The organism is Pseudomonas cerasi (assembly GCF_900074915.1).
Classification (GTDB): Bacteria; Pseudomonadota; Gammaproteobacteria; order Pseudomonadales; family Pseudomonadaceae; genus Aquipseudomonas; species Aquipseudomonas cerasi.
Window position 1 is genome coordinate 1,833,179 of the sequence record NZ_LT222319.1, and the last position, 229,226, is coordinate 2,062,404.

Annotated in this window: 207 protein-coding genes, 4 tRNA genes, 4 pseudogenes and 1 riboswitch (2 of these 216 running past the window's edge); of the genes and pseudogenes, 132 read left to right on the forward strand and 83 right to left on the reverse strand. The window is 59.3% G+C overall.

Going from position 1 to position 229,226, the window contains the following annotated elements; translation table 11 throughout:
* Window positions 1–642: the 3' portion of a LysR family transcriptional regulator gene (locus PCPL58_RS10880; protein ID WP_065349396.1), read on the forward strand. 264 nt of this gene lie to the left of the window's left edge; 642 of the gene's 906 nt are visible here — the last part of the coding sequence; its start codon lies off the left edge, out of view; the stop codon is at window positions 640–642.
* A gap of 65 nt (window positions 643–707) precedes the next feature.
* Here the strand turns inward: PCPL58_RS10880 and PCPL58_RS10885 are convergent, their stop codons facing one another.
* A complete protein-coding gene (locus tag PCPL58_RS10885; protein ID WP_003434496.1) occupies window positions 708–1,796 on the reverse strand; it encodes an LLM class flavin-dependent oxidoreductase in 1,089 nt (362 codons plus the stop codon).
* A 257-nt stretch (window positions 1,797–2,053) separates the two neighbouring features.
* Here PCPL58_RS10885 and PCPL58_RS10890 point away from each other — a divergent pair, with 257 nt between their 5' ends.
* The 4 genes from PCPL58_RS10890 (at window position 2,054) to PCPL58_RS10905 (ending at window position 4,996) form a co-directional block, all read left to right on the forward strand.
* Window positions 2,054–2,911: an ABC transporter permease gene (locus PCPL58_RS10890; protein WP_065349397.1), complete on the forward strand. Its 858-nt coding sequence runs from the start codon at window positions 2,054–2,056 to the stop codon at window positions 2,909–2,911.
* Window positions 2,912–2,915: 4 nt separating this feature from the next.
* Complete coding sequence (locus PCPL58_RS10895; RefSeq protein WP_065349398.1) at window positions 2,916–3,740, forward strand: ABC transporter ATP-binding protein; 825 nt, start codon at window positions 2,916–2,918, stop codon at window positions 3,738–3,740.
* 51 nt (window positions 3,741–3,791) lie between these two features.
* On the forward strand, window positions 3,792–4,094 hold the full coding sequence (locus PCPL58_RS10900; RefSeq protein WP_003369824.1) for an Rdx family protein: 303 nt from the start codon (window positions 3,792–3,794) through the stop codon (window positions 4,092–4,094).
* A 92-nt stretch (window positions 4,095–4,186) separates the two neighbouring features.
* Window positions 4,187–4,996, forward strand: coding sequence for a UDP-2,3-diacylglucosamine diphosphatase (locus PCPL58_RS10905; RefSeq protein WP_065349399.1), 810 nt, complete (start codon window positions 4,187–4,189; stop codon window positions 4,994–4,996).
* Between the two features lie 10 nt (window positions 4,997–5,006).
* Here the strand turns inward: PCPL58_RS10905 and PCPL58_RS10910 are convergent, their stop codons facing one another.
* A complete protein-coding gene (locus PCPL58_RS10910) occupies window positions 5,007–5,318 on the reverse strand; it encodes an Mpo1-like protein (RefSeq protein ID WP_003393857.1) in 312 nt (103 codons plus the stop codon).
* A 191-nt stretch (window positions 5,319–5,509) separates the two neighbouring features.
* Window positions 5,510–6,964: a TrkH family potassium uptake protein gene (locus tag PCPL58_RS10915; protein WP_003369828.1), complete on the reverse strand. Its 1,455-nt coding sequence runs from the start codon at window positions 6,962–6,964 to the stop codon at window positions 5,510–5,512.
* Window positions 6,965–7,137: 173 nt separating this feature from the next.
* On the opposite strand from PCPL58_RS10915, the gene PCPL58_RS10920 reads away from it, so the two are divergent.
* Window positions 7,138–7,698, forward strand: a complete 561-nt coding sequence (locus PCPL58_RS10920; RefSeq protein WP_065349400.1) for a nitroreductase family protein — start codon at window positions 7,138–7,140, stop codon at window positions 7,696–7,698.
* On the opposite strand, the gene PCPL58_RS10925 is transcribed toward PCPL58_RS10920, so the two are convergent.
* From PCPL58_RS10925 to PCPL58_RS10950, 6 genes are all read right to left on the reverse strand, one after another.
* A complete protein-coding gene (locus PCPL58_RS10925) occupies window positions 7,699–9,048 on the reverse strand; it encodes a sensor histidine kinase (RefSeq protein WP_044309943.1) in 1,350 nt (449 codons plus the stop codon).
* A gap of 85 nt (window positions 9,049–9,133) precedes the next feature.
* Window positions 9,134–9,619 (reverse strand): Spy/CpxP family protein refolding chaperone, encoded by a 486-nt coding sequence (locus PCPL58_RS10930; protein WP_065349401.1) that lies wholly within the window; start codon window positions 9,617–9,619, stop codon window positions 9,134–9,136.
* A 186-nt stretch (window positions 9,620–9,805) separates the two neighbouring features.
* Window positions 9,806–10,483 (reverse strand): response regulator transcription factor, encoded by a 678-nt coding sequence (locus tag PCPL58_RS10935; protein WP_065349402.1) that lies wholly within the window; start codon window positions 10,481–10,483, stop codon window positions 9,806–9,808.
* Between the two features lie 7 nt (window positions 10,484–10,490).
* Entirely contained in the window at window positions 10,491–10,904 is a 414-nt protein-coding gene (locus tag PCPL58_RS10940; protein WP_044309941.1) for a translation initiation factor 2, read from the reverse strand.
* 146 nt (window positions 10,905–11,050) lie between these two features.
* Window positions 11,051–11,350 carry a YciI family protein gene (locus PCPL58_RS10945; protein ID WP_003369841.1) on the reverse strand — a complete coding sequence of 100 codons (300 nt, stop codon included), beginning with the start codon at window positions 11,348–11,350 and terminating at the stop codon, window positions 11,051–11,053.
* A gap of 1 nt (window position 11,351) precedes the next feature.
* Window positions 11,352–11,948 carry a septation protein A gene (locus PCPL58_RS10950; RefSeq protein WP_003314713.1) on the reverse strand — a complete coding sequence of 199 codons (597 nt, stop codon included), beginning with the start codon at window positions 11,946–11,948 and terminating at the stop codon, window positions 11,352–11,354.
* A 65-nt stretch (window positions 11,949–12,013) separates the two neighbouring features.
* On the opposite strand from PCPL58_RS10950, the gene PCPL58_RS10955 reads away from it, so the two are divergent.
* The 8 genes from PCPL58_RS10955 (at window position 12,014) to arfB (ending at window position 19,157) form a co-directional block, all read left to right on the forward strand.
* Window positions 12,014–12,877: a PHP domain-containing protein gene (locus PCPL58_RS10955; protein WP_003434521.1), complete on the forward strand. Its 864-nt coding sequence runs from the start codon at window positions 12,014–12,016 to the stop codon at window positions 12,875–12,877.
* Between the two features lie 13 nt (window positions 12,878–12,890).
* On the forward strand, window positions 12,891–13,520 hold the full coding sequence (locus PCPL58_RS10960) for an L-threonylcarbamoyladenylate synthase (RefSeq protein WP_104685645.1): 630 nt from the start codon (window positions 12,891–12,893) through the stop codon (window positions 13,518–13,520).
* A gap of 119 nt (window positions 13,521–13,639) precedes the next feature.
* The gene (locus tag PCPL58_RS10965) at window positions 13,640–14,338 is read left to right on the forward strand and encodes a segregation and condensation protein A (RefSeq protein ID WP_173926086.1); all 699 of its coding nucleotides are present in this window, start codon (window positions 13,640–13,642) and stop codon (window positions 14,336–14,338) included.
* 15 nt (window positions 14,339–14,353) lie between these two features.
* The gene (gene scpB, locus PCPL58_RS10970) at window positions 14,354–15,121 is read left to right on the forward strand and encodes an SMC-Scp complex subunit ScpB (RefSeq protein ID WP_003404130.1); all 768 of its coding nucleotides are present in this window, start codon (window positions 14,354–14,356) and stop codon (window positions 15,119–15,121) included.
* Window positions 15,122–15,425: 304 nt separating this feature from the next.
* Complete coding sequence (locus tag PCPL58_RS10975) at window positions 15,426–15,617, forward strand: DUF1289 domain-containing protein (RefSeq protein ID WP_002554453.1); 192 nt, start codon at window positions 15,426–15,428, stop codon at window positions 15,615–15,617.
* A gap of 184 nt (window positions 15,618–15,801) precedes the next feature.
* The gene (rluB, locus tag PCPL58_RS10980; RefSeq protein ID WP_003314721.1) at window positions 15,802–17,031 is read left to right on the forward strand and encodes a 23S rRNA pseudouridine(2605) synthase RluB; all 1,230 of its coding nucleotides are present in this window, start codon (window positions 15,802–15,804) and stop codon (window positions 17,029–17,031) included.
* Between the two features lie 271 nt (window positions 17,032–17,302).
* Window positions 17,303–18,712: an amino acid permease gene (locus PCPL58_RS10985; RefSeq protein ID WP_058397102.1), complete on the forward strand. Its 1,410-nt coding sequence runs from the start codon at window positions 17,303–17,305 to the stop codon at window positions 18,710–18,712.
* A gap of 31 nt (window positions 18,713–18,743) precedes the next feature.
* Window positions 18,744–19,157, forward strand: a complete 414-nt coding sequence (gene arfB / locus PCPL58_RS10990; protein ID WP_003314723.1) for an alternative ribosome rescue aminoacyl-tRNA hydrolase ArfB — start codon at window positions 18,744–18,746, stop codon at window positions 19,155–19,157.
* A 220-nt stretch (window positions 19,158–19,377) separates the two neighbouring features.
* Here the strand turns inward: arfB and PCPL58_RS10995 are convergent, their stop codons facing one another.
* From PCPL58_RS10995 to phhA, 4 genes are all read right to left on the reverse strand, one after another.
* A complete protein-coding gene (locus PCPL58_RS10995) occupies window positions 19,378–20,580 on the reverse strand; it encodes an MFS transporter (protein ID WP_054080875.1) in 1,203 nt (400 codons plus the stop codon).
* Between the two features lie 137 nt (window positions 20,581–20,717).
* Window positions 20,718–20,897, reverse strand: a complete 180-nt coding sequence (locus PCPL58_RS11000) for a hypothetical protein (RefSeq protein WP_003369861.1) — start codon at window positions 20,895–20,897, stop codon at window positions 20,718–20,720.
* Window positions 20,898–21,350: 453 nt separating this feature from the next.
* Window positions 21,351–21,707 (reverse strand): 4a-hydroxytetrahydrobiopterin dehydratase, encoded by a 357-nt coding sequence (locus PCPL58_RS11005; protein WP_065349405.1) that lies wholly within the window; start codon window positions 21,705–21,707, stop codon window positions 21,351–21,353.
* Window positions 21,708–21,742: 35 nt separating this feature from the next.
* Window positions 21,743–22,540 (reverse strand): phenylalanine 4-monooxygenase, encoded by a 798-nt coding sequence (gene phhA, locus PCPL58_RS11010; RefSeq protein WP_065349406.1) that lies wholly within the window; start codon window positions 22,538–22,540, stop codon window positions 21,743–21,745.
* A 265-nt stretch (window positions 22,541–22,805) separates the two neighbouring features.
* On the opposite strand from phhA, the gene PCPL58_RS11015 reads away from it, so the two are divergent.
* Window positions 22,806–24,383, forward strand: coding sequence for a sigma-54-dependent transcriptional regulator (locus tag PCPL58_RS11015; protein WP_065349407.1), 1,578 nt, complete (start codon window positions 22,806–22,808; stop codon window positions 24,381–24,383).
* Window positions 24,384–24,480: 97 nt separating this feature from the next.
* On the opposite strand, the gene PCPL58_RS11020 is transcribed toward PCPL58_RS11015, so the two are convergent.
* On the reverse strand, window positions 24,481–24,747 hold the full coding sequence (locus PCPL58_RS11020; protein ID WP_065349408.1) for a DUF2790 domain-containing protein: 267 nt from the start codon (window positions 24,745–24,747) through the stop codon (window positions 24,481–24,483).
* Between the two features lie 342 nt (window positions 24,748–25,089).
* Here PCPL58_RS11020 and acs point away from each other — a divergent pair, with 342 nt between their 5' ends.
* From acs to astE, 14 genes are all read left to right on the forward strand, one after another.
* Window positions 25,090–27,045, forward strand: coding sequence for an acetate--CoA ligase (gene acs / locus PCPL58_RS11025; RefSeq protein WP_003434545.1), 1,956 nt, complete (start codon window positions 25,090–25,092; stop codon window positions 27,043–27,045).
* Window positions 27,046–27,576: 531 nt separating this feature from the next.
* Window positions 27,577–28,353, forward strand: a complete 777-nt coding sequence (locus tag PCPL58_RS11030) for an ABC transporter substrate-binding protein (protein ID WP_003434548.1) — start codon at window positions 27,577–27,579, stop codon at window positions 28,351–28,353.
* 84 nt (window positions 28,354–28,437) lie between these two features.
* Window positions 28,438–29,127 carry an ABC transporter permease gene (locus tag PCPL58_RS11035; RefSeq protein ID WP_065349409.1) on the forward strand — a complete coding sequence of 230 codons (690 nt, stop codon included), beginning with the start codon at window positions 28,438–28,440 and terminating at the stop codon, window positions 29,125–29,127.
* A complete protein-coding gene (locus tag PCPL58_RS11040) occupies window positions 29,124–29,822 on the forward strand; it encodes an ABC transporter permease (RefSeq protein WP_003314733.1) in 699 nt (232 codons plus the stop codon). Before PCPL58_RS11035 ends, PCPL58_RS11040 begins: the two co-directional genes overlap by 4 nt.
* Window position 29,823: 1 nt before the next feature.
* The gene (locus tag PCPL58_RS11045) at window positions 29,824–30,936 is read left to right on the forward strand and encodes a succinylglutamate desuccinylase/aspartoacylase family protein (protein WP_003434558.1); all 1,113 of its coding nucleotides are present in this window, start codon (window positions 29,824–29,826) and stop codon (window positions 30,934–30,936) included.
* 22 nt (window positions 30,937–30,958) lie between these two features.
* Window positions 30,959–31,723, forward strand: coding sequence for an ABC transporter ATP-binding protein (locus PCPL58_RS11050; protein WP_065349410.1), 765 nt, complete (start codon window positions 30,959–30,961; stop codon window positions 31,721–31,723).
* Between the two features lie 135 nt (window positions 31,724–31,858).
* Window positions 31,859–32,851 (forward strand): transcriptional regulator ArgR, encoded by a 993-nt coding sequence (gene argR, locus PCPL58_RS11055; RefSeq protein WP_003434564.1) that lies wholly within the window; start codon window positions 31,859–31,861, stop codon window positions 32,849–32,851.
* A gap of 236 nt (window positions 32,852–33,087) precedes the next feature.
* Window positions 33,088–34,305 carry an aspartate aminotransferase family protein gene (locus tag PCPL58_RS11060; RefSeq protein WP_004411082.1) on the forward strand — a complete coding sequence of 406 codons (1,218 nt, stop codon included), beginning with the start codon at window positions 33,088–33,090 and terminating at the stop codon, window positions 34,303–34,305.
* 133 nt (window positions 34,306–34,438) lie between these two features.
* Window positions 34,439–35,470, forward strand: a complete 1,032-nt coding sequence (aruF, locus tag PCPL58_RS11065; RefSeq protein WP_065349411.1) for an arginine/ornithine succinyltransferase subunit alpha — start codon at window positions 34,439–34,441, stop codon at window positions 35,468–35,470.
* Between the two features lie 63 nt (window positions 35,471–35,533).
* Entirely contained in the window at window positions 35,534–36,559 is a 1,026-nt protein-coding gene (gene astA / locus PCPL58_RS11070) for an arginine N-succinyltransferase (RefSeq protein WP_044309931.1), read from the forward strand.
* Window positions 36,556–38,025, forward strand: a complete 1,470-nt coding sequence (gene astD, locus PCPL58_RS11075) for a succinylglutamate-semialdehyde dehydrogenase (RefSeq protein ID WP_162273816.1) — start codon at window positions 36,556–36,558, stop codon at window positions 38,023–38,025. The genes astA and astD overlap by 4 nt, the downstream gene beginning before the upstream one ends.
* A 46-nt stretch (window positions 38,026–38,071) precedes the next feature.
* Complete coding sequence (astB, locus tag PCPL58_RS11080) at window positions 38,072–39,418, forward strand: N-succinylarginine dihydrolase (RefSeq protein ID WP_065349412.1); 1,347 nt, start codon at window positions 38,072–38,074, stop codon at window positions 39,416–39,418.
* A 61-nt stretch (window positions 39,419–39,479) separates the two neighbouring features.
* Window positions 39,480–39,767, forward strand: a complete 288-nt coding sequence (locus PCPL58_RS11085; RefSeq protein ID WP_003314741.1) for a hypothetical protein — start codon at window positions 39,480–39,482, stop codon at window positions 39,765–39,767.
* 11 nt (window positions 39,768–39,778) lie between these two features.
* Window positions 39,779–40,786, forward strand: a complete 1,008-nt coding sequence (astE, locus tag PCPL58_RS11090; protein ID WP_065349413.1) for a succinylglutamate desuccinylase — start codon at window positions 39,779–39,781, stop codon at window positions 40,784–40,786.
* A gap of 106 nt (window positions 40,787–40,892) precedes the next feature.
* Here astE and PCPL58_RS11095 read toward each other — a convergent pair whose 3' ends face one another.
* Entirely contained in the window at window positions 40,893–41,405 is a 513-nt protein-coding gene (locus PCPL58_RS11095; RefSeq protein ID WP_044313592.1) for a 6,7-dimethyl-8-ribityllumazine synthase, read from the reverse strand.
* A gap of 126 nt (window positions 41,406–41,531) precedes the next feature.
* Window positions 41,532–41,697, reverse strand: a riboswitch (FMN riboswitch).
* A gap of 212 nt (window positions 41,698–41,909) precedes the next feature.
* On the opposite strand from PCPL58_RS11095, the gene ltaE reads away from it, so the two are divergent.
* The 7 genes from ltaE (at window position 41,910) to PCPL58_RS11130 (ending at window position 47,869) form a co-directional block, all read left to right on the forward strand.
* Window positions 41,910–42,914: a low-specificity L-threonine aldolase gene (ltaE, locus tag PCPL58_RS11100; RefSeq protein ID WP_065349414.1), complete on the forward strand. Its 1,005-nt coding sequence runs from the start codon at window positions 41,910–41,912 to the stop codon at window positions 42,912–42,914.
* 144 nt (window positions 42,915–43,058) lie between these two features.
* Window positions 43,059–45,683 carry an alanine--tRNA ligase gene (gene alaS / locus PCPL58_RS11105; protein ID WP_003434584.1) on the forward strand — a complete coding sequence of 875 codons (2,625 nt, stop codon included), beginning with the start codon at window positions 43,059–43,061 and terminating at the stop codon, window positions 45,681–45,683.
* 91 nt (window positions 45,684–45,774) lie between these two features.
* Window positions 45,775–47,007 carry an aspartate kinase gene (locus PCPL58_RS11110; protein WP_003369901.1) on the forward strand — a complete coding sequence of 411 codons (1,233 nt, stop codon included), beginning with the start codon at window positions 45,775–45,777 and terminating at the stop codon, window positions 47,005–47,007.
* Between the two features lie 170 nt (window positions 47,008–47,177).
* Window positions 47,178–47,366: a carbon storage regulator CsrA gene (csrA, locus tag PCPL58_RS11115; protein WP_002554426.1), complete on the forward strand. Its 189-nt coding sequence runs from the start codon at window positions 47,178–47,180 to the stop codon at window positions 47,364–47,366.
* A 62-nt stretch (window positions 47,367–47,428) separates the two neighbouring features.
* Window positions 47,429–47,519 (forward strand) — tRNA-Ser (locus tag PCPL58_RS11120).
* A gap of 109 nt (window positions 47,520–47,628) precedes the next feature.
* Window positions 47,629–47,705: transfer RNA gene (locus PCPL58_RS11125), tRNA-Arg, on the forward strand.
* An 87-nt stretch (window positions 47,706–47,792) separates the two neighbouring features.
* Window positions 47,793–47,869 (forward strand) — tRNA-Arg (locus tag PCPL58_RS11130).
* A gap of 44 nt (window positions 47,870–47,913) precedes the next feature.
* Here the strand turns inward: PCPL58_RS11130 and bamE are convergent.
* Window positions 47,914–48,405 (reverse strand): outer membrane protein assembly factor BamE domain-containing protein, encoded by a 492-nt coding sequence (gene bamE, locus PCPL58_RS11135; RefSeq protein WP_003434590.1) that lies wholly within the window; start codon window positions 48,403–48,405, stop codon window positions 47,914–47,916.
* A 325-nt stretch (window positions 48,406–48,730) separates the two neighbouring features.
* On the opposite strand from bamE, the gene mgtE reads away from it, so the two are divergent.
* Window positions 48,731–50,173 carry a magnesium transporter gene (gene mgtE / locus PCPL58_RS11140; protein ID WP_003434593.1) on the forward strand — a complete coding sequence of 481 codons (1,443 nt, stop codon included), beginning with the start codon at window positions 48,731–48,733 and terminating at the stop codon, window positions 50,171–50,173.
* 175 nt (window positions 50,174–50,348) lie between these two features.
* On the opposite strand, the gene PCPL58_RS11145 is transcribed toward mgtE, so the two are convergent.
* The 3 genes from PCPL58_RS11145 to PCPL58_RS11155 form a co-directional block, all read right to left on the reverse strand.
* Entirely contained in the window at window positions 50,349–50,675 is a 327-nt protein-coding gene (locus PCPL58_RS11145; protein ID WP_002554423.1) for an Arc family DNA-binding protein, read from the reverse strand.
* 429 nt (window positions 50,676–51,104) lie between these two features.
* Window positions 51,105–51,290 carry a PA3371 family protein gene (locus PCPL58_RS11150; RefSeq protein WP_003369912.1) on the reverse strand — a complete coding sequence of 62 codons (186 nt, stop codon included), beginning with the start codon at window positions 51,288–51,290 and terminating at the stop codon, window positions 51,105–51,107.
* Between the two features lie 36 nt (window positions 51,291–51,326).
* On the reverse strand, window positions 51,327–51,566 hold the full coding sequence (locus tag PCPL58_RS11155; protein ID WP_065349415.1) for a hypothetical protein: 240 nt from the start codon (window positions 51,564–51,566) through the stop codon (window positions 51,327–51,329).
* A gap of 317 nt (window positions 51,567–51,883) precedes the next feature.
* Here PCPL58_RS11155 and PCPL58_RS11160 point away from each other — a divergent pair.
* Window positions 51,884–51,960, forward strand: a tRNA-Arg gene (locus tag PCPL58_RS11160).
* 12 nt (window positions 51,961–51,972) lie between these two features.
* On the opposite strand, the gene PCPL58_RS11165 is transcribed toward PCPL58_RS11160, so the two are convergent.
* A complete protein-coding gene (locus PCPL58_RS11165; protein WP_065349416.1) occupies window positions 51,973–54,384 on the reverse strand; it encodes a DUF3772 domain-containing protein in 2,412 nt (803 codons plus the stop codon).
* Window positions 54,385–54,722: 338 nt separating this feature from the next.
* Here PCPL58_RS11165 and PCPL58_RS11170 point away from each other — a divergent pair, with 338 nt between their 5' ends.
* Window positions 54,723–55,424, forward strand: coding sequence for a glutathione S-transferase family protein (locus PCPL58_RS11170; protein ID WP_065349417.1), 702 nt, complete (start codon window positions 54,723–54,725; stop codon window positions 55,422–55,424).
* 212 nt (window positions 55,425–55,636) lie between these two features.
* Window positions 55,637–56,221 (forward strand): TetR/AcrR family transcriptional regulator, encoded by a 585-nt coding sequence (locus tag PCPL58_RS11175; protein WP_065349418.1) that lies wholly within the window; start codon window positions 55,637–55,639, stop codon window positions 56,219–56,221.
* Window positions 56,222–56,240: 19 nt separating this feature from the next.
* Here PCPL58_RS11175 and PCPL58_RS11180 read toward each other — a convergent pair whose 3' ends face one another.
* The 4 genes and pseudogenes from PCPL58_RS11180 to PCPL58_RS11195 all read right to left on the reverse strand — a co-directional run bounded on the left by PCPL58_RS11180 (window position 56,241) and on the right by PCPL58_RS11195 (window position 59,826).
* On the reverse strand, window positions 56,241–57,053 hold the full coding sequence (locus tag PCPL58_RS11180; protein WP_065349419.1) for an oxidoreductase: 813 nt from the start codon (window positions 57,051–57,053) through the stop codon (window positions 56,241–56,243).
* 64 nt (window positions 57,054–57,117) lie between these two features.
* Window positions 57,118–58,119 carry an NADP-dependent oxidoreductase gene (locus tag PCPL58_RS11185; protein WP_065349420.1) on the reverse strand — a complete coding sequence of 334 codons (1,002 nt, stop codon included), beginning with the start codon at window positions 58,117–58,119 and terminating at the stop codon, window positions 57,118–57,120.
* Between the two features lie 59 nt (window positions 58,120–58,178).
* Window positions 58,179–58,967, reverse strand: a pseudogene (locus PCPL58_RS11190) (SDR family NAD(P)-dependent oxidoreductase).
* 256 nt (window positions 58,968–59,223) lie between these two features.
* Window positions 59,224–59,826, reverse strand: a complete 603-nt coding sequence (locus PCPL58_RS11195; RefSeq protein WP_003434607.1) for a TetR/AcrR family transcriptional regulator — start codon at window positions 59,824–59,826, stop codon at window positions 59,224–59,226.
* Window positions 59,827–59,943: 117 nt separating this feature from the next.
* Between PCPL58_RS11195 and PCPL58_RS11200 the strand changes: the two genes are divergently transcribed.
* Both PCPL58_RS11200 and PCPL58_RS11205 read left to right on the forward strand, forming a co-directional pair.
* Window positions 59,944–60,807: an alpha/beta hydrolase gene (locus PCPL58_RS11200; RefSeq protein ID WP_054080889.1), complete on the forward strand. Its 864-nt coding sequence runs from the start codon at window positions 59,944–59,946 to the stop codon at window positions 60,805–60,807.
* 217 nt (window positions 60,808–61,024) lie between these two features.
* The gene (locus PCPL58_RS11205) at window positions 61,025–61,339 is read left to right on the forward strand and encodes a hypothetical protein (RefSeq protein ID WP_003434609.1); all 315 of its coding nucleotides are present in this window, start codon (window positions 61,025–61,027) and stop codon (window positions 61,337–61,339) included.
* A gap of 74 nt (window positions 61,340–61,413) precedes the next feature.
* Here PCPL58_RS11205 and PCPL58_RS11210 read toward each other — a convergent pair whose 3' ends face one another.
* The 6 genes and pseudogenes from PCPL58_RS11210 to PCPL58_RS11230 form a co-directional block, all read right to left on the reverse strand.
* Complete coding sequence (locus tag PCPL58_RS11210; RefSeq protein WP_065349421.1) at window positions 61,414–62,208, reverse strand: NYN domain-containing protein; 795 nt, start codon at window positions 62,206–62,208, stop codon at window positions 61,414–61,416.
* 116 nt (window positions 62,209–62,324) lie between these two features.
* A complete protein-coding gene (locus PCPL58_RS32610; RefSeq protein ID WP_371857162.1) occupies window positions 62,325–63,164 on the reverse strand; it encodes a methyl-accepting chemotaxis protein in 840 nt (279 codons plus the stop codon).
* 15 nt (window positions 63,165–63,179) lie between these two features.
* Window positions 63,180–64,319 (reverse strand): annotated as a pseudogene (locus tag PCPL58_RS32615) (HAMP domain-containing protein); the annotation flags it as partial.
* A gap of 56 nt (window positions 64,320–64,375) precedes the next feature.
* Window positions 64,376–64,699 (reverse strand): hypothetical protein, encoded by a 324-nt coding sequence (locus PCPL58_RS11220; RefSeq protein WP_065349423.1) that lies wholly within the window; start codon window positions 64,697–64,699, stop codon window positions 64,376–64,378.
* Between the two features lies 1 nt (window position 64,700).
* The gene (locus PCPL58_RS11225; RefSeq protein WP_065349424.1) at window positions 64,701–66,776 is read right to left on the reverse strand and encodes a hybrid sensor histidine kinase/response regulator; all 2,076 of its coding nucleotides are present in this window, start codon (window positions 66,774–66,776) and stop codon (window positions 64,701–64,703) included.
* Window positions 66,777–67,065: 289 nt separating this feature from the next.
* Window positions 67,066–68,517: an NCS1 family nucleobase:cation symporter-1 gene (locus PCPL58_RS11230; protein ID WP_065349425.1), complete on the reverse strand. Its 1,452-nt coding sequence runs from the start codon at window positions 68,515–68,517 to the stop codon at window positions 67,066–67,068.
* Window positions 68,518–68,860: 343 nt separating this feature from the next.
* On the opposite strand from PCPL58_RS11230, the gene PCPL58_RS11235 reads away from it, so the two are divergent.
* Together PCPL58_RS11235 and PCPL58_RS11240 are read left to right on the forward strand one after the other, a co-directional pair.
* Entirely contained in the window at window positions 68,861–69,580 is a 720-nt protein-coding gene (locus PCPL58_RS11235) for a GntR family transcriptional regulator (protein WP_058397083.1), read from the forward strand.
* Window positions 69,581–69,590: 10 nt separating this feature from the next.
* Complete coding sequence (locus PCPL58_RS11240) at window positions 69,591–70,322, forward strand: aspartate/glutamate racemase family protein (protein ID WP_003369945.1); 732 nt, start codon at window positions 69,591–69,593, stop codon at window positions 70,320–70,322.
* Between the two features lie 141 nt (window positions 70,323–70,463).
* On the opposite strand, the gene PCPL58_RS11245 is transcribed toward PCPL58_RS11240, so the two are convergent.
* Entirely contained in the window at window positions 70,464–71,699 is a 1,236-nt protein-coding gene (locus PCPL58_RS11245) for a zinc-dependent alcohol dehydrogenase (protein ID WP_058397082.1), read from the reverse strand.
* A 103-nt stretch (window positions 71,700–71,802) separates the two neighbouring features.
* On the reverse strand, window positions 71,803–72,708 hold the full coding sequence (locus PCPL58_RS11250) for a LysR family transcriptional regulator (protein WP_065349426.1): 906 nt from the start codon (window positions 72,706–72,708) through the stop codon (window positions 71,803–71,805).
* A 161-nt stretch (window positions 72,709–72,869) separates the two neighbouring features.
* Between PCPL58_RS11250 and PCPL58_RS11255 the strand changes: the two genes are divergently transcribed.
* From PCPL58_RS11255 to PCPL58_RS11265, 3 genes are read left to right on the forward strand one after another with little or no spacing between them, the layout of a single operon-like run.
* A complete protein-coding gene (locus PCPL58_RS11255; RefSeq protein ID WP_065351037.1) occupies window positions 72,870–73,760 on the forward strand; it encodes an NAD(P)-dependent oxidoreductase in 891 nt (296 codons plus the stop codon).
* 3 nt (window positions 73,761–73,763) lie between these two features.
* Window positions 73,764–75,281: an aldehyde dehydrogenase family protein gene (locus PCPL58_RS11260; protein ID WP_065349427.1), complete on the forward strand. Its 1,518-nt coding sequence runs from the start codon at window positions 73,764–73,766 to the stop codon at window positions 75,279–75,281.
* 4 nt (window positions 75,282–75,285) lie between these two features.
* Complete coding sequence (locus PCPL58_RS11265; protein WP_065349428.1) at window positions 75,286–76,443, forward strand: M20 aminoacylase family protein; 1,158 nt, start codon at window positions 75,286–75,288, stop codon at window positions 76,441–76,443.
* A 124-nt stretch (window positions 76,444–76,567) separates the two neighbouring features.
* On the opposite strand, the gene PCPL58_RS11270 is transcribed toward PCPL58_RS11265, so the two are convergent.
* Complete coding sequence (locus PCPL58_RS11270) at window positions 76,568–77,494, reverse strand: LysR family transcriptional regulator (RefSeq protein ID WP_032609679.1); 927 nt, start codon at window positions 77,492–77,494, stop codon at window positions 76,568–76,570.
* A 151-nt stretch (window positions 77,495–77,645) separates the two neighbouring features.
* Between PCPL58_RS11270 and PCPL58_RS11275 the strand changes: the two genes are divergently transcribed.
* Complete coding sequence (locus PCPL58_RS11275) at window positions 77,646–78,428, forward strand: YqcI/YcgG family protein (protein ID WP_065349429.1); 783 nt, start codon at window positions 77,646–77,648, stop codon at window positions 78,426–78,428.
* Between the two features lie 6 nt (window positions 78,429–78,434).
* Window positions 78,435–79,076: a LysE family translocator gene (locus PCPL58_RS11280; RefSeq protein WP_003434619.1), complete on the forward strand. Its 642-nt coding sequence runs from the start codon at window positions 78,435–78,437 to the stop codon at window positions 79,074–79,076.
* A gap of 13 nt (window positions 79,077–79,089) precedes the next feature.
* On the opposite strand, the gene PCPL58_RS11285 is transcribed toward PCPL58_RS11280, so the two are convergent.
* Window positions 79,090–80,466 (reverse strand): L-serine ammonia-lyase, encoded by a 1,377-nt coding sequence (locus PCPL58_RS11285; protein ID WP_065349430.1) that lies wholly within the window; start codon window positions 80,464–80,466, stop codon window positions 79,090–79,092.
* 129 nt (window positions 80,467–80,595) lie between these two features.
* Between PCPL58_RS11285 and PCPL58_RS11290 the strand changes: the two genes are divergently transcribed.
* Window positions 80,596–81,507: a LysR substrate-binding domain-containing protein gene (locus tag PCPL58_RS11290; protein ID WP_003314779.1), complete on the forward strand. Its 912-nt coding sequence runs from the start codon at window positions 80,596–80,598 to the stop codon at window positions 81,505–81,507.
* A 25-nt stretch (window positions 81,508–81,532) separates the two neighbouring features.
* Here the strand turns inward: PCPL58_RS11290 and PCPL58_RS11295 are convergent, their stop codons facing one another.
* Window positions 81,533–82,861, reverse strand: a complete 1,329-nt coding sequence (locus PCPL58_RS11295) for a DUF3100 domain-containing protein (RefSeq protein ID WP_003369971.1) — start codon at window positions 82,859–82,861, stop codon at window positions 81,533–81,535.
* On the opposite strand from PCPL58_RS11295, the gene PCPL58_RS31380 reads away from it, so the two are divergent.
* On the forward strand, window positions 82,860–83,006 hold the full coding sequence (locus PCPL58_RS31380) for a hypothetical protein (RefSeq protein WP_154284840.1): 147 nt from the start codon (window positions 82,860–82,862) through the stop codon (window positions 83,004–83,006). The two genes, PCPL58_RS11295 and PCPL58_RS31380, sit on opposite strands and share 2 nt — an antisense overlap.
* Before the next feature lie 468 nt (window positions 83,007–83,474).
* Here the strand turns inward: PCPL58_RS31380 and hglS are convergent, their stop codons facing one another.
* Together hglS and PCPL58_RS11310 are read right to left on the reverse strand one after the other, a co-directional pair.
* Window positions 83,475–84,866 (reverse strand): 2-oxoadipate dioxygenase/decarboxylase HglS, encoded by a 1,392-nt coding sequence (gene hglS / locus PCPL58_RS11305; RefSeq protein ID WP_065349431.1) that lies wholly within the window; start codon window positions 84,864–84,866, stop codon window positions 83,475–83,477.
* A 23-nt stretch (window positions 84,867–84,889) separates the two neighbouring features.
* Complete coding sequence (locus tag PCPL58_RS11310; protein WP_065349432.1) at window positions 84,890–86,137, reverse strand: 2-aminoadipate transaminase; 1,248 nt, start codon at window positions 86,135–86,137, stop codon at window positions 84,890–84,892.
* Window positions 86,138–86,390: 253 nt separating this feature from the next.
* On the opposite strand from PCPL58_RS11310, the gene amaB reads away from it, so the two are divergent.
* Together amaB and amaA are read left to right on the forward strand one after the other, a co-directional pair.
* Window positions 86,391–87,881 carry an L-piperidine-6-carboxylate dehydrogenase gene (gene amaB, locus PCPL58_RS11315; RefSeq protein WP_065349433.1) on the forward strand — a complete coding sequence of 497 codons (1,491 nt, stop codon included), beginning with the start codon at window positions 86,391–86,393 and terminating at the stop codon, window positions 87,879–87,881.
* 42 nt (window positions 87,882–87,923) lie between these two features.
* Window positions 87,924–89,210, forward strand: coding sequence for an L-pipecolate oxidase (gene amaA, locus PCPL58_RS11320; RefSeq protein ID WP_065349434.1), 1,287 nt, complete (start codon window positions 87,924–87,926; stop codon window positions 89,208–89,210).
* A 12-nt stretch (window positions 89,211–89,222) separates the two neighbouring features.
* Here amaA and PCPL58_RS11325 read toward each other — a convergent pair.
* Both PCPL58_RS11325 and PCPL58_RS11330 read right to left on the reverse strand, forming a co-directional pair.
* Window positions 89,223–90,596 (reverse strand): annotated as a pseudogene (locus tag PCPL58_RS11325) (ATP-binding protein).
* Entirely contained in the window at window positions 90,593–91,255 is a 663-nt protein-coding gene (locus tag PCPL58_RS11330) for a response regulator (RefSeq protein ID WP_003349281.1), read from the reverse strand. The pseudogene PCPL58_RS11325 and the gene PCPL58_RS11330 overlap by 4 nt, the downstream one beginning before the upstream one ends.
* 166 nt (window positions 91,256–91,421) lie before the next feature.
* On the opposite strand from PCPL58_RS11330, the gene PCPL58_RS11335 reads away from it, so the two are divergent.
* The 7 genes from PCPL58_RS11335 (at window position 91,422) to PCPL58_RS11365 (ending at window position 99,428) form a co-directional block, all read left to right on the forward strand.
* Window positions 91,422–91,685, forward strand: coding sequence for a PepSY domain-containing protein (locus PCPL58_RS11335; RefSeq protein ID WP_003349279.1), 264 nt, complete (start codon window positions 91,422–91,424; stop codon window positions 91,683–91,685).
* On the forward strand, window positions 91,685–92,230 hold the full coding sequence (locus tag PCPL58_RS11340; protein WP_003369989.1) for a cytochrome b/b6 domain-containing protein: 546 nt from the start codon (window positions 91,685–91,687) through the stop codon (window positions 92,228–92,230). Before PCPL58_RS11335 ends, PCPL58_RS11340 begins: the two co-directional genes overlap by 1 nt.
* Window positions 92,231–92,268: 38 nt before the next feature.
* Entirely contained in the window at window positions 92,269–93,567 is a 1,299-nt protein-coding gene (locus PCPL58_RS11345) for a sialidase family protein (protein WP_065349435.1), read from the forward strand.
* On the forward strand, window positions 93,564–94,184 hold the full coding sequence (locus PCPL58_RS11350; protein ID WP_054080903.1) for a hypothetical protein: 621 nt from the start codon (window positions 93,564–93,566) through the stop codon (window positions 94,182–94,184). The genes PCPL58_RS11345 and PCPL58_RS11350 overlap by 4 nt, the downstream gene beginning before the upstream one ends.
* Window positions 94,185–94,194: 10 nt before the next feature.
* Window positions 94,195–96,228: an LTA synthase family protein gene (locus PCPL58_RS11355; protein ID WP_065349436.1), complete on the forward strand. Its 2,034-nt coding sequence runs from the start codon at window positions 94,195–94,197 to the stop codon at window positions 96,226–96,228.
* Window positions 96,229–96,579: 351 nt separating this feature from the next.
* Window positions 96,580–97,194, forward strand: a complete 615-nt coding sequence (locus PCPL58_RS11360; RefSeq protein WP_044309084.1) for a biliverdin-producing heme oxygenase — start codon at window positions 96,580–96,582, stop codon at window positions 97,192–97,194.
* Window positions 97,191–99,428 (forward strand): ATP-binding protein, encoded by a 2,238-nt coding sequence (locus PCPL58_RS11365; RefSeq protein ID WP_065349437.1) that lies wholly within the window; start codon window positions 97,191–97,193, stop codon window positions 99,426–99,428. The genes PCPL58_RS11360 and PCPL58_RS11365 overlap by 4 nt, the downstream gene beginning before the upstream one ends.
* Window positions 99,429–99,475: 47 nt before the next feature.
* Here the strand turns inward: PCPL58_RS11365 and PCPL58_RS11370 are convergent, their stop codons facing one another.
* The 12 genes from PCPL58_RS11370 to pobA form a co-directional block, all read right to left on the reverse strand.
* The gene (locus tag PCPL58_RS11370; protein WP_162273828.1) at window positions 99,476–100,075 is read right to left on the reverse strand and encodes a permease; all 600 of its coding nucleotides are present in this window, start codon (window positions 100,073–100,075) and stop codon (window positions 99,476–99,478) included.
* A gap of 157 nt (window positions 100,076–100,232) precedes the next feature.
* On the reverse strand, window positions 100,233–103,610 hold the full coding sequence (locus tag PCPL58_RS11375; protein WP_065349438.1) for a toxin VasX: 3,378 nt from the start codon (window positions 103,608–103,610) through the stop codon (window positions 100,233–100,235).
* A 302-nt stretch (window positions 103,611–103,912) separates the two neighbouring features.
* A complete protein-coding gene (locus PCPL58_RS11380) occupies window positions 103,913–104,683 on the reverse strand; it encodes a DeoR/GlpR family DNA-binding transcription regulator (protein WP_065349439.1) in 771 nt (256 codons plus the stop codon).
* Window positions 104,684–104,722: 39 nt separating this feature from the next.
* Window positions 104,723–105,409, reverse strand: a complete 687-nt coding sequence (locus PCPL58_RS11385) for an SDR family NAD(P)-dependent oxidoreductase (RefSeq protein WP_065349440.1) — start codon at window positions 105,407–105,409, stop codon at window positions 104,723–104,725.
* Window positions 105,410–105,463: 54 nt separating this feature from the next.
* Window positions 105,464–106,588 carry a sialidase family protein gene (locus tag PCPL58_RS11390; RefSeq protein WP_044309055.1) on the reverse strand — a complete coding sequence of 375 codons (1,125 nt, stop codon included), beginning with the start codon at window positions 106,586–106,588 and terminating at the stop codon, window positions 105,464–105,466.
* A complete protein-coding gene (locus tag PCPL58_RS11395; RefSeq protein WP_065349441.1) occupies window positions 106,575–107,999 on the reverse strand; it encodes a sodium:solute symporter family protein in 1,425 nt (474 codons plus the stop codon). The genes PCPL58_RS11390 and PCPL58_RS11395 overlap by 14 nt, the downstream gene beginning before the upstream one ends.
* 78 nt (window positions 108,000–108,077) lie before the next feature.
* Window positions 108,078–109,100 carry a 4-hydroxythreonine-4-phosphate dehydrogenase PdxA gene (gene pdxA, locus PCPL58_RS11400; protein ID WP_003436046.1) on the reverse strand — a complete coding sequence of 341 codons (1,023 nt, stop codon included), beginning with the start codon at window positions 109,098–109,100 and terminating at the stop codon, window positions 108,078–108,080.
* Window positions 109,093–110,352, reverse strand: coding sequence for a four-carbon acid sugar kinase family protein (locus tag PCPL58_RS11405; RefSeq protein WP_065351039.1), 1,260 nt, complete (start codon window positions 110,350–110,352; stop codon window positions 109,093–109,095). Before PCPL58_RS11405 ends, pdxA begins: the two co-directional genes overlap by 8 nt.
* Window positions 110,349–111,518: an iron-containing alcohol dehydrogenase gene (locus PCPL58_RS11410; RefSeq protein WP_003436050.1), complete on the reverse strand. Its 1,170-nt coding sequence runs from the start codon at window positions 111,516–111,518 to the stop codon at window positions 110,349–110,351. Before PCPL58_RS11410 ends, PCPL58_RS11405 begins: the two co-directional genes overlap by 4 nt.
* Before the next feature lie 10 nt (window positions 111,519–111,528).
* The gene (dapA, locus tag PCPL58_RS11415) at window positions 111,529–112,407 is read right to left on the reverse strand and encodes a 4-hydroxy-tetrahydrodipicolinate synthase (protein ID WP_003370023.1); all 879 of its coding nucleotides are present in this window, start codon (window positions 112,405–112,407) and stop codon (window positions 111,529–111,531) included.
* A gap of 170 nt (window positions 112,408–112,577) precedes the next feature.
* Window positions 112,578–113,903, reverse strand: coding sequence for an MFS transporter (locus tag PCPL58_RS11420; RefSeq protein ID WP_044309052.1), 1,326 nt, complete (start codon window positions 113,901–113,903; stop codon window positions 112,578–112,580).
* A 214-nt stretch (window positions 113,904–114,117) separates the two neighbouring features.
* Window positions 114,118–115,302, reverse strand: coding sequence for a 4-hydroxybenzoate 3-monooxygenase (gene pobA, locus PCPL58_RS11425; RefSeq protein ID WP_065349442.1), 1,185 nt, complete (start codon window positions 115,300–115,302; stop codon window positions 114,118–114,120).
* A 153-nt stretch (window positions 115,303–115,455) separates the two neighbouring features.
* Here pobA and PCPL58_RS11430 point away from each other — a divergent pair, with 153 nt between their 5' ends.
* Window positions 115,456–116,325, forward strand: a complete 870-nt coding sequence (locus tag PCPL58_RS11430; RefSeq protein WP_065349443.1) for a helix-turn-helix domain-containing protein — start codon at window positions 115,456–115,458, stop codon at window positions 116,323–116,325.
* A 51-nt stretch (window positions 116,326–116,376) separates the two neighbouring features.
* On the opposite strand, the gene ppnN is transcribed toward PCPL58_RS11430, so the two are convergent.
* Window positions 116,377–117,750, reverse strand: a complete 1,374-nt coding sequence (ppnN, locus tag PCPL58_RS11435) for a nucleotide 5'-monophosphate nucleosidase PpnN (protein WP_003436065.1) — start codon at window positions 117,748–117,750, stop codon at window positions 116,377–116,379.
* Between the two features lie 452 nt (window positions 117,751–118,202).
* On the opposite strand from ppnN, the gene PCPL58_RS11440 reads away from it, so the two are divergent.
* The 3 genes from PCPL58_RS11440 to PCPL58_RS11450 all read left to right on the forward strand — a co-directional run bounded on the left by PCPL58_RS11440 (window position 118,203) and on the right by PCPL58_RS11450 (window position 121,571).
* Window positions 118,203–118,877 carry a TIGR04211 family SH3 domain-containing protein gene (locus tag PCPL58_RS11440; protein ID WP_003436066.1) on the forward strand — a complete coding sequence of 225 codons (675 nt, stop codon included), beginning with the start codon at window positions 118,203–118,205 and terminating at the stop codon, window positions 118,875–118,877.
* A gap of 400 nt (window positions 118,878–119,277) precedes the next feature.
* A complete protein-coding gene (locus PCPL58_RS11445; protein WP_065349444.1) occupies window positions 119,278–120,879 on the forward strand; it encodes a tetratricopeptide repeat-containing response regulator in 1,602 nt (533 codons plus the stop codon).
* A complete protein-coding gene (locus PCPL58_RS11450) occupies window positions 120,876–121,571 on the forward strand; it encodes a sensor histidine kinase (protein ID WP_065349445.1) in 696 nt (231 codons plus the stop codon). The genes PCPL58_RS11445 and PCPL58_RS11450 overlap by 4 nt, the downstream gene beginning before the upstream one ends.
* Before the next feature lie 65 nt (window positions 121,572–121,636).
* On the opposite strand, the gene PCPL58_RS11455 is transcribed toward PCPL58_RS11450, so the two are convergent.
* Window positions 121,637–122,446, reverse strand: a complete 810-nt coding sequence (locus PCPL58_RS11455) for a glycosyltransferase family 2 protein (protein WP_054081550.1) — start codon at window positions 122,444–122,446, stop codon at window positions 121,637–121,639.
* A gap of 236 nt (window positions 122,447–122,682) precedes the next feature.
* On the opposite strand from PCPL58_RS11455, the gene PCPL58_RS11460 reads away from it, so the two are divergent.
* The 3 genes from PCPL58_RS11460 (at window position 122,683) to PCPL58_RS11470 (ending at window position 126,501) form a co-directional block, all read left to right on the forward strand.
* The gene (locus PCPL58_RS11460) at window positions 122,683–123,594 is read left to right on the forward strand and encodes a methyltransferase domain-containing protein (RefSeq protein WP_032609902.1); all 912 of its coding nucleotides are present in this window, start codon (window positions 122,683–122,685) and stop codon (window positions 123,592–123,594) included.
* A 195-nt stretch (window positions 123,595–123,789) separates the two neighbouring features.
* A complete protein-coding gene (locus PCPL58_RS11465; RefSeq protein ID WP_162273829.1) occupies window positions 123,790–125,031 on the forward strand; it encodes a glutamine synthetase family protein in 1,242 nt (413 codons plus the stop codon).
* A 54-nt stretch (window positions 125,032–125,085) separates the two neighbouring features.
* The gene (locus PCPL58_RS11470) at window positions 125,086–126,501 is read left to right on the forward strand and encodes an MFS transporter (RefSeq protein WP_044309045.1); all 1,416 of its coding nucleotides are present in this window, start codon (window positions 125,086–125,088) and stop codon (window positions 126,499–126,501) included.
* A gap of 68 nt (window positions 126,502–126,569) precedes the next feature.
* Here PCPL58_RS11470 and PCPL58_RS11475 read toward each other — a convergent pair whose 3' ends face one another.
* From PCPL58_RS11475 to flgA, 4 genes are all read right to left on the reverse strand, one after another.
* Window positions 126,570–127,316 (reverse strand): flagellar brake protein, encoded by a 747-nt coding sequence (locus PCPL58_RS11475; protein WP_003370048.1) that lies wholly within the window; start codon window positions 127,314–127,316, stop codon window positions 126,570–126,572.
* 82 nt (window positions 127,317–127,398) lie between these two features.
* Window positions 127,399–127,866 (reverse strand): flagella synthesis protein FlgN, encoded by a 468-nt coding sequence (locus PCPL58_RS11480; protein ID WP_003370050.1) that lies wholly within the window; start codon window positions 127,864–127,866, stop codon window positions 127,399–127,401.
* A gap of 49 nt (window positions 127,867–127,915) precedes the next feature.
* On the reverse strand, window positions 127,916–128,230 hold the full coding sequence (gene flgM / locus PCPL58_RS11485; RefSeq protein ID WP_003370051.1) for a flagellar biosynthesis anti-sigma factor FlgM: 315 nt from the start codon (window positions 128,228–128,230) through the stop codon (window positions 127,916–127,918).
* 161 nt (window positions 128,231–128,391) lie between these two features.
* Complete coding sequence (flgA, locus tag PCPL58_RS11490) at window positions 128,392–129,150, reverse strand: flagellar basal body P-ring formation chaperone FlgA (protein WP_003417867.1); 759 nt, start codon at window positions 129,148–129,150, stop codon at window positions 128,392–128,394.
* Window positions 129,151–129,227: 77 nt separating this feature from the next.
* On the opposite strand from flgA, the gene PCPL58_RS11495 reads away from it, so the two are divergent.
* Window positions 129,228–130,154, forward strand: coding sequence for a chemotaxis protein CheV (locus PCPL58_RS11495; RefSeq protein WP_003436070.1), 927 nt, complete (start codon window positions 129,228–129,230; stop codon window positions 130,152–130,154).
* Between the two features lie 51 nt (window positions 130,155–130,205).
* Window positions 130,206–131,033 (forward strand): protein-glutamate O-methyltransferase CheR, encoded by an 828-nt coding sequence (gene cheR / locus PCPL58_RS11500; protein ID WP_003347319.1) that lies wholly within the window; start codon window positions 130,206–130,208, stop codon window positions 131,031–131,033.
* 91 nt (window positions 131,034–131,124) lie between these two features.
* Here cheR and cynR read toward each other — a convergent pair whose 3' ends face one another.
* Window positions 131,125–132,036, reverse strand: coding sequence for a transcriptional regulator CynR (cynR, locus tag PCPL58_RS11505; RefSeq protein ID WP_065349447.1), 912 nt, complete (start codon window positions 132,034–132,036; stop codon window positions 131,125–131,127).
* A gap of 73 nt (window positions 132,037–132,109) precedes the next feature.
* On the opposite strand from cynR, the gene cynS reads away from it, so the two are divergent.
* The 8 genes from cynS to PCPL58_RS11540 all read left to right on the forward strand — a co-directional run bounded on the left by cynS (window position 132,110) and on the right by PCPL58_RS11540 (window position 138,836).
* Entirely contained in the window at window positions 132,110–132,577 is a 468-nt protein-coding gene (gene cynS / locus PCPL58_RS11510) for a cyanase (RefSeq protein WP_065349448.1), read from the forward strand.
* Between the two features lie 10 nt (window positions 132,578–132,587).
* The gene (locus tag PCPL58_RS11515; protein WP_003370064.1) at window positions 132,588–133,061 is read left to right on the forward strand and encodes a nuclear transport factor 2 family protein; all 474 of its coding nucleotides are present in this window, start codon (window positions 132,588–132,590) and stop codon (window positions 133,059–133,061) included.
* Between the two features lie 778 nt (window positions 133,062–133,839).
* The gene (flgB, locus tag PCPL58_RS11520; protein WP_003370068.1) at window positions 133,840–134,247 is read left to right on the forward strand and encodes a flagellar basal body rod protein FlgB; all 408 of its coding nucleotides are present in this window, start codon (window positions 133,840–133,842) and stop codon (window positions 134,245–134,247) included.
* Window positions 134,248–134,250: 3 nt separating this feature from the next.
* Window positions 134,251–134,691, forward strand: a complete 441-nt coding sequence (flgC, locus tag PCPL58_RS11525; RefSeq protein WP_002554316.1) for a flagellar basal body rod protein FlgC — start codon at window positions 134,251–134,253, stop codon at window positions 134,689–134,691.
* A gap of 15 nt (window positions 134,692–134,706) precedes the next feature.
* On the forward strand, window positions 134,707–135,396 hold the full coding sequence (gene flgD / locus PCPL58_RS11530; protein WP_003370069.1) for a flagellar hook assembly protein FlgD: 690 nt from the start codon (window positions 134,707–134,709) through the stop codon (window positions 135,394–135,396).
* Between the two features lie 25 nt (window positions 135,397–135,421).
* A complete protein-coding gene (gene flgE / locus PCPL58_RS11535; RefSeq protein WP_065349449.1) occupies window positions 135,422–136,750 on the forward strand; it encodes a flagellar hook protein FlgE in 1,329 nt (442 codons plus the stop codon).
* A 197-nt stretch (window positions 136,751–136,947) separates the two neighbouring features.
* Window positions 136,948–137,169 carry a flagellar basal body protein gene (locus PCPL58_RS29435; protein ID WP_173926066.1) on the forward strand — a complete coding sequence of 74 codons (222 nt, stop codon included), beginning with the start codon at window positions 136,948–136,950 and terminating at the stop codon, window positions 137,167–137,169.
* Complete coding sequence (locus tag PCPL58_RS11540) at window positions 137,136–138,836, forward strand: flagellar hook-basal body complex protein (RefSeq protein ID WP_232002923.1); 1,701 nt, start codon at window positions 137,136–137,138, stop codon at window positions 138,834–138,836. Before PCPL58_RS29435 ends, PCPL58_RS11540 begins: the two co-directional genes overlap by 34 nt.
* On the opposite strand, the gene PCPL58_RS11545 is transcribed toward PCPL58_RS11540, so the two are convergent.
* Complete coding sequence (locus tag PCPL58_RS11545) at window positions 138,837–139,028, reverse strand: hypothetical protein (protein ID WP_032609907.1); 192 nt, start codon at window positions 139,026–139,028, stop codon at window positions 138,837–138,839. It abuts the gene before it with no gap.
* Between the two features lie 283 nt (window positions 139,029–139,311).
* Here PCPL58_RS11545 and PCPL58_RS11550 point away from each other — a divergent pair, with 283 nt between their 5' ends.
* From PCPL58_RS11550 to PCPL58_RS11795, 50 genes are all read left to right on the forward strand, one after another.
* Window positions 139,312–140,052, forward strand: a complete 741-nt coding sequence (locus PCPL58_RS11550) for a flagellar basal body rod protein FlgF (protein WP_003370079.1) — start codon at window positions 139,312–139,314, stop codon at window positions 140,050–140,052.
* Window positions 140,053–140,098: 46 nt separating this feature from the next.
* Window positions 140,099–140,887: a flagellar basal-body rod protein FlgG gene (gene flgG / locus PCPL58_RS11555; protein ID WP_003412455.1), complete on the forward strand. Its 789-nt coding sequence runs from the start codon at window positions 140,099–140,101 to the stop codon at window positions 140,885–140,887.
* An 84-nt stretch (window positions 140,888–140,971) separates the two neighbouring features.
* On the forward strand, window positions 140,972–141,685 hold the full coding sequence (flgH, locus tag PCPL58_RS11560) for a flagellar basal body L-ring protein FlgH (RefSeq protein WP_002554309.1): 714 nt from the start codon (window positions 140,972–140,974) through the stop codon (window positions 141,683–141,685).
* 13 nt (window positions 141,686–141,698) lie between these two features.
* Window positions 141,699–142,808 carry a flagellar basal body P-ring protein FlgI gene (locus PCPL58_RS11565; protein WP_003436081.1) on the forward strand — a complete coding sequence of 370 codons (1,110 nt, stop codon included), beginning with the start codon at window positions 141,699–141,701 and terminating at the stop codon, window positions 142,806–142,808.
* 10 nt (window positions 142,809–142,818) lie between these two features.
* A complete protein-coding gene (gene flgJ, locus PCPL58_RS11570) occupies window positions 142,819–144,063 on the forward strand; it encodes a flagellar assembly peptidoglycan hydrolase FlgJ (RefSeq protein ID WP_003436082.1) in 1,245 nt (414 codons plus the stop codon).
* A 10-nt stretch (window positions 144,064–144,073) separates the two neighbouring features.
* Entirely contained in the window at window positions 144,074–146,134 is a 2,061-nt protein-coding gene (gene flgK / locus PCPL58_RS11575) for a flagellar hook-associated protein FlgK (RefSeq protein ID WP_003370092.1), read from the forward strand.
* Between the two features lie 13 nt (window positions 146,135–146,147).
* Entirely contained in the window at window positions 146,148–147,740 is a 1,593-nt protein-coding gene (locus tag PCPL58_RS11580) for a flagellar hook-associated protein 3 (protein WP_003370095.1), read from the forward strand.
* Between the two features lie 89 nt (window positions 147,741–147,829).
* The gene (locus tag PCPL58_RS11585; protein WP_065349450.1) at window positions 147,830–151,402 is read left to right on the forward strand and encodes a glycosyltransferase; all 3,573 of its coding nucleotides are present in this window, start codon (window positions 147,830–147,832) and stop codon (window positions 151,400–151,402) included.
* Between the two features lie 114 nt (window positions 151,403–151,516).
* Complete coding sequence (locus PCPL58_RS11590; RefSeq protein WP_065349451.1) at window positions 151,517–154,429, forward strand: TIGR00180 family glycosyltransferase; 2,913 nt, start codon at window positions 151,517–151,519, stop codon at window positions 154,427–154,429.
* A 307-nt stretch (window positions 154,430–154,736) separates the two neighbouring features.
* On the forward strand, window positions 154,737–155,663 hold the full coding sequence (locus PCPL58_RS11595; RefSeq protein WP_003370103.1) for a ketoacyl-ACP synthase III: 927 nt from the start codon (window positions 154,737–154,739) through the stop codon (window positions 155,661–155,663).
* A gap of 328 nt (window positions 155,664–155,991) precedes the next feature.
* Entirely contained in the window at window positions 155,992–156,840 is an 849-nt protein-coding gene (locus PCPL58_RS11600) for a flagellin domain-containing protein (protein ID WP_003370106.1), read from the forward strand.
* Window positions 156,841–156,912: 72 nt separating this feature from the next.
* The gene (locus tag PCPL58_RS11605) at window positions 156,913–157,305 is read left to right on the forward strand and encodes a flagellar protein FlaG (protein ID WP_003344024.1); all 393 of its coding nucleotides are present in this window, start codon (window positions 156,913–156,915) and stop codon (window positions 157,303–157,305) included.
* An 83-nt stretch (window positions 157,306–157,388) separates the two neighbouring features.
* Complete coding sequence (fliD, locus tag PCPL58_RS11610; RefSeq protein WP_065349452.1) at window positions 157,389–158,870, forward strand: flagellar filament capping protein FliD; 1,482 nt, start codon at window positions 157,389–157,391, stop codon at window positions 158,868–158,870.
* A gap of 124 nt (window positions 158,871–158,994) precedes the next feature.
* Window positions 158,995–159,384: a flagellar export chaperone FliS gene (gene fliS, locus PCPL58_RS11615; protein WP_003370112.1), complete on the forward strand. Its 390-nt coding sequence runs from the start codon at window positions 158,995–158,997 to the stop codon at window positions 159,382–159,384.
* 24 nt (window positions 159,385–159,408) lie between these two features.
* Window positions 159,409–159,705, forward strand: coding sequence for a flagellar protein FliT (fliT, locus tag PCPL58_RS11620; RefSeq protein WP_003370114.1), 297 nt, complete (start codon window positions 159,409–159,411; stop codon window positions 159,703–159,705).
* Window positions 159,706–159,882: 177 nt separating this feature from the next.
* Entirely contained in the window at window positions 159,883–161,358 is a 1,476-nt protein-coding gene (gene fleQ / locus PCPL58_RS11625; RefSeq protein ID WP_003316803.1) for a transcriptional regulator FleQ, read from the forward strand.
* A 122-nt stretch (window positions 161,359–161,480) separates the two neighbouring features.
* On the forward strand, window positions 161,481–162,695 hold the full coding sequence (locus PCPL58_RS11630; protein WP_065349453.1) for a sensor histidine kinase: 1,215 nt from the start codon (window positions 161,481–161,483) through the stop codon (window positions 162,693–162,695).
* Window positions 162,695–164,110, forward strand: a complete 1,416-nt coding sequence (locus PCPL58_RS11635; protein ID WP_065349454.1) for a sigma-54-dependent transcriptional regulator — start codon at window positions 162,695–162,697, stop codon at window positions 164,108–164,110. Before PCPL58_RS11630 ends, PCPL58_RS11635 begins: the two co-directional genes overlap by 1 nt.
* A gap of 243 nt (window positions 164,111–164,353) precedes the next feature.
* Window positions 164,354–164,683, forward strand: a complete 330-nt coding sequence (gene fliE / locus PCPL58_RS11640; RefSeq protein WP_002554293.1) for a flagellar hook-basal body complex protein FliE — start codon at window positions 164,354–164,356, stop codon at window positions 164,681–164,683.
* Window positions 164,684–164,698: 15 nt separating this feature from the next.
* Window positions 164,699–166,483, forward strand: coding sequence for a flagellar basal-body MS-ring/collar protein FliF (gene fliF, locus PCPL58_RS11645; protein ID WP_003436100.1), 1,785 nt, complete (start codon window positions 164,699–164,701; stop codon window positions 166,481–166,483).
* Window positions 166,476–167,492 (forward strand): flagellar motor switch protein FliG, encoded by a 1,017-nt coding sequence (gene fliG / locus PCPL58_RS11650; RefSeq protein ID WP_003316807.1) that lies wholly within the window; start codon window positions 166,476–166,478, stop codon window positions 167,490–167,492. Before fliF ends, fliG begins: the two co-directional genes overlap by 8 nt.
* Before the next feature lie 15 nt (window positions 167,493–167,507).
* A complete protein-coding gene (gene fliH / locus PCPL58_RS11655; RefSeq protein ID WP_044309029.1) occupies window positions 167,508–168,326 on the forward strand; it encodes a flagellar assembly protein FliH in 819 nt (272 codons plus the stop codon).
* Window positions 168,316–169,674 carry a flagellar protein export ATPase FliI gene (gene fliI, locus PCPL58_RS11660; RefSeq protein ID WP_065349455.1) on the forward strand — a complete coding sequence of 453 codons (1,359 nt, stop codon included), beginning with the start codon at window positions 168,316–168,318 and terminating at the stop codon, window positions 169,672–169,674. Before fliH ends, fliI begins: the two co-directional genes overlap by 11 nt.
* 6 nt (window positions 169,675–169,680) lie before the next feature.
* Window positions 169,681–170,130, forward strand: a complete 450-nt coding sequence (gene fliJ / locus PCPL58_RS11665) for a flagellar export protein FliJ (RefSeq protein WP_002554288.1) — start codon at window positions 169,681–169,683, stop codon at window positions 170,128–170,130.
* A gap of 83 nt (window positions 170,131–170,213) precedes the next feature.
* Window positions 170,214–170,561: an STAS domain-containing protein gene (locus tag PCPL58_RS11670; RefSeq protein ID WP_003370131.1), complete on the forward strand. Its 348-nt coding sequence runs from the start codon at window positions 170,214–170,216 to the stop codon at window positions 170,559–170,561.
* Window positions 170,521–172,227 (forward strand): fused response regulator/phosphatase, encoded by a 1,707-nt coding sequence (locus tag PCPL58_RS11675; protein WP_003370133.1) that lies wholly within the window; start codon window positions 170,521–170,523, stop codon window positions 172,225–172,227. Before PCPL58_RS11670 ends, PCPL58_RS11675 begins: the two co-directional genes overlap by 41 nt.
* 34 nt (window positions 172,228–172,261) lie before the next feature.
* Window positions 172,262–172,618, forward strand: coding sequence for an Hpt domain-containing protein (locus PCPL58_RS11680; RefSeq protein WP_003370135.1), 357 nt, complete (start codon window positions 172,262–172,264; stop codon window positions 172,616–172,618).
* 108 nt (window positions 172,619–172,726) lie between these two features.
* Entirely contained in the window at window positions 172,727–174,130 is a 1,404-nt protein-coding gene (locus PCPL58_RS11685; protein ID WP_065349456.1) for a flagellar hook-length control protein FliK, read from the forward strand.
* Between the two features lie 548 nt (window positions 174,131–174,678).
* The gene (gene fliL / locus PCPL58_RS11690; protein ID WP_003370139.1) at window positions 174,679–175,191 is read left to right on the forward strand and encodes a flagellar basal body-associated protein FliL; all 513 of its coding nucleotides are present in this window, start codon (window positions 174,679–174,681) and stop codon (window positions 175,189–175,191) included.
* A 9-nt stretch (window positions 175,192–175,200) separates the two neighbouring features.
* Entirely contained in the window at window positions 175,201–176,169 is a 969-nt protein-coding gene (fliM, locus tag PCPL58_RS11695; RefSeq protein ID WP_003412410.1) for a flagellar motor switch protein FliM, read from the forward strand.
* A 61-nt stretch (window positions 176,170–176,230) separates the two neighbouring features.
* Window positions 176,231–176,689, forward strand: coding sequence for a flagellar motor switch protein FliN (fliN, locus tag PCPL58_RS11700; RefSeq protein WP_003370145.1), 459 nt, complete (start codon window positions 176,231–176,233; stop codon window positions 176,687–176,689).
* Window positions 176,690–177,130 (forward strand): flagellar biosynthetic protein FliO, encoded by a 441-nt coding sequence (gene fliO, locus PCPL58_RS11705; protein WP_003436111.1) that lies wholly within the window; start codon window positions 176,690–176,692, stop codon window positions 177,128–177,130. It abuts the gene before it with no gap.
* Window positions 177,130–177,882, forward strand: coding sequence for a flagellar type III secretion system pore protein FliP (gene fliP / locus PCPL58_RS11710; protein WP_003370151.1), 753 nt, complete (start codon window positions 177,130–177,132; stop codon window positions 177,880–177,882). The genes fliO and fliP overlap by 1 nt, the downstream gene beginning before the upstream one ends.
* Window positions 177,883–177,907: 25 nt before the next feature.
* The gene (locus tag PCPL58_RS11715; RefSeq protein WP_002554277.1) at window positions 177,908–178,177 is read left to right on the forward strand and encodes a flagellar biosynthetic protein FliQ; all 270 of its coding nucleotides are present in this window, start codon (window positions 177,908–177,910) and stop codon (window positions 178,175–178,177) included.
* Between the two features lie 6 nt (window positions 178,178–178,183).
* Window positions 178,184–178,969, forward strand: a complete 786-nt coding sequence (gene fliR / locus PCPL58_RS11720) for a flagellar biosynthetic protein FliR (protein ID WP_032609911.1) — start codon at window positions 178,184–178,186, stop codon at window positions 178,967–178,969.
* Complete coding sequence (flhB, locus tag PCPL58_RS11725) at window positions 178,970–180,106, forward strand: flagellar biosynthesis protein FlhB (RefSeq protein WP_046719191.1); 1,137 nt, start codon at window positions 178,970–178,972, stop codon at window positions 180,104–180,106.
* Window positions 180,107–180,355: 249 nt separating this feature from the next.
* Complete coding sequence (gene flhA / locus PCPL58_RS11730) at window positions 180,356–182,485, forward strand: flagellar biosynthesis protein FlhA (protein WP_003436113.1); 2,130 nt, start codon at window positions 180,356–180,358, stop codon at window positions 182,483–182,485.
* Between the two features lie 11 nt (window positions 182,486–182,496).
* Complete coding sequence (gene flhF / locus PCPL58_RS11735; RefSeq protein WP_003436114.1) at window positions 182,497–183,825, forward strand: flagellar biosynthesis protein FlhF; 1,329 nt, start codon at window positions 182,497–182,499, stop codon at window positions 183,823–183,825.
* A gap of 115 nt (window positions 183,826–183,940) precedes the next feature.
* Window positions 183,941–184,774 carry a flagellar synthesis regulator FleN gene (fleN, locus tag PCPL58_RS11740; protein WP_003412391.1) on the forward strand — a complete coding sequence of 278 codons (834 nt, stop codon included), beginning with the start codon at window positions 183,941–183,943 and terminating at the stop codon, window positions 184,772–184,774.
* The gene (fliA, locus tag PCPL58_RS11745) at window positions 184,771–185,511 is read left to right on the forward strand and encodes an RNA polymerase sigma factor FliA (protein ID WP_002554271.1); all 741 of its coding nucleotides are present in this window, start codon (window positions 184,771–184,773) and stop codon (window positions 185,509–185,511) included. Before fleN ends, fliA begins: the two co-directional genes overlap by 4 nt.
* A gap of 256 nt (window positions 185,512–185,767) precedes the next feature.
* Window positions 185,768–186,142: a chemotaxis response regulator CheY gene (locus tag PCPL58_RS11750; protein ID WP_161420660.1), complete on the forward strand. Its 375-nt coding sequence runs from the start codon at window positions 185,768–185,770 to the stop codon at window positions 186,140–186,142.
* Between the two features lie 19 nt (window positions 186,143–186,161).
* Complete coding sequence (locus PCPL58_RS11755; protein WP_003370183.1) at window positions 186,162–186,947, forward strand: protein phosphatase CheZ; 786 nt, start codon at window positions 186,162–186,164, stop codon at window positions 186,945–186,947.
* A 33-nt stretch (window positions 186,948–186,980) separates the two neighbouring features.
* Window positions 186,981–189,263, forward strand: coding sequence for a chemotaxis protein CheA (locus PCPL58_RS11760; protein WP_044309024.1), 2,283 nt, complete (start codon window positions 186,981–186,983; stop codon window positions 189,261–189,263).
* 50 nt (window positions 189,264–189,313) lie between these two features.
* Entirely contained in the window at window positions 189,314–190,474 is a 1,161-nt protein-coding gene (locus PCPL58_RS11765) for a protein-glutamate methylesterase/protein-glutamine glutaminase (protein WP_003370188.1), read from the forward strand.
* Window positions 190,474–191,214 carry a flagellar motor protein gene (locus PCPL58_RS11770; RefSeq protein WP_003436124.1) on the forward strand — a complete coding sequence of 247 codons (741 nt, stop codon included), beginning with the start codon at window positions 190,474–190,476 and terminating at the stop codon, window positions 191,212–191,214. Before PCPL58_RS11765 ends, PCPL58_RS11770 begins: the two co-directional genes overlap by 1 nt.
* Window positions 191,215–191,220: 6 nt before the next feature.
* Window positions 191,221–192,108, forward strand: a complete 888-nt coding sequence (gene motD / locus PCPL58_RS11775; RefSeq protein WP_003370193.1) for a flagellar motor protein MotD — start codon at window positions 191,221–191,223, stop codon at window positions 192,106–192,108.
* Window positions 192,109–192,153: 45 nt separating this feature from the next.
* On the forward strand, window positions 192,154–192,942 hold the full coding sequence (locus PCPL58_RS11780; protein WP_003370196.1) for a ParA family protein: 789 nt from the start codon (window positions 192,154–192,156) through the stop codon (window positions 192,940–192,942).
* A 75-nt stretch (window positions 192,943–193,017) separates the two neighbouring features.
* Complete coding sequence (locus tag PCPL58_RS11785) at window positions 193,018–193,920, forward strand: CheW domain-containing protein (RefSeq protein WP_065349457.1); 903 nt, start codon at window positions 193,018–193,020, stop codon at window positions 193,918–193,920.
* Between the two features lie 57 nt (window positions 193,921–193,977).
* Window positions 193,978–194,457 carry a chemotaxis protein CheW gene (locus PCPL58_RS11790; protein ID WP_003370201.1) on the forward strand — a complete coding sequence of 160 codons (480 nt, stop codon included), beginning with the start codon at window positions 193,978–193,980 and terminating at the stop codon, window positions 194,455–194,457.
* The gene (locus PCPL58_RS11795; RefSeq protein ID WP_003370204.1) at window positions 194,458–194,859 is read left to right on the forward strand and encodes a DUF2802 domain-containing protein; all 402 of its coding nucleotides are present in this window, start codon (window positions 194,458–194,460) and stop codon (window positions 194,857–194,859) included.
* Between the two features lie 318 nt (window positions 194,860–195,177).
* Here the strand turns inward: PCPL58_RS11795 and PCPL58_RS11800 are convergent, their stop codons facing one another.
* Together PCPL58_RS11800 and fnr are read right to left on the reverse strand one after the other, a co-directional pair.
* Window positions 195,178–195,726 (reverse strand): adenine phosphoribosyltransferase, encoded by a 549-nt coding sequence (locus PCPL58_RS11800; protein WP_065349458.1) that lies wholly within the window; start codon window positions 195,724–195,726, stop codon window positions 195,178–195,180.
* Window positions 195,727–195,787: 61 nt separating this feature from the next.
* Window positions 195,788–196,522 (reverse strand): fumarate/nitrate reduction transcriptional regulator Fnr, encoded by a 735-nt coding sequence (fnr, locus tag PCPL58_RS11805; RefSeq protein ID WP_003370208.1) that lies wholly within the window; start codon window positions 196,520–196,522, stop codon window positions 195,788–195,790.
* 152 nt (window positions 196,523–196,674) lie between these two features.
* On the opposite strand from fnr, the gene PCPL58_RS11810 reads away from it, so the two are divergent.
* Complete coding sequence (locus tag PCPL58_RS11810; protein ID WP_044309021.1) at window positions 196,675–197,142, forward strand: hypothetical protein; 468 nt, start codon at window positions 196,675–196,677, stop codon at window positions 197,140–197,142.
* A gap of 14 nt (window positions 197,143–197,156) precedes the next feature.
* Here PCPL58_RS11810 and hemN read toward each other — a convergent pair whose 3' ends face one another.
* From hemN to ccoN, 12 genes are all read right to left on the reverse strand, one after another.
* The gene (gene hemN / locus PCPL58_RS11815; RefSeq protein WP_065349459.1) at window positions 197,157–198,539 is read right to left on the reverse strand and encodes an oxygen-independent coproporphyrinogen III oxidase; all 1,383 of its coding nucleotides are present in this window, start codon (window positions 198,537–198,539) and stop codon (window positions 197,157–197,159) included.
* 95 nt (window positions 198,540–198,634) lie between these two features.
* Window positions 198,635–199,318: a sulfite exporter TauE/SafE family protein gene (locus PCPL58_RS11820; protein ID WP_065349460.1), complete on the reverse strand. Its 684-nt coding sequence runs from the start codon at window positions 199,316–199,318 to the stop codon at window positions 198,635–198,637.
* Complete coding sequence (gene ccoS, locus PCPL58_RS11825) at window positions 199,311–199,514, reverse strand: cbb3-type cytochrome oxidase assembly protein CcoS (protein WP_003370219.1); 204 nt, start codon at window positions 199,512–199,514, stop codon at window positions 199,311–199,313. Before ccoS ends, PCPL58_RS11820 begins: the two co-directional genes overlap by 8 nt.
* A complete protein-coding gene (locus PCPL58_RS11830) occupies window positions 199,493–201,967 on the reverse strand; it encodes a heavy metal translocating P-type ATPase (RefSeq protein WP_065349461.1) in 2,475 nt (824 codons plus the stop codon). Before PCPL58_RS11830 ends, ccoS begins: the two co-directional genes overlap by 22 nt.
* Before the next feature lie 2 nt (window positions 201,968–201,969).
* Window positions 201,970–202,506: a FixH family protein gene (locus PCPL58_RS11835; RefSeq protein ID WP_003370222.1), complete on the reverse strand. Its 537-nt coding sequence runs from the start codon at window positions 202,504–202,506 to the stop codon at window positions 201,970–201,972.
* A gap of 10 nt (window positions 202,507–202,516) precedes the next feature.
* The gene (gene ccoG / locus PCPL58_RS11840) at window positions 202,517–203,929 is read right to left on the reverse strand and encodes a cytochrome c oxidase accessory protein CcoG (protein ID WP_065349462.1); all 1,413 of its coding nucleotides are present in this window, start codon (window positions 203,927–203,929) and stop codon (window positions 202,517–202,519) included.
* Window positions 203,930–203,993: 64 nt separating this feature from the next.
* Window positions 203,994–204,446 carry a type II toxin-antitoxin system VapC family toxin gene (locus PCPL58_RS11845; RefSeq protein WP_003370226.1) on the reverse strand — a complete coding sequence of 151 codons (453 nt, stop codon included), beginning with the start codon at window positions 204,444–204,446 and terminating at the stop codon, window positions 203,994–203,996.
* Entirely contained in the window at window positions 204,446–204,697 is a 252-nt protein-coding gene (locus PCPL58_RS11850) for a type II toxin-antitoxin system prevent-host-death family antitoxin (protein WP_065349463.1), read from the reverse strand. The genes PCPL58_RS11845 and PCPL58_RS11850 overlap by 1 nt, the downstream gene beginning before the upstream one ends.
* Before the next feature lie 125 nt (window positions 204,698–204,822).
* Window positions 204,823–205,800 (reverse strand): cytochrome-c oxidase, cbb3-type subunit III, encoded by a 978-nt coding sequence (gene ccoP / locus PCPL58_RS11855; RefSeq protein ID WP_065349464.1) that lies wholly within the window; start codon window positions 205,798–205,800, stop codon window positions 204,823–204,825.
* Window positions 205,797–205,988 carry a CcoQ/FixQ family Cbb3-type cytochrome c oxidase assembly chaperone gene (locus PCPL58_RS11860; RefSeq protein ID WP_032699162.1) on the reverse strand — a complete coding sequence of 64 codons (192 nt, stop codon included), beginning with the start codon at window positions 205,986–205,988 and terminating at the stop codon, window positions 205,797–205,799. The genes ccoP and PCPL58_RS11860 overlap by 4 nt, the downstream gene beginning before the upstream one ends.
* A gap of 5 nt (window positions 205,989–205,993) precedes the next feature.
* On the reverse strand, window positions 205,994–206,602 hold the full coding sequence (ccoO, locus tag PCPL58_RS11865) for a cytochrome-c oxidase, cbb3-type subunit II (protein ID WP_003370233.1): 609 nt from the start codon (window positions 206,600–206,602) through the stop codon (window positions 205,994–205,996).
* Window positions 206,602–208,044 (reverse strand): cytochrome-c oxidase, cbb3-type subunit I, encoded by a 1,443-nt coding sequence (gene ccoN, locus PCPL58_RS11870; RefSeq protein ID WP_065349465.1) that lies wholly within the window; start codon window positions 208,042–208,044, stop codon window positions 206,602–206,604. The genes ccoO and ccoN overlap by 1 nt, the downstream gene beginning before the upstream one ends.
* 674 nt (window positions 208,045–208,718) lie before the next feature.
* On the opposite strand from ccoN, the gene PCPL58_RS11875 reads away from it, so the two are divergent.
* Complete coding sequence (locus PCPL58_RS11875) at window positions 208,719–209,408, forward strand: alpha/beta family hydrolase (RefSeq protein ID WP_065349466.1); 690 nt, start codon at window positions 208,719–208,721, stop codon at window positions 209,406–209,408.
* Between the two features lie 300 nt (window positions 209,409–209,708).
* On the opposite strand, the pseudogene PCPL58_RS31385 reads toward PCPL58_RS11875, so the two are convergent.
* Together PCPL58_RS31385 and PCPL58_RS11890 are read right to left on the reverse strand one after the other, a co-directional pair.
* Window positions 209,709–211,290 (reverse strand): annotated as a pseudogene (locus PCPL58_RS31385) (Ig-like domain-containing protein).
* A 52-nt stretch (window positions 211,291–211,342) separates the two neighbouring features.
* Window positions 211,343–213,223, reverse strand: coding sequence for a hypothetical protein (locus PCPL58_RS11890; protein WP_065349467.1), 1,881 nt, complete (start codon window positions 213,221–213,223; stop codon window positions 211,343–211,345).
* Window positions 213,224–213,991: 768 nt separating this feature from the next.
* On the opposite strand from PCPL58_RS11890, the gene PCPL58_RS11900 reads away from it, so the two are divergent.
* The gene (locus tag PCPL58_RS11900; RefSeq protein WP_065349469.1) at window positions 213,992–215,857 is read left to right on the forward strand and encodes an autotransporter outer membrane beta-barrel domain-containing protein; all 1,866 of its coding nucleotides are present in this window, start codon (window positions 213,992–213,994) and stop codon (window positions 215,855–215,857) included.
* A gap of 64 nt (window positions 215,858–215,921) precedes the next feature.
* On the opposite strand, the gene PCPL58_RS11905 is transcribed toward PCPL58_RS11900, so the two are convergent.
* The 3 genes from PCPL58_RS11905 to acnA form a co-directional block, all read right to left on the reverse strand.
* Window positions 215,922–216,446, reverse strand: a complete 525-nt coding sequence (locus PCPL58_RS11905; protein ID WP_065349470.1) for a hypothetical protein — start codon at window positions 216,444–216,446, stop codon at window positions 215,922–215,924.
* A gap of 749 nt (window positions 216,447–217,195) precedes the next feature.
* Window positions 217,196–218,761, reverse strand: coding sequence for a methyl-accepting chemotaxis protein (locus PCPL58_RS11910; RefSeq protein WP_065349471.1), 1,566 nt, complete (start codon window positions 218,759–218,761; stop codon window positions 217,196–217,198).
* Window positions 218,762–218,994: 233 nt separating this feature from the next.
* Entirely contained in the window at window positions 218,995–221,739 is a 2,745-nt protein-coding gene (acnA, locus tag PCPL58_RS11915; protein WP_065349472.1) for an aconitate hydratase AcnA, read from the reverse strand.
* 192 nt (window positions 221,740–221,931) lie between these two features.
* Here acnA and rlmM point away from each other — a divergent pair, with 192 nt between their 5' ends.
* On the forward strand, window positions 221,932–223,005 hold the full coding sequence (gene rlmM / locus PCPL58_RS11920; RefSeq protein ID WP_065349473.1) for a 23S rRNA (cytidine(2498)-2'-O)-methyltransferase RlmM: 1,074 nt from the start codon (window positions 221,932–221,934) through the stop codon (window positions 223,003–223,005).
* Between the two features lie 155 nt (window positions 223,006–223,160).
* Here rlmM and PCPL58_RS11925 read toward each other — a convergent pair whose 3' ends face one another.
* From PCPL58_RS11925 to PCPL58_RS11945, 5 genes are all read right to left on the reverse strand, one after another.
* Window positions 223,161–224,621 (reverse strand): aldehyde dehydrogenase family protein, encoded by a 1,461-nt coding sequence (locus PCPL58_RS11925; RefSeq protein ID WP_065349474.1) that lies wholly within the window; start codon window positions 224,619–224,621, stop codon window positions 223,161–223,163.
* Window positions 224,622–224,805: 184 nt separating this feature from the next.
* Window positions 224,806–225,666: a GNAT family N-acetyltransferase gene (locus PCPL58_RS11930; protein WP_032609919.1), complete on the reverse strand. Its 861-nt coding sequence runs from the start codon at window positions 225,664–225,666 to the stop codon at window positions 224,806–224,808.
* 38 nt (window positions 225,667–225,704) lie between these two features.
* Window positions 225,705–226,889, reverse strand: coding sequence for an NAD(P)/FAD-dependent oxidoreductase (locus PCPL58_RS11935; protein ID WP_003417790.1), 1,185 nt, complete (start codon window positions 226,887–226,889; stop codon window positions 225,705–225,707).
* A gap of 19 nt (window positions 226,890–226,908) precedes the next feature.
* Entirely contained in the window at window positions 226,909–227,301 is a 393-nt protein-coding gene (locus PCPL58_RS11940; protein ID WP_003370265.1) for a RidA family protein, read from the reverse strand.
* Window positions 227,291–228,427, reverse strand: coding sequence for a DSD1 family PLP-dependent enzyme (locus PCPL58_RS11945; RefSeq protein ID WP_065349476.1), 1,137 nt, complete (start codon window positions 228,425–228,427; stop codon window positions 227,291–227,293). Before PCPL58_RS11945 ends, PCPL58_RS11940 begins: the two co-directional genes overlap by 11 nt.
* 96 nt (window positions 228,428–228,523) lie before the next feature.
* Between PCPL58_RS11945 and PCPL58_RS11950 the strand changes: the two genes are divergently transcribed.
* Window positions 228,524–229,226 carry the 5' portion of a LysR family transcriptional regulator gene (locus PCPL58_RS11950; protein ID WP_065349477.1) on the forward strand. 182 nt of this gene lie beyond the right edge of the window, so only the first 703 of its 885 coding nucleotides appear in the window; the start codon lies at window positions 228,524–228,526; the stop codon falls past the right edge of the window.

Consider the following 229,226-nt stretch of genomic DNA (forward strand, 5'->3'; position numbering starts at 1 on the left):
AGCGGTCTGCTGCGTCTGGGCGTGCCACAAACCATCGGTGACGTGGTGCTGCTCGATGCGCTCAAGCAGTTGCGTGGGGAATTTCCCGATCTGCGTGCTCAGGTCAGCACCGGTTGGGGCAGCCACCTGATCGGCAAGATCGAAAACGGCGAGCTGGATGCGGCGGCTGCGCTGTTTCCGGCGGGCAAGATATTTCCGGACAACATCATTGGTCAGTCGATTGGCAAGATGGAGCTGGTGGTGGTCTGCGCCAAGGGCCTGGTGCCGAAAAAGCCCGGCAAGCTGGCAGACTGTTATGCGCAGGGCTGGGTGCTGAATCCGGACGGCTGCGGTTTTCGTGCAGGCTTGCAGCGCACGCTGACCGATCAGGGCTTGAGCATGAAGGTCAATCTGGAAACTTTCGGCACCGAGCTGCAACTGGGGCTGGTGGCCGACGGCATGGGGCTTGGCCTGGTGCCCAGGCCGTTGCTGGAACGCAGCGCGCATCGCGAGCAGTTGGTGGCGCTGCCGCTCAAGGACTTCAAACCGGTAATGGACTTGTGGCTGTTCTACCCGCGCTTCCTGGGTAACCTGCAAGCGCCGGTCGAAGCCTTTGGCGCACTGGTGGCCCGGTCGCTCAAGCCTGTCTCGGCCGCCGCCTGAACACCGCATCGCGGGCAGGCGGTCTGGCGCTGGGCGTCAGACCGGCCCGCAGGGTATGGGTTGAATCAGGCGACCTGTTCACGAGCCTGCTGTTCACGCTGCGCCACCAATGCGCGAGTCAGCGGGATCAGCTTCTTGCCGTAGTCGATGGCATCTTCCAATGGATCGAAGCCGCGAATCAGGAAAGTGGTAATGCCCAGGTCGTAGTAATCCAGCAGCGCTTCAGCGACCTGTTCCGGGGTACCGACCAGCGAGGTCGAATTGCCCTGGGCGCCGAGCAGGCCGGCAATGCCTGTCCACAGGCGCTTGTCCAGGCGCGATCCTTGTGCTGCGGCGGCCAGCAGACGGCGTGATCCTTCATTCGGTGGTTCGCGACGTACGAAGCCGTTGCGGTCTGCCAGGGCCTTGGCCTTTTCCAGAATGCTGTCGGCGCGTGCCCAGGCCTGTTCCTCGGTCTCGGCCAGAATCGGACGCAATGACAGGCTGAAACGAATGGTCCGCCCATGTCTGGCGGCTTCGGCGCGAACCTGTTTCACCACGTCACGGACCTGTTCATACGTCTCGCCCCACAACGCATAGACATCGGCGTGTTTACCGGCCACAGCAATTGCCGCTGCCGAGGAACCGCCGAAGTACAGAGGGATATGTGGCTGCTGCGGGGATTTGACCAGTGAGTGCGCACCCTCGAACTGATAGTAGGTGCCGTTATGATCGAACGGCTTGTCGCTGGTCCATTCCTGACGCACCACGCTGAGGTACTCGTCGCTGCGTGCGTAGCGTTCGTCCTTGCCGATGTGGCTGCCGTCGGCACGCAGTTCCTTGTCGTCACCGCCGGTGATGATATGCACGGCAGTGCGGCCGCCATTGAACACGTCCAGCGTCGCGAACTGCCGTGCCGCCACTGTAGGGGCGATGAAGCCCGGGCGATGGGCGACCAGGAACTTCAGTCTGGTAGTGACGCTGGCGGCATGCGCTGCGACCAGCGTGCTGTCCGGGCTGTTGGAGTGGTAGGCGATCAGTGCGCGATCAAAACCGGCATCTTCATGAGCCTTGGCCACGGTCTTCACGTAGTCGGGCTGGATGGTCGCGCCGCTGCGCGGGTGGATTTCAGAACCGGGTTGCGTGGCGATATAGCCAATGAATTCGATGCTCATGAAAACTCCTGCCAATGGTTGAGGTCCGTTCGACCTTGTCGAGAGGCACCATAAAGGCAAGGAGCAGACGCTGTGAAATTCGATTTCGGTCTAAGTTAATTATAAAAAATATGCATTATCGTATAGGTTGGTGATCAAATATTTTAACTATTAGCTTAGTTCTAAATCGAATTTCACGTGACGTTCTTATGCTCATAACATGGCCTTCATAATGCATCGGGTCCGCCTTGCCCGATTTGTCCAGGAAGGATGTACCCATGTCTGACACAACACTCATCCCCGCGGAACCCGGTTTTCTGGTGGTCAATAAACCTGCACAGGGCCGCGCCTCGCAACCGGGTCGCCCGCGCTGGCAAGTGCCGGGCTCTGTCTTGCGCCTACTCAGCCCGCTGGCGCTGATGCTGCTCTGGGAGCTGGCCTCACAAACCGGGCTGCTGCCAGTCCGCGTGATTGCCGCGCCGTCGCAGATCGGCGGTACGCTCTGGTCGATGATCGTCTCGGGCGAACTGGCTCACCACTTGTGGGTTTCATTGCAACGGGCGCTGTTGGGCTTGAGCATCGGCGTCAGTATTGGCGTGGTGGCTGCGCTGGTGACCGGGCTTTCCCGACGCGGCGAAATCGTTCTCGACTCGCCCATGCAGATGATGCGCACCATTCCCTCGCTGGCACTGGTGCCACTGTTCATCCTCTGGTTCGGCATTGGCGAGTTCACCAAAGTGGCGCTGATCGTCATGGGCACCACCTTTCCGGTGTACCTGAACCTGTTCTCCGGCATCCGCAATATCGACCCGAAACTGATCGAGGCTGCCAACACGCTCGGGCTGAGCCGCCGCGAGCTGATCTGGCACGTCATCCTGCCCGGCTCGTTGCCTGCGTTTTTTGTCGGGCTGCGTTATTCACTGGGGATTTCGTGGCTGGCCCTGGTCTTTGTCGAGCAAATCAACACCACCGCTGGCATCGGTTATCTGGCCAGCGATGCGCGGGACTTCATGCGCACTGATGTAATCGTTATCTGTCTGTTGATCTACAGCGTCCTTGGCCTGGTGATCGACGGCATCATTCGCACGCTGGAGCGCTATGCGCTGGCCTGGCGACCGACCTTCGTGAGGCATTGAAAACATGGCGACTCTCGATTTGCGCAACACTTCAACTGTCGCGCCCGAGGCAGGGCAGGCACCTGTGCAACTGCGCAACGTGGTGCGTCAGTTTGGCCGGCAACGGGTCATCGACGGGCTGAATCTGGACATTGCTCCAGGTGAATTTGTCGCCTTGCTCGGCGCCAGTGGCTCTGGCAAGACCACCTTGCTGCGCACCCTGGCCGGGCTGGACGAGATCGACAGTGGCGAACTGCGTGTGCCGGTGGCGCGGGCGGCGGTGTTTCAGGAGCCGCGCCTGATGCCGTGGAAAAGCGCATGGAAAAACGTGGTTCTCGGCCTGCGCATCAACGATGCCAAGGCTCGGGCCGAAGCGGCCTTGACCGAAGTTGGCCTGGCGCATCGGCTGAATGCCTTTCCGGCCACCTTGTCCGGTGGCGAAGCGCAGCGTGTGGCGCTGGCCCGGGGGCTGGTCCGTGAGCCAAAACTGTTGCTGCTCGACGAGCCTTTCGCTGCACTCGATGCCTTGACGCGCATTCGCATGCATCAGCTGATCATCGACCTGTGGCGCAAGCACACCCCGGCGGTGCTGTTGGTGACGCACGATGTCGATGAGGCGATCCTGCTCGCGGACCGTGTCATCGTGCTGGCCGATGGCAGGATTGCCGATGACATTCGCGTCGACCTGCCGCGCCAGCGTGACAGCGGGCAGGCCGGGTTCCAGCTGATTCGCAGCCGCTTGCTGGGCTTGCTGGGCGTCAAGGTGCGCGCGGCTGCCGATACTGCTCCGCAAGCGCCGGAACAGGACGTGTCCCTCAGTGCGCTGCGTCGCTTCGCCAACGCTCGTTGATTCGGCGCACGCTGCGTATCATGGTCGTCTGAATTTCCGAAGGGGACGCCCATGTCTGCCGAAAAACCTGAAGTCATCATCACTTATTGCATTCAATGCCAATGGCTATTGCGCGCTGCCTGGCTGGCCCAGGAACTGCTGAGCACGTTCAGCGACGATCTGGGTAAAGTCTCGCTGCAGCCAGGCACCGGCGGCGTGTTCCACATTACCTGCGACGGCGTACAACTCTGGGAACGCAAGGCCGATGGTGGCTTTCCCGAAGCCAAAGTGCTCAAGCAGCGGCTGCGTGACCAGATCGACCCGGCCCGCGATCTGGGCCACAACGACCGCCATACTCCGGAAAGTGCTCAGTAATACAGGCGACTGTCACGACATCGCCACGCACGTGTCACATTCGGTTAACCGGCATGCTCCACTCTTCTGGAAACCCTGCCGGAGGTCGTCACATGACCAGTGCTCAGCTCGCCACACCCAGCCGCAAACAACGCGTGCGCACCTTGTGGATTTCCGACGTTCACCTAGGCACGCGCGATTGCCAGGCCGAGCACCTCTCCGCGTTTCTCAAGCGCTATCAGGCTGACAAGGTGTATCTGGTCGGCGACATCATCGATGGCTGGAAACTGCGCGGCGGCATGTACTGGCCACAAGCACACACCAACGTGATTCGCCGCTTGCTGACCATGAGCAAGCGCGGCACTGTAGTCATTTACGTCACCGGCAATCACGATGAATTCCTGCGCCGCTACTCCAAGCTGGTGCTGGGCAACATCCAACTGGTCGACGAAGTCGAACACGTGACGGCCGATGGACGTCGCTTTCTGGTCATTCACGGCGACCAGTTCGACGTGATCACCCGTTACCATCGCTGGCTGGCCTTTCTGGGCGACTCGGCCTATGAATTCACCCTGACCCTCAACCGCTGGCTCAACCACTGGCGCGCCAAGTACGGCTATGGCTACTGGTCGCTGTCGGCGTACCTCAAGCACAAGGTCAAGAGTGCGGTGAATTTCATCAGCGATTTCGAGGAAGCCATCGCCCATGAATGCGTGAAGCGCGGGCTGGACGGGGTGGTCTGTGGGCACATCCACCATGCGGAAATCCGTCAGGTGGGCGGCGTGGAATACCTCAACTGCGGCGACTGGGTCGAATCCTGTACCGCCCTGATCGAACACCTGGACGGCAACATCGAACTGTTCCGTCTGGCGGATGCGCATTTGAAGGCGCAACAGGTTGCGGTCGAGGAAACGCTTGCCTGAAGCAAGCGGCCTAGAACGGCACCTTGCCCAGGAGCATGTCGCGGTACATCACGAAGTCGCCGAGCAGGCTGTAAAACGGATGCTTGAACGTGGCCGGACGATTCTTCTCGAAAAAGAAATGCCCGGCCCAGGCAAAGCCGTAACCCGCGACCGGCAACAGCCACAACAACCCCCACCGGCCGCTGCCCACACCAAACGCCAGCAGGAAAATCACCAGCGATGTACCGACAAAATGCAGACGCCGACTGGTAGCGCTGCTGTGCTCGGCAAGATAGAAAGGATAGAACTCGGCAAAGCTCGAAAAACGCCTGATGGTATCCACGGTGCCTGTCCTCGTGTGGGTTCTTATTGTTATACACAAATTTAGCCGGCTGTCGTGCCGATGTGGAGTATTCGAGTCCTGCTCATGTTTACGACTATCGTGCCAATGCTCCGCGTGGTAACGATAAATCAAATGCCGTCTTCGCGAATAAGCGAAGCGTCGCTCGGTCCGCTCCGACGCCCAGCCAGACCTCAATGCCGCCAGAATGCCGGTACACAGAGTACCAGCACAGTAATGATTTCCAGACGGCCAAGCAGCATGCCGCCGGATAGAATCCATTTGGCCGCATCCGGCAAGGTAGAGAAATTGCCCGCTGGCCCGATGACCTCACCCAGCCCTGGGCCTACACCCGATACCGTACTGGCAGCGCCGGTCAGCGCCGTCATCCAGTCCAGCCCGAGCAGCGACAGCATCAGCGCGATCAGACAGATAGTAATCGTAAAGAAAAACGAAAAGGTCAGGATCGAGCGCACGATCTCATCGTCCAGCCGATGGCCATTGTATTTCTGCTTCATCACCGCGCGCGGATGGATCAGTTGATTGAGGTTGGTCTTGAGCAGAATGTAGGCCACCTGAAAACGGAAGATCTTCACGCCGCCCGCTGTCGAGCCGGAACAGCCGCCGATAAAGCCCAGATAAAAGAACAGCATCAGCGAGAAATTGCCCCACAGGCTGTAGTCACCCAGTGCAAAACCCGTCGTCGTCACCACCGAGGTCACGTTCAGCGCGACATGGCGCAGCGCTTCGGTCCACGGCAGGTCCGTGGTGTTGGCGTACCAGACCGTCATGACCAGCCAGGTGATCAACAGCAGCCCGATCAGCCCCTGAACCTGCTCATCCTTGATCAACGCCTTGCGATTGCCGCGCAGGGTGGCGACATACAGGGTAAAGGGCAGACTGCCGAGGATCATCACCACGATCGCCACCCAGTGCACCGCCGGTTGCGGCCATTTGGCCAGCGACTGGTCGGACGTGGAGAAGCCGCCGGTGGAAATCGCCGACATCGCATGGTTGATCGCGTCGAACAGACTCATGCCCGCCGCCCAGAAAGCCAGACTGCCCAGCGCGGTAAAGCCGACGTAGGCGAGCACGATGAACTTGGCCACCATGTGCGAGCGGGGCATGACCTTTTCCGAGCGATCCGAGGACTCGGTCTGGAACAGACGCATGCCGCCGATGCGCAGCAAGGGCAGAATCGCCACGGCCATACCGATGAAGCCGATGCCGCCCAGCCAGTGCAGCATCGAACGCCAGATCAGAATGCCCGGTGACATGCTGTCCAGGTTGCTGAGTACTGTCGAACCGGTGGCCGTGATGCCGGACATGCTCTCGAAGAACGAGTCGGTGTAACTGATGTGCTGGGTCAGCAGAAAGGGCAGGGCGGCGAAAATGCACACCACGATCCAGCTGGAGACCGTCAGCATGTACATGTCCCGCGGGCGCAACTGAACGTTGTCGGGGCGTCCGGGCACAACCAGCGCCAGGCCGGCGATAAAGGTAATGGCGCTGGCCCACAGGAACTCGCGCAGGTCCTCGAAACGGTCGTAGATGACCAGCGTGGCCATGGGCACGATCATGGCGACAGCCAGGGTGATCAGGAAGATGCCGATAATGAAACCGATGATACGCAAGGTCGGCAACGACATGACAGGCTCTGGCTGGTGTGAGGAAAGGCGCCATTCTACCTGCGCTTGAGGGCATGTAAACCGGCGCCGCCGAGGACCGGCTGCGAGCGCAGAGGTAACGAATTGTCCGTCGCACTCGTTATTGACGCTAAACAGGCTCTAGAATGCTCGATCACTTTTCAAGGAGACAGTCCATGCAGGCGCTCGACGTTTTGCTCAATCGTGTATCGGTTCCACGACTGGTCGACCCGGCCCCGGACGCTGCGCAGCGGGAAATCCTGTTCGGTGCTGCATTGCGCGCGCCGGACCATGGACAGCTCAAACCGTATCGTTTTCTGACGGTCGAAGGCGCGGCCCGTGACCGCATGGGCGAGATGCTGGCGCAGGCGCTGCAGGAGAGTGGCGCTGAAATTACCCCGCAGGCGCTGGAAAAGGCCCGTCTTGGCCCATTGCGTGCACCCTTGGTGGTGGTCGTGATCGCGCGCTTGCAGGACCACTTCAAAGTCCCGCACTCGGAACAGCGGATCACCGCCGGATGCGCCGCACATGGCGTGTTGCTGGCAGCGTATGCACTGGGTATCGGTGCGGTCTGGAGGACTGGCGAGCTGTCCTATGCGCCGCAGGTGGCCAAGGGCTTCGGCCTTGAAGCCGGCGAAGAAGTGCTCGGCTTTCTGTACCTGGGCACCCCGCTGAACCCGCCGCGCGAAGCGCCAAAAGTCGATGTGGGCGGGTTTGTCAGCGAGTGGCAGGGCTGATCAGACAGACGATAAACTGAGCGGCTCTCTGGGCAGATCCAGCGTGGCGATAAACCCGCCTTCCGGGTGATTGCCCAGCATCAGGGTGCCGCCATGTCGCTCCGCTGCGCGTTTGGCGATCGCCAGCCCCAGGCCGTGACCGGGCGTGGTCTGGCCGGGGGCGCGGTAAAACGGCTCGCCCAGTTGTGCCAGATGTTCGTCGGCAACCCCCGGACCATGATCGCGGACGCTCAGACGGACGTGATCGCCGACCTGAGTTGCCTGCAGATCGATGCGCTGACCGGAGGGGTTGAAGCGCAGCGCGTTGCGCAGTAGGTTGTCCAGCGCACGTTCGATCATGTCCGGCCAGCCTTTGAACTGCAGGCTGTCCTGCACCTCGACGCGAATGTTCTGGTCGATACCGTCCAGTTGGGTGTCGTTCTTCAGGCGCTGCAGCAGCGCTTCGAGGTCGACAGGCTCAGGGCCGCGAAGCTCGGCGTCGAGGCGCGCCAGGGCCAGGATCTCGCTGATCAGCGCCTCCAGCCGGTCACACTCACGGCCCAACCGTGGCCAGAGTTTTTCACGCTCGGCAGGCTCCGCACGTTCAGCCAGCGCCAGGGCGATGCGCAATCGGGCCAGCGGTGAGCGCAATTCATGAGACACATCGCGCAGCAACTGACGCTGACTGCCAATCAGGCTTTGCAGGCGCGCGCCCATGCGGTTGAAGTCCTTGGCCAGCACGCCGAACTCGTCACGCCGGTTGGCCAGCTGTCCGAGGCTGTGCTGTTGATAGCTGGTTTGCCCCAGGTCGTGTACTGCACCGCGCAGGCGACTCAGCGGTCGTGTAATCGACAGCGTCACGAACAGGCTGAACAGGGTCAGCACCACCAGCGCAATGCCCAGCGCGCTCAGCGGCCACATCAGACTCTGACGGTGCCATTCGTCGAGCTCCGGGTGCGGAACGCGGTAGATGAACAGGTAGGTTTCGCCGGTCTTCGGGCTGCTGTACTCGGTGGCCAGACGGCGCCAGGGCAGTTTGCGCCCCTGATCGTCGTCTTCCCGCTGCCGCGCTTCCAGAGCTGCGGCGCGCGGCGGGAAGGTGCCACGCACCATCGGCTCGCCGCTGTCGCTGAGCACTTGTGTGTCGATACGATTGCGACGTTTGATGTCCTGAAGAAATTCCTGAGCGTTATCCGCGCCCTTGTCCTCGAAGCGTTGCGTCCACTGCTCGGGCAACGAGTTGAGCACCGGGTGACGACTGAGGATCCACGCATCCTGATTGAGCATGTGCCCCATGAGCACCGACAGGCCGCCTACCAGAGCGATGGCCAGCCAGAAGCTGGCCAGGATTCGCCAGAACAATGAACGCACGGGATTTCCTCGGTCTCAGTAAAAAAGCCCGGCATGCGCGTGCATGCCGGGTTGTGTTCAGCTCATCGGCCGCGAGGCCTGATGGTTACAGCGCTTTTGCTGCTTTTGCCGCTTTCCAGGCCTTGAACTCGGCCCATTCGGCGCGACGCTCATCTTCTTTCTTCTTGATCTCGTCAAACAGCTTCTGCTGGTCAGGCCTCAGCAGTGCACGAACTTCGCTGTCGGTCTTGGAGCGTTTGGCTTCGATTTCGTCGTGCATTGCTTTCTGGTCGGCAGCAGGCATTTTTTCCAGGTAGCTTTGAGTGACTTCGCGACGCTCGTGCCGTTGCTCGCGCATCAAGCGTTCGATCTGCTGACGCTGTTCACGTGTCAGGTCCAGCTCGGCCATCGGTCCCATCGGGCCAGGGCCGCGATCCATACGTGGGCCAGGGCCAGGGCCGCGGTCATCGCGATCCATGTGCATGGCAGGTGCGTCAGCATCCGGGCCACCGGCAGGTGGCGCTGGTGGTGCGGCCATGGCAATGGTCGGCAGGGCAGTGGCAAACATCAAAGCGATCAGGGTCTTGCGCATTGTGTATCTCCTTGTCTCTAGTGCGGCTCGATGCCGATGAGCCCAGTTTAGGGAGATCAAGGTCAAGCGCAGTCAGCGCTTGGTAAAGCTTGTGTAAGGAGACCGTTGCAAGTTGTCAGCTTAAGGCTACACGCCAGAAGCGCTGGGCTTTCAACTTGCTGCGTCAGGCTTGCCACGTGAAGCGACTCAAAGCGCGTAGTAATAGCCGCGGCTGCGCAGCGCGACGATGCGTGGGCGGCCATCGGCGTGCGGGCCGATTTTCTTGCGCAGGTTGCTGACGTGCATGTCCAGACTGCGGTCGTACAGGGTCAGTTTGCGGCCCAGGGCCAGTTGCGCCAGCTCCTGCTTGTCCAGCGGTTCGCCGGGCTGGCGCATCAGCGCTTCCAGCAAGCGGCTTTCGGACACCGTGAGGGTCAGCTCCTTTTCGTCGACACTGACCACACCGCGCATCGGGCTGAAGGTCAGGTCGCCCAGTTCGAGCTGGCTGGATGATGCGACCGGATGACTGCGGCGCAGCACGGCGCGCAGGCGGGCAGTGAGTTCGCGAGGGTCGCAGGGCTTTGCCAGGTAATCGTCAGCGCCCAGTTCCAGACCCAGAATGCGGTCCAGCGGCTCGCCGCGTGCCGAGAGCATGACCACCGGCAGGTCGGGGTGGTCGGCACGTAATTGCTTGAGCAACTCCAGACCGCTGCCGTCAGGCAGCATCACGTCCAGCACCACGGCAGCGGGTGCGGCGTCGGCCAATGCCTGACGCGCGCTGGTCCCGTTGTGACAGGCGCGCACCTGAAAGCCTTCCTGGCTCAGCCAACTGCTCAGCAGTTCGCACAGTTCCTGATCATCATCAATTAGTAACAGCTCGCTCATGACTCACTCAATTTAGCCACTGCCGACGTTGCCTACGCCAACCGCTGACCAATATACCGCACAGAAGGGCGAACATCGCAACGCCACCGCCTGCGATGAACCATTGTTGCTGCTCGGTCAGCAGGCGCGGGGGCGCTGCGGACAGTGCTTCTTTGAGCTGCAACTTGAGCTTTTGGTTCTCCTGACGCAAACGTGTCAGCAAGGCGTTGTTGCGTTCCGGATCGGCGTTCTGTAACTGCCGTGTCAATTCTTCGCGCTGCCGCTCGCTGTCCTTGAGACGCACCTGGAGGTCGGCCATCTGGCTGGCGGTGCCTGGCTGATGCAAAGGCTGTAATGCGCCACCTTCACCGACCGTCTCGGCGTTTACCTGCACACTCGCCGCCATCAATATCGCCAACAGACACCACGTCGCTGAACGCATCTGAACTCCCTTTTACCGAGCCGTGTAAATTCGCACATTGAGCGGGTTATCGGCAGGCAGGCGGGAATGATGAATGAAGGGCGGGGCGGCAGGACGGCCCTGCTTCGCTGGAAGCAGGGCGTGCAGGTGTTGTCGAAGGGCGGGGATCAGGGCAGGACTTGCTTGAACGGCTTGACCACGACGTTGGCATAGACGCCAGCGGCAACAAATGGATCGGCTTCGGCCCACGTCTTGGCGGCGCTTTGCGATTCGAACTCGGCAACGATCAGGCTGCCGCTGAAACCGGCAGCGCCGGGGTCGTTGCTGTCGACTGCCGGGTGTGGACCGGCCAGCACCAGACGGCCTTCATCCTTGAGCGCGTTGAGGCGATCGAGGTGCGCCGGGCGAACGCTGAGGCGTTTTTCCAGCGAGTTTTCGACGTCGGTGGCGATGATTGCGTAGAGCATGTCAGTCCTCGGATTTGGTCGTATTGGGAGCGGTGTCGTGCAGGTGGCGTGACAGGTAGATTCCCTGGCCGACCAGGAAGATCAGGGTCATGCCCAGGCTGCCGAATACTTTGAAGTCGACCCAGAATTCCTGATAAGTGAAGGCCACATACAGGTTGGCTGCGCCACAGAACAGGAAGAATATGATCCAGGCGATGTTGAGCCGGGTCCAGATCGCCGCCGGCAGGGTCAGTGCATGCCCCATGATGCGCTGGATAAGCGGACGGTCGCCGATGAAATGACTGCCGGCGAAGGCGACGGCAAACAGCCAGTTGACCACCGGGGCTTTCCATTTCAGGAAGGTTTCGCTATGGAAGGCCAGGGTCAGGCTGCCGAACACCAGGCACGCCACCAGCGTGAGCCACTGGCTTTTTTCCAGCTTGCGTTGTTTGACGTAGAGAATGCCGTAGACCACCACCGAACTGATGATCAGCATCGCCGTTGCACTGAAAATGCCGCCTACCATATAGGTATTGCCGAGGATATCCACGGCACGCGGCTCGGTTTTGTAAACGATGAAGAACAGGAGCAGCGGGATGAAGTCGATGAATTGTTTCACAATGGCAGCCAGAAGCAGGATGTGGCGGCATAATAACAAACATCAATGAACACGAAAGCATCACTATGAATGTAGACCTGCACTGCCACAGCACCGCTTCCGACGGGGCGCTCTCGCCTACGGCACTGGTTGCGCGTGCTCATGAAAACGGCGTGCGCGTCCTTTCGCTGACCGACCACGATACCCTCGAAGGGCTTGAAGAGGCCCGTGCGGCGGCGCATTCATTGGGTATGCAACTGGTCAACGGGGTGGAGCTGTCCTGCACCTGGGGCGGCGCGACCATCCATATTCTGGGTTACGGATTCGATACCCAGGCCCCGGCGCTGACCGAAGCCATCGGCCGTTTGCATGAAGGACGCTGGCTGCGTGCGGAAGAAATCAGCCGTAAATTGGCGATCAAAGGTATGCCTGGCGCGCTGGAAGGCGCTCGCGCGATTCAGCAGGAGCTGGGTGACAGCGGTAATGCGCCTGCGCGTCCGCACTTTGCCGACTTCATGGTGCGCTCGGGTTTCGTCAAGGATCGCGCCGAGGCATTTCGCAAATGGCTGGGGGCGGGCAAACTGGGCGATGTGAAGCAGCACTGGCCGACGCTGGAGGACACGGTCGCCACCTTGCGGGCGTCGGGTGCGTGGGTCAGCCTTGCGCATCCTTCACATTATGACTTTACCCGCAGCAAACGGCGTAAACTGGTCGGCGATTTCGTCCAGGCCGGTGGGCACGCCATAGAAGTGGTCAATGGCATGCAGCCTGCCGATCAGGTCGGAACCCTGGCCATCCTTGCACGCGAGTTCGGTCTGCTGGTCTCTGCCGGCAGCGACTTCCACGGTCCTGGCACCTGGGGCGAGATCGGTACTTATCGTCCCGTGCCTGAAGATCTACCGCCTTTGTGGTGCAGATTCAAACATGAACAGCCTACTGCCGCCGTCTGAACAGGAAGTAATCGTGAGTCAATTTTTCCAGGTCCATCCGGAAAACCCGCAGCCGCGCCTGACCAAACAGGCCGCTGAAATCATCAAGGCCGGCGGGCTGGTGGTGTACCCGACAGATTCGTCCTATGCACTGGGCTGCCAGATCGGTGACAAGAGCGCCATCGAGCGCATCCGCCGCCTGCGCCAGCTGGACGACAAGCACAACTTCACCCTGATGTGCTGCGACCTGTCGCAGCTGGGGCTGTTTGCCAAGGTCGACACCGGCGCGTTCCGTGCACTGAAGGCGCACACGCCCGGGCCGTACACCTTCATTCTCAATGCCACCCGTGAGGTGCCGCGCCTGGTGCTGCACCCCAAGCGCCGCACCATCGGCCTGCGGGTGCCAAGCCATCCCATCGCCCAGGCCCTGCTGGAGCAATTGGGTGAGCCGCTGATGAGCGTCAGCCTGATCATGCCGGGCGACAGCGTGCCGCTCAGCGATCCCTACGAGATGCGCCAGATTCTCGAGCATCAGGTCGACCTGATCATCGACGGCGGGATCGGTGGTATTTCGGCGTCCACGGTCATTAACCTGGCCGAGGGTGAACCTCAGGTCGTTCGGGTCGGCTGTGGTGATCCGACGCCGTTCGGTGAACGTGCCTGATGACAGCCGTCGAGGCAGTGGACAGCCAGGCAGACGCCCAGCAGGAACTGCCGTTCGCGCTGGTCTACGGGCGTGCTGTCACGCAGATGCCGCTCGACCTGTACATCCCGCCCGACGCGCTGGAGGTCTTTCTCGAAGCGTTCGAAGGCCCGCTTGACCTGCTGTTGTACCTGATCCGCAAACAGAACATCGACATCCTCGATATTGCCGTTGCCGAGATCACCAAGCAGTACATGGGTTACGTCGAGCTGATGAAAACCGTGCGCCTGGAGCTGGCTGCCGAGTATCTGGTCATGGCCGCCATGCTGGCCGAGATCAAATCGCGCATGCTGTTGCCGCGCTCGGCGGAAGTCGAAGAGGAAGAAGGCGATCCACGCGCCGAGCTGATTCGCCGCTTGCAGGAATACGAACGCTTCAAGGTCGCCGCCGAGGGTATTGACGGGCTGAGCCGGGTGGGCCGCGATGTCATCGTGCCGAAACTGGACGCTCCCGAAGCCCGCGCACGCAAGTTGCTGCCGGATGTCAGCCTTGAAGAAGTGCTGATGTCGATGGCCGAAGTACTGCACCGTGGCGACATGTTCGAAAGCCACCAGGTCAGCCTCGAGGCACTGTCCACCCGCGAGCGCATGAGCGATGTCCTGGAACGTCTCAAGGGCGGCGGTTTTGTGCCGTTCGCCGAGCTGTTTACCGCCGAAGAGGGGCGTCTGGGTGTGGTCGTGACGTTCATGGCGGTGCTTGAGCTGGTCAAGGAGTCACTTGTCGAACTGGTCCAAAACGAGCCCTTTGCGGCGATCCATGTCCGGGCGCGAGCCGAGTAGAGCAAGAACACACCCATGAACCTCAACGAACCCCGCGAACTGGCCCCGCTGCTTGAAGCATTTCTGCTGGCCTCCGGAAAACCGCAGACGCTGGAGCGCCTGTATGAGTTGTTCGAGGAAGGTGAGCGCCCTGAGCCTCCGGTGTTCAAAAAGGCACTCGAGGTGTTGCGCAAGTCCTGTGAGGGGCGCGCCTTCGAGCTCAAGGAAGTGGCATCGGGTTATCGCCTGCAGATTCGTGACCGCTTCTCGCCGTGGGTCGGGCGGTTGTGGGAAGAGCGGCCGCAGCGTTACTCCCGGGCCATGCTGGAGACCCTCGCGCTGATCGCTTACCGCCAGCCGATCACGCGGGGCGAGATCGAAGATGTCCGTGGTGTCGCGGTCAACAGCCACATCGTCAAGACTCTGCTCGAGCGCGAGTGGATTCGTGTGGTGGGCTACCGGGATGTGCCCGGCAAACCGGCCATGTTCGCGACCACCAAAGGCTTTCTCGACCACTTCAATCTCAAAAGCCTCGACGAGCTGCCGCCGCTGGCCGACCTGCGCGAGATGGAAACCGAGCCGGTGCTGGATTTCGAAGAGGCACCGGTGCCTGCGCACCTGCAAGCCCTGGCCGACGCCAGCCTCGACCCGGACGCAGAGCCGGAAGCCCCGCGTGACGAAACCAGCTTCCGCAGCCTGCTGGTGGAACTGGACTCGATGGAGCAGGGCCTCAAGACCGACTTCGACGACCTGCTGCGCGCGGAGCCAGAGCCTGAAGACGACAAAGGCGACGATGAGGTCTGATTGACTCGCGCTCACACGCTGAAGCGTTCAGCGTGATACACAAGTCTCGTGGGAGCGAGCTTGCTCGCGAAGGCGATGGTGCAGGCTCGCTATTTTCGGATTCTGTACGGGCCCTTTCGCGAGCAAGCTCGCTCCCACATGACCTGTATGTAGCCATGAGCGCTCTGCGTCCTCTTGATACCTCGTCCTGGAGCGTGCAGAACGATAATCAGGACTGTCGTGCCAACGCCCAGTGCATTTCGGTCGAATTCATACGCCAGCCCAGGGTCACATCTGATACCACTCGCCATGAGATTCGCTGCCCATGAGTTCGACCAAGAACCCCTGCATCAGCCTGTGCAAGTTCGATGATGACATTTGTCTGGGATGCGGCCGCAGCAAGCGCGAAATCAAGGCCTGGAAGAAACTCGACAAGGACGACAAGCGCACGGTGCTCGAGGAGTCTGCCAAGCGGCTGGCCAAGCTCAAGACCGCCGGTCGTAAAAAGAAGAAGTGATTCGTGCATTTGCCGTTGACGCCGGATGCGTAAACCGGCGCATGGGCGTATGATGGTCGACCCTCGGCGATCAAGTGTCGCCCGGGCTTTCAAGTATTTCGCCTTGCCGCTATCCACAGCGCGCCGGGCACAGGTCTTGCCGGTTCTCGGCCAGCCCTGATTCGACACACCGGGAGGTGCCCAGATGAGTGAAAAAGACAAGCAGGACAGCCAGGAAATCGGACCCGCAGGCGAAAAGCTGCAGAAGGTTCTGGCGCGCATTGGCGTGGGTTCACGCCGTGACGTGGAAGCCTGGATTACCCAAGGCCGTATCAAGGTCAACGGCAAGGACGCGACCCTCGGTCAACGCGTCGACCTGCATGACGCCATCAGTGTCGACGGTCGCGTCATCAAGCGCGAAGAAGCGGCCGAAACGGTCCGTCGCGTCATCATGTACAACAAGCCCGATGGTGAAATCTGCACCCGTGACGACCCGGAAGGCCGTCCGACCGTGTTCGACCGTCTGCCGCGTCCGAAGGAAGGCCGCTGGATCAACATCGGTCGTCTCGACATCAACACCACCGGCCTGCTGATGTTCACCACCGACGGTGAACTCGCCAACCGCCTGATGCACCCGTCGTTTGAAATGGACCGTGAATACGCGGTTCGTGTGCGTGGCGAAGTCGATGACGACATGCTGCTGCGCCTCAAGAATGGCGTGATTCTCGAAGACGGTCCTGCACGCTTCACCGATATCCAGCAGGCACCGGGCGGCGAAGGCTTCAACCACTGGTATCACTGCGTGGTGATGGAAGGCCGTAACCGCGAAGTGCGTCGTCTCTGGGAATCCCAGGGGCTGGTGGTCAGCCGCCTGAAGCGCGTGCGTTACGGACCGGTGTTCCTCAACTCCGACCTGCCGATGGGCCGCTGGCGCGAAATGAGCCAGTACGAAGTCGATATTCTGGCAGCTGAAGTTGGTCTGCAACCTGTGGCCCAGCCGCAGATGAATGCCAAGACCAAAGACAAGATGGAGCGTCTGCAGCGTCAATCGTCGCGCCCTCTGGGCAAAGGCGAGCGTGTTCGTACCTTGCGTCCGGCGGCTGGTGCTCCGGCGACCGGCGGCGAGCGCGCACCGCGTCAGCCGCAGATCACCGGCAGCGAGCGCGATCGTCCGCGCGGTGGCGATTCGACTCAGCGTCCTTCGCCGCGCAAGGATTCGGGCAAGCCCGGTTCACGCGCGCCGCGTCCGGCCGACAACAGCCGTGGTACGCCGGTCGCCGAGCGTCCGAGCGACATGAACAAGCGTCCGGCCAAACCGGGCCCGAAGCGTGTCGGCATCAAGCTGGTCAACGATGATGCGCCGTCAGGCAAACGTCGTGGTCCACCGGCAGGTTCAGGTCAGCGTCCAGGCTTCGGTCGTCGCAAGCCTGAGTGATCGCTCGGTGTGAATGAATGGCAACGCCAGTCCACAGGGCTGGCGTTGTCGTTTTCGGCGCTCTGAAAAGCGCTGTCACACTGCGGTCACGCATCGACCTTCCGGTTTTGAACCTCAGCCGGAATGCCCGTGTACAATGCTGCGCTTTTTTCTGTGAAACAGTGCTGTTCAACGCTCCGGGCCATCCGCCTCGAACGCTGCAATTCTGTTGCGTCACAAGCGCAGCAGGTTCTATTTCGTCACAGCACAAGATCGATCAGGTGGCTATTGAATGAGTGAAACAACCTCACCCTCGGGCGAACTGAAACGCGGCCTGAAGAATCGACACATCCAGTTGATCGCCTTGGGCGGTGCCATCGGGACGGGCCTGTTTCTCGGCTCGGCGGGCGTGCTGAAATCAGCCGGGCCGTCGATGATTCTCGGTTATGCCATCTGCGGCTTCATCGCCTTCATGATCATGCGCCAGCTGGGCGAGATGATCGTCGAAGAGCCGGTCGCCGGGTCGTTCAGCCACTTCGCACACAACTACTGGGGCGGTTTCGCCGGGTTCCTGTCGGGCTGGAATTGCTGGCTGCTGTACATTTTGGTCGGCATGTCCGAGTTGACCGCCGTCGGCAAATACATCCATTACTGGTTGCCGGACATCCCGGGCTGGGTATCCGCAGCGGCCTTCTTCGTGCTGATCAATGCCATCAACCTGACCAACGTCAAGGTGTTCGGCGAGACCGAGTTCTGGTTCGCGATCATCAAGGTGGTGGCGATCATCGGCATGATCGCGCTGGGCAGTTACATGCTGGTCAGTGGCAGCGGTGGCCCGCAGGCCTCGGTGACTAACCTCTGGGAGCATGGCGGGTTTTTCCCTAACGGCGTCGGCGGCTTGGTGATGGCGCTGGCAATCATCATGTTCTCCTTCGGCGGGCTGGAGATGCTCGGTTTCACCGCTGCCGAAGCCGAACAGCCGAAGACCGTGATCCCCAAGGCAATCAACCAGGTCATCTACCGCATCCTGATTTTCTACATCGGCGCGCTGGTGGTGCTGTTGTCGCTGACGCCCTGGGACAGCCTGCTGGCCAGTCTCAATGCGTCTGGCGATTCCTACAGCGGCAGCCCGTTCGTGCAGGTGTTCTCGATGCTGGGCAGCGACACGGCGGCGCATATTCTTAATTTCGTGGTGCTCACAGCGGCACTCTCTGTGTACAACAGCGGCACCTACTGCAACAGCCGCATGCTGGTGGGCATGGCCGAGCAGGGCGATGCACCCAGGGCGTTGGCCCAGGTCGACAAGCGCGGGGTGCCGGTCAAGGCGATTTTCGCCTCTGCCGCGGTGACACTGGTTGCGGTGCTGCTCAACTATTTCGTACCGCAGCAGGCGCTGGAACTGTTGATGTCGCTGGTGGTGGCCACGCTGGTGATCAACTGGGCGATGATCAGCTACTCGCACCTGAAATTCCGCCAGCACATGAATCGGACCGCGCAAGTGCCGCTGTTCAAGGCGCTGTGGTATCCCTATGGCAACTATGTGTGCCTGGCGTTTGTGGTGTTTATCCTCGGCATCATGCTGATGATCCCCGGAATCCGCATATCGGTGTATGCGATACCGGTCTGGCTGGCGGTGATGTGGGTCTGTTACCGGGCCAAAAACAGGCGTAGCGTTATCGTGCCTGCCCAGTCCGGCAAGTAGCCTTGCCCGTTGCCGAGAAGAAGATAACCCGATGCTGGTGATTTCCAACAACGTCCATCTGCCCGACGCCGAGATCGAATTGACTGCTATCCGTGCCCAGGGCGCAGGAGGGCAGAACGTCAACAAGGTCTCCAGCGCCGTGCATTTGCGTTTCGACATCAATGCCTCGTCGCTGCCGCCGTTCTACAAGGAACGGCTGCTGGCGTTGAGTGACAGCCGGATTACCAGCGACGGCGTGATCGTGCTCAAGGCCCAGCAGTATCGAACCCAGGAGCAGAACCGTGCCGATGCGTTGCTGCGCCTGAGTGAGCTGATCGTCAACGCGGCCAAGGTCGAAAAGAAACGCCGCCCGACCCGCCCGACTCTCGGCTCCAAGACCCGACGCCTGGAGTCCAAGAGCAAACGCGGCTCGATCAAGGCCGGGCGCGGGAAAGTGGATTTCTGAAGTGTTTTTCAGTCTCGTGACACGCCGGAGCGCTTAGCGCTATACATAAGTCCGCTCTTGATTCTGGCCGCAGGCCGTGCGGACTTGGTCGCGAAAGGGCCCGTACCGTCGCAGAGAATTTAGCGTTCAAAACAACGCCTTCGCTCCCACGCCCTGAGGGCAGAAGCCTGAAAATTCCGCTTTCCGGGCTATTCAGGACCTGTATAGCTATGAGCACCGATCATCGCTGGCGCAACACCTGCGCCTGCTTGTACAGATAAACGCTCAACGCCAGCCCGGTAAGTGATGCCAGTGCCGCGAACAGGAAGATCGAGACGAAGCCGAAGCCGGCAGCAATCGCGCCTGCCAGTGGCCCGGTGATGCCCAGTGACAGGTCGATGAACAGCGAATAAGCGCCTACTGCTGCGCCTCGGCTTGACGCCGGGACCAGATTGACCGCTTCCACACCCAGCGCCGGGAACACCAGCGAGAACCCGAAACCGGTCAGCGCCGCGCCAGCCAGTGCCAGGTTTGGAGTGGGTGCCAGCCACAGCAGCAACAGGCCCAGGCTTTCCACCGACAGACAGACAATCGCCACTCGAAAGCCGCCCAGGCGATTGATCAGGTTGCCGAACAGCAGGCGCGCGGCGATGAAGCTGCCGCCAAACAGCGTCAGGCACAGCGCGGCATTCGGCCAGTGGTTGCTGGCGTAATACAGGGTGATGAACGTCGCGATAGTGCCGAAACCGATACCGCCCAGCGCGAGGCCCATGCCATGCGGAAACACTCGCCCCAGCACATGCATGAACGGCAGTCGCTCACCCTGCACAATCGGCGCGGGCTCTTTGTGCCATGTCAGGTAAAGCCCCAGCGCGCACAGCAGCATGATGCTCACGCCCACTGTCCACAGGCCGAGTTCGTCAACCATCCACACACCTAATGGCGCACCAATGGCCAGCGCGCCGTAGCTGGCGATACCGTTCCAGGAAATGACCTTGGCGGTGTTCTGCGCGCCGACGCGGCCTATGCCCCAGCCAATCGAACCCGAACCGACCAGGCTTTCCGCGGCACCGAGGATCACCCGGCCAATCAGCAGAATCACCAGGCTCGCCATCGGCCAACTGTCCAGCCATACCGGCACCAGCATGAACACACCGCTCAGCCCGCAGCCGGTCAGCCCGATCTGCACGGCCTTCTTGCTGCCCAGATTGTCGATGATGCGACTTGCCCAGGGCCGACTGATCAGCGTGGCCAGGTATTGCACGCTGATGACCAGTCCTGCGATGACTGCACCGAAGCCCAGATCACTGTGGACGTAGCCGGGCAGAACGGCGAGGGGAATGCCGATGTTCAGGTAGCCGATGAAGGTGAACATCACAATGGAAACGACGGTCAGGGTAACGGCCATCGGGGTTTGCGGTGTGTTTTTCGGTGTCTCGGACATGGGGCGGGCTTTCATTCTGTGCGGGCATGGCGTTCGAGCGGGCAGGGAAAAACCCTTAGCAAGCTCTCGAAGTGCTCATCATACCGATGCATCGGGTGATGCAGGTGCAACAGATTGAAATAAACGTGAATGGAAGGTTATTCGTGCCTGGGTGCCACAAGGTGTGTGGTTACGAGGGCGGCCAGGGCGTTTTCCTGAGTACCGAAGCGGGCAAGCAGGGCGCTCTGTTTTTCCGGGCTGAGGCGTGACCAGATCTCGATCATTTTCTCGGCGGTGCCAATCAGGGCGCTGGCTTGCGTTTCAGTGAAGTCGCTCATAAAAATCTGCTGTTTGCCTGTTGCTGGTTTTCCAGGCGTATTGAAAACCGGCAAAACCGTTTTTCGATACGCCTGAAAACAATCGCCTTCAGTCTTTGCGTCCGGCTTTCTGGCTATCTTGAGCCGAGGGTGCTGCTTTCATTGCGACAGGTTGACCAAGCTCTTGCTGAGCCAGAGTCGACTGTTGTGGTTCCTGTTGGCCTGGTGGGAAGTTAGGGATTTCATGCATCGTCGTCGCTCCTCGCAAGGGGTTGCAGATAGAACCGTGCTTTAAAAAGCCTGCGCAGGATAACCCACCGAAAATGACAATCAGGATATTTTTTTACCCCGATTGCCCTGATCGTGAAACAAAATGGCTTTTTTACTGTCCGGCTTTTTATCTCGCGAGGCGCTGACGAGCTTGATTTCATTGGGCCAGACCGCGTGAGCAGGGTCCGCGGCCCGTTGAACATTTTATTTTCGGCCTTCTGCATCCTTGGCCACTTCGTCAGTGCGCGCGGCCATGATGAAATCGTTGCGGTGCAGGCCCTTGATCGAGTGGCTCCACCAGGTCACGGTCACTTTGCCCCACTCGGTCAACAGGCCCGGGTGATGGCCTTCCGCTTCAGCAATTTCGCCCACCGCGTTGGTGAACGCCAGCGCCCATTTGAAATTCTTGAACAGAAACACTTTTTTCAGCTGCATCACCGCGTCGCGGACCTCGATGTTCCAGTCCGGGATCTGCTTGAGCAGTTCCGGCAATTCGGCTTCGCTGACCTGCGGCGCGTCGGCACGGCAGGCTTCACAGTGAGCTTGATTCAAGGTGGTCATAAGCAGAGGGTCCTTGTCGGATAGCGGGCCGAGGGTCAGGCGGCGTGGCTTTTGGTTTTAGGTGGAAATTTGGGAGCGTGCAAGCCCAACTGCATGCCTTGCCCGACCAGCGCCATGATGTCTTGCTGCGCCAGATCAAACAGACGCTTCAAATCCGGCAGGACAAAGTACAGCGGTTGCAGAATGTCGATGCGATACGGTGTGCGCATCGCTTCAAGCGGATCGAAAGGCTGGTGTTCGGGGGCTGACGACAAGCTGTAAACCGCCTCCTTTGGCGAAGAAAGAGTACCGCCGCCGTAGATTTTCCGTCCTTGTGGTGTGTCGACCAGGCCGAACTCGATGGTCATCCAGTACAGCCGGGCCAGGTACACGCGTTGTTCCTTGCTCGCGCTAAGGCCGAGTTTGCCGTAGGTGTGGGTGAATTCGGCAAACCATGGATTGGTCAGCAGCGGGCAGTGGCCAAATATTTCATGAAAGATGTCCGGTTCCTGCAGGTAGTCCAGTTCTTCTGCGGTACGAATGAACGTCGCCACCGGAAAACGCTTGCTGGCCAGCAGCTCAAAGAACGTCTGGAAGGGGATCAGCGCGGGCACTCGCTCGACCTGCCAGCCAGTGGTCGCGCCCAGAACCTTGTTGATTTCGCCTAGCTGAGGGATGCGATCGAGCGGCAGGCCCAGTTGTTCGATGCCGTCCAGATACTCCTGACAGGCACGCCCGTCGATAATGGTCATCTGCCGGGTGATCAGGGTGTTCCATACCGCATGTTCGTCCGCCGTGTAATCGATGAAACCCGAAGCGTCCGGCTCGCGTGCCACGTAAAGCGTCTGGGCCATGCTGATGTCCTCGAAAGGCTGCTGTTTTTAAAGTGTTCTTGTCAAAGCCTGTGGTCAGGAATAACCCGGTTTCGAAGGCACGTCAGCGGCTGTGAGCGGGGTGGCGCGAGGATTTGATCACTGGTTCGTAACGAAAAGTTTACGATTACGATAGGCGGGGCCTGAAATCAGCCATTCTGCCGCTCGCGAAGTGTGAATGCGTAACGTATTGTTGACATTAATTTTGCTGCCTCACAAAAAACTACCCTCACAGGGGCGATGACTCATGCGCATCAAGGTGCACTGCCAGAACCGCATCGGCATTCTTCGCGACATTCTCGATCTGCTGGTGGCTTACGGCGTCAACGTGGCACGCGGTGAAGTGGGGGGCGAGCACGGTGATGCGATCTATCTGCATTGCCCGAACCTGATCAACCTGCAGTTCCAGGCCCTGCGCCCGAAGTTCGAGGCGATCACCGGGGTGTTCGGCGTCAAGCGTGTCGGGCTGATGCCCAGCGAGCGCCGGCACATGGAACTCAATGCCTTGCTCGGCGCGCTGGAATTCCCGGTGTTGTCCATCGACATGGGCGGGGCCATCGTTGCGGCCAATCGTGCCGCCGCGCAGTTGTTGGGTGTGCGGGTCGATGAAGTGCCGGGCATGCCCTTGTCGCGTTACGCCGAAGATTTCGACCTGCCTGAGCTGGTGCGCGCCAGCCAGTCGCGGATCAATGGCCTGCGGGTCAAGGTATGCGGCGACGTGTTTCTTGCCGACATCGCGCCTCTGCAATCGGAGCATGACGACAGCGAGGCGATGGCCGGGGCCGTGCTGACACTGCACCGCGCTGATCGGGTCGGTGAGCGCATTTACCATGTGCGCAAGCAAGAGCTGCGTGGCTTCGACAGCATTTTTCAAAGCTCGAAGGTCATGGCTGCTGTGGTTCGCGAGGCGCGGCGCATGGCGCCCCTGGATGCGCCGCTGCTGATCGAGGGGGAAACCGGTACCGGCAAGGAATTGCTGGCCCGCGCCTGTCACCTGGCCAGCCCGCGCGGCCAGTCACCGCTGATGGCGCTCAACTGCGCCGGGTTGTCGGAGTCCATGGCCGAGATCGAGCTGTTCGGCTATGACCCCGGCGCGTTCGAAGGCACGCGTGCGGAAGGGCGGCTGGGGCTGTTGGAACTGACTGCGGGCGGCACGCTGTTTCTTGATGGCGTGGGTGAGCTGAGCGCGCGCATGCAGGCCAAGCTGCTGCGCTTCATTCAGGACGGAAGCTTTCGCCGGGTCGGCAGTGACGAGGACATGTTTCTCGATGTGCGGGTGATGTGTTCGACCCAGGTCGATCTGTCGGAGCTGTGCGCCAAGGGCATGTTCAGGCAGGACCTTTATCATCGCCTTAACGTGCTGTCGCTGCATATACCGCCACTGCGCGACTGTCTGGACGGTCTTGAGCCTCTGGTGGAGCATTTTCTCGATCAGGCCAGCCGGCAGATCGGCTGTTCGCTGCCCGGCATATCACCTGCGGCCATCAAGCGTCTGAGTCAGTACCACTGGCCCGGCAATGTGCGGCAACTGGAAAACGTATTGTTTCAGGCCGTATCGCTGTGTGACGGCGGCAAGGTGCAGGCCGAACACATTCGTTTGCCGGATTACGGCGTGCGACAGGGATTGAGTGAGGTGTCGCTGGAGGGCGGGCTGGGCGCAATTATCGGGCTCTTTGAAAAGTCGGTGCTGGAACAACTGTATGCGCAATATCCCAGCAGTCGCCAATTAGGCAAACGCCTGGGGGTGTCTCATACAACGATTGCCAACAAGTTGCGCGACTATGAAGTGGGGCGCGAATCAGATCCGCATTCAGTCGATAAATAACTCGCTGATTGATGACTCTGCAACTTAACGTCGTACATGCGCCTCGCACCTTATAGAGCGGCGAGGCGTCGTGCACAGGCTGTGACAGCGAAAAGCCTCAACCGTTGCTGCAGCCGTTGCCCATCACCTGATAGCTCATAATGTGGCGTGCGCCTTGCGAGTCCTCATACACCATGCGTGCCGGGACCACTTCGCAGACATTGGGGATCTGGCTGATGGAGATAACCCGGGCGATATCCAGATGCGTGCCGTAGGTATATTGCTCGACACGCGCCTGTTGCGCCGCCACTTTGGTCTGCGATTCTTCGGCCATGGAGAAACTGCTGATGCCGCACAGGGCCAGGGCCATTAATAAAGCTTTCATTGTCGTTTACCTTTTTGAAAGTGAGCGCCGTCGCATCACGTTTTTGACGTCATGGGCTCAGGCGGTCTGATGCGTTTTTCGAGTTGGAACAACACTGCGTGGGGGCAGTTGATGTTTGCCTTGTTGGCGGATCGAATTCTATGCCTGTTGCAACAGCGCATATATAAAGACTTTGGATAAGCGCTTTTATCAAAATGGTAATAATCTGACGTACTGCTTCACGCGTGCGGCTTGTCGTCATGGCCCCGGTCCTGCCGGTAAGACCAACGTCGAATGGCCCCTGCGGATGGGGCGGGATACAACAGGGGCATAAAACAACAACTATCCACCGAGGTAACCAAGATGAGTGCAGCTTCCCTGTACCCCGTCCGCCCAGAAGTCGCAGCGACTACGCTGACGGATGAAGCGACCTACAAGGCCATGTACCAGCAGTCGGTGGTCAACCCTGATGGTTTCTGGCGTGAACAGGCTCAGCGCCTCGACTGGATCAAACCTTTCACCGTGGTCAAGCAGACCTCGTTCGATGATCACCGTGTTGATATCAAATGGTTCGCCGATGGCACGCTGAACGTCGCCTATAACTGTCTGGATCGCCATCTGGAAGAGCGCGGCGACAGCATCGCCATCATCTGGGAGGGCGACGACCCTTCCGAGCACCGGGAAATCACCTACCGCGAACTGCACGCCGAAGTGTGCAAGTTCGCCAACGCGCTGCGTGGCCAGGACGTGCACCGTGGCGACGTCGTGACGATCTACATGCCGATGATCCCCGAGGCTGTGGTCGCCATGCTGGCGTGCGCCCGGATCGGTGCGATTCACTCGGTGGTGTTCGGCGGTTTCTCGCCCGAAGCGCTGGCTGGCCGGATCATCGATTGCAGTTCCAAAGTGGTTATCACCGCCGACGAAGGTCTGCGTGGCGGCAAGAAGACTGCGCTCAAGGCCAACGTCGACCGCGCCCTGACCAACCCGGAAACCAGCAGCGTGCAGAAGGTTATCGTCTGCAAGCGCACCGGGGGCGAGATCGAATGGAACCGTCACCGTGATATCTGGTACCACTCGCTTCTGGAAGTGGCGTCCAGCACCTGCGCGCCGAAAGAGATGGGCGCCGAAGAGTCGCTGTTCATTCTCTACACCTCGGGCTCGACCGGCAAACCCAAGGGCGTGTTGCACACCACCGCAGGTTATCTGCTGTATGCGGCGCTGACCCACGAGCGCGTGTTCGACTACAAGCCTGGCGAAATCTACTGGTGCACCGCTGACGTCGGCTGGGTGACCGGGCACAGTTATATTGTCTACGGCCCTCTGGCCAATGGTGCGACCACGTTGCTGTTCGAGGGCGTGCCGAACTATCCGGACATCACCCGTGTGTCGAAAATCATCGACAAGCACAAGGTCAATATCCTCTACACCGCGCCGACCGCGATTCGCGCCATGATGGCTGAAGGCACCAAGTCCGTTGAAGGCGCCGACGGTTCCAGCCTGCGCCTGCTGGGTTCGGTGGGCGAGCCGATCAACCCGGAAGCCTGGGCCTGGTACTACAACACGGTCGGCAAGCAGAACTGCCCGATTGTCGATACCTGGTGGCAGACCGAAACCGGCGGCATCCTGATCAGCCCGTTGCCAGGCGCGACCGCCCTGAAGCCGGGCTCGGCGACACGTCCGTTCTTTGGCGTGATCCCGGCGCTGGTGGACAACCTGGGCAACCTCATCGAGGGTGCTGCCGAGGGTAATCTGGTAATCCTCGATTCGTGGCCGGGCCAGTCGCGCTCGCTGTACGGCGATCACGACCGTTTCGTCGATACGTACTTCAAGACCTTCCGCGGCATGTACTTCACCGGTGACGGTGCCCGTCGTGACGAGGACGGTTATTTCTGGATCACCGGGCGTGTGGACGACGTGCTCAACGTTTCCGGGCACCGCATGGGTACCGCGGAAATCGAAAGCGCGATGGTTGCGCACCCGAAAGTCGCCGAGGCGGCCGTGGTCGGTGTGCCGCATGACCTGAAGGGGCAGGGCATCTACGTCTACGTCACCCTCAACGGCGGTGAAGAACCAAGCGACGCGTTGCGTACCGAATTGCGCAACTGGGTGCGCAAGGAGATCGGCCCGATTGCCTCGCCTGACTTCATTCAGTGGGCGCCCGGCCTGCCGAAGACCCGTTCGGGCAAAATCATGCGCCGTATCCTGCGCAAGATTGCGACTGCCGAGTACGATGCGCTGGGTGACATCTCCACCCTGGCTGACCCGGGCGTGGTGCAGCATCTGATCGACACGCACAAGACCATGAATGCTGCCTGAGCGATCCTGTGACTGAAGCGCCCCGTTCGGTGAGAGCCGAACGGGGCGCTTTTGTTTCAAGTGTCTGACTTGGAAAACGGGATATATATCGGGTTGTTACCGGTCTACACGGTGTTGTCGAACGCTGCTTCGTTGTAGGACACGTCCGAGCTTTCTGTGTAGGAAGGTGCGACACCGCAGGGCTTTTAAACCCCCATGTGACACGCTGGGCTTGCCGGATTAAAAGGGTTTGCCAATAATGGGCGCGCTTTTTGCTGTTATGACAGGTTGAGTCTGTGTTGCTGGATCAGCAGATACAGGTCCCGTCAATACCGTGTAGTGGGTTTTCATGCGCTTCTGTAACTAGTTGTCGCATTGAAGAAATATCGACTTCGAGCCTGTCGTTAAAATGCCCCTCATTCGCCGAAGGGCTGTGAGCTGCCTGCGCGGTGTCACGTACCCGGCGTCGCTTTTCCCCGAGGTTGTCCTTTCGCACATTGGGCGCTTGCTCACTTTGCCACTTGTCGTGCTTTACCGATGGAGTCCCTGGAAATGAAAAAGCTCATGCTTATTGGCGCGATGGCGTTGTCCGTGCTCGCCCAGCCGATCTTTGCTGATGAAAAACCACTGAAAATCGGTATCGAAGCGGCTTACCCTCCGTTCGCGTCCAAGGCCCCGGACGGCAGCATCGTCGGCTTTGACTACGACATCGGCAATGCGCTGTGTGAAGAAATGAAGGTCAAGTGCACCTGGGTCGAGCAGGAGTTCGACGGCCTTATCCCGGCGCTGAAAGTGCGCAAGATCGATGCGATCCTGTCGTCGATGTCCATCACTGACGACCGCAAGAAGTCCGTGGACTTCACCGGTAAGTATTACAATTCCCCGGCGCGTCTGGTCATGAAGGACGGCACTACGGTCAGCGACAGCCTGGCAGAACTCAAGGGCAAGAAGATCGGCGTGCAGCGTGGCTCGATCCACGAGCGGTTCGCCCGCGAAGTGCTCGCTCCCAAGGGTGTCGAAGTGACGCCGTACGGTTCGCAGAACGAAATCTACCTGGACATCGGTGCAGGCCGCCTCGACGGTACTGTCGCCGACGCCACGCTGTTGCAGGATGGCTTCCTGAAAACCGACGCTGGCAAAGGCTATGCGTTCGTAGGCCCGTCGTTCGTCGATCCGAAATACTTCGGTGACGGCATCGGCATTGCCGTGCGCAAGGGCGACAAGGCCAACCTTGACCGTCTCAACGCCGCCATCGCCGCGATTCGTGCCAACGGCAAGTACAAGGCCATCCAGGACAAGTATTTCGATTTCGACATCTACGGCAAATAAGTCGTCGTCCTTACCCTGACCAATGGCGCAAACAGAATTGCCTGGATTGCGCCATTTTTATTCCACGCTTGAGGACCGCACATCATGTTGAAAGGTTACGGAGCTGTCATCCTCGAAGGTGCCTGGCTGACGTTGCAGCTGGCCCTGTCGTCGATGGCTCTGGCGATCGTTCTCGGTCTGATCGGCGTGGCGCTGAGGCTGTCTCCGGTACGCTGGATTGCCTGGCTGGGCGATCTGTACAGCACGGTGATTCGTGGCATTCCCGATCTGGTCCTGATTCTGCTGATCTTCTACGGCGGCCAGGACCTGCTCAACCGCGTTGCCCCCTTGCTGGGGTTTGACGACTACATCGACCTTGATCCGTTGATGGCCGGCATCTGCACGCTGGGCTTCATCTTCGGCGCGTATCTCTCGGAAACCTTTCGCGGCGCATTCATGGCCATCCCCAAAGGGCAGGCCGAGGCAGGCATGGCGTATGGCCTGAGCAGTGGCAAGGTGTTCTTCCGCATTCTGGTGCCGCAGATGATTCGTCTGGCGATTCCCGGCTTCACCAACAACTGGCTGGTGCTGACCAAGGCCACCGCGCTGATTTCCGTGGTCGGTCTGCAGGACATGATGTTCAAGGCCAAGCAGGCGGCCGATGCCACCCGCGAGCCTTTCACCTTCTTTCTGGCGGTTGCGGCGATGTACCTGGTGATCACCAGGGTGTCGCTGCTCGCCTTGCGTTACCTCGAAAAACGCTACTCGGTAGGCGTGAGGGCGGCTGACCTATGATCTTTGACTACAACGTGATCTGGGACAGCCTGCCGCTGTACTTCGGCGGCCTGCTGACCACCCTCAAGCTGTTGGCGATTTCCCTCGCGTTCGGGCTGCTGGCGGCATTGCCGCTGGGCCTGATGCGGGTCTCGAAAAACCCCTGGGTGAACATGCCTGCCTGGCTGTACACCTACGTGATTCGCGGCACGCCGATGCTGGTGCAACTGTTCCTGATCTACTACGGGCTGGCCCAGTTCGACGCGGTGCGCGAAAGCTTTTTGTGGCCCTGGCTGTCCAGCGCTACCTTTTGTGCCTGCCTGGCGTTCACCATCAACACCAGCGCCTACACGGCGGAGATCATCGCCGGCAGCCTCAAGGCCACACCGGCCGGTGAAATCGAGGCCGCGCGGGCCATGGGCATGTCGAAAGCCAAGATGTACCGGCGCATTCTGCTGCCCTCGGCCTTGCGCCGGGCGCTGCCGCAGTACAGCAACGAGGTCATCATGATGCTGCAGACTACCAGTCTGGCGTCCATCGTGACCCTGATCGACATCACCGGCGCGGCGCGTACGGTCAATGCGCAGTTCTACCTGCCTTTCGAGGCTTATATCACCGCAGGCGTTTTCTATCTGGGCCTGACATTCATTCTGGTGCGGCTGTTCAAGATCGCCGAACGTCGCTGGCTGGGCTACCTCGCCCCACGGAAGGTCTGAAATGCAAAGAACCGATCATGTATTGCCGTGGAGTACCCTCGGCACCGAACGCACGCTGAGTGTCTTTCGCTTCGGCACCGGTGAGCGCAAGGCCTACATCCAGGCCAGCCTGCATGCCGACGAACTGCCCGGCATGCGCACAGCCTGGGAGCTGAAAAAGCGTCTGACCGAACTTGAGCAGCAAGGCCTTCTCAAAGGTGTCGTCGAACTGGTGCCGGTGGCCAATCCACTGGGCCTGGGGCAGTTGCTGCAAGGCGCGCATCAGGGCCGTTTCGAGTTCGGCAGTGGCAAGAACTTCAACCGTGACTTCACCGAGCTGAGCGAACCGGTCGCCGAGTTGCTGGAAGGACAGTTGGGCGATGACCCGCGTGCCAACACCCGGCTGATTCGTCAGGCAATGAGCGCTGCGCTCGAGGCTCTGCCTGCGCCGCAGAGCGAACTGCAAGGCATGCAACGCATCCTGCTCAGTCATGCCTGTGTCGCTGATGTGGTGCTCGATCTGCACTGTGATGCCGATGCCGCGCTGCACATGTACGCCTTGCCGCAGCACTGGCCACAATGGCGTTCGCTGTCGGCGCATCTGAATATCCAGGTGGCGCTGCTTGCCGAAGATTCCGGTGGCAGCTCCTTCGATGAGGCCTGCTCGCTGCCGTGGCTGCGTCTTTCGCGGATTTTCCCGCAGGCGCAGATCCCGCTGGCCTGCCTCGCGACCACTCTTGAGCTGGGCGGTCAGGCCGACACCGGCAAGCCGCAGGCACTCGCGCACGCCGAGGGTATTCTGGCGTTCCTCGCCGAACAGGGTTTTATCAGCGGCGACTGGCCGCAGCCGACGCACGAAGCCTGCGAGGGCTTGCCGTTCGAAGGCACCGAATTGCTCTATGCGCCGCACCCTGGCGTGGTGACGTACCTGCGCGCTGCAGGCGACAGGGTCGAGGTGGGCGATCCGCTGTTCGAAGTGATCGACCCACTGTCCGATCAGGTCAGTACCATTTGTGCGAATACTGCCGGGGTGTTGTTCGCCATCGAGCGGCTTCGTTACGCTCAACCCGGTTTCTGGCTGGCCAAGGTGGCGGGGCGCACGGCGCTGCGTCACGGACGTCTGCTCAGTGATTGACCGTTCTGTGGAAACCCAAAGCATGAACAAACTGGAAGTGCAGGATCTGCACAAGCGCTATGGCAGTCACGAAGTGATCAAGGGCGTGTCCCTGACCGCAAAAGCCGGCGATGTCATCAGCATCATTGGCTCCAGCGGCTCGGGCAAAAGCACCTTTCTGCGCTGCATCAACCTGCTCGAACAGCCCCATGCCGGCAAGATCCTGCTCAACAACGAAGAGTTGAAGCTGGTGCCGAACAAGGACGGCGGCCTGAAGGCTGCCGACGCCAAACAGTTGCAACGCATGCGCTCACGTCTGTCGATGGTGTTTCAGCACTTCAATCTGTGGTCGCACATGACTGCACTGCAGAACATCATCGAAGCGCCGGTCCATGTGTTGGGTGTGTCGAAAAAGGAAGCGCTGGAGAAGGCCGAGCACTATCTGGCCAAAGTCGGCGTGTCCCATCGCAAGGACGCTTACCCTGGGCACATGTCCGGCGGTGAGCAGCAGCGAGTGGCGATTGCCCGCGCACTGGCGATGGAGCCCGAGGTGATGCTGTTCGATGAGCCGACCTCGGCGCTGGACCCGGAGCTGGTCGGTGATGTGCTCAAGGTCATGCAAGGCCTGGCTCAGGAAGGCCGCACCATGGTGGTGGTGACTCACGAAATGGGTTTTGCCCGTGAGGTCTCCAACCAGCTGGATTTCCTGCATCAGGGCGTCGTCCTGGAGCGTGGCGATCCGCGCGAAGTGCTGGCCAATCCGCAGACCGAGCGTTTGCAGCAATTCCTGTCCGGCAGCCTGAAGTGACGATCGGCAGCGCATGACGATGCCTTTTTATGCCAGAACAGGGCATGCTGCGCGACGCGCGACACGACCTGGATGTTCCAGACCGAGCTATCTTTCCAGACTCGGCTTTTGCGGCGATACGTATCGGATGTCCCAATGACTGCCCATCGAATAGGTTTCCTCGTCTGGCCTGGCACCAAAGCCCTGACCCTGGCACTGGCCGAGGAAGCCTTGCGCGTTGCGCAGCGCGTTCATCCCGAAGTGGTCTATGAACTGTCGTTCCTGCAGGCCGAGGCCGCAGAGCCTTCGGCGGTTGCCGGTGCGTGGCAGTTGCCGGGTGAGCCCTGGGCGGGGCGGCTGGAAGGCTTTCAGAAGCTGTTTTTACTGGCTGACGAGCCTCCGGCAGGCGTGGCTCCGGCGCTGGGCAGCGCGCTCAAGCAACTGGTGCGTGCCGGTTGTTCGATTGGCGGGCTGTCGGCGGGCGTCTATCCGCTTGCGCAACTGGGCCTGCTGGATGGCTACCGGGCCGCTGTGCACTGGCGCTGGCAGGACGACTTCGCCGAGCGCTTCCCCAAGGTCATCGCCACCAGCCATTTGTTCGATTGGGACCGGGATCGCCTGACTGCCTGTGGTGGCATGTCGGTGCTCGACCTGCTGCTGGCGGTGCTGTCCCGTGATCATGGGGCCGAACTGGCCGGGGCGGTTTCCGAGGAGCTGGTGGTCGAGCGCATTCGCGAAGGCGGCGAGCGTCAGCGCATTCCGCTGCAGAACCGTCTGGGCTCCAGCCATCCCAAGCTGACCCAGGCGGTGCTGTTGATGGAGGCCAACATCGAAGAGCCGTTGACCACCGACGAAATCGCCCAGCACGTGTGCGTGTCTCGTCGTCAATTGGAACGGATCTTCAAGCAGTACCTTAACCGTGTGCCCAGTCAGTATTATCTGGAGCTGCGCTTGAACAAGGCGCGCCAGATGCTGATGCAGACCAGCAAGTCGATCATTCAGATCGGCCTTTCGTGCGGTTTTTCCTCGGGGCCGCACTTCTCCAGCGCTTACCGCAATTTCTTCGGTGCCACGCCGCGTGAAGACCGCAATCAGCGACGCAGCAGCAGCCCGTTCGAACTTTCCCCTGTGCCTGCCGAACGCGGTTGATTGCCTTGTCGCGATAGAAGTGCTGCCGCGACAGCTCTGGTCCAGACAGGCCGGCCTCAATCCGTTTAAACTGCGCCTTTGTGACGCAAATTGTCGCATTGCCGAAAACCTTGAAAAAACCCGGTTTTGCGCTGTAACAAGTTGTCGCCTGGCGGCAAGGCCGAACACAATTCAGTCCTTACAATCTTTCCATCGCTCGCCAGTTTCAGGCAGGCGTTCCTCATCAGGAGACTCCGATGTCCGTTGAGCATGCTGCGGTGCAACGCGCCGATTTCGACCAGGTAATGGTCCCCAATTACGCCCCGGCCGGGTTCATCCCCGTGCGCGGTGCGGGCTCCCGGGTCTGGGATCAGGCGGGGCGCGAACTGGTGGATTTCTCGGGCGGGATCGCCGTCAACGTATTGGGCCACTGCCATCCGGCGCTGGTCGGTGCCTTGACCGAGCAGGCCAACAACCTCTGGCATGTGTCCAACGTCTTCACCAACGAGCCGACCCTGCGTCTGGCGAAAAAACTGGTGGATGCGACGTTCGCCGAGCGCGTGTTCTTCTGTAACTCCGGTGCTGAAGCCAACGAAGCCGCTTTCAAGCTGGCGCGTCGTGTGGCGCATGATCAGTACGGCCCGGAAAAGTACGAAATCATCGCGGCCCTGAACAGTTTTCATGGCCGTACCCTGTTCACTGTCAGCGTGGGTGGGCAGCCGAAGTACTCCGATGGTTTCGGGCCGAAGATCACCGGCATCAGCCATGTGCCGTACAACGACCTCGACGCACTGAAGGCCGCCGTTACCGACAAGACCTGTGCCGTGGTGCTGGAGCCGATCCAGGGCGAGGGCGGTGTGCTGCCGGGTCAGCTTGAGTACCTGCAAGGTGCGCGCAAGCTGTGTGACGAGCACAACGCGCTGCTGGTGTTCGATGAAGTGCAGAGCGGCATGGGCCGCAGCGGTCATCTGTTCGCCTACATGCATTACGGCGTGACCCCGGACATCCTTTCCAGCGCCAAGAGCATCGGCGGTGGTTTCCCACTGGCGGCCATGCTCACCACTGAAAAGCTCGCCAGGCACTTTGCGGTCGGCGTCCACGGCACCACCTATGGCGGTAACCCGCTGGCCTGCGCGGTTGGCGAAGCGGTCATCGATGTTGTCAATACGCCTGAAGTGCTGGCTGGCGTACAGCGCAAGCATCAGCAGTTCAAGACCCGTCTGGAAAGCATCGGCCAGCAGTATGGCGTGTTCAGCGAAGTGCGCGGTCTGGGCTTGCTGATCGGTTGCGTGTTATCCGATGCCTGGAAAGGCAAGGCCAAGGACATCTTCAATGCGGCCGAGGCCCAGGACCTGATGATTCTCCAGGCCGGCCCTGACGTGATTCGTTTCGCGCCGAGCCTGGTGATTGAAGACGCAGACATCGAAGAGGGCCTGAACCGCTTCGAACGCGCCATCGCCAAACTGACATCCTGACTCGATTGCAACCTTGCGGTGCCCGCCTGATGGCGGGCGCCGAACCTGTTTCCTGCGCCATGTGGCCTGACGCCGCGTGGTGCTCTTACTAGCGCCGGTCGTAAAGGCTGGTCGATCTACAAGGAGTGGCACCATGCTGGTAATGCGCCCTGCGCAAATGGCTGACCTGGCCGAGGTTCAACGCCTCGCTGCCGACAGCCCTATCGGTGTCACGTCCTTGCCCGACGATGCTGGCCGCCTGACCGACAAGATCGGCTCGTCGGAGGCGTCGTTTGCCGCCGAGGTCAGCTTCAACGGCGAAGAAACCTACTTCTTCGTGCTCGAAGACAGCGAAAGCGGCAAGCTGGTGGGCTGCTCGGGCATCGTGGCCTCGGCGGGCTACTCCGAGCCGTTCTACAGTTTCCGCAACGAAACCTTCGTGCATGCTTCCCGTGAGCTGAAGATCCATAACAAGATTCATGTGCTGTCGCAGTGTCATGACCTGACCGGCAACAGTCTGCTGACCAGTTTCTACGTGGTCCCGGAGCTGGTCGGCACGGCATGGTCGGAGCTCAATTCGCGCGGCCGTCTGCTGTTTGTCGCCAGCCACCCCGAGCGCTTTGCCGATTCGGTGGTGACCGAGATCGTCGGTTACAGCGATGAGCAGGGCGACTCACCATTCTGGGATGCCATCGGGCGCAACTTCTTCGATATCAATTACGCCGCTGCCGAACGCCTGTGCGGGCTGAAAAGCCGGACCTTCCTCGCCGAGCTGATGCCGCATTACCCGATCTACGTGCCATTGCTGCCTGACGCGGCGCAGGAGGCCATGGGTCAGGTGCATCCGCGTGCGCAGATCACCTTCGACATCCTGATGCGCGAAGGCTTTGAAACCGATCACTACATCGACATTTTCGACGGTGGACCGACGCTGCACGCGCGGGTATCCGGGATCCGTTCGATTGCCCAGAGCCGTCTGGTTCCGGTCAAGGTCGAGCCCGGGCAAGCCAGCGATGTCGGCAAGGGCGGGCGTCTGTATCTGATCGCCAATGGCCTGTTGCAGGACTACCGCGCGGTGCTCCTGGAGCTGGACTGGGCGCCCGGCAGGCCGGTGGTGCTGAGCCTCCAGGCTGCCGATGCCCTGGGTGTTGGCGAAGGTGCCAGTGTGCGGATCGTCGCGGTCTGAACCGGACGTTCGATAGCTGATTAGCGAGTTTCAAGGCTCTTGATGAGCCGCTGAGGAGATAACATGATCGTTCGTCCTGTACGCAGCAGCGACCTGCCCGCGTTGATCGAGCTGGCGCGCAGCACCGGCGCCGGTCTGACGACCCTGCCCGCCAATGAGCAGCGTCTGGCGCACCGGGTAGGCTGGGCCGAAAAGACCTTTCGCGGCGAAGCCGAGCGCGGCGACGCCGATTACCTGTTCGTGCTGGAAGATGATGACGGCCGGGTGGTGGGCATTTCCGCCATCGCCGGAGCGGTCGGTCTGCGCGAGCCCTGGTACAACTACCGGGTTGGTCTGACCGTCAGTGCTTCACAGGAGCTGAACATCTACCGGGAAATTCCGACCCTGTTCCTGGCCAACGACCTGACCGGCAATTCCGAGCTGTGCTCACTGTTCCTGCACAGCGATTCGCGCACCGGCCTCAACGGCCGCCTGCTGTCCAAGGCGCGCATGCTGTTCATCGCCGAATTCCCCAGGCTGTTCGGCAACAAGATCATTGCCGAAATGCGCGGCATGTCCGATGAGCAGGGCCGTTCGCCGTTCTGGGAAAGCCTGGGGCGGCACTTCTTCAAGATGGAATTCAGCCAGGCCGATTACCTGACCGGCGTGGGCAACAAGGCATTCATCGCCGAACTGATGCCCAAGTTTCCGTTGTACAGCTGCTTTCTTTCCGAAGACGCACGCAACGTGATCGGTCGGGTGCACGCCGACACCGAGCCTGCGCTGACCATGCTCAAGAGCGAGGGCTTTTCGTATCAGGGTTATGTCGACATCTTCGATGCCGGCCCGGCCATCGAGTGCGAGACCGGCAAGATTCGCGCAATCAAGGACAGCCAGGCGCTGGTGCTGGCCATCGGCACGCCCGGTGACGATGCTCCACAGTTCCTGATCTACAACCGCAAGCGTGAAGACTGCCGCGTGACCGTAGGCGCTGCGCGTTTTGCCGCTGGCACGCTGGTCGTCGCCCCGCAAACCGCCAGACGGCTGCGCATGAGTGCCGGCGACAACGTACGCGCGGTGCCCTTGTCTGCGGCGCGGGAGGGCGTTTGATGAATAGCCTTTACATCGCAGGTGCCTGGCAGGAAGGGCAGGGTGAGCTGGTCAAGTCGCTGAACCCCGTGACTCAGCAGGTGCTGTGGTCCGGGCGTGGCGCGAGCGCCGCGCAGGTCGAGCAAGCGGTGCAGGCGGCGCGTCAGGCATTTCCCGGCTGGGCGCTGCTGTCTCTGGATCAGCGCATCGCGGTACTGGAAGCCTTCGCTGCACGTCTCAAGCATCATGCCGACGCGCTGGCGCACTGCATCGGTGAAGAAACCGGCAAACCGTTGTGGGAGTCGGCGACCGAAGTGACCAGCATGGTCAACAAGATCGCCATCTCGGTGCAGAGCTATCGCGAACGAACCGGCGAAAAGAGCGGGCCACTGGGCGACGCCACTGCGGTACTGCGCCACAAGCCGCATGGCGTGGTCGCTGTGTTCGGCCCGTACAACTTTCCGGGGCATCTGCCCAACGGCCATATCGTCCCGGCCTTGCTGGCGGGCAACGTGGTGCTGTTCAAACCCAGCGAGCTGACACCGAAAGTCGCTGAGCTGACCGTCAACTGCTGGATCGAAGCCGGGCTGCCTGCCGGTGTCCTGAACCTGCTGCAGGGCGGTCGCGAAACCGGTATCGCGCTGGCGGCCAATCCGGGCATCGACGGCCTGTTCTTCACCGGGTCGAGCCGGACCGGCAATGCGCTGCACCAGCAGTTCGCCGGTCGGCCGGACAAGATTCTTGCGCTGGAAATGGGCGGTAACAACCCGTTGATCGTCGATCAGGTTCAGGATATCGATGCAGCGGTGTACACCATCATTCAGTCGGCCTTCATTTCCGCCGGCCAGCGCTGCACCTGTGCGCGTCGTCTGCTGGTACCCGAAGGCGACTGGGGGGATGCCTTGCTGGCACGACTGGTTGGCGTCAGCGCGACTATCGAAGCCGGGGCGTTCGATCAACAGCCTGCGCCGTTCATGGGCTCGGTGATTTCGCTGGAGGCCGCACGTGCCTTGCTCGACGCGCAGCGCGAGCTGCTCGCCAACGGCGCGCTGACTCTGTTGGAAATGCGCCAGCCGCAGCCCGGCGCCGCGCTGCTGACGCCGGGCATTATCGATGTCAGCGCGGTGCCGGATCGACCCGACGAAGAGCTGTTCGGCCCGCTGCTGCAGGTCATTCGCTACGCCGGTTTTGACGCCGCCATCGCCGAAGCCAACGCCACCCGTTATGGCCTGGCCGCAGGTTTGCTCTCGGACTCCGAAGCGCGTTATCAGCAGTTCTGGCTGCACAGCCGTGCCGGGATCGTCAACTGGAACAAGCCGTTGACCGGAGCCGCCAGCAGCGCTCCGTTCGGCGGGGTCGGTGCCTCGGGCAACCACCGCGCCAGCGCCTATTACGCGGCTGATTATTGCGCCTATCCGGTGGCTTCGCTGGAGGCGGGCAGCCTGACGCTGCCTGCGACACTGACCCCCGGTATCAGGCTGAGCTGACAGTGCGCACGATTGCTTATAAAAACAGATCCACGGAGCCTTGCCGATGAAGTCCTGTGAAGTGAATTTTGACGGTCTGGTCGGGCCAACCCACAACTACGGCGGGTTGTCCTACGGTAACGTTGCCTCCCAGAGTAACAGCCAGCAAAGCGCTAACCCGCGTGAGGCGGCGCTGCAAGGCCTGGCAAAAATGAAGGCGCTGATGGACCTGGGTTTTACCCAAGGCGTGCTGGCACCGCAGGAACGTCCTGATGTGTCCGGCCTGCGCCGTCTGGGCTTCACCGGCAGCGATGAGCAGGTGATTGAAAAGGCGGCCCGTCAGGACATGCCACTGCTGGTCGCCAGTTGCTCGGCATCCAGCATGTGGGTGGCCAACGCGGCCACGGTCAGCCCCAGTGCCGACACTGCCGATCGGCGCGTGCATTTCACGGCGGCCAACCTCAACTGCAAATACCACCGCAGCATCGAGCATCCGACCACCACTCGCGTGCTGGGCGCCATGTTCGCCGATGCAAAGCATTTCGCTCATCACCCTGCGTTACCGGCTGTCGCGCAGTTCGGTGATGAGGGCGCTGCCAACCACACCCGTTTCTGTCGTGATTACGGCGAGGCTGGGGTCGAGTTTTTTGTGTTCGGCCGCAGTGCGTTCGACACGCGCTACCCGGCGCCGCAGAAGTACCCGGCCCGTCAGACCCTGGAGGCGTCACGCGCCGTTGCGCGGCTGCACGGTCTGAGCGAGGCCGGCGTGGTCTATAGTCAGCAGAACCCGGCGGTCATTGATCAGGGTGTGTTCCATAACGATGTGATTGCGGTCGGCAACGGTGAGGTCTTGTTCTATCACCAAGACGCATTCCTCAATACCGAGCCGATGCTCGATGAGCTGCGCGACAAACTCAGTCGTGTCGGTGGGCAGTTGCGGGCGATTTGCGTACCGCGTGCCGAGGTCTCGGTTCAGGATGCCGTGCGCTCCTATCTGTTCAATAGCCAGCTGTTGTCGCGGGCCGATGGCTCGATGCTGCTGATCGTGCCGCAGGAATGCCAGGCTAATGCGAGCGTCTGGGCTTACCTGCAACGGCTGATTGCCGATGACAGCCCGGTTGCCGAGGTCAAGGTGTTCGACCTCAAGCAAAGCATGCAGAACGGCGGAGGTCCGGCCTGCCTGCGCTTGCGTGTGGCGCTCAATGACACCGAGCTGGCGGCGGTGAATCCGGGGGTGATCATGACCGCGCCGTTATACGAAACGTTGACGCAGTGGGTCGACAAGCACTACCGGGACCGCATGAGTGAAAGCGATCTGGCCGACCCCCGATTGCTCAACGAATGTCGCACGGCATTGGATGAACTGACGCAAATCCTTAAACTGGGCGCGGTTTATCCGTTTCAACTGAATTGAAGCACCCTGCGCGTCGGGCAATTGTCCTGCGCACTATTTCATTTATAGAGAGCATTCCTACATGAGCGACGCCCTGCAACTGATCCTTGAAGACACTGATGGCACCCAGCTGGAAACGTCCTGCACCCGCGTTGCCGTCATCTGGCAGGGCAAGGAATTGTGGATTCAGCAGGATGGCCGTGGCCAGTTGCTGATCGGCGTTGACGTCGAAGAAGACGACGCCGAATACGCCAACCTGCTGCTGCGTCCGCTGGCGACCAACCTGGTCAGCCTGCAACTGGAAATGGAGCCAGCCGACATGGGTGTCGAGGAAGACGGTCACGTTCACGGCCCTGACTGCAACCACTAAGGAAGCGCGCCATGCTCGCCCTCGGCAAACTGCTTGAACTGACCCTGGCTGGACGTGAGCCAGCGGAGAAGACTCAACTGACCGTCGAAGGCGTGCGCATGCGCTGGATGGGCGAGGGCGCGCTGGAAGTCCGCCCGCCAGAAGTTCGTGATAATGGCACCGATCTGCTGCTGTCTGCCGGTATCCATGGCAACGAGACGGCACCCATCGAGCTGCTGGATGAACTGATCCGCGGCATCGCGCGCGGCGACCTGAAACCGCGCGCACGTATTCTGTTCCTGTTCGGCAATCCCGACGCCATGCGACGCGGGACGCGTTTTGTCGAGCAGGATGTCAATCGGCTGTTCAATGGCCGGCACGAGCAGAGTGGTGGCGCCGAGGCCTTGCGCGCTTGCGAGCTGGAGCGACTGGCAGCCACTTTCTTCGGTCTGCCGGACCGCTACCGCCTGCATTACGACCTGCACACGGCCATTCGTGGCTCGACGATCGAGCAATTCGCGCTGTACCCGTGGAAGGAGGGACGTAATCATTCGCGGCTTGAACTGGCCCGGCTGCGGGCTGCGGGTATGAGTGCGGTGTTGCTGCAAAACAAGCCGTCCATTGTGTTCAGCGCCTACACCTACGATCAGTTGGGTGCCGAGGCCTTCACTCTGGAACTGGGCAAGGCGCGGCCGTTCGGGCAGAACCAGCAGGTCAATCTTGGGCCACTGCGCTTGTGTCTCGAGCAGCTCATCGAGGGCACCGAGCCCGAGCGGGATGACGATCTTGAAGGGTTGCAGCTGTTCAGCGTGGCGCGGGAAGTGATCAAGCGTACCGATGCGTTTACGTTCAATCTGGCCGATGACGTCGAGAACTTCTCGCCGCTGGAAAAAGGCTACGTGCTGGCCGAAGACGCGGGTGGTTCACGCTGGGTAGTGGAAGAGGAGGGTGCGAGGATCATCTTTCCCAACCCCAGGGTCAAAAACGGCCTGCGGGCGGGGATTCTGATCGTACCCACTGATGCGGATAGCCTCGGCTGATCGCCCGGCACCCTCAAGACCGGACGCAGAGCGTCCAGAACGGCGTTCCCACGCTGGAGCGTGAGGAACGATAGGTGTCCGGGAGAACACCTACCGATGCTTCGTCTTAGCAGGCCGCTTTCTGCTGTGCATCCAGACGGCGCAGACTGCGTACCTTGTTCAGGGTGTCAGCGCAGGTCTTGGCCGCTTCTTCGCCCTTGTGCACGAAGTGATCGAAGAAGAACTTGTGATGCTCTTCGCCTGCATGGAAATGATGCGGTGTCAGGACCACGGAGAACACCGGTACTTCGGTTTCCAGTTGGACCTGCATCAATGCGCTGACCACTGACTGCGCGACGAATTCGTGACGATAGATGCCTCCGTCCACTACCAGTGCGGCGCCGACGATGCCAGCGTAGCGGCCGGTATTGGCCAGCAGTTTTGCATGCAGCGGGATTTCAAAGGCGCCGCCCACTTCAAAGATGTCGATATCGCTTTCGGCATAGCCCTGATTGGCCATCTCGGCGATAAACCCTTTACGGCTCTGGTCGACGATATCCTTGTGCCAGCAGGCCTGGATGAACGCGACACGCTCGTTTGCGTGGCTTTTGCTTTTGCTGTCGATTGCAGTTGGTTGCACGTGTTCTGACTCCTGTTTATGGAAAAAACAGGGCATTTGGATCGAAAGGGATTCAAGCTGCGTAGGAAAGCCTCCTGAACGATGTCGTTCATGGATAGGTTTTACAGACGTTCTTGCTGACACCAATCCCGCTCTCTCTTCATCCGGACTATGACCGTCGGCCCCGGAATCACACCGGGTCTGCTGACCTTGCAGATAGCAGCCAAAGCCGCGATCCCCAAGCGCTCGCGGGCTAGACGCATTGCGCGTCATTACCGCCGGTGGGGAATTGCACCCCGCCCTGAGAACGTTGCCGTCACTTTACGTGGCCGGCGCGAGATTTTTATCATAGTTCGATGGATCATGCATGGACACTTTCGTACGGTACACCTACCTTTTTCTTATAAGGGCACGGAGTATCGAGAGCGGCGGTGCTTGATTATCATGTACCGCGGCCTCAGTAATGCCTTGTTGCAAGCCAAAGGTTGCATGCATTATCGATCTTCAACTTCAGGGAGCTTTTTCGTGACTGTCATCGATCTGCGCAGCGACACAGTGACTCTGCCTACGGCCGGCATGCTCGATGCCATGGCACGTGCGCCCGTTGGCGATGACGTCTACGGTGAGGACCCTACGGTCAATCTGCTCGAAGCAACGCTCGCCGGGCGTCTCGGGTTCGACGCCGCGCTGTTCGTGCCGTCTGGCACCATGAGCAATCTGCTGGCGCTGATGGCGCACTGTGAACGCGGCGATGAGTACATCGTCGGCCAGCAGGCCCACACCTATAAGTACGAAGGTGGCGGTGCGGCAGTGCTGGGCTCTATTCAGCCGCAGCCACTGGAGGTACAGGCCAACGGTTCTCTGGACCTGCGGCAGGTGCTCGACGCCATCAAACCCGATGACTTTCACTTCGCCCGCACGCGCCTGCTGGCTCTGGAAAACACCATGCAGGGCAAAGTGCTGCCCCTGGACTACCTGGCTGCCGCGCGTACCCTGACCCTGGAAAAGGGGCTCGCTCTCCACCTGGACGGCGCACGGCTGTACAACGCTTCGGTCAGGCTGGGTGTGGATGTTCGCGAGATTACCCGGCACTTCGATTCTGTTTCGGTCTGCCTCTCCAAGGGGCTGGGCGCGCCGATCGGCTCGGTGCTCTGCGGTTCGCACCCGTTGATCGCCAAGGCCCGCCGCTTGCGCAAGATGCTGGGCGGTGGCATGCGTCAGGCTGGAGGGCTGGCTGCGGCAGGGCTCTACGCGCTGGATCATCAGGTCGAGCGGTTGGCGGATGACCATGCCAACGCGGCGTTTCTGGCTGAAGGCCTGAGCGGGCTCGGCTACGCTGTCGAGCCGGTGCAGACCAATATGGTCTATGTGCCGATCGGCGAGCGCGCGGCATCGCTCAAGGCGTTCTGCGCCGAGCGGGGCATCGTACTCACGGCCGCACCGCGGCTGCGTATGGTGACCCACCTGAACGTGTCGCGCGCTCAGATCGAACAGGTCATCGCCGCATTCGCAGCCTTTGAACACTCATGACATGCCGATAATCCAGTTACTTGTTTCTATCGCACAAACACACTGTACCGAGGGCGCAACGCCTATATAATGCGGCCCTTTGCCGTCGCTACGTCATTTGACGTTTTGCACTTGCCTCTGGCCGCAGTCTCCGTGGAAGAACCTATGAAAAGCGCAGAAATCCGTGAAGCCTTCCTTGGCTTCTTCGAAGAGCAAGGCCACACTCGTGTCGCTTCAAGCTCCTTGATTCCGGGCAACGACCCAACCCTGCTGTTCACCAACGCAGGCATGAACCAGTTCAAGGATTGCTTCCTGGGCCAGGAAAAGCGTGCCTACACCCGCGCCGTTACCAGTCAGAAATGCGTGCGTGCCGGTGGCAAGCACAACGACCTGGAAAACGTCGGCTATACCGCTCGTCACCATACTTTTTTCGAAATGCTGGGCAACTTCAGCTTCGGTGACTATTTCAAGCGTGATGCCATCACCTACGCCTGGACGTTCCTGACCTCCGAAAAATGGCTCAACCTGCCCAAGGAAAAACTCTGGGTCACGGTGTACGCCACTGACGATGAAGCCTATGACATCTGGACCAAGGAGATCGGCGTGCCAGCCGAGCGCATGGTTCGCATTGGCGACAACAAAGGCGCACCGTACGCCTCCGATAACTTCTGGACCATGGGCGATACCGGCCCGTGCGGTCCTTGCAGCGAGATTTTCTTCGACCACGGCCCGGAAATCTGGGGTGGCCCGCCAGGCTCGCCGGAAGAAGACGGCGACCGTTACATCGAAATCTGGAACAACGTATTCATGCAGTTCAACCGGACTGCAGATGGTGTGCTGCACCCGCTGCCAGCGCCTTCGGTCGATACCGGCATGGGCCTGGAGCGTGTCAGTGCGGTTCTGCAGCACGTGCACTCCAACTACGAAATCGATCTGTTCCAGAGCCTGCTGGCTGCGTCTGCCAAGGCCATTGGTTGCAGCAATGACAACCAGGCTTCGCTGAAGGTCGTGGCTGACCACATTCGCTCGTGCGGCTTCCTGATCGCCGACGGCGTGCTGCCGTCCAATGAAGGTCGCGGTTATGTGCTGCGCCGCATCATTCGTCGCGCCTGCCGTCACGGCAACAAGCTGGGTGCCAAGGGCAGCTTCTTCTACCAGATCGTTGCCGCGCTGGTTGCCGAGATGGGGTCTGCGTTCCCTGAGCTGGTGCAGCAGCAGTCGCACATCGAACGCGTGCTCAAAGGCGAAGAAGAGCAGTTCGCCAAGACCCTCGAGCAAGGTCTGAAAATCCTCGAACAGGATCTGGCCGACCTCAAAGGCACTGTGGTTCCGGGCGAAGTGGTGTTCAAGCTGTACGACACCTATGGCTTCCCGATGGACCTGACAGGCGACATCGCCCGTGAGCGTAATCTGACCCTGGACGAAGCAGGCTTCGAGCGTGAAATGGACGCCCAGCGCGTGCGCGCCCGTTCGGCCAGTTCGTTCGGCATGGATTACAACAGCCTGGTCAAGGTCGATGTGGCCACCCAGTTCACCGGTTACTCGGCGACCACTGGCAGCGCCAGCGTCGTGGCCCTCTATAAGGAAGGCCAGTCGGTTTCTCACCTGAATGAAGGTGAAGAGGGCGTGGTGATTCTCGACGTCACTCCGTTCTACGCCGAGTCGGGCGGTCAGATCGGTGACAGTGGTTTCCTGCAGGCCGGTGACGCGCGCTTTGACGTCAGTGATACCACCAAGACCGGCGGCGCCTTCCTGCACCACGGCGTTGTGGCGTCCGGCAGCCTGAGCGTTGGCGCGCAGGTTGAAACACAAGTGGCCGATGAAGTTCGCGATGCAACCAAATTGAACCATTCGGCCACTCACTTGCTGCATGCCGCATTGCGTCAGGTGCTGGGTGAGCACGTTCAGCAGAAAGGCTCGCTGGTCGACAGTCAGCGTCTGCGCTTCGACTTCAGCCACTTCGAAGCGATCAAGGCCGAGCAACTGCGCGCGCTGGAAGATATCGTCAACGCCGAGATTCGCAAGAACACCGAGGTCATGACCGAAGAAACCGATATCGACACGGCGAAGAAGAAGGGCGCCATGGCGCTGTTCGGCGAGAAGTACGGCGACAGCGTTCGCGTACTGAGCATGGGCGGCGAGTTTTCCGTCGAGCTGTGTGGTGGCATTCACGCCAGCCGCACCGGTGACATCGCGCTGTTCAAGATCGTCAGTGAAGGCGGTGTCGCAGCAGGCGTGCGCCGTATCGAGGCAGTCACCGGCGCTGCGGCCCTGGCCTGGCTGAATTCGGCCGAAGATCAACTTAAGGAAGCCGCGACGCTGGTCAAAGGCAATCGCGACAACCTGCTGGACAAGCTGACGGCGGTGATTGAACGCAACCGTCTGCTGGAAAAACAACTGGAACAACTGCAAGCCAAGGCAGCCAGTGCCGCCGGTGACGACCTGTCATCAGCTGCGCTGGATGTCAAAGGGGTCAAGGTTCTGGCCACGCGCCTGGATGGTCAGGACGGCAAGGCGCTGTTGGCGCTTGTCGATCAGTTGAAGAACAAGCTCGGCCGCGCAGTGATCCTGCTCGGCAGTGTTCATGAGGACAAGGTTGTCTTGGTCGCAGGCGTGACCAAGGACCTGACTGGCCAACTCAAAGCCGGTGATTTGATGAAGCAGGCAGCTGCCGCCGTAGGTGGTAAAGGTGGTGGCCGTCCTGATATGGCTCAAGGCGGTGGTGTCGATGCCGGTGCGCTGGATTCAGCGCTGGCACTGGCCGTTCCTTTTGTAGAGCAGGGTATCTGAGTCGGGTCAGCAGGCCTGCCGCACACCGGCAGGCCTTACTTGGACTCGAATGTTAATGGGTGCTCTTAACGGGATTTGAGGCGGCTTTGAGATGGCTTTAATCGTACAGAAATTTGGCGGCACCTCCGTGGGCTCTGTAGAGCGCATCGAGCAGGTGGCCGACAAGGTCAAGAAATTCCGTGAGGCGGGTGACGACCTGGTGGTTGTGCTGTCGGCCATGAGCGGTGAAACCAATCGTCTGATCGAGCTGGCCAGGCAGATCAGTGATCAGCCGGTTCCCCGTGAGCTGGATGTCATTGTCTCCACGGGCGAGCAGGTGACCATCGCGCTGCTGGCGATGGCCTTGATGAAGCGTGGCGTTCCGGCGGTGTCCTACACCGGCAATCAGGTGCGTATTCTCACCGACAGCGCGCACAACAAGGCGCGCATCCTGCAGATCGACGACCAGAAGATCCGCTCCGACCTGAAAGCGGGTCGTGTGGTGGTGGTCGCCGGTTTCCAGGGTGTCGACGAACACGGCAACATCACGACCCTCGGGCGTGGTGGCTCGGACACGACCGGTGTTGCCCTGGCGGCGGCGCTGAAAGCGGACGAGTGCCAGATCTACACCGACGTCGATGGCGTCTACACCACTGATCCGCGCGTCGTGTCGCAGGCCCAGCGTCTCGACAAGATCACCTTCGAAGAGATGCTGGAAATGGCCAGCCTCGGTTCCAAGGTGCTGCAGATCCGTGCGGTCGAATTCGCCGGCAAATACAATGTCCCGCTGCGCGTTCTGCACAGCTTCAAAGAGGGGCCGGGCACCCTTATTACAATCGATGAAGAGGAATCCATGGAACAGCCGATCATTTCCGGCATCGCCTTCAACCGCGATGAAGCCAAGCTGACCATCCGTGGTGTGCCAGACACCCCCGGCGTGGCGTTCAAGATTCTCGGCCCGATCAGCGCGGCCAATATCGAAGTGGACATGATCGTGCAGAACGTCTCGCACGATAACACCACCGATTTCACCTTCACGATCCATCGCAACGACTATCAGGCGGCCTTGCAGGTGCTTGAGGCTACCGCGCGTGAAATCAGCGCGCGTGAGGTTTCCGGCGATACCAAGATCGCCAAGGTGTCCATCGTCGGCGTTGGTATGCGCTCGCATGCCGGCGTTGCCAGTCGTATGTTCGAAGCGCTGGCCAAGGAGAGCATCAATATCCAGATGATCTCCACATCGGAAATCAAGGTTTCCGTGGTCATCGAAGAGAAATACCTGGAGTTGGCTGTGCGCGCACTGCACACGGCCTTTGAGCTGGATGCTCCGCGGCAGGGTGAATGACCCTGTCATCGAAGGGCGCGGCGTGACCGCGTCTTTCGGGTGCTGCGCAGAAGGGCTTTTGTTTTCTTTGCGTTAGTCGATATACAGGTAGTGGTTATGGCGTTTTGCTACTGTCACTGCCTATAGGTTTGCAGACTGTTGTCCCTGAATAAAGGCGTAAGGAGAAAAGTATGCTGATTCTGACTCGTCGGTGCGCGGAAAGCCTGATCATTGGAGATGGTGAGATCACCGTCACCGTGCTCGGAGTGAAGGGTAATCAGGTGCGTATTGGTGTCAATGCGCCCAAGGAAGTCGCGGTTCATCGTGAAGAGATTTACCTGCGTATCAAGAAAGAGAAGGACGAAGAACCAAGCCATTAATTTTTATTGAATTTTTGGTTTGCAAACGGGGAAAAGGGTGGTTATTATACGCCCCGTGTTGCGGAGAGCTGGCCGAGTGGCCGAAGGCGCTCCCCTGCTAAGGGAGTACACCTCAAAAGGGTGTCGGGGGTTCGAATCCCCCGTTCTCCGCCATTATTTATGTAGTGCGTAAGATTGGGCTTGATCTGTAAGTTGTTGAATTTACTAGAAAAAGTGCTTGACTAAACAATTTTACGACCTATAATGCGCGGCACCAACACATGCACTCGTAGCTCAGCTGGATAGAGTACTCGGCTACGAACCGAGCGGTCACAGGTTCGAATCCTGTCGAGTGCACCATTTAAAGTTGTTTGAAGTGTTGTAAGTAATTACAAGGTTTCCGATAACTGGCTCCAACCAGAGGTGATCTGGTCTAAAAACACCAATGCACTCGTAGCTCAGCTGGATAGAGTACTCGGCTACGAACCGAGCGGTCACAGGTTCGAATCCTGTCGAGTGCACCATACAAACGAAAAGCCCACATCGAAAGATGTGGGCTTTTTGCTTTCTAGCGTTTTCCTTTAACGCATCCGTTCTCGTCAAATGTCACCTTATTGCTGCGGCCTTTTTTCTGGTTGTACACGTAATGCAATTCTCCGTTGCGGTTAGTGACTTTGTCGGGGCGTCCCAGCAGGCTCTCGACATCACGCTGCGTCATACCGGGAGGGGTGCGCTGGTTGATGATCGCAGCCCGGCGCTGTTCGGCACTCAAGCGGTTTCCACAGCCATCATCGCGTGTGCCGACCACGACCAGTGTCTGATCTGCCGGTTTTCCACGCGCGGTTTGCGCAGTGTTGGCGGGCGGCAGTACATCGATACGGGTTCCCGGTGGTGCGTTGAAGGCTCTCTGCAGGCGGGTACTGTGCCCATCCGGGCAGCCGAGGGTGGTAAACGTAATCTTTCCGGATGCATCCTCGCAGCGATGAACGTTGCTGGCGGTTGCAGCGGCAGGAAGGCAGAGCAGGGCGCTCCACAGCAGCAGATGATTTTCAGGTCGCATGCTCAAGGTCCTCCGTGACAGGTGTCGGCAAAGGCTAACTGCGGTCTTTGAAAGGGGCGAGCGTGTTTTATTGGCTGAATGTGACGTCGAACCCTGGCTGGCTTACGGAGTTGTGCAGGTTTGCGCTGCAAACGGTTGTTATGAGCTGAATTTTCTCGCGTGCGCTTCGCTCAAAGCGGTGTATCATTGCGCCCGTCAGCTCCGCCGGGGCTTGTGGAACACCTCCATGGACATACCCAGTCGTTACTCGATAATGTTTTTCAACAATCATGAATTAACTGATTGATCTCCCGGCGTGCTTCGCTGCTGGGAGTGGAGTTCGCCTATGACCGAAAGAGAAGTAAAAAAAACGCAGGAAAGCTTGCAGGATCGCCTGGCTCAGGTTGTCGATCTGCTGCAGCGCCAGCGTATTGTTGAAGACCTGACCCACCGTCAGGAAGGTCAGCATCAGGACCGTGTAGAAAACCTGGTTCACCGGCAGAACCTCGTCGAGTTGCAACGCAAGCTCGAAGACCTTCACTCTGCCGACGTCGCCTATATCCTTGAAGCCTTGCCCCTGGAAGACCGCCTGACCGTCTGGCAGCTGGTCAAGGCCGAGCGCGACGGCGACATTCTTCTTGAAGTATCCGATTCCGTTCGTGAAACCCTGATCGCCGACATGGACGATCATGAGTTGCTTGCGGCGGCACGGGACATGGACGCCGACGAACTGGCCGACCTTGCTCCCGAGTTGCCCCGCGACGTCGTTCACGAGCTCATGGAAACACTGGATTCACAGCAGCGTGAGCGCGTGCGGTCGGCCTTGTCCTATGACGAGGATCAGGTCGGTGCGCTGATGGACTTCGAGATGGTGACGATCCGTGAGGATGTCAGCCTTGAAGTCGTGCTGCGCTACCTGCGCAGGCTCAAAGAGCTGCCTGGTCACACCGACAAACTGTTCGTAGTCGATTCCGAGGGTGTGCTCAAGGGCGTGCTGCCGATCAAGCGTCTGCTGGTCAATGATCCGGAGAAGCAGGTTGGCGAAGTCATGGCCAACGATCCGGTCAGCTTTCACCCTGAAGACGATGCCTACGATGCGGCACAGGCGTTTGAGCGTTACGACCTTATCTCCACGCCGGTCGTGGACAAGAACGGCAAGCTGATCGGCCGTCTGACCATCGATGAAATGGTCGACCTGATCCGTGAGGAAAGCGAGAGCGAAGTCCTCAACATGGCGGGTCTGCGTGAAGAAGAAGACATCTTCGCGTCGGTATGGCGTTCGCTGCGCAACCGCTGGTCCTGGCTGGCAGTCAACCTGGTAACCGCGTTTCTGGCCTCGCGTGTGATCGGCCTGTTCGAAGGCTCCATCGAGAAGTTGGTGGCGCTCGCTGCGCTGATGCCTATCGTGGCCGGGATTGGCGGCAACTCCGGTAACCAGACCATCACCATGATCGTCCGCGCGATGGCGCTGGATCAGGTCAATACCGGTAATACGGCGCGATTGCTGCGCAAGGAGCTGGCTGTCGGCTTGATCAATGGTCTGATCTGGGGGGGGGTGATCGGCGTGGTCGCCTACTTCCTGTATGACAGCTGGTCGCTGGGTGTGGTCATGACCGCAGCCATGACGCTCAACCTGTTGCTGGCAGCGCTGATGGGTGTTTCCATTCCTATGGCGCTTGCACGTTTGGGGCGAGATCCCGCGATGGGGGCGAGCGTCATGATTACGGCGATGACCGACAGCGGCGGCTTCTTCATCTTTCTCGGGCTGGCGACGATCTTTCTGCTCTAAGGCTCGCGACGGCTAGAGTCTATTGAAATAAAAAAACCGCCATGATCAGGCGGTTTTTTTATGCTTCCGCCAAGTCTTCAGGTCGCTGTGTAACGCAATAAGCCGACGACTAATAAAGAAAAGGCTACAACGAAAAAGGCCAGCTTTCGCTGGCCTTTGTCTGTTACGTCAAATCTCAGGACTCTTCGGAAGCGAGTTCCGTGTCATGAGCAATCAGCGAAACAAGAGCGTTCTGTTGACGATGTGAAAGCTGACGAAAGCGCTGCAGCAGCTCGCGTTCGTGCAAGGACAGCTCAGGACTATCGAGGCGCAGGCTTGGTTCATCACCAAGAGCACCTTCCTGAATCAGGCTTTGTTCGAGACGAGCGATGATTTCCGAGTTCATGCTGCGGTGATGATTCTTGGCTACCTCTTGCACGCGATTACGCATGCCGTCTGGTAGGCGAACGACGAACTTGTCAGCCGTGCGGCTGGAATAAGTAGCCTGTTTCATAGGGCTCATATATTTAACCGGTTAGTTCAGGGGAAGCGGTTCTAGCAAGTGGCCGCAAGATTGTCACAGTCAGACAATCATTTTGGCCAAATGTTCAACCGGGGTTCCAAGGGGCCGACATCATGCCGTATTACGTCGAATCCTTGGCGTCAATTCTGTGACAAATATTGACTCAGGTAGCGGCGTATTGCCAGCACCAATTATCAGAAATGCGAGCGAATTTGCAAACTCATCACATTTGTCCCCGGATAAAAGGGCACGCCATTGAGCTTTTTTGCTGTCATGGCCATTTGACTCTGAGTACGCGTCTAAATTCAGCGTGACCGATGTTAGCCGACAAAGGGTTGGCTGCGGTGCAGGAAGGTTCTTTCGGAGGAGGGGAGATTCTGGATGCGAACGGTCAGACGACCGTGCAAATTACCGCGGGTAGCTTCGCTGTCAGCGAAGCACCGGGTCGAATTTGAAGCGGCGACCGACGAACAACGCAACCACGAAGAGACTGGCGAACACGCCTGCGGCGATGTTTGCAGCGATACTCATGGCCTGTGCATTAACAGGAAGCAAAAGGTCGGCGACGACAGCCATGATCGCCAGGACCAGAAATGACAACGCGGATTTTGACATGGCTACTCTCTCTTGGAAGGGTCGTTGCGGGCGTTATCAGAAAACCCAGCTCTGTTCAGCGCGTGGAAACTGAAGTGACTCATCATCGTCATTGGCCAGCACCGCTGCGCTCGCAACGCGTTCGGTCATGATTGCCGGCTTTGGCGCCTGACTGATCTGGTGGTGGACAGGAGCAGGCGTGATGGCCTGAGCATCCTTGATACCAGAATCCTGGAAATGAAATGCTACCAGAGCCACCAGAGCTGCCGCATTCAACACTGAGAGAGTCTTGTTCATTTTCCAGTACCTGTGCCCGACCGTTTGGGATGAGATGTGTTCCACAGATATCAATAATGCAGTCTGCATGCCAATCGGAAAATGACAAAAAATCCTTTAGAATCAATTAGTTATTAAATTAAAAAAAGTGCTCTACAGTGCGTTTTGCAATGATGGCTTTTTGGGGGGTTGCAAATTGCATGATCGGTTTATCAGGCCGTGTTTTCAGGCGACATCGGCTACAGGGTCGAAGGGCAATGACGACATGACAAAAGCGCCACATGCCGCTAAGATGCACGCCGTCCTCGCTGGCACCGATCGGTGTGTCGGCACGCAGTGTCTCAGTAGCTCAATTGGATAGAGCATCCCCCTCCTAAGGGGAAGGTTGCAGGTTCGAACCCCGCCTGGGACACCACACAAACAAGCATCACTGACTCTCCTCAGCCGCCGCTTCCTTCCCAGCCCCCTCATTAATCAATACCATGCTCTGCGGTGCAGACAGCGCTACACCCAATTCCCTCAGACGCCCCAAGACCGTAAACAACAGATCACTCCGTGCGCCACCCACCGAGCGTGGGCTGTTCACGTAGCCGCTGGCGCTGATGATCAAACCGGTATTGGTCAGGTCCTTGAACGTGACTGACGGTGCTGGTGCGTCGAGTATCGCTTCATGCTCGGTGAAGGCCTGCAGCAGCAGTTCACGTATTTGCAGAACATCTGTTTCCAGGGGCAGGGTGAGGGTGATTCCGACCACGCCCAGCGCATTGCCCATGGTCACGTTGCGGACGTTCTGCGTGATGAACTGCGAGTTCGGCACGATCACTGTCGAGCGGTCGCCCATCTGGATTTCGGTCGCGCGGACGTTGATCCGGCGAATATCGCCTTCGACCCCCGCCAGGCTTACCCAGTCGCCGACTTTGACCGGGCGCTCGGTCAGCAGAATCAGGCCGGAGATGAAGTTTTGCACAATGGCTTGCAGGCCGAAACCTATCCCCACCGACAGCGCACTGACCACCCAGGTCAGATTGGTGAGGTTGATATTGAGCGTGGACATCACCACGGCCACCACCAGCACAAAGCCGATGTAACCGATCAGGGTCACCAGCGAGGCCTGCATGCCCGCGTCCATGTTGGTTTCGGGCAGCAGGCGTTCTCCAAACCATTCCTTGAGTACCCGCACACTCAGCAGGCCGACGACCAGGCAAACCAATGCCACCAGAATGTCGCTGGGGACAATGTTCAGGTTGCCCATGGATTTGGATGTGACATCCAGCTGAGTAAAGCTGGCGAGCAGGTCGCCCGGGCTCGACCCTGAAGGCATGAACGCCAGCAGTACAGCGGTGAGCAGCAGCAAGGTACGGCCTATGCCGGCCAGTACGGTACTTGCCTGCGCCTGATGGCGAGTGGACAAGCCCAGCGCTGAGCCCAGCGCCAGGCCGCCAGGTTGTTTGGGCGACAGGAGGGTTTCGCAGATGTCACCGAAGCAGGCGATCAGCAGGTATGCAGTGGACGCCACCACGCTGATCCAGAGCAGTTTCACTGCCAGAAAGTAAGCCAGCGTCAGGTAGCCGCTCAACAACGCCAGCAAACTCAGGCCGACCCACACCGCAACGATAAACGGAATCAGCCCGGCGAAGCCTGCCGGCCGCTCCAGTTCAAAGCGGCGGCGGGTACGGCGGTAGCGCAACAGGGCGTAGAAGAACACCAGCGAAACCGCCAGTGCCGTCAGGCCATTGACCGCAACGGTCAGTGCCAGGCTGCTGGCAATCACACTGTTGATTCGTTCCTGCGTGCCGATGACCATCAGTGCCAGCGCCAGGGCAGGGGGGAAGCGGCCCAGTGCGGTGGCAATCTGGTCAGGAATTTGCGGCAGGCGCCACGAGGCATGTGCCAGCATCAACAGCGCGCGGCCCAGACCGACGATGAAGGCGCAGAAGGTAATCAGCGTCTGCACCTGATCGAGCAGATTGACCACGTCATTGCTGAGCACCGCGTTGTGGACGATTCCCCAGCGCAGCAAGGAAGTGGCAATGGTGATGGTGAGAATGGTCGACAGCCCGACCGCCAGGGCCAGAGCACTGCGGCGCAGACGGCCTTCGGGCAGCCAGCGAATCATCGCCCAGATCAGCAGGCGCTCCAGCAGGCGCCGGACAACCACCCAGATGAACAACGCGCCCAGCACCACGCTGATGAATTGCACACGGTTGTCCGGTGCCATCGCGTTGTTGAGTACCTGGCGCACGTCCACCAGAAGCCTGTTCAGGCGTCCCAGGTCGTCATCGGTCGGGCGAATCAGCGTGGACCAGAATGCCGAACTGAGCGGGCTTGCCGTGCGCGTGCTGATCTGTGAATCGAAGAGGCTGCGGCGCAGGTTGAATATCTGCGTCGCCAGATCCCGGGCTGACTGGCTCAGCTCATTGGTCTGACGTTCATCATTGACCAGCGCGTTTTTCTGCGCGTTCAACGTCTTGCGCTGACTGGTCAGGCTTTGCGCTTCGTCCGGTTGTACCGGCCCGAGAATGTTGAGCTGATCATTCAGGTGTTCGATATCGACAGCCTGCTGAGCAACCAGATTGTCGGCTTGTTTCTGGACCTGCAAAGCCGCCTGGCGCAGGCTTGAAAGCAGGTCGTCGTTGGCGCTGACCGTCACTTTCTGACGGATCTGATCGAGCTGTTGGCTCAGATCATCCAGGCTCGGAGCATCCACGGCAGGGGGCGCGCTGCTGGCGCTATCGGCCTGGGGGGCGGGAGCATTCTGGGCCAGGGCTGGCAAGGTCACGCAGAGCAAAAGCAAGGCGAGCAACCCGGTACGAAAACGGTTCAGCGAAGCGTGCTGCATTCTTTTTCCTTCTTTCTCTGCGCTATGCGGCCTGGCGAGGCCTGTGGTTCGAGCCCGAGTTTTGTACGGTTTTGAGCGGCACTCACTGGCCGCCCGAGATCGGCGGACAGGATATCAAGGCGCTCACGTTTGAGCGCTGTCAATGCGGGCCAATCCATGCCTGAAGGCTGCATTTTCAGCAGAATCTTCTCCGATTGCCAGGCTTGCTGATCAGCCGAGTGGATACTACTGGCCTAACAAGTGTTAGGTAAACGTTGACTCAGAACAAAAGTGCCTCTACGGTGTGGCTACCTAACGATAGTTAGGTAGGTGTTTTACCCTACCTCACAGGCCCGACCATGACCTCTAAATTGCGACTTTTCACCTCTCCTTCGGCTTTTCCGAATCCTCAACGCCTGCGTTTGTTCATCCACGAAAAAGGCATTGCCGATCAGTTCGAAGAAACCATTTATGACATGACGCCGGGTGGAGAGCAGCGTGGCTGGCGTCATCTGAACATGAACCCGTGGGGTGAAACACCGACCCTGGAACTGGCAGACGGCAGCTTCATATCCGAGACGGCTGCTATCGCTCGCTATCTGGATCAGTCTTATCCGGGCCGCAAGATCATGGGCGAGGGCGCTCTGGAGCAGGGCCTCGATAACATGTGGGACAACCGCATCTGGGTGCATATCCTCTATCGGATCGTTACGGCCTTTCACGTGCTGCACACCGGACTCGGTTTCAAGCTTGAACTGACCAAGAACGAAGCATGGGGCGAGCACTGCCGCAAAGAAGCGCTGAGCCACGCGGCATTGGTCAATCGTCATTTGTCCGATGGTCGCGAATGGCTGCTGGGCGGCGATGCGCCAACGTTCGCGGACATCACGCTTGCAACTGCTATTGCCTTCTCCAGGTTCCCGGTCAACGCCACGCCGTTGGATGAGCGTTTCGAGTTTCTGGACCTGTACTGGCAGCGCTGGCAGAAACGTCCGGCTTTTCAGGCGGCCTATGCTGATCGCAGCAGCGGTATTCCCGAGCTGGACTCGCCGGCCGAGTGATTGAGCTGTTTTTACGCTCACCTTATCGCCGGGAACGTCATGCGGGATGTTCCCGGCGATAGCCGTTTCAGCTTGTGAGAAACCGACGATGGCCGTTCAGCAGCGGATGGCTGCTGCCATGCGCCACACCGTCTTTCTACCTAACAAAAGGCAGGTTTTTGAATTAGCATGTGCCGGTCTCCAGAAACGCGTCCGAAGTACAAGGCACTACGATGACCATCAACGCCCGTGAGGCGATCCTGCTTGCTGCGAGAAACATCGCCCAGTCCCAGGGCTACAACGGCCTGAACTTTCGCGATCTGGCCGCCCAGGTCGGAATCAAGCCGGCCAGTATTTACTACCACTTCCCCAGCAAGGCTGATCTGGGTGTCGCTGTTGCCAGGCGATACTGGCAGGACGGTGCCGCTGCACTTGAGACGATCGCCGAAGAAACCCCCGATCCCAGCGAAGCATTACAGCGCTTTCCGGAGATCTTCCGGCGCTCGCTGGAGGTTGAAAACCGCCTTTGCCTGGGCACTTTCGTCGGCGCTGAAACCGACAACCTGCCGCCGGAGATGACTGAAGAAATGCAGCTATTCGCCCAGGTCAACATTGCCTGGCTGAGCAAGCTTCTGGTGGCAGCGAACATTTGCCCGCCTGCGGACAGCGAGGTGCGGGCGCAGGCCATTTTTTCCGCTGTGGCGGGCGCTCAACTGGTTGCCAGAAGCAGGTCGGACATTTCCCTTTTTGACACGTTGATCGACACCTATCGCGCCTGCGGGCCATTGCCGAGCCAAGTCAGTATGGAAAGGCGCTGATACGTCCAGACCATGGCATCTATACCGGCAAGCGAAACTGCTTGCGCAAGCTTTTATCGAACGCTCCGGCAGGCGCGAAGCGCCGTAGCAGGCTGATTTGTCGGGCGGCCTTGCCGGCGGTGTATCGATGCCGTGGGCGAACACCGCTCGCCGCTTTCAGTACCACCGCTGCGACAACCTCGGGCAGGTCGGCTGTCGGCATCACATCGGCGAGCAACGCACGGACACCCGCTCGCGCCTGATCATACTCCGGCAACCGTGAGTCCGGCTCGATGCCGTTTTGATCGAAGACGGTGCGTACGAATGCCGGCTCAATGACCGAAACCCGGACGTTGAAGGCGCGAATTTCGTGATCGAGCGATTCCGAATAGCCTTCCAGAGCATGTTTGACCGCCGAATAATGAGCCGAGTAGGGCGCGGGTATCAGCCCCAGAACCGATCCGATATTGATAATGCGTCCCCGACCTTGTTGGCGCATCGACGGCAGTACTGCGCTGGTCATGCGCATGACGCCAAACAGATTGACGTCGAACAGTGCCTGCACTTGCGGGATCGAGAACTCCTCGGCCCCGCCCAGCATACCGATGCCGGCATTGTTGACGAGCAGGTCGATACGCCCGGTTTTCGCAAACACGGTGGCAACGAGCGCGCGGACAGAGTCGTCATTCGTGACATCGCAGGTCAGCATGGAGACCTTTGCATAACTGTCACCAATTTTGCGGCTTGTGCCAAACACGGTATACCCCGCGCGCGCCAGCGCCTCTGCGGTGGCACGACCGATGCCCGATGAGGCACCCGTGACGATTGCGGTTCTTTCGGAAGAGGTGTCCATTTGATACTCCAATGCTCGACAGATGCGGGCCTGAATGGTGGCTGAGTGGACGTTGAATAAACGCTTACTTGATCTTCACGACGACCTTGCCTTTGGCACGGCCCTGGCCCAGGTATTCAAGCCCTTCGCTGGCCTGTTCAAACGCAAAGACCCTGTCAATCACCGGTGTTATCTGGCCACTTTCGAGCAACCTGGCGATGTCGCCAAGTTGAGCGCCATCCGCGCGAACAAACAGAAACGAGTACGACACATTTTTCTTCCTCGCCAGGCGCGTGATCCTGCGGCTCATCAACCCGAATACGAATGTGAAGAAGGCATTCATCCGCCGAGCCTTGGCGAATGCCTTATCCAGCGGGCCGGCCAGGGATACGATCCTGCCGCCGGGCTTGAGGATGCCGACAGCTCTTTCAAGGTCGTCTCCCCGGGTGGTGCCGAGCACCAGGTCAACGTCGTGCAGCACTTGTTCAAATGCCTGCTCTTTGTAATTCACGACTTCATCTGCGCCCAGGCTGCGAACCAGCTCCATATTCCCCGCGCTGGTGGTCGTGGCCACTGTGGCGCCCAGGTGTTTGGCCAGCTGGATGGCGAAGGTGCCGATACCTCCAGACCCGGCCGGTATGAACACCTTCTGGCCCGCTTTAAGAGGGGCGCGTTCCTTGAATGCCTGCCACGACGTAAGCCCGACCATCGGGATGGAGGCGGCCTGAACAAAGTCCAGATTGGCGGGTTTCAATGCGGCAGCGTGTTCCGGTACGGCGGCGAACTGGGCGATGGCGCCCCCACGCAGTTCGAACAGGCTCGCGAATACTGCGTCGCCTGCCTTGAAACGAGTGACTGCGCTGCCTACTTGAATGACCATGCCTGCCAGATCGCTGCCCATGGTGGCCGGTAGTTGCAACTTCACTACAGGCTTGAAGACCCCCGTAGTGATGATGTTGTCGATCGGGTTCAACCCGGCCGCGTGAACTTCCACCAACAGTTCGTCAGGTTTGATGGCCGGTATGGGGACGTGGGTAATCGCAATCTCAGGCGACTTGCCGTACTTTTCGAATGTCAGTGCTTTCATGACGCTCTGATTCCAGTATCGTCGAACAAGGGTGTGCATCTGCCGCGGCTTGACCCGCCTCAGGCTTGCGGGCGATAGCGCTCGGCCGCCTGAGCCTGTCGAATGTCCGACAACAGCCCTTGCCGCGCCTCATCCAGCGAGTCCCAACGACCCGCTACATGCAGCGGCGGAATGGTCACCTGCTCGCGGCGGTCGTAGCCCACCAGTGCCGCATCAACCAGTTCGTCGACGTCCATCACCTCTGCAATCGTGTTCAGATCGATCCCCGCACGCTCCCAGATTTCGGTACGCGTAGCCGCCGGGAGCACCGCCTGGACGTAGACGCCGTTGGTCGCCAATTCCACGTTCATTCCCTGGGAAAGGAACAGCACGTAGGCCTTGGTCGCACCGTAGACCGACAGGCCGAACTCTGGCGCAAAGCCCACCACCGAACCGAGGTTAACGATCTAGCCCGAGCCGGACTGCGCGAAACGTGGGGCCACGGCGGCCGCAAGGCGTGTCAGGGCGATGATATTGAGGGCGACAAGCTTGTCGATGGACTCGACGTTCTGTTGCGCGAACCCTCCGGATTGAGCAATGCCCGCGTTGTTGATCAGCACACCGATGCTGGCGTCCTCACGCAGGCGGGTTTCCAGAGCTGTGAGGTCGGCAGCTTGAGTCAAATCGGCCTGAATGACTTCAACGGCAACGCCGTTTTCTTCACGAAGGCGTGCTGCCAGATCATCAAGACGTGCCTTGTCACGAGCGACCACTACGAGATTGTGACCGCGACGGGCAAATCGTTCGGCATATACCGCGCCGATGCCGCTGGAAGCACCGGTAATGAGAACAGTGGATGGCGTTGTCATGGAGGATGTACTCGTAAACTGCGTGGAGGAGATGGCAGTTATGATTACGATCAAAATCTAAAATGTCAACGTATTGATGTTGATCGACATCAAAAATAGGCCGTGTCGATCCTGCTCGTGTTTCGGAAGGGGACGTGGGGAACATCATGGGAAGACGTGCGGGCAAATTGCATGCACACCGCCGAAACCGCTTCTGCGCAAGCGCAGTCACGACGGCGGTTGTGTATCGATCTGATGGAGGTCAGTGCGTCTGTTTTCAGTCTGACGGCATAAGCACGGCGCATGTCATCAATTGCAGTACCGACTCGGCAGAGGGAATAGGGGGGGTATTCGTCTTTCTGTCGATGGTCAGGGAAGCGTAGCCATGCGCGGTGCTCCAGGCGAGGAAGGTGCGCTGTTCAAGCAGTTCCGGGTCGGGCTCGCTACCGTATTTTGTTATCCAGGCGTTGCGTATCGACTGGCGGAGGACTTGCAGCGCACGTTCACCCGATTCGAGAAGCCTGGGCAACGTGCGGTTTACACCCGCGCCAAACATCAACCGGAAGTGCTCCGGGTAACTTTTGGCGAAACTTACATAACCAATGCCGCAACCCAGGAGGGTGTCGTCAAGTTCCTGTTGCACGGCAACGATGACGTCGGCCATGCGCTCATACCCATCGGCCACCACCTCCGCCAGCAGATTTTCCAGAGAGCCGAAATGGTGGGCGGGGGCGGCATGAGAGACATTCGCCCTTCTGGCGCACTCGCGCAGTGACATGCCGCGGACTCCCGCTTCCCCCACGATATCCCAGGCGGCCTGACGCAGGACGGCGGGCAGATTGCCGTGGTGGTAGGTCCGTGGGGCGTCTGAAGTCGACATGTAAGGCTCCCTATCATGAAACAAAAGTTATATTCCCATCGGTTCAGCCTATCTTGTCAGTGACAAGATAGGCTGTTCTAATGGCGCCAGATCATCTGACGGGCGTGGGGAATAGCGATGAGCGACATCATCAACAGGCTTCGACTATTGACGCTGCGCGGCATGTTCACGCTGAGCAGCCGTATTCTACCGGGCATCACTGGAAGATACCTCGCTCAACGTTTTGTGACTCCGCAGGCGTCCGGACGTGCCAAGGCTGCCGAAATTCTGAGTACAGCGACGGATGTGCAAACCGGTAGCCTTGAACTGGACGGCATCAGAATTGCCACCTATGTTTGGGGCGATCCCTCCAGCCAGCCGTATGTGTTGCTGGCCCACGGCTGGTCAAGTTACGCAATGCGTTTTATCGGATGGGTCCCGTTACTGCGCTCGATGGGCTACGCCGTGGTGGGGTTCGATCAGCCCGCGCACGGGTTGAGCGCAGGCAATATCAGCCACATGACCCAGTTCGTGGCTGTGCAGCAGCATGTGGGACGCCATTTCGGAAAACCTGCGGCGGTGATAGCGCATTCATTGGGCGCTTCATCGATTGTTTTCGCTCAGGAACAGTCGTGGTGCCCTGATCGTTTTATCCTGATTGCGCCGTTCCTGGCACCTACGGACAGCGTACTTCAACTATTCGATTCGGTCGGTGTTGCCCACACAGTATTCAAACCTTTCGAGGGCGTCCTGCACTCGCTGACCGGTCGCCGCTTTGCAGACTACGACGCCAGTTCGCGACTGCCGCTGCTTGATCGTCCCGCCCTGATCATTCATGACCGCCGTGACCGTGAAACACCGTGGGAAAAGGGCGCTCGTTTTGCAGAACTATGGCCGGGGGCGCGTCTGTTTACCACTGAAGGGCTTGGTCACAATCGGCTGATTGATCATCCGTCGGTGATTGCGGAAGCGATGAACTTTCTGAAACCGGATCATCGTTAACGGCACCCGCAACGGATGGCCTTTCCAACGGTTCCACTCTGAAGCGTCTATACGCAGCTTCATGAAATCCGTATGTGCCAGCTGGATCTGGCTAGTTTAATTGCAAGATGAATAACGGAAGCCAGATGCGTTTCCGCTCATCACGAGCTGAGCTTCTTTTAAAAGTCCTGACACAGCCGGACAGGCGAGTCAGCGTCTTCAGAAGTGGGAGGCCGCTATGGGTTTTAATAATTTTTCCGATGAATTGGCGGTGCTTGAAATCGTCCGCAGCGCCAACTTCGTCCGCCCTGGAAAGTTGACGTCTGGCCAGATTTATCTCGCGCTGATACGCCTTCAATCAGACGTTCCGGCGGCTGGCGATTTTATGGCAATGATTGATGAGCTGGTCAAAGAGGGTTTGCTGGTTTCAGCCGCTGTGCTGGAGCACGACATCTCGTTTCCCTATGTCCAGCACATTGTTCTTGGTGTTACCGAAACAGGTGCGGCCGTACTGGAAGACCGGAGTTTTCAGGCTGACCTTTTTTACGTGTGATCGACGGTGCCGTTCCAGCTACAGCGTCAGGAAAGAACCGACAGTCGCAACTGTCAGTCCCGGACTGACGAACCTCACTTGCCCTGCAGCTTATGCCGCGCATAGAGCACTGCCGTTCCGCCCGAGGCCGGACGGGCCTGTAGCTCGAACGTTTGTGGATAGCCTTTGATCAAATCGCTCAGTTTCTTGTAGCCATGGGTACGAGGATCGAACTCAGGCCGCAGTTTGGTGATGTTTGTGCCAATGGCGCCCAAGGGTGCCCAGCCGTCTTCATCAGCAATATCGTCCATTATCTTTGCAATGAAGCCCACAGGGGCTTTGGGTTTCTTGCTCGGCTCAGTTGCCATCGATTTCACGTTGCTCGGTGTTGCAGCTGCATCCGGCGTAGAGTCTCCGGTGGCCGGTGTGGTGATCTCTTCACGAAGCAATTCGATGTAGATGAACTTGTCGCAGGCCGCCACGAAGGGTTTGGGTGTCTTTTCTTCGCCAAAGCCATAAACGGTCAGACCTTCCTCACGCAAACGTGAAGCCAGGCGTGTGAAGTCACTGTCGCTGGACACCAGGCAGAACCCGTCGAAACGACGCGTGTAGAGCAAGTCCATAGCGTCGATTATCAATGAGCTGTCAGTCGCATTCTTGCCTTTGGTGTAAGCGAACTGCTGGATGGGCTGGATGGAGTAGTCGAGCAGAACTTTCTTCCAGCCGCCGAGTTGCGGGCCGGTCCAGTCACCATAGATGCGTTTGACGCTGGCCACGCCATATTTGGCGATCTCTTCGAAAAGGCCTTCTACGATCGCTGCTGGCGCATTGTCGGCATCGATCAGCACCGCCAGGTGCTTTTGAGAACTGCTGGGGTTTTGGACGGCCATTGATCACCCTCATAGAAAGCATAACCATACCGCCAAAACGAGAGATTGGCGCTATTCCCCGATATCTATGCAAGGCAGGCCGCTGCCGAACAGTTCCCGGCAGCGGCCTTGCCACGTCAGATTCGGAAACTGCCCACCAACTGCGTCAATCGAGTGGACTGCTGTTCAAGGTCAGTGCACGCGCGCAGGGTCGCGTTCAGGTTCTCTACGCCTTGCTGGTTCAGCGTATTGATCTCGGTGATGTCCACGTTGATCGCTTCCACGACGGCGGTCTGCTCTTCGGTGGCAGTCGCCACCGACTGGTTCATGCCGTCGATTTCGCCGATACGTTCGGTGACGTTTTCCAGACTTGTCACGGCCTTGTTGGCAATCTCGACCGTTTCAACGCTCTCGCGCTGGCTGTCGTTCATGATCGCCACGGCTTCACGAGCACCGGATTGCAACTGCTCGATCATCTCCTGCACCTGACTCGCTGATTCCTGGGTTCGGTGCGCCAGGCTGCGGACTTCATCGGCAACCACGGCAAAACCTCTGCCGGCCTCACCCGCACGCGCGGCCTCGATGGCCGCATTGAGGGCCAGTAGATTGGTCTGTTGGGAGATGCCGGTAATCACGTCGAGGATCTGGCCGATGTTGGCTGTTTTGGTATTCAGCGTCTCGATCTGCTCGCTTGCGCTGCTGATGCGTTTGGAGAGACGGCTCATGGCCGAGATGTTCTGCCCGACTACGTCCTGCCCGTTAGATGCCAACGTCCGTGCATCGCTGGAGTGCCCCGATGCACGCGCGGCGTTCTGGGCGATCTCCTGTGTTGCGGCGCCCAGCTCATTGATGGCTGCGGCGACACTGTTGGTGCGGTGGGACTGCTGATCGGAATTGAGCATCGACGAGTTGGATGCGTTCAATACGCGCTGGGCAACTTCGTTGAGCTGCACGGTAGAGGAGGCGACTTCACGCATCGAGTCATGGATTCGCTCTACAAAGAGGTTGAAGCCGTTGCCCAGATAGCCGAACTCGTCCTGGCTCTCGATAATCAGGCGCTTGGTCAGGTCACCTTCGCCGGCAGCGATATCGTGCATGGCGCGGCCCATCAGGTTCAGTGGCCGCAGCAGGACGCTCAGGAGCATGCCCAGCAGCAGGATGATCAGCACCACAGCAATCACAGTGGCCACGATGGCTGAGTTTCTGAACTCGCCCAGCGCCGCGTAGGCGATGTCTTTATCCATCGCCACGCCGACGTACCAGTTGACCGATGGCAGACCGTCCACGTGAGCGAAGGTAAGGATCTGTGTCTTGCCGGCATATTCGCTTTCACTGAGGTCTTGCGACAGCTTCGGTGTGTTCGTCGGGTAGACTTCGGCCAGCGTCTTCATCACCAGCGAGGTGTCCGGATGAACCAGAATGCGGCCATTCGCATCGACCAGGAACGCGTATCCGTCGCCGTGCAGTCGCAGTGAATTGATCATCTTCACCAGGATTTCCAGGCTCAGGTCACCGCCAATCACGCCGGCCACGCCAGATTCACCCTTGATCGGTGTGGCAAGGGTCACGATCAGGCCCTTGGTCACGGCGTCCAGATACGGCTCGGTGAGAATGGTTTTGCCGGCGCGAACGGCATCGACATACCACGGCCGGGTTCGCGGGTCGTAATCGGCCGGCATGTCATCAGGCGGCTGGGTGACAAAGGAGCCATCACTTCTGCCCTGGTAAATGCTCATGAAGGTGGCGATCAGCGTGGGTTGGCCGAGCACCCGATTCTGCTCTTGCGCGGACTGAGGCGAAGAGGCGTTTTCCGCCAGGTTCTCTACCAGAAGAATTCGCCCTGAAAGCCAGTTACGGATATTGCCAGCGGTGCTTTCGCCTGTCTGGTTAAGGTTCTCCTTGAGCTGCACGCGCAACGCATTGCGCTGCAGATAATCGTTGTAGAAGGTGAATAGCGTGAATGCGGCGATTACCACGAGGGACGCTGCCAATAGGATTTTATGGCTGAATTTTAAAGATTTTCTCATGCCGGTATGAGCCTTTAGAGGGGTATTACGCAAGGAGTCATAGGTAGTGGGTAAAGCTGGGGTGGTTATCGGCGGGAATCGATGTTTATGAATGTCATATGTCATATAAATGACAAAACACCTGAAAGTTTCATCCTTCAGTTCAGAATGACGCTGTCAGTTCAGTAGGCAGGGTGATTCAAATCGAGATACCACTGTGCATAAGGCGTGTTTTTCACCTTGCGCCGATTGAAATCCTCGGCGCCATCGGTCCACCAGACGTCACCGCGCTCGCCAAGCGCAACCTTGGCCTTGTCCACACTGGTCCGAGCCGTCTTCAAGGCTTCGGGGTCTTCGGACGCCTTGGCGGTCTTGACTGCGCGACGTGCAGCCATCAGCTCATCCACCAGATGCTGGCGGACGTCGTCGCTCAAAGAGGGATTGGAGCACCGCCAGAGTTGGTCCCTGACCACAAAATACCGACCGTCAGGCGTGGTCGGATTCACCCTACGAAAACCCGCGGGCGACCGCGTCAGCGCCGATCAGGCCTGTCACTCGCCCGGCCAGCGCATCCAGCCCGAACGGCTTGGTGAGCACTTGCGTGCAAGGCCGCAGGTGGCAATCGTCCAGCACGGATGTTTTGGCATAACCGGTGATGAACAGGGTCGGCAGGCCCGGTCGACAGTCGCCTGCCGCATCGGCCATTTCCCGGCCATTCATGCCGCCCGGCAAGCCTATGTCACTGATCAACAGGTCGATGCGTGTGTCCGATTGCAGGATCTGCAAACCTGACTGTGCGTCTGCCGCTTCCAGGCAGTTGTAGCCCAGACCGCTGATGACTTCGGCGACGAGCATCCTCACCGAGGGTTCGTCGTCCACGATCAGGACGGTTTCGCCGGTGTGATGCGGCGGTTCTTCAATGACTTCCGGCTCGACGGGGCGGGGAGCATTTTCAGCAGTGTGGCGTGGCAGGTGCATGACCACGCTGGTGCCCTGGCCTTCGACCGATTCGACGCGAATCTGCCCGCCGGACTGGCGCACAAAACCATACACCATCGACAGCCCGAGACCGGTGCCGGCACCTATGGGCTTGGTGGTGAAGAACGGTTCGAAGGCTTTGGCGGCAATGTCCGGACTCATGCCGATGCCCGTGTCGGTGACCCGTATGCTCAGGTGCTCGCCGGCAGGAATGCCATGGTCCGGATCGGTGCACTCTTCAAGGGACGCGTTAGCGGTCTCGATGATAATGCGCCCGCCGTTGGGCATCGCGTCACGGGCGTTGAGGCACAGGTTCAGAAGCGAGCTTTCCAGCTGGGCATGATCAATCAGCGCAGGCCATAGATCATTCTGGGCGACGACCTTTATGTCTATCTCCGGGCCGACGGTACGGGCGATCAACTCTTCCATGTCATGAATCAACCCGTTGACGTCGGTGACTCTCGGCGACAGTGTCTGGCGTCGGGAGAACGCCAGCAGACGGTGAGTCAGCGACGCCGCGCGGCGTACTGCGCCCTGGGCGACCGACACGTAACGGTCAACATCGCCGACGCGCCCCTGAGCCAACCGTTTGGTGATCAGTTCCAGGCTGCCGGAAATACCGGCCAGCAGGTTGTTGAAGTCATGAGCGATGCCTCCGGTCAGTTGCCCGACGGCATCCATCTTCTGCGAGTGGCGCAGGGCGTCTTCGATCTGCTCGCGTTCGAAAACGGCTTGTTCGATGCGCTGTTCGAGTGTCTGATTGAGTTCTCTGACCGCTTCTTCGGCTTTTTTTCTGGCGGTGACATCAACAGACGAGCCGATCAGACCGATCACCTCGCCGTTTTCATCGAGCAGGGGCGCTTTGGTCGAGAGCCACGTCGCTGCAGAGCCGTCAGGCAGGTTGACGTGTTCTTCGATCTGTTCGCTGACATTGTTCTGCATGATCCGGCGGTCGGTTTCCATGAGCACCCGTGCCTGTTGCTCATCATCCAGAAACTCCAGGTCCGTCTTGCCGATGAAAAACGCGGGCGGTTTGCCGATCAGTTCAGCGGTGCCACGATTGGCGACCAGCATGCGACCCTCGAGATCCTTGGCGTAGACGACGCCGGGAACGGCAGCCGTGAATATCCTCAGCAACTCGTTGAGACGGTCGCGCTCCTCTTCAGCCGTGCGACGGCTGTCTATATCGAGCAATACGCCCGGACTGCGAACAGGTTTGCCGCGACTATCGCGCTCGATTCGTCCGCTGGCTTCGATCCAGCGATAAAGACCGTCTTCATGCAGAACCCGGTATTCGCATCGGTAGGTTTCGCTGCTTTGAAGCGCGTCCTCGATTGACTTGTCGACTCTGGCCGAGTCGTCGGGATGAATGGAGGCAATCACCAGTTCCAGTGGCAAGCCTTTGGCGCACAGCTTCGGGGACAAACCGAAGGTCCGGGCAAAACGCTCATCGCCGGTCAACTGATCGGCAATGATGTCCCACACCCAAGTGCCGACAACTGCCCCTGAATCCAGGGCGAGTTGTAGCTGCTCGGTCGCTTCCTGCTCCGAAGGCGGGGGTGGCTGGGGGGCAAATGGCCTGCCGCCAGAAACATCATTGCTCATCACTATCGACCCACTTGAACGCCTGGTTCACAAAGACTCAGTCATAGGGCAGCGCAGCGGCCTGAAAGTTGTACAAAATTTATTCTATTTTGTGCCTGATGCCTCACAGAGCGATCAGTGACACTCGATCATTCCATGATTCTGGATAGGGTGATGTTAAATTAATATCATTTGAGGTGCGCGCTATTTTCAGCGGAGCAGGCAGGGCAGCGCTTTCAGGTCATGCCGGGCTCGGCGAGTCACCTTAAAGCGCTGGTTTCATTCAAGTATTCAGCGTCCTGCGAACGTCTCAATGCTGGCCGACGGGCGCAGGCAGGTTGGCAGCCTGCACCGGCGACCAGCGGGTCAGCGCATAAAACACTGCGCCGCCCAGGATGCAACCGGTAAACCAGGCGAAGTTGGCAATCGGCTTGAACCACTCGACAAAGGTGAAGCACAGACCGACCAGTGCAGTGAGCAGCAATGCCTTGACCGCGATCCAGTTGACGCCGTTGGTGTACCAGTAACGACCGCTTGGCGTGTCATTGAACAGGGCGTCGACGTCGATCTGCTGTTTCTTGATCAGGTAGTAATCCACCAGCAGGATGCCGAACAGCGGGCCGATACAGGCCGCCAGCACGTCCAGGGTGTAATGGATCACTTCCGGGTTGTTGAACAGGTTCCAGGGGGTGATGAAGATCGACGCTACGGCAGCGATCATGCCGCCTGCACGCCAGCTGATGCGGCTGGGCGCCACGTTGGCGAAGTCGAAGGCAGGGGAAACGAAGTTGGCGACGATGTTGATACCGACCGTCGCGGTCACGAAAGTAAAGGCGCCGAGCAGCACGGCCGTGGTGTTATCGATGCGCGCGACGGTCGCGATCGGGTCGTGGATCATCTCACCGAAAATCGGCAATGTGCCCGAGACGATCACCACCGTTACCAGTGAAAACGCCAGAAAATTCACCGGCAAACCCCAGAAATTGCCGCGGCGCACGTCGGCCATGCTGCGGCAATAGCGGCTGAAATCACCGAAGTTCAGCGTCGGCCCAGAGAAATACGAGACCACCAGCGCGATGGCCATGACCACTTGCCCGAACGCCGCCCAGCCGGACAACTCTTTTTCAGCCAGGGTGAAACTGATGTTATCCCAGCCGGCGCGCCAGACAATCCAGCCTGCCAGCGCGAACATCACCGCGTAAACGGCAGGACCGGCCCAGTCGATGAAACGTCTGATCGACTCCATGCCGGTCCAGAACACAGCAGCCTGAACCACCCACAACTCCAGAAAGCCGGACCAGCCAAGCCACGACAGCCCGAGAAAGGTCACATTCTGATACGCGGCCAGTTCCGGGAAGAAACGCAGCACCACGATCACCAGCGCGCTGGACGCCAGGTAGGTTTGAATGCCGTACCACGCCACCGCGATCAGCCCGCGAATGATGGCGGGAATGTTGGCACCGAAGACGCCGAAGGCCAGGCGGCAGATGACCGGGTAGGGCACGGCGGCTTGCTGACTGGGTTTGGCGACCAGATTGGCGATCACTTGAATGATGCAGATCCCCACCAGCAGCGCGATCAGCACTTGCCAACTGGCCAGGCCCAGAGCGAACAGACTGGCCGCGAAAACGTAGCCGCCGACGCTGTGCACGTCGCTCATCCAGAACGCCAGGATGTTGTACCAAGTCCACTTCTGCGGCACCGGCCCCAGATCATGGTTGTGCAAGCGCGGGCTGTACCCGGTCGGGCGTTGATCTGTCATTGCGTGACTCCCTCGGTGTGTCGTGACGTGATCGGAGTACGATCGACGATTTTTTTGTATACGATCGTGTACGCAAAACATGTGCCATACGATTATCATTCGGCCTGGAATGGCCGCGAGTCTTGTTTCAGGGCGCTTGTACCGAGACGGGCGGGTAAATCAGACAGGTTCGAACCTGCGCCTGAAGTGCACGTAAACAGGGCGCTTTTGCTCATTTACGGTGCGATTCATACGTTTTCAACTGAGAAGCCATTTGGCGCGCTGCTAAATTGCGCTACTCATCATGTTCCGCATCAGGCACTATTCTTGTATACGATCTGTAATGCCAATGTGATGTGAAGCCATGATCCGATCTGACAGTGCCCCGTTGTTTCTCACACCTTCTGCCGATGAAAAAGGCCGTGATGAACAGATTTACCAGCATGTACTGGAAGCTATCGTCGAACATCGGCTCGCTCCGGGGACGCGCTTGCCCGAGGACGCTTTGGCCGACGTATTCGAGATCAGCCGTACCGGTATTCGCAAGGTCTTGCAGCGTCTCGCGCTGGAACGACTGGTGACCCTGCGCCCCAAGCGCGGCGCAGAGGTTGCGCAACCGTCGGCTCAGGAGGCACAGGATGTATTGGGTGCCAGGCAACTGATCGAGCCCGCGCTGATGGCCGATATCGCCACGCGAGTCGCCGGTCAGTGCCTGCAAGCCCTGCGCGCGCTCTGCGATCAGGAGCATGAGGCGCAACACGCCGGGCGCCACAGCGAAGCGATTCAATTGTCGGCGCGTTTCCATGTGCAACTGAGCGCGCTGGCGGGTAATCAGGTATTGACCGAGCAGGTTGCGCAACTCACCACGCGGTCTTCGTTGATTGTGGCGGTGTACGGCTCGCGACGCAGTGTCGGCTGTGATTGTGGCCAGCATGTTGACTTGCTGACCTTGCTCGAAAGCGGGCAGGGCGAACAGGCACGTGAATGGATGGCCGAGCATCTACGGCGCATCCGTGCCAGCCTGAATGTGGATGCGCCGGTCAGCGAGACAGTGGATTTTCATAGCATTTTCAAACGGCGCTGAAGGAGTTCCGGTGCGTATTCAAGTAATCAACCCCAACACCAGCGAAGCCATGACCCACAAGATTGGCCTCGCGGCGCAAGCCATTGCGCGCCCCGGTACGCAGATTCTTGCGTGCAGCCCCGATGATGGCCCGGTGTCTATCGAAGGTCATTTTGACGAAGCGATCGCGACCCTTGGCGTGCTGGAAGAAATACGCAAAGGCCGTGAGCAGCAGGTCGACGCGCACATCATCGCCTGTTTCGGCGACCCCGGCCTGCTGGCGGCACGCGAGTACGCCAGCGCCCCGGTGATCGGTATCGCCGAAGCGGCTTTTCACATGGCCAGCCTGATTTCTACCCGTTTCGCCGTGGTCACCACACTGACCCGCACCCGGATCATCGCCGAACATCTGCTGCAGCGTTATGGCTTCAGTGAATTATGCACATCGGTGCGCTGTATCGATCTGCCGGTGCTGGCGCTGGAGGAAAGCGGGCCGGAGCTCATCGAATGCATGGCCGAACAAGCCCGTCGCGCCCGTGATGACGAAGGTGCGGGAGCCATTGTGCTGGGTTGCGGCGGGATGGCGGATCTGGGCAGGCAGTTGAGCGAAGCGATCGGCCTGCCGGTCATCGACGGCGTGGCTGCGGCGGTGAAACTGGCCGAATCGCTGGTGGATCTGGGCCTGACCACCAGCAAACACGGCGACCTGGCCGACCCCATCGGCAAACCGTTCAAAGGCCGGTTTGCCTACCTGAGCCGGTAATGGCTTCTGCCCGAAGGGCGTAGGAGCGAACGTGTTCGCGAAAGGGGCGGTATGAACGATGAACGTACATAGTCTGAAATACGGTTCGCGAACGAGTTCGCTCCTGCGGCCTTAGGCCAGAATCAAAAGCGAACTTGTATCTCACATAGCCGGAACGCCACCCCCGACCAAGGCTTCGGTCGTGTCGTCGGGCACCACAATCGTGTTGTTGCCCGGCGTCAGGATGACCTTGCGGCAATCCTCTTCCTTCTTGTCGAACAGCTTGTAGCCCTTCGCCGCATCTTCCAGTGACATCCGATGCGTGATGATAGCTTCGGGCTCCAGGCGGCCGGCCTCAATGTGTTCCAGCAGTTCAGGCATGAAGCGATGCACGTGGGTCTGGCCCATCTTGAAGGTCAGGCCCTTGTCGAACGCATCGCCGAACATGAAGCCGTGGATGAAACCGGCATATACGCCTGGCACACTGACCACGCCGCCACGTCTTACCGCCGCGATGCACTGACGCAATGCCTTGCCGCTGCTGCCTTCCAGCTTCAGCGTGGCCAGGATGGTTTCAGTGGTGCTGCCCTTGGCCTCGAAACCCACCGCATCCACAACGCCGTCCACGCCACGCATGCCAGCAGTCTGGCGGATGATCGTGTCGGCCGGATCATCATCTTCGTCGAAGTTGATCGGGATCACGCCGTAGGTTTTCTGCGCATAGGCCAGACGGTACGGGTGGTGATCAACCATGAAGATCTTCTCCGCACCGAGCATTTTTGCGCACGCTGCGCTCATCAGGCCGACCGGGCCAGCCCCATAAATGGCAACAGTCGACCCTTGGCCTATCCCGGCGTTGAGTACAGCCTGCCAGGCGGTGGGGAGAATATCGGAGAGGAACAGAACCTTCTCGTCAGCCAGCGTGCCCGGCACCTTGAACGGACCGACATTGGCCTTGGGCACGCGCACGTATTCAGCCTGGCCGCCCGGGACGCCGCCATACAGATGGCTGAAGCCGAATAGCGCCGCGCCTGGTGGAATCGACTTTTTGTTAAGAATCGCGCCACGTCCGGTGTTGGTGGTTTCGCAGGCCGCGAACAGGTCGATGTTGCAGAAAAAACAGCTGCCGCAGGCGATGACGAACGGGATCACCACGCGATCGCCTTTGGCCACGGCCGTGACGGCCGAGCCGGTTTCTTCCACGACGCCCATGAACTCGTGACCGAAAATGTCGCCATGTTCAACCGTAGGGATTTTGCCGCGATACAAGTGCAGGTCGGAACCGCAGATAGCCGTCGCGGTTACGCGCAGAATGATGTCATCCGCTTGCTCGATCACGGGGTCCGGCACCGTGTCGACCTTCACATTGTTCGCACCGTGGTAAGTCAAGGCTCTCATGGTTAATCCTCAATGGCAGCAGGAATTCCGCTCCGTTACTGAAGATGAACCATGAGATTTTTGTTGGTTCAGCGCGATTGGTCGACGTGGGACTAACGGTAGGTCAGTTGCGGAACGCCGTCATATCCTGCAACAGCATGCCCATCAGGCGGTTGGCGCCGACACTCAGTTGACGGCCCAGGCGGCTGATCAGGTGGGTCTGCGGGGTGCTGAACACCTCATGCTGCAAGGGCAGGGCCCGCAATGTTACGGCCTTTATTTCTTCCTCCACGACAAAGGTCGGCAGCAGCGTGACGCCACCCTGCATGGCGAAATGCTTGAGCATGGCGAAAGTGCCGCAGGTCAGCGTCGGCTGCACAGTGATGCCCAACTGGTGCTCGGCTTGCAGCAGAATCTGGCGGATACCGTAAGACACTGCGGGCAGGGCGACACGGTAGTCTTCAAGTGCCTGCAGCTTTATCGGGCCTGGTTCTTCCGCCAGCGGATGATTCGGCGCGGTGATCACACAGACCGGTTGACGCTGATGCGCATGTGAGCGGATTTTCGGGTCGGCAGCCGGGTTGAAGACCAGGCCGATGTGCGCTTCATCCTCGACCACCTGGCGAATCACTTCGTTGCTGCCACACACGTTCACGATCAGTTCGATCCTGGGGTACAGCTCGGAAAACCGGGCCAGCGGCTGCGCGAGACTTTCCAGAAACCCCTCTCCGGAGACCAGCGTCACCGAGCCGCTGTGCAAGCCTTTCAGAGCCTGAATCGAATCCAGCAGGACCTCCTGCTGCGTCAGTCGCTGGCGGTAGTAGGCCAACACCTTGTCGCCCGCCTCGGTCGGTTTGACGCCGCGTCGATGACGCTCCAGCAGTGGAGAGCCCAGCTCCTGTTCCAGTTGCGCGATCTGACGGCTGACCGCCGAAGGCGCAACGTTGAGGAAGTCGGCAGCAGCCCGGACGCTGCCCAATCGTACGGCTTCGAAAAAATACAGGATGCGTCGATCTTGAACGAGGCTCATGGGCTTCCAGTGTTGCGCTAAAGGCAACATAAATTCGATTTTTGGATTATTGCTGAGAGGGGAGAGCGCTGTCCATACTCGAATCATCAGCACATTGCAGGCCGAAGGGGCCCGCAGCGTCATCCTCTAATTTGTACAAAATCTTTGATCGGGATGCAGACATGACTTTGAAAGCAGGTGTGATCGGATTGGGCAACATGGGCGGCGGCATGGCTGCGACGCTGGCGGGCAAGGGCTTTGATGTCAGCGGTTTCGACCTGTCGCAGGCCGCATTGGCCCAGGCCGAAAGCAAGGGCGTCAAGCCGGTTGCCGATCGCACGCAACTGATTCAAGGCGTGGACATTCTGATCCTCTCGCTGCCCAAGGCCGAGCATGTGGAATCGGTGTGCCTCGGCGCGGGTGGCATCAACGAGGTGGGTCGCAAGGGCCTTCTCGTCGTCGATACCACGACGTCAACGCCGGAAATGAGCCGCAAGGTCGCCGCTGAACTGGCGAAGAGCGGTATCGCGTTCATCGACGCGCCGGTGTCAGGCGGCCCGAAAGGCGCAGCCACCGGCACCATGTCGATGGTCATCGGTGCCGAGGACGCCGATCTGGCGCGCGCCATGCCAATCCTGGAAGGCATGAGCGGGACACGCGTGCACGTCGGGCAATGTGGTGCAGGCAATGTCGCCAAGATCGCCAACAACATGCTCGCCGCCTGTCACCTGATCAGCACTGCCGAAGCCGTGGCGATGGCCGCGCGTGCAGGGGTCGACCCGGAAAAACTTCTGCAGGGCCTGAATGCCGGTTCCGGACGCAGCGGTGCCACGCAAGTGATGTTCCCGACCTTGGTACTCAACAAGGCCTATGACTCGGGTTTCACCATGGGCCTGATGCGCAAGGACGTTGGCCTGGCCAGCGATCTGGCGGACAGCCTGGACATGGACCTGCCGCTGTCGCGTGTCGTCGCACAATTGTGGCAGGCCAGCAGTGAAACCCTGGCGGACAATGAAGACTTCTGCGCCATCGTGCAACGCACCGATGGCAAACTTTACGGTCATGGAGAATAAGCGATGAGCACTGCAAAAATCCTCGAACTGATGCGTCATTACTGGGGCGATCGCAGTGTCATCGCCAGCTACGTAGGCGGCCAGTTCATCGAAGGTCACGGCGCGCCTGTCGAAGTGCGCAATGCCCATGACGACAGCCTGTTGCTGAGTTTCCCGGATGCCGACGAGTCGTTGGTCGAAGTGGCCGACAAGGCCGCCAGGGCTGCACAACAACAATGGTGGGCACTGACCGCTCAGGCGCGTGGCCGCGCCATGTATCAGGTGGGCAATCTGATTCGTGACGAGCTGGAAAACCTCGCTCAGATTGAATCCCTGACCGCCAACAAGCCGATCCGCGATGCGCGTGTCGAAGTGCTCAAAGTGGCCGAGATGTTCGAGTATTACGCCGGTTGGGCGGACAAGCTGCACGGCGAAATCATCCCGGTGCCGACCACGCACCTGAACTATGTGACCTACGAACCACTGGGCACGGTGTTGCAGATTACGCCCTGGAATGCGCCGATCTTCACCTGCGGCTGGCAGATCGCCCCGGCGATTGCAGCGGGCAACGCGGTCATTCTCAAACCGTCGGAACTGACCCCGCTCAGCTCGCTGATGGTCGGCGTGCTGATCGAGCGTGCCGGCGTGCCGAAAGGGCTGGTCAACGTGATTGCCGGTTTCGGTCATTCCATCGGCCAGGCGTTTATTGCCAAGGCTGACATTCGCAAGGTGGTGTTCGTCGGCTCACCCGCCACTGGCCGGCATATCGCTGTGGCAGCGGCGCAGCGTTGCATTCCTGCGGTGCTGGAGCTGGGCGGCAAGTCGGCCAATATCGTGTTCGACGATGCCGACCTGGAAGTCGCCTTGCGCGGTGCCCAGGCTGCGATCTTCTCCGGTGCCGGGCAGAGCTGTGTTTCCGGTTCGCGCCTGTTGGTGCAGGAGTCGATCTTCGAGAAGTTCACCAATGCCCTGGCGGTGGCTGCGACGCAGTTCAAGGTCGGTGACCCGAGCGATCCGGAAACCCAGATCGGCCCGATCAACAACGCCAAGCAATACAGTCATGTGAAAAACATGGTCGAGCAGGCGCTCAAGGACGGCGCAAAACTGGTGGGCGAGCACGCTGATCCGATCCCGGAAAAGCCCGGTTACTACATCAACCCGACCGTTCTGGCGGGCAACAACGCGCTGTATTGCGCGCAGGAAGAAATCTTCGGCCCGGTAGTGGTAGCGATTCCATTCAAGGACGAAGAGGACGCGATCCGCATCGCCAACGACAGTCGTTTCGGTCTGGCCGGTGGTGTCTGGACCCGCGATGTCGGCCGCGCTCACCGCGTTGCAAAGCAAGTGCGAGCGGGGACCTTCTGGGTCAACGGTTACAAGACGATTCACGTCAGTTCGCCGTTCGGCGGCTATGGTGAGAGTGGTTATGGCCGGTCTTCCGGTCTGGATGCCCTGCGCGAGTACAGTGAAGTGAAAAGCGTCTGGGTCGAAACCGCGGCCAAGCCAGCCGCCAGCTTTGGCTATGGCGCGAGTCTGGAGTAAGCACATGTCCATTTCAAAGACGTTGATTGACGAAGCCACCGTGTGGCGCCGCACCCTCCACGCCGCGCCGGAACTGGGGTTCCAGGAGCTGAAAACCTCTGACAAGGTGGCTGAATTGCTGAGCGGTTTCGGCATCGAGATCCACCGAGGTCTGGGCGGCACTGGCGTGGTTGGCACCCTGCGTAATGGTGACGGGCCGACCATCGGCCTGCGTGCCGACATGGATGCCTTGCCGATTCAGGAGCTGGGCGACAGCGTTCACAAGTCGACCCACAAGGGCTGCATGCACGCCTGCGGTCACGATGGCCACACCGCGATCCTGCTGGCCACCGCCAGGCATCTGGCCGAGACTCGCCGCTTTCGCGGCACGGTGCATTTCGTCTTCCAGCCTGCCGAAGAGAACCTCGGCGGCGCACAGCGAATGATCGAAGACGGGCTGTTCGAGCGCTTTCCGATGGAAGCCATCTACGGCCTGCACAACTGGCCGGGTGTGCCTGCGGGCAAGGTTGTGATCAATCCGGGTCCGATGATGGCCTCGCTCGACACCTTTGAAATCACCCTGACCGGCAAGGGCAGCCACGCGGCCATGCCGGACAAGGGCAATGATCCGATCGTGGCCGCAGCCGAGCTGGTGCTGGGGCTGCAAACCATTGTCTCCCGGCGCCTGTCACCGCTCGACTCGGCGGTGGTCAGCATCACTCAGTTCAATGCCGGTGAGGCGATCAACGTGATCCCGGAAACCGCCACGCTGCGTGGCACCGTGCGTTGCCTGCAAACCCCTGTGCGGGAAAAGGTCCAGCGACTGATCGGCGAGTTCGTCGAGCGTTTGCCGACGGCCTTCGGCGTGCGCGGCGAACTGGTGTACAACGTCGGCTACCCGGTGACCGAAAACCACGTCGAAGCAGCAGCCACGATCCGTCGTGCAGCGGTCGCTGCAGTGGGCGAGGCCAACGTGCAGTGGGGCTGTAACCCGTCGATGGCCTCCGAAGACTTCGCCTTCATGCTGCATGCCTGTCCGGGTGCCTACATCTGGATGGGCGTCGACGGCGAGAAGCCGTCGGCGGCGTTGCACAATCCGTACTACGACTTCAACGACCAAGTGATTGAGCCCGGCGTTGCGGTCTGGACCTCGCTGGTGGAGCAGTGTTTGCCGCTGAGTTGAATGGCTCGCATACATATGTCGTAGGAGTGAGCTTGCTCACGAAAGCAATGGTCCAGACGCCCTTTTTTATGGGATTTACTGGCCTCTTCTTGAGCAAGCTCACTCCCATCGGGAACGGACTCCGTCAAGGTGCTGCGAGCAATTCCACTGCAATACCGGATATGTCCGGCAGGCAGGTCAGCAGGTGGTCGCGCAGTTCCAGTACTCGCTGGCGCTTGAAGCTGTCCTGCAGCCAGACCAGGTAATAGGCATCTCCGGTGCCAACCGCCGAGTTGAACGGCAGAAAAACCTGGCCTTCGTTCAGGTCATCAGCGACTAGAAACAGATCGCCAATCGACACACCGTGCCCTCTGACCGCGGCGGTAATGCCCTGATCAAGCGTGTCGAACACCTTGCCTTTGCTCAACGTCACCTGACCGGAGAGGTCCATCCGGTTCAGCCAGCGCCGCCAGTCGCGGCGGTCGCTGGACGGATGGATAAGTTCAGCGGCCTGCAGCCTCTCTGTTCCCCACGGCTGGTCGCCTAACGTGTCTGCCGAGCAGATCGGGATCAGCCACTCATCGAACAGCTTGCAGGTTTCCACCTCGGCACCAAAGTTGCCATTGCCCAGCAGAATCGCGCAGTCGAAAGGCTCCGAATAGAAGTCCACGCTATCAAAGTCCATCCACACGCTGGACAGCTGAACCGGCAGGGCGGGCGCAGGCTTTTTGAAGGACTCCAGCGCGTGCAGCAGCCAGCGCATGGTCAGGGTGGACGGTGATTTGAGGCGCAGATTCGCGCCCTGACCCCGGAAGGGCTGGCAAGCGTCCTCGATAATCCGGAAGCCGATCTTGAGCTGGCTGGACAGCCGCCGGCCCTCGTCACTGAGTGAAAGCCGCGGGCCATTGCGCTCGAACAATCGACAGCCAAGGGTTTCTTCCAGGGTACGAATATGACGGCTGATGGCACTCTGGGTAAGAGATAGCTCCTGCGCAGCACGCGTAAATGAGCATGATCGGGCCGCTACTTCAAAGGCTCTCAGCGCGTAAAGAGGCGGTATACGTTCAGTCATGTGATAACTAACCATGATTATTTGTCATAGTAGGTTACACCTTTTTCCATTTTTCCGCGCACGCGTCTCCGGTCAGAATCGCCGGCTCGTCCACTGTCGTAAAAATCAAACAATAAGGCGGTGTTCTTATCTGCTGCGTGCGTGAGGGAATATGCTGCCCAAGTCCGAAAAGCTGTTGCGCCAATCTGTTGTAAAACATTTGCTGGAAAGTGACACCGCCCTGGAAATGGGCTGGCGGGTTCAGGCTTACAGGCAGTTCGAGCAGGTGCTGAGTGACAAGGGCTTCCCTTGTCTGTTTGGACGCCGTGCCAACAAGTCCGGAAGTTGTCTGCTGCTGTTCATCCCCTGTGAGAATGAGCAACAAGCGCTACGTGACGGCATGGAAGCGTACGTGAAGTTCGTTAATGACACACCCCTTGAAGATCGCCTGTTCAACCCGTTGATTGTCATTTTCGAGAAAACCGATTTCAACAGCCTGGCCGAAGAACAGGCCTATGCCTGGGCCACCCTGCAACACTTACATGAAGGTGACCGATCGCCCTGGCCGGCCAACGCCTGCACAGACCCTGAAGTGTTTGAGTGGACCTATCACTTCGCCGGACTGCCGATGTTCATCAACATGAGCTTTCCCCGTCACAGCGCGATGAAAAGCCGTTCGCTGGGTGGGCACATTGTGTTTGTGGTCAACCCTCGGGAGAACTTTGACGAGGTGGCAAGCGCCGAGACGGAAAGTGGTCGCAAGGTCAGGGAAAAGATTCGCCAGCGAATCGCCGATTACAACAACGGCGTGGTACCCGACACGCTGGGTTTTTTCGGCGACCGTAGCAGCCTGGAATGGAAGCAATATCAACTGTATGAAGAAGGCGGGCTTTCACTGTCCCGTTGTCCTCTGCACATCAAAGTCGACAAGACTGACCATTTGAACGAGCGTTGAGTACCCATGGATATATCGTTGCTGCTGATCTACATGTTCAGCGTGTTCATGCTGATCATCACCCCTGGTCCGGTGGTGGCACTGATCGTCAACACCAGCCTGGCGTGCGGGCCGAAACGCGCGATGTTGACGGCGCTGGGCACCAACTGGGCGTCACTGGTGCTGGTGTTGGTCGCGGCATTGATTCTGACGGGAACACTGTCGGTGAGCGTAAGCATGCTCAACTGGATCAGCCTGGTGGGCTGTTTCTTCATCGCTTACCTGTCGGTGCAGGCGCTGGAACAGGCGTTGCGTTACGCCCCGTCGCGGCCTGAAACAGCGCCAGCGCCGATGCCTGCGCATAGCAGGCACAGCGGGCTGGTGACCGGTTTTCTGGTCGGAATTTCCAATCCGAAGGACATCATCTTCTTCGTCTCGTTTTTCCCGCAGTTCATTCACGTCACCGAATCGTTCAAGGGCAGCATCGCCTTGTTGTCGTTGCTGTGGATCATCATTGATCTGTCTATCCTGTTCGCCTATATCTTCCTGATGCGCCAGAAACTGGCCTTGAAGTACAAGCGCAAGATCGAAGTCGCCTCCAGCGTGACCTTGCTGCTGATCGCGCTGGGCGGGATCCTCTATTCGGGCTCGACACTGTTGAATCAGTAAACGCCTGCGCCCATCAGCACTCAATCAGGTTGACCGCCAGGCCGCCGCGTGAGGTTTCCTTGTATTTGTCGTGCATGTCGGCGCCGGTGTCGCGCATGGTGCGGATGGCGTGGTCCAGCGAGATGTGGTGCTCGCCGTCGCCGCGCAGGGCCATCTGGGCGGCATTGATGGCCTTCACGGCAGCAATCGCATTGCGCTCGATGCAGGGGATCTGCACCAGCCCGCCGACCGGATCGCAGGTCAATCCCAGGTTGTGTTCCAGACCAATTTCGGCCGCGTTTTCCACCTGTTCGGGCGTGGCACCGAGAATTTCCGCCAGGCCAGCGGCGGCCATTGCGCAGGCCGATCCTACTTCGCCCTGACAACCCACTTCGGCACCGGAAATCGAGGCGTTTTTCTTGCACAGAATGCCGACCGCAGCGGCGCTCAGGAAAAAGCGCACCACGTCATCGTCATTGGCCGTGGGTTTGAATTTCATGAAGTAGTGCAGCACGGCGGGCACGATGCCAGCCGCGCCGTTGGTGGGCGCCGTCACCATGCGCCCGCCTGCGGCGTTTTCTTCGTTGACCGCGAGGGCGAACAGGTTGACCCATTCCATGGCGCTCAGCGTCGAGCCGATCACGTTGGGGTTATCGAGGTTCTGCAGGTTCTGATGCAGGCGGTAGGCACGCCGCCGCACGTTCAGGCCACCGGGCAGGATGCCGGTTTCCACCAGGCCCTTGTCGACGCAGGCGCGCATCGCGGCCCAGATCACCATGATCTTCTCGCGGATTTCTTCCTCGCTGCGCCAGACCTTCTCGTTGGCCATCATCAGTTCGGAAATGCTCATGCCGTGGGTCTTGCACAGCTTGAGCAACTGCGCGCCGCTGAAAAAATCATAGGGCAGGACGGTTGTGTCGTTGTCCAGCACGCCGCTGGCGGCCTGTTCGGCGTCGATCACAAAACCGCCGCCCACCGAATAATAGGTCTGCTCGTGGAGTTCGCCGTTCTTGCCGTAGGCACACAGGGTCATGCCGTTGGGATGGTAGGGGAGGCTTTCATCGAGCAGGCACATGTCCCGCTCCCAGACGAAGGTGATGGCCTGTTCGCCCGCCAGCATCAGCTGGTTATCGGCACGCAGCGCGTCGATGCGCTGGTTGACCTGGCTAGGGTCGATCTGGTCCGGCCACTCACCCATCAGGCCCATGACTGTTGCGCGATCGCTGCCGTGACCGATGCCCGTGGCCGACAGAGAACCGTACAATCGCACCTCGATCCGTTCTACGCTGTGCAACCGGTTGTGGCTGCGCAGCTCGGTCACGAACAGCGCACCGGCGCGCATTGGCCCTACGGTGTGGGAACTGGACGGCCCGATGCCGATTTTGAACATGTCGAAGACGCTGATAGCCATCACGAAGGTCCTTGAGGTGAGATGATGCACGGGAATTTGGTATTCCCCTTTTTCTGTTACTCATCTTTGGCTTCGGCTGTCGAAACGACAAACGATTGTTGCTATGCAACGCTTTAGCGGAACTCTTCAATGAGCAGAATCTTCAACGCACAGATGCACGCCTGGCTACAGGTGTTCGCCTGCGCGGCCCGTCACCTGTCCTTCACCCGCTGCGCGGAAGAATTGCACGTCACCCCCGGCGCGATCAGTCAGCAGATGCGCCAGCTTGAGGAGCGCCTGGGCTTTGCGCTGTTTCACCGGGTCGGGCGCGGGCTTGAGCTGACTGCGGAAGGTCAGCGTCTGGCGGTGGTCGCCAACGAAGTGCAGAGCCGTATCAGCGAAGAACTGCGCCTGCTGTATTCCGGGCGTATCGGCGGGGTGTTCAAGCTGCGCTGCATTCCATCATTCCTGAGCAAATGGCTGATGCCGCGCCTGCCACGCTTGCAGGCGGCGTTTCCGGACATCCAGTTGCGGATCATTGCCGAGGACAGCAGCGGGTCGTTGCGTGATGACGATTTCGATCTGGCCATCGACCTGAACGACGGCAGCTATCCGGGGTTGTCGACTACGCCCTTGCTGGAGGAGGAGCTGTTTGCGGTCTGCTCGCCAGACCTGCTGGTGGGCAAGCCGCCGCTGGATACGCCCAGTCAGCTGGTGCACTTCCCGTTGCTGCACGACATCACCGCCTGGCGCGGTAGCTATGAATATGCGGAGTGGGAGTTCTACCTGACGGCCATCGGTGCCGATGGCATCGACGTGCGTCGCGGCCACACGTTCAATCGTAATCATCTGACCATCGACGCCGCGCGTATGGGGATGGGCGTGGCCATTGCGCGCAAGGCGCTGATCACCGATGAGCTGGAGCAGGGCTTGCTGATCGTGCCGTTCGGCCATCCGATCAAGGCCAGAAAGAAATACGTGCTGGCCTATCGCGAAGGGGCGCTCAGCACCCCGTCACGTCGCGCAGTGCATGACTGGCTGGTGAACGAGGCGCTGGGCTGATTCGATCCGGATCATTCGGTGCGAATCAATGAAACAGCTCGGCGATCAATACCGCGCCAATGAACGTACCGAAGTTGGCCAGGAACGACACCAGCACAATCCGCCAGCCCAGGCGGCGGAAGGCCGGGAGGTCCTTGGCAATCGACAGGCCGGCGAAGGTCAGCATCGGGGTAATGACCGCCAGCAGGTTGATCGAGCTGGTGATTCGCGCAATCTCGGCGGCCCAGGGGCAGGCCGGCGACGTCAGGAACATTGCTACCAGTGACACCATGCACACTGCGGGGATCTTGCGGCGAAGCAGGTTACAAAGCACCTCACCCGCGAAGGCGCAGAAAATCATGATGCCCATGCCGGTGAGGGCATCGGCTGACAGGGTCTTGTAGCCGACATAGTTGGCAATCAGCGCCAGTGCACCCGCCGCCAGCCAGGCACTGATCTTGCCCGACCAGCCCAGTTCCGGCACCTCCAGCGACACGTCGCTGTGGCGCAGACCTTCCTCGCTCATGGACGCCTTGGTGGTGCGGCCGATCAGCGGCTCGAGTACACGGTAGCCCCAGACCGCCAGTGGCAGGGAGATGAACAGGGTGAAGTAGGTGCCGATGGTGGTGGTGATCAGGTTCGAGGCTGCCGCCAGAGTCATGACTTCCTTGGCGACTTCCGGTGTCTGTTGCGCGGCAATCGCCCCGGCAGCGGCGGCCATCATGCTGCCCGAGCCGATGCCTGAGCCCATCGCCAGCGAGTTGGGATGGAAGATCCCCAGGCTGGCGATAAACCCGGCGACAATCGCAATGAACAGCGCGCCGAACAGGGTGCCCGTCAGGTATTCGGCCAATACACCGCGACCCTCCGGAGAGTCCATGCCATAGCGTTCGCCGATGATTGCCAGGCTTGGTTCACGGCCGACCGAGAAGGTCGCACCGATGGCCTCGCGCTTGATACCGAGCATCAACGCCACCGGCAGACCGAGCACCACGGTGCCGACGAAGTGGCCGAACTCCTGAAACATCAGCGCCCATCCGGAAGCGAACACCACCGGCAGCGAGCCGCCGACTACCAGGCCGAGCTTGGCGATGAAAATCAGCAGGGCAGGTTGCAGGATGGAGGCCGAGCGCAATTGCGTACCGTGGTCGATACCAATGGTGCCTGGCATACGGCGACTGGCAAGGCCGATCATCGCGCCCAGCAGCAGCGCCCAGACCATCGGCAACAGCACCACTTTGCCGGGGCCCAGCGGAATACTGATGGCACCGATCATTTCGGCAATGATAAGGATAATGGCGGCCCAGACATACAGTTTCACCGTCGATGAAACTGCCTGATTGTCACCCGACACTGCAGCGTGTGAGTTTTGCATGATGATCCCCTTGCCTGCTGAATGGCCTTTTTCAGGCCTTATCAATCGTTATTCTGTTTTTCAGGTCGGCGCGGTGAAGCGCCAGGGCAGCGTTGAAAAGTCCATGAAGTCATGGAGACCGTTATCCGGCCAGGTATTTTTATGAGGTCTGAATGTGATCCAGACCCAGGCTGCTTCGAGCCTTTGCAAGGGGATCACCGGGTGCGCTATTTGAAGGGATGAGCCTTTGAATACGGCACTTTGCTGTCCACACGCAATCGCAGTATGCATAGCACGAGGTTGCACACCAATATTGCGAATTTTATTTATCGTTGCTTTAAACAGAACGCAGAACGCTAAGGGAATGTGACGCCCCGCGTCCTCTTTTGTGACGCAGAGCGTCGAGACCTGCATTCCCACGCGGAGCGTGAGGAACGATAGTCTCAACTCCGTCCCGAAGCTCTGCGTCGATATGCACGGACAATCCGATTATCGTGCGACGCTCCGCGTCGTCATGCAGCTCCGGACGCTCCGCGTCCTCTTGGCGACGCAGAGCGTCGTGAACTGCACTCCCACGCTGGAGCGTGAGGAACGATGATCTCAACTATCGTGCAGCCCCTGTCGCTCTCACTAATTAGTAGGCGGGACTGCTCAGTTCCAGCGCCCTGGCGCACTCCTCCAGTGAGCGCCGCTGGGTGTCGGCATACAGGTCCAGTTCGTTGAGCGTCCCGCGTCCCAGTGCCTGCTCGAAATCCTGCTGATTCGAATTCGTCGCGTAGTGCGCCTGTGCGTTATCGCCCAGGTTGGACTGGAAAATGCCCGCCGCACTGACCGGCAAAAAGTCTTCGTACACCAGTGGCTCGAAGCGCACGTGACCTGCTTCGACAAGCTGCTCCAGACTGCCGGATGCACGCTCGGCAATACCTGATTCGGTCGGGAAATAGCGGAAGTAGGCCAGGCCCTGCCTGCGCATTTCAGCGTGGCTGTCCGGAAACGCCTCGAACGTGTTTTCCAGCAGCTCGGCATAGCGCAGGGCATTCGCCTCATTGGGGAACTCGCCCAGCGCGTCGCGGGCCTCGTTCAGCAGCCGGTCATACAGCTCGCGACCTTTGGGGGTCAGTGCAGCGCCACGCTGTTCGATCTCGCCGAAGCGTGCCGAGTGGCTGCCCGACTGACTGCCACCCTGGCCCATGAAGGCAATCGGTTCTTCCAGCGCCTTGAAGCTGGTCTGGCGCAGCAGAATCGGGCGCTGGCGACGTGGCGGCCCCTCGACAACCGCCTTGGGTGTGATGCCTTTGCCGGGCATACCGGCCTGAACCGCATCAATGTCCAGCGTGCGTGGCGTCAGGTGGTTGATGTGCGGACCTCGAAACGCCACCACATCGGCGATCAGGCGATGCTGAGTGTTCAGCTTCTGGTAGTCGTCCAGCGAAACGGTCGCCGTGTTGTGCCAGCGAAAGGTTTCCAGCGCCTGCTGAATGAACTCGGCCGCATCGGTTTCGCTCAAGCCGCCGTCTGCTTCATGCTTGTCGATCAACGCCAGGGCGCCGGGTGTGAAGATACTGCGTTTGCCCAGCACCTGACCGGCGAACTCACGCAGGCTGTCGCTTTCGATCAGTTCCAGACGCAGCAACGAGGTGAACACGCGAAACGGACTGACCTGCAGCGCCTGCTCATGCACGGCGCGAAAGGCGGTGGAGTGAACCGGCACGCCGGCCGCGCTCAGGTCGTAGTAACCCACCGGCTGCATGCCCATGACCGCGAACAGGCGGGCGAGGGTGGCCAGTTCCTGTGCCGTGCCGACGCGGATTGCACCGTGCCGTTCCATGTCCAGGCGCTGGATTTCACCGGTCTGGCGCAAACTGTCCAGCACACTGCTGTCATGGCTCATGACCTGTTCGTTGACTTCACTCACCAGCGCCATCAGCGTGCCGTACAGCGGCACTTCGTGCTTGTACATCTGCGACATGGCGCGAGAAAAGCCCGCGCGGATCTGGTCCGGGTCGGCAAAGCGTGCTGTGCTCATCAGGGTGTTTTCTCCGTACGGGTTCAAGCCAGCGCTGCCAGGCAGCGCTCGAAAATATCCAGCCCTTCGTGCAGCACGTCGGGCTCGATGGTCAGCGGGATCAGCAGGCGGATGATGTGCCTCGACTTGCCACTGGGCATCAGCAGCAGCCCTGCATCCCTGGCTGAGCTCAGCAGTTCGGCAAGCTGTCGGGTGCCGGGCTCGCCCTCCGGCGTGATCAGTTCGATACCGCGCATGCAGCCAACACCGGTCAGCCTGCCCAGATACGGCGACAGTTTGCTCGTCCGCCAGGCTTCATAGCGTGAAACGATAGCGTGCTCCTGCTGCTCGCCCCAGCTGGACAGGTTGGCATCGGTCATCTGCGCCAGTGACGCGAGGCCCGCTGCGCAGCCGATCGGGTTACCGGAATACGTGCCACCCAGGCCGCCCTTGGGCAGGTTGTCCAGCAACTGCTTGCGACCTACCACCGCGCCCAGCGGGATGCCGCCCGCAATGCTTTTGCCCAGCAGAATCAGATCCGGCTCGATGCCCAAGCGGCTGAACGCAAAACGCTGCCCGGTACGGCCGAAGCCGGACTGAATTTCATCGGCGATCAGTACGATGCCGTGTTTATCGCAGAACGCTCGCAGTGCCTGGGCAAAGTCCGGCTGCATGGCCAGAAAACCGCCTTCGCCCTGAACCGGTTCGAAGATGATGCAGCCCACGTCGTTGACGTCGATCTCGACGCTGAACAGCCGGTCCATGGCCTTGAGCGCCTGCTCGGTGGACACGCCGTTGTCCTTGCTGGGGAACGGAATGTGAAAGACCGGACCGGGCAGCACGCCGACTTTCTGTTTATAGGGCGCTACCTTGCCGTTGAGGTTCAGGGTCGCCAGCGTTCGGCCATGAAAGCCGCCGTCTAAGGCGATGACCGCCGTGCGGCCGGTGGCGCCGCGTACGATCTTCAGCGCATTTTCGGCCGCTTCCGCACCGCTGTTGGTGAGCATGCCGCTGAGGGGGTAACTGACCGGTACGAACTGCGTGAGCTGCTGCATGAAGCGGATATACGGGTCATGAGGCGTGGCGTTAAAGCAATAGTGGGTCAGCTTTGCCGCCTGAGCCTGAATGGCCGTGACCACCTGCGGGTTGCAGTGCCCCAGATTGAGCACCCCGATGCCGCCGACAAAGTCGATATAGCGCTTGCCGGTGGTGTCCCAGACTTCGGCGTTGCGGCCGTGGGACAGCGTCATGTTGTGGACAAACGAAATGGATTCGCTGATGTGTTCGCTCATCGGCCTGGCCCTGACTCCGGGTGATCATGATGGCCTTATCCAAACAAACATCGGGCCGCGCTCGCAAACGAAATAAAATCACCGGGTCATTCCAATAATTCCCGATGTAAGGGCTTTTATGGCTATTAACGATCAGGAGTTCATTCCTAAAAGGAATCATGTTTTTCAAAAACGTCGTTTGTAGCCCGACCCTGAGTAGCTTGATACTGAGGTCATCGATGATTTCCACCGGGTTCATGACAGGAGAATCAACATGGTTGCCGAGTTATTAGCACGTCTGGGCGTGGCGAACAGTGCCCACACACAAGGGGACTATCCGGTTTACACCCCGATTGATGGCAGCCGGATTGCCTCGGTCACGCTTGAAGACAAGGCACAGGTCGTGGCGCGTATCGACAGCGCCCACAATGCGTTTCTAAAGTGGCGCACAGTACCGGCCCCACGGCGTGGCGAGCTGGTGCGGATCTTTGGTGAAGTGCTGCGTGAGCACAAGGCTGATCTGGGCGAACTGGTGTCGGTCGAGGCCGGCAAGATCACTCAGGAAGGTCTGGGTGAAGTGCAGGAAATGATCGACATCTGCGACTTTGCCGTCGGTCTGTCGCGTCAGTTGTACGGCCTGACCATCGCCTCCGAGCGTCCCGGTCATCACATGCGCGAAACCTGGCACCCGCTGGGTGTGGTCGGCGTGATCAGCGCGTTCAACTTTCCGGTTGCGGTCTGGGCCTGGAACACCACGCTGGCGCTGGTCTGCGGCAACCCGGTGATCTGGAAGCCTTCGGAAAAGACTCCGCTGACGGCACTGGCCTGTCAGGCGCTGTTCGACAAGGCGCTGAAGATTTTCGGTGACGCGCCGGCAGCACTGGCGCAACTGGTGATCGGTGATCGTGACGCCGGTGAAGCGCTGGTCGACGACCCTCGCGTGCCACTGATCAGCGCCACCGGCAGCACCCGCATGGGCCGTGAAGTCGGGCCGCGTGTCGCCGCCCGTTTCGGGCGCAGCATTCTGGAGCTGGGCGGCAACAACGCGATGATTCTGGCCCCGAGCGCCGATCTGGACCTGGCCGTGCGCGGCATTCTGTTCAGTGCGGTAGGCACCGCCGGTCAGCGTTGCACCACGTTGCGCCGCCTGATTGTGCACCGCTCGATCAAGGACGAAGTGGTCGCCCGCGTCAAGGCAGCCTACGCCAAGGTGCGCGTCGGTGATCCGCGCGAAGGCAATCTGATCGGCCCGCTGATCGACCAGCAAGCGTTTTTGGCCATGCAGAACGCGCTGACCAAGGCCCGCGACGAAGGCGGCCAAGTGTTTGGTGGCGAGCGTCAGTTGCAGGACAAATACCCTAACGGCTACTACGTCACGCCGGCCATTGCCGAAATGCCTGGCCAGAGCGAAGTCGTGCGTCACGAAACCTTCGCGCCGATTCTCTACGTGCTGGCTTACGATGACTTCGAAGAGGCCCTGCGCCTGAACAACGAAGTGCCGCAGGGCCTGTCGTCGTGCATTTTCACTACCGACCTGCGTGAGGCCGAGGCTTTCCAGAGTGCCGCGGGCAGCGATTGCGGTATTGCCAACGTCAATATCGGCACCAGCGGTGCGGAAATCGGCGGGGCATTTGGTGGCGAGAAGGAAACCGGTGGGGGGCGCGAGTCCGGCTCCGATTCGTGGCGCGCCTACATGCGCCGGCAGACTAATACCGTCAACTACTCCCGCGAGTTGCCGCTGGCTCAGGGCATCGTTTTCGACTGATGTGAACCGGGCGCTTATTGCCGACATTGCTGGAGCTTTTCGATGGTGCCGTTTGCTGAAGGCTGTCTGTGGGAACAATTGACTCCGCAACGTCCGGTCAGCCCGGCCCTGAGCGGTGAGCGGAGCGCCGACGTGTGCATCATCGGCGCCGGGTTCACCGGTCTGTCGGCGGCGTTGCGCTTGCTGGAAGGCGGCAAGTCGGTGTGCGTGGTCGAAGCGCATCAGGTCGGGCATGGCGGTTCAGGACGCAACGTCGGTCTGGTGAATGCCGGGACCTGGGTGGCGCCTGATCAACTGGACAAGGTACTGGGCAGTGTCGAGGCCAGCCGATTGAATGGCGCGTTGGGCGCGGCGCCGGCACTGGTGTTCGCGACCATCGACAAGTACCGCATCGATTGTCAGGACACCCGCACCGGCAACCTGCACATGGCGCACAACGCCAAGGGTCTGGCTGATCTGCGCAGCCGTGCCGCACAGTGGCAACGGCGTGGTGCCAACGTTGAATTGCTGACCGGCAAACCCTGCGAAGACGCCTGTGGCACCGACAAGGTCAGCGGCGCCTTGCTCGATCATCGCGCAGGCACGGTGAACCCGATGGCTTATGTCTCGGGCATGGCGCTTAACGTGGTAGCGCAGGGTGGGCAAGTATTCGGTGATTCTCCTGTCAACGGCTTGCAACGCACCGCTGATGGCTGGAAGGTCTCTACTGCTGCGGGCAGTGTGCGCGCCGAGAAAGTAATCATCGCGTCCAATGCCTACACCGAGGGCGAGTGGACCGACATCAAGGATCACATCTTCGCTGGCTATTACTATCAGGTCGCTTCGCAGCCACTCAGCGGTGCCGAGCAGGCGCAGATTCTGCGCGGCGGGCAGGGTTCGTGGGACACGCGCACGGTGCTCAGCAACATTCGTCGCGACGCTCATGGGCGCCTGCTGCTGGGCAGCCTGGGTAACGCCGGCAATTATCCGCTGTGGTTCGTTCGTCAGTGGGCGGATCGCGTCCAGCAGCATTACTTTCCGCAACTGGGCCGGGTCGAGTGGCAGAGCACCTGGACCGGGCGCATCGGCTTTACGCCGGACCACTTGCTGCGCCTCTTCGAACCTGCGTCAGGCTTGCTGGCGGCGATCGGTTTCAATGGCCGGGGGGTGACCACCGGGACACTGGTGGGCAAATGCTTTGCCGATTACCTGCTGAGCAACGACGCGGCTGCGCTGCCGGTGAGCTTTTCAAGCGGTAAAAAGGTTTCGGGCAGTTCGCTGCGCAGCCTGGCCTACGACGCGGGTTTCACCCTGTATCACGCCGGGCAATGCCTGCGCGTGGTGCTTTGAGCCAGGCAGGGTTCAGCTCGTCCTGCTCTTGATGCGCAGCTCTGCACACAGTCCGCCCTGCGCCGAGTTGCGCAGGTGCAGGCTGCTTTCCAGTTTGCGTACGATCATGTCGACGATCGCCAGCCCCAGTCCTGCGCCGTTGCTGTGACCCTGGCTGTAGAAACGTTCGAACAGGCGAGCCTTCTGCTGTTCGTCGATACCAGGCCCCGCGTCTTCGACCGACAGGTGCGCGCTGCCATCTTCCTGGGCGTGCAGGGCAACGCGAATCTCGCTGGCGGTCGGGGCGAAATTCAGCGCATTGGTCAGCAGGTTCTGCAGGGCAATGGTGATGGCTGCCGGGTCGCTGCGGATCACGCAATCCTCGCCTTCTTCAAATACCAGATCGACGCGCTTCTCCAGTGCCAGCGGCGTGAGTTCGGCCATTTCCTCGCGTACCAGCGTGTTCAGCTCGAAGGTCTGTAACTGACTGACTTCAAGGCGCGGTTCCAGGCGTGCCATGGTCAATAGCTGACTGGCCAGGCGGGCGGCGCGGTCGACGCCATGCACGAGAAAGTCCAGCGCTTCCAGGCGTTGCTCCGGGGTTTCGGCCTGGCGCGCGTTCTGCGCGTGGATACGCAGGATGGTCAGCGGCGTGCGCAATTCGTGGGCCGCGTCAGCGATGAAACGTCGCTCGCGTTCCAGCACACTTTCGATCTGGGTCAGCAGGCGGTTGAGCGCGTACTGCATGGGCTCCAGTTCTTTGGGCAGGGGCGTTACATCAAGCGGTTCCAGGCTCTCGGCATCGCGCTTGCGGATAACTCTGGCCATTGATTGCAGCGGGCGCAGGCCCCAGCCGATGGCCAGCCAGATCGCGACCACCAGCAGCGGCACACCGATCAGCGCCGGCCACAGCGTGTGACTGACAATGCGCTGAATCAGGTCCTGGCGTACGTCATCGCGCTCACCCACCCAGATCAGAAAACCCTGCTGTGGATCGGCGAGGAGAAAGCCGCACCACTCGTGCCCGTTTTCGACTAAGTCGTGGGAGCCTTCGGTTGCGGGAGGTGCGCTGAGCAGCGGGGCTTCGGCCGAGCGCACCAGCAGCTCGCCCGAGGTACGTCAGACCTGAAAGGTCAGCCGGGTTTCGTAGGGGTGGCCCACGCCGCTGGTGCCAACCCGGCTCATGGCCTGATCGAACGCCTGATACAGCTTGTCGAGATCCTGCTCACCCGCTGCGCGTTGACGTAGCACACCCTGCAGCAGACGCGCGCTCTGGGCCAGTTGTGCATCGTAGACTTCTTCGATTTCGTGATGGCTGTCGCGCAGGGCGAGCAGGCTGATCGTCAGGTCGCCGAGCAGCAACAGCATCAGTACCGGGATCAGAATACGCGCGCGTACCGAGGTCATGCCTTGAGCTCCAGCAGGTAGCCGACACCGCGCACGGTGCGGATCAGCTCGGTGGACAGTTTCTTGCGCAGGTTGTGAATCAGCACCTCCAGCGTGTTGCTTTCGACCTTGTCCTGCCAGCCGTACAGGGTATTGGACAAGCGCTCGCGGGTGACCACCTTGCCGGGACGGATCATCAGTTGATGCAGCAACTGGTATTCCATCGGCGTCATCGGTACTTCGCTGCCCTGAAAACTGACCTGTTGCGACGCCGGGTCGAGGCTGATGCCGGCGTGTTCCAGCAGCGGTTGCGCACGGCCCTGGCTGCGCCTGAGCAGGGCGCGGACCCGGGCTTTCAGTTCATCGACGTCGAATGGCTTGATCAGGTAGTCGTCCGCGCCGGCATCCAGACCGGCAATACGGTCGGCAGTCCCGTCGCGTGCGGTCAGGATCAGCACCGGCAAGGTAAGTGCTTCGGCGCGCAACTGGCGCAGCAGGTCCAGGCCATCCATGCGCGGCAGTCCAAGGTCGAGCAGCAACAGGTCGAAGGGCTCGCTGCGCAGGGCGTGCAGCGCGCTCAGCCCGTCCTCCAGCCAGTCGAGGGTATAGCCCTCGGTATTCAGGGCCACGCGGATGCCTTGACCAATGGCTCGATCATCCTCGACGAGAAGCAGGCGCATAGGGCTTTGACCGGTGAGTGTGGGGAAGGGCGCCATGATGCCGTCAGCAGGCAGCAGCGCGAAGTGCCGTGTGTCCGGGAAGATGTTACGAGCTATTACGTATTAAGCTTTTCCTAAGATTCGTTTCGCACAGTAGGCGCTCCTTAACTGCTTGCGAGTATCTGTCATGCGTAAAGTCCTGCTGATTTCCTTGTGTCTGGCCAGCCCGCTGGCACTTGCCGGCCCGCAATGCACCACGGCTGACAAGTCCCAATGGCAGGATCAGGCCAAATTCCAGGAGCAGCTCAAGGCTCAGGGTTACGAGATCAGCAAGTTCAAGGTGACTGACGGCAACTGCTACGAAATCTATGGTTTCGACAAGGACAAGCGCAAGGTCGAGATCTATCACGATCCGGTGACGGGTAAAGCGGTGAAGACCGAGACCAAGTAATGAGCCGTGTTTCCCTGCGCCTGTGGGACCCGCTGGTCAGGCTGTTTCACGTCTCGATCGCGGGTGTCTTCGTTGCCAATTATTTCTTCAATGAAGCAGGTGGCGACTGGCACATCTGGCTGGGCTATTACGCGGTTGCCTGGCTGGCGGTGCGCGTGGTGTGGGGATTCATCGGGCCGCGCAGCGCACGCTGGAGCGATTTCTGGCCACATCCGGCGCGCCTGCGTGCGCACATCCGCTCGCTGATCGACCGGCGGCCGATGCATCGGCTCGGCCATTCCCCGCTCGGCGCGTTGGTCATGGTACTCATGATGGTGCTGATCTTCGGCATGGGCCTGACCGGTTTTCTGATGGAAGAAGTCGATGCCCTGTGGGGCGCCGACTGGCCGCAGGACATCCACGAAATTCTCGCCAACACTTTGTGTGCCTTGGTGGTGCTGCACATGGCCGCCGCCATCTTCGAAAGCGTTCAGGTGCGTGACAACCTGCCCTTGTCGATGCTGACAGGCAAGCGACGCCCGTTGCCCGAAGATCGCCATCGCTGAAACCACACCTTTGTTCCTCTTTACAGTGATGCCTCCCGATGCGTGTTATTTCCCGAAACCTGGCTGCATGGAGCGCAGGCCTGATTGTTGTGGCGATTTTTCTCAGTGCGTGGCTCAGCCATCCACAGCACCGTATTGCGCCGTTCGCGCTCAGCCCCGCGCCGGTTGGCGCTGAAAGCGTGGCGCCCAAGGCGTCCTACATTTCGCGTTTCGCGTCTTCCGATCTGGACGACTTCGTGCATTCCTCGGCCGTGACGGCATTGCCCGGCGGCGACCTGATGTCGGTGTGGTTCGCCGGTTCTCGCGAGGGCGCGGGCGACGTTGAAATACGCACCTCGCGCTTCGACGCGGCCAGTGGTGAGTGGGGCGGCGAGCAGGTGCTGGCAACCCGTGATTCCACCCAGTCGGGCACTGGTAAATACATCCGCAAACTGGGCAATCCGGTGATCGCCCTGGCTCCGGACAATCGCCTGTGGCTGTTCTACGTTTCAGTCTCGGTGGGCGGCTGGGCGGGCAGTACGGTCAACGCCATGGTCTCCAGCGACATGGGCTCCAGCTGGTCGCCGCCGTGGCAACTGGTGACAACCCCGTTTCTGAACATCAGTACGCTGGTGCGCGGCGCGCCGGTGTTTCATGCCGACGGTTCGATCGGCCTGCCGGTCTATCATGAGTTTCTCGGCAAGTTTGCCGAATACCTGTACCTGAGCGCCGACGGTGAAGTGATCGACAAGTTTCGCATCAGCCGTGGCAACAATTCCCTGCAGCCCATCGTCGTGCCTTTGGACGGGCAGCGCGCCGTGGCCTTGTTGCGCTATGCCGGTGAGACGTTCCACCGGGTGCTGGCCAGCCGCACCGAAGACGGCGGTCAGAGCTGGAGCGAGCCGTATCCGTTGACCCCGAGCAACCCCAATTCTTCGCTGGCTGCGGTCGGTGTGCCAGGCAAGGGGCTGCTGGTGGCGCTCAACGACCTGCGCGAGGGGCGCTTTAAACTCAGTCTGTACGGTACTGACGAGGAGATGAACGTCTGGAGGCCACTGATGGATTTCGACAAGTCGCCCGATCCGCTGGGCACACCGTTTACCCTCGAAGCATATAAGGAGGTGATCGGCGAGGGCTTCCGCAGTTCCAGTGGCGCCCTGCGTCAACCGATGGAAGAGGCGTTTCTGAGCAATCTGGACCAGCGGGTCTGCTCGCCCCAGGGCTGCGACTTCGAATACGAATACCCGTACTTCATCCGCAGCCCGGACGGCCTGTATCACCTGGTCTACTCATGGAATAACACCTTCATCAAGCATGTCAGCTTCAACGAGGCCTGGCTGGCGGAGCAACTTTTATGATCGCGTTGGGATTGGCTCATCTGGCATTTGCCTGGACCCTGTTTGTGCTGTTGGCGCCCTTGACCGCATCGTTATGGTGGCGCTGCGGCCTGCTGGCTGCCGTCTCGCTAGTGAGTGTGATCTCGATCGACGGGCTGTCGATGGCGTCCTATGCCCGCAGCCTGACCGATGACCTGGCCATCAGCAGCCTGGTGCTGCTGGGCTGGCTGACCCTGCAGCGACTGGGTGTGCTCAGGCCGATGGCAGTGTCCAGGCGCGGGCTGATGCTGTTGGTGTTCGCTGCGCTGGCACTGACTTTGTACCCGGCCACGCTGGGCCTGACGTATTTCGATCCGTACCGATGGGGCTACAACCCGCGGCCGATGATCATGGTTGTCGCTGTCATCGCGCTGGGGCTGGTCTTTATGCGCAATGCGCTGGCCGTCGTGATGCTCAGCGCAGCGACGCTGGCCTTCACTTTCCGCATCAAGCCATCGGAAAATTATTGGGATTACCTGATCGACCCGCTGCTTGGCCTGTACTGCTGTGGGGCCTTGCTGGTCCTGGCTGTCCGGTTTGTATATCGCCGCACAATGGAGACGCGCCGTCCGGCGGCTCTGTCTGTCGGCAATGTCTAGAGGAATGACGATGAGTTGGTTGCAATCGCGACGCCTGCATTATTGGCTGGGCGCGGTCATGGTGGTGTTCCTGCTGTCGGCGTTGCTGAGGGGCGTGTTCTTCTACGGGTTTTCCGGTATCGAACCGGGCACGCTGTTCACGCATGGCGAGGTCGCAAAGACGCTCGGCATCGGTTTGCGCTTCGACCTGCGCCTGGCGCTGCTGATATTGCTGCCGGTCGCGGTGCTGCTCTGGATGCCGGGTTGTAACCTGATCAGCGTGCGTGCCCTGCGCTGGCTGGCGCGGGGCTATCTGATCGTGGCGCTGGCGATTCTGACAATGATTTACATCGTCGACTTCGGCCATTACGCCTATCTCGGGGTCAGGCTCAACGCCAGCGTGCTGCGCTATCTGGAGGATGCGCAGATTTCCCGGGACATGCTTTGGCAGACTTATCCAGTATTCTGGATCACTGTCGGCTGGCTGCTCACTGTCGCAGTGCTCGGCTGGGCATTGATCAGGCTTGAACGTGCCACCCTGGACCGTGAGGCCAGACCGATCAAACGCGGGTCCGTGGTCTGGGGTTCGGCGCTGATGGTCTGTGCAACCTTCCTCGGCCTGCTGGGCCGGGTCGAGAATCTCAATCTGGAAAACCCGGTACCGTTGCGCTGGAGCGATGCGTTCTTCTCAGGCAACAGCCAGGTGGCGGCACTGGGGCTCAACCCGGCGCTGTTCCTGTACGACACGCTCAAGGTCTCCCAGTCGAACTTCGACGAACCCGAGGTGCGCAAGTACTATGAGCGGGTCGCGCGTTATCTGGGCGTCCGGCAGCCAGATGTACAGGGATTGAGTTTCAAGCGTCACCAGACCGTGCAGCCCTACCGGCTGCCGGGCGAGCGGCCGCCGAATGTCATGTTCGTCATGCTCGAATCGCTGGGCACCAGCGCTGTCGGTGCCTACGGTAACCCGTTGAACCCGACGCCAAACCTGGACCATCTGGCCACCCAAAGCTGGTTCTTCAAGCACTTTTACGTACCGGTGACCGGCACTGCGAAAACGGTCTGGGCGAGCATCACCGGGGTTCCCGACGTGACACGGCAGGAGACCGCCACGCGCCATCCGCTGCTCACACGGCAAAACACCATCATCAATGACTTCAAGGGGTACGAGAAGCTGTACATGATTGGTGGCAATTCCGGCTGGGCCAACATGAACGCCTTGATCCGTCGCAGTATCAACGACGTACGGCTGTACGACGAGCGCGACTGGAAGTCACCGCAGGTGGATGTCTGGGGGATTTCCGACCTGGATCTGTTCAAGGAGAGCGACCGGATCCTGCGTGCGTTGCCAGCCGACAAACCGTTCTTTGCCTATGTGCAGACTGCGGGCAATCACCGGCCGTTTACCATTCCGAAGGACAACGACGGTTTTCAGGTCAGCGACAAGACCGTGGAGCAGGTCCAGGCCGCCGGTTCGCGCAGCGTGGAGCAGTACAACGCCGTGCGCCTGCTGGATTTCAACATTGGACGGTTGATGGAACTGGCCAAGGCGGGCGGTTACTACGAAAACACCATCTTCGTGCTGTTTGGCGATCACAACACGCGCATCAGCCAGATCCCGCACATGGCGCCGGCGTTCGAGCAACTGGGCCTGGAGAGCAACAACGTTCCGCTGTTGATTCACGCCCCCGGCCTGCTGGGCACACGCGTTGTCGACGAAGCGGTCGGTCTCGCCGACCTGCTGCCGACACTGGCGGGGATGGCCGGAATGGACTTCACCAGCGGCACCATGGGCCGTGACATTCAGCAAGCGGCTCCGGAAGGTGAACGTGTGGTGCCGCTGGTACTGCGCGAAGGTACGTTCCCGCTGATCGGCGGTGTCACGCGCAACTACCTGCTGCAAATGGAGCACGACGGCAGTTCGCCAACGCTCCATGACCTGTCTTCACCCACGCCGCTGGACAACGTCGCCGAACAGAACCCGCAAGAGTTCGAACGGCTGCGCGACCTCACCCGCGGTCTGCATGAAACCTCGCGAATGATGCTGTATCAGAACGTGCGTTGACGAAGCGAACCGGCCTTTGTCAGCGTTGCTACGCAAGCCGCTGGTCGAGTCAGCGGCTTGCCTGAGGATGGCATATTTATTGGATGATGTTAAAGTGCTTGCGCCTGTGAACCACGCACGCACGAAACGCATATAGGACTCGGTTTTCGACTATCTTGGTTAGTTGAGCGCGTATTTTGCGGGGAGTTGTAAACCGTCGTCTTGTCACGCTGGCTTTTATCTTTATGGATTGCGGTATTTCATCGCAAACACATGAAAAAACTGTCAGATTTTGCTCTGAATCTGTATTTTGGCGGCCTGTTTTCGCTCGGATGCGTTTTTTGCCCATTGCACACTCAAGAGCCTTCCTGGATGCCGGCAAGTTTTTCATGTGTTAACCCGCCGAAACTGCTTGATGCACTGCGTGCTGAAACGAGGCAGTTGCACGTCAAGCTTGAAAAACGTATGCCGTTTTTTTCACCCGCTCTGGATCACGCTCTTTACCTCCGTCTGCTTCAGGCCTACTACGGTTTTTATGCACCGCTTGAAGCGATACTGCATGGCAGTGCCTTGATACCTGCGGAGCTTATTCCGGTCGAGAGGGTCAAAACTCCTATGCTGGTCGAGGATCTGCGTGCGCTGGGGCTGTCCGATCACGACATCGGGCAATTGCCCCGCTGCGAACGGTTACCCACTGTTGATTCTGCCGGTGCATGCCTGGGTGTTATGTATGTGCTGGAAGGGGCGACACTGGGCGGGCAGGTGTTGCGACGTGAGATAAACCGGCGTTTGGACCTGGATGAGCAACGTGGAACGGCCTTTCTCGATGTGTACGGTGCTCTCACCGGACCTCGCTGGAAGGCGTTTCTGAATCATCTGGACGACGTGCCGCGAGAAGTTGTTCTTATTGATGCCGCCGCGTTTGCAGCGCACTCCACATTTGCATGTTTCGAGCACTGGCTCGAGGGTCAAGAGGTACTGCTATGAGCCAACTCGACAAAGACGCCTTTGAAGTCCTTCTGGCCAATTGTGCGGATGAGCCCATTCAGTTCCCTGGCGCCATTCAACCCCACGGCCTGCTGTTCACGTTGCAAGAGCCCGAGCTGACTATCCTGCAAGTCAGTGCCAACGTGCACACTGTGCTGGGCCATGTGCCCGAGCAGGTGCTCGGCAAGGGGCTGGACTGTGTGCTGGGCGCTGGCTGGACCGAGGTTATTAAAAGCGCCAGTGCTCATGACTCGTTCATCGACGCGCAACGTCTGCTGATGTCGATCAACGGCATCGAGTTTGAAGCCTTGCTGCACCGCAGCCAGGGCGTTCTGATTCTGGAACTGGAGATCCAGGACAAGGATGCGCAAGCGATCAGTTATTCCGAGCGCACCGGCAACATGGGCCGCATGTTGCGCCAGTTGCATGCTGCGAGTGATCTGCAGAGCCTGTATGAAGTCAGTGTCCGCGAGATCCAGAAAATGACCGGTTACGACCGGGTGCTGATCTACCGTTTCGAAGAGGAAGGCCATGGTCAGGTGATCGCTGAAGCGTCGTCGCCCTCCATGGAGCTTTTCAACGGACTGTTTTTCCCGGCATCGGACATTCCCGAGCAGGCGCGCGAACTGTATCGCCGCAACTGGCTGCGCATTATTCCCGATGCCGATTACATCCCGGTGCCCCTGGTGCCTCAACTGCGTCCGGACACTCAGGAGCAGCTTGATCTGAGTTTTTCGACGTTGCGCAGTGTTTCACCGATCCACTGCCAGTACATGAAGAACATGGGCGTGCTGTCATCCATGAGTGTTTCGCTGATTCAGGGCGGCAAGTTGTGGGGATTGATCAGTTGCGGCAACCGCACGCCGCTGTACGTGACTCACGAACTGCGCAGTGCCTGCCAGGCGATAGGTCAGGTGCTTTCCCTGCAGATCAGTGCCATGGAAGCGCTGGAAATAAGCCGTCAGCGAGAGGCGAAAGTCAGGGCGCTCGAGCAATTGAATCTGGCCATGGCCGAGTCCGAAGAAAACGTCTTTGACGGTCTGGCGCAGCAACCACAGTTATTGATGGATCTGGTAGGCGCGAGCGGCGTCGCCATCATCGAAGACCGGCAAACGCATTGTTTCGGCACCTGCCCGGAGCCTTCTGAGGTACGTGCACTGCATGCGTGGATGATTGCTGGTGGCGAACCAGTGTATGCCAGTCATCATCTATCCAGTGTCTATCCGCCTGCCGAGGCCTATCAGCCAATTGCCAGCGGCGTGTTGGCGATGAGCCTGCCAAAGCCGGTCGACAACGGCGTTATCTGGTTTCGCCCCGAGGTCAAGGAAACGGTTCAGTGGAGCGGTAATCCGAAAAAACCACTGGATATGGAGAGCTCGGCAGGCGGCATGCGTCTTCGGCCGCGCACCTCGTTTGAGATCTGGAAAGTCGAGATGACCGGGATCGCTACGAAGTGGAGCTATGGCGATGTGTTCGCCGCCAATGACCTGCGCCGCTCCGCTCTGGAAAATGACCTCGCCCGCCAGGTGCGCAGGGAGCAGCAGGCCGTTCGCGCCCGCGACGAGCTGGTAGCGGTTGTGTCCCATGACTTGCGCAACCCGATGACGGTCATTTCCATGCTGTGTGGGATGATGCAGAAGTCGTTCAGCTCCGATGGACCACACACCTCGCGACGTATTTCCACGGCAATCGATACCATGCAGCAAGCGGCCAGCCGCATGAATGTGTTGCTCGAAGACCTGCTCGACACCTCGAAAATCGAAGCGGGCCGTTACACCATTACGCCGCAGCCGCTGGAAGTCAGCCAGATATTCGAGGAGGCTTATACCTTGCTGGCCCCCCTGGCGATGGACAAGTCCATCGAGATCTCCTTCAACGCCGAGCCTGACCTCAAGGTCCAGGCCGACCCGGAGCGTCTCTTCCAGGTGCTGTCCAACCTGATCGGCAACGCCATCAAGTTCACCCCGAAAATGGGCACAATCGGTGTGGCGGCAATGTCCAACGGCACTGAAATCGTGTTCACCGTACGGGACTCCGGCGAGGGTATCCCTCCCGAGCAGTTGCCACACATCTTCGAGCGCTACTGGACCGTCAAGGAAGGCAACCCGACCGGCACCGGTCTGGGCCTGTACATCTCGCAAGGCATCATCAAGGCACACGGCGGTGAACTGGCTGCGCAAAGCCGGGTGGGCGAGGGCAGCGAGTTCCGCTTCACGGTGCCAATGGCAGTTTGATCGCTTTCTCAGGCTTGCAGTGTGTGTCGGCTCAAGCCTGAGTCGCGTCAGCCCTGATGCCAGTTAGTGGCTTTTTCGATGTATTCAGCGTTCGCCGGAAGTACCTCGCGCAGGAAAGCGAGGTACTTGTCCATCAACGTCTTGCTGGGAAAGCGCGCGGCGAAGCCGGTGGTGATATCGTCGCAATGGATGATGACCATCAGGCGTCTGTGATCGACCGTGACAAATTCATGCAGGTGCCAGGGGGCGGTTTGTCGATGGTGGACAGGGTTTTCCCAGTTCAGCAGTTTGATGGCGGCGATGAAGGCCATCGCTACCGGGCCGACCAGAAAGAGCAACGATCCGGTCAGGACGGCGACGAATCCGAATACCAACATGACGAAAATGGCGATGCCCTTGAAGAAGCTTGAGGCGAAGTCGGGGTAGTGGAGGTAATACTCGACCGTGGCGCCATCGGTTTTCAGGGTGTAGTTGAAGATGGTTTTTTGGCGGACCATCAAACCAACATAGTAAGCATAATTCGCGGCGATGACCGAAGTGAACACAGCCGCCCAGTGTGGCTCCTGAATAAATAAGTCCCACCATGCCCAAACATTGAACAAGAGCATCGCTACGTGACCCAGCCCCAAAAATAATTGCATTCGCATAATTTCTCTCGGAGGATGCGCCATTGCTTTGATTGACCAACTCAGGACGTCGTTGCCTATCAAGCGAGGTAAGCGTTTTAAAGGTGGCTCTGCGATGCATTCGCCTGCTCTGAAATCGGATTTTGAGTGCGGCAATTTTTGAGGTGTATTCATGTTTTTAATTCGCAATTTCAAGCATTAGAATACCTTCTCGGCTAGAAGATTTCACTTCAAGTTCAGCTTCAGTCAGGTCAGCGAAAGATGTACTGCCTTTAGCGTCAAGTTCTAGCTGAAATGAGTAGCCCGTATCGTTCTGGCCGGAATTTATCAGGTGCATTGGGTAATGTATTTGCAATTCCAGATAGCTGGCGTCCTTATCAAGCGGTACCCAAGTTTCCCAAATAACATCTTCGTTTTGAGGTGGCATCAGAGGGTAAGTAAAGTCTTCATAAGTTTTGCCTACAGGCTTGTTTGTAAGCGTCCCGAACTGTTTGACGTTCCTGAATTGTCCTCGGTCCAGAAAATCTGATTGGACTGAGCGGTCTATTTTTTCTACAGGTAGCACGCCCCACGGTCGCTTGCTGCTAATGACGTTAACAGCTACAGATGACCCGCGCAGTGTACCCGGTAGACGAACCTGTATGCCGGCACCATTCTGTACAGCAACACTGATGTAATCACCTTTGCCAAGATATCGGTCTTCGTAATGTACCGTGCTTTTTACATAAATTTGTGGGCTTAGTTGTATTTGCAATAAGCTACGTATCTCATCATTTTGTCCTTGGGCGGTATTTGCATGTTGGTGCTCTGGGGTCCGTGACCAACAGCATTTACGTAGCCACCAGCCAACGCTATCCTGTTTGAAATAATTTAACACCATTGTCGCGAAGAGGTAAATTGTGCCTGCTATGAGTAATGCCAAACTGAACAACGGACTCATAACTACAGCAGTTAGCCTGCTAGCAGGCGATATACCTGTTAGCAATTGAGCTAACGAGGCTAGCCCCATTGCAGCTACAGCGAGCCCCTTTATCACAGTCGCGTTTTTCTCTGCCGAAGTTTTCAGCTTGCTCCGGTCGTTGCTGATGTCGATTGCCTCCAGCGCCGCGGCCGCTATCCCAAACGCCCCCATCGCCACCATCGAACCTCTAAACCCCCTTCTCGCATCCCCCCAAACCGCGTTACCTCGTGCTTTCCAGTAAGCCGCCGATTTATCGAGAATGCCTATGTTATAGCCGCCAATGACAAGTGGCTTCGCCGTACTGATAACCGCCCACGGCGCTTCAACAAACACCGCCATCAACAGGTTAAAGCTATACCCCAAACCATACGTCACCTTGCCGATGTCCTTGGCACTGAAGTCTCCATCCCGAGTAAGGTCGCGATAAGTGAAGGCGGTGTTGATGAAGTTGAGCATGATCACGCTCCAGGTGATCGAGCCGGCAATCCCTCCCAGCCCATCGAGCCAGCGTTTGGCGGTCGCCAGCCAGTCTTTGGCGATGGCTTTGCCGGACTGGAAGTGCAGGCGAATCTCATCCTGCAACTGCCTGGCGTACTCGTTGTTCTGAAAGTCGAGCAGGGCGGGCATGCTCAGTTCGTGCAGGCGAAGCTTTTGCTCAAGCATGCGCAGGTGGCTGGCGATGCTTTTGCGGGGGTTGTAAGCGGTGGGGTAGAGCCAGCTGCGACGGGTATCGCTGATCTGTTTGTTGAGCACCTGCCACTCACTGATCCAGGTTTTCAGCTTCGCGAGCATCTTGTGATCGATCGCGATACGCGCCTTCGAATCGAGCAGGATCTGGCCTATCAATAGCGTGCGTATCAGTGCAACGATGTTCTGCTGCTTGCCCACCGCCAGGCGGCTGTCGATGGGTACCCAGGCCAGCAGGATACTTTCGAACGTTGCCTTGCCGCTGCTGGCCAGTTGGCTCAGGGCTTTGAAGGTGTCCTGAGCGGGGTGTTTCAGCGCCTTCATCCACGGCTTGTCGGCAAAGCCTTGGTGATTGAGCGTGCCGTTGAGTTCGCCGATGCGGGTGGCCAGGTTGGTGACGTCGCCAAGGCCGTTCAGCAGCGCGTTGGCCTCCTGATGCAGCGCGTGTTTGAGCGCCGGCGAGAAGCCATAGCGCAAGGTGCCAAACAGGCTGCTGTCGTTGGCTTCCTGCTCGGCAAGCCAGGTGCTGGCGGCGTTGTCCTGAGCGTAGATGATCTGCAGGTTAAGCATGAGCGTTTGCAGATAAAGCAGGCTTTCGGGGTGGGTGGTGTCGACAAACAGCTTGAGCGGTTCGGTGCCCAGATGGGTCGACCATTGCCTAAAGTCGCTTTGCGTGTCACGCACCTGTTGCAGCAGTGTGTCGCCGGTTGGCAGGTGCTGCTGAAGGTACTGACGCGCACCGCTCAGATCGACCTCGCGCCGCCATTTGTGGCGATCTTTCCAGGCTTGCAGGGCCTCGTCGGCGGGCGCGCTGCCGTATCGCATTTCAAGCGATTTGCGCATGTCCAGGCTCTTGAACATGTCCGGCGTCAGCAGAAAATCGCCGGGAACGTTACTGCTGCTGATCTGCGCTTCCTCAAGGATGCACTGCTCGAAGTAAGCTTCGAGCTCGCCCAGGTACTGATGGGTGAGCGCCGCATTGTCGCGCACCGATGTCGGCAATTTCTCTGGTTCACTTTCAGCGCCGCACAGTGCGGTGACCGTCTGGGCGATCTGGATCTTGTGTTCGTGCTCGGCTTGCCAGTTGCGGTAAGCGGCCTGATCGGCGGCCAGTTGCATGCCCAGATCATTGAAAATGGCCAGCGGGTCATCAAGGGCGATGAGCAGTGAGCTGTGCTGGTCTTCAACGCTGCCCTGCCAGAAAACGTCAGCGCCGATTGGCGAAAACAGCGGCTGGGTTTCTTCGCTGGAGGCCTTGGATGTAGGAATCGCCGAGTCTGCAAAGCGGCCATCGTCAACCACATGCTCCTTATCGATGTCCGCCACCGCTTCGGCAACGCGGTTCAACGGCAAGGTATCCGGCTCGGCCATGGTCATGCAGTAGCGTTTCAGATCCAGCGCTTTCATCCATGAAGCGCGGCTTGCCGGATTCGAGCGCAGGTGTTCGCAAATTCGCCAAGTCCACTGCTGCGCTGAAAAGGCGATGCGCAGCAGGTTGTTTCGCGGATAGAGCAGGAAGGGTTTGCCATCGTCGGCACCGCTTCGCCGGTCACTGCCAAGCTGCGTATCGGTCCAGACAATACGGCTCAGGTTGCCGGTGGCGGCTGACACCGCGTACTCATGCAACGTTTCGGCAGTCTCGTCATAGACATATACGTAACCGTCATACAGCTGGCGAAGGGTATAGCTGCGTGTTTTCAGCTTCGGCATCACCGCCCAGCGGCTGCCCTTGAGTAGCGGTTTCAGCTTCTGGGGAGCGGTATCGTAGCGGGAGCGATCCAGCGCATAGCGCACGGGCACGATGGCGACGTCAGGTCCGCGGAAGGGACACAGGCTGGTGGCCGTGGCGGGAGTTTTGGCGAACGTTGCAGCACGTCGTTGAGTATGGGTGCCGGATTTGTCGGTCATGCATGGAATCTCTGCGCAGAAACGGTCGATATCGCCCGCTGTATGCAGAGGTGCATTCCAAGATATGTGCCGACTGTCTACTTATCTATAAAAAACAAATAGATAGGGATTTAAAGCAAAGACATCGAGCAAGAAAAGCGTGAAATAGTGCGCAAGTATCTGCACACGTGCGCTGACTCGCGCATGCTCGCTGCATCGCTTTGAGTACAAGCCTTGGTCGATTTTATTTAGGTATTGGGTGCGCAAAAGTCTGCACGGCCCGCGCCAAGTGCCACGAACAGGAAATCAGGTCGTTTGCCGAATCAGGCAGGCAGTGCAATTTCCACCTGAATACTCTTGCGTGCCTTGAACGGAGCGAGCAGGGATTCGTCATCCACCGGGTTGGTAATCAGCGTCCATGGCTGGCGCAAGGGTGTCCAGTGCTGCTGACGAGCTCGGCCCAGCTTGGTGACGTCAGTCAGGACGAAGACCTGAGCGGCACGTGCCACCATGTTTTCCTTTAGATACGCCTGTTCGGCGCTGGCCTCGCACAGACCCAGCTCCGCTACCACGCCATCGGCACTGATGAACAGTTTGTCGGCACTCAGGTGTTCCAGGGCTGCCTGCGCCGCCACGCCATAGGTCGACATGCTCGATGCGCGCAGCGTGCCGCCGAGCACGGTGATGCGCCCATCGGGGATCAACGCCAGATCGCTCAGCGCCAGCAGGTTATTGGTGATCACATGCAGCCCGCGCCGCTGATTGAGAATGTGCGCCAGCGCGCTGGTACTGGTACCGCCTTCGAGAAACAGCGTGTCGTGATCCTCGATGTGCGCCAGTGCGGCACGGGCGATGTCCATTTTTTCCTGGCTGTGCTGACGGCTGCGCTCTTCCAGGGAAGTTTCCGGCTCGCGCTGACCGACGTGTGCCGCGCCGCCGTAGGTGCGCAGGATCAAGCCGTGTTCGGCCAGGGCGGTCAGGTCGCGGCGAACCGTGGCTTCCGAGACGCCGAGTTGGGCGCACAGCTCGTCCACGTTGGATTTGCCGGAAAGAACCAGTTCGAGTATCGCTTGACGACGGTTGGCGACTTTCATTACAGCCCTTGCACTAAAGCCTGGAAGCGGGATGCAACCTTACAACGACGCACCGCCGCATACCACCAGGCTTTGCCCGGTAATTGCACCCGCGTCGGGGCCGAGTAGAAACGCCGCCAGACCGGCGATTTCCTCGGGTTGCACGAAGCGGCCGATCGGAGGCTTTCGCGGCGGCGTGCCACTGCGTCCCGGGTCCAGCAGCATCGGCGTTTCGGTCGCGCCGGGGGCGATCAGGTTGACGGTGATGTTACGCGGGGCCAGCTCGATCGCCCATGAGCGAACCATGCCTTGCAGCGCCGCCTTGGTCGCTGCGTACTGGCTGCGTTGCGCCGCGCCCTGCATGGTGCGGCTGCCGATCATCAGGATACGGGCACCGTCGCGCAGGCGTGGGTAAAGCGCATTGACCATGTGGCTGGCAACGGCCACATGCAGATGCCACATCGCCTGGCCATCGGCATCGTCCAGTTCGCCAAGCGCTGCAGTGCGCATGAAGCCGGCCGCATGGATCAGTGCATCGATGCGCGGTGTTTGCTGCAGGGCTGCGTCCAGCGCGTTGAAGTCGTTGAGGTCGCACGCTCGCCAGGTGAAGTTCTCGTGTTCCAGGTCTTGCGTGCGGCGGCTCAGACCGGTGACCTGCAAGCCCTGTGTCAGCAAGCGCGTGACAATGGCTTTGCCAATGCCGGAGCTGGCACCGGTGACGAGTACGGACTGAATCGGTTCGGGCATGGCATGGGTTCCGCAAAGGCGTCGATCGGCAGCAGGCTGATCGACGCGGGTGGGTCAACGGATCGCGTTCAGCGGCAAGTGAATATGTTTGATCTTCTGTCGGAAGTAGGTGAAGGCGACATGCAGGCTGCCATCCGCGGCCTGGATGATGCTGGGGTAGGAGAATTCGCGGTTGAGCTTTTCCTGTGAGTTGTTGGTCAGGCAAAAGCCGTCGCCCAGTTCCAGGTCCAGACGGGTCGGCCAGGTACCACCGCCGTCCCGCGAGACCGCCAGGCTCATTGGCGCACGGGGGATACCCCACACTGCAGCCTTGCCGTCCTCACGCGGTCCCGGTGTGATCCGCTCGTCACCTTCGTCTTCGATTTCGTCGTACAGCGAGGCGCGGCGCTGGGCGTGGCCGTCGGCGCTGACAGGGTTATAGACCAGTGCCAGCTCGTCCGTCGCCAGTCTCACGAACTGGATCGACGAGTTGTTGTTGGGCAATTCGGTCGGTGCCGGCACGCTCCAGGTTCGTCCCCGGTCGCTGGACCGGCTGCTGTAGATGAAGTCTGCCCAGCGGCTGCGGAACAGACCGAGCAGGCTACCATCCGCCAACTGATGAACATTCATGTGCACGCTGCCGGTGCTGTCAGGCACGTCGTGGCGTGACCAGTTGTGTCCTTGATCGGTGGAGATCATTACTGCACTGACGTCATGGTTGCCGACCCACTTTTCACCGGGGCCGGTGATGCAGTACCAGACCGGCAATACCCAGTCACCGTTATCCAGTACCACTGGCGGCTGGCGTACAAAGGTGCCCGGCTCGTCGAACAGGGTGTCTATAGGCCCCCAGCTCTGGCCGTGGTCCAGCGACAGGCGACGGCGGATGATCGCGGTCTCCTGATTACCGGAAATCTGTGCGGTCCAGATCAACCACAGCGGGCCGTCGGGTGCTTGAAACAGAATCGGGTTCTGTTCGGAGCGGGTCGAGTCTTCGGACATTTTCCGGGGCTCGCCCCAGACGCCCGTCACCGGGTCACGGCGCGACAGCAGTACGAAGATGTCGGCCATACCCTCCTGAGTCCCCGCGAACCAAGTGCATAGCACTGTGCCGTCGGCCAGCTCGTGCAGGTTTGCCGCATGGTTCTGTGCGTAAGGCGTTGGCAGGAACGCGTCCTGACGGGTATCAGCGGTTGGCATGGGGGACCTCGGTTTCTACAGGATTGGCAGGTTGGCTCGGCGCGGACTGGGGCAGCAGGCGCTCGATGGCAATCACAATGGCAGGTGTCACCAGGGCGATGTACATGTTGTCGATGCCGTAAGGGTTGTTCAACAGATACCAGACGCTGGTGGTAATCGCTGAGGCGATCAGACCCAGCGTGGCGCCTCGGCCCGAACCGAAGAACGGCAGGTAGATGGCGATCATGGCGACAACGGCAATCGACAGGCGCAGGGCGCGAGTGAAGAATGACAGGTTGAGGATTTCAGGGACGAAGAACACGAAGAACAGCGGCACGAAACCGATCACCAACGCGATCAGGCGTGTGGTTTTGAATTCCTGATCCACGGACGGTTTGCGCCACGGTACGTAAAAGTCACGGACGACCAGCGAGGCGATGGCCAGCGCTACCGTACTGACGCTGACGAAAATCGAAGCGACCAGCGAGATGGTCACTACGCCTGCCAATACCGGGCTCATCGATTGCAGGAAGATCGGCAGCGCGTACAGGCTGCTCATTTCCGGGTGCAGGTACTTGGACGCGACACCGATGAAGCCCAGCGCCAGGGCAATCGGGATGCACAGCAGCGAGGCATAGAAGGTCGAGCGGCGTGCTGCGTTCTGATTCTGCGTCGAGGAGATGGCCTGAATGATGAACTGCGTGGAGAAAATCGCGCCGACCGTGCCGATGATCCAGGCGAGGATTTTCGAACCACCGATGGCGCCGTCCCACGTGAAGTAATGCTCGGGCATGTTCTGCACCACGGGGCTGAAGCCGCCAGTCATTTTCAGTGCCACGCCGAGCACGATCAGCACGCCGATGTATTTCACCCCGGTGTGCAGAATACTCATGTAAGCCACGCTTTTCAGGCCGCCGAACACGTAGTAGAGCGTGCTGATGATCGCGGTAATGAAGGCCGCAGTGGTCAGGTTGATCTTCAGAACCGTGGCAATGGCCGCCGCGCCACTGACGTAGTTGCCGACGTTCACCAGCAACAGCGCGTAGATCATGATGATCGAGACTGCGAGTTTGGTGGAGGTGCCGTATTTTTTGGCGATGAAGCCGGAAATGGTGAATTCGCCGGAGCTGTACAGCTTGCGCGCCATCAGCAGGCCGAACAGCGGGAAGCCGATGGCTGCGGCGGTCACTGACCAGGAGGCGGCAAAACCGCTTTCGAAGGCCGCTTGTGCCGTACCGACCGTAGACTTGGCGCCGATGAATTCGGACATCATCAGCACGCCGACGACAAAGGCGGGCATGGTGCGCGAGGCGACCATGTATTGCTCACTGGTCTTGCTGCGCAGGCGCATGCTCATCCAGGTGGTTATGAGGATGTAGACGACCACCATACCGATGATGATCGAGGTGTCTTGCGCGTTGAAGGTATCCATCAGTCTCGCTCCATTGTTTTTGTTCTGGCGCGTTATGGGGTGCCGCTGGGGATCGTTGGGTCAGTACCGGTAACGACCTCAGACGGCGATGGAATTGCGGGTGTCGCGTTTTCGGGTGGCCAGCTCCACGGCCTGGCGCATGGCTTCGATCAGGCTGCGTTCGTCGGCGATGCCCTTGCCGGCGATGTCGAAAGCGGTGCCGTGATCCACCGAGGTGCGGATCACCGGCAGGCCGATGGTCACGTTGACCCCGGCCTCCAGACCCATGACCTTGACCGGGCCGTGGCCCTGATCGTGGTACATCGCAACCACGGCATCGAAGTCGCCGCGTCCGGCACGGAAGAACAACGTATCGGCGGGCAGCGGGCCTTCCACGCGCCAGCCACGGGCGCGCAGTTCATCAATCGCGGGCTGGATCTTGGTGGCTTCTTCGCCATAGCCGAACAGGCCGTTTTCCCCGGCGTGAGGATTGATGCCACAGACCGCGATCAGCGGGTTGTCGATGCCTGCGCGAGTCAGCGTCTCTCTGGCGCGCTCGATGGTGCGCTTGACCAGCCCAGGTTCGATGCGCGCAATGGCGTCGATGATGCCGATGTGGGTTGTGACGTGAATTACCCGTAGTGTCGGGGTCATCAGCATCATCGACACTTCTTCGATGCCCAGCAGGTGCGCGAGCATTTCGGTGTGACCGGGGAAGATATGCCCGCCTGCGTGCAGGGCTTCCTTGTTCAACGGAGCGGTGCAGATCGCATCCAGCTCGCCGGCCTGAGTCAGTTGCACCGTACGCTCGATATAGCGGAAGGCCGCATCACCGGCGACCGGCGAGAGTTTTCCATAAGGCAGGTCGGCGGGGATCAGACCCAGGTCGATGCAGTCCACGCTGCCCTGAATGAAGCGCGCTTCTGCCGGGCTGGCGATGCTGTTGACGCGCAGTTGGCTGCCGACGATGCGGTTGGCGTCTTCCAGGCGTTGTGCATCGCCGATTACCAACGGCCGGCAAGTCGCGTACACCGAGGCATGGGTGAGCATTTTCATGATGATTTCCGGTCCCACCCCGGCGGCGTCGCCCATGGTGATACCAATGACGGGACGTTCAGACATAGGAAGTTTCCTCGTTGAAAGGGGTGTCGGTCGCAGCCGGTGCGTGGAGCCGTTGCCAGGCGTCAAGCAACGTGTCGGGGTCGCCGAAAGCGCCGGCTTTGGTCACTACATTGAGTGTGTGCCTGCCCAGTTGCGCTTCGGCCAGAACCACGCCGGTGGCCAGTTCGCCAGACAGCATCAGGCGTTCGATACCGGCGGCAATCAGGATCGCCCTGGCGGTTTCACCGCCCGTGGCGATTAGCGAGCCTGCATGGGGCAGGGCGGGTGCCAGCCATTGCGCCAGCGCGTGACTCAAGGTGGCTGCTCGGGCTGGATCGCGCTGTTGTTGATCGACGCGCACCAGTACATCCTGCCCGGCGGCGAGGTGTTGCTGAAGCTGCTCGCTCAGGGCAGCGCGCTCGATGCACCTCTCTTCATTGAGTAGCGTCGAAGGTTGCAGCGTCAGGCACAGTGCCTGACTGGCGTGCGCGAGCCTGTCGGCCTGGGCTTGAGAGTGCCGGGACATGCTGCCGATCACGGTCAGCACCGGTGAGCGTGGTCTGACACTGATCGGCAGGGCTGCGGCCAGACCGAACGCTTGTGGCAGATGGCGAGCCAGCCCGGCAGAGCCGACCCAGAACAGCTCGTCGTGCCAGCCCACTGACGCGTCGGCCAGACGCAGCAGGTCACTGTCCAGTTCAGCGTCGCAGACCAGCACCTGCACACCCTGCTCAAGCGCGCTGCGCAGAGCGGTTTTCAGACCGGCAGGGTCGCGAATGGCATCGAGCCCCAGCCATTGCGTGTGCAGGCCCTGCGCGGCAAACAGCTCAAGCAGGTCGCCGGTGCCCTGCAGGTGCTCGTTGCGCCACACATCACTTTGATCGACCGGCACACCATTTATCAATTGCACACCCATCACGGTGGTGCGCTGCATGGCCGGGAACGCCGGAGCGACCAGCGCCATGCCGCGCAGTCCCTGCAAGGCATCGACCTCGCTGGCGATATTGCCGCGCAGTGTCGAGTCGATTTTCTTGTACAGCGCCATGCCTGCGCGGGACTGTTGCTGCAGCGCTACGCGGTTCTGTTCGGCGGCCTGTTGCGGCGCCAGGCGACGCGAATCGGTATCGAAGGCGATGACCCCTTGCAGGTCTGGGGCGCCGTTGCTCAGCAGCACATGGGTATCGACCCGCGAGGCGAAATCCGCCGCGCAATCGGCGGCACCGGACAAGTCATCGGCGATGATCAACAGGCCGGGAAACTCGACGTGACTCATGGCAGCAGGCACCGGTACAGTTGCTGGATATCGTCAAGGCTGAGCGCCTTGGGATTATTGGTCATCAGGCGGGTGACCCTTGAGGCCGCCACGGCCATGTCAGCCAGATGCTCTTCGGCCACGCCAAACTCACGCAGGTTCTGCGGGATGTTCAGCACTTGAGTCCATTGGCGAATCTGTTCGATCAGCTTGTGGGCCGCCGCCTCATTGCTGTCGTCCTGCTGTGCTACACCGCAGATCAGTGCCGCGCGCTTGAGGCGTTCGGCGCAACTGTCCAGATTGAAGGCCATCACGTGGGGCAGCAGCATGGCGTTGGCTACGCCGTGAGTGACGTGAAACTTGCCTCCCAGCGGGTAGGCCAGCGCATGCACTGCAGCGGTCCCGGCAGCCGTCAGCGCCAGGCCGCCGTACATCGAACCCAGCAGCATGTCGCCGCGAGCGCGCACTGATTCCGGTTGTTGCCAGGCTTCCACAATGCTGCCTGCGATGAGACGCATCGACTCCAGGGCAAAGGCATCGCTGATCGGGTTGGCCTTGGTGGAAATGAAGGACTCCAGCGAGTGCGTGAAGGCATCCATTCCGGTCGCGGCAGTGATCGCTCGGGGCAGGCTGAGGGTCAGCAATGGATCGAGAATCACCAGCGTCGGCAGCAGATGGCGGCTGACCACACCGATCTTCAGTTCTTCATCGGGCAGCGTGACGATCGCGTTGGGTGTCACTTCCGATCCTGTACCGGATGTGGTGGGCACCAGCACCATGGGCTTGCCGGGGTGGGTCACCTTGTCGATGCCCAGCAGGTCTCTGAGTGGCGTGTCATTGGTCAACATGACGGCGAACAGCTTGGCGGCATCCAGCACGCTGCCCCCACCGATGGCGATCAGGGCGTCCGGCGCATGCGGAGCGACGTCGTCACGGAACACACGTTCGATGTTTTCCAGGGTCGGTTCGATTTCGACGTTGTCGAGCATGTGCACGCGGATATTCAGGTCGCGTAGCTGATCGGTGACGCGCTGGGTGACACCAAGGTTATGCATGGCGTTTTGCGTGACCAGAATGACGGTCCTGACCGGCACATCGAGCAGTGGCAGCTTTTCGCCCAGCAGATCCAGGCTGCCGGGACCGTGGACAACATGCTTCACGGTCTGGAAATGGTAGGTAGCAGACATCGCAATGACCTCAGGCTTGGCGGTAAACGGCCAACAGGCTGTGAAGTTTTTCCAGCGCGGCGGCGTCGAGCGGCTGTACCGGCGCACGGCAGGGGCCGACCGGTACATTGAGCAGTTGCGTGGCGGTTTTCAGCACTACAGGCAGGGTGCCCAGCGCGAAGGCATCGCGCAGCGGGCGCAGGGACTCCTGCGCGGCGCGGGCAGCGTCATGATTGCCCGACTGGAAGTGGTTCCAGATCGACATGACCAGACCCGGCACCGCGTTGGCGGTTGCAGCCACCGCGCCGTCACCGCCGGCCAGCAGGTTCCAGTGGATCAGCGAGTCGGTTCCGGCGAATACCGCGAAGTCGTCGCTGCGGTACTTCATCATCTGCACCAGTGCATCGAAGTTGCCAGCACTGTCCTTGATGCCCTTGATCTGCGGATGCTGGCTAAGGGTGGCCACGGCATCCATGCCGATCGACATGCCGGTCTTGGCCGGAATGTTGTACATCATCAGCGGCAGTTCGGACGCATCGGCGATGCTGGTGTAGTGCTTGATCAGCTCGCGCTGGCTGACAGCATTGAAGTACGGCGTGATGATCGACAGGGCATCGGCGCCTACATCGATCATCTTTTTGTTCATTTCAATCACTTCGTGCGTGGCAAATGCCCCGGTGCCGACTACGACAGGTACGCGTCCTGCCGCCGCTTCGACGGTAATACGAGCGATCTTTAGTTTTTCCGCTTCGGAAAGGGCGAAGAACTCACCGTTGGTGCCCAGTACGAAAAGCCCGTGAACACCTGCATTCAGAAGGTTTTCGATCAGATTGCGCAGGGCCTGCTCGTCGAGCTGCTGATCTTCGGTGAAGGGCGTGACCAGAGCTGGAATGATGCCGCGAAATTGCATGGCCAGGTTCTCGTTTTATTTTTAGTAAAACGATAGTGATTGAATCGATCATTACTGGCAAGCATTTTGAGCGTTTTTTTCACGAAGGAGTGGAGTGATGCAGTAAAAATGAAAGAACCGATCAAAAAGCCAGGCACAAGGCCTGGCTCTAGATGAGGGTATCGAAAAGGTCAGGCGGGCCTTGCCACCTTGATTGCCGACAAACGACTGACCCGCAAGGCCACCAGACTGCCGACGATGGTCAGCGCGGCCAGTGAATACAGCGCCAGGGTAGTCGAGCCGGTCTGATCCTTGATCCAGCCCACCAGGTAAGGGCTGAGAAAGCCTGCCATCTGCCCGATCGAGTTGATCAGCGCCAGCCCGCCTGCGGCAACGCTGGCGCTCAGCAGGGCGGTTGGCAATGGCCAGAACATCGGCAGGCTGGTCAGCGCACCCATGGTCGCGATAGTCAGCCCGATGATGGCAACGATGGGCAGCGTCGCGAAGTTGGCGGCAATGATCAGGCCGGTCGCGCCCATCAGCATTGGCACCACCAGATGCCAGCGGCGCTCATTACGCAGGTCGGCGGAGCGGCCGACCAGCAGCATGAACACGCCCGCCATCAGGTACGGCACGGCACTGATCCAGCCGATCACCAGTGCATCGCTGAAACCGAGGTTCTTGATGATCGACGGCAGCCAGAAATTGATCGCGTAGACGCCGCTTTGAATGCAGAAGTAGATAAAGCCCAGAATCCATATGAACGGCATGGTCAGCACTGAAGCCACCGAGCTCTTGCCGTGCACCGGACGGCTCAGTTCATCGTTGGTGATATCGGTCTTGACCCGCTGACGCTGCGCGGGCGTCAGCCAGCGGGCATCCTCGACTCTGTCGCACAGCAGAACGAAGGCCAGCACACCCAGCGCCACGGTAGGCAGCCCCTGAATCAGAAACATCCATTGCCAGCCGGCCATTCCGCCCTGGCCCGCAGCGAAATGGTTGAGAATCCATCCGGAAAAAGGACCGCCCAGCAGTCCGGAGACCGGAATGGCCGACATGAACAGTGCCATGATCCTTCCGCGACGCTGGTTCGGATACCAGCGCGAGAGGTACAACACGATGCCGGGGAAGAAGCCGGCCTCTGCCATACCGGTCAGAAAGCGCAGCACGTAGAACTCGACCGGCGTGGTAACGAACAGCAGGCAGGTCGAGAAAATTCCCCAGGTAATCATCATCAGACCGATCCAGCGACGCGGCCCGAAGCGGTTCAGCGCCAGATTGCTGGGCAGGCCACACAGCACGTAGCCAATGAAGAAGATACCGGCACCGAGGCCATAGACGGTCTCGCTGAAACTCAGGGCATCGAGCATCTGCAGCTTGGCAAAGCCCACGTTCACGCGGTCGAGGTAATTGAACAGGTAACAAATGAAGATAAACGGGATAAGGCGCAGGGTGATGCGACGGTAGACATGATTGCCTTCGGCGTCGCCCACCTCGTGGGTCGAGACAGGTGTAATGGCGGGTGTTCCTCTGTGCTTGTTGTTTTTATATAGCCGGATAGCTACTGGATGCACTCCTGATCATAGGTGGGCAGTGACAAAAACGCTTTGGGGTTTTGCACGGCGGTAGGGGGCACGCGTTGTGTGATTGCACAACGCGTGCCCCCGGGGAGCTTATGGCTTGCCGCGAATATCAGCACGCAACGAAAATCACTGCGCCGGGGCCAATGCTCTACTCGACAGCCTCATACGGCAAGCCCACATAATTCTCGGCAATGGTCCTGCGCCCGGCTTCCGAGCCGACGTAGTAGTCCAGTTCGGTCTGCTGGATGCGCTGGCTGAACGCGTCTGTGTCGGGAAAGTTGTGCAGCACCGACGTCATCCACCAAGAGAAGCGCTCGGCTTTCCACACTCGGCGCAGGCAGATCTGTGAGTACTTTTCCAGCAGGTCAGTGCGGCCTTCCTGATAGACCTTGAGCAGGATGCGGTACAGCGTGCTGACATCGCTGGCCGCCAGGTTCAGCCCCTTGGCACCGGTCGGCGGGACGATGTGCGCGGCGTCGCCGAGCAGGAACAGGCGCCCGTACTGCATGGGTTCAACCACAAAGCTGCGCAGCGGCGCGATGCTTTTCTCAATGGACGGGCCGGTGACCAGGCGCTCTGCCAGATGCTCGGGCAGGCGGGATTTGAGTTCATCCCAGAAGCGCTCGTCCGACCAGTCTTCGACCTTCTCGTCGGCACTGACCTGCACGTAATAGCGGGTACGAATGGCCGAGCGCATGCTGCACAAGGCAAAGCCGCGCGGGTGATTGGCATAGACCAGCTCTTCGTTGACCGGCGGCGTATCGGCCAGTACGCCGAGCCAGCCGAACGGATAAACGCGTTCGAATACCTTGAGGGCGTCGGCGGGAATCGATTGCCGTGACACGCCGTGAAAGCCGTCACAGCCGGCAATGTAATCGCAGTCCAGGCGCACGGTATCGCCGTCTTTCACAAAGGTCAGGTACGGACTATCGCTCTTGAGGTCGTGCGCTTTGACGTCTGCGGCGTCATAGATCGTCATTGCACCGCTGGCTGCGCGCGCGGCCATCAGGTCGCGGGTGACCTCGGTCTGGCCGTAGACCATCACCGTCCTGCCATCGGCAAGGCTCTTCAGGTCGATGCGCTCGCAACGACCGGCGAACGCCAGCTCGAAACCGTCATGGATCATGCCCTCTGCGTCCATGCGTTCACTGACGCCCGCTTCACGCAACAGGTCGGTCATGCCTTGTTCCAGCACGCCGGCGCGGATGCGCGACAGGATGTAGTCGGGGTCCTTGCGCTCGACGATGACGTTATCGATGCCGGCACGTTGCAACAGTTGGCCCAGCAACAATCCGGAAGGGCCTGAACCGATAATGGCAACCTTGGTTTTCATGGCGATAGTCCTGTCTTTTGATCCCTGCCAGGTTTAGTCAGCGGGAAATGTTTGTTTTTGTCTCCTGCATTTTTAATGGATGCCGTCGAGATAAGAAGGCAATATCCGCTGCATTATCTGGACTTTTCGAGGGTCCGGACCAGAGAGGACGACATGGCCAGACCTGCCACAGCAGCGATACCGGTGTTCAAACTCTATGGGGAAACCGCGGCCTGGCCGACCCCCGATCTGATCCACTGTGAGTCGATCCCCGAGCGCAGCAGGATTCACGAATGGGAGATCAAGCCGCATCGGCATGGCGATCTGGTCCAGCTGCTTTACGTGCAGTCGGGCAGGGCGATGCTCAAGGTCGAGGACCGGGTCAGCGAGGTCGAGATGCCTTCGTTGCAGGTCGTGCCCGCACTGAGCGTGCACACCTTCAGGTTTTCCAGAGATATTCAGGGCCATATTCTCAGCCTGGCCAGACCCTTGGTGGAGCAACTCGAGGCTGCGCTCGACGTCTCTGCCCTCAGCGCTGCCCGCTGCTATGCGCTCGGGGTGGACAGCGATTATGTCGACACGCTGTTCAATGCCATTGCCAATGAATACCGGCAGCCCAGAGCGGGCCGCGATCTGATGCTGCACTCGCTGGTCAGTGTGCTGGCGGTGTGGCTCAGTCGGCGCAGCAGTGAAGGTGCTGGCGAAGAGACTCACGCCATGGATCGCGGCCGCGAGCATTTGCAGGTGTTCATGCATCAACTGGAAGCGAGTTTTCGCGAACACTGGTCGATTGACCAGCATGCCCAAGCGATGGGCATCAGCGCCGCGCATTTGAATGCTCTGTGTCGGCGGCTGTGCAACCAGTCGGCCTTGCAGATCATCAGTGAGCGCTTGCTGCTGGAGGCCAAGCGCAACCTGATCTACACCACCCTGACCATCAATCAGGTGTCAGACAGCCTGGGCTTTTCCGAGCCGGCGTATTTTTCGCGTTTCTTCAAGCGCGCTACCGGGCAATCACCCAAGGCATTTCGCCGGCATCAATAGAAACGGGGTGCTCAAGAGCACCCCGTTGGCTTGTCGCAGGTCGCTGTGCGGTCAGGTCACGACCTGGTAGCACGGCACGTACGCCGCGCCGCCTGGCAGCTTCATGCGGTGCTGATCGACGAAGGCCTGCAACAGCTTGTCCAGCGGGCCCATGATCGATGGGTCGCCGTGGATCTGATAAGGACCGTGCTGTTCGATCAGGCGAATGCCCTTGTCCTTGACGTTGCCGGCGACGATGCCGGAAAACGCCCGGCGCAGATTGGCGGCCAGTTCGTGAGTCGGCACATCGTGGTTCAGTTGCAGCCTGGACATGTTCTCGTGGGTCGGATCGAAAGGGTGCTGGAAGCTTTCCTCGATCTTCAGCAGCCAATTGAAGTGAAACGCGTCATTACGCTCGCGGCGGAACCGCTTCACTTCCTTAAGGCCCTGAGTCATCTGCCGGGCAACGTCTGCCGGGTTGTCGATGATGATCTGGTAGTGGCGCTGCGCCTCTTCACCCAGCGTGGCACCGACAAATGCGTGCAGTTGCTGCAGGTACGGCTCGGTGTTTTTCGGGCCGGTCAGGATCACCGGGAACGGCACGTCCTTGTTGTCCGGGTGCATCAGAATGCCCAGCAGATACAGGAACTCTTCGGCAGTGCCTGCGCCACCGGGGAAAATGATGATGCCGTGACCGACGCGGACGAACGCTTCGAGGCGTTTTTCGATGTCCGGCAGGATCACCAACTCATTGACGATCGGGTTGGGCGCTTCGGCAGCGATGATGCCGGGCTCGGTCAGGCCCAGGTAGCGACCGCCGACGATACGCTGCTTGGCGTGCGCGATGGTCGCGCCTTTCATCGGGCCTTTCATCACGCCGGGGCCGCAGCCGGTGCAGATATCCAGGCTGCGCAGGCCCAGTTCGTGGCCGACTTTCTTGGTGTATTTGTATTCTTCGGTATTGATCGAATGGCCGCCCCAGCACACCACCATCTTCGGCTCGACACCGGCACGCAGGGTACGAGCGTTGCGCAGCAGGTGGAACACGTAGTCGGTGATGCCCTGGGAATTGCTCAGGTCGATGCGCTGGCTGTCCAGCTCGCTTTCGGTATAGACGATGTCGCGCAAGGCGCTGAACAGCATTTCGCGGGTGCTGGCGATCATCTCGCCGTCGACGAAGGCATCGGCCGGAGCGTTGAGCAGCTCCAGGCGAACGCCGCGGTCCTGTTGATGGATGCGGACTTCAAAACTCTCGTACGCTTCAAGAATGGTCTTGGCGTTATCGACGTGGGCGCCAGTATTGAGAATGGCCAGGGCGCACTGGCGAAACAGGGTATAGGTGCTGCCTGAACCGGCAGCGCTGAGCTGCTGCACTTCACGTTGGGACAGGGTTTCAAGGCTGCCTTTCGGGCTTACGGTGGCGTTAATCACTTGTCTTGGGATCATTCTATTTTCCATTAGAGCGATGCAGTCGAGCATCAGGATGGTGAATATCGAGAACATTCACCCCTGTGGAGCCTTTTCTACAGCACTTGGCCGGGAAAGCAAACGCCGGACCGCAGACGTCCCCTGTTTGAGCCGTTGTGCGTCATCGCAGGATTGAATCGGCAGGTGAATTCTTTTGAAAGCAGGCACTTGCTTCGCATGACCGTGCGGCTGAATTTTGACGCGGACAACGGGCAATAGTGAACCTGACCCCGTTAACGGAGTCTGTTAGCTGATGGACTTTCTGGACGGCCTGCACGAAAGGGATCATCAGGTGCTTTTTCAGCGCGCCTGATAGGCAGACATTCCGTCCGGGCAGGAGTTGCAAAACCGTTGATCACTTGCCGCTCCCATCCTTAGCCGGCCCGTTAAACGAGGCTTTATTCTCATTTCAGATAAAGATAATTATCGCCATGTCTCGTCATTTTTCCGCACTTCTTTCCCGAGCCCCTGGCCTGTTCGTCGTTTCGCGTCGCTTGCTCGGCGCAGGCCTGGTTGGCGCTGCATTGACCGTTGTCGTGCCTGGCAGCGCACAGGCCGCAGGCAGCGATCGCTGGGTCAGCGACAGTCTTACGACTTATGTACGCAGCGGACCAACCGATGATCACCGGATTGTGGGAACGCTGAAATCCGGGCAGAAGGTCGAGCTGCTCAGCGCTTCGGGCAAGTTCAGCCAGGTGCGCGGCGAAGGCGGTTCCACGGTGTGGATTCCGAGCAGCGACTTGCAGGAAGTCCCTGGCCAGGCCGAGCGTGTCCCACAACTGACTCAGCAGGTCGCCGATCTGACCGAGCAGCTGGCGGGCATCGACAACACCTGGAAGACTCGCGTGCAGGGCATGCAGGAAACGCTGGACGCGCGCAAGAAACTGGTCGATGAGCTGGAGGCGCGCACCAAGACCCTCAACGATCAACTGGCCGACTCTCAGGCTGAATTGCGTGCGACTCAGGCGCGACTTGGCGATGAGAACAAGCAAGTGATGATGCGTTACATGGTGTACGGCGGCAGCATTGCCGGTGCAGGCTTGCTGGTCGGCCTGATCCTTCCGGCGCTGACCAAGGGCCGTAAGAAGAACGACGGCTGGGTGTAAACCACCTTGATCACCTCACATGCCAGCGTCCCGCGCTGGCATGTTGTCCGCCACGCTGTGCGTTTTATCGAGTGCGCAGCCGATGTGTGACGGACCTCTCCGAAAATGCCTTTCCTCTGCCGCAATCACGATCCTGCCCACACTCTTTATGCCTGCCTGGCACAGGGTTCGTGCGCGAAGTTGATGTTCGTTCTACAGTTTCTGCGTGGATGGTCGAAAAACTGAGTGTCGCCTTCAACCTCGTGCTCTGACGCATAGGAGGAGGGGACCGGCAAGTTGTGTTATGGCTCTTTGCCATCATTTATTATGTGCGTCCTGAAAAATGGGCTGCCGAGTCGGGCCTGAATGATTTTCAGGCCGCGGGTCTCATATTTTCACCCTCTCCTGTGCAGGAATCCGGATGCTGGCGTACAACCAAAAAAGCTTTCTTATCGTTGATGATTTCTCTGACTTTCGCAGTTCAGTGAGATCGATGCTGCGTGAGTTGGGCGTCAAGGAAGTGGACACCGCCGACACCGGCGAGCAGGCTCTGCGCATGTGCTCGCAAAAGCGTTATGACTTCGTGCTGCACGATTTCAACCTGGGTGATGGTCGCAAGAACGGTCAGCAGGTGCTGGAAGACCTGATGATCGAGCGGCTGCTGAGTTACGAAAGCGTATTCATCATGGTCACTGCCGAAAACAGTCAGGCGATGGTCATGAGTGCGCTTGAGTGGGAGCCGGATGGTTACCTGACCAAGCCGTTCAACCGCGCCGGGCTGGCCCAGCGCCTGGAAAAGCTGGTGCAGCGCAAGACCTTGCTCAAGCCGATTCTGCAGGCCCTCGACCGTCGCAAACCGGCCGAAGTACTGGCCGCGTGCGACAAGCTGATCGAGCAGGACCCACGTTATGCGCCGTTGTGCCTGCGCTACAAGGCCGATGCCCTGCGTGACCTGAGGCAGAACGAGCCCCTGGAAGCGTTCCTCAAGACCATTCTGGCCGATCGGGCCACGCCGTGGGCCTACGGTGCATTGGGCAGCCTGCTGCTCAAGCGCGGCAAGACCGCCGAGGCGCAGGCTGTCTACGAACAGGCAATCAAGGCATTTCCGACCATGCCTGCGCTGTTCGATGGCCTGGCTGATGTGCTGGTCGCGCTTGGCGATGGCAAGCGCGCGCAGTCCGTGCTGGAAAGCGCAGTGCGCCTGTCGCCGCTGGCGGTGCGTCGGCAGAAGCTGCTGGGCAAGCTGGCATTGGGCAACGAGGACTTCGAAAGCGCTTCCAAGGCATATCGCCAGGCCGTCTCCCAAGGTCAGCATTCGCGTTTCAAGGATCCGGAAACCAACCTGGGGTTGGCGCATGCGCTGATCAGCAAAGGCGGTGATCAGGGGCTCGATGCGCGCACCCGTGTCGAGATCAACAACGCCCTGGTCGACGTGGCCAAGGAGCATGGCGACGACGAGGGTCTGCAAGTGCGCACCCGCTTGATGAAAGCGGCCAGCCTGCAGCATTCGGACCCGGAAACCGCAGCCAAGCTGACCGAGCAGGCAATGGCCAGACTGGATGGCATGGAGCAGGTGCTCAGTGCCGATGCCGCACTGATGGTGGCTGCGCAACTGAAGAAGCTTGGTCAGGAAGAGGCCGGTGCCGGCGTCTTGAAGAGTTGTGCGGGAGCCTATGGCGATGATCCTGCGGTGATGAAAAGCATTGCCAGCATGACCGATGATCCGGCGATTCTGGGTGCCAGCAAGGCGGCTGTCGATTTCAACCTGCAAGGCGTGCGCAGCTACAAGGCCGGCAATCTTACGGAAGCACAGGCATTTTTCCGCAGTGCGCTGGGGCTGCAGCCAAAGAACATCAGTATTGCGCTGAACATGGTGCAGTCGCTGCTTCACCCTGGCCAGAATCTGGGCCAGGCCGGAATTGACGAGTGCCGTGCCAGCCTGACCATGCTTGGCAAGATCCCGGAAAGCGATCCACGCTATGAGCGCTACCAGAAACTCAGGGAGAGGGCATTCAGCGCATGAGTGAGGAGACAGAGCAGGGCCTCGACTTTTCCATGGTGATCGCCTCCACGGTGCACGACATGAAAAACTCGCTGGCGACGCTGATCCAGGCACACAGCCAGTGGCAGGCGAAGTTTTCGGTCCAGCAGCGCGATACGCCGGAGCATGGCGTCATCAATTACGAGTTCGCCAACCTCAACGGGATGCTCGTGCAGTTGCTCGGCCTTTACAAGCTGGGTGTCAACCAGATGCCGTTGCGTCCGGACTACCACGAACTGGACGATTTCATCGAAGCGCAACTGGCCCATCATCAGGACGTGCTGGCCAGCCGCGGGATTGCCGCGCGTCATGCGATCGATGTGGTTAGCCCCCTGGGCTTTTTCGACCGCGAACTGATCGGCTCGGTGGTGGGCAATATCATCGTCAACGCCATCGGCTTTGCCCGCGAGCAGATTGTTGTCAGTGTCGGTGATGAAGGCGGGCAGCTGAAGATCACCATCAATGACGATGGCCCCGGCTACCCGGCGTATCTGATCGAACGCCAGACCGACTATGTGCAGGGCATCAACCAGGGCAGCGGCAGTACCGGCCTGGGCTTGTATTTCGCTGCGCACATTGCCCGGCTGCATGTACGCAACGGCATGCGCGGGCGCATTGAAATCGCCAACGGCGGCGTGCTGGGCGGGGCGATGTTCAGTATGACCCTGCCCTGAGAGGCCGCAGCCTTTCCAAGAGCACCCCGCAACGCCTTGTCAGGATTGCGGGGCGTATTCGGCGCTTAGATATTCAGCCCGAAGTTCTGTTTGATGCTGTTCAGGCTGTCCATCAGGTCCTGATCAGACGCCAACGGATGTCTGACCGGTTCGCAGCCGTGCTTGAGCGTGAAGTGCTCGATGGCCGCAAGAGCATTTTGCCGATGCAGGGTATCGGACGAAATCGTTGAGCCCTCGAGCGTCCAGGGCTCGTCCCCCAGATACAGCTGCGAATTATCGATGTCGGCAAAAAACCAGAACGGCGGGTGCATGTTCTGGTTGATGATGGCAAGGGTGTGATCGACGTGTTCGAAGGCGTTGTGATACGTCTCGTCCATCAGGCCGGCCGCTTCCAGGCTCCGTCTGGAATAGTAGGAAAACGCACCGACGCAATGGCGGTACAAGGGCAGATTGATGCCGTTGCCGTAGTCAATCTTGTACACCGCATTGGCCTCGCCGGACGGCGTCTTGTTCATCAGGCCATGCTGGCTGTAATTGAGGTGCTGAATGCCGGTCAGCGTCGAGGTCAGAATATAAAGCTCGAACACTTCCGGGCTTTTTATATAGATGTCGTCTTCGATCAGGAACAGATGCTCGCACCCGGCATCCATCAGTCGCGACAAGGCTCTGTTCTTGGATTTTCCAACGCCGAGGTTGGTTTCGTTATTGAAGAAAACCTCGCTGTCATACGCGGAAAACTCCGGATACACATCGCCGTCATTGATGATGACAACGCAGTCGATGATCTCGGCAGGCAGGGAATCGTAAAGTTTTTTCAGCAGCGCAGGACGGTTGTAGGTGACGATTCCGCAGCCAACCTTTTGACCATTGATCATGGCGATCCTCTGTTCTCTTGGGCGTTAGCGTGATTGTTTGTTGATTGGCGTCGCAGCGTGGAGAGTGGTTCAGGCCTGCGCTGACGTGAATCGACGTATGTACGCGGTGGATTGCAATATTTGCGCCAATTGCGGGCACGCCAAAGACCTGGAGCGGTGCCGGTTAAAGTTTTAGCGGACACCGCCGAAATCGATGAAAGACTGTATTCGATATCACGATGAGCGGTGGGTGGGTGATGCTGTTAGCTAAAAAGTACTGCCAGGGGCATGGTATAGAGTTGGGCGCAGCGGCTCACAATGCGTTCAATCTTGCCAATTGCCTGAACGTTGCGCCGTGCAACGGTGTGGATTTTTTGCACCCTCGCGACATGGAAGACTATCAGCAGTACTTCGTCGAGCAGATGAAAGTGTCGGGCGACGTTTCGAAGGTCGACATGCTGGGCGATTTTCAGTGCATCCATACGGCCGACTCGTCAGTTGACTATCTGATCAGTTCGCACGTCATCGAGCACGTCCCCAACCTGCTCTCTGCCTACGTCGAATCCTTCAGAGTGCTGAAGAACGGCGGGGTATTCTTCTGCATCTTTCCCAAGCGCACCGCAGCCAAGACTGATCGGGCCCGTCGTTTGACGACGCTGGCGCAGATGATCGAGGACTATGAAAACAAGGTCGACATGACCACCGTCACTGAAGGCGAGTGGCGCGGTCACTATCAGGTCTTTTCCCTGCAAAGCATGCTCCGCGCAGTCAATTATGTTAACTCGTCAGGCCTGGGTTGCTGGTACATCGAGTGTGTCGAAGAAACCGATTCGAAAGTAGGCAACGGCCACACCGTCGTGCTCCGCAAAGTGGAGGGCTTGTCTGCTGAAAAGTGGCAGGACGTCGGCGACTTCAATACCCAGTTCAATCAGTTGTTGATGGCGGGCAAGCTCGAGAACGCGCTGACGCTGACCAAAATCATGCTGTCATTCAATTTTTTCGATGCCACCAGGCTGCACCTTGCCGGCGCTCTGAGTCGTCAGTTGGGCAATGTGGCCGAAGGCGTCGAATTCCTGCGTCAGGCCCTTGTGGTCGACCCGGAAAACGAAGACTACCGAAAGGAGTTCATCGAAGTGACCGGGACGCCTTTCCATAACCCGGTTCTCTGACGTGGCAGGCCGACAGCCTGAAGCGCGGTGCTTGAAGATTGCAGTCTGAAGGTTGAAGCTTGGCGTTTGCTGCTCAACTAAAAGGACTGACCCATGACAGGCAATGACCCCCATTCGCAGAAAGAGATGCTGATGGGCATTGATGAAGTGGAGTGTGTAACCCCGGATTTGAACGGTATACCGCGCGGCAAGGTAATGACCGCTGAAGGTTTTCTCGAGGGCCGCCGTTTGCAGCTGGCGCGCGGTGTGTTGCTGCAATGCATCATGGGCGGCTATCCGCCGGCGCGCTTCTACGGCAGTGACGACGGCGATCTGGCGCTGATCAGTGATCCACAGCAGCTCCACCGTCTGCCCTGGAGCACATCGCCGCGCGCCTTGGCGATCTGTGATGCGCAGGACCTCAATGGTCAGCCCTGCATGCTCTCCACCCGTAATCAGCTCAAGGCAGTTATCGCCCGTTACGCTGCGCAGGGCCTGGTGCCGGTGGTGGCCACTGAACTCGAGTTTTTTGTCTTTGCGCCCAATCCCGAGCCGCTTCATTCATTCGTGCCGCCGACCGGGCTGGACGGACGACGCGAACAGGGGCATTCGGCATTCAGCGTCAGTTCCAACAATGGCTTGCGGCCTTTTTTCGCCGAGGTGCATGCATGCATGGGGGCGCTGGGGCTGCCGCGTGACACCGTGATGCACGAGATGGGTATCAGCCAGTTCGAGATCAACCTGCTGCATGGCGATCCGCCGCTGCTGGCCGATCAGACGTTTCTGTTCAAGCACCTGCTCAAGGAGGTGGCGCTCAAACACGGGTTCATCGTGGTGTGCATGGCCAAACCGCTCGCCCATACAGCGGGCAGTTCGATGCATATTCATCAGAGCGTGGTGACAGCAGAGACCGCAACGAACAGCTTCAGTGATGCGCAGGGTGAGCCGACCGACACGTTTCGTCATTTCATTGCTGGCCAGCAAGCCTGCATGGCGGACTTCACCGCGCTGTTCGCGCCCAATGTGAATTCCTACCAGCGCCTGTGCCATCCGTATGCCTCGCCCAACAACGCCTGCTGGTCCTACGACAATCGCGCTGCCGGATTACGTATACCGTCGAGTGCAGCGGCGGCCAGAAGGGTGGAGAATCGTCTGCCGGGCGCTGATGCCAATCCCTATCTGGCCATTGCCGCAAGTCTGGCGGCCGGGCTGCATGGCATCGAGCAACGGCTGGAACCGACGCCGCCGCTGCAGGGCGAACTCAAGGTGCCGGAAGAATTGTTATTGCCGTGTACCTTGCACGCTGCTCTGGAGCGTCTGAAAAGCAGTCAGTTGGCCAAGGAACTGTTTGGTCATGAATTCATCGAAGGCTACATCGCGTCGAAGACCCTGGAACTGACCAGTTTTTTTGACGAGATAACCCCCTGGGAACGGCGCGTGCTGGCTGCTCAGGTTTAAGAATCGCAGTGTCGGGCTCGCCCAGTCGGGCGACTCCCTATTTTTGGAAAGTTGATGCGCCAAATCTGGAAGTCCTTTCGAGCGCTTTATTTTGCCTCGTTGATGATGTTGATCGGCTCGGGTCTGCTGAGCACTTATCTGGCCCTGCGCCTGGCGGCCGATCAGGTTGACAGCCTGTGGGTCGGTGCGTTGATGGCCGCCAACTATTTCGGTCTGGTGCTGGGCGGCAAGATCGGTCACCGCCTGATCGGCCGTGTCGGTCACATTCGCGCCTACGCCACCTGTGCCGGCATCGTCGGCGCGGCGGTACTCGGGCATGGCCTGATCAGCTGGTTGCCGGCCTGGCTGGTGCTGAGGGTCATCGTAGGTCTGGGCATGATGTGCCAATACATGGTCATCGAGAGCTGGCTGAACGAGCAGGCGGCCGCCAAACAGCGCGGCATGGTCTTCAGCGGTTACATGATTGCCTCCTACCTGGGGCTGGTGCTGGGTCAGTTGGTGCTGGTGGTGCACCCGCAACTGGGGCCTGAGCTGCTGATGCTGGTAGCGCTGTGTTTCGCACTGTGCCTGGTGCCGGTCGCCATGACCCGGGCGATTCACCCGGCACCCCTGCACCCGGCACCACTGGAGCCGCGCTTCTTCATGAAGCGTGTGCCGCAGTCGTTGACGGCGGTACTGGGAGCCGGCCTGATCATCGGCTCGTTCTATGGTCTGGCACCGGTCTACGCCGCTGAGCAGGGGCTGTCCACCGAGCAGGTCGGTCTGTTCATGGGCTGCTGCATTCTGGCCGGGTTTCTGGTGCAGTGGCCGTTGGGCCTGCTGTCCGACCGCTATGACCGTTCCGTACTGATGCGCATCTTTGCCGCCGCACTGGTGGTGGCGTCATTACCGCTGGCGGTGTTTCCCAGTGTGCCGGTCGAGGTGCTGTTCGGTGTCGGGTTTCTGGCTTCGCTGATGCAGTTCTGCCTTTATCCGCTGGCAGTGGCCTTCGCCAATGACCACGTCGAGGCCGAGCGCCGGGTATCGCTGACGGCCATGTTGCTCATGACCTACGGCATTGGCGCCAGTATCGGTCCGTTGGCCGCGGGTGTGGTGATGAAGCAGTTTGGCGGTCACATGCTCTATGCGTTCGTCTGTGGCGCGGGTGTGATTCTGGTACTGCTGATCAGGCCCAAGGCGGTCACTCACTTGCATCAGGTCGAAAACGCACCGCTGCACCATGTTGCGATGCCGGACAGTATGTCCAGTTCGCCACTGGTGGTTGCACTTGACCCGCGTGTCGATGAGCAGGTGGTTCAGGAACAGATGCAGGCAACCGTTGAGCCTGAGCCTGAGCCCGAGGCGGTGTCTGAAGCTGAGGTCGATGCAGAAAGCGAGGTTCTGGCGCAGACCGAGCCGGCTGCCGGAGCGGAACCAGCTGAAGCCGATGAGCATGAACGCGAGCGTGAAAGCGAGACCTGGAAGGCCTGAGGGGAGAGTGCAGGGTAGTGCATGATTGCGGCAGCATTGCCGCAATCGCCGAAGGATTCAGGTGAGTGTCAGAAGTCCTCGTCTTTGTCGAAGCGTCGTGCTTCGCGCTGTAATTGATAGACGAAGCGCTCGACCTGACGCTGCACCAGCCCACTCATGTTGTGGAAGCGGACGCCGGCAAAGGTAGTGTTGAATCGTTCTTCGAAATGCAGGTGGCGCAACTCGACAGGTGCTGTCATGGCGCCGAAAGGCAGCTTGGCGACGAAACGCTCGTATACCTGGCCCAATTGCATGCGATCGGACACGTCGCCCTCGAAGCGCAACTTGCAACCGGTGGCAGAAATGTCCAGCAGCTTGCCGGCCAGCGTGAACTTCAAGCGGTCACCGCCGATTTCTACATCGACCAGTTGTGCCAGCTTCAGCGCAGCCCGAAATGCGTTGCGCCGCTGGTGATAGACCACTTCCTCAGGCATCGGGCCACGGTACATGCGTTGACCGTCAGTGCTGAGGATGTCCATGTGCGCAGTACTTTCCCAGGCAATCCGCACGCCGTCATGAAAGCCTTCGACACGGAAGGATTCGCCGTTGCTCAGAAAGCGTTCGCCATCACGGGGGATCATCTCGTCGAGAGCCATGACGTTGTTGTCACGGTCGACTTCAAGCAGATAACTCTGAAAGCGCTGGGGACGCTCATGGAAGGTAATGATCAGAGGATCATGACTCTCGAGTAGCAGCCGCAGGTTGGCGGCGATTTCCAAAGGTGTATTGAGAACCTTCGGGGGCTGCGGAGCATCGTCCGCGCTTGAGCCATTCACGTTCTTGAATCTCCAGGCAAAATACTACGGCAACGCAACAGCAGGCATTCTGCCACTATGCACGAAACCTTGATACAGGAAGTTACGCCTGACTCAGGGGGCGTGGTTTTGCTCTAAGAGCAGTCGATCCGCGACTGTCATAGAGTGTAGGCGTATCGCCACCGTTCAGTATGCGAAGCTGGTGAGCGGTACTGACCTGTTGCAGCTGGATCAGACTACCATTGCGCTCGTTGAGCGTCTGGCATTCGTTGATCAGTGTATTCAGTTCGTCGGCGGCCAGCAGCAATTGCTCACCGATATCCGACTGGCTGGCCAGTTGCTGGAGACCACTGCGATTGGCTGGCAGGCCCATGCCCGCAAGCACTTGGCTACGCTTGCGGCCGTGCTGGTCGAGAAGAATGACCAGCGCCTGTTTCTGCGCCAGCACCTGCTCCATCTCGCCCATGTCGCGGCCGTGAAGAATCAATGATTCGGCTTGCAACAACTCAAGAAGCTGTCGGGCTGAAACCATGTCGTCAGTGATCATCTGCAGCAAAGTAGTGTCGTGCATCGCATGCTCTGGTTTTTAAGCGTCCAGAATATCCAGCGCCAGCCTTGGCTTAGCGTTGGGTTTCGAAATTCAACAGTTTGCTGGCGACACGGTTGCTGTCCACTGTGTAACTACCGTCGGCGATGGCCTGTTTGAGCTCGGCAACGCGAGCACTGTTGACGGTTGGCAGATCGGTCAGCTTGTCCGTGATTTTCTGCAACTGTTGAGCCTCACTGCTCAAGGAAAAAGTTTCCCCGGTGCTTTTGACACCTGCGGTGACGGCAGGGGCTGGGGCATCGGTTTTGGCGGTGTCTTTACTGGCGCTGGTACGTGAAGTACCGGCAACAGCCTGTGAGTTGTTAAGGCGACTGAAATCTATGACCATGATTGAAAAAACCTCTGGGTGTTTGGACGCTTGCCTTGTTTTCGGCCAACCCCTGTCAAACTTTAGGCTGATTGTGAGAAAGCTTCCCAATAGACGACATTTGCCGTCGGGCATTCCCCGCAGTCTAAAAAAAACACACCCTTCGCGCCACTATCAATGCACTACATAGCGACTTCCACCTGCCCTGGGCCGGTGACACTTGCTTTGATCACCCGCTGGGAATTGAGGTTTTTCACCCGTATCTGTTCGTTGAACCCTCCGTCGGACATTGCTTCGCCGGGCATGCGAACCGCCAGCGAGCCGCTGCGCGCGATGATCACCACCTGATCGCCCTTGTGAACCATCTGTGGCTGCTCAAGCGCCACCGGGGTAATGACCTGGTCGATGACCATTTGTCGGACAACCTTCTGACCGACTGCCTGATCCAGCGACGCCAGGAAACCCTGACCCAGACTGCTGACATCCCGCTCACGCATCGCGACGTCTTCTTCGGTGACGATCGCGTCACGCTTGAGCGGGCGCATCACGGTCACGACGTTGCGATACAGCAATACCTGAGCGGGCACAAACACCGTCCAGGGCGAAGAACCTTCGCAGCGCACGCGCACGGTAACCCGGCCAACCGGGCGCGGACTTTCCAGTGTGGCTGTCAAATCCTTGTCGCAGGCACCCATCCTTAAACGCGGGTCGAGCTGCTTGACCTGTATCTCATGACGCCCGTCAATCTGGTTGGTTGCCAAATAGTCTTCTACTGTGAACTCAAGAAACCCTTGGGTGACGCCGATAAGCTGTTCAGGCAGTGTGAAATTCTCGGCACGAGCGAGGGTCACCGTGCTGGAAAGGCACAGCAGAGCGATTGCGCACAGAAGCCTGCGGGTTTCTAATGCGAGGTGTCGAGAAATTGTCGTCTTTGCGTTCATGACGTAATAAATAGCAAAGCCCGTGCCGCTTGTTGATCTGGTGTCTGGGCGGCGGTCATTTTGTAAGGGGGTTCGGCATGGCAGGTGTAATGGATTCGGTAAACCAGCGAACTCAGCTGGTGGGTCAGAATCGCCTGGAGCTGCTCTTGTTCCGTCTCGACGGCAAGCAGCTCTATGGGATCAACGTCTTCAAAGTGAAAGAAGTACTGCAATGCCCGAAACTCACCATCATGCCCAAATCGAGCAAGATCGTTCGGGGCGTGGCCAATATTCGTGGCGGCACGATCCCGATCATGGATCTGGCGATGGCGACAGGTTCCACAGGGATGATTTCGCTGGTTAACTCCTTCGTCATCATTACCGAGTACAACACCAAGGTTCAGGGCTTTCTGGTGCATTCTGTCGAACGCATCGTCAACATGAACTGGGAAGAGATTCATCCACCACCCAAGGGCACCGGGCGCGATCATTACCTGACCGCCGTCACCCGGGTCGATAACCAACTGGTGGAAATCATCGACGTCGAGAAAATTCTCGCCGAAGTCGCGCCAGTGTCCGAAGAGATCTCGGTCGGTGTCATTGACGCCGAGGTTCAGCACAAGGCTGTCTCCATGCGCGTGCTGACGGTCGATGACTCGTCGGTGGCCCGCAAGCAAGTGAGCCGCTGCCTGGAAACCGTCGGGGTGGAGGTCGTCGCGCTCAACGATGGTCGTCAGGCGCTGGACTACCTGCTCAATATGGTCGCAGAAGGCAAAAAGCCTGAAGAAGAGTTCCTGATGATGATCTCCGACATTGAAATGCCGGAGATGGATGGCTATACCCTTACCGCAGCAATACGTAATGATCCACGCATGCAGAAGATGCACATCACCTTGCATACCTCGTTGTCAGGGGTATTCAACCAGGCGATGGTCAAGAAAGTCGGCGCGGATGACTTTCTCGCGAAATTCCGGCCTGATGATCTGGCGGCCAGGGTCGTTGCGCGGATCAATGCAGCAGAATAACCAGCCGGGGGCGTCGTCCCCGGTGATTCACATGATTTGAGAGGCGGCACTTTGTCTACGGGTAATTTGGATTTTGATCAGTTCCGGGTATTTCTGGAAAAAGCCTGTGGCATTCTGCTTGGGGAAAACAAGCAGTACCTGGTGTCCAGCCGCCTCAACAAATTGATGGAGCAGCAAAGCATCAAGTCGCTTGGCGAGTTGGTCCAGCGTATTCAGACCCAGCCGCGCAGTGGTTTGCGCGAGCAGGTCGTCGATGCGATGACCACCAACGAAACCCTGTGGTTTCGCGACACCTATCCGTTCGAAGTGCTGAAGAACAAGGTGCTGCCCGAGCAGATCAAGGCCAGCCCTGGTCAGCGACTGCGTATCTGGTCGGCCGCCTGTTCATCGGGTCAGGAACCGTATTCGCTGTCGATGTCCATCGACGAGTTCGAGCGTGCCAATCAGGGTCAACTCAAATCGGGCGTGCAGATCGTCGCAACCGATCTGTCGGGCTTGATGCTCAATAACTGCAAGACCGGCGAATACGACAGTCTGGCTATCGGCCGCGGCCTGTCGCCGGATCGTCTGCAGCGCTTTTTTGACGTTAAAAGCCCGGGCCGCTGGGTGGTCAAGGCGCCGATCAAGAGTCGTGTGGAGTTCCGCTCGTTCAACCTGCTCGACAGCTACGCCTCGCTGGGCAAATTCGACATCGTGTTCTGCCGTAACGTATTGATCTACTTCTCCGCTGAAGTGAAGAAAGACATCCTGCTGCGTATCCACGGTACGCTCAAGCCAGGCGGTTACCTGTTTCTGGGGGCTTCCGAAGCACTCAATGGTTTGCCGGATCACTACCAGATGGTTCAGTGCAGCCCCGGGATCATCTATAAGGCCAAGTGACGGTCTGTCAGTTGCCTGCGATGAAAAAAGAGACCTTCGGGTCTCTTTTTTGTGCGCGGCTGAAAACAGCTTTGATCGTCTGCCCATCGGTTCATGTTTGCGTACTGTTGCTCGCCAGTTTTGCAAAAGCGTTGGCGGCGGCGCTCTGGTAGCCGTTTTTACGCCGCAGCAGCGCAACCGTCCGCCCGGGCAAGGCAGGGATCGTCTGAACTTCGCACAACCCAGGCTGCTCGCGAACGATGGCATCGGGAAGAATGGTCGCCATGCGGCCCTGGGCAACGACCTTGAGCAGAATGGCAATCGAGTTCGCCTCGAGGCCGACCGTCGGCTTGAAGTTCTGAGTATGGCACCAGGCATCCAGCAATTGGCGAGTGGCGAATCCGGGGGCGAGCAAGGCAAAGCGAAGCGTTTGCAGGTCCTCAAGTGTCAGCACGGTCTGTTTTTCGGGGGCAGACTTGGCCATGACCAGGCACAGTTGTTCATCGAACAGAGGCTGGCTGTCTATCTCGACAGCATGACTGCCAGCAAAACCGATTGCCAGATCGAGCGAGTCACTGATCAATGCTTCGGTGATCCGCTCCAGAGGCAGCTCCGTGAGGATGATTGCCACGTCGGGATACAGCGCGCTGAAGCGGTCGATCAGCGGCGCTATCAGGTATTCACTGAAGGTGGGCGTGACGCCGAGGCGCAAGTGTCCGCGTGACAGGTCGCTGACATCGTTGAGCGCACGCTTCCCGGCCTCCAGCTCAAGCAGGCAGCGACGCGCGTGGTCCAGATACACGCGGCCGGCATCGGTCGGCACGACGCTGCGGCGGGTGCGGTCGAACAGTTGCACACCCAGGCTGCTTTCCAGCTGCCTGATCTGTTGCGACAACGCCGGTTGCGAGACATGCAGGGCCTCGGCCGCCCGGGTGAAATTGCCATGGTCGGCGACTGCCAGCAAATAACGTATATGGCGTAACAGCATGGCATCACCATAAGGCAGGATTATGGCGATGATCATAAATCAGTCTTGGATCTTATGGTGATAGTTGCCGATGCTGTGATTGACGTGAATTCATTCCGGAGGGTTACCTATGCCGCACAGCAACATTTTCAGAGCGCCGCGCCAGCATCTGACTGAACGTGTGCTGCAGGCCAAGACCGCAAAGAACCTGACGTGGGCAGGGCTTGCAGAAGGTACGGGGTTGAGCGTGGTGTATGTCACGGCTGCATTGCTCGGTCAGCACCCATTGCCGGAAGCGGTGGCCGAGGTAGTCGCCGAGCGTCTCGGGCTGGACAGGGACGCGGTCGCCGAACTGCAAACCATCCCGCTGCGCGGCAATGTCGAAGACGTCTCCAGTGACCCGACGATCTATCGCTTCCACGAAATGGTTCAGGTCTACGGCACAACGCTGAAGGCATTGGTGCATGAGCAGTTCGGCGACGGCATCATCAGCGCAATCAACTTCAAGCTCGACATCAAGAAAGTCGAAGATCCGGAAGGGGGCGAGCGAGCCGTGATCACCCTTGATGGAAAATTTCTGCCCTATAAACCGTTCTGAGGACGCTGGTATGAGTGATAAAGGAAGACCGCCATTTCCACCCTTTACCTTGGAGACGGCTGTCCAGAAAGTCCGTGGCGCCGAGGATGGCTGGAATTCGCGCGATGCGGCGAAAGTTGCGCTGGCCTACACCGAAGACACCTACTGGCGTAACCGCAGTGAGTTCATCAATGGTCGCGCAGAGGCTCAGGCCTTTCTGGAACGCAAGTGGCGCAAGGAACTGGACTACCGGCTGATCAAGGAGCTCTGGGCATTCACGGATAACCGCATAGCCGTGCGCTATGCCTATGAATGGCATGACGACTCCGGCAACTGGTTCCGTTCGTATGGCAACGAAAACTGGGAGTTCGCTGCAAACGGCCTCATGCAGCGGCGCTTTGCCTGCATCAACGATTTGCCGATCGCCGAGTCCGAGCGCAAATACCATTGGCCATTGGGGCGCCGACCGGATGATCACCCGGGTTTGAGTGAGCTGGGTCTCTGATTGAAAGCGTTGTCCGGGCGGAAATGATCGAAAACCGCCCGGACTTTCGTTCGGTGGAGGGTGCGTCGGTAGCTGATGCACTGTCGCCAAATAAGCTTTGATCTCTAGCCATGCCTGCGAAAGGATTCTCTCTACCGCCGTTCACGAATTGAGTTGCTTTTTTCGCGCGTGCCAGCAGTTCGGGATCAGTCGTGTCAGGCACCTCGGCATCATTTTTAGCCTTGTTGACGTCGTAGCTTCGGCCAATGATCTGGTCAAGCTGCTCAGCTGCCTTCGCCCCCAGTGCATCATGATCAAGGCTCGCATCTCTTGACGCCGCACGCGTCGCGCTTTCGCTGAGTTGCACAGAAAGAGAAGAAAGTTTGCCTGAGTCCTGCGCTTTGTTTGAGGTGGCAGAAGGGGCACGGGGGGTGGGTGAGGTGGCGGGGGGCGCCACGGCTTTCGCGGTGTTAATGACCGGGTTGTTGTGAGTGCCTATTGAGTCGACCAAGATGAAGCTCCTTTCCAATTCCCAATCCTTGTGCGCTTGAGTGTATCGGTCATCACCACAATCCTGTAGTGCAGATACGAGATTCGCCAACGCTGCCCCCATACTGGCAAAAAAACGGCACCCACCTTGCCGCTTTGACCCTCCACAGCGGAAATGCCTTGCCGCTTTTCTGGCATTGCCGCCTCGCCGCCGCCTGTGGGCCCTGCAAACATTGGCTTTTACAACATGGCACGCTGATTGCTTTGTCAGTAACAACAGAATCAGGTCAACCGGCAAAGGTTTCCCGAAATGAGCATCAGCTTCGATAAAGCGCTAGGCATACATGAAAAGGCTCTGAACTTCCGGGCTCAGCGTGCAGAGGTGTTGGCCAACAACATCTCCAACGCCGATACCCCGAACTTCAAGGCTCGCGATCTGGACTTCTCGTCGGTGCTGGCTGCCGAAAACGACAAGGTGCAGAACGGTCACTTCGCGCTGAACAAGACCAACAGCCGTCATATCGAAGCCGAGGGCATGGGCAATGACGACGGTACGCTGATGTATCGCACGCCGTCGCAGCCTTCGCTGGACCAGAACACCGTTGATTCCCAGGTCGAGCAGGCCAGCTACACCGAGAACGCCATGGGCTTCCAGGCCAGCTTCACATTGCTCAACAGCAAGTTCAAGGGGCTGGTTGCAGCCCTTCGCGGAGAATAATTCATGTCACTAGCCAATGTGTTCAACATTGCCGGTAGCGCCATGAGTGCCCAGACCACGCGTCTGAACACCACGGCCAGTAACATCGCCAACGCCGAGACCGTGTCTTCGAGCATGGACCAGACCTACCGCGCCCGTCATCCGGTGTTCGCCACCGTGATGCAGGGTCAGCAGTCCACAGGTGGTTCGCTGTTCCAGGACCAGGGCGAAGCCGGGCAGGGCGTTCAGGTCAACGGCATCATCGAAGACAGCTCGAACCTGGAAGCACGTTACGAGCCCAATCATCCTTCCGCTGACAAGGACGGGTATGTCTATTACCCCAACGTCAATGTCGTGGAAGAAATGGCCGACATGATTTCTGCCAGCCGGTCTTTCCAGACCAACGCAGAAATCATGAACACCGCTAAATCCATGATGCAGAAGGTTCTGACCCTCGGTCAGTGATAGAAGGCGAAAGTTATGGCCGTTGATAACACCTCAGCAACCAGCGTTTCATCGACATTCCTGAATACGCTGCAGAACCCGACGCCGACCAAGACGGACTCTACCGGCACGCTGGGCAAGGATTCGTTTCTGCAACTGCTGGTCACGCAGATGAAGAACCAGAATCCTCTGGACCCGCAGGACAACACGCAGTTCGTGGCGCAACTGGCGCAGTTCAGCAGCCTTGAAAGCATGCAGAACCTGACGTCGACGGTGGATACGATCGCCAGCAGCTACAAGTCGTCGCAGGCCTTGCAGGCCTCGTCACTGGTCGGTCGCTCGGTGATCATTGATGCGAGCAGTACTTCGGTCGATACCACCAAAGGCCTGACCGGTTCGATCGTGGTGCCGGGCGAAAGCTCGCTAACGACCGTCAAGGTGTACGACGCGCAATCGAATCTGGTCGACAGTGTTGACCTGGGCACGCAAAAAGCCGGTACCACCAGCTTTGCCTGGGACGGTACGGATTCAAGCGGTACCCAGCTGCCATCGGGCACTTACAGCTTCAAGGCTGAAGGCTCGGTGGAAGGCAAGAACACGCAGTTTTCAACTTACCTGCCCGCCACGGTCAACAGTGTCACGCTGGGTGTCAATGGCGCAGAAACAACGCTTAACCTGGCCAGCGGCAGTGTCGCCCTGTCCAAAGTTCAAACTATCGGATTGTAGAGCCGCTACGGCGCAGGAGTGAAACATGTCTTTCAATATCGGCCTTAGTGGGCTCTATGCTGCAAACAAAAGTCTCGACGTTACCGGCAACAACATTGCCAACGTCGCGACAACCGGTTTCAAATCGTCACGTGCCGAGTTCGCTGATCAATATGCTCAGTCGATTCGCGGTACTTCCGGCAATACCAGCGTCGGCAGTGGCGTGACTACCGCTGCGGTTTCCCAGCAGTTCTCCCAGGGCAGTCTGACCACCGGAACAGCCAACAGTCTGGACCTTGCCATCAATGGCGACGGGTTCTTCATGCTCAGCAATAACGGTGAGAAGCTGTATACCCGTGCCGGTGCATTCCACACCGACAAGGAAGGCTATGTCGTCAACAGCAGCAACATGAAGCTGCAGGGTTACAACGTTGACGCCAATGGCTCAGTGGTGACTGGCGCGCTCAGCGATCTGCGTGTGAACACGTCCAACCTGGAGCCCAAGGCGACGACCACAATCACCAACTCCGCCAACCTGAACTCGACAACCGCGCTGCCGACCGTTTCGACGTTCGATGCCACCGACACCAATAGCTACAACGTCAAGTACAGCACCCCGACTTACGACACTCAGGGTAATGCGCATACCCTGGATCAGTATTTCGTCAAGACCGGCACCAATACCTGGTCGATGTATTCCCTGATGGACGGGCGCAGCATTTCCGATCCGACGTCCACCACGCCGGACAAGAATAACCTGACATTCGACTCCTCGGGCAATCTGGTGACCACTGCCGGCGGCTCTGTTCCTACCGACAGCGCCAACATCAAGTTCAATGCTGACGGTACATTCGCCGTGACCAACTGGGTGCCTGGCGTGCAGGTCGGTACTGGCACGACAGCTACCTGGGCAGCCAACGGTGCGACGGGCGCTGCTTCGATCAAGCTGGACATGTCGAGCACTACCCAGACCGCTTCGGTATCCGGTCTGCTCAAACAGGATCAGAATGGCTACGCCACTGGCCAGCTGAGCGGCATGAACGTTGACTCGAGCGGCAACCTGTTCGCCACTTATACCAACGGCAAGTCGCAGGTGATCGGTCAGACTTCGCTGACCAGCTTCGCCAACGTGCAGGGTCTGGCGCAGGCCGGCGGCACCAACTGGCGTGAAACGTTCGCTTCCGGTGTACCGGTGAGCGGCGCACCACAGTCGGGTACGCTGGGTTACATCACCGGTCAGGCGCTGGAAGAGTCCAACGTCGACCTGACCATGGAACTGGTTAACCTGATCAAGGCGCAGAGCAACTATCAGGCTAACGCCAAGACCATTTCCACCCAAAGCACCATCATGCAGACCACTATTCAGATGACGTAATACGCGTTGTTTGATACGTGTTGAAAGAGCCCCTGTAAAAAGGGGCTTTTTTATGGGTGTCTGCAAAGTATTTTGTCATGTCTTTTTTAGTGCTGAAAGTTACGGATTACTCCCTCAGCCTACTTGGAAACTTCCTACGCACGATGGTGTGAGAATAAAACTCCTCTATGAATTGCCTTTATGGCAAGGGAGTTCTCATGTCATTCAATACAGCGATCAGCGGTATTCAGGCTGCCAATAAACGACTGGAAGTAGCGGGTAATAATATTGCCAACGTCGGCACCCTGGGGTTCAAGTCGTCTCGTGCGCAGTTTTCTGCTTTATATGCGTCCGCACAGTTGGGGCCGGGCAGCACGCTGTCGGGGATGGCGTACGACTTGCTTCGGTGCAGCAGAATTTCAATCAGGGTGAAACCGTGATCAGTTCCGGCAATGCGTTGGATATGCGTATTCAAGGCAACGGTTTTTTTGTGGTCAGTGATCAGGGTTCACTGGCCTATACCCGGGCCGGCGCCTTTCTGAAGGATGCTGCCAACTTTGTCGTCGACAGCGATGGTGGGCGTTTGCAGGGTTATGCTGCAAACGACAAGGGCGAGATTGCCAGTGGTATCCGCGCGGACTTGCAGATGAATACGTCCAATGTCGGTGCTCGGGCCACGACCCGGAAGGATGCTGCCAACTTTGTCGTCGACAGCGATGGTGGGCGTTTGCAGGGTTATGCTGCAAACGACAAGGGCGAGATTGCCAGTGGTATCCGCGCGGACTTGCAGATCGATACGTCCAATGTCGGTGCTCGGGCCACGACCCGGGTGGCCGAAACCATCAATCTGGATGCCTCGCTGCCGTCACTCGCCCGCTTGCCGACCTTTGACCCGGACAACCCCGCGACCTATACACGGGTTGCCACCCGGACCATCCAGGATGTGGGGATCACTCCGGTGCCCGCAGCCGACCATGAACTCAAGCAGTATTTCGTCAAGACCGAGGCTGATCAGTGGTCGATGTATGTACTGGTGGACGGGCGCAACCCGGTGGATCCCGACAGCGTAGCGCCGTTGCAGGTAAGCCTTGAGCTGAAGCCTGACGGTTCCCTGTCGTACAGTGGCAATGATCAGCATCTGCGCAAGCTTTCGGACACCGAGTTTGCCTTGCAGGGTTGGGTGCCTGCCGCGCAGATCAATGGCGCCTGGGCGGCAAATGGCTCCCTGAACGGCGGGGCTGTTTCGTTGCCGTTGAGCGACGCCGGGGCCAGTCTGCTCGACCCGGGCGATACGGTCATGCATCGGCCGGTTCCGCACTTCAACCCCGCAGATCTGAACACCTACAGCAGGATGTTCGGTAACCAGATCTTTGACAGTCAGGGCAACACCCATGAGCTGAAACAATATTTCGTGAAGGACGGCACCAACAGCTGGCGCCTGCACGTACTGATCGACGATCGAAACCCGCAGAACTCCGGGTCCACCACGCCGCTGACGGCAAACATCGTCTTCGATTCCCATGGCGCCGTCGCGTCGTTGACCGGCAGTCCGGGCCTGAGCAGCAATGGCGATCAGCTGAAGCTCACGGGCTGGTCGCCTGTGATGGCGGTTGATCCTGGCACCGGTCGCGAGCGCTGGATATCCAATGGGGCGGCTGGCAGCGCTGACGGCATCACCATCGACTTCACCCATCTGCTTCAGCACAACGCTGCCAGTTCGCGCTCCGCCGCATACGTGGATGGCCATTCGGCAGGAGAATTGAAAAGCCTCGACGTTGGCCGGGACGGCATTCTGCGTGCCGGGTTTACCAATGGCATGACTAAAGATATCGGTCAGGTGATGCTCGCCAGTTTCGCCAATCCGCATGGCTTGCAGCCGCGTAGCGATACACGCTGGACCGCCACTGCCGATTCCGGAGTGGCTGAATATGATGTGCCGGGCGTCGGTACGCTGGGCAGCATCGTCAGTGGCGCGCTGGAAGGTTCGAACGTCGTGCTGGCCGATGAGCTGATTGCGCTGATCCAGGCCCAGACGGCCTATCAAGCCAACTCCAAGGCGATATCCACCGAAGTGACGCTGATGCAGACGCTGATCCAGTCGACCTGATCAGATCGAGCAGTCGGCTTTGATGAAGTGGCCTTTCAAGCGTTTCCAGCCTGGGCCCGGGCTGGCCTGGGCGCAGACGATCCGGCTGTCGCCCTGCCATTTGTAATAGTGGGCGGGAGCGGCCTGAGAGAGCAGGGCAAAGGTCATCAGGCTCGCGCTCGCGATACCGATGATGCACGCACGAAAAGGCATGACGGTTCCCGGTCACGGTTGCGGTGTCGGCAAGATTATCACTGTCGATCCGGTTCTCGGCGCAGTTCGATGAAGTTTTTTTGGCGGTGTTTCCTGTCTGGCAAGCGGCAGGCGGCAGTCCACCGCCGCTATTGGTTGGCGCTCTTTCCTCAAGCCATAGGCGATCGCCAGTTTTTACTGGCTAATCAGGCATTTGTATCGAGCCTGACAAGTTGGTTCAAAAATTGCTTTAACCCTTTCAGAACAGCTACAGGCGGCAAGCGTCTGTCGGAGGAGGAAGACTGTGGACAAGTTGCTTTACGTCGCAATGAGCGGTGCATCCGAAAACGCGATCGCGCAAAAGGCTCATGCCAACAACCTGGCAAACGTCTCGACCAACGGTTTCATGCGTGACCTGGAACAGGCCCGCTCGATGCCGGTGTTTGGCGAGGTCATGCCATCGCGAGCCTACGCCATGAGCGAGCGTCCCGGGACCGACTTTTCCGCCGGTGCGATGGTGCAGACCGGTCGTGAGCTGGACATCGCTGTCAAGGGTGATGGCTGGATCGCAGTGCAGACGCCCGACGGCGGTGAAGCCTACACCCGCAGTTCCGGCATGAACATCGATGCCCTGGGCGTGTTGCGCGACGGCAGTGGTTTGCCGGTTATGGGCAACGGCGGTCCGATTGCCGTGCCGCCTCAGCAGCAGATCGAGATCGGCGCCGACGGCACGATCAGTATTCGTTCGCTGGGCGAGAGTCCTCAGGTGATGGCGCAGGTCGACCGCATCAAGCTGGTCAAGCCTGACCTGAAGACCATGGAGAAGGGCCCTGATGGCCTGATCCACACCAAGACCGGCCGGCCTGCCGATGCAGATGCCACCGTTCAGGTCGAGTCCGGCTTTCTGCAGGCGAGCAACGTCAATGCGGTCGAGGAAATGACCTCGGTACTGGCCTTGTCCCGTCAATTCGAATTGCACGTCAAGATGATGAAGACCGCCGAAGAAGACGATCAGTCTATGGCTCGCGTCTTGCAACTTGGCTAATCAATGACAGCTTGCGCCGACAAACCGGCGCTCGAGGAGAACACACATGCTTCCTGCACTATACGTCGCCAAAACCGGTCTTGCCGCTCAGGACACCAACCTGACCACCATCTCCAACAACCTGGCGAACGTCTCGACCACCGGTTTCAAGAGTGACCGGGCCGAGTTCCAGGACCTGCTGTATCAGATCAAACGCCAGCCGGGTGCCCAGTCCACTCAGGACAGCGAACTGCCTTCCGGCCTGCAACTGGGTACCGGTGTGCGTATTGTCGGCACGCAGAAGAACTTCACTGCCGGTAGCCTGCAGACCACCAACAACCCGCTGGACCTGGCGGTCAACGGTCGTGGTTTCTTTCAGGTGACCCAGCCGGACGGCACCATTGCCTACAGCCGTGACGGTACGTTCCACCTCGACGCCAACGGCCAGATCGTCACGGCCAACGGTTATGCCCTCGAGCCTGCGATCGTTGTTCCGCAGAACGCCCAGACTTTTACGGTCGGTCAGGACGGTACTGTTTCCGTCACGCTGGCAGGCGCAACCGCTACGCCGCAGATCATCGGCAATATCCAGACCGCCGACTTCATCAACCCCGCCGGCCTGCAGGCCATCGGTGGCAACCTGTACCTGGAAACCGGTTCGAGCGGCGCGCCTCAGATCGGCACCCCTGGCCTTAACGGCCTTGGCCCGACCCTGCAGAACACCCTTGAAAACTCCAACGTCAGCACCGTTGAGGAACTGGTCAACATGATCACTACCCAGCGCGCCTACGAGATGAACTCCAAAGTGATCTCGACCGCTGACCAGATGCTGCAAAACCTGACTCAGAACCTGTAAGTCCTTGATGTCGCTGCTCGTAGAACCGCTCAATCCGATGGGGCGCCTGATAAGCGCCTGTTACACCGCGAGGTTTCAAGTGTCATGAACCGCCTTAGTGTTCCGCGTTTTTCAGTGTTGATCGCTTCATTGTGCGGGATCACCCTGCTGTCCGGCTGTGTTGCGCCGACGGCCAAGCCCAATGACCCTTATTACGCTCCGGTGTTGCCGCGTACGCCCATGTCAGCGGCTGCCAACAATGGCGCCATCTATCAGGCCGGTTTCGAGCAGAACCTGTACGGCGACCGCAAGGCCTTCCGTATTGGCGACATCATCACCATCACGCTTTCCGAGCGTATGGCGGCGAGCAAGGCGGCCACTTCGGCGATGACCAAGGACAGCACCAACAGCATTGGTCTGACCTCGCTGTTCGGTTCGGGTCTGACCACCAACAACCCGATTGGCGGTAACGACCTGAGCCTGAACGCTGGTTACACCGGCGCGCGGACCACCAAGGGCGATGGCAAGGCCGCACAGAGCAACAGTCTGACCGGCTCGGTCACCGTGACGGTTGCGGATGTGCTGCCCAACGGCATTCTGGCGGTGCGTGGCGAGAAGTGGATGACCCTCAATACCGGTGACGAACTGGTGCGGATTGCCGGCCTGGTCCGGGCTGACGACATCGCGACCGATAATACCGTGTCGTCCACCCGTATCGCCGATGCACGTATTACCTATTCGGGGACCGGAGCCTTTGCCGATACCAGCCAGCCAGGCTGGTTCGACCGGTTCTTCCTCAGCCCGTTGTTCCCTTTCTGATAGCGGGATAGACATGATCAAGCTCAAGCAACTGATAGCGGCGACCTTGTTGTTGTCCACAGCGTTCGGCGTCCATGCCGAGCGTCTGAAGGACATCGCAAGCATCTCCGGCGTACGGGCCAACCAGTTGATCGGTTACGGTCTGGTCGTGGGTCTCAACGGTACAGGTGACCAGACCACCCAGACCCCGTTCACCCTGCAGACCTTCAACAACATGCTGTCGCAGTTCGGCATCAAGGTGCCGTCGGGTTCGGGCACCGTGCAGCTGAAAAACGTCGCGGCGGTTGCGGTGTACGCAGATTTGCCAGCGTTCGCCAAACCGGGCCAGACGGTCGATATCACTGTTTCCTCGATCGGTAACTCCAAAAGCCTGCGCGGTGGTGCGCTGTTGATGACACCGATGAAAGGTGTCGACGGCAACGTTTACGCCATCGCTCAGGGCAACCTGGTGGTCGGCGGTTTCGACGCGGAAGGCCGTGACGGCTCGAAGATTACCGTCAACGTTCCGTCGTCGGGTCGAATCCCCGGTGGTGCGTCGGTAGAACGCGCTGTACCGAGCGGCTTCAACCAGGGCAACACCCTGACGCTGAACCTGAATCGCTCCGACTTCACCACTGCCAAGCGCGTCGTGGACAAGATCAACGACATGCTTGGCCCTGGCGTCGCTCAGGCGCTGGACGGTGGTTCGGTGCGCGTGACTGCGCCGCTCGACCCAAGCCAGCGTGTGGATTACCTGTCGATTCTGGAGAACCTGGAAATCGATCCGGGCCAGACCGCTGCCAAGGTCATCATCAATTCGCGGACCGGCACCATCGTCATCGGCCAGAACGTCAAGGTTTCACCTGCTGCCGTCACCCACGGCAGCCTGACCGTGACCATCACCGAAGACCCAATCGTCAGCCAGCCGGGCGCATTGTCCGGCGGACAGACTGCGGTAGTGCCTCGCTCGCGGGTTAACGCCCAGCAGGAACTGCACCCGATGTTCAAGTTCGGTCCAGGCACCACGCTGGATGAGATCGTTCGCGCGGTCAATCAGGTGGGCGCTGCGCCCGGTGACCTGATGGCCATCCTCGAAGCCCTTAAGCAGGCCGGCGCGTTGCAAGCCGACCTGATCGTGATCTGAGGATTCGAGCATGGATATGCCCAAGAGCGGAATTTCGTCGGCGGTCGATTCGGGTGCCTACACCGACGTCAACCGTCTGGCGTCGCTGAAGCATGGCGACAAGGACAGTGTGGAAAACCAGAAGAAGGTGGCCCGCGAGTTCGAGTCGCTGTTCGTCAGCCAGATGCTCAAGGCCATGCGCTCGGCCAACGAAGTGCTGGCCAAGGACAATCCGATGAACACCCCGGCCACGCGGCAGTATCAGGATATGTATGACCAGCAGTTGGCGGTCACGCTGTCCACCCGTGGCAACGGTATCGGGTTGCAGGACGTGCTGATGCGCCAATTGTCGAAAGACAAGGGGATAAACCACGCTGCGCCGGTCAATACGACCGACGCTGCAACGGCCGCTACTGACGCTGCGCCGGCCAAGACCGGTCTGGCGACCAGCGTCTATCAGCGTCCGTTGTGGGCCACGCGCTCGGCGGCTGCCGATCAGGCGGCGGCTGCAGCCTCGGCGTCCGGAGAAGGGCGCAACGACATGGCGCTGCTCAACGCGCGTCGTCTGTCGCTGCCCGCCAAACTCACCGATCGTCTGCTGGCCGGCATCGTGCCTTCTGCCACCACAGCCGTCAGCAACAGCCCGGTGCCGGCTCGTGCGACAGCCGGTACTTCAGGCAACAACGGCGACTGGACACTCGATCCGAACCTGGCACCCGCGCCGGAGTACGTGCGCTCCATGGCCCAGCCACCGCTGGCACCGGCCAAGCGCGCGTTCAGCAACGCCGATCAGTTCGTCGAAACCATGTTGCCACTGGCCAAGGAAGCCGCAGCGCGTATCGGCGTCGACCCGGTCATGCTGGTGGCGCAGGCGGCACTGGAAACCGGTTGGGGCAAATCGATCATGCGTCAGCAGGACGGTAGCAGCAGTCACAACCTGTTCGGCATCAAGGCGGCGGGCAGCTGGAAGGGTGCCGAAGCGCGTGCGATCACCAGCGAGTTCCGCGACGGCAAGATGGTCAAGGAAACGGCGGATTTCCGTTCCTATGATTCCTACGCCGACAGCTTCCACGACCTGGTCAGTCTGTTGCAGAACAACAGCCGCTATAAAGAAGTGGTCAATTCGGCCGATAAACCGGAACAGTTTGTAAAAGAATTGCAGAAGGCCGGTTACGCCACTGACCCGGACTATGCCAGCAAGATTTCGCAGATTGCGAAGCAGATGAAGAGTTACCAGACTTACGCCGCTGCAGCGGGCTCTTCCACGACTTTATAAGGTTTGACTCATGTCGCTGATTTCAATTGGGCTCTCAGGTATCAATGCCAGCAGTGCCGCGATCAACACCATCGGTAACAACACGGCCAACGTGGATACCGCGGGTTACTCGCGTCAGCAGGTGCTGACCACGGCTTCGGCGCAGATCGCTCTTGGTCAGGGCGTAGGCTACATCGGTACCGGCACTACGCTGTCGGACGTACGTCGCATCTACAACAGCTATCTGGACACCCAATTGCAATCGAGCACCGCCCTCAGCGCGGATGCAGTGGCTTATTCCGGTCAGGCCAGCAAGACCGATACATTACTGTCAGACAATGCGACGGGGATCTCCGTGCAATTGGCGGACTTCTTCACCAAGATGCAGGGCATCGCCACCAGCGCCACGCAGTCGGCCGAACGCTCGTCGTTCCTGACCCAGGCTGGCGCGTTGAGCGCACGCTTCAACTCGGTTTCGTCGCAGTTGTCCACGCAGAACGATAACGTCAACACGCAGCTCAACACCTTCACCAAACAGGTCAACGAGCTGACCACCACCCTGGCGAGCCTGAACAAGCAGATCACACAAGCGTCTGCGGGCAACGCCACGCCGAACACCCTGCTTGACTCGCGCAGTGAAGCGGTTCGTCAGCTCAACGAGCTGGTCGGTGTGAAAGTGGTCGAGAACAACGGTAACTTCGACATCTATACCGGTACCGGACAATCATTGGTCAGTGGCGGCACGTCCTACAAGATGTCGGCCAGCCCGAGCCCGTCCGATCCGTTGCAGTACAACGTGCAGATTGCCTACGGCCAGACCCAGACCGATGTGACCTCGGTGCTCACTGGCGGCTCGATCGGTGGTCTGTTGCGTTACCGCAACGAAGTACTGGTGCCTGCGACCAACGAACTGGGCCGTACCGCGATGGTATTGTCGGACCAGGTCAACAGCCAGATGAACCAGGGCATCGACAGCAAGGGCAATTTCGGTTCGAACCTGTATTCCAGCATCAACAGTGCCGAAGCCATTACCCAGCGCAGCATCGGCAAAACCACCAACAGTGTCGGCTCCGGCAACCTCAACGTCACCATTGGCGACACCAGCAAGCTGACCGCCAACGATTATGAAGTGACGTTCAGCGACTCGTCGAATTTCACCGTACGTCGTCTGCCCAACGGCGAGAGCGTCGGTGCCGGTTCGCTGGCTGACAATCCGCCCAAACAGTTCGACGGCTTCAGTGTGAGTCTCAACGGCAATACGCTGGCAGCCGGTGACAGTTTCAAGGTTATCCCGACCCGTACTGGCGCGTCGGGGATCTCGGTGGTTCTGACCGACGCCAAGGATATTGCAGCGGCCGCGCCCTTGACGGCAACGGCGGGATCCAGCAACTCCGGTACTGGTGGCTTCACCCAGCCGGTGCTGAACACCAAGTCGGATATCTACGACAGCACCCAGACCGCTGACCTGCGTAATGCGCTCAAAGACTCCACCCCGATGAAACTGGTGATGGGGGCGGTCAGCAGTACCGGCGTGCAGAGTTACACCCTGATCAATGCGAGTGGCGGAGCGGTGCTCGACCAGAACGGCAATGCCGTTGGTGGCTCGATCATCCAGGGCCAGGCCAACACGATCAAATTGAACGTCGGCTATACCGACACCACAACGACGCCGAGCAGCAGCACTGCGTTCCAGCTGGAAATGACCATTTCCGGCTCGCCGGTTGCCAATGACACGTTCAGCATCGGCATGACCGGTGGCGGCTCGTCCGACAACCGCAACGCGTTGGCAGTGGTCGGCCTGCAGACCGCCAAGACCGTCGGTGTCGTCAACGGTGGCGTGGGCACCAGCCTGTCCGGTTCGTATGCAGACACGGTATCGGTTGTGGGTACGCTGGCGAGCCAGAGCAAGAACGATGTGACCGCCACTGCGGCCGTTGTCAGCCAGGCCAAATCGTCACGCGACTCGGTCTCGGGTGTATCGCTCGACGAAGAGGCGTCCAACCTGATCAAGTATCAGCAGTACTACACCGCCTCTTCGCAGATCATCAAGGCGGCACAAACCATTTTCAGCACGCTGATCAACAGTCTTTAAGGAATCGTGAGCCATGCGTATCTCGACTACCCAGTTCTTCGAATCCACGAACACCAATTATCAGCGTAACTATTCGAACCTGAACAAGACCAGCGAAGAGGTCTCCAGTGGCATCAAGCTCAATACCGCAGGCGATGATCCGGTAGGTGCCGCGCGCGTACTGCAACTGGCGCAGCAGAACTCCATGCTGACCCAGTACGAAACCAATATCGGCACGATCAATACCAACGCGGTGACCACCGAGACCACGCTGACCAGCATCATCGACACGATGCAGGCCGCGCGGGAGCAGATCGTATCGGCAGGCAGTGGCGCGTTTACCGACTCGGACCGGCTCGCCAAGGCTTCGGCCCTCAAGCAGTACCAGAGTCAGATTCTGGGCTTGATGAACAGCCAGGACCCTAACGGTCAGTACATATTTTCCGGTTCCAAGGCCTCGACGCCACCGTATTCGCTGAACGCCGATGGCTCCTATAGCTACAAGGGCGACCAGACCAGCGTCAATCTGGCGGTAGGTGATGGTTTGGTCATGGCCAGCAACACGACAGGTTTCGAGGCCTTCGAGCAGTCGGTCAACACAACCCGTACGTCTGCCACACTGCTTTCGCCTGCAACCGATGACGGCAAGATCGGCCTCAGCAGTGGCCTGGTGACGTCCACTCCGACCTATAACTCCAGCTACCAGGGCGGCGAGCCCTATACGCTGACTTTTCTCAGCGGTACGCAATTCAAGATCACTGATGCCAGTGGCACTGACGTGAGTTCCGATACCTCGACTGGCGGCAAATTTTCCCACGGCTCGTTCGATGCCCAGACGTTTACCTTCCGCGGCGTGGAAATGACGCTCAACGTCAACCTGCCGGCCGCTGACCGGGTCTCGGACGCTACCGCAGATGCGGCGCTGGCCAATCGCAGCTACCAGCTGGCGTCGACACCGGACAGTGTTTCCACCTCGCGCAGCGCCGGCAATACGTCAACGGCGACCGTCAGCAGCTCTGTCGTGGGCAATACCGCTGCGGACCGGACTGCTTTCAACAATACCTTCCCGACAGACGGCGCGATCCTCAAGTTCACCAGCCCGACCGATTACGAGCTGTACGCCGCGCCGTTGACCACCAGCAGCAAGCCAGTGTCCAGCGGCACCATGACCGGCTCGACGGCCAACGCCTCCGGTGTGAACTTCAATATCAGCGGTACACCGGCTGCCGGTGATCAGTTCATCGTCGAGTCTGGCACGCACCAGACCGAGAACATTCTCAATACGCTGACAGCGGCGATCAAAGCCCTGTCGACGCCCACCGATGGCAACCTGGTGGCCTCGCAGAATATGACGGCAGCGCTGAACTCTGCGCTGGGCAACATGAGCAGCGCCATCGAACAAGCTTCTACGGCACGTTCCAGTGGCGGCGCGCGTCAGCTGGCGGCAACCGCCCAAGGTACGACCAACGATCTGCTCAAAGGCAACAACACTACTGAGCAAGGTACTTACGTAAACGCTGACATCGTCGAGGCGACCACCCGCCTGACATTGCAGAAAACCATGCTGGACGCTTCTCAGCAGGTGTTTACCATGCTGTCCAAGTTGAACCTGTTCAGTCAGCTTTGAGTTCTGACGTTGAGCATCCGCCGTCTTTTTTCAGCGGTGAGGGGGGCCACTCGACTGAAGGGCCCCCAGCCGCTCGCGAGTCAGTCATAGTGAATTCAGTCCCCCTCGTCAGTATTGTCATTCCCGCCTTCAATTCGCGCTTCTTCCGCGCAGCGCTGCAAAGTGCGCTCGACCAGGTCTACGACAATCTCGAAATCATCGTCTGTGACGATTGCCGTAGCGACGAGATCAAGGCGATTTTCGACGAGCTGGTAGCTCCCGACAGCGACCGGGCCCGTTACCTGCGCAATCCTCAGCGCCTGGGATTTCAGGGCAATCTGCTCAAGTGTCTGGAGCAGGCGAGCGGCGAATACATCAAGTTTCTCTGCGATGACGACCGCCTCTATAACTACTGCGTTGCGCATCAGGCGCAAACCCTCGATACCTACAAGGATGTCCAGCTCGTCGTCAGCAAACGCCATCTGGTGGACGTCGATGATTATGTCCTGACGGCCCGCATGGAAAACGTTGGTCTGGTGCCCTACGACGCTGTGTTCAAGGGCGAGGACATGCTGGCGATTTTCGAGCGCACGCCGCGCAATTATCTGGGCGGTTTCAGTGGCGCGATGATGCGTCGCGCCGATGTGCAGGAATACCTGCCGTCCATTGCGCTGCCGCAGGGCTTCGTTGCGCTGCTGGATTTCACGCTATTCATCTGCCTGCTGCGGCGCGGCAATCTGGTTGTGCTGCACAGCATCCAGAGTACCGAACGCCTGCACCCGGGGCGCTTCAGCAGTCAGGGCGATATGTACCAGAAAGCCACCACCGAATGGGGCTGGCTGAACGAAATGCTCAAGGCGCGTAGCGGCGAAGACGCACCGGCTCAGGGCTGGGTACGTTTTCTGCCTCTGCGCCGCGCGCACGAAGAGCCGCGCGAGTGGGACGAGGTCGGCCTTTACGGGGTGATGGCGGGTCGCCAGGGCGTGATGATGAGCCGCGTCGGCAGTGCCAGTGACAGCTATGCCGAACTGTACGCCGAATGGCTGTCCTGCCGCCGGTTTTCCGAGCCGCAAAAAAAGCTGCTCGAACAACGCATAGTGAGTTGGGCATGGCAGCCACGTATTGTGCCGGTGATCATCGATCAGCAGGGTGATGCCGAAGCCCTCGACATCACCTTGCGCAGCCTGGCCGAACAGGACTATGCCGCAGACTCGGTGGTGGTACTGACCAACGCCAGTGTCGACGATCCGCAGGTGCTGCGTTTTTCTCTGCAGCCGGACTGGGCTCGGCAACTGAACGAAGTATTGCCACTGCTGGAGAGTGCCGACTGGGTCTACCTGTTGCGCGCCGGTGACCGGCTGACGCAGCCGGCGCTGCTGATTCTGGCCGAGCGTATTGCCCAGACTCCCGGTCTGCTGTGTGTCTACAGCGACGAAGGCGCGCTGGTTGAGGACGAGTCCAGAGAGCCTATTTTCAAACCCGGCTTCAACCTGGATCTGCTGCGTGCCTATCCCTATGTCGGGCGCACGCTGGCGTTCGAGCGGCGAAATCTGCTGGACATGGGTGGTTTCGATCCGGCCTTCGATGAGCTCGCCCCGCACGATGTGATCTGGCGTCTGGTCGAGGGGGCAGGGCCGCAGAGCATCGAGCACATCGCCGAAGTGCAGGTCGAGTCGCGTCTGGCATTCGCCGACTGGCTGTCACTGCCTTGTGTCATCGAGCACAGCGAACCTCTGGTTGCGGCCCACCTGTCGCGGATCGGCAGAGAGCACGTCATTCATCACGATCAGTTGCCGTTGCTCAATCGCATCGAGTACGTTCATCCGTCGCTGCCTCTGGTCTCGATCATCATCACCGCCAGGGATCAACTCGGCGCCCTGGAGCGCTGCATAGACAGTCTGCTCAGCAACACCACCTACCCGAATTACGAAGTCCTGATCGTCGACAACGCCAGCGAAAGCGCCGAAGCGCGGGCATGGTTCACGGCGATGAGTGAGCTGGGCAGCGACAAGCTGCGGATTGTTTCCCTGTCCGAGGCTGGCAGCGAAGCAACCGCCCAGAATCATGCCGCCGGTCAGGCGCGTGGTGATTATCTGCTGATGCTCAGCGCCTATGCCCTGATCCATCAGGCGGACTGGCTGCAGGGGCTGATCCACCATGCCCAGCGTCCCGAGGTCGGGATCGTCGGTCCACGCATCCTTAATCCGCAAGGCAATATTCTGTACGCCGGTATGGTCATGGGCATGGATGGCCTGGCCGGTCGGCCGTTCATCAATTTCCCCGCAGGGGCCAGCGGCTACATGCAGCGTCTGCAGTTGACCCAGAACTGGAGCGCGGTCAGTGGCAATTGCCTGATGGTGCGCAAGGAGGTGTTCGACGCTGTTGGCGCACTGGAGGCGGCGACCTTCACGCAGGGTCTGCAGGACCTGGACCTGTGCATGCGCGTCGGGCGCGAGGGTTACCTGATCGTTGGCACCCCGGATGCATCGCTGGTACTGGCCGAGCCTGCTGCCGTTGAACGTAATGAGGCGTCTCGCCAGGCGCTCGATGACGAGCAGAAATCGTTCTTTCAGAAGTGGCTGCCGAAAATGGCCAGGGATCAGGCCTACAATCCCAACCTGTACCTCAACGAGGCGCTGTCGTTCACCCTCGATCCCGGTCTGCTGGCGGGCTGGAGTCCGTTCTGCACCCGCCATCTGCCTTTCATTTTCGGTATGGCGGTCAACTCTTCGGCGGTGGGTCACTACCGGGTCAGCCAGCCCCTGCTGGAGTTGATGGCGGCCGGGCGGGTGGTTGGCCGGATGACTTACGAGACCGCAACGCCCGTCGAAATCGAGCGCCAGTCGCCAGATGTCATCGTCTTTCAGGGCCGGTACACAGAAGCCAAGGTCCCGGACATCGAGCTGGCAAAGAACTACTCCAATGCCATGCGTATTTTCGAGCTCGATGACTACATCGCCGATGTCCCCGAGCGCAATGAGCACAAGCGCAACATGCCGGACAATATCGGCGCCATGCTGCGCAAGGGCATAGGTTTGTGTGATCGCGTGGTGGTCTCGACTCACCCGCTGGCCGAGGCGTTGTCGGGCATGCACAGCGACATTCGCGTCGTGCCGAACATGCTGGCGACGCATTTGTGGAGCAATCTCAGGAGCCAGCGTCGCAGCTCCGACAAGCCGCGTATCGGCTGGGGCGGCGGAACCAGCCATCGCGGGGACCTGGAGCTGATTGTCGATGTGGTGCGCGAACTGGCTGATGAAGTCGAGTGGGTATTCTTCGGCATGTGCCCGGACCTGCTCAAGCCCTACATCCATGAGTTCCATCCGGGGGTCAGCCTGAAAACCTACCCGGCCAAGCTCGCCAGCCTGAACCTTGATCTGGCACTGGCGCCGCTGGAATTCCATATTTTCAATGACTGCAAAAGTAACCTCAGGTTGCTTGAGTACGGCGCCTGCGGCTACCCGGTGATCTGTTCCGACACCGAAGCGTATCGGGGCCATCTGCCAGCGACCCGTGTGTACACCAACAGCTCGGATGAATGGTTGCAGGCAATCCGCATGCACTTGTCCGACCCCAATGCCAGCTACCGCATGGGTGACGAGTTGCGCGAGACAGTACTGCGCGACTTCATGTTGCGCGGCGAAAACCTGCAATATTGGGCCAACGGCTGGTTGCCGGACTGATCCGATCCGTTTGAACACGCACCAGCAGGTTGCCTGCCGGCGCGGTCACGCTACGCTCTTGCTTCAACGCCCGCTGCGGTTGAAGGCGCAATCGATTCGTTATAAGGAAAGACCATGCAAAGCCATTCGGGAAATGAACATAACGCTTTGAATCAGCGTCTGACCCTGCTGTTGATGGCCAGGGATCAGCCAGACTTCCTGCGCCGCGCCTTGAAGTATTACAGCGAGTTTCCGTGCAACCTGGTAGTGGTCGATGCATCGGCCCAGCCTGATGCGGAAATTGCCGCGAGCGCTGGCTTGCATTACCTGCAGAGTGACGCGCTGGTCAATGCCAGCCTTGGCGTCAGGGTCGCAGAAGGGCTCAAACAGGTGACCACACCCTTCGTGGTCCAGGCTCCGGTCGACAGTTTTTTGCTGCCTGATGCACTGCGCGCAGCGCTGAGCTTTCTCGAGTCCAACCCGACCTACGGTGCCTGTCAGGGCTACAGCCTGAGCTATCAGGCGCAGGTCGGTCAGGTGGATTATTTCCGCCGCGATCGCAAAACTTGCGAAGACTATGCCGCAGATGATGCGGGCGAGCGGGTTCTGGGTTTCATGAGCGAAAGTCTGTCGCTGCTCAGCGCAGTGACGCGCACGGAACTGGCGCAGCAGTGGTTCACCTCGGTTGCCGATGACACCGAGCCGCACTGGCAGGAAATCGGCCACATGAACTACCTGGTTGCTGCGGCCCGCCTGCGCATCCTGCCAATCCCTTATGCACTGCACTTCACCTTGGACAAGCAGGTCGAGCTACGTCACGGCACCGCCATTGCCGCAGCCGTCAGACACACTGATCCCAAAGCCAGGGCCGCCCGCGACGCATTCGCCGAAAAACTGGTCGCGCTGCTCGGCGAAGGCTCGGGCTTCGAAGGCGCACAGGGCCTGCAAAAGATCCAGGCTGGCCTTGCAGTCATGGGCGAATGCCTTAAGACCCAGGCTTTCCAGGGCGATGAGAAAATCATCAGCGCGGTGTGGAATGTCGGCCTTGAGCAATCGGACGCGCTGTTCGAGCCTCGTCAGTTTGTCGAAATGCCGTTCTACAACCAGGCGTTGTTCGATGAGCTGGCCAAAATCGAATTCCTGATCCACATCATGCCAGCGGGTCGCTTGCAGTTGGAAGGGCTGGAAGCGGTGCTACTCAAGCAGGCTGAATTGTTGCGCGAGCAGAGCAACCCGGACGCTGAAGCGCGCATCAGCCGCCTGTGGTATGCCTACGAAACCTACGCTTTTAACCTGGGTGTCGTGCAGAGCCTGATCGCGGAGTTAATCAGCGGCAAAGGCAAGGACAGTGAAAAGCAGATCGAAATGGTTTCGGCCTGGAGCCAGCGTCTGCAGGCGGCATCCGGTTTCGACAACGGTCGGCTGTTCGATGGCATGGCTTCCGGTCGACTGCTCAACTGGCTCGATTCGCGCGATCCGGCGCCTGAGGCCCTCAAGCAGATCAGCGACAGGCTCGCCAGCAAACCGGCCGGGTCGCAGATCGGTATCTTGCTGCTGGACCTGGACGCGGACGTCTTCAAGCTGCAGGCCACGTTCGACAGCCTGATCAACAGTCACTACAAGGCCTTCAGGGTGGTGGTGTTCACCACCGGGGAATTGCCAGCCGTGACCACGCTGCACAATACCCTGCACTTTGTGAAAGTCACCGAAAGCAACTACGTCGACAAGATCAACCAGGTCGTCAAGCAGTCACCCAGCGACTGGCTGATGCTGGCACGGGCCGGCGAAGAGTTCACCCGCAGCGGTCTGCTGCTGGCCAGCGCCGAGCTGATCGATGCGGCGCAATGCCGGGCTGTTGCCGTGGACGAGATTCAGCGTCAAGCCAATGGCACACTGACCCCGGTGTTCCGTCCCGGCTTCAACCTTGATCTGCTGCAAAGCCTGCCGGCATTGATGGCTCGTCACTGGCTGGTGCGCCGTGAGTTGCTGGTCGAGGCGGGTGGTTACTCGCGCGAGTTTCCCGAGGCGCTGGAATTCGATCTGTTGCTGCGCCTGATCGAGCAGGGCGGCATGAGCGGCCTGGCCCATCTCAGCGAACCGTTGCTGATCTGTGATGCGCCCGAACTGAAAGACAATCCGGACGAACAGAAAGCGCTCAAGCGCCACCTTGGCAAGCGCGGTTATCAGGCGGAAGTCAGCTCGGCGCAGCCTGGCACCTACAAGATCGATTATCGCCACGCCCATCGGCCGGTGGTTTCGATCCTGCTGCACAGCCACAGCCAGGACAACCTGCCCGAATTGCAGCGCTGCCTGCAAAGCATTCTGCAACGCACCCGCTATCAGCGTTATGAAGTGCTGATCGGTGACAACGCCAGCACCTCTGCCGAACTGTCGACCTGGCTTGACCGGCAGGAGCAGGTGTCGGGTCGCGTGCGGGTGTTCCGTGCCGAACAGCGCATGAGCCCTGCGGCCCTGCGCAATCTGATCAGCCAGGAAGCCGGTGGCGAATACCTGATCCTGCTGGATGCCGAAAGTCAGATCGTCAATGTCGGCTGGATCGAATCACTGCTCAACCAGGCGCAGCGCCCGGAAGTGGGCGTAGTAGGCGCCAAGCTGGTGAATGTCGAAGGCGCAGTGACTCAGGCCGGTCTGGTGTTGGGACTGAATGGCGGCGTGGGTTCGGGGTTTGTCGGTGAGCCGAAGACCGCCACCGGCTACATGCAGCGCCTGGTGGTCGAGCAAAACTACTCTGCCGTGTCATCGGCCTGTCTGATGATTGCCAAGGAGCTGTACAACGCTGTGGGCGGTCTGGATGAAGATCTGTTCGCCGAAGCGCTTGCCGATGTCGACCTTTGCCTCAAGGCTGCGCAGGCCGGCTACCTGACGGTATGGACGCCGCATGTGCAGGTGGTGCATTCCGGTGTGGTGCATGCCCCGCAGCAGGCGCGCGAAGCATTGATGGACAAGTGGTCAGCGCAGTTCGCACAGGATGAGGCCTACAACGCCAATCTGGATCTCGACGGCAAGGGTTTCACTCTGGCCGGCTGAGTCGTCCGCCCTCGTAAAACCGGCTGCTTCGCGGCCGGTTCGCTGCCTTGAAGGCTTCCTCGCAGAGAGCAGTCGGCAAGGATCAAGTGCCTGTTCCCTCGACGCAAATTATCGTAAAGCATGCAGACGGGAGTGACCTGCGGGTCATAACGTGCATCTCCACTGTATTGTTTTACAGGGAGCGACATGCGCCTGACTTGCTTTAACCTGCCAAGCGCCCTGAAAATGTCCGTAAATCACCCCTATTCGGTAGCGCTCCGATTTCATCGGGACGAAAAATGACCTGTTTACTCATCGGGAAGCCATGATGATTGGCATTAAAAGCATAGCGAGTTACGTGCCTGTTGCAGGTGTCGATAACTACGCTCAAGGCGCCAAATTCGGCAAGGATGAAGAATTCATCCTTGGGAAGATCGGCTCCACCTTTCTGCCGCGCAAAGACGCCGGCCAGGAAACCTCGGATCTGTGCGTTGAGGCAGCCAATACGCTGTTTGCCAATAACCCGCAGCTCAAGCGCGAAAGTATCGATGTGCTGATCGTCGTCACCCAGAATGGCGACGAGGAAGGGCTGCCGCACACCGCGGCCATCGTTCAGGACAAGCTGGGGCTGTCGACCAACGTTGCTGCATTCGACATTTCGCTGGGCTGTTCCGGCTATGTGTACGGCATTTATGCGATCAAGGGCTTCATGGAAGCGGCAGGCTTGAAAAACGGCCTGTTGATCACTGCCGATCCGTACTCGAAAATTGTCGACCCGGAAGACCGCAATACCACCATGCTGTTCGGTGATGCTGCGACGGCCACCTGGATGGGCGAGGGGGCCGAATGGCAGCTGGGCAAGGCGAAATTCGGTACCGATGGTTCCGGTGCGCCACATCTCAAGGTCAGCAACGGCATTTTCTTCATGAACGGTCGCCAGGTGTTCAACTTCGCACTGTTGAAAGTGCCAGCGCATCTGCACGAGCTATTGGCCGAGTCTGATTTGACCCCTGACGACGTCGATGCCTTCTGTATTCACCAGGGCAGTGCGGCGATCGTCGATGCGGTCGCGCGGCGCTTTGAAGACAAGCCCGAGAAGTTTCTCAAGGACATGGTCGAAACCGGCAATACCGTGTCATCCAGCATTCCGCTGCTGATCGAAAAGCACGTGCTCGGCTCTTCATGGAAGCGCGTCGCCTTGAGTGGTTTTGGTGTGGGGCTTTCCTGGGGCTCTGCAATTATCTATAAAGGCTGAGTTTACTTCGCCTGACAAAGAACGCCTGCGGATAAATCCCCAGGCGTTTTTAAATTAAATAGTGATCCACGTCACACTTTTAACTTCGTGGCACAACGCACTCGCCTGTCGCCACTTCTGACTGTCACGAATTTCTCTCTGTTGCGTCGCGGGTTTATGCCCCCAAACCCTTGTTTTATAAGGGGTGTCACGGTGATGGCAAAATATTAAAAAAAAACACTCAAGCAACCTGCCATCGCGACGATAACTATTACGAAGGTTCTCTAGGCACACCCGGCGCTTGCAGGGGCCGGAAGCCACGTAGTACCAAACCAACGAGGAATTCATCATGGCTTTAACAGTAAACACCAACGTAGCATCGTTGAACGTCCAGAAGAACCTGGGTCGCGCTTCCGACGCCCTTTCGACCTCGATGACTCGTCTGTCTTCCGGTCTGAAAATCAACAGCGCCAAAGACGACGCTGCTGGCCTGAACATCGCCACCAAGATCAACTCGCAGATCAAAGGTCAGACCATGGCGATCAAAAACGCCAACGACGGTATGTCCATTGCTCAGACCGCTGAAGGCGCGCTGCAAGAGTCGACCAACATTCTGCAGCGTATGCGTGAACTGGCTGTTCAGTCGCGAAACGACAGCAACAGCGCTACTGACCGCGTTGCACTGAACAAAGAATTCACCCAGATGAGTTCTGAGCTGACCCGTATCGCCAACAGCACCAACCTGAACGGCAAAAACCTGATCGACGGTTCTGCCAGCACCATGACTTTCCAGGTTGGCTCCAACTCCGGCTCCGCGAACCAGATCACTCTGACTCTGAGCGCCAGCTTTGATGCAAACACCCTGGGTGTCGGTTCGGCAATCACCATCGTCGGTTCCGACAGTGCTGCTGCAGAGACCAACTTCTCTGCTGCAATGGCCGCTATCGACTCGGCTCTGCAGACCATCAACAACACGCGTTCTGATCTCGGTGCTGCACAAAACCGTCTGACCAGCACCATCTCCAACCTGCAGAACATCAACGAAAACGCCAGTGCTGCACTGGGTCGTATCCAGGATACCGACTTCGCTGCTGAAACTGCACAGCTGACCAAGCAACAGACTCTGCAACAGGCTTCCACCTCTGTTCTGGCTCAGGCTAACCAGCTGCCATCCGCTGTACTGAAACTGCTTCAGTAATATCGGCGTGAGTTTTAGCGGGGGAGTACTTAACAGTGCTCTCTCGCTTTTTTACTTTCTGAGGTGATGGTCATGGATATGAGTGTGAAGTTGAACGTGACTTATCCGGCCGTTCAACCGGCGAGTCAGGCCCCTGTGCCGGACGCGTCCGTTGACAAGCCTGCCGATAAGGCGCCCGTCGAGCGTGTTGCCGCCACGGCTGAAAGTAAAGGCTCCGGTCTGCACAAGGATGATTCCAAGGACGATGCCAAAGTCAAGGCAGCCGCCGAGGACATCCAGAAGTTCTTTCACGAGGTCAAGCGCAATCTCGAGTTTTCGATCGACGAAGATTCTGGCAAAGTCATTGTCAAAGTGATTGCAAGCGATTCCGGTGAAGTAGTACGACAGATTCCCAATGCAGAAATCCTGAAGCTGGCCGATAGCCTGAGTGATGCGAACAGTTTGTTGTTCCGCGCCAAGGCCTGATCGCCGGTACGGTATGTGTTGTCGGGTCATTCGCCTTTTGAAAGGGCGGCGAACCCCGCAGCATTCTTGAAGGGAGAAGCACCATGGCAAGTCCGATTACATCTTCAACAGGCCTGGGTTCGGGTCTGGCAATTTCCGCCATCGTCGAAGGTCTAGTCGGTGCTGAAAAAGCGCCCAAGCAAAACCAGATCGACAAGCAGAGCGCCTCCACGACTGCATCCCTGTCGGGTGTCAGCCAGTTGACGTCTGCACTGGCTGCTTTCCAGAAAACACTGGACACTCTCGCCAGTTCCACCACACCTGCTTTCCAGGGCTTTGCTGCCACGTCTGCCAATGAAGCGGTGGTCAAGGCCACTGCGGGCAACACGGCAGTCAATGGCACCTATGCGATTAATATAAGCCAGTTGGCAACGCCTTCGAAGGTGGCTACCGCCGCGCTGGACTCGACGCAGTCGAGTGCTATTCCGAGTGGTACTCTGAAAATCACTCAAAATGGCACTGATTACAACGTGGCGATCGACAAGACCTCGACGCTGCAGGAAGTGCGCGACAAGATCAACTCGACGCTGCAGGGTAAAGGCATCACCGCCAACATCATCAACGACAACAACGGTTCCAGGCTGGTGTTCAGTTCGACGACCACCGGCAAGGGCAGTGACATTTCGGTGACGGGTGCTTCCGGCCAGGAAGCACTTAACATCGATGGCACCAAGTTGATGAGTGAATCCAGTACTGGCACTGATGCCAATGGAAACGCCATTCCTGGCGCCGGTGCGATTACCGCTGTCGCCAAGGACGCTGCATTCACGGTCGATGGCCTGAGTCTGACCAGCAAGACCAATACCGTGAGCACGGCCATTTCCGGTCTGACATTCGAGCTGGTCGCGCCCAGCGCTTCTTCTGCTGCTTCGGCATCGACCACGGTCACGGTCGCCACCAACACCGATGGTCTGAAAACCTCATTGCAGTCGTTTGTCGACTCTTACAACACGCTGGTTTCACTGGTGTCCTCGTTGACCAAGGGCACTGTCGACAGTGATGGTAAATACACTGCCGCTGCATTGACCGGCGACTCCACCCCGCGTGCGCTGTTGGCAACGATACGCGACCAGATTTCCACTGCCACGTCGAATGCCGGTTTGAGTTCCCTGGCGCAATTGGGGATCAAAACTCAGCAGGCTGACGGCAAGTTGTCGTTGAACACCACCGAATTGACTACAGCGTTGAGCGACAAGAAGCTGGGCAGCCAGATTCAGGCGATGTTCACCGGTGTGACCAGCGCTGACGGCACGACCTCGGGTGGCTTGATCGCACGCTTGAACACTGCGCTTGAACCCTACACGAAAGCCGACGGCGTTCTGGCTGGCAAGACCACCAGCCTCAATAAAGTGCAGACTCGACTGGCCAGTGATCAGGAGGCGCTCAACCGTCGTATTACCACGTTGACGGCAACCCTCACCAAGAAATACAACGCAATGGACTTGGTCGTCGGACAGTTAAAGGCGACGGCTTCAAGCATTACTTCGATTTTTGAAGCGATGAACGCCCAGAAAAACGCCTCGTAAAAAAACGAGTGTGGAAGTATCAGCAACCCGACTCTGTGTCGGGTTTCTGCTTTTGGGCTAAAGTTTCTGCGCACTGCGTCGATAGCTTGAGTATCAGTATTCTGGATTTGTTACGAGGCCCCTTATGAATCCGATGTTAGCGTTGCGGCAGTATCAGAAGATCGGCTCCCAGGCTCAGACCTCAGAGGCCAGCCCTCATCGTCTGGTGCAAATGTTGATGGAAGGTGGCCTCGACCGCATCGCTCAGGCCAAGGGCGCCATGGCGCGCAGGGACGTCGCTAACAAGGGCGTACTCATCAGCAAGGCCATCGACATTGTGGGCGGTCTGCGTGAGGGGCTGGATCTGGAAAATTCACCCAGTGACACGCTGCTCAGGCAGGACAGCCTGTATCACTACATGATGACGCGCCTGGCGGAAGCCAACGCTCGCAATGATCAGAAGATACTCGATGAAGTCGCTGGCCTGTTGATCACCGTCAAGGAAGGCTGGGATGCAATCGGTACCATGCAATAACCCGCTGTTCCGAGGAGAATAAAAATGAGTGCTGCGCTCAAGCGTATCGAAGAAACCCGGGAAGCCTTGGTAGGGGCACTGGCCGAGCGTGACTGGGAGGCTATCGTCAAGCTTGATCTGGCGTGTCGCGAGTGTGTCGACGCGGTGGTGAGCGAAGCGCCCGATGACGAACCTGCTCTGCGCAGCAACCTTGAGGAGTTATTGGGGGTCTATCGGCAATTGATTGATGTTGCCACCGGCGAGCGTCAAGCGGTTGTCGAAGAAATGACTCAAATCCAGAATGCGAAGAGTGCTACGAAGGTATACCATCTGTTCGGTTAATGTTTAATTGTCATTTTTATTGTTCGACAAGAATTTCGCCATAAATTTGACTGTGTTCGTTTTTTTGACTTAACTAGTGATGTTTACTATTTTCTGGCGTCTCAAGGTTTATACATCTGAGAAGCCAAGCTGCCCCCCAATCATGGGCATTGAGTTGACTAGGGAAGTTGCTATTGCATGTGGCGTGAAATCAAGATTCTGCTAATCGATGACGATAGCCAGCGCCGCCGGGATCTGGCGGTGATCCTGAATTTTCTTGGCGAAGAAAATCTCTCCTGTTCCAGTCAGGACTGGCAGCAGGTGGTCGGCTCTCTGGCGTCTCCACGAGAAGTACTGTGCGTACTGGTCGGCAGCGTAAACGCGCCGGGCAGCCTGCAAGGGCTCCTTAAGACCATCGCGGCATGGGATGAGTTCCTTCCTGTGCTGCTGATGAGCGAAAATTCTTCTGTCGAATTGCCCGAGGATTTGCGCAGGCGAGTGCTCTCCGCACTCGAAATGCCACCCAGCTACAGCAAGCTGCTCGATTCGCTGCACCGTGCCCAGGTCTACCGCGAGATGTACGACCAGGCTCGCGAGCGCGGTCGTCATCGTGAACCGAACCTGTTCCGCAGTCTGGTAGGTACCAGTCGCGCGATTCAGCACGTGCGGCAGATGATGCAGCAGGTCGCTGACACCGACGCCAGCGTACTGATCCTTGGTGAGTCGGGGACGGGCAAGGAAGTGGTTGCGCGTAACCTGCACTACCACTCCAAGCGCCGAGATGCGCCGTTCGTGCCGGTCAACTGCGGTGCCATTCCGGCCGAACTGCTCGAAAGCGAGCTGTTCGGACACGAGAAGGGCGCGTTTACCGGCGCGATCACCAGCCGTGCCGGCCGCTTCGAGCTGGCCAACGGCGGCACCTTGTTCCTTGACGAAATCGGCGACATGCCGCTGCCGATGCAGGTCAAGCTGCTGCGCGTCTTGCAGGAGCGCACGTTCGAGCGTGTGGGCAGCAACAAGACGCAGAGCATCGATGTGCGCATCATCGCCGCAACGCACAAGAATCTCGAGACCATGATCGAGCTGGGCAGCTTCCGCGAAGATCTTTACTACCGTCTCAACGTGTTCCCGATCGAGATGGCGCCGTTGCGTGAGCGTGTCGAAGACATCCCGCTGCTCATGAACGAATTGATTTCGCGTATGGAGCACGAGAAGCGCGGTTCGATTCGCTTCAACTCCGCAGCCATCATGTCGCTGTGTCGCCATGCCTGGCCGGGCAACGTCCGTGAGCTGGCCAACCTGGTCGAGCGCATGGCGATCATGCATCCGTATGGTGTGATTGGTGTAGCCGAGCTGCCAAAGAAGTTTCGCTACGTCGACGACGAAGACGAGCAGATGGTCGACAGCATGCGCAGCGAGATCGAAGAGCGTGTGGCGATCAACAGCAATACGCCGAACTTCGCTTCCGGCGCGATGCTGCCGCCTGAAGGGCTCGATCTGAAAGACTACCTCGGTGGTCTGGAGCAGGGCCTTATTCAGCAGGCGCTGGACGATGCCAACGGTATCGTTGCTCGCGCTGCGGAGCGCCTGCGCATTCGTCGGACCACGCTGGTCGAGAAGATGCGCAAGTACGGTATGAGTCGTCGTGAGGGCGATGAACAGGCAGATGATTGACGCCGGTTTTTTGTGCCAAAAACCAAGCCCCTGATTTTTCAGGGGTTTTTTTTAGGCACGGGGATTGCTAAGTCTCTCTTAACACACCGTTTACTGACGGTTCGCCACGAGAGAGATGAATCATGTCCCAGGCCGCCCAACTGACTTCCGCCCTATCTGTTCAGGCTCAGTACTCCCCGGAACTGGAAAGTCGTCAGGGGCTTGAGCAGGCATTCTCGCTGTTCAATCAAATGTCGGCGCAACTGACCGACTCCTACGGCTTGCTTGAAGCGCGCGTCACCGAGCTCAAGGGCGAACTGGCTCATGCCGGTGCCCAGCGCCTTCAGGAGCTGGCGGAAAAAGAACGCCTGGCCAACCGACTGCAGAATCTGCTCGATCTGCTTCCCGGCGGGGTGATCGTCATTGATGGCATGGGCGTCGTGCGCGAAGCCAATCCGGCGGCCATCGACCTGCTTGGTCAGCCGCTGTTGGGCATGCTCTGGCGTCATGTGATCAGCCGCTGTTTTGCACCCCGTGAAGATGATGGCCACGAAGTCTCGCTCAAGGATGGCCGCAGGCTTTCCATTGCCACGCGTTCGCTGGATGCCGAGCCAGGGCAGCTGGTGCTGCTCAATGACCTGACCGAAACCCGTCATCTTCAGGAACAGCTGGCTCGTCACGAGCGCCTGTCGTCACTGGGCCGTATGGTCGCTTCTCTGGCGCATCAGATTCGTACACCGTTATCCGCCGCCATGATCTACGCCAGCCATTTGACCGAGCAGGAACTTCCGGTGGAAACCCAGCAGCGTTTCGCTGCGCGGCTCAAGGATCGTTTGCATGAGCTGGAGCATCAGGTTCGCGACATGCTGGTGTTCGCCCGGGGCGAGCTGCCGTTGACGGATCGTCTGGAGCCTGGTGATCTGTTTCAGGCGCTGCAAAATGCTGCTGCGACGCATGTTCAGGGCGTGTCGGTACGCTGGCAGTGCGACAGCATCGATGGCGAGCTGCTGTGCAATCGCGACACATTGGTCGGCGCACTGCTCAATCTGATTGAAAACGCTGTCCAGGCCAGCGCTGGCCGGACACTGCTGAAGATTCACGCCTACAGTCGCGGCAATGTGCTGCGGATCTGCTTCAGCGATAACGGCAGCGGCATTGACAAGGCCGGTCTGGCTCGCATCGGTGAGCCGTTCTTTACCACCAAGACCACCGGCACAGGGCTTGGTCTGGCCGTGGTAACTGCGGTGTCGCGTGCGCATCAGGGGCGCGTGCATTATTTGTCGCGGGTTGGCCGTGGTACCTGCGCCATTATCAGTCTGCCATTGATCCCGGCTTCCAGTTCGACAGGTAATAACTGATGCCGATCAATGTGCTGCTGGTCGAGGATGACCGTTCACTCCGCGAAGCGCTTGGGGAAACCCTCGAGCTGGCCGGTTATGGCTATCAGGCGGTCGGTTCCGCCGAAGAGGCGCTGGTGGCCGCCGAGGCGCGGCCCTTCAGTCTGGTGATCAGTGACGTCAACATGCCGGGCATGGACGGTCACCAGTTGCTGAGTCTGTTGCGCAGCCGGCATCCGCAATTGCCGGTGTTGCTGATGACTGCGCATGGCGCAGTCGAGCGCGCGGTCGAGGCTATGCGCCAGGGGGCTGCGGATTACCTGGTCAAGCCCTTCGAGCCCAAGGCGCTGATCGCGCTGGTTGGGCGGCACGCACAGGGTCGTCTGGAGCCTGCCGAGCGCGATGGGCCGATTGCTGTCGAGCCCGCCAGTATCCAGTTGCTGAACCTGGCCAGCCGCGTGGCGAAAAGCGATTCCACCGTGCTGATCTCCGGCGAGTCCGGGACCGGTAAAGAGGTTTTGGCGCGTTTCATTCATCAAAACTCGCCCCGTGCCGATAAACCTTTTATTGCGATCAACTGTGCAGCGATTCCGGACAATATGCTGGAAGCCACGTTATTCGGTCATGAAAAGGGTTCGTTTACCGGCGCCATTGCGGCACAGGCTGGCAAGTTCGAGCAGGCGGACGGCGGGACAATCCTGCTGGACGAGATTTCCGAAATGCCTCTGGGGCTGCAAGCCAAATTGCTGCGTGTGTTGCAGGAACGCGAAGTTGAGCGCGTCGGTGCGCGCAAACCGATCCTTCTGGACATTCGCGTCGTGGCGACCACCAACCGCGATCTGGCGGGTGAGGTGGCGGCGGGGCGTTTCCGTGAAGATCTGTTTTATCGCCTGTCGGTATTTCCACTGGCATGGCAGGCGTTGCGTCAAAGGACTGCCGATATTCTGCCATTGGCCGAGCGGCTTCTGGCCAAGCACGTCAATAAAATGAAGCATGCGCCGGTGCGTCTTTCCGCCGAAGCGCAACAGTGTCTGGTGAGCTATCCATGGCCCGGAAATGTCCGGGAGCTGGATAACGCCGTGCAGCGGGCCTTGATTCTGCAGCAGGGCGGGGTGATTCAGGCGCAGGATTTCTGTCTGTCCGGGCCGGTCACCAGCCTGCCTGTTGCTGCGCCTGTCGAGGCGGCAGCGGCTGTGACTGGCACTGTCGTGGCGGAGAATGCAGGTGCCGGCGCCAGTCCGGAATCGGTCGGCGCGCTGGGCGATGACCTCAGGCGTCACGAGTTTCAAATGATCATCGACACCCTGCGTTCTGAACGGGGACGTCGCAAGGAGGCTGCGGAACGCCTGGGTATCAGCCCGCGTACATTGCGTTACAAGCTGGCGCAGATGCGTGACGCCGGAATGGATGTGGAGGCCTATCTGTTTGCCACATGAGCAACGCACAGTGATTGCCGTTCCCGATCGGCGGTCCCTGAATATTTTTGCTGTGATGCAAGCCTGAAATTAAACCCGGCGCCCCGTGAATACGGGCGGTCCGGCGCGACCTCGTGTCAAGCGACATGATGCACTCATCTGGTGTGGCAAATTGCCGCCATCTAGCTGGCATCGTTGTTGCTATACCTTCTGTACCCGCTGAATCAGTGTCAAAAATTTGCGGGCCTTACGAGAGATATGTCCATGAGCCAAGGTGTTGAATTTAATCGCTTGATGTTGGATATGCGGGCCATGCAGATGGACGCGATGTCTGCGCCCAAGCCCGTGTCCGGTGCGCAGGAAGCCGGTGCCAGCAGCTTCGCTGACATGCTTGGTCAGGCCGTCAACAAGGTCGCGCAGACCCAGCAGGCTTCCAGCCAGTTGGCCAATGCATTCGAAATCGGCAAGAGCGGCGTGGATCTGACCGACGTCATGATTTCGTCGCAGAAAGCCAGCGTGTCTTTTCAGGCGTTGACCCAGGTACGTAACAAGCTGGTTCAAGCTTACCAAGACATCATGCAGATGCCGGTTTAAGGGACGTACTGAGTCATGGCTGAAGCAGCTGCCGATACCGTTCCTGCAAGAGCGGGCGCTTCCGAAAGAAAACCGTTGTTCGGTATGTCTTTTCTGGAAAATCTTTCCGAAATGACCATGCTGCGTCAGATCGGCCTCATGGTCGGTCTTGCCGCGAGCGTGGCCATCGGCTTCGCCGTGGTGCTCTGGTCCCAGCAGCCTGACTATCGTCCGCTTTATGGCAGTCTGGCGGGCATGGACAGCAAGCAGATCATGGACACCCTGACTGCAGCGAACATCAACTACACCGTCGAGCCGAACTCCGGTGCGCTGTTGGTGAAGTCCGATGATGTGCAGCGTGCGCGCATCCAGCTGGCTCAGGCGGGTGTGGTACAGAACGACGCCAACATCGGTTTCGAAATCCTCGACAAGGATCAGGGGCTGGGCACCAGTCAGTTCATGGAAGCCACGCGTTATCGTCGTGGCCTGGAAGGCGAGCTGGCGCGTACCATTTCTGCGTTGAACAACGTCAAGGGTGCCCGCGTGCACCTGGCGATTCCGAAAAGCTCGGTATTCGTCCGTGATGATCGCAAGCCAAGCGCTTCGGTACTGGTCGAGCTGTACGCCGGTCGTTCGCTGGAGCCGAGTCAGGTCATGGCCATCATCAATCTGGTGGCCACCAGTGTTCCCGAGCTGAGCAAGTCGCAGATTACCGTCGTTGACCAGAAGGGGGCTCTGCTTTCCGATCAGGCGGAAAACTCCGAGCTGACCATGGCCGGCAAGCAATTCGACTACAGCCGTCGCATGGAAAGCATGCTCACCCAGCGCGTGCAGAACATTCTGCAGCCGATTCTGGGCAATGACCGCTATAAGGCCGAGGTCTCGGCAGTGGTTGATTTCAGCGCTGTCGAATCGACCGCCGAAAGCTTCAACCCTGATCAACCAGCTTTGCGCAGCGAGCAGTCGGTCAATGAACAACGTTCCAGCAGCTCAAGCTCGGGCGGCGTTCCGGGGGCGTTGAGTAATCAGCCGCCCGGCCCGGCGACGGCTCCGCAGACTGCAGGCGGTGGCGCAGCCGGTGCAGCCGGCCCTATCGCTCCAGGTCAACCCCTGCTGGATGCTAATGGTCAGCAGATCATGGACCCGGCAACCGGTCAGCCCGCGTTGGCGCCATACCCGGCCGACAAGCGCGTGCAGTCGACCAAGAACTTCGAGCTTGACCGTTCCATCAGTCACACCAAGCAGCAACAGGGCCGTCTGACCCGCCTTTCGGTTGCGGTAGTGGTCGATGACATGGTCAAGACCAACGCGGCCAATGGCGAAGTCACCCGTGCTCCATGGAGCGCGGCGGATCTCGCTCGCTTCACACGGCTGGTACAGGATGCCGTCGGTTTCGACGCCAGCCGCGGCGACAGCGTCAGCGTGATCAACGTGCCGTTCTCCAGCGAACGCGCTGAAGTGCTGCCTGAAGCGTCGTTCTATTCGCAACCCTGGTTCTGGGACATCGTCAAGCAGGCTGTTGGCGTGATCTTCATCCTGATCCTGGTGTTCGGTGTACTGCGCCCGGTGTTGAACAACATCACCAATGGCAAGCGCAAGGAACTGGCAGGTTTCGGCGGCGACGCCGAACTGGGTGGCATGGGCGGTCTGGACGGCGAATTGTCCAACGATCGCGTAAGTCTGGGTGGCCCGCAGAGCATTCTGCTGCCAAGCCCGACCGAAGGCTATGACGCACAGCTGAATGCAATCAAGAGTTTGGTGGCTGAGGATCCTGGCCGTGTGGCTCAGGTTGTGAAAGAGTGGATCAACACTGATGAATGAACGAGCCATGGTAGCCAAACTCTCCAAAGTTGAAAAAGCGGCTGTACTGTTGCTCTCGCTGGGCGAAACCGATGCGGCTCAGGTGCTCCGGCACATGGGCCCCAAGGAAGTCCAGAAAGTGGGTGTGGCGATGGCGCAGATGCGCAACGTGCATCGCGAGCAGGTCGAAGAGGTCATGAGCGAATTCGTCGACATCGTCGGCGATCAGACCAGCCTTGGCGTCGGTTCCGACGGCTATATCCGCAAGATGCTGACCCAGGCACTGGGCGAGGACAAGGCCAACGGCCTGATCGACCGGATTCTGCTGGGTGGCAATACCAGCGGCCTGGACAGCCTCAAGTGGATGGAGCCGCGTGCGGTCGCCGACGTGATCCGTTTCGAGCACCCGCAGATTCAGGCCATCGTGGTCGCCTATCTCGATGCCGACCAGGCGGGCGAGGTGCTTGGGCATTTCGATCACAAGGTGCGCCTCGATATCATCCTGCGCGTGTCTTCGCTCAACACCGTACAGCCAGCGGCTCTCAAGGAATTGAACCAGATTCTCGAGAAGCAGTTCTCCGGTAACGCCAACACGTCGCGTACCACACTGGGCGGTATCAAGCGTGCGGCCGATATCATGAACTTTCTCGACAGCTCGATCGAAGGTTCGCTCATGGACTCGATCCGCGAGGTCGACGAAGACCTGTCGGTGCAGATCGAAGACCTCATGTTCGTCTTCAACAATCTTTCCGACGTGGACGATCGCGGTATCCAGGCGCTGCTGCGCGAAGTATCCTCGGACGTGCTGGTACTGGCGCTCAAGGGCTCCGACGAAGCAATCAAGGAAAAAATCTTCAAGAACATGTCCAAGCGTGCCTCCGAGCTTCTCCGCGACGACCTGGAAGCAAAAGGTCCGGTGCGTGTCAGCGATGTGGAAACCGCCCAGAAAGAAATCCTCACCATTGCACGTCGTATGGCCGAGGCCGGCGAGATCGTACTCGGTGGCAAGGGTGGCGAGGAAATGATCTAAGGATTCAGCCGACTCATGTCCAGTTCCAATAAAGAATCGGCCAGCGACCTCATTCGCGCCAAGGACGCCGGGTTACTCGACATCTGGGCGCTGCCCAGCTTCGATCCGCACGTGGAGCCAGAACCAGAACCGGAGCCCGAGCTGGTCGACGAACCGGCCGAGATGGAAGAAGTGCCGCTGGAGGAAGTCCAGCCACTGACCTTGGAAGAGCTGGAAAGTATTCGCCAGGAGGCCTGGAACGAAGGCTTCGCCACCGGTGAAAAGGAAGGTTTTCACAGTACTCAGCTAAAAGTGCGTCAGGAAGCGGAGGTCGTTCTTGCGGCAAAAGTCGCCAGCCTGGAACAGCTGATGGGTAACCTGCTGACACCCATCGCCGAGCAGGACACTCAGATCGAAAAGGCCGTCATTCTCCTGGTCGAGCACATCGCGCGTCAGGTTATCCAGCGTGAACTGGTCACAGATTCTGCGCAGATTGCCAGCGTCCTGCGCGATGCCCTCAAGCTATTACCGATGGGCGCGCAGAATGTGCGAATTTTCATAAACCCTCAGGACTTTCTGCTGGTCAAGGCCATGCGCGAACGTCATGAGGAGTCGTGGAAGATCGTCGAAGACGAAGACTTGCTGCCGGGCGGTTGCCGTATCGAAACCGAGCACAGCCGTATCGATGCCAGCGTCGAAACACGCATCGCCCTGGCAATTTCCAAGATGCACGACCAGTTGCATGAACAGGTAACCCATCCTGCGGCAGCCGATCTGAGCGTCGATCTGGATGCCTCGCCAGGCAATGCAGCCAATGTTGACGAATCCGACGCGGATACCCTCGATGCACCTTGAACGCACCAGTTTCGCCAAGCGCCTCGGTTCCTATGCCGAGTCGATCAGTTTGCCTGCCCAGCCCGTAGTGGAAGGCCGCCTGCTGCGCATGGTAGGCCTGACGCTTGAGGCTGAGGGTCTGCGCGCGGCAATGGGTAGCCGCTGTGTGGTCATCAATGACGACAGCCATCATCCGGTTGAAGTCGAAGCCGAAGTGATGGGTTTTTCCGGTAGCAAGGTGTTTCTGATGCCGGTCGGCAGCGTGGCGGGCATCGCGCCTGGCGCGCGGGTCGTACCGCTGGCCGATACCGGTCGCCTGCCGATGGGCATGAGCATGCTGGGCCGGGTGCTCGATGGTGCCGGTCGCCCGCTGGATGGTCGCTCGCCGATCAAGGCCGAAGACTGGGTGCCGATGGATGGCCCGACCATCAACCCGCTCAAGCGCGACCCCATCAGCCAGCCACTGGATGTTGGTATTCGCTGCATCAACGGTTTATTGACGGTTGGCCGCGGTCAGCGTCTCGGACTGTTTGCCGGTACGGGCGTGGGCAAGAGTGTGCTGCTCGGCATGATGACGCGCTTCACTGAGGCGGACATCATCGTCGTCGGCCTGATCGGTGAGCGGGGCCGTGAGGTCAAGGAGTTCATCGAGCACATTCTCGGCGAAGAGGGCCTGAAACGTTCGGTGGTGGTCGCCTCGCCAGCCGATGACGCGCCTCTGATGCGCTTGCGAGCAGCGATGTATTGCACGCGAATCGCCGAATACTTTCGTGACAAGGGCAAGAATGTCCTGTTGCTGATGGACTCCCTGACCCGTTTTGCTCAGGCTCAGCGGGAAATCGCACTGGCCATTGGCGAGCCGCCGGCCACCAAGGGCTATCCGCCTTCGGTGTTCGCCCGCTTGCCCAAACTGGTAGAACGCGCCGGCAATGCCGAGGCGGGTGGTGGTTCGATCACCGCGTTTTACACGGTGCTGTCGGAGGGTGATGACCAGCAGGACCCGATTGCCGACTCGGCGCGTGGCGTACTCGACGGTCACATCGTGTTGTCCCGGCGCCTGGCCGAAGAGGGGCATTACCCGGCCATCGACATCGAAGCGTCCATCAGCCGGGTCATGCCCGCCGTGGTCAGCCCCGAGCACATGGCGCGTGCGCAGCATTTCAAACAGTTGTGGTCACGCTATCAGCAGACTCGCGACCTCATCAGCGTGGGGGCCTATGTAGCAGGCGGCGATCGCGAAACGGACATGGCCATTGCGCTGCATCCGGTACTGGTGCGCTACCAGCGTCAGGGCCTGCGTGACAACGAAAGCATACAAGGCAGCAGCGAGGCGCTGGCGTCGATCTTCGCACCAGCGCCTGGCGGCTGATAATCCATGGCCCAGAGTCGAGCGGCGCGTCTGGCGCCAGTGGTCGAGATGGCAGAAGCTGCCGAGCGAACCGCCGCCCAGCGCCTTGGGCACTTCCAGGGGCAGGTCAACCTTGCCAACAACAAGCTGCAGGAGCTTGACCAGTTTCGCCAGGATTATCAGCAGCAATGGTTGCAGCGCGGCAGTGCCGGGGTTTCCGGGCAATGGCTGCTGGGTTATCAGCGCTTTCTCAGTCAGCTCGATGTCGCCGTTGCCCAGCAATACAAAAGTCTCGAATGGCACAAAGCCAATCTGGATCGGGCGCGCAGCGCCTGGCAGGATTGCTACGCGCGGGTAGAGGGCTTGCGCAAGCTGGTGCAGCGCTACATGGACGAGGCGCGCAGGCTGGAGGACAAGCGCGAGCAGAAACTGCTCGACGAGTTATCGCAGCGCCTGCCGCGCCATGAACAATTCTGACGTTTGACTCAATCAGACCGCAGTGATCTCTCTGGCTGGTCTACGCTATCAATGTCTCGGTGATGAAACACCTCGAGGTTCCCATGACTGTCACTTCCGAACGTTCTGCCGATGGGCAGACGCTGACCCTTTTTATCGAAGGACGCTTCGATTTCAATTCCCATCAGGCGTTTCGCGCTGCCTATGAGGACTATCCGCAGTCGCTGAATTACGTGGTCGACCTGCGCGGTACTCATTACCTGGACAGCTCTGCGCTGGGGATGCTGTTACTGCTGCGCGATCACGCCGGGGGTGACAAGGCATTGGTGCGCCTGGTCAACTGCACGCCCGATGTGCTGAAGATTCTGGCCATTTCCAATTTCTCGAAGCTGTTCGAATTGAGCATACCCAGTGCAACCAGCCCTGAAAAAACTGTGCATTCTGATCGCTGACGACAGCGCCAGTGACCGGCTTCTGCTTTCAACTATCGTAGCGCGGCAGGGGCACCGGGTTCTTAGCGCTGCCAATGGTGTCGAAGCGGTCGCCATCTTCAAGGCTGAAAGCCCGCAGTTGATTCTGATGGACGCCATGATGCCGGTCATGGATGGCTTCGAAGCGGCGCGAAGGATCAAGGCATTGACCGGCGAATCGCTGGTGCCGATCATCTTCCTGACCTCGCTCACCGAAGGCGAAGCGCTTGCACGTTGCCTGGACGCCGGTGGCGACGATTTCATGTCCAAGCCTTACAACCCGCTGGTACTGGCCGCCAAGCTCAACGCCATGAACCGTCTGCGGGTATTGCACGAAACTGTCCGCCAGCAGCGTGACCAGATCGCCAGGCACCATGAGTATCTGCTCAATGAGCAGCGTGTCGCCAAGGCGGTGTTCGATCAGATCGCCCACGCCGGTTGCCTGGGGGCGAGCAATATCCGCTACCTGCAGTCCCCCTACGCACTGTTCAACGGCGACCTGATGCTGGCCGCCTACACACCCGCCGGGCACATGCAGGTGCTGCTCGGGGATTTCACCGGACATGGCTTGCCGGCTGCGGTGGGTGCGATGCCACTTGCAGAAGTGTTCTACGGCATGACGGCCAAGGGCTATGGCCTGGTTGAAATCCTCCGTGAAATGAACGCCAAGCTCAAACGCATCCTCCCGGTCGATATGTTTTGTTGTGCGACGCTGCTGTGTATCAATCTGCCGCAGCGGCAGGTCGAGGTCTGGAGCGGTGGCCTGCCCGACGGCTACCTGTTGCGCGGCGCGCAGGGCGAGCATGTGCCGCTGGCCTCGAATCATCTGCCATTGGGCGTATTGAGCGTCGATGCCTTCGACGCGCGCACCGACGTGTATCCGTTGGCGCCGGGTGACCGCATCTTTCTGCTGTCCGACGGCGTGCTTGATACCAGTAACAGTCAGGAAGAGCTGTTTGGCGCGCAACGTCTGCGACAGGTTCTGTCTGCCAATCGCGAGCCGCACTTGCTGATCGAGGAGATCCTCGTGGCGCTCAACGAGTTTGGCGGCAAGGCGCGTGACGATGTCAGCCTGCTGGAGGTCAGCGCTGTCGAGGCGCCGCTGGAAAATTTGCCTGTCATGATGTATTCGGACAGCGGCGCCTCCAGCCCGCTGGACTGGTCGGCCAGTTTCGAGTTTCGTGCCTCGACGCTCAAGCGTTTCAACCCTCTGCCTTATGTCCTGCAATTGCTGCTGGAGGTACATGGCCTGCGTGATCAGGGTGCCGCACTGCACATGGTGCTCGGCGAGCTGTACAGCAATGCGCTGGAGCACGGTGTGCTAGGGTTGGATTCGGCGCTCAAGCATGATGCAACGGGGTTCGCGCTCTATTATCAGCAGCGGGCAGAGCGTCTCGACAGGCTGCAGTCAGGCTTCATCCGGGTGAGCCTGCAGGTCGAAGCGGTCGAGCAGGGCGGTCGGCTGACCCTCAGTGTCGAGGACAGCGGCCAGGGTTTCGATGTGGAAAAGACCCGGACGCTGACGCCTGCCAGCAATGAACTGTATGGTCGCGGGCTGCATCTGGTCTGTGAATTGAGTCGCGAGGCCAGGTGGTCCAGGGATGGCAGGACCGCCTGCGTGGAATTTTGCTGGGAGGGAGTGGCATAATCCCCGCCTGGAGTCTTGATCAAGGAGTGAACAAGTGTCGATTCATCTGGATTACAGCGTTTTGACTGCCTTGCAGGAGGTCATGGAGGACGAATATCCAACTTTGCTGGATGTTTTTCTCAAGGATTCCGAGCAGCGTATCGCGCAGTTGCGTCTGGCTGTCGGGTCGCGCAATCCTGATTTCCAGGAACTGAGCCTTAATGCTCACAGTTTCAAGGGCAGCAGCAGCAACATGGGCGCCTTGCAGCTTTCCGAGCTATGTCGCCAGCTCGAGGAGCAAGCCCGCCAGCAGCAGTTCGCAGGTCTGGCAGAATTGATTGGCACGATCGACAGCGAATACATGACGATTCGCGGGTTGTTCAATTCCGAGCGGCAGCTGTTCGTCAGCTGAGCCCTGATGTCTCCCTCGATTCCCGTTATGGAGATCATTTAAAAATTGGCCCGCATATTGCTAACTACTCTGGTAAGGCGATAACCAGCAGCTGATGCGGAGACCGAAATGCCCCTTGCTACCAATGCGCTTCTTCAGGCCACAACCTCTGTGACCGCCAGGTCCGGTGTGGCCAATAATGCGGTCAAGTCTGCTGACAGCAGCAAGGACGGGGCCTCCAGCTTTTCCAATGTCTATGCAAAGCAGGCGAAAGACACCGTCCCTGCGCGTGACGATACGCCCGTAAAACCAGCTCGCGACAAGACCGCGCCTGACAAGGACAAGGTTGCCGCTGGCAAGGACAAGCCTGCAAGCGATCAGGCGAATGCCGCCGACAAGTCGAGCGTTGCCGATAGCGGCAATGATTTGCCAGCCAAGTCGGCAAGTGCGGATGATGACGCGGCGCATTCCGACTCGAAGCAGGACGATGCGCAGGCCTCTGCCGATCCGGCGCTGACTGAGGGCCAGGCGGTCGTCGATCCGGCCCTTGACCCGGCATTGCAGGCAATGGCCGCACAGGCTCCCGCGGCGCCTGTAGCCAAGGCGCCACCAAGTGCGGAAGTTGTCACCGCACCAGTGGTCTCGGCGCTCACCACCACTCAGGCGGCACCGCCAGTCGTAGCCGAAGACGCCTTCAATCCCGACGCAGATCCTCTGGACGGTCTGGATGCCGTGCAGTTGGCGCTGGAAAACGCCACTGCCAAGACTCAACTGGCTGCGCAGAACTCCCAGGCTGCCAACAAGGCGACGCCGAGCAACGCTGAAGCTGACCCCAATCAGAATATCGTCAATAACCTGTCGGTCCTGAGCGAGCAACTTCCCTCCGAAGGCAGCAGCACTGAAAGCAGTGACAAGTCGTTCAGCGGTTTGATCGGTGAGGGTCTGAAGGATGTCAAAGGCGCCGCCGGCGACACGCGCGTCGACAACTTTGCCGATCGCCTCGCTGCGCTCAGTCAGGCCGCGCAACCGGCACGCGCAGCGGCAGCACCTGCCGCGCCCTTGATGAACCAGCCGTTGGCCATGCATCAAAGCGGCTGGACCGAAGGCATCGTCGATCGCGTCATGTACCTGTCGAGCCAGAATCTCAAGACTGCCGATATCAAGCTGGAACCTGCTGAGCTCGGTCGTCTCGATATTCGTATCAACATGGCGCCTGAGCAGCAGACCCAGGTGACCTTCATGAGCGCCCATATGGGTGTACGTGATGCACTGGAAAGCCAGATGTCGAAGTTGCGTGAGTCGTTCGTGCAGCAGGGGCTTGGCAACGTCGACGTCAATGTTTCCGACCAGTCGCAACAGCAGGCCCAGCAACAGGCTCAGGAGCAGGCCAGCCGTGCCCAGCGCAGCGGTCGTGGCGGTGGCATGAGTTCCAGCGATACCTCCGATGAAATCGCAGGCGTCGATGCAGCCATTCCGGTCAGCCAGCCAGCGGCACGTGTGATCGGCACCAGTGAGATCGATTATTACGCGTGAGGCTCTTGAGTTGCATGGCAGCCGCGACGCGATGTCATGCATTGCATGAACTTGATGGCGCAGAAATGCTTTTTTAACGCGATGGCACAGATGACCCAGATTGCGACGTAAGTGATAGGGCGAAGTCGGGCCGGAAACGGAGTTGCGGGTTTTGCCTACTTTGGCCCCATCAAAGCAGGTCGCCGAGGGGCGAAAAGGTGACTTGAGTCGAACCTCAATCCACCTGAGAACGAAAAACCATTGTGTGACGCGGAGCGTCACGAACTGCATTCCCACGCGGAGCGTGGGGACGATAGTCGTGGCAGCCGCGACACGACGTCATGAACTGCATTCCCACGCGGAGCGTGAGGAACGGTAGTTATTAGCTCCCGAACTGTGCCTTTAGCCAAACTGCCCTAAAGTGCTTTCACAAGAATCACGATCCCTCCGCGCCCAGGCGCGTAACCGTTTGTGTCCAATACATCTCCGCCTCGTACAACTCTGGCATAACACTTGCTCTGCCTCTGTCACGTATTGAAGAACCTCTTGAATAGTGACGGATTATTGGCATGGCGCAGAGCGAAGAAGTTAAAGACCCCGCGACCACAGGCAAAGGTAAAGGCAAACTCAAGCTCATTATCATCGCCGTCGTGGCGCTGCTGCTGGCCGTAGGCTTGTCGGTGGGCGCGACCTGGTTCCTCATGCACAAGAGCGAAAGCAAGGAAGATCCAGCGGCGGCCGCAGCGGCAGCCAACGTCAAGCCAGTGGCGGTGTTCGAACCGATGACCCCGGCCTTTGTGGTCAACTTCAACGCCAATGGCCGCCAACGCTACATGCAGGTGAGCATCACCATGCTGGGCCGTAACGCCGCCGACATGGAAGCGCTGAAGGTCCACATGCCATTGATCCGCAACAATCTGGTCATGCTGTTTGCAGCCATTCCCTTCGAATCGCTGGCTTCGCCGATCGGCCAGGAAATGCTGCGTCAGAAAGCGACCGCCAGCATTCAGGAAGTCGCGCAGAAAGAACTCGGCAAGACTGTGATCGAACAGCTGCTCTTCACTAACTTCGTATTGCAGTAGGACTCTCACATGGCCGTGCAAGACCTGCTCTCCCAGGACGAGATCGATGCGCTGCTGCATGGCGTCGACGATGGGATGGTCCAGACTGACAACAACAGCGAACCTGGCAGTGTCAAAAGTTACGACCTGACCAGCCAGGACCGGATCGTCCGCGGACGCATGCCGACGCTGGAAATGATCAACGAGCGCTTCGCCCGCTACACACGTATCAGCATGTTCAACCTGCTGCGCCGCTCGGCGGACGTGGCGGTGGGCGGTGTTCAGGTCATGAAGTTCGGTGAGTACGTGCATTCCCTGTACGTGCCGACCAGCCTCAATCTGGCCAAGATCAAGCCGCTGCGTGGCACCGCGCTGTTCATTCTCGACGCCAAGCTGGTGTTCAAGTTGGTGGATAACTTTTTCGGCGGTGACGGTCGTCACGCCAAGATCGAAGGCCGAGAGTTCACGCCAACCGAACTGCGTGTCGTGCGCATGGTGCTGGATCAGGCGTTTGTCGACCTCAAGGAGGCCTGGCAGGCGATCATGGAAGTCAATTTCGAGTACATCAACTCGGAAGTGAACCCGGCCATGGCCAACATCGTCGGGCCGAGCGAGGCTGTAGTGATCTCCACCTTCCACATCGAACTCGATGGCGGTGGCGGCGATCTGCACGTGACCATGCCGTACTCGATGATCGAGCCGATCCGCGAAATGCTCGACGCCGGTTTCCAGTCCGATCTGGACGACCAGGACGAGCGCTGGGTCAACGCGCTCAAGGAAGACGTGCTGGACGTCAACGTTCCGCTCACCACGACCATCGCCCAGCGCCAGTTGCCATTGCGGGACATCCTGCACATGCGCCCTGGTGATGTGATCCCTGTGGAACTGGGCGATTCGCTGGTCTTGCGTGCCAATGGCGTACCTTCGTTCAAGGTCAAGCTTGGCTCGCACAAGGGCAAGATGGCCCTGCAAGTAATCGAACCCATAGCGCGACGCTGACCAGTCTGGTCAACGTCGGAAATTGTTGCGTAACTGAAATACTGCGTGCAGAGGACAACCGATGGCTGATGAAAACGATACGATGTCTGCTGAAGATCAGGCATTGGCGGATGAGTGGGCTGCTGCATTGGGCGAAGCTGGCGACAGCCAGGCTGATATCGATGCGCTGCTGGCTGCGGATGCCGGAAATTCGGGTAGCCGGATGGCGATGGAAGAGTTTGGCAGCGTGCCGAAAAGCACCGGTCCGGTTTCTCTGGATGGTCCCAACCTGGATGTGATTCTCGACATTCCGGTGTCGATCTCCATGGAAGTGGGCAGTACCGACATCAACATCCGCAACCTGCTGCAGCTCAACCAGGGCTCGGTGATCGAACTGGATCGTCTGGCAGGCGAACCCCTTGATGTGCTGGTCAACGGCACACTGATCGCGCATGGCGAGGTGGTGGTGGTCAATGAAAAGTTCGGCATCCGTCTGACCGACGTGATCAGCCCGAGCGAACGCATCAAGAAGCTGCGCTAAGTGAGGCGCTGGCTGAGTGTTCTGCTGACCCTGCCATCGCTGGCCTGGGCCGCCGAACCCGCCGTTCAGGCGGCGCCTGCACAAGTGGCCAATACGGTCTCCGGCGGTATGGGCGGGCAGGTGGTGCAACTGCTGTTCGGTCTGATCCTGGTGATTGGCCTGATTTTCGTACTCGCGTGGCTGATGCGCCGGGTGCAGCGCGTCGGGCCGAACAGCAATCAGGTGATCGAGCTGGTGAGCTCGCGCGCGCTGGGGCCGCGTGATCGGCTGGTGCTGGTGCAGATCGGCAATGAACAAGTGCTGCTGGGCATTACGCCCGGGCGAATCACGCCTTTGCATGTGCTCAAGGAGCCCGTGCAGGTGCCGGTGCGCGAGCAGGCTACCCCTGAATTCGCTCAGCGCCTGATGGAGCTGATGGGTAAGGATAAGGACAAGAAGTAATGGGCGCCTTGCGTTTCCTGATACTGCTGTTGCTGGTGATGGTGACGCCCGCTGCGCTGGCGGCCGATCCGCTGTCGATCCAGGCGATCACGCTGTCCAATGGTGCCGATGGTCAGCAGGAGTATTCGGTCAGTCTGCAGATTCTGCTGATCATGACCGCGCTGAGCTTCATTCCGGCGTTCGTCATGTTGATGACCAGCTTCACGCGGATCATCATCGTCTTCTCGATTCTGCGTCAGGCCCTCGGCTTGCAGCAGACGCCGTCGAACCAGATCCTCACCGGCATGGCGTTGTTTCTGACCATGTTCATCATGGCGCCGGTATTCGACCGGGTGAATCAGGATGCCTTGCAGCCTTATCTGGCCGAGAAGCTTTCGGCGCAGGATGCGGTGGCCAAGGCGCAAGTGCCGATCAAGGACTTCATGCTGGCCCAGACGCGCACCAGCGACCTCGAGCTGTTCATGCGCCTGTCCAAGCGCACCGACATCCCGACCCCGGATGCCGCGCCGTTGACCATTCTGGTTCCGGCGTTCGTGATTTCGGAGCTCAAGACAGCGTTTCAGATCGGCTTCATGATCTTCATTCCGTTTCTGATCATCGATCTGGTGGTGGCCAGTGTGCTGATGGCGATGGGTATGATGATGCTGTCGCCGCTGATCATTTCTCTGCCGTTCAAGATCATGCTGTTTGTGCTGGTGGACGGCTGGGCGCTGATTGTCGGCACCCTGGCCGGCAGTTTTGGTGGCGTATGAGCCGTTTCACTGAGGAGTCTGCCCGATGACGCCGGAAGTAGCCGTCGATCTGTTCCGCGAGGCGCTGTGGCTGACCACTGTGCTGGTTGCGATTCTTGTTGTGCCAAGCCTGTTGTGCGGTCTGCTGGTGGCAATGTTTCAGGCGGCCACGCAGATCAACGAACAGACCCTGAGCTTCCTGCCGCGCCTGCTGGTGATGCTCGTCACCCTCATCGTCATCGGCCCGTGGCTGTTGAAAATATTCATGGAATACATGCTGTCGTTGTACACCAGTATTCCGACCCTGATCGGCTAGCATCGCATGCAGCCGATGCTCGCGCTGACCGATACCCAGATCAGTACCTGGGTAGCCAGCTTCATGTTGCCGCTGTTTCGCATCATCGCGTTGCTGATGACCATGCCGATCATCGGCACCACGCTGGTCCCGCGTCGGGTGCGCATGTACCTCGCCGTGGCGATCACCGTGGTGGTCGCGCCTGCGCTGCCAGCCATGCCGCCCGTGCAGGCGCTCGACCTGAGCGCGCTATTGCTGATCGGCGAACAGATCATCATCGGCGCCGGGATGGGCCTGTCGCTCCAGTTGTTCTTCCATATCTTTGTGGTCGCCGGGCAGATCATCTCGACGCAGATGGGGATGGGCTTTGCCTCGATGGTCGACCCTACCAACGGTGTCTCCTCCGCCACCATTGGCCAGTTCTTCACGATGCTGGTCACCCTGTTGTTCCTGGCCATGAACGGTCATCTGGTGGTGCTGGAAATCCTCGTCGAGAGCTTTACCACGATGCCGGTCGGCAGTGGTTTGCTGGTCAATAACTTTTGGGAGCTGGCCAACGGGTTGGGCTGGGTACTGGCTTCGGGTCTGCGGCTGGTGTTGCCTGCGATTACCGCGCTGCTGATCATCAACATCGCTTTTGGCGTCATGACCCGTGCCGCGCCGCAACTCAACATCTTTTCCATCGGTTTCCCGCTCACGCTGGTGTTGGGCATGGTCATTCTGTGGATGACCATGGGCGACATTCTCAATCAGTATCAACCGATCGCTACGCAGGCCTTGCAGGCGTTGCGCGACATGGTGAGGGCTCGTTGAATGGCAGAAAACGAGAATGGCCAGGACAAGACAGAAGACCCCACGGAAAAAAAGGTCAAGGACTCACGGGCTGACGGCCAGATCGCTCGCTCCAAGGAACTGACCACGCTGGTGGTGATGCTGATGGGGGCGGGCGGGCTGTTGATGTTCGGCTCCGATATCGCCCTGATGATGTCCGAGCTGATGCGTGACAACTTCACGATATCCCGCGAAACCCTGATGGATCAGTCCTACATGGGCAAGGCGCTGCTCAGTTCCGGGATGCACGCGCTGGTCGTGGTTCTGCCATTTCTGATCGCCATGCTGGTTGCCGCACTGGTGGGGCCGATCATGCTCGGCGGCTGGCTGTTCGCCACCAAATCATTGATGCCCAAGTTCAGCCGCATGAATCCGGCAGCAGGGCTCAAACGCATGTTTTCGCCGCATGCGCTGGTCGAATTGCTCAAGTCTTTCGGCAAATTCCTGATCACTCTGGCGGTTGCGCTGGTGGTCCTGAACAATGAGCGCAAGGACCTGGTCGCGATTGCCCACGAGCCGCTTGAGCAGGCCATGATTCACAGCCTGATGGTGGTGGGCTGGAGCAGTTTCTGGATGGCGTGTGGCCTGATATTCATCGCGGCGGCGGACGTGCCGTTCGTGTTGTATGAGGCGCACAAGAAGCTGCTGATGACCAAGCAGGAGGTGCGCGACGAGCACAAGAACAGCGAGGGCAGCCCGGAGGTCAAGCAACGTATTCGCCAGTTGCAGCGTGAAATGTCCCAGCGACGCATGATGGCCTCCGTCCCTGAGGCTGACGTGATCATTACCAACCCGACACACTTCGCCGTCGCCCTCAAATACGATCCCGAGCAGGGCGGGGCACCGATGTTGCTGGCCAAGGGTACTGATCTGGTGGCGCTGAAAATTCGCGAAATCGGCGCGCATAACGAGATCCTGATTCTGGAATCTGCGGCACTGGCGCGTTCCATTTACTACAGCACCGAACTCGATCAGGAAATTCCCGCCGGCCTGTATCTGGCCGTCGCCCAGGTGCTGGCCTACGTCTATCAGATCCGCCAGTTTCGTGCCGGTCAGGGCAAGCGCCCCGACCCTCTGGGCGACATCAAAATCCCTCCCGACCTGCAGCGCGACGCGTAGTCCGGTCCCCTCTCGCGACGTTCGGGCATCAATCTGAAAGGCCCTGGTTTCAGAAGCTCCGCGTCCGCTCTTGCACAGGCAAACGAGAAGATTTTTCTGACTGCGCTCAGCGCACTGGATTTACGTGACTTCTGTGTCTAAAGCCTTACTGCCACTGGCTTTGTAAAAGTTGGACAGCTTTTTGCAACAGGGTCGATACAGGGCGCCATCGGCGTCAATGTTTTGATCTAGTGCGCAGGTAACGAATCAGTGGATCGCTCTCAATTACTCAGTAGCGCACGCAGCAATATCACAGGCCTGGGCCGTGGTCAGTTGGGCGTTCCGTTGTTGTTGCTGGTCATGATGGCAATGATGATGTTGCCTATGCCGCCATTCCTGCTGGACGTGTTCTTCACGTTCAACATCGCACTGTCCATCGTCGTGCTGCTGGTGTGTGTGTACGCCCTGCGGCCGCTGGACTTCTCGGTATTTCCGACCATTCTGCTTGTCGCCACGTTGCTGCGTCTGGCGCTGAACGTCGCTTCCACTCGGGTGGTCATGCTTCACGGGCAGGACGGCCACGCCGCTGCGGGCAAGGTGATTCAGGCCTTCGGTGAAGTGGTGATCGGTGGTAACTATGTCGTTGGTATCGTGGTGTTCGCGATTCTGATGATCATCAACTTCGTGGTAATCACCAAGGGTGCCGGCCGTATTTCCGAGGTGAGCGCGCGCTTCACCCTCGACGCGATGCCCGGCAAACAGATGGCGATCGACGCCGACCTCAACGCCGGCCTCATCGATCAGCCGGAAGCCAAGCGCCGCCGTGCCGAAGTCGCCCAGGAAGCCGAGTTCTACGGTTCCATGGACGGTGCCAGTAAATTCGTGCGCGGCGATGCGATCGCCGGTCTGCTGATTCTGTTCATCAACCTGATTGGCGGCATGCTGGTCGGTATCCTGCAACACAACATGACCTTCGCCGACGCAGGCCGCGTTTACACCCTGCTGACCATCGGTGACGGTTTGGTGGCGCAATTGCCATCACTGCTGCTGTCCACCGCCGCCGCGATCATGGTGACCCGTGCTTCCGGTTCGGAAGAGATGGGCAAGCTCATCAATCGTCAGATGTTCGCTTCGCCCAAGGCGCTGGCGGTTTCCGCTGCGGTCATGATCGTGATGGGGCTGGTGCCGGGCATGCCGCACTTCTCCTTCATCAGCCTCGGCCTGGTGGCTGCAGGCGGCGCGTATCTGCTCTGGAAGAAAGAAAATCAGGTGAAAGTCGAGGCGCTGGCCGAAGTGCAGCGTCAACAGGACCTGCTGCCTTCGCCGACCCGCGTTCAGGACGCCAAGGAACTGGGTTGGGATGACGTGACGCCCATCGATATCATCGGCCTGGAAGTGGGCTACCGCCTGATTCCGCTGGTGGATCGCAACCAGGGCGGTCAGCTGCTGGCGCGTATCAAGGGCGTGCGCAAGAAGCTCTCGCAAGAGCTCGGCTTCCTGATGCCCACCGTGCACATTCGCGACAACCTCGATCTGGCGCCCAGCGCCTATCGTCTGACGCTGATGGGCGTGATTCTGGCCGAGGCCGAGATCTACCCGGATCGCGAACTGGCGATCAACCCCGGTCAAGTGTTCGGCACCCTGAACGGCATTACCGCCAGAGACCCGGCGTTTGGTCTGGAAGCCGTGTGGATCGAAATCAGCCAGCGCAGTCAGGCGCAGTCGCTGGGGTACACCGTCGTCGATGCCAGTACTGTAGTGGCAACCCACTTGAACCAGATTCTCTACAAGCATTCGCATGAGCTGATCGGCCACGAGGAAGTCCAGCAACTGATGCAATTGCTGGCCAAAAGCTCGCCCAAGCTGGCTGAAGAGCTGGTGCCTGGCGTGCTGTCGCTGTCTTCGCTGCTCAATGTGCTTCAGGCGTTGCTGGCTGAACACGTACCTGTGCGGGACATTCGCAGCATTGCAGAGGCTATCGCCAACAACGCCGGGAAGAGTCAAGATACCGCCGCTTTGGTGGCCGCAGTGCGAGTGGGTCTGAGCCGCGCAATCGTCCAAAGCATTGTAGGCGTTGAGCCGGAGCTGCCTGTTATCACTCTGGAACCAAGGTTGGAACAGATATTGCTCAATAGTTTGCAGAAGGCTGGTCAGGGTCAGGAAGAAGGCGTTCTTCTTGAGCCAAGCATGGCTGAGAAGCTCCAGCGTTCGTTGATTGAGGCCGCCCAGCGTCAGGAGATGCAAGGGTTGCCGGTAATTCTTCTGGTAGCAGGGCCTGTCCGGGCGATGCTGTCACGATTTGGACGATTGGCTGTACCGAACATGCATGTTCTGGCGTATCAGGAAATTCCGGACAACAAGCAAGTAACCATCGTAGCGACTGTCGGGCCAAACGGCTGAGGTAGTGAGTCATGCAAGTTAAGCGATTTTTCGCCGCCGATATGCGTCAAGCCATGAAGCTGGTTCGCGATGAGCTGGGCGCTGAAGCGGCCATCATCGGTAACCGGCGCATTGCTGGTGGCGTAGAGCTGACTGCTGCTCTGGATTACAAGCTGTCCGCCCTGGCACCGCGTGTGCCGAACATGGAGCTGGAAGACGAGCTGCGCAAGACTCAGTCGCGCATCGTCTCCGCCCAGGCCGAATTGAACAACCGCAGCGACAGCGACGCATCGGTCAACCTGCAGCTGTTTTCCGGCAAGCCGGTCAACCCTGCCGATACGCACATCGAACCGACGCTCGAAGAGCCGCCGCGCCCATTCGCGTACGCACCGCCACAGGCCGCCGAGCCTGCCGTTGGCCAGCGCGCCTATGACTCGATGCGCTCCGAATTGAACGGCCTGCGCGAGCTGCTGGAAGTCCAGCTCGGCTCGCTGGCCTGGAACCAGTTGCAGGGCAGTCGTCCGCAGCAGGCCAATCTGTGGCGTCGCCTGCAACGTGTCGGCTTGTCCGGCCCGCTGTCACGCGATCTGCTGTCGATGATCCCGGAGATCGACGAGCCTCGTCAGGCCTGGCGCATGCTGCTGGCTCATCTGGCACGCATGATCGCCGTGCCGGAAGTCGAGCCGCTCGAAGAGGGCGGCGTGATTGCAATGGTCGGTCCTGCCGGCATGGGCAAGACCACCACCCTGGCCAAACTGGCAGCACGTTACGTGTTGAAGTACGGCCCGCAGAATATCGCACTGGTCAGCATGGACAGTTTCCGTATCGGCGCGCAGGAGCAGCTCAAGACCCTTGGGCGCATCCTCAACGTGCCGGTCACCCATGTCGATCCTGGCCAGTCTCTGGTTCAGGCGCTGGAACCGCTGCTGCGCAAGCGCGTGGTGCTGATTGACACCGCCGGGCTGCAGGCCAGTGATCCTGCGCTGCGCATGCAGCTGGAAAGCCTCGCGGGTCGCGGCATCAAGTCGCGCAACTATCTGGTGCTGGCAACCACCAGCCAGAAGCAGGTGCTGACAGCCGCGTATCACAGTTACAAGCGTTGTGGCCTGGCCGGATGCATTCTGACCAAGCTTGATGAAACAGCCAGCCTCGGTGAAGTCCTGAGCCTGGCGATCAGTCACGAATTACCTGTGGCCTATCTCACGGACGGACCACGCATTCCTGATGACCTGCATATTCCGCGTCGTCATCAGCTGGTAAGCCGCGCGGTGAGTGTGCAGATGCAGGATGAGCCTAGCGAGGAAGCAATGGCTGATATGTTTGCTGACCTCTATCACACCCCTGGCAAGAGAGTGGGTTAAGTGATGGATATTATTGGAATGTCCCTGCGTCAACGGTCTGCCATGCAGTGTTCATACGCGAACGTGCAGCCCTCGATGTGGTTTCGGTCTACGCAAGACAAGGTAAAGAAATAACATGGGCAGCATGCATCCCGTACAGGTTATCGCGGTGACCGGTGGCAAAGGTGGCGTCGGTAAGACTAACGTGTCAGTGAACCTTTCACTGGCCCTTGCCGAGCTTGGCCGTCGCGTCATGCTGCTGGACGCCGATCTGGGTCTGGCCAATGTCGACGTGCTGCTCGGGTTGACGCCCAAGCGCACGCTTGCCGATGTCATCGAGGGGCGTTGTGAGTTACGCGACGTGCTGTTGCAGGGGCCGGGCGGGGTTCGAATCGTACCCGCTGCTTCCGGCACCCAGAGCATGGTGCATCTGTCGCCCGCCCAGCATGCCGGCCTGATCCAGGCGTTCAGCGAGATTGGTGACAACCTCGATGTGCTGGTGATCGACACGGCTGCCGGTATCGGCGAGTCGGTGGTCAGCTTCGTGCGCGCCGCTCAGGAAGTGCTGCTGGTGGTGTGCGACGAGCCCACGTCGATCACCGATGCCTACGCCCTGATCAAACTGCTTAACCGCGATTACGGCATGAACCGCTTCCGGGTGCTGGCCAACATGGCACAGAGCCCGCAGGAAGGGCGCAACCTGTTCGCCAAGCTGACCAAAGTGACGGATCGTTTTCTCGATGTTGCGCTGCAGTATGTAGGTGCCGTGCCGTACGACGAGTGCGTACGCAAGGCGGTACAGAAACAGCGCGCCGTCTACGAAGCATTCCCGCGTTCCAAATGTGCACTGGCCTTCAAGGCCATTGCCCAGAAGGTTGATACCTGGCCGTTGCCAGCCAACCCGCGGGGTCATCTCGAGTTCTTCGTTGAGCGACTCGTTCACCAGACCAGTGCAGGGCCTGTGCAATGACTGCGAGCGGCTACCAGATGTACAGCAAGGCTTCCCGTAATTCACAATACGAGTTGATCGAGCGCTATGCGCCACTGGTCAAGCGTATCGCTTATCATCTGCTGGCGCGCTTGCCGGCCAGTGTGCAGGTCGAGGATCTGATCCAGGCCGGCATGATCGGCCTGCTTGAAGTCTCCACCAAGTATGATTCCACCAAGGGTGCGAGTTTCGAGACCTATGCCGGCATTCGCATCCGGGGTGCGATGCTCGATGAGGTGCGCAAGGGGGACTGGGCGCCACGCTCGGTACACCGTAATACGCGTATGGTCAGTGACGCAATTCGGGCAATTGAAGCTAAAACCGGCCGTGACGCTAAAGATCACGAGGTTGCGGCCGAACTCCAGTTGAGTCTCGATGATTACTACGGGATTTTGAATGACACCTTGGGCAGCCGCCTCTTCAGTTTCGACGACCTGCTGCAGGACGGCGATCATGAAGGGCTGCACGAGGATGGCGCAAGCGGATCGCTTGAGCCGTCGCGCGACCTGGAAGACGAGCGCTTCCAGGCTGCGTTGGCCGATGCAATTGCCAATCTGCCAGAGCGCGAGCGTCTGGTGTTGGCGCTGTACTACGACGAAGAGCTGAACCTCAAGGAAATCGGAGAGGTTCTCGGGGTCAGCGAATCGCGGGTCAGTCAGTTACACAGCCAGTGCGCAGCTCGTTTGCGAGGGCGTTTGGGGGAGTGGCGAGCGCGTTGACAGGCAATGTGCGGTCTATGGCCGCGCGTTGACTGCAAGCCGGCTGTGCAGAGCGTTACGTGGTAACGGGGTGGACCCGTCAGAAGCCTGTCAGGCATTGCCTCGATGGGCTTGTTTCTCAGGTCCTTGCCTGTTGTTGTGCCAAGCCCGTCGTCGTTTCGTACAGCCGGGGGTGTGCTGTGCCAGTATTGAGTGAACAGCGTGTTCAGGTGCTGAACGCGTTAAAGACTGCTTGGAGGTCGAATTGGACAAGAACATGAAAATCCTCATCGTTGATGACTTCTCAACGATGCGGCGGATCATCAAGAACCTTTTGCGTGATCTGGGGTTTACCAACACATCGGAAGCGGATGATGGTCTGACCGCATTGCCGATGCTGCAGAGCGGTGCCTTTGACTTTCTGGTGACGGACTGGAACATGCCTGGCATGTCCGGTATCGATCTGCTGCGCGAAGTCCGCAAGGACGAACGCCTCAAGAGCCTTCCCGTGCTGATGGTCACTGCCGAAGCCAAGCGTGAGCAGATCATTGAAGCTGCCCAGGCTGGGGTGAACGGTTATGTAGTCAAGCCATTCACTGCCCAAGCCCTGAAAGACAAGATCGACAAGATCTTTGAACGCGTCAATAGCTGATGCAAGCCGCGAGGGCGCTATGGATAACAATGATTCGATGGCCGACTTTGAGTCGACCTTAAAAAGACACGCGCAGGAACTTGTCACCAGCCTTGAAAAGGGTCGTTTCGGTGACGCTGTGCAACTGATCCACGAACTCAACCAGACACGCGACCGCGGCCTTTATCAGGAAGTGGGCAAGCTGACTCGTGAGCTGCACAGTGCAATCGTAAACTTTCACATCGATCCGCACATGCCTCAAGCCGAGGAAGTGTCGCAGATCACGGATGCTACCGAACGCCTGTCGTATGTGGTGAGGCTGACCGAGAATGCGGCCAACCGCACCATGGACCTGGTGGAAGAGAGTACGCCGGTCATGAACGGCCTGAGTTCCGACGCCAAGGCGTTGAGCGATGACTGGGGACGTTTCATGCGCCGCGAAATCGGTGCCGAAGAGTTCCGCGAGCTGGCCAAGCGGGTCGATGGTTTTCTGACGCGTACCGAGAAGGAAACCCATCAGGTTTCCGCGCATCTCAACGACATTCTGCTCGCCCAGGATTACCAGGACCTTACCGGTCAGGTCATCAAGCGTGTGACGCAACTGGTGACCGAAGTCGAGAGCAATCTGCTCAAACTGGTGCTCATGGCCAGTCATGTCGATCGCTTCGCAGGCATCGAACATGACGAACAATCCATCCTCGATGAAAAAGATCCTAAAAAACATCTCACTCAGGGTGAAGGTCCGCAGATTCATGCCGATAAACGTGAAGACGTCGTATCCGGACAGGATGATGTAGACGATCTGCTATCGAGCCTCGGCTTCTAAGATCTGTAGACGGTTAATTTTAGGGAGCACCCCATGAGCTTCGGCGCCGATGAAGAAATCCTTCAGGATTTTCTGGTAGAGGCCGGCGAAATTCTGGAGCAGTTGTCAGAGCAATTGGTCGAGCTGGAAAGCCGACCGGATGATGCTGATCTGCTCAATGCAATTTTTCGCGGTTTTCACACTGTAAAAGGGGGCGCCGGCTTCCTCCAGCTCCATGAGCTGGTGGAGTGCTGCCACATCGCCGAAAACGTGTTCGACATCCTGCGCAAGGGTGAGCGTCGCGTTGATTCCGAACTGATGGACGTGGTCCTGGAAGCACTGGACACCGTCAACAGCATGTTCGGTCAGGTACGTGAACGGACTGACGTAACTCCGGCGACGCCAGAACTGCTGGCCGCGCTGTCGCGTCTGGCCGAGCCACAATCCGCCGACGAGGCCGCGGCTCCCGAGCCAGAGCCGGAGCCCGAGCCGGTGGTCGAAGTCCAGGCTGCTGCGGTTGCAGAGCCAGCGCCTGGCGACGAGATTACCGATGATGAATTCGAGCAACTGCTCGATTCGCTGCACGGCTCCAGCCCGGTGTCTGCAGCGCCTGCACAGGCGCCAGCAGCAGCGGCCGCGCCGGCGGGTGACGAAATCACCGATCAGGAATTTGAATCCCTGCTTGATCAGTTGCATGGCAAGGGCAAGTTTGCGGCCGATGCTGCAACCGCTCCGGCCCCTGCACCTGTGGCGCAGGGCAGTGCAGCGCCTGCCGGTGACGAAATCACCGACGACGAATTCGAAGCGTTGCTCGATCAACTGCACGGCAAAGGTTCGTTTGACGCCGCGGTAGCGACGCCAGCAGCTGCTGCACCCGTAGCCGTTGCTGCCAAGGCGCCCGCTGCTGCGGCCGCGTCGGACGAAATCACCGATCACGAATTTGAAAACCTGCTCGACGAATTGCACGGCAAGGGCAAGTTCGAGCCTGAGGCGATTGTTGCCAAGGCATCTGCTCCGGCAGCCGCAGCGGCTGCTCCGCCACCGCCGCCACCTGCTGCCAAGCCTGCTCCGGCGCCTGCTGCGAAAGCAGAGCCGGCCAAACCTGCTTCGGCGCCAGCCCCTGCGCGCGCTCCTGCACCCAGCGGCGAAAAGCCGGTGGCGACAGAAGCCGAAACCACGGTTCGTGTCGATACCGCCCGACTGGACGAGATCATGAACATGGTCGGCGAGCTGGTGCTGGTGCGTAACCGCCTGGTACGCCTGGGTCTCAACAGCGGCGATGAAGCCATGTCCAAGGCGGTTTCCAACCTGGATGTGGTCACCGCCGATCTGCAGACTGCGGTGATGAAAACCCGCATGCAGCCGATCAAGAAAGTCTTCGGTCGCTTCCCGCGTCTGGTTCGCGACCTGGCTCGCCAGCTCAAGAAAGAGATCAACCTGGAGCTGGTCGGTGAAGAGACCGACCTCGACAAGAACCTCGTAGAGGCGCTCGCCGATCCGCTGGTCCACTTGGTGCGCAACGCTGTCGACCACGGTATCGAAACGCCGGAAGAGCGCGAAGCCACGGGCAAGTCCCGCGGCGGTCGTGTGATCCTTTCGGCGGAGCAGGAAGGCGACCATATCCTGCTGTCGATCTCCGATGACGGTAAGGGCATGGACCCTAACGTCCTGCGCTCCATTGCTGTGAAACGCGGCGTCATGGACAAGGATGCAGCCGATCGGTTGAGTGACACCGATTGCTACAACCTGATCTTCGCGCCGGGCTTCTCGACCAAGACCGAGATTTCCGATGTGTCGGGTCGCGGTGTGGGCATGGACGTGGTCAAGACCAAGATCTCCCAGCTCAATGGCTCGATTAATATCTATTCGACCAAGGGCCAGGGTTCGAAGATCGTCATCAAGGTGCCGTTGACCCTGGCGATCATGCCGACCCTGATGGTGATGCTGGGCAACCAGGCCTTCGCTTTCCCGCTGGTCAACGTCAACGAAATCTTCCACCTGAACCTGTCGACTACCAACGTGGTTGATGGCCAGGAAGTGGTGATCGTACGTGACAAGGCCTTGCCGCTGTTCTACCTCAAGCGCTGGCTGGTCAGTTCTGCGGCTCATGAGGAACAGCACGAAGGGCACGTAGTGATCCTGACGGTCGGCACTCAGCGCATCGGTTTTGTCGTCGATCAGCTGGTCGGTCAGGAAGAAGTGGTCATCAAACCGCTGGGCAAGATGCTGCAAGGTACGCCGGGCATGTCGGGCGCCACCATCACCGGTGACGGTCGCATTGCCCTGATTCTCGATGTACCGAGCATGCTCAAGCGTTACGCCGCACGGCGTATCTGAACCCGGGGTTGCGGGCAGCCTGGCTGCCTGCGACACCTATTGGAGTGTTTATGGCAGTCAAGGTCCTGGTGGTGGATGATTCCGGTTTTTTCCGCCGCCGCGTTACGGAAATTCTTTCTTCGGACCCCAACATTGTAGTTGTCGGCACCGCCACCAACGGCAAGGAAGCGATTGAGCAGGCGCTGGCACTCAAGCCGGATGTCATCACCATGGACTACGAAATGCCGATGATGGATGGCATTACGGCAGTTCGCCACATCATGCAGCGTATCCCCACCCCGGTATTGATGTTCTCGTCGCTGACGCACGAAGGTGCGCGCGTGACGCTGGATGCTCTTGACGCCGGTGCGGTGGATTTCCTGCCCAAGAATTTCGAAGATATCTCGCGCAATCCGCAGAAGGTCAAGCAACTGCTGTGCGAGAAAATCAACAGCATTTCACGCAGCAACCGCCGTTCCAGCGGCTTCGGTTCAGCCAGTGCAGCTCCGGCCGCACCGGCTCCTTCGACGTTGTCCAGCCGCGCGTCTGCGCCAGCCCCTGCACCTGCCAGGACGGTGCCGTCACGCACGGCGACACCTGCTGCGGCTCCGGCTGCCCCGGCCCCTCATGCGCCGGCGCACCCGACTACTTCAGGCACAGCCAAGCGTAAGGCCTACAAACTGGTGGCCATCGGCACCTCAACCGGCGGCCCGGTCGCGCTGCAACGGGTGCTGACTCAATTGCCAGCCAATTTTCCTGCACCACTGGTGCTGATTCAGCATATGCCTGCGGCGTTTACCAAGGCATTTGCCGAACGTCTCGACAAGCTCTGCAAAATCAGCGTCAAGGAAGCGGAAGACGGCGACGTGCTGCGTCCTGGCCTGGCGCTGCTGGCGCCGGGTGGCAAGCAGATGATGGTTGACGGGCGCGGTACGGTGAAGATTCTGCCGGGCGACGAACGTCTCAATTACAAGCCGTGCGTCGACATCACCTTTGGCTCGGCTGCCAAGTCCTACGGCGACAAGGTGCTCTCGGTGGTCCTGACTGGTATGGGTGCCGACGGCCGCGAGGGCGCGCGACTGCTCAAGCAGGCCGGCAGTACCGTGTGGGCGCAGGATGAAGCGAGCTGCGTGATTTATGGCATGCCGATGGCCATCGTCAAGGCCGAACTCGCGGATGCGATCTACAGCCTCGACGACATCGGTCGGCACTTGGTAGAGGCCTGTCTCTGATGGATGTACTGAGCCTTATCGGTCTGATTCTGGCGTTTGTCGCAATCATTGGTGGTAATTTTCTCGAAGGCGGGCACCTCGGTGCCTTGCTCAATGGCCCGGCAGCTCTGATCGTGCTGGGCGGTACGCTCGGTGCTTCGCTGTTGCAGTCGCCGATGAGTGCGTTCATGCGTGCCATGAAAATCATCCACTGGATCATTTTCCCGCCGCGTATCGACCTGCCCGGTGGGGTTGACCGGGTCATCGGCTGGAGCATGACCGCCCGCAAAGAGGGCTTGCTGGGTCTTGAAACCGTAGCCGATTCCGAGCCCGACGGTTATGCCCGCAAAGGGTTGCAACTGTTGGTCGACGGTGCCGAGCCTGCAGCGATTCGCAGCATTCTTGAAGTGGATTTCATCACCCAGGAAACCCGCGATATCCAGGCTGCGAAAGTATTCGAAAGCATGGGCGGCTACGCGCCGACCGTGGGTATCATCGGCGCGGTCATGGGCCTGATTCATGTCATGGGCAACCTGGCTGACCCCAGCCAACTGGGCAGCGGTATCGCCGTCGCCTTCGTTGCCACGATCTATGGCGTGGCCATGGCCAACCTGATCCTCCTGCCAGTGGCGAACAAGCTCAAGGCCATCGCCCACCGTCAGGCGCGCTATCGAGAAATGTTGCTTGAAGGTCTGTTGTCCATCGCCGAGGGTGAGAACCCGCGCTCCATCGAACTCAAGCTGCAAGGCTTCATGGAGTAACAGCGAATGGCTCGCCGTCGTCAGGTCGAAGAACATGAAAATCACGAACGCTGGCTGGTGTCGTATGCCGACTTCATTACCTTGCTGTTTGCGTTTTTCGTGGTGATGTACTCGATTTCCTCGGTCAACGAAGGCAAGTACAAGATTCTGTCCCAGGCATTGGTCGGCGTGTTCAATGACACCGAACGCACCATGAAGCCGATCCCCATCGGTGAGCAGCGCCCGGTTTCAGTCAAGCCCGCCGAGCCGCTGGTCAAGGACAGCGAGCAGACTGACGCAGGCATAGGTCAGGCGTCCGATGACCCGTTGCAGACCATTGCCCAGGACGTGCGCGATGCGTTCGGTGACCTGATCAAGTCCGACCAGATGACTGTGCGCGGCAACGAACTGTGGATCGAGATCGAACTCAACTCCAGCATGCTTTTCGGCAGTGGCGATGCGATGCCCAGCGACAAGGCCTTCACCATCATCGAAAAGGTCGCCGGAATCGTCAAACGCTTCGACAACCCGATCCATGTCGAGGGCTTTACCGACGACCAGCCGATCAGCACTGCACAATTTCCGACCAACTGGGAGCTGTCTTCAGCACGTTCTGCCAGCATTGTGCGCATGCTGGCCATGGACGGTGTCAATCCGGCGCGTCTCGCTTCGGTGGGCTATGGTGAGTTTCAGCCGATCGCCCCCAACACCAGCACCGTCGGACGCGCCAAGAACCGCCGTGTAGTGCTGGTTATCTCGCGCAATCTGGATGTTCGCCGCAGCCTGACCAGCGCTGGATCGGCCAATGTGCAACCGGATGCCGCATTGAGGCGTGCTGGCACACAAACTGCACCGGTGCCAGCAAAGCCGCCGGTACGCGCGAACGCCGTCAATTCTCCGTCACCCGCCCCCTAAACATCGTATCGGTATGGTCGTCGCTGTACGGAAGGAAAAACATTAATGAGAGTCTGGGCAGTAGCCAACCAGAAAGGTGGAGTCGGAAAGACCACCACGACCATTGCCCTGGCCGGTTTGCTGGCCGATTCAGGCAAGCGCGTGGTCGTGGTCGATCTGGACCCTCACGGCTCCATGACCAGTTATTTCGGGCATAACCCGGACGAACTGGAACACAGTGCTTTCGATCTGTTTCTGCATAAAGGCGCGGTGCCGGAGGGTCTTCCCGGCCAGTTGCTGCTGCCTACCAGCGATAAACGTATCTCGCTGATACCCTCCAGCACCGCGCTCGCCACACTGGAGCGTCAATCACCGGGTCAGAGCGGCCTGGGCCTGGTTGTCGCAAAAAGTCTGGCTCAGTTGTGGCAGGATTTTGACTATGCGTTGATCGACAGTCCGCCGCTGCTGGGCGTTCTCATGGTCAATGCCCTGGCGGCCAGCCAGCAGCTGGCGATTCCGGTGCAGACCGAGTTTCTGGCCGTGAAAGGTCTGGAGCGCATGGTCAATACGCTGACCATGATCAACCGTTCGCGCAAGGTGCCGCTGCCTTATACCATCGTGCCGACATTGTTCGACCGTCGTACCCAGGCATCGCTGGGCACCTTGAAATTGCTGCGCGACAGCTTCCCCGAGCATGTCTGGCAAGCCTATGTGCCGGTCGATACACGATTGCGCGATGCCAGCCGACTGGGGCTTACGCCGTCGCAGAACGACAGCAAGAGTCGTGGTGTGATCGCTTACCGGGCATTGCTCAAGCATATGCTCGCCGAGCAGCTCAATGCGCAGGTGGCCTGACGTGAACGTCTACTCTTTCTACATTGTTTGCTCAAGTGATGCCTCAATGCGGCCGATAACTGTATCAGGCTGCACATGCTCCATTTTTTGTTGGGCCCCGGTATGAACCGCCCTGTAGAAGTTGCAACACGACCCAAACTGGCTTTGCAGTCCTACCTGGACGCATTGTTGTACGACGCGACTGAAGTGCTCGAAGAGCCCGTCAGCAGCATCGATGAATTTCAGGCGGCTGTGCTCGAAGAGCAGGCCTTTGATGCGCGGATGCAAGCGCAGGTCAAGCCGCTGGCCGTCGCGGTTGCCGCACCGGCTCCGGTGGCGGTAGCGGTCAAGGTTGAGGCGCCTGCGCCAGTGGTTGAAGTCGCTCCGGTGATCGTTGCCGAAGCGGTGCAGGTTGAAGTGGCTCAGGTTGAGGAGGCAGTGCCAACCGTTGCGCTGGTAGAACCGGTCGCCGAGTTGAGCACGCTGGCAGCCCAGCGTACGCCGACACCACCGCCGACCAGTGATGGTCGTCCGGCATGGGCTGCCGAGCCGTTCGAATGCCTGTTGTTCGATGTGGCCGGTCTGACACTGGCGGTGCCGTTGGTGTGCCTGGGGTCGATTTATCCGCTGGCGGGGCAGGAGCTGACGCCGCTGTTCGGTCAGCCGGACTGGTTTCTCGGGATCCTGCCTTGCCAGGCAGGCAACCTGAAAGTGTTGGATACGGCGCGCTGGATCATGCCTGATCGCTACCGCGACGATTTTCGCCAGGGATTGCAGTACGTGATTTCGGTGCAGGGATACGAGTGGGGGCTGGCGGTGCATCAGGTCAGTCGTTCGTTGCGTCTTGATCCGAACGAGATCAAATGGCGCGCGCAGCGAGGTCATCGTCCATGGCTGGCGGGCACGGTCATCGAGCACATGTGCGCGTTGCTGGATGTTGCAGAGTTGGCCGAGCTGATAGCCAGTGGCGCGGTCAAGCAGTTGAACAAGTCGAAATAATCATGGGTCGGTGCCAGTGGCGTCACCTGCAAAGAACACACGTGAGGGGTTGGGGTTATGAATAAGTCGTCTGCACAAGGTTCCGAAGATCCTATTCTGCAATGGGTTACGTTCCGCCTGGACAACGAGTCCTATGGCATCAACGTAATGCAGGTGCAGGAAGTGCTGCGCTACACTGAAATCGCCCCGGTGCCGGGTGCGCCAAGCTACGTACTGGGCATTATCAACCTGCGCGGTAACGTCGTGACCGTGATCGATACCCGTCAGCGTTTTGGCCTGGCCCCGGTTGAAGTCAGCGACAATACGCGTATCGTGATCATCGAAGCCGACAAGCAAGTGGTCGGTATCCTGGTCGACAGCGTGGCGGAAGTGGTTTACTTGCGTCAGTCAGAAGTTGAAACTGCGCCTAACGTCGGTAACGACGAATCGGCCAAGTTCATTCAGGGCGTTTGCAACAAGAACGGCGAACTGTTGATTCTGGTTGAACTGGACAAAATGATGTCCGAAGAAGAGTGGTCCGAGCTGGAGAACATCTGATTGATCTTTGAGGTAGCTGTCGTCTTCCTGGGCATTCTCTGGGTTGTCACCCTGTTTATGTTCCTGGCCCATACCAGGCGTCAGCGCAAGCTCGACGCCGGGCGTGACGAGGCGGCTGCCTTGCGGGATCAGCGGATCAAGGAGTTGGCCAGGCGTCTGGACAACTACCAGAACGGCACGGTGCGCATGGGCGAAGCGTTGCATGAGCTGCGTGCCGTCGTTGCGCCGTTGCCCGACAAGCTCACCGCCCTGGAGCAGCGCGATCCCTCCACGCTGTCCTTCGCCCAGGCCGCCCGTCTGGTCGGCATGGGTGCCAGCATCGACGAGCTGACCCAGTCCTGCGGCCTGACCCAGGCCGAAGCGCAATTGATGACCAAACTGCACGGTAATACAGCGAGCTAGTTTCTCGTTCGTATGGCTATCGTTCCCATGCTCCGCGTGGGAATGCAGTTCGTGACGCTCCGCGTCACACAGTGGTTCTGTGATGTCAGGTAGATTGAGGTTCGACTCAGGTCACCTTTTCGCCCCTCGGCGAGTTACTTTGACGGGCCAAAGTAACCAATCCCCCTCGCTCCTGTTTCCGGCCCGACTTCGTCGGGTTCCTTCGTCCTGTCACTAACGTCGCACTCTGCGTCGTCAGTGCCATCGCGATAAAAAAGCGCATTTACGATAGCCGTGAGCGCTGGAGAGTTTGGAACCTGTAACTCAGTCCCTGCGCCCTTACTGCTCGTCCAGCGCAAACTCGGTCAGACAGAACGTCGGGATCTTCAGGTCGTTAAGACGCTTGGAACCGCCCAGTTCCGGCAGGTCGATAATCGCAGCGGCCTCGTACACTTCGGCACCCATGCGGCGGATCAGGTTGGCGGCGGCGATCAGCGTGCCTCCGGTCGCGATCAGGTCATCGAACATGATGACCGAGTCACCTTCGCACAGGCTGTCGGCATGCACCTCCAGATACGCTTCGCCGTATTCGGTCTGATACGCCTCTGACAGTACATCGGCAGGCAGTTTGCCTTGTTTGCGGAACAGCACCAGCGGCTTGTTCAACTGATAGGCAACCACCGAACCAATCAGAAAACCCCGCGCGTCCATGGCGCCGATATGGCTGAACTCGGCATCGATGTAGCGCTGCACGAAGCTGTCAATCACCTGACGGGTGGCCTTGGGCGATTGGAACAGGGGCGTGATATCGCGGAAGACCACGCCCGGCTTTGGGAAGTCCACGACCGGGCGGATGAGGGATTTGAAGTTCGATTGATCGAAAGTCATCAGGGGGTTCCATGGCAGTTTTGGCCGACAGTTTAAGCCGACCCGCCAAAGATCGCACGTTTCAGCTTTGCATCGACCCGCCAGCCAGCGCACACAGCTCGATGGGGGCGAGGATGTGAATCTCTTTGCCCTCGGCAGAAATCAGCTGATTTTGCTGGAAACGGGTAAATACACGGGACACCGTCTCGACTGCCAGACCCAGGTGATTACCGATTTCATTGCGCGACATGCTCAGTCGGAACTGATTGGCCGAAAAGCCTCTGGCGCGGAAGCGTGCAGACAGATTGATCAGAAAGGTGGCGATACGCTCATCGGCGGTCTTTTTCGAGAGCAGCAGCATCATTTGCTGATCGTCGCGGATCTCACGGCTCATGACGCGCATCAACTGCCGACGCAGCTGCGGCAGTTTCACGGACAGTTCGTCCAGACGCTCGAAAGGGATCTCGCAGACCGATGTGGTTTCCAGTGCCTGGGCCGAGACCGGGTAAGCCTCGGCGTCCATGCCTGACATGCCCACCAGTTCGCTGGGCAGGTGAAAGCCGGTGAGCTGTTCTTCACCGCTGTCACTGATATTGAAGGTTTTCAGTGCCCCGGAACGCACCGCGTAGACCGACTCGAAGGTATCCCCCTGACGAAACAGAAACTCGCCCTTTTTCAGGGGGCGGCCGCGTTTGACGATCTGGTCAAGGCAGTCCATGTCTTCGGTATTCAACGAAAGGGGCAGGCACAACGGCGCGAGACTGCAATCCTTGCAATGAGCCTGGGTTTGAGCGCGCGACTTGACTGGCTCGGACATCACTTAATTCCTTGTGGGAAATCACACATAAGCTGTAAGGGTAACTCACCCGTGCTTGTCGGGGCCAGCCTGCAAATCTTTCGCAGTCATCAAGGTCGCAGACTGTCTGCCGATAACCCTGTATTCCTTCAGCCACATCAGGATGCCTTGGCATGTCAACGACACTCCCGTTGATCAACAGCATTACGATACGGACTGCGACCTCGCAGACCACCTACAGTTATGCCGAGCAAAGCACTGCCGAGACATCTGCAAGCGAGACAAAGGGCGTACAGGTCAATTTGTCCGCAGAAGGCAAGGCGGCTGCTTCATCGTCCTCCAAAAACGCCGATATCGAGCAGAGCGGCCTGCCTGCTTCCGTGCAGAAGATCCTCAAGGCGATTCGCGAGCTTCAGCGCAGGATCGAGGAAACCATGGAGCAGATCCAGAAGGCCCTGAATGACCCCAGCCTGAGCCCCGAGGAGCGACGGACCAAGGCCGCGGCACTGCAGACCGTGCTCAGCACGTTGCAGGCGCAGGTGAGCAATTCCACGGCCGATATGTCGTCGCTCATGAACGGCCTGGGCTCCAGTGACGCCGACAAGACCAAGGCGGGGATGCTGGTTCTGGCCAAAATGTAGAACCTGGACGCGGGTCATATCACTCGGGAGAACTGCTGTCTGTTGTGCCGGGTCAGGTAAGCATCGAAGACCATGCACACTGCGCGTACCAGCAGTCGGCCTGCCGGTCTGACTTCAATGCCCGTCTCACTCAGCGTAATCAGCCCGTCGCTGGCCATGCCGAGCAGTTGCGGCCACGCTTCGCTGAAATAGTCCCTGAAATCGATGCAAAAGGTCTTCTCGATCTTGCCGAAATCCAGGGTGAAGCCGCAGATCAATTGCTGAATGATGGCGCGCCTGATGCGGTCGTCATCGTGGCAGATCAGTCCACGTCGAGTTGCGGGCTGGTCGCTGTCCAGCAGCCTCAGATACTCGCTCAGGTCGCTGCTGTTCTGGCTGTACAGCTCACCGACCTGACTGATGGCCGAGACACCCAGGCCGATCAGGTCGCAGTGACCGTGCGTGGTATAGCCCTGAAAGTTGCGTTGCAGGGTCAGGTCTTCCTGAGCGATGGCCAGCTCGTCGTCGGGCAGGGCGAAATGGTCCATGCCGATGTAGCGATAACCGGCGTTGCCCAATTGCTCGACGGTGCGCTCCAGCATCAGCAGTTTGCTCGCTGCATCCGGCAGATCCGCAGCGTCGATGCGCCGCTGCGGCATGAAGCGCTCGGGCAGATGCGCATAGTTGAACACCGACAACCGGTCGGGCTGCAGATCGATGACCTTGTCCACTGTGTGGCTGAAAGTCTGCGGGTTCTGTGCGGGCAGGCCGTAGATCAGATCAATATTCACCGAACGAAATTGCAGCGTGCGCGCCGCTTCGACTATCGCGCGGGTCTCTTCCAGGCTTTGCATGCGGTTGATCGCCCGCTGCACCGTCGGGTCAAGGTCCTGCACGCCCAGGCTGACCCGGTTGAAACCCAGCTCGCGCAGCAGTCCCATCGTCGACCAGTCCGCTTCGCGAGGATCAATCTCGATGCCATAGTCGCCGGAATCGTCGTCCAGCAGGTTGAAGTGTGAGCGCAGTTGCGCCATCAAGCGGCGCAGTTCGTCGTGACTGAGAAAGGTCGGCGTGCCGCCGCCCAGGTGCAGTTGCTCTACCACCTGATCGGGCGCCAGGTGACAGGCGAGCATTCGCATCTCGTGTTCGAGCCGTTTCAGGTAGGCCTGAGCGCGGCCGCGGTCGTTGGTGATGACTTTGTTGCAGGCGCAGTAGTAGCAAATGTTCGCGCAGAAGGGCAGATGCACGTAAAGCGACAACGGACGTGATGCCTTGCGGCTTTCGCGCAGCGCATGCAGCAGGTCGAAGGCGCCCACTTGGGTATCGAACTGCGCTGCAGTCGGATAGGACGTATAGCGCGGCCCCGACACATCGTAACGATGGATCAGGTCTGAATCCCAACGAATGGCGTCAAACATGCGCGCGTTTCCCGGTCTGGCTGGCGATGTCGCGAGCATACGCAGGAGGCCGGGGGGCGGCGTTGATGTGGATCAAGTGGCAAGAGTTGCCAGCGTCAGTGCCCCATCAGCCAGTGCTGGTGGGGGCCTGGCAAGGTCCAGACACCGAAGACCATCACCAGCAAACCTCCCGCCATGCGCACACCACGCTTGCGTAACAAGACCGTGGTGCGCTCGGCAGCCAGACCGGTGGCCAGCAGAACCGGCCAGGTGCCCAGCCCGAAGGCCAGCATCAGCAGCGCGCTGTCGAGAGGGTTGCCCTGACTGGCGGCCCACAGCAGGGCGCTGTAGACCAGCCCGCAAGGCAGCCAGCCCCACAGCGCACCGAGCACCACGGCGCGCGGCACACTGGACACCGGCAACAGGCGACCGGCCAAGGGTTGCAAATAGCGCCACAGGCCTCGGCCGAGACGCTCTATATAAGTGAGCCCGCTCCACCAGCCGGCCAGGTACAGCCCCATCATGATCAGCAATACGGCAGCGACGATGCGCAAGCCCGTCGCCAGCGGACTTTGTGCCACCGCCCAGCCGACCAGTCCGGAACACAGGCCAGCTGCGGCGTAACTGAGAATGCGCCCCAGGTTGTAGGCCAGCAGCAAACGAAACCGGCGACTGCGCTGTTCCTTGGGGATGGCCAGCGTCAGGGCGCCCATCAGGCCACCGCACATGCCCAGGCAGTGACCACCGCCCAGCAGCCCGAGAATGAACGCCGAGAACAGCATCGAGGCGAGTTCAAACATCGCGTTTCTCGTCCGGGCCCGACTGCGGAGACTCAGGCGGGACATGCTCCACAGGCGGCGTGTCATCGAACAAGATGCTGTGTGCCGGACCTTCCATGTCGTCGTACTGACCGCTGTCCACTGCCCAGAAGAACACGTAGATCGCCACGCCTACCAGCAGCAGAGCGGCAGGGATCATGATGTAAAGCGCGGGCATGAAACCTCCGGTGCAGATTGGGGGGCAGGGGCACGACGCGGCAGGCGGGTCAGGCGCAAGGCGTTGAGCACTACCGTCAGTGAACTGATCGACATGCCGATCGCCGCCCACACCGGAGTGATCCAGCCCAGGGCCGCGAAGGGCAGCACGAGGCCATTGTACAGACCGGCCCAGAGCAGGTTTTCGATAATGACGCTACGCGTGCGTCGGGCCAGATTCAGCGCGTCGATCAGCACCGGGAGGCGGTTGCACAGCAGCACCGCGTCAGCGCTGGTTTTGGCGAGGTCGGTGGCCGAGCCCATCGCCACACTGATGTCGGCTGCTGCCATGACCGGTACGTCGTTCACCCCGTCACCGATCATCAGCACCTTGCGCCCCTGAGCCTGAAGCCGGCGCAGCACCTCCAGCTTATCGTCCGGGCGCATACCGCCACGCGCCTCGTCGATGCCCAGCGCCTGCGCGACGCTGTCAACCATCGGTGAGCTGTCGCCTGACAACAGCAGCGTTTTCCAGCCTCGCGACCGGCATGCCTGTAACAGGATGTCGGCATCCTCGCGCAGTCGGTCGTCCAGCACCAGCCATGCGAGCGGGCCCTGCGCATCGCCCAGCAACAGCCATTGGCCGCAACGCCCGGTTGGCAAGGGTGTTTCAGCACCGCTCAACGCGCAGACGAATGCCGCCTCGCCGATGCGCAGCAGATGCCCGTCAACACGACCTTCCAGCCCCAATCCCCGTGTGCTGAGCACCTCTTCGGCAGCCTTTGGCGCTCGACCGAACGCGCGGGCGATGGGGTGCTCGGAGCGATTTTCCAGGGCCGCCGCCAGTTCCAGGCAGTGATTGGCGTCCAGCTCGCGCAATGGGTGAACGCTGCGTAACGTCAGGCGTCCTTCGGTCAGAGTGCCGGTCTTGTCGAAGATGACCGTGTCGATCTGGTTGAGGCCTTCGAGCACATGACCCCGGGTCAGCAGCAGGCCGAGTTTGTGCAGCGTGCCGGTCGCCGCAGTCAATGCGGTCGGTGTCGCCAACGAGAGTGCGCAGGGGCAGGTGGCGACGAGCATGGCCAGGACGATCCAGAATGCGCGCGATGCGTCCAGCTGCCACCAGATCACCCCGATCAGTGCGGCCGCGATCAGCGAAAACAGCAGAAAGTTCTGTGCCGCCCGGTCGGCAATCTGCGCGAGTCGGGGCTTTTCTGCCTGCGCGCGTTCGAGCAGCCGGACAATGGCCGAAAGACGGGTTTCGTGGCCCAGCGCCGTCACGGCAACGGTCAGTGGGCTTTCGACATTCAGCGTTCCTGCGGTGACCGCATCGCCCACTCTGCGCATCTGTGGCAAGTATTCGCCGGTCAACAGCGATTCATCGATACTGGAGCGACCCTCGAGGATTTTGCCATCGGCCGGTATCACTGCACCGGGCTGTACCAGCACCCGATCGGCCAAGTGCAGTTCGCTGAGCATGATGCGCTGGCTCTGGCCCTCGTCGCTGAGGCGCAGGCATGAGGCGGGCAGCACGTTGACCAGTTGGGCCGTGGCCGCTGCCGTGCGCTCGCGGGCGCGGCGTTCCAGGTAACGTCCTGCCAGCAGGAACAGTGCAAACATGCCGACTGCATCGAAATACAGCTCGCCAGCGCCGGTGACGGCGGTCCAGATCCCCGCGGCGTAGGCCGCGCCTATTGCCAGCGACACCGAGACATCCATTGTCAGGTGGCGGCTGCGCAGGTCGCGCAAGGCACCGCGAAAGAATGGCGCGCAACTGTAGAAGACGATCGGCGTGGTCAGAAACAGCGCCACCCAGCGCAGAATGGTGTGCATCTGCGGGCTGAGGTCGATATTGAATTCCGGCCAGGTGGCCATGGTGGCCATCATGGCCTGAAACCACAGCAGGCCGGCTACGCCCAGTTGTCGCAACGCCAGACGATTGTCACGCGCCAGGCGTTCGGCTGCACGGTCGGCCTGCCATGGATGGGCGACATAGCCAATCGCGTGCAGCTCGCTCAGCAATTGGCTGAGCGCAAGCTGGTCGGGGTGCCAGCGCACCAGCAGGCGATGAGTGGACAGATTCAGGCGCGCTTCGGCCACTGCTGGCAGCCGCCCCAAGCGTTGCTCGATCAGCCAGCCGCAGGCCGCGCAACTGATGCCTTCGACAAGCAGGGTGGCTTCTGAAAGGTCGTCGTCGTGGCGCACGAAGGGCGCCTGTACGTCGGGGCGGTCGTAGAGCACCAGTTCCTCGAACAATTGGCTGGGCAGGCTTTCCGGGTTGGCCGAGGTTTCACTGCGGTGGCGGTAATAGTCGTCCAGACCGCTGGCGACGATGGCCTCGGTCACTGCCTGACAACCGGGGCAGCACAGTTGTCGGGTGGCACCGAGCACTACCGCGTTGAAATGGCTGCCCGCTGGAACCGGTAAGCCGCAGTGGTAGCAGTGCAGCGGAGCAGGAGAGGAGGGCTTGGCCACGCTCAGTCTTTCCGGCGTTGCGCGGCTTGCAGGGGCTCGTCACCCAGGGTCACGTCGTCAGTGCCGATCTGTTCCTCCTCGAAGAGGCGCCAGGTCTGCTCGCCTTCGACACCCAGCAGTTCCACAAAACGCCGACCATCGACCTTGTCCTGCAACTGACCGATGTAACGGCCCGGTTCCGACGGGCTGCGGGTCAGGAACACCCGGCGATCACTGGCAGGGCGCGTGGGCGAAATGAGGTTGAGTTCCAGACGCTCCGGGTTGCTGTTGCCGCTCAGGTGCAGCCCGACTTCTCCGGTCAGCTCATCCAGGTGCAGGCGCGCGTGCAGTTTGAGGGTCTGGGCGAGCACTTCGCGATTCAACGAGCGATTGATGCCTTTGCCGGCCTCGTAATAGTTATCGGTGACCAGCGGATCCGGGTGGGTCACGGCGATGAACACCATCGACAGGCTCAAGGTCACCGAACCGGTGAGGATGGCGATGATGATCCATGGCCAGAGGTGCCGGTACCAGGGGCTTGCAGCAGTCGCAGCGGGCATGACGGTGCTCTTAACGAATGGGTGGGCCGAGGAAGCGGCTTTGGGTCTCGACCTGAGTATCGCTGTCGATGTCCTTGAGGGTAAAGGTTACCTCGTTGCTGTGCGACGGCAGTTTTTCCGGCGCACTGGACAGCTCCACCGGCAGGCTGACGATTTCGCCTGCCGGGACACTGATTTCCCGACGGCCCTGCAGTCTCAGGTCGGGCAGGCCGCTGGCCTGCAGCACATAGGTGTGGTCCACCTGATCCTTGTTCATCACTTTCAGGCTGTAGACGTTTTCGATCCGGCCTTCGGCGTTTTCCCGGAACAGCATGCGGTCCTTGCTGACCTCCAGACCCACCAGCGTGCGCATGCAGAAAGCAGCCGTCAGCAGCGCAATCATCAGCAGCAGGACCAGCGCATAACCGACCAGACGTGGGCGCAGAGTGCGGGTGCGTTGCCCGGACAGATTGTGTTCGGTGGTGTAGCGAATCAGGCCGCGAGGGTAGTCCATCTTGTCCATGACCGTATCGCAGGCATCGACGCACGCCGCACAGCTGATGCACTCCACCTGCAGGCCGTCACGAATGTCGATGCCGGTCGGGCAGACCTGCACGCACATCGTGCAGTCGATGCAGTCACCCAGCCCCAGTGCCTGAGGATCAGCCTCCTTCTTGCGCGGGCCTCGGGCTTCGCCACGATTCTGGTCGTAGGAGATAATCAGCGTGTCCTTGTCGAACATCACGCTCTGGAATCGCGCATAGGGGCACATGTAAATGCATACCTGTTCGCGCAGCCAGCCGGCATTCAGGTAAGTGGCCAGGGTAAAGAAACCGACCCAGAAATAGGCCCAGCCATCCGCCTGGCCCGTGAACAGATCCACGCACAGCGCGCGGATGGGTGAGAAATACCCGACGAAGGTCATGCCGGTGGCAAGCCCGATCAGCAGCCACAGGCTGTGCTTGGCGAACTTGCGCAGCAGTTTGCCGGCACTCACCGGGGCATGGTCGAGCCTGATGCGCTGGTTGCGGTCGCCTTCAGTGACTTTCTCGCACCACATGAAGATCCAGGTCCAGACACTCTGCGGGCAGGTATAGCCACACCAGACACGGCCGGCATAAACGGTGATGAAGAACAGCCCGAACGCTGCAACGATCAGAATGCCGGACAAGAGGATGAAATCCTGTGGCCAGAACGTCGCGCCGAAGATGTAGAACTTGCGTTCCGGCAGGTTCCACCAGACCGCCTGATGCCCGCTTCGATTCAGCCAGACCGTGCCGAAGAAGATAAGCAGCAACAGGGCGCCGCCGAGCATCCGCACATTTCGAAACAGACCCTTGAACGCGCGGGTCTGGATTTTCTCGCGCGAAGCGTAGAGGTCGGTGAATTCGCCGTTTATTTCGGATGCCGGGGTGATGTCGTGTACTGGAATCTGCTTGGTCATCGATGAGTCCAGCGGCGGTGGCCTGGCCCCGGCCTATAAAGGTCTGGCAGGTTCACACCCGCGTTCAACGTGATGCACGTGAATAAACGGCCGCTTCTTCATTCAACTGGCTGACCCAGGGATTGAGCAGCGCGACCCCGCACGACTGAAAGTCCATTGTGTTGCGTGTGACCACGGTCATGCCATGCACCAGCGCAGTGGCGGCGATCAGCGCATCGCTTTCGCTGCGCGGGTCGGGAACGTGCAATTGCGCGCAGCGCCTTGCGACCTGAGTGTCGACTGTCAGGATACGTCCGGCGAACGCCTTCATTACATGCTGGTCGAGCCACATTCGCAATACAGCGCCTTGTGTCGGGTCGCGGCGTTCGATGCGCAGGATACCTGTTTCGAGTTCAAGAATCGTGATGGACGAGATGAACAGGCTGGAGGCCATCTGCGTTCGCGACCAGCGCAGCACATTAGCGTCAGCAGTGCGCTTTCTGAGCTCTGAAACCACGTTGGTGTCGAGCAGGAACATCAGGACAGATCAACCTGTCGGGGCGTGATCACGGCGCGCTGAGGCTCGAACTCGATATCGATGTCAGTGGGCATTATCAGCAGGTCGGCGATGCTTGCCGCACTGCCGGTCAGCTTCAGGTAATCCTCGATGCAAAGCAGCACATGGGCCGGGCGGCCGCGGTCGGTAATGAACACCGGACCTTCGTTAGCCGCTTTCTTGGCCCCGCTGGTGTCCTGATTGAATTCACGGCTGGAGAGGGTAGTGGGCATGTGCGCGACTTCCAGAATGAGTAGACAGAGTGTCGTGGTCGTGAACGAGTCTAGTCATGTAGAGATGTAACTACAAAGAATTTGTTCTTTCAGAATACTACGGTCACATGCTGACCGGAGCTCTGTCATCTGGATTCAGGTGGCTGCTCCTGGCGGGACAGGCTGTAAACATAGGCAGCCAGAATGTGAACCCGGTCATTGCCTTGCAGTGCTTGCTGAGCAGGCATCTGGCCCTGGCGGCCATCACGAATGGTCTGCTGCAACTGAGCGAAGCTGGAACCGTAGATAAACGCACTGGGGTGGGTCAGGTCCGGCGCGCCGAGAATCGGCATTCCCTTGCCCTCTGGCCCATGACAGGCAACGCACAGGCTGGCGAAGGTCTTTTGTCCGGCCACCGGGTCAGCTTTCGCATCTTCCGGTAGCGGGCGGGCGTCCAGCTGCGTCAGCACATAGGCCGCCACATCGCGAACACCCTGTTCGCCGAGCACGCTGCCCAGAGCCGGCATCACGCCCATACGCCCGGCGAGGATGGAGGTCTTGATCGCCTGGGCATCGCCGCCCCAACGCCAGTCGGCATCGGTCAGGTTGGGGAAGCCGTAGGCACCTTTCGCGTCAGAGCCGTGGCAGACCGAGCAGTTGGAGGCAAACAGGCGTGCACCGATTTTCAACGCCTGCGGATCTTTGGCCACTTCCTCGACGGGCATGGCGGCGTACTTGGCAAACAGCGGCCCGTAACGGGCTTCGGCGTTTGCCACTTCCCGCTCCCATTCGTGGACACTGGTCCAGCCTTGCTGGCCGTCGGAGAATTGCGTCTTGCTGTCCTGGTCACGGTATTCATAACCGGGCAGCAAACCCTGCCAGTTGCCCAGGCCCGGGTACAGGAGCAGATAGCCCAACGCAAAGACGATGGTCGCTATGAATAGGTAGAACCACCATCTGGGTAGCGGGTTGTCGTATTCCTCGATACCGTCGAATGTATGGCCGACAGTTTCATCCGTGGGTTCGTCGGGCTGACCTTTGCGCGTGGACACAAGCAGCCAGAGCATGGCGATGATGGTGCCCAGGGTCAGGACCGCGACGTACAGGCTCCAGAACGTACTCATGACCGGCCGTCCCGTTCAGCCCTGGCAGTTTCGACCTTGCCGATGGCCTCGGGATCATCCGCGAAAGGCAGCAGGGTCGCGTCGTCGAAGTCTGCCTTGCGGGCAGGGCTGAACACCCACAGCATCAGGCCGATGAACGCCACCATCACGACCAGTGTGCCAAGGCCTCGAATCATTCCGATGTCCATCATGTTCACCGTTTGCTCTTGATGAGCGTGCCAAGGCCTTGCAGATAGGCCACCAGCGCGTCCATTTCGGTCTTGCCCTGTACCGCAGCCGCCGCACCGGCGATATCCGTGTCGGTGTAAGGGGTGCCGAGGGTACGCAGCACCTGTAGCTTTTTCGCAGTCTGCGTGCTGTCGATGGTCTTCTCGGCCAGAAACGGATAAGCCGGCATGATCGAGGTCGGGACCAGGTCGCGCGGGTTGTTCAGGTGTACACGGTGCCACTCGTCCGAGTAACGACCGCCGATCCGTGCCAGGTCCGGCCCGGTGCGTTTGGAGCCCCACAGGAAAGGATGATCCCAGACGCTTTCGCCTGCCACCGAGTAATGCCCGTAGCGCTCGGTTTCGGCGCGCAGCGGTCGGATCATCTGCGAGTGGCAACCGACGCAGCCGTTGGCGATGAATACATCACGGCCTTCCACCTCAAGCGCGCTGCGTGGCTTCATGCCCTCGATAGGCTGGTTGGTCACGTCCTGAAAAAACAGCGGGACGATCTGCGTCAGTCCGCCGATGCTCACGGCAATCACCATGAAGAAGGCCAGCAGGCCGATGTTTTTTTCCAGCGCATCATGCTTCATCAATGCGCCCCCGCGACTGCGATGCGGGTGGCCGCCTCGGCCGCCTGCGGGTCCGAGGCCCGTATCGTACGCACGACGTTGTAGGCCATCAGCAACATACCGCTGGTGAAAATCGCGCCGCCGATGGCCCGCACGATATAGCCCAGGTGGCTGGCCTGCATGGTTTCGATGAAGGAATAGGTCAACGTGCCATCGTCGTTCACCGCGCGCCACATCAGGCCCTGGGTGATGCCATTGACCCACATCGAGGTGATGTAAAGCACGGTGCCGACGGTCGCGAGCCAGAAGTGCGTGTTGATCAGGCTGACGCTGTACATATGCGGTCGGGCATAGAGTTTCGGAATCATGTGGTAGATCGACCCGATGGTAATCATCGCGACCCAGCCCAGCGCCCCGGCGTGGACATGGCCGATGGTCCAGTCCGTGTAGTGCGAAAGCGAGTTGACGGTCTTGATTGCCATCATCGGGCCTTCGAAGGTCGACATGCCATAGAACGCCAGCGAGACCACCAGAAAGCGCAGTATCGAATCGGTCCGCAACTTATGCCACGCGCCCGACAGCGTCATCATGCCGTTGATCATCCCGCCCCAGCTGGGCACCAGCAGAATGATCGACATGACCATGCCCAGCGACTGCGCCCAGTCCGGCAGCGCGGTGTAGTGCAGATGGTGCGGACCGGCCCAGATATACAGGGTGATCAATGCCCAGAAATGCACGATGGATAAACGATAGGAGTAGACCGGGCGCTCGGCCTGCTTGGGCACGAAGTAATACATCATGCCGAGAAAACCGGTGGTCAGGAAAAAACCGACGGCATTGTGTCCGTACCACCACTGGATCATGGCGTCGGTCGCGCCAGCGTAGGCCGAATAGGATTTGAACAGGCTAACCGGCAACGAGATATGGTTGACGATGTGCAGCATGCCGGTCACCACGATGAACGCGCCGTAGAACCAGTTGGCGACGTAGATATGCCGGGTGCGGCGTTTGATGATGGTGCCGAAAAACACTGCAGCGTAGGCGGCCCAGACGATGGCCAGCAGAATCGCCACCGGCCATTCGAGCTCGGCATATTCCTTGGTGGTGGTGTAGCCCATCGGCAGGGTCACGATGGCGCCGACGATCACGGCCTGCCAGCCCCAGAAGGTGAAGGCCGCCAGACCATCGGAAATCAGCCGCGTCTGGCAAGTGCGTTGCACCACGTAATAAGAGGTGGCGAACAGCGCGCAGCCGCCGAAGGCAAAGATCACCAGATTGGTGTGCAGCGGGCGCAGGCGTCCGAAGGTGGTCCATTCAAGTTCCAGGTTCAGCCCTGGCCAGACCAGTTGCGAAGCAATGAACACGCCCAGGCTCATGCCGACCACACCCCAGACCACAGCCATGATGGCAAACTGGCGCACCACGGTGTAGTTGTAGGTTGTAGGACTGATTGTTGTGCTCATTGCAGACTTCCACGATTCAGAGGGTTACCGCAGACGTAATCGGGCCAGGGCGATGCAGCGCTGGCAATCGCATCGAAGCACACCGAAGAGGCAGGGGCAGGAACAGACAGGCACATCAATGAGCGTCAAAGGGCTGCGGCAGACGCGTGTCACGAGTTTAGCGTTGAAACAGGGGGTGTGGGAAGTCGCAGGTTCTGTACGAAAAGATGCTGCGCAATGCGTCAGCGAGTATTCCGCACCCCGTTGCAGGGTGCGGAGTTCACGCATCGCCGCTGGACTGGAACACAGCGGTGGCGACCTTCGCGTACAGACGAGTTGATCAGGACCCGCGCAAAGACTGTCACGTATGTTCAGTCGGCAGTAACACCTGTCATTGCCCAGCAAATCGGCCTGAGCAGGCATATGACTCTGGTGACCGACTCAGCGGTGTTGTTGCAATGTGCGAGGCCAGTGCCGTCAATGAAACCGCCCGGCGGTGTCAGGTTTGGGGCGCTCATCGCCTGGGTACTTTACCTAGTGCACCTTGACAGAGTACCCGGGCAGACCTGAATGGCGGCTGTCCGACGGGGCGGGGCGTCTCGATGCGCCGTGCGCTCGCGATTCGTACGGGATTCGCGACCCGGTTCGCCGCTATAGTGATGGGCTACTTTGCGACCCACCTGAATGAGGCAAACATGAGCAACGGCTTTAAGCCCGGTATCGGTCAGGATCAATGGCTGCAGCTGGTCAGTGAAAGAGGCTGGATGTGGACGCCCGCGCAACTTGCGGGTGCGCTGGACGCGCCGACCCTGTTGCTGGCGCATGGTGCAGGTGCACCGATGGACAGCGACTTCATGAACCGCATGGCGGCTGATCTGGCGGCGCAAGGTATCAGCGTCCTGCGCTTCGAGTTTCCTTATATGGCGCAGCGGCGTCGGGGCGGCAGCAAGCGTCCACCCAATCCACAGGCACAATTGCTGGAATGCTGGAGAGAGGTGTTCGCCTGTGTGCGTGCTCACATCCGCGGGCGTCTGGCGGTCGGCGGCAAATCAATGGGCGGGCGGATGGCCAGCCTGATCGCCGATGAGCTTGAGGTCGATGCGCTGGTGTGTCTAGGGTATCCGTTCTACGCCGTGGGCAAGCCTGAAAAACCACGCGTGGCGCATCTGGCCGACCTTAAGACACCCACGCTGATCGTGCAGGGCGAACGCGACGCGCTAGGCAATCGCGAAGCCGTAGAAGGCTATGCATTGTCGAGTGCCATTCGGCTGCACTGGTTGACGACTGCCAATCACGACCTCAAACCCCTGAAGGTCGCGGGTATCAGCCATGAGCACTGCCTGGCTGAGTCCGTGAGAGAGATTGCCGGGTTCCTGCGCGCCTGAGTCACCGGCAAGGCAGGCCGATGGTGGTTCGCATTTTACCCACCTTGCCGTCGGCGATGACGGGGGACTGTTCCAGCTCCGATCTCAGCGTCAGCCGACCTGTCAGTGAGGACGTCCTGAAAGGCTGTGAGTTGATGCTCGCGGCAAAGCGGCCTTCATGGGTTGCAGGTTGAACGCAGCGCTGGCGTGAGGGAGTTGGACGGTGCATGGGCTGGCCCTGGGAAACTCCTGAAAACGGTGACAGGGCGTTACGCCTTTAGCGCAACGCCCTGCCGGATGAACAATGGGTTCAGCAATCGGTCATCTGATGCCTACGCCGAGACTGGAATTGTGACTCTTCAGTTTGAAGTTGCCGCCAGTGACCATGTTTTTCACGTAATACCAGTTCCATCCGCCGATGCCGGCGCTTGAAACAGTCGACGACCAATAGTTGCCGTTGCCCATCGGCCAGCGATTGCCGTACAGGTTATAGATCTCCACCAGTTCGTGAATGGTCGGAATCCTCGCGCTGTTGTTGCCCGCGTTTTTGCTGATCTGAGAAAAGCTGCCGCTGCCCAGACCGATGCAATGGATGGCGCCGGTGACGGTGATCAGGTAGCTTTTACTCGCGCCCGAAGCATCGGTCGCTGTAATGGTGGCTGTGCCGTTGCCTCGAACCGAGGTCAGGCCATTGCTGTCCACTTTCGCGACCAGCGGGTCGCTCGAAGCGTACTGATAGGGTGCCTGTCCGCCACTGGCCTGACGCAGAAGGGTGGTATCGGACGGGAAGTTCGGCAACAGGTCCGGCGAGCCCGGAAGCAGATACACCTTGCCAGCCAGCGTGACCGGCGAGGTGTCCAGCAGCAGCTCGGGCTGCGCCGCCAGAATCTGCAAGGCCAGCGTGCCGGATACCTGCACCAGACCGTTGACGCGATTGACCACATAAGAAATCGCCACCGTCTGCCCGGCGTTTGCCGTTACCAAAGCAAACGCAAACAGCATCTCCAGCGTCTTGCCGGCTTCTGCGCTCGACAGGGTCTTTTCCTGGGTGTCACTGCCGTTCGGCCCTTGCCATTGCACGATCACCTGATCGCCGGCTTTCAGGTTGGCGGTGGCGTCGATCACCACGGTTGCACCGGATGAAGCGTTGGCCGGGTCGAGTATGGTGCCGATGGCTTCTTTTATGGTTGGGGTGGGCAGGGGCGTTGCTTGCGCGAGTTGCAGCTTCACGTCCACCGACTCCGAGATTCCCTGCCAGATCTGTAATCGTGTAGTAGACCGGCGCCTCAATGTCACCGATCAACTCCAGAAACGGCCTGGCGAAGTCGACCATTGTTCGTTTAAGACCCACGTCATCACTGCTCACCACCGCCATCGGACCGGGCAGATCATCCCAGTAGGTGCGGACAACATCGCCCTCCTGCATGCCGTTGTAGCTGGCAATCGTCCCTGAAAGCACGTTACCCATGGTTTGCAGTTCTTCTGAGGTCAGACCGTTCTGTACCTGCGTGGGAAAAATGATGGGGGCCAGCAGCGGATCGCCAGGCGGGGTAAGGTCTACGATTACAACTGTCTCGGCAGAAAACTCGACGACCATATTGATCGGGTTTTCGACCGCGTAAGCCACCGAGTGACGACCTTCCGTCAACAGCTCGGATGGAATGTGCAGCATGAGGTCGTCACCTGGCATCTGCGAAAGCAGTATCTCTTTCTTGAGACCAATAAGCACTCCATCGAAGTACAGCTGATAGGTATAGCCGGGGCGCGCGCCTTGCCAGACGTTCAACAGCACTTCGAGGGGCATGTTCAAACTGTCGACGGGTAATAGTCCACCGTTCAAGGCGGCTGCGATGACTGGCGAAGTCAGCACGTTTTCTTTTTTTTCAGTCGCAAGGTTATACATGGGCGTTCCTTATACGTGTAAAAGTTGCGGGCCCTTGTGAGCCCGCAACGGTTTAGCGACTCAGACAGGTAAAGTCGGTAGGTTTAAGCATATGCACGATGACGCGAGTGACTGTGGAGTTTGCCGGACTTTGATTGCTGCCTTCGACAGGGTCGACGGTATAACTCGCCTCCGCAAACCCTGTGCAAATAAGCAGTGTGTTGATCTGAGGGACCTTGAATACATGCCCTTGCACAACATCCACTTCATCCAGCTTACGAGTCGTCACATAAGTAGCGGCTTCGATGGGATTATTGAAGTCGTCAAAACCCTTGAACGTGAAGGTGATCTTCTGGCCCTCGGCAATATTTACATAAGGTGAGACTTTTACATCGGCACCGTCTGGATTTTCATTGGGCCCCAGCACTCCGTTGGACGTGAGATTGAACGTGGGCCCGGTCAATCCGTTTTCGCCACCGGGTTGCTCTTCTCGAGACCGTACTGTTACAGGCTGAGTCGGACTCGTCATACTGTTTGGGTTTCCTGTACGCGTGACTGTGAAGTACACCGGAATGGCCTCGCCGGTGCCTTGCAACTTCATCAGCTCGTTATCAATCGGAATAATCAAGTCTCTTGCCGCTGCAACGTCGCTAGACCGTATTTGATACCACTGCGTTTTTACCTGATTGCCCCAGTACAGGTTCAAATCATCATTGATTTCGAATCCCGTATTCCAGAGCACTACTCCTCTGCCGTTCAACTCGTAATCGTCTTCGTCGATGAAGTTGTCCTGGGTGTTCGGGTTTTGTACGCTCGTTCCTTGTATCGTCAAATTGTTCAAGGGGGTGGGGAAGGGAAGTGTTGTAAAAACGTCTATGTGGGTGTCCAGCGATGTGCCGGTCAGTTCGCCGTTGCGAAACACTTCATAATGAACCGCGGTGTCGCCTTGCGGACCTTGGGCAATGGCCTCGAATGGCAGTTTCAACGTGAGTATGACGGCTTCATTTTCGTCGCCAGGTGCAACGAAGACAGGGGTCAAGGGATTATTGGTGCCCCAGAATAGCTGGATGCTATCAAGCGCCGCGGCGCCCGGATAATGGGGGATGTCGACCAATACTCCGGCCTGAGCTTCCAGATAATCAATCAGATCGCCTACCGCTTGATCAATGACAGGTGCCGGATAATCAGAAGGCAAGTCGTTCAGCCTTAATTTCACCGCTACAGTGTTCGAGAGGATTGAAGGGTTACCTGCACGGTCGATGACCTGGTAACACACCTGCTTTTCTTCCTCCCCCAACGTTTGCAGAAACGCTCGTGTAAAAGTGACCGAGACCTTGTCCAGCCCCATGTCGGTTTCGTTGACGACGGCAGTGGGGCCTACGATATCTCCCCACCTGGTCAGAATGCGGTCATGCTTGGCCATACCGGTGTAGCCGGGAATCTGCACATCAAGTTGGCCACCCAGTTGATCGAGCTCGGCGGCAGTCAGACCGTTCTGGATCTCGGCTGGGAACTGTATGGCAGCAAGCTCCGGAGCGCCTGGCGCTGTCCGGTCGATCTGAATCCGGAAAATTTCCGATCTCTGTTCTACCTGATTGATCGGATTGACAACGACGTACGCGACATCGTGGAAACCTTCCAGCAACAGCTCGGCCGGGATCTCCAGGTGCAGGGGGTCTCCTGGTGCATGTGAGGGCAGAATCAGTTTTTGGGGGCCAGTCGCGATACTGTTGAACAGCAGTTGATATGTGTAACCAGGAAGTGCCGCTGGCCATACAACGAGATCGACCGTCAACGGTTGTGATGCCTCAGCGACCGGTATGAGCCCTGGCGTATCCTGATCATGAAATGCGACTGCAATATCGGGTGCAGCCAATACAAGATTCAAGTTTCTATGCCTGTTTCCGGAAATTGAAACAGGTGTTGGGAGATAGTTGTTTGAGCAATTTTTCATGTGTAGAGGCCTTATCATTAAAATTTTGTAGGGGATTTCCTACTTTTTTTCGAACGTGTTTCTGAATGAGATTTTTTTGGTTGGTACTTGGCGAAAGAGTCAATGATGTTCTCAGTCAAAATTGGACGTAATAGGGTTTTGGTGGGCTGGTCAAGTGGTTGTGTGGAGATTATTTAATTAGTTTGAGAGTTTTTTGCTTGGCGCCCATTTGGATGCTCGCTGTAAGAAACTTCTTATATTATTTTGGGAAGGCTCCTACGTTTTGGGTATTGAACAGGGCCAGGGTTTATGAATTAAGTAAGCTATCTTTCCACTCTCAAAAAAACGAGGAGATGGACGGTGTCTAGTAGAAAAAGTAACGTCGTTAAGTCGCGGGGTGGCGCGTTTCAACTTGCCGTGATTGCCTTTGGCGCTCTCGCTAATGTACAGGCGTCGGCAGCGGCATCGGGCGATAATAATGGTCTGCCTTTAGACACTGCAGCAGTCACCGGATTGTGGCCGGATGAAGAGTTGCCAGATGAAACCGTTAGACGGGCTGAAATCATTACCGTAGGTCCTGATACTCCTTTCGATTCTTATCACATTGGTTATCAAAGTGTTCTTAATATTGTCGGTGGACGAGCAGACCAGGTGGTCGTGAGAGACGCTACGGTCAATATTCAGTCCGGCGTGGTTGAGAGCGGTATCAGCCTTTCCGATGCGCTGGGTAATCTCTCCAACGCTACCGTGAAAAACGCGACAGGTAGCGGCATCGTTCTTCATGGAGTGATGGGCTCTATCAACCCTGGCTCCACGGTATCGGCTCATTCAAGCGATGTATCGGGATCGGGCTACGGTATTTCAGTCGGGTTGTGGGGGGCGCTGAGTATTTTCAATACCGATGTGCGCGGGTTTGCGTCGCAAAGCAAAAGTGGCCAGGGGATTTTTGTTTCTGGCGCCAATGTGCTGATCGCCGACAACAGTCATGTGACAGGCGACATGAATGGAATCCATCTGGTGGATGGATCCCAAGCCGGAATACTGGTCGGAAACAAGTCCGTTGCTGTGATTGACCGATCGATAGTCCAGGGTTTGGCCGGGGCCGCCATCAAAGTAAACCAGCGCGTTGCGCTCGACATCGAGGCCGACATTGCTGTGCAAAACCATTCCGAGCTATGGGCCGGAAATGGCAACCTGCTGGAGGTGGAAGATCACAGCACTGTCAACTTCAACGTCGATAACAGCACCCTAAATGGCGACCTTATCGCCGATGACACCAGCACCCTGAACATCACGCTGCAAAACGACGCACAATTGAACGGCAACATCGTCAATGGCAACCGTCTGGCGATTACCTCGGGCAGTCACTGGCAGATGCAGGGCGACAATGCCGTCAGGTCGCTTTCCCTGCATGGCGGCAGCGTGGCGTTTGCTGGCGAAGGCTTTCATACACTTTCGCTGAATGAGTTGTCAGGGGGCGGCACGTTTGGCTTGCGCGTGGATCTGGACAACGGTGTCGGAGATCTCATCGACGTCAACGGCCAGGCCAGTGGACAGTTCGGCTTGCAGGTGCGCAACACGGGTGTGGAGGTTGTGTCTGCTGACATGGCACCGCTCAAGGTGGTGCATACCGAAGGTGGCGACGCGCAATTCAGCCTGCTGGGCGGGCGGGTCGACCTGGGCGCCTATTCGTATTTGCTGGAACAGCAGGGCAATGACTGGTTCATCGTCGGTAAAGACAAGGTCATAAGCCCCTCGACCCAGAGCGCGCTTGCCCTTTACAGCGCGGCACCTGCCATCTGGATGAGTGAGCTCTCTACCCTGCGTTCGCGCATGGGTGAGGTTCGTGCAAGCGGCAGGGCGGGCGGCTGGATGCGCGCCTATGGCAACAGGCTGAATGCCACGACCAGTGACGGTGTCGACTATCGGCAGAAGCAAAGTGGCCTGTCGCTGGGGGCCGATGCGCCCGTCGAGGTCAGCAACGGCCAACTGGTGGTCGGTGTGCTGGGAGGGTACAGCACGTCCGGTATCGATTTGAGCCGTGGTACTACGGGTAAAGTCGACAGCTACTATGCAGGCGCCTATGCCACCTGGCTGTCGGACGATGGCTACTACGTTGACGGCGTGCTCAAACTCAACCGCTTTCGCAACAAGGCAGATGTTGCCATGAGCGATGCAAGCAAGGCCAAGGGTGACTATACCAACAACGGGGTAGGGGGCTGGGTAGAGTTCGGCCGCCACATCAAACTGGCGGACGATTACTTTCTCGAACCGTTCGCTCAGTTGTCCAGTGTCGTCGTTCAGGGACAGGAACTGCGCCTGGACAACGGCATGAAAGCGAAGAACGATCAGACCCAATCGGTATTGGGCAAGGTGGGCACCTCGCTGGGCCGCAGTGTCGCGCTCAAGGATGGCGGGGTATTGCAGCCTTATGTGCGCGTCGCCGTTGCACAGGAGTTTTCGCGCCGCAACGAGGTGAAAGCCAACGATGTGAAATTCGATAACAGCCTGTTCGGTTCGCGCGGCGAACTGGGCGCCGGGGTATCGGTGTCGCTGTCCGAGCGTCTGAAACTGCACGCAGACTTCGATTACATGAAAGGTCGGCATATCGAGCAACCCTGGGGAGCGAATGTGGGGTTACGCCTGGCATTCTGATCCTTAAGGCCAGTGCCTGAGTAACACCAGAGCCCCCGGTGAATGATCACCGGGGGCTTTTCGGTTAATGATCGGTAAACCTGCGTTTGCGTTGTTTCTGGCGGGAGGTGACAGGCACCGCGTAGTTGACGTTCACCCGTAACACTGGCGATGTGCCGATCAGGCGATGATCACGATAAAGCTCGTAATACAGGTCAACCAGACCGTACTGAATATAGGGGGTGAAAGTGTAGGAAATACACAGCACACTTACCACGCTGTTTTCGCCTACCCGATGGAAAAGCGTTGTCGATGACAGGTTTTTACCCCAATAGAAATGGATTTCGTCACCCCAGCACATTTTGACTGACCCAGGGATATGGATGGTAATGCCCGCATGTGCCTGTTCGTGACTGATGGAATCAGGATCGATGTTAGGCAGCACAGGTGCTTTCAGCGTGTTGGAAATATCGGATGGTAGATGGAGAGGGCTCGCGTGTCGGTAGCGGCTCTCGTGGGGTGGGGCTTCTTGAACAGTGCTCGCGCTGTCGGGAGTGTTTTTTTCTTTTTGGGTGCGCGCCGCTACATCCGTGGATTGTTGTTTATCCATCGTTAACTCTTTTATTGACATTAAGTTGAGTTGTTATATGCGTGCCGGCAGTTGTCGGCAACGGAATTATTACAAGGCACATAAGTGTTCAGGTCAAGTGTCTGCCGGTATCAAAGACAAGCCAAGCTTGTGTGAGGTTGTGCAGTTACATTTGGTATCATGTGCACAGTGAGTTATCGCTCGTTAGTGTTGGAGATGCTGTAAATAAAGGGTGTGGCTTGGTGTGAGTGTTATTTCAGGGCTTTTTGTGTGTGAAATACCTGTAGGACATTAACTACAGATAAGTCTTACAGAAGGTAAAAAAGTAGGTTTTGGCTGAATTCCCACTCCTGCGTAGGAATATTCACTCAACTTTATCATTAGGGTCTCGCACGCGTTAGCGTGCGAGGCCGTCAAGGTTGTGGGCGGAAATGTAGGCTGCTGTGTTTAAACTTGTATTGACGGTGCCGGGGTGTCCAGACCGAACAGGAATGCTTTGCTGAAAACGATCTGCATGTCGGCGTAAGGGGTAATAAATAACTACCGCATCAACTGAATTTCAACTAGTCGGAGTATGCGTCCACTGTCAATAGGCAAAAGTACTGCATTGCTGTCATTGAAGATGTTAAAAAAATATCCTGCACGTTCTTCAGATGGCTTCTCAAGTTCTGTCAGATTTGAAGGGAGTGCTAACAGTGCACACTATTGACGCTCATAAAAAAGCCCCGACCAACCGAAGTTTGTCGAGGCTTGGCATACAGTCTCAGGCCTTAGCGATTAAACCGCTCTACCAGTGAATACTGTGAGTTGGCCGTGTCGGTCAGTTCACCACTTAATACGGCAGAGCGACGCGCTTCGTCAGAGGTCTGGTCTGCCAGGCTGGCGATGGTGGCGATGTTGCGATTGATTTCCTCGGCCACGGCGCTTTGCTCTTCCGTGGCGGTGGCGATTTGCGTGGTCATGTCGGTGATATTGGCGACGGCCTCGCTGATGCCCACCAGCGCCTGATCTGCCTCCAGTACCCGGGCTACGCCTTCTTCGGCCTGACGGCGACCGGTGTCCATGGTGTGAACCGCGTCGGTTGCGGTCTGCTGCAGTTTGGCGATCAGGCCATGAATCTGTCCGGTGGACTCGGCGGTGCGTTGCGCGAGCTGACGCACTTCATCTGCCACAACCGCAAAGCCGCGACCCATCTCACCGGCGCGCGCCGCTTCGATCGCGGCGTTGAGCGCCAGCAGGTTGGTTTGGTCGGCAATGCCTTTGATCACATCGACCACGCCGCCGATTTCATCGCTGTCCTTGGCCATGCGGGTCACGGTCAGGCCGGTTTCGCCCACCGAGGTGGACAGGCGCTGAATGGCTTCGCGGGTTTCACCGGCGATATCGCGACCGCGACGCGTCAGTTCGTTGGCCTGCTGGGTGGCATCAGCGGCACGGTTTACGTGATTGGCCACTTCCTGAGTGGTGGCGGCCATCTGGTTGATGGCGGCGGCAACCTGCTCGGTTTCCACACGCTGACGTTCCAGCCCGATCGAACTGGCATTGGCCAGCGAGTTGGACTGGCGGGCCTGACTGTTCAGGTGTTCGGCGGTGTCCTGCAAGCGCGTCAGGCAGGTTTTCATGCGCGCTTCCTGGCTGAGGATCGACATTTCCAGACGCGCTTGCGGGCCACGGCTGTCGGTGTACATCTGCGCGATCAACGGGTCGGAAGTGGTCTGTTCGGCCAGGCGTAACAAGCGTTTGGTGCCACGCTGCTGCCAGGAAAGCCCCAGCAGGCCGAGCGGTACCGACAACGCCGCAGCCAATGCAAAACCCCAGTGTGAATTGAGCCACACGCCGATCAGGAAGCTCAGTTGGCTGACCAGAATGAACGGCAGCCAGTCCTGAAGTACCGGCAGCCACTTGTCGCGGTTTGGTACGGCGCTCTTGCCCTTGTTGAGGCGGGTGTAAAGCGCCTCGGCACGGCGGATCTGTTCGGCGGTCGGCTTGATACGTACCGACTCGAAACCCACCACCTGGCGGTTTTCCAGTACCGGCGTCACGTAGGCATTGACCCAATAATGATCGCCGTTCTTGCAGCGGTTCTTGACGATGCCCATCCACGGCTGCCCGGACTTGAGCGTGGTCCACATGTGCTCGAAGACTGCAGGCGGTACGTCCGGATGACGTACTGTGTTATGCGCAGCACCGAGCAATTCAGCCTCGCTGTAACCACTGATGTCGAAAAAGGCATCGTTGCAGTAGGTGATGGTGCCTCGGGTGTCGGTGGTGGAAATCAGTCGTTGTTCGGCAGGGAATGTCCGCTCATGTTGAGTGACGGGCTGGTTGTTGCGCATGGGATTTCGATCCTTCGATCCGGAAGACTGTGGCGTGGTTATCGGCGGGCACGTCGATAAATTGAGCGACGTGCGACAAGTGACCGGAGAGTCAGCCGTGTACGGCCTGCATGGGACAGGTGAACAGCCCGTAATACATCAGGCTGGAGGTGGGCGGAGCAGGAGCGAGTTTATAAAAATTTTCATGCTGGGGCCTGACCCTTAAGCAGGATGCAGGCCCCATTTATGAGATATCAGGAGGCGATCAGCTGGCGCAGCACGTAATGCAGAATGCCGCCCGACTTGAAGTATTCCACTTCATTAAGCGTATCGATGCGGCACAGCACGTCGACGGTTTCCTTGCTGCCGTCTTCGCGGTCGATATGCAGGGTCAGGCTCATGCCCGGCTGCACGTCTGCGTTGGTCAGTCCGGTGATCTTCAGCGTCTCCTTGCCGGTCAGGCCGAGGGTCTTGCGCGTCTGGCCGTTCTTGAACTGCAAAGGCAGCACGCCCATGCCCACCAGGTTCGAGCGGTGAATCCGTTCGAAGCTTTCGGCGATGACCGCCTTGACGCCCAGCAGGTTGGTGCCCTTGGCAGCCCAGTCACGGCTAGAGCCCGTGCCGTATTCCAGACCGGCAATGATCACTAGCGGCGTGCCTTCTGTCTGATAACGCATGGCCGCGTCGTAGATCGCCAGCTTCTCGCCGGAGGGCACATGCACCGTGTTGCCACCTTCCTCGCCGCCGAGCATTTCGTTGCGGATACGGATATTGGCAAAGGTCCCGCGCATCATCACTTCATGGTCGCCACGGCGCGAGCCGTAAGAGTTGAAGTCCTGATACGTGACGCCTTTCTCCTGCAGGTAGCGCCCGGCAGGGCTGTCGGCCTTGATATTACCGGCAGGGGAGATATGGTCGGTGGTCACCGAGTCGCCCAGCAGGGCCAGGATGCGTGCGTTTTCCACGTCTTCGATAGCCGGCAGCGGACCGTCGATGCCGTCGAAGAACGGCGGGTGCTGAATGTAGGTGGAATCGTCCTGCCAGACGTAGGTGGCAGCCTGCGGCACTTCGATGGCTTGCCATTGTTCGTCGCCGGCAAAGACTTCGGCGTATTCCTTATGGAACATGCCGGTGTTGACGCTGGCCACGGCGTCGGCGATTTCCTGCTGACTCGGCCAGATATCGCGCAGATAGACCGGTTTGCCGTCTGCGCCTTCGCCCAGGGGTTCGCTGCTGATGTCGATGCGCACCGAGCCTGCCAGTGCATAGGCGACTACCAGGGGGGGCGATGCCAGCCAGTTGGTCTTGACCAGCGGATGGACGCGGCCCTCGAAGTTGCGGTTGCCCGAAAGCACCGACGCGACTGTCAGGTCGGACTGTTGAATGGCTTTCTCGATAGGCTCCAGCAGCGGTCCGGAGTTGCCGATGCAGGTGGTGCAGCCGTAACCGACCAGATCGAAGCCCAGGGCATCGAGGTATTGGGTCAGACCTGCTGCGTTGTAATAATCGGTCACCACTTTGGAGCCGGGTGCCAATGAGCTTTTCACCCACGGCTTGCGCTTCAGGCCTTTCTCGACGGCTTTCTTCGCGACCAGCCCGGCTGCCATCATGACGCTGGGGTTGGAGGTGTTGGTGCAGGACGTGATCGCCGCGATCACCACAGCGCCGTCTTTCAGATGATAGGTCTGGCCGTTGTATTCATATTGGGTTTCGCCGCTGACCTGGGCCTCGTTGCCAACCGCGACACCGCCACCGCCTTCGCTCTCCAGGCGACCTTCATCGACCTTGGCAGGCTTGACCTGTAGACCGAGGAAATCGCTGAAGGCCTTGGACACATTCGGCAGCGCTACACGATCCTGAGGGCGCTTGGGGCCAGCAAGGCTGGCTTCGACCGTGCTCATGTCCAGTTCCAGGCTGTCGGTGAACACCGGTTCCTGGCCTGCCAGACGCCATAGACCCTGAGCCTTGCAATACGCTTCGACCAGCTTGACGGTTTCGTCGGGACGACCCGACAGACGCAGGTAATCCAGTGTGACGTCATCGACCGGGAAGAAACCACAGGTTGCGCCGTACTCGGGCGCCATGTTGGCAATGGTCGCGCGGTCGGCCAGCGGCAGATCGGCCAGGCCGTCGCCGTAGAACTCGACAAACTTGCCGACCACACCTTTCTTGCGCAGCATCTGGGTGACGGTGAGCACCAGGTCGGTAGCGGTGATGCCTTCCTTCAGTTTGCCGGTCAGCCGGAAACCGATGACTTCCGGGATCAGCATCGACACCGGTTGGCCAAGCATCGCCGCTTCGGCTTCGATACCGCCCACGCCCCAGCCCAGTACGCCCAGGCCATTGATCATCGTGGTGTGCGAGTCGGTACCGACCAGCGTGTCGGGGAATGCGTAAGTGCGGCCGTCCTCTTCCTTGGTCCATACCGTGCGGCCCAGGTATTCGAGGTTCACCTGATGGCAAATGCCGGTGCCGGGCGGCACCACGCTGAAATTATCGAAAGCGCTCTGGCCCCAGCGCAGGAACGCGTAGCGCTCGCCGTTGCGCTGCATCTCGATATCGACGTTCTCGCCGAAGGCTTCCGCGTTGCCAAACTTGTCGACCATTACCGAGTGGTCGATCACCAGGTCCACCGGGGAAAGGGGGTTGATGCGTTGCGGGTCACCACCAGCCTTGGCCACGGCAGCACGCATGGCGGCCAGATCGACCACTGCCGGCACACCGGTAAAGTCCTGCATCAGCACGCGGGCAGGGCGGTATTGAATTTCCCGGTCCGAACGGCGCTCGGTCAGCCAGTCGGCAATAGCCTTGAGGTCGTTGCCCGTGACGGTCTTGTTGTCTTCCCAGCGCAGCAGGTTTTCCAGCAGCACCTTGAGTGACATAGGCAGCTTGTCCAGATCGCCCAGTGAGCGGGCGGCTTCCGGCAGGCTGAAGTAGTGGTAGGTCTTGTTATCAATTTCGAGGGTTTTAAGGCTCTTCAGGCTATCGAGGGAGGGCATGAATGTCTCCTTTGAGGAATGTTCTCCGAACATCGGTTCACGGGCTCCATGTGCATCAGGTCGGGAGCGCCGCATCAGGCTTCAAGTTCTGTGGACTGTTCGGCCGCACCAGTGGTTCCTGGATTGGGCTATCATGCGCGGCTTTCAAGTCTGCGGGGTTACGCCCGAGTGCCCACTGCCCAGGAGTAACCCATGAATACACTGTTTATGCACTGCCGACCCGGTTTTGAGGGCGAAGTCTGCTCGGAAATAGCCGATCACGCCGCGCGCCTGGACGTGGCCGGGTATGCCAAGGCCCGTCCCAGCACCGCCTGCGCCGAATTCATCTGCACCGAGGCGGATGGTGCCGAGCGGTTGATGAACGGTCAGCGCTTCGACAAGCTGATCTTTCCCCGGCAGTGGGCGCGGGGGCTGTTTCTCGAGTTGCCGGAAACCGATCGCATCAGCGTGATTCTGGCGCAGCTGGCGGCGTTCCCGATCTGCGGCAGTCTGTGGCTTGAGGTGGTGGATACCAACGACGGCAAGGAGCTGTCGAATTTCTGCAAGAAGTTCGAAGCGCCGCTGCGCAAGGCCCTGACTCAGGCAGGCAAACTGGTGGATGACCCGCGCAAGCCGCGTCTGCTGCTGACCTTCAAGAGTGGTCGCGAGGTGTTTCTCGGTCTGGCCGATGCGGACAACTCCGCCATGTGGCCTATGGGCATCCCGCGCCTCAAGTTTCCCCGCGAGGCGCCAAGCCGTTCGACCTTGAAGCTAGAAGAGGCGTGGCACCACTTCATTCCCAGAGACCAGTGGGACGAGCGCCTTTCCGGCGACATGACCGGTGTGGACCTGGGTGCCGCGCCGGGCGGCTGGACGTATCAACTGGTGCGCCGCGGCATGCTAGTGACCGCCATCGATAACGGACCGATGGCGGAAAGCCTGATGGACACCGGGCTGGTTCAGCACTTGATGGCCGACGGTTTTACCTACAAGCCTCGGCAGCCAGTCGACTGGATGGTCTGCGACATCGTCGAAAAGCCTGCGCGCAATGCGGCGCTGCTGGAAACCTGGCTGGGTGAAGGCCTGTGCCGCGAAGCGGTGGTCAACCTCAAGTTGCCGATGAAACAGCGCTACGCTGAAGTACGCCGACTGCTCGACCGCATCGAAGAGGGCTTTCAGGCGCGAGGGGTACGGGTGGCCATCGGCTGCAAACAGCTCTACCACGACCGCGAAGAAGTCACCTGCCACCTGCGCAGGCTGGACGTGGCCAAAACGGCGAGAAAGTGATTTCTCACTCTCGTTTCGCACGCTCCAGTGACTATCGTGCCAATGCCACGTTGGCATGTAGTTTGTGACGCGGAGCGTCACGAACTGCATTCCGACGCGGAGCGTTGGAACGATCCTCGCGATCAGCAAGAATTAGCGCGCATCACAAACCCCACTCAGCCAAACCCCACAATAGCCTTGGTCTCCAGATACTCTTCGAACCCCTGCACGCCATACTCGCGACCGTTGCCAGAGCGCTTGTAGCCGCCGAACGGGGCCATCGGGTTCCAGGCGGGGTAGTTCAGGTGCACTTGCCCGGCACGAATGCGCGAAGCGACCGAGCGCGCCAGGTCAAGGTCCTGCCCCTGTACATGCGCACCCAGGCCATAGACCGTATCGTTGGCAATTGCGATAGCCTCCTCAATCGTGTCGTAGGCCATCAGGCACAGCACCGGGCCGAAAATCTCTTCCCGGGCGATACGCATGGACGAATCCACCTCGGAAAACACCGTTGGCCGGGTATAGAAGCCTCGCTCATGGCCCAGCAACCGTCCCGGCCCGCCGCACACCAGCTTCGCGCCTTCGCTCAGCCCGGCATCGATCATCGCCTGGACACGGTGAAACTGCGCCTCGTTGGCGATAGGGCCCAATACCGTGTGCTCCGACTGCGGATCACCCACAACGATTGCCGCGGCCGTTTCGGCAGCCAGCGCTTCGACTTCCGCCAATCGGTTCCTGGGCACGATCATTCGCGTTGGTGCGCTGCACGACTGACCCACATTGCGGAACGCGGCCATCACGCCGGGCGGCACCGCTTTGGCGAAGTCGGCGTCGGGCAGCAGGATATTCGGTGATTTGCCGCCCAGTTCCTGAGTCACTCGTTTAACCGTCGGTGCGGCGGCCTGCGCCACCAATGCGCCTGCCCGATTGGAACCAGTGATCGAGATCATGTCGATATCAGGGTGGGCCGCCATCGCGCCGCCGACCTCGGGGCCGCTGCCATTGACCAGGTTGAACACGCCGGGCGGCAGACCGGCGTCATGCACCAGTTGCGCGAACAGCAGGGCGCTCAAAGGCGACAATTCGCTGGGCTTGAGCACCACCGTACAACCCGCCGCGATGGCCGGGGCGACTTTGGCGGTGATTTGATACAACGGCCAGTTCCACGGCGTGATCAGGCCACACACCCCGATGGGCTCGCGTTCGATTGCCGTGCCGCCTTCAACGGTCTGGAAGCGATAGGTCGCCAGCAGGTCACGTGCGACACGCACATGCTCGGCGGCCAGTGGCACCTGCATGGCCCGCGCCGAACTGATGGCTGCGCCCATCTCCAGCGAGATCGCCTGCGCCAGTTGTTCCTTGCGCTCAAGAATAAGCTCGTGGATCCGACCGATTATCTGTGCCCGGGCGTGTGGCGAGGTGCCGGACCAGCCGGCAAAGGCTGCCCGCGCTGCTGCAACCGCACGGTCGACATCGGCGGCCGAGCCACTGGCGACATGCGCCACCACCTCTTCGGTCGCAGGGTTGATCACCGCAATACTGACCGGGTCGAGCGGGGCGGACCACCCCCCATCGATATACAGTTTCAGCGCGGTGTCCGGATCAACGTGATGGCTGTTCAAGGACTGTGAGGTCATCCAGCGGGCTCCCTGGAGCAATAATGGTCAAGGCCAGGCACTTTGCTGTCAGGCCGTTCGATACCCATAAGCTAACAAAGCAGTCTGGATAAAAAGCGCCGATCTGCCGGGTTGCAAAGAATAATCTGCTGTATGCAACCCGCTAACATGGCGGACCTGTTTTGGCCGTTTATCCGCGCTGTTTTCAGCCGATCGCCTGAGTCACCAGCGCGAATTGCTGCACATCCGGGACGGAGGCGGGCGGCGTCCCGAGCACCATGCGCGGTGCCCTGTCGACACATGGCAGCCCCAGCCCTTCGAGCCACGCTGCCAGTCCGCAGTCAGCCAGAATGTCGAAGCGCACGAACATGCCGGGTATCTGTTGCAACAGGTGTTCAATCAATCGTTGTGCCTGATCGACATCACGGGCGACCACCGGACCGATGATATGACCGCGCCCGAAGCGGCGCAGCAGGGCGATGCCTTGCAACTGACCTGCGTATTCAATCCCGACCGCGCGTTCTGCATCGCGCGACAACAGGTCAGTCAACACGGCAGTGCGATCCAGGCCGCTGCCCGCGTTGGCCAGTCGGATCAGTTCTGCGTGGTCGGTCGGACCCAGCGTACGAATCGGCAGGTCGTCTTTCGGTGCCAACAGACCTGACAGGTCAGCAATGCCCTGATGCTGCTGGATGCGGGCAAAATCTACGAAACCCAGACTCTGGTAAAGCGGCGCGCCCAGTTCCGTAGCGTTGAGGACTGGCGTGCGCGGTGCCGTCGCGTCGAGACACAGCTTCATCAAGCGGCGACCGATGCCTTTGCCCTGATGATCATCGCGGACGATCACCAGCCCGATCGAGGACCAGTCGCCCTGATGGCAGGTAAACGCTACGCCAACCAGCTGGCCATCATGCTCGGCGACAAAGCCCTCGGAAGTACGTTGCACCATTGCCCAGTCCTGTTCGCGATGTGGCCATTTGAGGCTCACTGAAAGGGCATGGGCTGCCGGGATATCCTCCGCAGTCACCGGGCGATACTGGTAGTGAGCGTCTGTGGTTGCAGGCATGGCGCCTCCGTTGCAATGGGGTGGGTGAGTGGTTGGGCTCATACCAGCTTTCCAGTGCTCATCAGGCTGGACATGAGCGGCATCTCGATGGCAGTCGGATCGGTGAAGCGGCGAATATCGAACGGGCTGATCAATGTGCGCGTGCTGCCGGTGCTGATCAGCTCGGCCATGACGTCACCGACGCCGGGGCCAAGCTGAAAACCATGGCCGCAGAAGCCAAACGCGTAGAACAGGCCGTCGACCTTGCCGCTGCGGCCCATGATCGGCAGCGAGTCCGGCGTGTAACTCTCGATGCCGCTCCAGACACGGATGATGTTCAGCTTCTCTGCACCCGGTAGCAGGCGTTTCATCTGTTTCATCTGGTTGATCAGGCTCTCCGGCTTGAAGTAGGCGCGGCGGTTGAGCATGTCCGGTTTATTGCGATTGCCGCCTCCGATGATGATGTTGCCGCGCGGGATCTGCCGGAAATAGATCACTTCTTCCTTGATCCTGGTGAACACCCCGATCACCGTCGGCAGCGCGTAAGGTATCGGTTCTGTCACCGACATCTGCGGTCCGTTCGGCTCAAGAGGCACTGACTCGCCGAATTGCTCGGCGAGCCTGGCGCCCCAGGCACCCGCAGTGATGAGCAACTGTTCGGCGACGAATAGCTGTCCATCGGCGGTGGTGACCTGAAACTCGCCGCCGACCTTCTGCACCTCGATCACTTCAGTGCGTTCCTCAATTCTTGCACCTGCGCGAATCGCCGCACGGGCGAATGCGGGTGCAGCCAACCGTGGGTTGGCGTGCCCGTCATGGGGCGCATAGGAACCGCCTTTGACTTGTGCACCAAGAAACGGAAAACGGTCATGCAGAGCCTTGCCGGAAAGGATCTGCAAATCCAGCTCGCGGGCTTCCGGGGCGGCGGCATAGGCTTCCAGTTCGGCAATTTCGTCTTCGCGATAGCAAACGCGCATGTGCCCGCTGGGAATGAATTCCAGGTCTTCACCGATCAGCTCAGGCAGGCGCTTCCACAGTGCCCAAGAGCGATTGGACAGTTCCAGTTGGCCAAGAAATCGTCCCTGACGGCGCACGTTACCGAAATTCACGCCGCTGGCATATTGGCCGATCTGGTCACGCTCCAGCAGGGTGACCGAACGGCCGTGCTGGCGCAGAAAAAACGCGGAGGACGCGCCCATGAAGCCGCCGCCGATAATCAGGACATCGCTTTTTTGTGGGGTCATGAGGGGCTCCCGGTCATGTTCATTGATCACAGCGCGCCAGGGCTTCGATCTCGATCAGGTAGCCGTGGTGCAATTCCGGGACCGGCACTACGGCACGCGCAGGGCGATGCTCGCCCAGATAGCCCGCGTAGAGGCGGTCGAAGGCAGGCCAGTGTTGGACGCCGGCGATATAAATCGTCACTTTCAGCAGGTCATTCGTACTGCATCCCGCCGCGCCGAGGATGGCCAGCAGATTGTCCAGCGCGACCGCAGCCTGGACCTCGAACGGCTCCCCGACGCTGTGACTGCCATCGGCGCGCACCGGCAATTGTCCGGAAACATGCAGCGTGCCCTGATGCAGCATCGCCTGCGAATAATGCCCACCGGGTGCGGCGGCCAGGGACGTACTGATCGGTTTCATCTCACCAGCCATGCAGGCGACTCCAGGTATGGATTGCGCCTTCGCTGTCGCAGGCGTGGTAGTCCGGGAATTGCGCGCCGGTGGCACAGGCGTGATTGGGCAGAATGCGCAGTCGGCTGCCGATGGGAAAACGCTTGCTGATGTCGGTCTCGCTGCCCGTAGCGAGCGTGATGATGCCGTGCTCCTGATTGGCACCGGTGACCCGTGCACCGTCGATCCACTCGCCGCTTTCGCTGCACACCTGGCCGTAGCCGAAATCCTCGCGCTGGCGCTGAGTGCCACGGTCGCGGCTCATGGCCATCCAGCCCGCGTCAACGATGATCCAGCCCTTGTCCTGCTGGTGGCCGATGACCGTGGTCAACACGCTCAGGGCCAGCTCATCTGCCTGGCATACGCCAATGTTGTGCATCACCAGGTCGAAGAACACATACACGCCGGCGCGAACTTCGGTCACGCCGTGCAGGCTCTGCGCCGACAGGGCCGTCGGTGTCGAACCAATGCTGACGTCCGCACAGGGCAGTCCTGCCTGACGAATCCGCTCGGCGGCGCTGACGCAGAGCCTGCGCTCCTGTTCGGCGAGGGCTTGCAGGGCTGCGGGGGTGTCGAGGTCATAACTGGACCCGGCATGGGTCATTACCCCACGCAGTTGCATGCCACCGTCGACCAGCGTGCGCGCGACCTCGACGAGCGATGCATCGTCGACGGTCAGGCCGGAACGATGACCGTCGCAATCGATTTCAATCCAGACGTCGAAACGTTCGTCATGCGCCTGGCCGAAGACCACAATCGCCCGGGCAGCCGCCAAGCTGTCGGTCAGGAGGCTCAGGCGGCAGCCCTTGCGCCGCAGTCTGAGTGCCTGCTCCAGCTTGCCGGGCGCAATGGCCACGGCATAGAACACATCGTCGATGCCCTCGGCAAAGCAGTGTTCGGCCTCCTTTAATGTCGATACCGTGACGCCGCTGGCGCCCGCTGCAATCTGCGCCTGAATGACCGGCAGGCATTTGCTGGTCTTGACGTGTGGGCGCAAGCGCACGCCCAGTTCATTCATGCGTTGTTGCATGCGCTGGATATTGTGCTGCATGCGCGACACATCGAGCAGCGCGACAGGCGTATCGAGAGAGGACAGGGAGGCTGACATGGAGAGCGCTCATGTGGCTGGGTACGGCAGCCACTCTACGCAGCGATGATGAAGCTGTGGTTCAATGCGTGATCATCAATCATTAAGCTGAAGTGAATGATAGCCATCGAAGACCTGCGTTTGGCCGTGACCCTGTCGCGCTGCGAATCGCTCAGTGCTGCCGCCAGAATCCTCAACGTCTCGCCGCCGGCGTTGTCGATGCGCTTGCGCAAACTGGAGGCGCAACTGGGCATCACCCTGGCCAATCGCGACGCCAGGCGCCTGAGTCTGACCGCTGATGGCGAGCGTTTCGCACGCGAAAGCGCACAGTTGCTGGAGCAGTTGGAGGCGCTCCCGGAGTCCTTCAAGCAGCGTGACGAACGGCTGGTGGGTACGCTGCGCCTGGCAGCGCCATTCGGTTATGGGCGCCAGCGTATTGCGCCGCTGCTGGCGCGCTTCGCCAGGCTGCACCCGCAGTTGTGTCTGCAGCTGGACCTGCGCGAAACACCCTGGCCGGACCGTCATGACAGCGATGCGGTGATACACATCGGTAGCCTCAATGACAGCCAGTGGATCGCCAGGCCGCTGGCGCAGAACCATCGCTGGCTATGCGCCAGCCCGGCGTATATCGAGCAACATGGTGTGCCCTCGACGCCCGAACAGCTGGCTGCCCATCGCTGCATCTCTATTCGCGAAAACGATGAAGACGTTACCCTCTGGCACCTGAGCAAGGGCCAGACCAAAAAGACCCTGCGCATCGAGCCCGCGCTGCTCAGCAACGACGGTTCGGTCGCCCGGCGCTGGGCCGAGCAGGGGCTGG

Coding starts and splice junctions, on each gene's coding strand:
- PCPL58_RS11370 (WP_162273828.1), bottom strand. CDS start 100,075: ATGCGAATGCAATTATTTTTGGGGCTGGGTCACGTAGCGATGCTCTTG.
- PCPL58_RS10915 (WP_003369828.1), bottom strand. CDS start 6,964: ATGTCGTTGCCGACCTTGCGTATCATCGGTTTCATTATCGGCATCTTC.
- PCPL58_RS11145 (WP_002554423.1), bottom strand. CDS start 50,675: ATGAGCCCTATGAAACAGGCTACTTATTCCAGCCGCACGGCTGACAAG.
- PCPL58_RS11760 (WP_044309024.1), top strand. CDS start 186,981: ATGAGCTTCGGCGCCGATGAAGAAATCCTTCAGGATTTTCTGGTAGAG.
- fliR (WP_032609911.1), top strand. CDS start 178,184: ATGCAGCCGATGCTCGCGCTGACCGATACCCAGATCAGTACCTGGGTA.
- PCPL58_RS11260 (WP_065349427.1), top strand. CDS start 73,764: ATGAGCACTGCAAAAATCCTCGAACTGATGCGTCATTACTGGGGCGAT.
- flgJ (WP_003436082.1), top strand. CDS start 142,819: ATGGATATGCCCAAGAGCGGAATTTCGTCGGCGGTCGATTCGGGTGCC.
- fliT (WP_003370114.1), top strand. CDS start 159,409: ATGAGTGCTGCGCTCAAGCGTATCGAAGAAACCCGGGAAGCCTTGGTA.
- PCPL58_RS11335 (WP_003349279.1), top strand. CDS start 91,422: ATGCGTAAAGTCCTGCTGATTTCCTTGTGTCTGGCCAGCCCGCTGGCA.
- flhF (WP_003436114.1), top strand. CDS start 182,497: ATGCAAGTTAAGCGATTTTTCGCCGCCGATATGCGTCAAGCCATGAAG.
- fliM (WP_003412410.1), top strand. CDS start 175,201: ATGGCCGTGCAAGACCTGCTCTCCCAGGACGAGATCGATGCGCTGCTG.
- fliG (WP_003316807.1), top strand. CDS start 166,476: ATGAATGAACGAGCCATGGTAGCCAAACTCTCCAAAGTTGAAAAAGCG.
- fleQ (WP_003316803.1), top strand. CDS start 159,883: ATGTGGCGTGAAATCAAGATTCTGCTAATCGATGACGATAGCCAGCGC.
- PCPL58_RS11395 (WP_065349441.1), bottom strand. CDS start 107,999: ATGGATACCTTCAACGCGCAAGACACCTCGATCATCATCGGTATGGTG.
- ppnN (WP_003436065.1), bottom strand. CDS start 117,750: ATGATCCCAAGACAAGTGATTAACGCCACCGTAAGCCCGAAAGGCAGC.
- PCPL58_RS11460 (WP_032609902.1), top strand. CDS start 122,683: ATGCTGTTAGCTAAAAAGTACTGCCAGGGGCATGGTATAGAGTTGGGC.
- PCPL58_RS11410 (WP_003436050.1), bottom strand. CDS start 111,518: ATGTCTGCTACCTACCATTTCCAGACCGTGAAGCATGTTGTCCACGGT.
- arfB (WP_003314723.1), top strand. CDS start 18,744: ATGCTGGTGATTTCCAACAACGTCCATCTGCCCGACGCCGAGATCGAA.
- PCPL58_RS11470 (WP_044309045.1), top strand. CDS start 125,086: ATGCGCCAAATCTGGAAGTCCTTTCGAGCGCTTTATTTTGCCTCGTTG.
- PCPL58_RS11810 (WP_044309021.1), top strand. CDS start 196,675: ATGTCAACGACACTCCCGTTGATCAACAGCATTACGATACGGACTGCG.
- PCPL58_RS11780 (WP_003370196.1), top strand. CDS start 192,154: ATGAGAGTCTGGGCAGTAGCCAACCAGAAAGGTGGAGTCGGAAAGACC.
- PCPL58_RS11835 (WP_003370222.1), bottom strand. CDS start 202,506: ATGCCCGCTGCGACTGCTGCAAGCCCCTGGTACCGGCACCTCTGGCCA.
- PCPL58_RS11685 (WP_065349456.1), top strand. CDS start 172,727: ATGCCCCTTGCTACCAATGCGCTTCTTCAGGCCACAACCTCTGTGACC.
- PCPL58_RS11755 (WP_003370183.1), top strand. CDS start 186,162: ATGGATAACAATGATTCGATGGCCGACTTTGAGTCGACCTTAAAAAGA.
- PCPL58_RS11355 (WP_065349436.1), top strand. CDS start 94,195: ATGAGTTGGTTGCAATCGCGACGCCTGCATTATTGGCTGGGCGCGGTC.
- PCPL58_RS11250 (WP_065349426.1), bottom strand. CDS start 72,708: ATGAGCCTCGTTCAAGATCGACGCATCCTGTATTTTTTCGAAGCCGTA.
- PCPL58_RS11255 (WP_065351037.1), top strand. CDS start 72,870: ATGACTTTGAAAGCAGGTGTGATCGGATTGGGCAACATGGGCGGCGGC.
- pobA (WP_065349442.1), bottom strand. CDS start 115,302: ATGAAAACCAAGGTTGCCATTATCGGTTCAGGCCCTTCCGGATTGTTG.
- PCPL58_RS11225 (WP_065349424.1), bottom strand. CDS start 66,776: ATGAGCAATGATGTTTCTGGCGGCAGGCCATTTGCCCCCCAGCCACCC.
- PCPL58_RS11170 (WP_065349417.1), top strand. CDS start 54,723: ATGACCTCTAAATTGCGACTTTTCACCTCTCCTTCGGCTTTTCCGAAT.
- hemN (WP_065349459.1), bottom strand. CDS start 198,539: ATGTTTGACGCCATTCGTTGGGATTCAGACCTGATCCATCGTTACGAT.
- PCPL58_RS11860 (WP_032699162.1), bottom strand. CDS start 205,988: ATGGACATCGGAATGATTCGAGGCCTTGGCACACTGGTCGTGATGGTG.
- PCPL58_RS11350 (WP_054080903.1), top strand. CDS start 93,564: ATGATCGCGTTGGGATTGGCTCATCTGGCATTTGCCTGGACCCTGTTT.
- PCPL58_RS10935 (WP_065349402.1), bottom strand. CDS start 10,483: ATGAGCGAGCTGTTACTAATTGATGATGATCAGGAACTGTGCGAACTG.
- PCPL58_RS10930 (WP_065349401.1), bottom strand. CDS start 9,619: ATGCGCAAGACCCTGATCGCTTTGATGTTTGCCACTGCCCTGCCGACC.
- PCPL58_RS11155 (WP_065349415.1), bottom strand. CDS start 51,566: ATGAACAAGACTCTCTCAGTGTTGAATGCGGCAGCTCTGGTGGCTCTG.
- flgD (WP_003370069.1), top strand. CDS start 134,707: ATGGCCGTTGATAACACCTCAGCAACCAGCGTTTCATCGACATTCCTG.
- PCPL58_RS11790 (WP_003370201.1), top strand. CDS start 193,978: ATGAATAAGTCGTCTGCACAAGGTTCCGAAGATCCTATTCTGCAATGG.
- PCPL58_RS11940 (WP_003370265.1), bottom strand. CDS start 227,301: ATGGCTGGTGAGATGAAACCGATCAGTACGTCCCTGGCCGCCGCACCC.
- PCPL58_RS11030 (WP_003434548.1), top strand. CDS start 27,577: ATGAAAAAGCTCATGCTTATTGGCGCGATGGCGTTGTCCGTGCTCGCC.
- flgM (WP_003370051.1), bottom strand. CDS start 128,230: ATGGTCATAGATTTCAGTCGCCTTAACAACTCACAGGCTGTTGCCGGT.
- pdxA (WP_003436046.1), bottom strand. CDS start 109,100: ATGTCTGAACGTCCCGTCATTGGTATCACCATGGGCGACGCCGCCGGG.
- PCPL58_RS11375 (WP_065349438.1), bottom strand. CDS start 103,610: ATGACCGACAAATCCGGCACCCATACTCAACGACGTGCTGCAACGTTC.
- PCPL58_RS11900 (WP_065349469.1), top strand. CDS start 213,992: ATGGGCTCTATCAACCCTGGCTCCACGGTATCGGCTCATTCAAGCGAT.
- motD (WP_003370193.1), top strand. CDS start 191,221: ATGGCTCGCCGTCGTCAGGTCGAAGAACATGAAAATCACGAACGCTGG.
- PCPL58_RS11110 (WP_003369901.1), top strand. CDS start 45,775: ATGGCTTTAATCGTACAGAAATTTGGCGGCACCTCCGTGGGCTCTGTA.
- flgK (WP_003370092.1), top strand. CDS start 144,074: ATGTCGCTGATTTCAATTGGGCTCTCAGGTATCAATGCCAGCAGTGCC.
- PCPL58_RS11270 (WP_032609679.1), bottom strand. CDS start 77,494: ATGACTGAACGTATACCGCCTCTTTACGCGCTGAGAGCCTTTGAAGTA.
- flgB (WP_003370068.1), top strand. CDS start 133,840: ATGAGCATCAGCTTCGATAAAGCGCTAGGCATACATGAAAAGGCTCTG.
- fliP (WP_003370151.1), top strand. CDS start 177,130: ATGGGCGCCTTGCGTTTCCTGATACTGCTGTTGCTGGTGATGGTGACG.
- scpB (WP_003404130.1), top strand. CDS start 14,354: ATGAACCTCAACGAACCCCGCGAACTGGCCCCGCTGCTTGAAGCATTT.
- PCPL58_RS11385 (WP_065349440.1), bottom strand. CDS start 105,409: ATGCCCGAACCGATTCAGTCCGTACTCGTCACCGGTGCCAGCTCCGGC.
- PCPL58_RS11185 (WP_065349420.1), bottom strand. CDS start 58,119: ATGAAAGCACTGACATTCGAAAAGTACGGCAAGTCGCCTGAGATTGCG.
- PCPL58_RS11150 (WP_003369912.1), bottom strand. CDS start 51,290: ATGTCAAAATCCGCGTTGTCATTTCTGGTCCTGGCGATCATGGCTGTC.
- PCPL58_RS11800 (WP_065349458.1), bottom strand. CDS start 195,726: ATGACTTTCGATCAATCGAACTTCAAATCCCTCATCCGCCCGGTCGTG.
- PCPL58_RS10940 (WP_044309941.1), bottom strand. CDS start 10,904: ATGCGTTCAGCGACGTGGTGTCTGTTGGCGATATTGATGGCGGCGAGT.
- PCPL58_RS11085 (WP_003314741.1), top strand. CDS start 39,480: ATGAGCGACGCCCTGCAACTGATCCTTGAAGACACTGATGGCACCCAG.
- fliD (WP_065349452.1), top strand. CDS start 157,389: ATGGCAAGTCCGATTACATCTTCAACAGGCCTGGGTTCGGGTCTGGCA.
- fliF (WP_003436100.1), top strand. CDS start 164,699: ATGGCTGAAGCAGCTGCCGATACCGTTCCTGCAAGAGCGGGCGCTTCC.
- PCPL58_RS11495 (WP_003436070.1), top strand. CDS start 129,228: ATGGCAGGTGTAATGGATTCGGTAAACCAGCGAACTCAGCTGGTGGGT.
- fliE (WP_002554293.1), top strand. CDS start 164,354: ATGAGCCAAGGTGTTGAATTTAATCGCTTGATGTTGGATATGCGGGCC.
- PCPL58_RS11195 (WP_003434607.1), bottom strand. CDS start 59,826: ATGTCGACTTCAGACGCCCCACGGACCTACCACCACGGCAATCTGCCC.
- PCPL58_RS11635 (WP_065349454.1), top strand. CDS start 162,695: ATGCCGATCAATGTGCTGCTGGTCGAGGATGACCGTTCACTCCGCGAA.
- PCPL58_RS11850 (WP_065349463.1), bottom strand. CDS start 204,697: ATGCCCACTACCCTCTCCAGCCGTGAATTCAATCAGGACACCAGCGGG.
- PCPL58_RS11455 (WP_054081550.1), bottom strand. CDS start 122,446: ATGATCAATGGTCAAAAGGTTGGCTGCGGAATCGTCACCTACAACCGT.
- PCPL58_RS11340 (WP_003369989.1), top strand. CDS start 91,685: ATGAGCCGTGTTTCCCTGCGCCTGTGGGACCCGCTGGTCAGGCTGTTT.
- cynR (WP_065349447.1), bottom strand. CDS start 132,036: ATGATCATCGCCATAATCCTGCCTTATGGTGATGCCATGCTGTTACGC.
- acnA (WP_065349472.1), bottom strand. CDS start 221,739: ATGCCCTCCCTCGATAGCCTGAAGAGCCTTAAAACCCTCGAAATTGAT.
- PCPL58_RS11480 (WP_003370050.1), bottom strand. CDS start 127,866: ATGCACGACACTACTTTGCTGCAGATGATCACTGACGACATGGTTTCA.
- PCPL58_RS10945 (WP_003369841.1), bottom strand. CDS start 11,350: ATGCTCTACGCAATCATCGCCACCGACGTCGAAAACTCGCTGGAAAAA.
- PCPL58_RS11845 (WP_003370226.1), bottom strand. CDS start 204,446: ATGTTCCTGCTCGACACCAACGTGGTTTCAGAGCTCAGAAAGCGCACT.
- ccoN (WP_065349465.1), bottom strand. CDS start 208,044: ATGAGCACAACAATCAGTCCTACAACCTACAACTACACCGTGGTGCGC.
- PCPL58_RS11875 (WP_065349466.1), top strand. CDS start 208,719: ATGAGCAACGGCTTTAAGCCCGGTATCGGTCAGGATCAATGGCTGCAG.
- acs (WP_003434545.1), top strand. CDS start 25,090: ATGAGTGCAGCTTCCCTGTACCCCGTCCGCCCAGAAGTCGCAGCGACT.
- PCPL58_RS11205 (WP_003434609.1), top strand. CDS start 61,025: ATGGGTTTTAATAATTTTTCCGATGAATTGGCGGTGCTTGAAATCGTC.
- PCPL58_RS11715 (WP_002554277.1), top strand. CDS start 177,908: ATGACGCCGGAAGTAGCCGTCGATCTGTTCCGCGAGGCGCTGTGGCTG.
- PCPL58_RS11905 (WP_065349470.1), bottom strand. CDS start 216,446: ATGGATAAACAACAATCCACGGATGTAGCGGCGCGCACCCAAAAAGAA.
- PCPL58_RS11295 (WP_003369971.1), bottom strand. CDS start 82,861: ATGCAAAACTCACACGCTGCAGTGTCGGGTGACAATCAGGCAGTTTCA.
- PCPL58_RS11465 (WP_162273829.1), top strand. CDS start 123,790: ATGACCGCTGAAGGTTTTCTCGAGGGCCGCCGTTTGCAGCTGGCGCGC.
- PCPL58_RS11345 (WP_065349435.1), top strand. CDS start 92,269: ATGCGTGTTATTTCCCGAAACCTGGCTGCATGGAGCGCAGGCCTGATT.
- fliI (WP_065349455.1), top strand. CDS start 168,316: ATGCACCTTGAACGCACCAGTTTCGCCAAGCGCCTCGGTTCCTATGCC.
- PCPL58_RS11545 (WP_032609907.1), bottom strand. CDS start 139,028: ATGCCTTTTCGTGCGTGCATCATCGGTATCGCGAGCGCGAGCCTGATG.
- fliS (WP_003370112.1), top strand. CDS start 158,995: ATGAATCCGATGTTAGCGTTGCGGCAGTATCAGAAGATCGGCTCCCAG.
- alaS (WP_003434584.1), top strand. CDS start 43,059: ATGAAAAGCGCAGAAATCCGTGAAGCCTTCCTTGGCTTCTTCGAAGAG.
- PCPL58_RS10900 (WP_003369824.1), top strand. CDS start 3,792: ATGTCTGCCGAAAAACCTGAAGTCATCATCACTTATTGCATTCAATGC.
- amaA (WP_065349434.1), top strand. CDS start 87,924: ATGGTGCCGTTTGCTGAAGGCTGTCTGTGGGAACAATTGACTCCGCAA.
- PCPL58_RS11210 (WP_065349421.1), bottom strand. CDS start 62,208: ATGGCCGTCCAAAACCCCAGCAGTTCTCAAAAGCACCTGGCGGTGCTG.
- PCPL58_RS11580 (WP_003370095.1), top strand. CDS start 146,148: ATGCGTATCTCGACTACCCAGTTCTTCGAATCCACGAACACCAATTAT.
- PCPL58_RS11265 (WP_065349428.1), top strand. CDS start 75,286: ATGTCCATTTCAAAGACGTTGATTGACGAAGCCACCGTGTGGCGCCGC.
- PCPL58_RS10905 (WP_065349399.1), top strand. CDS start 4,187: ATGACCAGTGCTCAGCTCGCCACACCCAGCCGCAAACAACGCGTGCGC.
- PCPL58_RS11820 (WP_065349460.1), bottom strand. CDS start 199,318: ATGTTTGAACTCGCCTCGATGCTGTTCTCGGCGTTCATTCTCGGGCTG.
- PCPL58_RS11330 (WP_003349281.1), bottom strand. CDS start 91,255: ATGCGCCTGCTTCTCGTCGAGGATGATCGAGCCATTGGTCAAGGCATC.
- amaB (WP_065349433.1), top strand. CDS start 86,391: ATGGTTGCCGAGTTATTAGCACGTCTGGGCGTGGCGAACAGTGCCCAC.
- PCPL58_RS11630 (WP_065349453.1), top strand. CDS start 161,481: ATGTCCCAGGCCGCCCAACTGACTTCCGCCCTATCTGTTCAGGCTCAG.
- PCPL58_RS11785 (WP_065349457.1), top strand. CDS start 193,018: ATGCTCCATTTTTTGTTGGGCCCCGGTATGAACCGCCCTGTAGAAGTT.
- PCPL58_RS11200 (WP_054080889.1), top strand. CDS start 59,944: ATGAGCGACATCATCAACAGGCTTCGACTATTGACGCTGCGCGGCATG.
- PCPL58_RS10890 (WP_065349397.1), top strand. CDS start 2,054: ATGTCTGACACAACACTCATCCCCGCGGAACCCGGTTTTCTGGTGGTC.
- flgC (WP_002554316.1), top strand. CDS start 134,251: ATGTCACTAGCCAATGTGTTCAACATTGCCGGTAGCGCCATGAGTGCC.
- rlmM (WP_065349473.1), top strand. CDS start 221,932: ATGAATACACTGTTTATGCACTGCCGACCCGGTTTTGAGGGCGAAGTC.
- PCPL58_RS11360 (WP_044309084.1), top strand. CDS start 96,580: ATGCCGGCAAGTTTTTCATGTGTTAACCCGCCGAAACTGCTTGATGCA.
- PCPL58_RS11380 (WP_065349439.1), bottom strand. CDS start 104,683: ATGAAAGTCGCCAACCGTCGTCAAGCGATACTCGAACTGGTTCTTTCC.
- PCPL58_RS11165 (WP_065349416.1), bottom strand. CDS start 54,384: ATGCAGCACGCTTCGCTGAACCGTTTTCGTACCGGGTTGCTCGCCTTG.
- PCPL58_RS32610 (WP_371857162.1), bottom strand. CDS start 63,164: ATGCGTGAAGTCGCCTCCTCTACCGTGCAGCTCAACGAAGTTGCCCAG.
- PCPL58_RS10885 (WP_003434496.1), bottom strand. CDS start 1,796: ATGAGCATCGAATTCATTGGCTATATCGCCACGCAACCCGGTTCTGAA.
- PCPL58_RS11605 (WP_003344024.1), top strand. CDS start 156,913: ATGGATATGAGTGTGAAGTTGAACGTGACTTATCCGGCCGTTCAACCG.
- PCPL58_RS31380 (WP_154284840.1), top strand. CDS start 82,860: ATGATGATCCCCTTGCCTGCTGAATGGCCTTTTTCAGGCCTTATCAAT.
- PCPL58_RS11050 (WP_065349410.1), top strand. CDS start 30,959: ATGAACAAACTGGAAGTGCAGGATCTGCACAAGCGCTATGGCAGTCAC.
- PCPL58_RS11440 (WP_003436066.1), top strand. CDS start 118,203: ATGTCTCGTCATTTTTCCGCACTTCTTTCCCGAGCCCCTGGCCTGTTC.
- fliN (WP_003370145.1), top strand. CDS start 176,231: ATGGCTGATGAAAACGATACGATGTCTGCTGAAGATCAGGCATTGGCG.
- PCPL58_RS11750 (WP_161420660.1), top strand. CDS start 185,768: ATGAAAATCCTCATCGTTGATGACTTCTCAACGATGCGGCGGATCATC.
- bamE (WP_003434590.1), bottom strand. CDS start 48,405: ATGCGACCTGAAAATCATCTGCTGCTGTGGAGCGCCCTGCTCTGCCTT.
- dapA (WP_003370023.1), bottom strand. CDS start 112,407: ATGCAATTTCGCGGCATCATTCCAGCTCTGGTCACGCCCTTCACCGAA.
- PCPL58_RS11445 (WP_065349444.1), top strand. CDS start 119,278: ATGCTGGCGTACAACCAAAAAAGCTTTCTTATCGTTGATGATTTCTCT.
- PCPL58_RS11450 (WP_065349445.1), top strand. CDS start 120,876: ATGAGTGAGGAGACAGAGCAGGGCCTCGACTTTTCCATGGTGATCGCC.
- PCPL58_RS11590 (WP_065349451.1), top strand. CDS start 151,517: ATGCAAAGCCATTCGGGAAATGAACATAACGCTTTGAATCAGCGTCTG.
- PCPL58_RS11925 (WP_065349474.1), bottom strand. CDS start 224,621: ATGACCTCACAGTCCTTGAACAGCCATCACGTTGATCCGGACACCGCG.
- flgH (WP_002554309.1), top strand. CDS start 140,972: ATGAACCGCCTTAGTGTTCCGCGTTTTTCAGTGTTGATCGCTTCATTG.
- astE (WP_065349413.1), top strand. CDS start 39,779: ATGCTCGCCCTCGGCAAACTGCTTGAACTGACCCTGGCTGGACGTGAG.
- ccoS (WP_003370219.1), bottom strand. CDS start 199,514: ATGCCCGCGCTTTACATCATGATCCCTGCCGCTCTGCTGCTGGTAGGC.
- PCPL58_RS11565 (WP_003436081.1), top strand. CDS start 141,699: ATGATCAAGCTCAAGCAACTGATAGCGGCGACCTTGTTGTTGTCCACA.
- PCPL58_RS11245 (WP_058397082.1), bottom strand. CDS start 71,699: ATGAGAGCCTTGACTTACCACGGTGCGAACAATGTGAAGGTCGACACG.
- PCPL58_RS11310 (WP_065349432.1), bottom strand. CDS start 86,137: ATGAGCGAACACATCAGCGAATCCATTTCGTTTGTCCACAACATGACG.
- PCPL58_RS11290 (WP_003314779.1), top strand. CDS start 80,596: ATGAGCAGAATCTTCAACGCACAGATGCACGCCTGGCTACAGGTGTTC.
- ccoG (WP_065349462.1), bottom strand. CDS start 203,929: ATGACCAAGCAGATTCCAGTACACGACATCACCCCGGCATCCGAAATA.
- hglS (WP_065349431.1), bottom strand. CDS start 84,866: ATGAGCACAGCACGCTTTGCCGACCCGGACCAGATCCGCGCGGGCTTT.
- PCPL58_RS11020 (WP_065349408.1), bottom strand. CDS start 24,747: ATGAAAGCTTTATTAATGGCCCTGGCCCTGTGCGGCATCAGCAGTTTC.
- PCPL58_RS11890 (WP_065349467.1), bottom strand. CDS start 213,223: ATGAAAAATTGCTCAAACAACTATCTCCCAACACCTGTTTCAATTTCC.
- PCPL58_RS11045 (WP_003434558.1), top strand. CDS start 29,824: ATGCAAAGAACCGATCATGTATTGCCGTGGAGTACCCTCGGCACCGAA.
- PCPL58_RS11060 (WP_004411082.1), top strand. CDS start 33,088: ATGTCCGTTGAGCATGCTGCGGTGCAACGCGCCGATTTCGACCAGGTA.
- PCPL58_RS11930 (WP_032609919.1), bottom strand. CDS start 225,666: ATGCCTGCAACCACAGACGCTCACTACCAGTATCGCCCGGTGACTGCG.
- PCPL58_RS11945 (WP_065349476.1), bottom strand. CDS start 228,427: ATGTCAGCCTCCCTGTCCTCTCTCGATACGCCTGTCGCGCTGCTCGAT.
- PCPL58_RS10920 (WP_065349400.1), top strand. CDS start 7,138: ATGCAGGCGCTCGACGTTTTGCTCAATCGTGTATCGGTTCCACGACTG.
- PCPL58_RS10975 (WP_002554453.1), top strand. CDS start 15,426: ATGAGTTCGACCAAGAACCCCTGCATCAGCCTGTGCAAGTTCGATGAT.
- csrA (WP_002554426.1), top strand. CDS start 47,178: ATGCTGATTCTGACTCGTCGGTGCGCGGAAAGCCTGATCATTGGAGAT.
- ccoP (WP_065349464.1), bottom strand. CDS start 205,800: ATGAGTACGTTCTGGAGCCTGTACGTCGCGGTCCTGACCCTGGGCACC.
- PCPL58_RS11365 (WP_065349437.1), top strand. CDS start 97,191: ATGAGCCAACTCGACAAAGACGCCTTTGAAGTCCTTCTGGCCAATTGT.
- PCPL58_RS11765 (WP_003370188.1), top strand. CDS start 189,314: ATGGCAGTCAAGGTCCTGGTGGTGGATGATTCCGGTTTTTTCCGCCGC.
- PCPL58_RS11005 (WP_065349405.1), bottom strand. CDS start 21,707: ATGACCACCTTGAATCAAGCTCACTGTGAAGCCTGCCGTGCCGACGCG.
- cynS (WP_065349448.1), top strand. CDS start 132,110: ATGCCGCACAGCAACATTTTCAGAGCGCCGCGCCAGCATCTGACTGAA.
- PCPL58_RS11230 (WP_065349425.1), bottom strand. CDS start 68,517: ATGACAGATCAACGCCCGACCGGGTACAGCCCGCGCTTGCACAACCAT.
- mgtE (WP_003434593.1), top strand. CDS start 48,731: ATGACCGAAAGAGAAGTAAAAAAAACGCAGGAAAGCTTGCAGGATCGC.
- PCPL58_RS11935 (WP_003417790.1), bottom strand. CDS start 226,889: ATGACCCCACAAAAAAGCGATGTCCTGATTATCGGCGGCGGCTTCATG.
- aruF (WP_065349411.1), top strand. CDS start 34,439: ATGCTGGTAATGCGCCCTGCGCAAATGGCTGACCTGGCCGAGGTTCAA.
- astA (WP_044309931.1), top strand. CDS start 35,534: ATGATCGTTCGTCCTGTACGCAGCAGCGACCTGCCCGCGTTGATCGAG.
- phhA (WP_065349406.1), bottom strand. CDS start 22,540: ATGGCCCAGACGCTTTACGTGGCACGCGAGCCGGACGCTTCGGGTTTC.
- PCPL58_RS29435 (WP_173926066.1), top strand. CDS start 136,948: ATGTCATTCAATACAGCGATCAGCGGTATTCAGGCTGCCAATAAACGA.
- flgG (WP_003412455.1), top strand. CDS start 140,099: ATGCTTCCTGCACTATACGTCGCCAAAACCGGTCTTGCCGCTCAGGAC.
- astB (WP_065349412.1), top strand. CDS start 38,072: ATGAAGTCCTGTGAAGTGAATTTTGACGGTCTGGTCGGGCCAACCCAC.
- PCPL58_RS11600 (WP_003370106.1), top strand. CDS start 155,992: ATGGCTTTAACAGTAAACACCAACGTAGCATCGTTGAACGTCCAGAAG.
- PCPL58_RS11175 (WP_065349418.1), top strand. CDS start 55,637: ATGACCATCAACGCCCGTGAGGCGATCCTGCTTGCTGCGAGAAACATC.
- PCPL58_RS10995 (WP_054080875.1), bottom strand. CDS start 20,580: ATGTCCGAGACACCGAAAAACACACCGCAAACCCCGATGGCCGTTACC.
- PCPL58_RS11275 (WP_065349429.1), top strand. CDS start 77,646: ATGCTGCCCAAGTCCGAAAAGCTGTTGCGCCAATCTGTTGTAAAACAT.
- PCPL58_RS11670 (WP_003370131.1), top strand. CDS start 170,214: ATGACTGTCACTTCCGAACGTTCTGCCGATGGGCAGACGCTGACCCTT.
- PCPL58_RS11000 (WP_003369861.1), bottom strand. CDS start 20,897: ATGAGCGACTTCACTGAAACGCAAGCCAGCGCCCTGATTGGCACCGCC.
- rluB (WP_003314721.1), top strand. CDS start 15,802: ATGAGTGAAAAAGACAAGCAGGACAGCCAGGAAATCGGACCCGCAGGC.
- PCPL58_RS10895 (WP_065349398.1), top strand. CDS start 2,916: ATGGCGACTCTCGATTTGCGCAACACTTCAACTGTCGCGCCCGAGGCA.
- flhB (WP_046719191.1), top strand. CDS start 178,970: ATGGCAGAAAACGAGAATGGCCAGGACAAGACAGAAGACCCCACGGAA.
- fnr (WP_003370208.1), bottom strand. CDS start 196,522: ATGTCCGAGCCAGTCAAGTCGCGCGCTCAAACCCAGGCTCATTGCAAG.
- PCPL58_RS11235 (WP_058397083.1), top strand. CDS start 68,861: ATGATCCGATCTGACAGTGCCCCGTTGTTTCTCACACCTTCTGCCGAT.
- PCPL58_RS11770 (WP_003436124.1), top strand. CDS start 190,474: ATGGATGTACTGAGCCTTATCGGTCTGATTCTGGCGTTTGTCGCAATC.
- fleN (WP_003412391.1), top strand. CDS start 183,941: ATGGGCAGCATGCATCCCGTACAGGTTATCGCGGTGACCGGTGGCAAA.
- flgA (WP_003417867.1), bottom strand. CDS start 129,150: ATGAACGCAAAGACGACAATTTCTCGACACCTCGCATTAGAAACCCGC.
- fliJ (WP_002554288.1), top strand. CDS start 169,681: ATGGCCCAGAGTCGAGCGGCGCGTCTGGCGCCAGTGGTCGAGATGGCA.
- ccoO (WP_003370233.1), bottom strand. CDS start 206,602: ATGAAGCATGATGCGCTGGAAAAAAACATCGGCCTGCTGGCCTTCTTC.
- PCPL58_RS11595 (WP_003370103.1), top strand. CDS start 154,737: ATGATTGGCATTAAAAGCATAGCGAGTTACGTGCCTGTTGCAGGTGTC.
- PCPL58_RS11430 (WP_065349443.1), top strand. CDS start 115,456: ATGGCCAGACCTGCCACAGCAGCGATACCGGTGTTCAAACTCTATGGG.
- PCPL58_RS10985 (WP_058397102.1), top strand. CDS start 17,303: ATGAGTGAAACAACCTCACCCTCGGGCGAACTGAAACGCGGCCTGAAG.
- fliA (WP_002554271.1), top strand. CDS start 184,771: ATGACTGCGAGCGGCTACCAGATGTACAGCAAGGCTTCCCGTAATTCA.
- PCPL58_RS11405 (WP_065351039.1), bottom strand. CDS start 110,352: ATGAGTCACGTCGAGTTTCCCGGCCTGTTGATCATCGCCGATGACTTG.
- PCPL58_RS11035 (WP_065349409.1), top strand. CDS start 28,438: ATGTTGAAAGGTTACGGAGCTGTCATCCTCGAAGGTGCCTGGCTGACG.
- PCPL58_RS11040 (WP_003314733.1), top strand. CDS start 29,124: ATGATCTTTGACTACAACGTGATCTGGGACAGCCTGCCGCTGTACTTC.
- PCPL58_RS11180 (WP_065349419.1), bottom strand. CDS start 57,053: ATGGACACCTCTTCCGAAAGAACCGCAATCGTCACGGGTGCCTCATCG.
- fliH (WP_044309029.1), top strand. CDS start 167,508: ATGTCCAGTTCCAATAAAGAATCGGCCAGCGACCTCATTCGCGCCAAG.
- PCPL58_RS11390 (WP_044309055.1), bottom strand. CDS start 106,588: ATGCCAACCGCTGATACCCGTCAGGACGCGTTCCTGCCAACGCCTTAC.
- PCPL58_RS11280 (WP_003434619.1), top strand. CDS start 78,435: ATGGATATATCGTTGCTGCTGATCTACATGTTCAGCGTGTTCATGCTG.
- argR (WP_003434564.1), top strand. CDS start 31,859: ATGACTGCCCATCGAATAGGTTTCCTCGTCTGGCCTGGCACCAAAGCC.
- PCPL58_RS11910 (WP_065349471.1), bottom strand. CDS start 218,761: ATGCGCAACAACCAGCCCGTCACTCAACATGAGCGGACATTCCCTGCC.
- PCPL58_RS11015 (WP_065349407.1), top strand. CDS start 22,806: ATGCGCATCAAGGTGCACTGCCAGAACCGCATCGGCATTCTTCGCGAC.
- fliL (WP_003370139.1), top strand. CDS start 174,679: ATGGCGCAGAGCGAAGAAGTTAAAGACCCCGCGACCACAGGCAAAGGT.
- flgE (WP_065349449.1), top strand. CDS start 135,422: ATGTCTTTCAATATCGGCCTTAGTGGGCTCTATGCTGCAAACAAAAGT.
- PCPL58_RS11285 (WP_065349430.1), bottom strand. CDS start 80,466: ATGGCTATCAGCGTCTTCGACATGTTCAAAATCGGCATCGGGCCGTCC.
- PCPL58_RS10955 (WP_003434521.1), top strand. CDS start 12,014: ATGAATGTAGACCTGCACTGCCACAGCACCGCTTCCGACGGGGCGCTC.
- PCPL58_RS11515 (WP_003370064.1), top strand. CDS start 132,588: ATGAGTGATAAAGGAAGACCGCCATTTCCACCCTTTACCTTGGAGACG.